The 185,942-nt window shown below is 43.8% G+C and carries 157 protein-coding genes, 19 tRNA genes, 1 other RNA gene and 1 pseudogene; 51 read left to right on the top strand and 127 right to left on the bottom strand.

Annotated elements, in window-relative coordinates; translation table 11 throughout:
• The first annotated feature begins 14 nt into the window (after positions 1-14).
• The 4 genes from dusA to I8J31_RS08050 all read left to right on the top strand — a co-directional run bounded on the left by dusA (position 15) and on the right by I8J31_RS08050 (position 3,887).
• Complete coding sequence (gene dusA, locus I8J31_RS08065; RefSeq protein ID WP_199467772.1) at positions 15-1,040, top strand: tRNA dihydrouridine(20/20a) synthase DusA; 1,026 nt, start codon at positions 15-17, stop codon at positions 1,038-1,040.
• Positions 1,041-1,045: 5 nt separating this feature from the next.
• A complete protein-coding gene (gene tal, locus I8J31_RS08060) occupies positions 1,046-1,996 on the top strand; it encodes a transaldolase (RefSeq protein ID WP_199467762.1) in 951 nt (316 codons plus the stop codon).
• Between the two features lie 103 nt (positions 1,997-2,099).
• Complete coding sequence (locus tag I8J31_RS08055) at positions 2,100-2,612, top strand: sugar O-acetyltransferase (RefSeq protein WP_199467761.1); 513 nt, start codon at positions 2,100-2,102, stop codon at positions 2,610-2,612.
• A gap of 180 nt (positions 2,613-2,792) precedes the next feature.
• Positions 2,793-3,887, top strand: coding sequence for a PQQ-dependent sugar dehydrogenase (locus I8J31_RS08050; protein WP_199467760.1), 1,095 nt, complete (start codon positions 2,793-2,795; stop codon positions 3,885-3,887).
• A 68-nt stretch (positions 3,888-3,955) separates the two neighbouring features.
• On the opposite strand, the gene I8J31_RS08045 is transcribed toward I8J31_RS08050, so the two are convergent.
• Together I8J31_RS08045 and hrpA are read right to left on the bottom strand one after the other, a co-directional pair.
• Positions 3,956-4,765 (bottom strand): MlaA family lipoprotein, encoded by an 810-nt coding sequence (locus I8J31_RS08045; protein ID WP_199467759.1) that lies wholly within the window; start codon positions 4,763-4,765, stop codon positions 3,956-3,958.
• A 43-nt stretch (positions 4,766-4,808) separates the two neighbouring features.
• Positions 4,809-8,693, bottom strand: a complete 3,885-nt coding sequence (gene hrpA / locus I8J31_RS08040; protein WP_233402651.1) for an ATP-dependent RNA helicase HrpA — start codon at positions 8,691-8,693, stop codon at positions 4,809-4,811.
• A gap of 182 nt (positions 8,694-8,875) precedes the next feature.
• Between hrpA and cysK the strand changes: the two genes are divergently transcribed.
• A complete protein-coding gene (gene cysK, locus I8J31_RS08035) occupies positions 8,876-9,838 on the top strand; it encodes a cysteine synthase A (RefSeq protein ID WP_199467758.1) in 963 nt (320 codons plus the stop codon).
• 124 nt (positions 9,839-9,962) lie between these two features.
• Here cysK and iolB read toward each other — a convergent pair whose 3' ends face one another.
• The 11 genes from iolB to I8J31_RS07980 all read right to left on the bottom strand — a co-directional run bounded on the left by iolB (position 9,963) and on the right by I8J31_RS07980 (position 20,985).
• Positions 9,963-10,781: a 5-deoxy-glucuronate isomerase gene (gene iolB / locus I8J31_RS08030; protein ID WP_199467757.1), complete on the bottom strand. Its 819-nt coding sequence runs from the start codon at positions 10,779-10,781 to the stop codon at positions 9,963-9,965.
• A gap of 231 nt (positions 10,782-11,012) precedes the next feature.
• On the bottom strand, positions 11,013-11,828 hold the full coding sequence (locus I8J31_RS08025) for a class II glutamine amidotransferase (protein ID WP_199467756.1): 816 nt from the start codon (positions 11,826-11,828) through the stop codon (positions 11,013-11,015).
• A 10-nt stretch (positions 11,829-11,838) separates the two neighbouring features.
• Entirely contained in the window at positions 11,839-13,683 is a 1,845-nt protein-coding gene (locus I8J31_RS08020; protein WP_199467755.1) for a VWA domain-containing protein, read from the bottom strand.
• 49 nt (positions 13,684-13,732) lie between these two features.
• Entirely contained in the window at positions 13,733-14,212 is a 480-nt protein-coding gene (locus tag I8J31_RS08015) for a YcgN family cysteine cluster protein (RefSeq protein WP_199467754.1), read from the bottom strand.
• A gap of 2 nt (positions 14,213-14,214) precedes the next feature.
• Positions 14,215-14,508, bottom strand: coding sequence for a YcgL domain-containing protein (locus tag I8J31_RS08010; RefSeq protein WP_199467753.1), 294 nt, complete (start codon positions 14,506-14,508; stop codon positions 14,215-14,217).
• A 50-nt stretch (positions 14,509-14,558) separates the two neighbouring features.
• On the bottom strand, positions 14,559-15,704 hold the full coding sequence (gene rnd, locus I8J31_RS08005; RefSeq protein ID WP_199467752.1) for a ribonuclease D: 1,146 nt from the start codon (positions 15,702-15,704) through the stop codon (positions 14,559-14,561).
• Between the two features lies 1 nt (position 15,705).
• On the bottom strand, positions 15,706-16,299 hold the full coding sequence (gene recR / locus I8J31_RS08000) for a recombination mediator RecR (RefSeq protein ID WP_199467751.1): 594 nt from the start codon (positions 16,297-16,299) through the stop codon (positions 15,706-15,708).
• Positions 16,300-16,308: 9 nt separating this feature from the next.
• The gene (locus tag I8J31_RS07995) at positions 16,309-16,635 is read right to left on the bottom strand and encodes a YbaB/EbfC family nucleoid-associated protein (RefSeq protein ID WP_199467750.1); all 327 of its coding nucleotides are present in this window, start codon (positions 16,633-16,635) and stop codon (positions 16,309-16,311) included.
• A 13-nt stretch (positions 16,636-16,648) separates the two neighbouring features.
• Positions 16,649-18,892: a DNA polymerase III subunit gamma/tau gene (dnaX, locus tag I8J31_RS07990; protein ID WP_199467749.1), complete on the bottom strand. Its 2,244-nt coding sequence runs from the start codon at positions 18,890-18,892 to the stop codon at positions 16,649-16,651.
• A 174-nt stretch (positions 18,893-19,066) separates the two neighbouring features.
• Positions 19,067-20,062, bottom strand: coding sequence for an oxygen-dependent tRNA uridine(34) hydroxylase TrhO (gene trhO / locus I8J31_RS07985; RefSeq protein WP_199467748.1), 996 nt, complete (start codon positions 20,060-20,062; stop codon positions 19,067-19,069).
• A gap of 227 nt (positions 20,063-20,289) precedes the next feature.
• Positions 20,290-20,985 carry a 2OG-Fe(II) oxygenase gene (locus I8J31_RS07980; protein ID WP_199467747.1) on the bottom strand — a complete coding sequence of 232 codons (696 nt, stop codon included), beginning with the start codon at positions 20,983-20,985 and terminating at the stop codon, positions 20,290-20,292.
• 88 nt (positions 20,986-21,073) lie between these two features.
• Here I8J31_RS07980 and radD point away from each other — a divergent pair, with 88 nt between their 5' ends.
• Entirely contained in the window at positions 21,074-22,831 is a 1,758-nt protein-coding gene (gene radD, locus I8J31_RS07975; protein ID WP_199467746.1) for a DNA repair helicase RadD, read from the top strand.
• Between the two features lie 12 nt (positions 22,832-22,843).
• On the opposite strand, the gene I8J31_RS07970 is transcribed toward radD, so the two are convergent.
• Together I8J31_RS07970 and I8J31_RS07965 are read right to left on the bottom strand one after the other, a co-directional pair.
• The gene (locus I8J31_RS07970; RefSeq protein WP_199467745.1) at positions 22,844-23,431 is read right to left on the bottom strand and encodes a TetR/AcrR family transcriptional regulator; all 588 of its coding nucleotides are present in this window, start codon (positions 23,429-23,431) and stop codon (positions 22,844-22,846) included.
• A 65-nt stretch (positions 23,432-23,496) separates the two neighbouring features.
• Positions 23,497-24,261: a DUF1499 domain-containing protein gene (locus tag I8J31_RS07965; protein ID WP_199467744.1), complete on the bottom strand. Its 765-nt coding sequence runs from the start codon at positions 24,259-24,261 to the stop codon at positions 23,497-23,499.
• 257 nt (positions 24,262-24,518) lie between these two features.
• Here I8J31_RS07965 and I8J31_RS07960 point away from each other — a divergent pair, with 257 nt between their 5' ends.
• On the top strand, positions 24,519-25,229 hold the full coding sequence (locus I8J31_RS07960; protein ID WP_199467743.1) for a tRNA-uridine aminocarboxypropyltransferase: 711 nt from the start codon (positions 24,519-24,521) through the stop codon (positions 25,227-25,229).
• Positions 25,230-25,249: 20 nt separating this feature from the next.
• On the opposite strand, the gene I8J31_RS07955 is transcribed toward I8J31_RS07960, so the two are convergent.
• Positions 25,250-25,726, bottom strand: coding sequence for a DUF2947 family protein (locus tag I8J31_RS07955; RefSeq protein ID WP_199467742.1), 477 nt, complete (start codon positions 25,724-25,726; stop codon positions 25,250-25,252).
• Positions 25,727-25,869: 143 nt separating this feature from the next.
• Between I8J31_RS07955 and I8J31_RS07950 the strand changes: the two genes are divergently transcribed.
• Positions 25,870-26,058 (top strand): hypothetical protein, encoded by a 189-nt coding sequence (locus I8J31_RS07950; RefSeq protein ID WP_199467741.1) that lies wholly within the window; start codon positions 25,870-25,872, stop codon positions 26,056-26,058.
• A gap of 186 nt (positions 26,059-26,244) precedes the next feature.
• Positions 26,245-26,892, top strand: a complete 648-nt coding sequence (locus I8J31_RS07945) for an HAD family hydrolase (RefSeq protein WP_199467740.1) — start codon at positions 26,245-26,247, stop codon at positions 26,890-26,892.
• A gap of 167 nt (positions 26,893-27,059) precedes the next feature.
• On the opposite strand, the gene I8J31_RS07940 is transcribed toward I8J31_RS07945, so the two are convergent.
• Positions 27,060-28,088 carry a nucleoid-associated protein gene (locus I8J31_RS07940; protein ID WP_199467739.1) on the bottom strand — a complete coding sequence of 343 codons (1,029 nt, stop codon included), beginning with the start codon at positions 28,086-28,088 and terminating at the stop codon, positions 27,060-27,062.
• Between the two features lie 85 nt (positions 28,089-28,173).
• Between I8J31_RS07940 and I8J31_RS07935 the strand changes: the two genes are divergently transcribed.
• The 4 genes from I8J31_RS07935 (at position 28,174) to I8J31_RS07920 (ending at position 30,980) form a co-directional block, all read left to right on the top strand.
• Positions 28,174-28,488 (top strand): hypothetical protein, encoded by a 315-nt coding sequence (locus tag I8J31_RS07935; RefSeq protein WP_199467738.1) that lies wholly within the window; start codon positions 28,174-28,176, stop codon positions 28,486-28,488.
• Between the two features lie 173 nt (positions 28,489-28,661).
• Positions 28,662-29,084 (top strand): VOC family protein, encoded by a 423-nt coding sequence (locus tag I8J31_RS07930; protein ID WP_199467737.1) that lies wholly within the window; start codon positions 28,662-28,664, stop codon positions 29,082-29,084.
• A 153-nt stretch (positions 29,085-29,237) separates the two neighbouring features.
• Positions 29,238-29,867 (top strand): OmpA family protein, encoded by a 630-nt coding sequence (locus I8J31_RS07925; protein WP_199467736.1) that lies wholly within the window; start codon positions 29,238-29,240, stop codon positions 29,865-29,867.
• 150 nt (positions 29,868-30,017) lie between these two features.
• Complete coding sequence (locus I8J31_RS07920; protein ID WP_199467735.1) at positions 30,018-30,980, top strand: MBL fold metallo-hydrolase; 963 nt, start codon at positions 30,018-30,020, stop codon at positions 30,978-30,980.
• A gap of 254 nt (positions 30,981-31,234) precedes the next feature.
• On the opposite strand, the gene I8J31_RS07915 is transcribed toward I8J31_RS07920, so the two are convergent.
• The gene (locus tag I8J31_RS07915; RefSeq protein WP_438941490.1) at positions 31,235-32,413 is read right to left on the bottom strand and encodes a BaiN/RdsA family NAD(P)/FAD-dependent oxidoreductase; all 1,179 of its coding nucleotides are present in this window, start codon (positions 32,411-32,413) and stop codon (positions 31,235-31,237) included.
• Between the two features lie 348 nt (positions 32,414-32,761).
• Here I8J31_RS07915 and I8J31_RS07910 point away from each other — a divergent pair, with 348 nt between their 5' ends.
• The 6 genes from I8J31_RS07910 (at position 32,762) to I8J31_RS07885 (ending at position 40,761) form a co-directional block, all read left to right on the top strand.
• Complete coding sequence (locus I8J31_RS07910; protein WP_199467733.1) at positions 32,762-33,355, top strand: hypothetical protein; 594 nt, start codon at positions 32,762-32,764, stop codon at positions 33,353-33,355.
• Between the two features lie 102 nt (positions 33,356-33,457).
• Complete coding sequence (locus I8J31_RS07905) at positions 33,458-34,750, top strand: imelysin family protein (protein ID WP_199467732.1); 1,293 nt, start codon at positions 33,458-33,460, stop codon at positions 34,748-34,750.
• An 83-nt stretch (positions 34,751-34,833) separates the two neighbouring features.
• Entirely contained in the window at positions 34,834-36,222 is a 1,389-nt protein-coding gene (locus tag I8J31_RS07900) for a di-heme oxidoreductase family protein (RefSeq protein WP_199467731.1), read from the top strand.
• On the top strand, positions 36,222-37,280 hold the full coding sequence (locus I8J31_RS07895) for an imelysin family protein (RefSeq protein WP_199467730.1): 1,059 nt from the start codon (positions 36,222-36,224) through the stop codon (positions 37,278-37,280). The genes I8J31_RS07900 and I8J31_RS07895 overlap by 1 nt, the downstream gene beginning before the upstream one ends.
• Before the next feature lie 2 nt (positions 37,281-37,282).
• Positions 37,283-38,389: a DUF1513 domain-containing protein gene (locus I8J31_RS07890; protein WP_199467729.1), complete on the top strand. Its 1,107-nt coding sequence runs from the start codon at positions 37,283-37,285 to the stop codon at positions 38,387-38,389.
• 110 nt (positions 38,390-38,499) lie between these two features.
• Positions 38,500-40,761: a bifunctional diguanylate cyclase/phosphodiesterase gene (locus tag I8J31_RS07885; protein WP_199467728.1), complete on the top strand. Its 2,262-nt coding sequence runs from the start codon at positions 38,500-38,502 to the stop codon at positions 40,759-40,761.
• Between the two features lie 234 nt (positions 40,762-40,995).
• Here the strand turns inward: I8J31_RS07885 and I8J31_RS07880 are convergent, their stop codons facing one another.
• The 26 genes from I8J31_RS07880 to thrS form a co-directional block, all read right to left on the bottom strand.
• Positions 40,996-42,312 carry an OmpP1/FadL family transporter gene (locus I8J31_RS07880; protein ID WP_199467727.1) on the bottom strand — a complete coding sequence of 439 codons (1,317 nt, stop codon included), beginning with the start codon at positions 42,310-42,312 and terminating at the stop codon, positions 40,996-40,998.
• A 279-nt stretch (positions 42,313-42,591) separates the two neighbouring features.
• A tRNA-Val gene (locus I8J31_RS07875) sits at positions 42,592-42,667 on the bottom strand.
• A 130-nt stretch (positions 42,668-42,797) separates the two neighbouring features.
• Positions 42,798-42,874, bottom strand: a tRNA-Asp gene (locus I8J31_RS07870).
• A 51-nt stretch (positions 42,875-42,925) separates the two neighbouring features.
• Positions 42,926-43,001, bottom strand: a tRNA-Val gene (locus I8J31_RS07865).
• 130 nt (positions 43,002-43,131) lie between these two features.
• Positions 43,132-43,208 (bottom strand) — tRNA-Asp (locus I8J31_RS07860).
• Positions 43,209-43,259: 51 nt separating this feature from the next.
• Positions 43,260-43,335, bottom strand: a tRNA-Val gene (locus I8J31_RS07855).
• A 100-nt stretch (positions 43,336-43,435) separates the two neighbouring features.
• Positions 43,436-43,512 (bottom strand) — tRNA-Asp (locus tag I8J31_RS07850).
• A 52-nt stretch (positions 43,513-43,564) separates the two neighbouring features.
• Positions 43,565-43,640, bottom strand: a tRNA-Val gene (locus I8J31_RS07845).
• Between the two features lie 224 nt (positions 43,641-43,864).
• A tRNA-Asp gene (locus I8J31_RS07840) sits at positions 43,865-43,941 on the bottom strand.
• Between the two features lie 51 nt (positions 43,942-43,992).
• Positions 43,993-44,068: transfer RNA gene (locus tag I8J31_RS07835), tRNA-Val, on the bottom strand.
• Between the two features lie 224 nt (positions 44,069-44,292).
• Positions 44,293-44,369 (bottom strand) — tRNA-Val (locus tag I8J31_RS07830).
• 51 nt (positions 44,370-44,420) lie between these two features.
• Positions 44,421-44,496, bottom strand: a tRNA-Val gene (locus I8J31_RS07825).
• 86 nt (positions 44,497-44,582) lie between these two features.
• A tRNA-Thr gene (locus tag I8J31_RS07820) sits at positions 44,583-44,658 on the bottom strand.
• Positions 44,659-44,701: 43 nt separating this feature from the next.
• Positions 44,702-44,777: transfer RNA gene (locus tag I8J31_RS07815), tRNA-Thr, on the bottom strand.
• Between the two features lie 43 nt (positions 44,778-44,820).
• Positions 44,821-44,896, bottom strand: a tRNA-Thr gene (locus tag I8J31_RS07810).
• 41 nt (positions 44,897-44,937) lie between these two features.
• Positions 44,938-45,013, bottom strand: a tRNA-Thr gene (locus I8J31_RS07805).
• 41 nt (positions 45,014-45,054) lie between these two features.
• A tRNA-Thr gene (locus I8J31_RS07800) sits at positions 45,055-45,130 on the bottom strand.
• 49 nt (positions 45,131-45,179) lie between these two features.
• Positions 45,180-45,255: transfer RNA gene (locus I8J31_RS07795), tRNA-Thr, on the bottom strand.
• 13 nt (positions 45,256-45,268) lie between these two features.
• A tRNA-Pro gene (locus I8J31_RS07790) sits at positions 45,269-45,345 on the bottom strand.
• A 280-nt stretch (positions 45,346-45,625) separates the two neighbouring features.
• Complete coding sequence (locus I8J31_RS07785; protein ID WP_199467726.1) at positions 45,626-45,922, bottom strand: integration host factor subunit alpha; 297 nt, start codon at positions 45,920-45,922, stop codon at positions 45,626-45,628.
• A 4-nt stretch (positions 45,923-45,926) separates the two neighbouring features.
• Positions 45,927-48,311, bottom strand: a complete 2,385-nt coding sequence (gene pheT, locus I8J31_RS07780) for a phenylalanine--tRNA ligase subunit beta (protein ID WP_199467725.1) — start codon at positions 48,309-48,311, stop codon at positions 45,927-45,929.
• 22 nt (positions 48,312-48,333) lie between these two features.
• Positions 48,334-49,329 carry a phenylalanine--tRNA ligase subunit alpha gene (gene pheS / locus I8J31_RS07775; protein WP_199467724.1) on the bottom strand — a complete coding sequence of 332 codons (996 nt, stop codon included), beginning with the start codon at positions 49,327-49,329 and terminating at the stop codon, positions 48,334-48,336.
• Positions 49,330-49,456: 127 nt separating this feature from the next.
• Positions 49,457-49,813, bottom strand: coding sequence for a 50S ribosomal protein L20 (gene rplT, locus I8J31_RS07770; protein ID WP_199467723.1), 357 nt, complete (start codon positions 49,811-49,813; stop codon positions 49,457-49,459).
• 48 nt (positions 49,814-49,861) lie between these two features.
• Complete coding sequence (gene rpmI, locus I8J31_RS07765) at positions 49,862-50,056, bottom strand: 50S ribosomal protein L35 (protein WP_199467722.1); 195 nt, start codon at positions 50,054-50,056, stop codon at positions 49,862-49,864.
• Between the two features lie 64 nt (positions 50,057-50,120).
• On the bottom strand, positions 50,121-50,654 hold the full coding sequence (gene infC, locus I8J31_RS07760) for a translation initiation factor IF-3 (RefSeq protein WP_199467721.1): 534 nt from the start codon (positions 50,652-50,654) through the stop codon (positions 50,121-50,123).
• Between the two features lie 8 nt (positions 50,655-50,662).
• Positions 50,663-52,600, bottom strand: coding sequence for a threonine--tRNA ligase (gene thrS / locus I8J31_RS07755; RefSeq protein ID WP_199467720.1), 1,938 nt, complete (start codon positions 52,598-52,600; stop codon positions 50,663-50,665).
• A gap of 246 nt (positions 52,601-52,846) precedes the next feature.
• Between thrS and I8J31_RS07750 the strand changes: the two genes are divergently transcribed.
• The gene (locus I8J31_RS07750) at positions 52,847-53,473 is read left to right on the top strand and encodes an O-methyltransferase (RefSeq protein ID WP_199467719.1); all 627 of its coding nucleotides are present in this window, start codon (positions 52,847-52,849) and stop codon (positions 53,471-53,473) included.
• Between the two features lie 96 nt (positions 53,474-53,569).
• Positions 53,570-54,271, top strand: coding sequence for a GIY-YIG nuclease family protein (locus I8J31_RS07745; RefSeq protein WP_199467718.1), 702 nt, complete (start codon positions 53,570-53,572; stop codon positions 54,269-54,271).
• Positions 54,272-54,349: 78 nt separating this feature from the next.
• Here I8J31_RS07745 and I8J31_RS07740 read toward each other — a convergent pair whose 3' ends face one another.
• The 4 genes from I8J31_RS07740 to ppiC are packed head-to-tail and all read right to left on the bottom strand — an operon-like array spanning position 54,350 to position 57,140.
• Positions 54,350-55,696 (bottom strand): class II 3-deoxy-7-phosphoheptulonate synthase, encoded by a 1,347-nt coding sequence (locus I8J31_RS07740; RefSeq protein ID WP_199467717.1) that lies wholly within the window; start codon positions 55,694-55,696, stop codon positions 54,350-54,352.
• Positions 55,697-55,743: 47 nt separating this feature from the next.
• Positions 55,744-56,355 carry a helix-turn-helix domain-containing protein gene (locus I8J31_RS07735; protein ID WP_199467716.1) on the bottom strand — a complete coding sequence of 204 codons (612 nt, stop codon included), beginning with the start codon at positions 56,353-56,355 and terminating at the stop codon, positions 55,744-55,746.
• A gap of 58 nt (positions 56,356-56,413) precedes the next feature.
• Positions 56,414-56,839, bottom strand: a complete 426-nt coding sequence (locus tag I8J31_RS07730; protein WP_199467715.1) for a protein tyrosine phosphatase family protein — start codon at positions 56,837-56,839, stop codon at positions 56,414-56,416.
• Between the two features lie 22 nt (positions 56,840-56,861).
• Entirely contained in the window at positions 56,862-57,140 is a 279-nt protein-coding gene (ppiC, locus tag I8J31_RS07725) for a peptidylprolyl isomerase PpiC (RefSeq protein WP_199467714.1), read from the bottom strand.
• Positions 57,141-57,269: 129 nt separating this feature from the next.
• On the opposite strand from ppiC, the gene I8J31_RS07720 reads away from it, so the two are divergent.
• Positions 57,270-58,067, top strand: a complete 798-nt coding sequence (locus tag I8J31_RS07720; protein WP_199467713.1) for a response regulator transcription factor — start codon at positions 57,270-57,272, stop codon at positions 58,065-58,067.
• 55 nt (positions 58,068-58,122) lie between these two features.
• Here I8J31_RS07720 and mutT read toward each other — a convergent pair whose 3' ends face one another.
• The 33 genes from mutT to tsaE form a co-directional block, all read right to left on the bottom strand.
• Positions 58,123-58,506 (bottom strand): 8-oxo-dGTP diphosphatase MutT, encoded by a 384-nt coding sequence (gene mutT, locus I8J31_RS07715; RefSeq protein WP_199467712.1) that lies wholly within the window; start codon positions 58,504-58,506, stop codon positions 58,123-58,125.
• Positions 58,503-59,723, bottom strand: coding sequence for a bifunctional glutamate N-acetyltransferase/amino-acid acetyltransferase ArgJ (gene argJ, locus I8J31_RS07710; RefSeq protein ID WP_199467711.1), 1,221 nt, complete (start codon positions 59,721-59,723; stop codon positions 58,503-58,505). The genes mutT and argJ overlap by 4 nt, the downstream gene beginning before the upstream one ends.
• A gap of 17 nt (positions 59,724-59,740) precedes the next feature.
• A complete protein-coding gene (gene secA / locus I8J31_RS07705) occupies positions 59,741-62,449 on the bottom strand; it encodes a preprotein translocase subunit SecA (protein ID WP_199467710.1) in 2,709 nt (902 codons plus the stop codon).
• A 143-nt stretch (positions 62,450-62,592) separates the two neighbouring features.
• Entirely contained in the window at positions 62,593-63,510 is a 918-nt protein-coding gene (lpxC, locus tag I8J31_RS07700; RefSeq protein ID WP_199467709.1) for a UDP-3-O-acyl-N-acetylglucosamine deacetylase, read from the bottom strand.
• 106 nt (positions 63,511-63,616) lie between these two features.
• The gene (ftsZ, locus tag I8J31_RS07695) at positions 63,617-64,846 is read right to left on the bottom strand and encodes a cell division protein FtsZ (RefSeq protein ID WP_199467708.1); all 1,230 of its coding nucleotides are present in this window, start codon (positions 64,844-64,846) and stop codon (positions 63,617-63,619) included.
• A gap of 38 nt (positions 64,847-64,884) precedes the next feature.
• Complete coding sequence (ftsA, locus tag I8J31_RS07690) at positions 64,885-66,159, bottom strand: cell division protein FtsA (RefSeq protein WP_199467707.1); 1,275 nt, start codon at positions 66,157-66,159, stop codon at positions 64,885-64,887.
• A 68-nt stretch (positions 66,160-66,227) separates the two neighbouring features.
• Positions 66,228-66,908: a cell division protein FtsQ/DivIB gene (locus I8J31_RS07685; RefSeq protein ID WP_199467706.1), complete on the bottom strand. Its 681-nt coding sequence runs from the start codon at positions 66,906-66,908 to the stop codon at positions 66,228-66,230.
• 3 nt (positions 66,909-66,911) lie between these two features.
• Positions 66,912-67,865 (bottom strand): D-alanine--D-alanine ligase, encoded by a 954-nt coding sequence (locus tag I8J31_RS07680; RefSeq protein WP_199467705.1) that lies wholly within the window; start codon positions 67,863-67,865, stop codon positions 66,912-66,914.
• A 3-nt stretch (positions 67,866-67,868) separates the two neighbouring features.
• Positions 67,869-69,290, bottom strand: a complete 1,422-nt coding sequence (gene murC, locus I8J31_RS07675; protein ID WP_199467704.1) for a UDP-N-acetylmuramate--L-alanine ligase — start codon at positions 69,288-69,290, stop codon at positions 67,869-67,871.
• Positions 69,287-70,360, bottom strand: coding sequence for an undecaprenyldiphospho-muramoylpentapeptide beta-N-acetylglucosaminyltransferase (gene murG, locus I8J31_RS07670; protein ID WP_199467703.1), 1,074 nt, complete (start codon positions 70,358-70,360; stop codon positions 69,287-69,289). Before murG ends, murC begins: the two co-directional genes overlap by 4 nt.
• Positions 70,357-71,544, bottom strand: coding sequence for a putative lipid II flippase FtsW (ftsW, locus tag I8J31_RS07665; protein ID WP_199467702.1), 1,188 nt, complete (start codon positions 71,542-71,544; stop codon positions 70,357-70,359). Before ftsW ends, murG begins: the two co-directional genes overlap by 4 nt.
• Complete coding sequence (gene murD / locus I8J31_RS07660) at positions 71,541-72,887, bottom strand: UDP-N-acetylmuramoyl-L-alanine--D-glutamate ligase (protein ID WP_199467701.1); 1,347 nt, start codon at positions 72,885-72,887, stop codon at positions 71,541-71,543. Before murD ends, ftsW begins: the two co-directional genes overlap by 4 nt.
• Positions 72,888-72,896: 9 nt before the next feature.
• The gene (gene mraY, locus I8J31_RS07655; protein ID WP_199467700.1) at positions 72,897-73,979 is read right to left on the bottom strand and encodes a phospho-N-acetylmuramoyl-pentapeptide-transferase; all 1,083 of its coding nucleotides are present in this window, start codon (positions 73,977-73,979) and stop codon (positions 72,897-72,899) included.
• A 14-nt stretch (positions 73,980-73,993) separates the two neighbouring features.
• Entirely contained in the window at positions 73,994-75,340 is a 1,347-nt protein-coding gene (locus I8J31_RS07650) for a UDP-N-acetylmuramoyl-tripeptide--D-alanyl-D-alanine ligase (protein WP_199467699.1), read from the bottom strand.
• The gene (locus tag I8J31_RS07645; RefSeq protein WP_199467698.1) at positions 75,330-76,811 is read right to left on the bottom strand and encodes a UDP-N-acetylmuramoyl-L-alanyl-D-glutamate--2,6-diaminopimelate ligase; all 1,482 of its coding nucleotides are present in this window, start codon (positions 76,809-76,811) and stop codon (positions 75,330-75,332) included. The genes I8J31_RS07650 and I8J31_RS07645 overlap by 11 nt, the downstream gene beginning before the upstream one ends.
• Complete coding sequence (locus tag I8J31_RS07640) at positions 76,812-78,575, bottom strand: peptidoglycan D,D-transpeptidase FtsI family protein (RefSeq protein ID WP_199467697.1); 1,764 nt, start codon at positions 78,573-78,575, stop codon at positions 76,812-76,814.
• Positions 78,572-78,850 carry a cell division protein FtsL gene (gene ftsL / locus I8J31_RS07635; protein WP_325101179.1) on the bottom strand — a complete coding sequence of 93 codons (279 nt, stop codon included), beginning with the start codon at positions 78,848-78,850 and terminating at the stop codon, positions 78,572-78,574. The genes I8J31_RS07640 and ftsL overlap by 4 nt, the downstream gene beginning before the upstream one ends.
• On the bottom strand, positions 78,843-79,784 hold the full coding sequence (gene rsmH / locus I8J31_RS07630) for a 16S rRNA (cytosine(1402)-N(4))-methyltransferase RsmH (RefSeq protein WP_199467696.1): 942 nt from the start codon (positions 79,782-79,784) through the stop codon (positions 78,843-78,845). The genes ftsL and rsmH overlap by 8 nt, the downstream gene beginning before the upstream one ends.
• On the bottom strand, positions 79,781-80,236 hold the full coding sequence (mraZ, locus tag I8J31_RS07625; protein ID WP_199467695.1) for a division/cell wall cluster transcriptional repressor MraZ: 456 nt from the start codon (positions 80,234-80,236) through the stop codon (positions 79,781-79,783). The genes rsmH and mraZ overlap by 4 nt, the downstream gene beginning before the upstream one ends.
• A 299-nt stretch (positions 80,237-80,535) precedes the next feature.
• An RNA gene (gene rnpB, locus I8J31_RS07620) (RNase P RNA component class A) lies at positions 80,536-80,889 on the bottom strand.
• 88 nt (positions 80,890-80,977) lie between these two features.
• Positions 80,978-82,285: a HAMP domain-containing sensor histidine kinase gene (locus I8J31_RS07615; RefSeq protein WP_199467694.1), complete on the bottom strand. Its 1,308-nt coding sequence runs from the start codon at positions 82,283-82,285 to the stop codon at positions 80,978-80,980.
• 15 nt (positions 82,286-82,300) lie between these two features.
• Positions 82,301-82,990, bottom strand: coding sequence for a response regulator transcription factor (locus tag I8J31_RS07610; RefSeq protein WP_199467693.1), 690 nt, complete (start codon positions 82,988-82,990; stop codon positions 82,301-82,303).
• Positions 82,991-83,186: 196 nt separating this feature from the next.
• Positions 83,187-84,485, bottom strand: a complete 1,299-nt coding sequence (locus I8J31_RS07605; RefSeq protein WP_199467769.1) for an adenylosuccinate synthase — start codon at positions 84,483-84,485, stop codon at positions 83,187-83,189.
• A gap of 43 nt (positions 84,486-84,528) precedes the next feature.
• Positions 84,529-85,698, bottom strand: coding sequence for an ATP phosphoribosyltransferase regulatory subunit (locus I8J31_RS07600; RefSeq protein WP_199467692.1), 1,170 nt, complete (start codon positions 85,696-85,698; stop codon positions 84,529-84,531).
• 12 nt (positions 85,699-85,710) lie between these two features.
• The gene (locus I8J31_RS07595) at positions 85,711-85,908 is read right to left on the bottom strand and encodes a DUF2065 family protein (protein WP_199467691.1); all 198 of its coding nucleotides are present in this window, start codon (positions 85,906-85,908) and stop codon (positions 85,711-85,713) included.
• 115 nt (positions 85,909-86,023) lie between these two features.
• Positions 86,024-86,893 (bottom strand): protease modulator HflC, encoded by an 870-nt coding sequence (hflC, locus tag I8J31_RS07590; RefSeq protein WP_199467690.1) that lies wholly within the window; start codon positions 86,891-86,893, stop codon positions 86,024-86,026.
• On the bottom strand, positions 86,893-88,137 hold the full coding sequence (gene hflK / locus I8J31_RS07585) for an FtsH protease activity modulator HflK (protein WP_199467689.1): 1,245 nt from the start codon (positions 88,135-88,137) through the stop codon (positions 86,893-86,895). The genes hflC and hflK overlap by 1 nt, the downstream gene beginning before the upstream one ends.
• A 34-nt stretch (positions 88,138-88,171) precedes the next feature.
• Positions 88,172-89,467: a ribosome rescue GTPase HflX gene (gene hflX / locus I8J31_RS07580; RefSeq protein WP_199467688.1), complete on the bottom strand. Its 1,296-nt coding sequence runs from the start codon at positions 89,465-89,467 to the stop codon at positions 88,172-88,174.
• Positions 89,468-89,502: 35 nt separating this feature from the next.
• Positions 89,503-89,748, bottom strand: coding sequence for an RNA chaperone Hfq (gene hfq, locus I8J31_RS07575; RefSeq protein ID WP_199467687.1), 246 nt, complete (start codon positions 89,746-89,748; stop codon positions 89,503-89,505).
• 89 nt (positions 89,749-89,837) lie between these two features.
• Positions 89,838-90,770 (bottom strand): tRNA (adenosine(37)-N6)-dimethylallyltransferase MiaA, encoded by a 933-nt coding sequence (miaA, locus tag I8J31_RS07570; RefSeq protein ID WP_199467686.1) that lies wholly within the window; start codon positions 90,768-90,770, stop codon positions 89,838-89,840.
• Position 90,771: 1 nt separating this feature from the next.
• Complete coding sequence (gene mutL, locus I8J31_RS07565) at positions 90,772-92,682, bottom strand: DNA mismatch repair endonuclease MutL (RefSeq protein WP_199467685.1); 1,911 nt, start codon at positions 92,680-92,682, stop codon at positions 90,772-90,774.
• A gap of 57 nt (positions 92,683-92,739) precedes the next feature.
• Positions 92,740-94,068, bottom strand: coding sequence for an N-acetylmuramoyl-L-alanine amidase (locus I8J31_RS07560; RefSeq protein WP_199467684.1), 1,329 nt, complete (start codon positions 94,066-94,068; stop codon positions 92,740-92,742).
• Positions 94,069-94,153: 85 nt separating this feature from the next.
• On the bottom strand, positions 94,154-94,624 hold the full coding sequence (tsaE, locus tag I8J31_RS07555; protein ID WP_199467683.1) for a tRNA (adenosine(37)-N6)-threonylcarbamoyltransferase complex ATPase subunit type 1 TsaE: 471 nt from the start codon (positions 94,622-94,624) through the stop codon (positions 94,154-94,156).
• 141 nt (positions 94,625-94,765) lie between these two features.
• Here tsaE and I8J31_RS07550 point away from each other — a divergent pair, with 141 nt between their 5' ends.
• Complete coding sequence (locus I8J31_RS07550; RefSeq protein ID WP_199467682.1) at positions 94,766-95,515, top strand: sulfite exporter TauE/SafE family protein; 750 nt, start codon at positions 94,766-94,768, stop codon at positions 95,513-95,515.
• A gap of 71 nt (positions 95,516-95,586) precedes the next feature.
• Here the strand turns inward: I8J31_RS07550 and orn are convergent, their stop codons facing one another.
• Entirely contained in the window at positions 95,587-96,144 is a 558-nt protein-coding gene (gene orn, locus I8J31_RS07545; RefSeq protein WP_199467681.1) for an oligoribonuclease, read from the bottom strand.
• Positions 96,145-96,218: 74 nt separating this feature from the next.
• On the opposite strand from orn, the gene rsgA reads away from it, so the two are divergent.
• Complete coding sequence (gene rsgA / locus I8J31_RS07540; protein ID WP_199467680.1) at positions 96,219-97,253, top strand: small ribosomal subunit biogenesis GTPase RsgA; 1,035 nt, start codon at positions 96,219-96,221, stop codon at positions 97,251-97,253.
• Here the strand turns inward: rsgA and I8J31_RS07535 are convergent.
• Positions 97,250-98,161: a flagellar motor protein MotB gene (locus tag I8J31_RS07535; RefSeq protein ID WP_199467679.1), complete on the bottom strand. Its 912-nt coding sequence runs from the start codon at positions 98,159-98,161 to the stop codon at positions 97,250-97,252. The two genes, rsgA and I8J31_RS07535, sit on opposite strands and share 4 nt — an antisense overlap.
• A gap of 33 nt (positions 98,162-98,194) precedes the next feature.
• Positions 98,195-99,049, bottom strand: a complete 855-nt coding sequence (motA, locus tag I8J31_RS07530; RefSeq protein WP_199467678.1) for a flagellar motor stator protein MotA — start codon at positions 99,047-99,049, stop codon at positions 98,195-98,197.
• Between the two features lie 126 nt (positions 99,050-99,175).
• Here motA and I8J31_RS07525 point away from each other — a divergent pair, with 126 nt between their 5' ends.
• A complete protein-coding gene (locus I8J31_RS07525; protein ID WP_199467677.1) occupies positions 99,176-100,651 on the top strand; it encodes an HDOD domain-containing protein in 1,476 nt (491 codons plus the stop codon).
• Positions 100,652-100,677: 26 nt separating this feature from the next.
• Positions 100,678-101,541 (top strand): archaetidylserine decarboxylase, encoded by an 864-nt coding sequence (asd, locus tag I8J31_RS07520; RefSeq protein WP_199467676.1) that lies wholly within the window; start codon positions 100,678-100,680, stop codon positions 101,539-101,541.
• A gap of 106 nt (positions 101,542-101,647) precedes the next feature.
• Here asd and secF read toward each other — a convergent pair whose 3' ends face one another.
• The 5 genes from secF to queA all read right to left on the bottom strand — a co-directional run bounded on the left by secF (position 101,648) and on the right by queA (position 107,101).
• On the bottom strand, positions 101,648-102,562 hold the full coding sequence (gene secF, locus I8J31_RS07515; protein WP_199467675.1) for a protein translocase subunit SecF: 915 nt from the start codon (positions 102,560-102,562) through the stop codon (positions 101,648-101,650).
• 9 nt (positions 102,563-102,571) lie between these two features.
• Positions 102,572-104,422, bottom strand: a complete 1,851-nt coding sequence (secD, locus tag I8J31_RS07510; RefSeq protein ID WP_199467674.1) for a protein translocase subunit SecD — start codon at positions 104,420-104,422, stop codon at positions 102,572-102,574.
• Positions 104,423-104,491: 69 nt separating this feature from the next.
• On the bottom strand, positions 104,492-104,818 hold the full coding sequence (yajC, locus tag I8J31_RS07505; protein WP_199467673.1) for a preprotein translocase subunit YajC: 327 nt from the start codon (positions 104,816-104,818) through the stop codon (positions 104,492-104,494).
• 70 nt (positions 104,819-104,888) lie between these two features.
• On the bottom strand, positions 104,889-106,007 hold the full coding sequence (gene tgt, locus I8J31_RS07500; RefSeq protein WP_199467768.1) for a tRNA guanosine(34) transglycosylase Tgt: 1,119 nt from the start codon (positions 106,005-106,007) through the stop codon (positions 104,889-104,891).
• 32 nt (positions 106,008-106,039) lie between these two features.
• Positions 106,040-107,101, bottom strand: coding sequence for a tRNA preQ1(34) S-adenosylmethionine ribosyltransferase-isomerase QueA (queA, locus tag I8J31_RS07495; protein ID WP_199467672.1), 1,062 nt, complete (start codon positions 107,099-107,101; stop codon positions 106,040-106,042).
• 158 nt (positions 107,102-107,259) lie between these two features.
• Here queA and I8J31_RS07490 point away from each other — a divergent pair.
• Together I8J31_RS07490 and I8J31_RS07485 are read left to right on the top strand one after the other, a co-directional pair.
• Positions 107,260-107,344, top strand: a tRNA-Leu gene (locus I8J31_RS07490).
• Between the two features lie 101 nt (positions 107,345-107,445).
• Complete coding sequence (locus tag I8J31_RS07485) at positions 107,446-107,652, top strand: DUF2986 domain-containing protein (RefSeq protein WP_199467671.1); 207 nt, start codon at positions 107,446-107,448, stop codon at positions 107,650-107,652.
• Here I8J31_RS07485 and I8J31_RS07480 read toward each other — a convergent pair whose 3' ends face one another.
• Complete coding sequence (locus I8J31_RS07480) at positions 107,653-108,477, bottom strand: helix-turn-helix domain-containing protein (RefSeq protein WP_325101178.1); 825 nt, start codon at positions 108,475-108,477, stop codon at positions 107,653-107,655. It lies immediately after the preceding gene.
• Between the two features lie 202 nt (positions 108,478-108,679).
• Between I8J31_RS07480 and I8J31_RS07475 the strand changes: the two genes are divergently transcribed.
• Entirely contained in the window at positions 108,680-110,080 is a 1,401-nt protein-coding gene (locus I8J31_RS07475; RefSeq protein ID WP_199467670.1) for an aspartate ammonia-lyase, read from the top strand.
• Positions 110,081-110,272: 192 nt separating this feature from the next.
• On the opposite strand, the gene I8J31_RS07470 is transcribed toward I8J31_RS07475, so the two are convergent.
• The 3 genes from I8J31_RS07470 to I8J31_RS07460 form a co-directional block, all read right to left on the bottom strand.
• Positions 110,273-110,626 (bottom strand): VOC family protein, encoded by a 354-nt coding sequence (locus I8J31_RS07470; RefSeq protein WP_199467766.1) that lies wholly within the window; start codon positions 110,624-110,626, stop codon positions 110,273-110,275.
• A 7-nt stretch (positions 110,627-110,633) separates the two neighbouring features.
• Positions 110,634-111,521, bottom strand: a complete 888-nt coding sequence (locus I8J31_RS07465; RefSeq protein ID WP_199467669.1) for an EamA family transporter — start codon at positions 111,519-111,521, stop codon at positions 110,634-110,636.
• A 111-nt stretch (positions 111,522-111,632) separates the two neighbouring features.
• Positions 111,633-111,830, bottom strand: coding sequence for a 2-hydroxymuconate tautomerase family protein (locus tag I8J31_RS07460; RefSeq protein ID WP_199467668.1), 198 nt, complete (start codon positions 111,828-111,830; stop codon positions 111,633-111,635).
• Positions 111,831-111,902: 72 nt separating this feature from the next.
• Between I8J31_RS07460 and I8J31_RS07455 the strand changes: the two genes are divergently transcribed.
• Positions 111,903-112,352 (top strand): GtrA family protein, encoded by a 450-nt coding sequence (locus tag I8J31_RS07455; RefSeq protein WP_199467667.1) that lies wholly within the window; start codon positions 111,903-111,905, stop codon positions 112,350-112,352.
• Here the strand turns inward: I8J31_RS07455 and I8J31_RS07450 are convergent.
• From I8J31_RS07450 to I8J31_RS07440, 3 genes are all read right to left on the bottom strand, one after another.
• Entirely contained in the window at positions 112,349-113,356 is a 1,008-nt protein-coding gene (locus I8J31_RS07450; protein ID WP_199467666.1) for a pirin family protein, read from the bottom strand. The genes I8J31_RS07455 and I8J31_RS07450 overlap by 4 nt on opposite strands.
• A 175-nt stretch (positions 113,357-113,531) precedes the next feature.
• Positions 113,532-114,788 carry a sensor histidine kinase gene (locus I8J31_RS07445; RefSeq protein WP_199467665.1) on the bottom strand — a complete coding sequence of 419 codons (1,257 nt, stop codon included), beginning with the start codon at positions 114,786-114,788 and terminating at the stop codon, positions 113,532-113,534.
• The gene (locus I8J31_RS07440; protein ID WP_199467664.1) at positions 114,785-115,465 is read right to left on the bottom strand and encodes a response regulator transcription factor; all 681 of its coding nucleotides are present in this window, start codon (positions 115,463-115,465) and stop codon (positions 114,785-114,787) included. Before I8J31_RS07440 ends, I8J31_RS07445 begins: the two co-directional genes overlap by 4 nt.
• A 157-nt stretch (positions 115,466-115,622) precedes the next feature.
• Here I8J31_RS07440 and I8J31_RS07435 point away from each other — a divergent pair, with 157 nt between their 5' ends.
• From I8J31_RS07435 to I8J31_RS20860, 4 genes and pseudogenes are all read left to right on the top strand, one after another.
• Positions 115,623-116,633 carry a glycosyltransferase family 2 protein gene (locus tag I8J31_RS07435; RefSeq protein WP_199467663.1) on the top strand — a complete coding sequence of 337 codons (1,011 nt, stop codon included), beginning with the start codon at positions 115,623-115,625 and terminating at the stop codon, positions 116,631-116,633.
• Positions 116,633-118,102, top strand: a complete 1,470-nt coding sequence (locus I8J31_RS07430; RefSeq protein WP_199467662.1) for an ArnT family glycosyltransferase — start codon at positions 116,633-116,635, stop codon at positions 118,100-118,102. Before I8J31_RS07435 ends, I8J31_RS07430 begins: the two co-directional genes overlap by 1 nt.
• 890 nt (positions 118,103-118,992) lie before the next feature.
• A complete protein-coding gene (locus I8J31_RS07425) occupies positions 118,993-123,837 on the top strand; it encodes a beta-prism lectin domain-containing protein (protein WP_199467661.1) in 4,845 nt (1,614 codons plus the stop codon).
• 267 nt (positions 123,838-124,104) lie between these two features.
• A pseudogene (locus I8J31_RS20860) lies at positions 124,105-124,985 on the top strand (IS3 family transposase); the annotation flags it as partial.
• 245 nt (positions 124,986-125,230) lie between these two features.
• On the opposite strand, the gene gbdR reads toward I8J31_RS20860, so the two are convergent.
• Positions 125,231-126,382: a choline metabolism transcriptional regulator GbdR gene (gbdR, locus tag I8J31_RS07410; RefSeq protein ID WP_199467658.1), complete on the bottom strand. Its 1,152-nt coding sequence runs from the start codon at positions 126,380-126,382 to the stop codon at positions 125,231-125,233.
• A gap of 325 nt (positions 126,383-126,707) precedes the next feature.
• Entirely contained in the window at positions 126,708-127,835 is a 1,128-nt protein-coding gene (gbcB, locus tag I8J31_RS07405) for a glycine betaine monooxygenase reductase subunit (protein ID WP_199467657.1), read from the bottom strand.
• Between the two features lie 281 nt (positions 127,836-128,116).
• Here gbcB and gbca point away from each other — a divergent pair, with 281 nt between their 5' ends.
• The 3 genes from gbca (at position 128,117) to I8J31_RS07390 (ending at position 131,063) form a co-directional block, all read left to right on the top strand.
• Entirely contained in the window at positions 128,117-129,385 is a 1,269-nt protein-coding gene (gbca, locus tag I8J31_RS07400) for a glycine betaine monooxygenase oxygenase subunit (protein WP_199467656.1), read from the top strand.
• A gap of 315 nt (positions 129,386-129,700) precedes the next feature.
• Positions 129,701-130,234: a YbhB/YbcL family Raf kinase inhibitor-like protein gene (locus I8J31_RS07395; RefSeq protein WP_199467655.1), complete on the top strand. Its 534-nt coding sequence runs from the start codon at positions 129,701-129,703 to the stop codon at positions 130,232-130,234.
• A gap of 49 nt (positions 130,235-130,283) precedes the next feature.
• Positions 130,284-131,063, top strand: coding sequence for an AraC family transcriptional regulator (locus I8J31_RS07390; protein WP_199467654.1), 780 nt, complete (start codon positions 130,284-130,286; stop codon positions 131,061-131,063).
• A gap of 13 nt (positions 131,064-131,076) precedes the next feature.
• Here I8J31_RS07390 and I8J31_RS07385 read toward each other — a convergent pair whose 3' ends face one another.
• The 4 genes from I8J31_RS07385 to pssA form a co-directional block, all read right to left on the bottom strand.
• On the bottom strand, positions 131,077-131,673 hold the full coding sequence (locus I8J31_RS07385; protein WP_233402649.1) for a transglutaminase-like domain-containing protein: 597 nt from the start codon (positions 131,671-131,673) through the stop codon (positions 131,077-131,079).
• 437 nt (positions 131,674-132,110) lie between these two features.
• Complete coding sequence (locus I8J31_RS21205) at positions 132,111-132,608, bottom strand: L,D-transpeptidase (protein ID WP_369122885.1); 498 nt, start codon at positions 132,606-132,608, stop codon at positions 132,111-132,113.
• Between the two features lie 791 nt (positions 132,609-133,399).
• Complete coding sequence (locus I8J31_RS07380; RefSeq protein ID WP_199467653.1) at positions 133,400-135,535, bottom strand: NHL repeat-containing protein; 2,136 nt, start codon at positions 135,533-135,535, stop codon at positions 133,400-133,402.
• 386 nt (positions 135,536-135,921) lie between these two features.
• Positions 135,922-137,259, bottom strand: a complete 1,338-nt coding sequence (gene pssA / locus I8J31_RS07375; RefSeq protein WP_199467652.1) for a CDP-diacylglycerol--serine O-phosphatidyltransferase — start codon at positions 137,257-137,259, stop codon at positions 135,922-135,924.
• A 370-nt stretch (positions 137,260-137,629) separates the two neighbouring features.
• Here pssA and I8J31_RS07370 point away from each other — a divergent pair, with 370 nt between their 5' ends.
• A complete protein-coding gene (locus tag I8J31_RS07370) occupies positions 137,630-138,955 on the top strand; it encodes a GGDEF domain-containing protein (protein WP_199467651.1) in 1,326 nt (441 codons plus the stop codon).
• Between the two features lie 310 nt (positions 138,956-139,265).
• Here the strand turns inward: I8J31_RS07370 and xdhC are convergent, their stop codons facing one another.
• The 5 genes from xdhC to I8J31_RS07345 all read right to left on the bottom strand — a co-directional run bounded on the left by xdhC (position 139,266) and on the right by I8J31_RS07345 (position 145,484).
• Entirely contained in the window at positions 139,266-140,132 is an 867-nt protein-coding gene (gene xdhC, locus I8J31_RS07365; RefSeq protein ID WP_199467650.1) for a xanthine dehydrogenase accessory protein XdhC, read from the bottom strand.
• Positions 140,129-142,477: a xanthine dehydrogenase molybdopterin binding subunit gene (xdhB, locus tag I8J31_RS07360; RefSeq protein WP_199467649.1), complete on the bottom strand. Its 2,349-nt coding sequence runs from the start codon at positions 142,475-142,477 to the stop codon at positions 140,129-140,131. Before xdhB ends, xdhC begins: the two co-directional genes overlap by 4 nt.
• The gene (gene xdhA, locus I8J31_RS07355; protein ID WP_199467648.1) at positions 142,470-143,960 is read right to left on the bottom strand and encodes a xanthine dehydrogenase small subunit; all 1,491 of its coding nucleotides are present in this window, start codon (positions 143,958-143,960) and stop codon (positions 142,470-142,472) included. The genes xdhB and xdhA overlap by 8 nt, the downstream gene beginning before the upstream one ends.
• Before the next feature lie 308 nt (positions 143,961-144,268).
• The gene (locus I8J31_RS07350; protein ID WP_199467647.1) at positions 144,269-144,661 is read right to left on the bottom strand and encodes a nuclear transport factor 2 family protein; all 393 of its coding nucleotides are present in this window, start codon (positions 144,659-144,661) and stop codon (positions 144,269-144,271) included.
• 4 nt (positions 144,662-144,665) lie between these two features.
• Positions 144,666-145,484, bottom strand: coding sequence for an MBL fold metallo-hydrolase (locus I8J31_RS07345; RefSeq protein ID WP_199467646.1), 819 nt, complete (start codon positions 145,482-145,484; stop codon positions 144,666-144,668).
• Between the two features lie 352 nt (positions 145,485-145,836).
• Here I8J31_RS07345 and I8J31_RS07340 point away from each other — a divergent pair, with 352 nt between their 5' ends.
• Genes I8J31_RS07340 through I8J31_RS07325 form a run of 4 tightly spaced genes read left to right on the top strand, consistent with a single transcriptional unit; the run spans position 145,837 to position 148,898 of the window.
• Positions 145,837-146,817 carry an ABC transporter substrate-binding protein gene (locus I8J31_RS07340; RefSeq protein WP_199467645.1) on the top strand — a complete coding sequence of 327 codons (981 nt, stop codon included), beginning with the start codon at positions 145,837-145,839 and terminating at the stop codon, positions 146,815-146,817.
• Between the two features lie 4 nt (positions 146,818-146,821).
• Positions 146,822-147,634, top strand: coding sequence for an ABC transporter ATP-binding protein (locus I8J31_RS07335; RefSeq protein ID WP_199467644.1), 813 nt, complete (start codon positions 146,822-146,824; stop codon positions 147,632-147,634).
• A complete protein-coding gene (locus tag I8J31_RS07330; protein ID WP_199467643.1) occupies positions 147,612-148,403 on the top strand; it encodes an ABC transporter permease in 792 nt (263 codons plus the stop codon). The genes I8J31_RS07335 and I8J31_RS07330 overlap by 23 nt, the downstream gene beginning before the upstream one ends.
• A 15-nt stretch (positions 148,404-148,418) precedes the next feature.
• Positions 148,419-148,898, top strand: coding sequence for a nucleoside deaminase (locus tag I8J31_RS07325; RefSeq protein WP_199467642.1), 480 nt, complete (start codon positions 148,419-148,421; stop codon positions 148,896-148,898).
• Positions 148,899-149,087: 189 nt separating this feature from the next.
• On the opposite strand, the gene I8J31_RS07320 is transcribed toward I8J31_RS07325, so the two are convergent.
• Positions 149,088-150,446 carry an amidohydrolase family protein gene (locus I8J31_RS07320; RefSeq protein ID WP_199467641.1) on the bottom strand — a complete coding sequence of 453 codons (1,359 nt, stop codon included), beginning with the start codon at positions 150,444-150,446 and terminating at the stop codon, positions 149,088-149,090.
• A gap of 861 nt (positions 150,447-151,307) precedes the next feature.
• On the opposite strand from I8J31_RS07320, the gene I8J31_RS07315 reads away from it, so the two are divergent.
• On the top strand, positions 151,308-152,294 hold the full coding sequence (locus I8J31_RS07315; protein WP_199467640.1) for an isopenicillin N synthase family dioxygenase: 987 nt from the start codon (positions 151,308-151,310) through the stop codon (positions 152,292-152,294).
• Positions 152,295-152,380: 86 nt separating this feature from the next.
• Here the strand turns inward: I8J31_RS07315 and I8J31_RS07310 are convergent, their stop codons facing one another.
• Positions 152,381-153,787: an aminotransferase-like domain-containing protein gene (locus I8J31_RS07310; protein WP_199467639.1), complete on the bottom strand. Its 1,407-nt coding sequence runs from the start codon at positions 153,785-153,787 to the stop codon at positions 152,381-152,383.
• Between the two features lie 112 nt (positions 153,788-153,899).
• Here I8J31_RS07310 and I8J31_RS07305 point away from each other — a divergent pair, with 112 nt between their 5' ends.
• Entirely contained in the window at positions 153,900-154,505 is a 606-nt protein-coding gene (locus I8J31_RS07305; RefSeq protein WP_233402648.1) for a LysE family translocator, read from the top strand.
• Positions 154,506-154,517: 12 nt separating this feature from the next.
• On the opposite strand, the gene uraD is transcribed toward I8J31_RS07305, so the two are convergent.
• Positions 154,518-155,039: a 2-oxo-4-hydroxy-4-carboxy-5-ureidoimidazoline decarboxylase gene (gene uraD / locus I8J31_RS07300; protein ID WP_199467638.1), complete on the bottom strand. Its 522-nt coding sequence runs from the start codon at positions 155,037-155,039 to the stop codon at positions 154,518-154,520.
• A gap of 147 nt (positions 155,040-155,186) precedes the next feature.
• On the opposite strand from uraD, the gene uraH reads away from it, so the two are divergent.
• Both uraH and hpxO read left to right on the top strand, forming a co-directional pair.
• Entirely contained in the window at positions 155,187-155,543 is a 357-nt protein-coding gene (gene uraH, locus I8J31_RS07295) for a hydroxyisourate hydrolase (protein WP_199467637.1), read from the top strand.
• 258 nt (positions 155,544-155,801) lie between these two features.
• The gene (gene hpxO / locus I8J31_RS07290; RefSeq protein WP_199467636.1) at positions 155,802-156,971 is read left to right on the top strand and encodes an FAD-dependent urate hydroxylase HpxO; all 1,170 of its coding nucleotides are present in this window, start codon (positions 155,802-155,804) and stop codon (positions 156,969-156,971) included.
• A gap of 68 nt (positions 156,972-157,039) precedes the next feature.
• Here the strand turns inward: hpxO and I8J31_RS07285 are convergent, their stop codons facing one another.
• From I8J31_RS07285 to I8J31_RS07235, 11 genes are all read right to left on the bottom strand, one after another.
• Positions 157,040-158,122 (bottom strand): ABC transporter substrate-binding protein, encoded by a 1,083-nt coding sequence (locus I8J31_RS07285; RefSeq protein WP_199467635.1) that lies wholly within the window; start codon positions 158,120-158,122, stop codon positions 157,040-157,042.
• A 93-nt stretch (positions 158,123-158,215) separates the two neighbouring features.
• Positions 158,216-158,998 carry an IclR family transcriptional regulator domain-containing protein gene (locus I8J31_RS07280; protein ID WP_199467634.1) on the bottom strand — a complete coding sequence of 261 codons (783 nt, stop codon included), beginning with the start codon at positions 158,996-158,998 and terminating at the stop codon, positions 158,216-158,218.
• Between the two features lie 321 nt (positions 158,999-159,319).
• Complete coding sequence (locus I8J31_RS07275) at positions 159,320-160,336, bottom strand: porin (protein ID WP_199467633.1); 1,017 nt, start codon at positions 160,334-160,336, stop codon at positions 159,320-159,322.
• A 319-nt stretch (positions 160,337-160,655) separates the two neighbouring features.
• The gene (locus tag I8J31_RS07270) at positions 160,656-160,886 is read right to left on the bottom strand and encodes a hypothetical protein (protein ID WP_199467632.1); all 231 of its coding nucleotides are present in this window, start codon (positions 160,884-160,886) and stop codon (positions 160,656-160,658) included.
• A 136-nt stretch (positions 160,887-161,022) separates the two neighbouring features.
• Positions 161,023-161,808, bottom strand: a complete 786-nt coding sequence (gene etfB, locus I8J31_RS07265; protein ID WP_199467631.1) for an electron transfer flavoprotein subunit beta — start codon at positions 161,806-161,808, stop codon at positions 161,023-161,025.
• The gene (gene etfA / locus I8J31_RS07260; RefSeq protein ID WP_199467630.1) at positions 161,798-163,087 is read right to left on the bottom strand and encodes an electron transfer flavoprotein subunit alpha; all 1,290 of its coding nucleotides are present in this window, start codon (positions 163,085-163,087) and stop codon (positions 161,798-161,800) included. Before etfA ends, etfB begins: the two co-directional genes overlap by 11 nt.
• Positions 163,087-165,084 (bottom strand): (Fe-S)-binding protein, encoded by a 1,998-nt coding sequence (locus I8J31_RS07255; protein ID WP_233402647.1) that lies wholly within the window; start codon positions 165,082-165,084, stop codon positions 163,087-163,089. The genes etfA and I8J31_RS07255 overlap by 1 nt, the downstream gene beginning before the upstream one ends.
• An 18-nt stretch (positions 165,085-165,102) precedes the next feature.
• Positions 165,103-167,166, bottom strand: a complete 2,064-nt coding sequence (dgcA, locus tag I8J31_RS07250) for a dimethylglycine demethylation protein DgcA (protein WP_199467629.1) — start codon at positions 167,164-167,166, stop codon at positions 165,103-165,105.
• Between the two features lie 173 nt (positions 167,167-167,339).
• Positions 167,340-167,885 carry a DUF5943 domain-containing protein gene (locus I8J31_RS07245; protein ID WP_199467628.1) on the bottom strand — a complete coding sequence of 182 codons (546 nt, stop codon included), beginning with the start codon at positions 167,883-167,885 and terminating at the stop codon, positions 167,340-167,342.
• 164 nt (positions 167,886-168,049) lie between these two features.
• A complete protein-coding gene (locus I8J31_RS07240; RefSeq protein WP_199467627.1) occupies positions 168,050-169,027 on the bottom strand; it encodes a dipeptidase in 978 nt (325 codons plus the stop codon).
• 247 nt (positions 169,028-169,274) lie between these two features.
• A complete protein-coding gene (locus tag I8J31_RS07235) occupies positions 169,275-169,901 on the bottom strand; it encodes an FMN-dependent NADH-azoreductase (protein WP_199467626.1) in 627 nt (208 codons plus the stop codon).
• A gap of 111 nt (positions 169,902-170,012) precedes the next feature.
• On the opposite strand from I8J31_RS07235, the gene I8J31_RS07230 reads away from it, so the two are divergent.
• On the top strand, positions 170,013-170,906 hold the full coding sequence (locus I8J31_RS07230; protein WP_199467625.1) for a LysR family transcriptional regulator: 894 nt from the start codon (positions 170,013-170,015) through the stop codon (positions 170,904-170,906).
• Here I8J31_RS07230 and I8J31_RS21005 read toward each other — a convergent pair.
• Together I8J31_RS21005 and I8J31_RS07225 are read right to left on the bottom strand one after the other, a co-directional pair.
• Complete coding sequence (locus I8J31_RS21005; protein ID WP_267905886.1) at positions 170,886-171,020, bottom strand: hypothetical protein; 135 nt, start codon at positions 171,018-171,020, stop codon at positions 170,886-170,888. The genes I8J31_RS07230 and I8J31_RS21005 overlap by 21 nt on opposite strands.
• A 76-nt stretch (positions 171,021-171,096) precedes the next feature.
• A complete protein-coding gene (locus I8J31_RS07225) occupies positions 171,097-171,855 on the bottom strand; it encodes a sulfite exporter TauE/SafE family protein (RefSeq protein WP_199467624.1) in 759 nt (252 codons plus the stop codon).
• Between the two features lie 132 nt (positions 171,856-171,987).
• Here I8J31_RS07225 and I8J31_RS07220 point away from each other — a divergent pair, with 132 nt between their 5' ends.
• Positions 171,988-172,113, top strand: coding sequence for a LysR family transcriptional regulator (locus tag I8J31_RS07220; RefSeq protein ID WP_199467623.1), 126 nt, complete (start codon positions 171,988-171,990; stop codon positions 172,111-172,113).
• 12 nt (positions 172,114-172,125) lie between these two features.
• Positions 172,126-172,848: a LysR substrate-binding domain-containing protein gene (locus tag I8J31_RS07215; protein ID WP_199467622.1), complete on the top strand. Its 723-nt coding sequence runs from the start codon at positions 172,126-172,128 to the stop codon at positions 172,846-172,848.
• Between the two features lie 67 nt (positions 172,849-172,915).
• On the opposite strand, the gene I8J31_RS07210 is transcribed toward I8J31_RS07215, so the two are convergent.
• From I8J31_RS07210 to I8J31_RS07200, 3 genes are all read right to left on the bottom strand, one after another.
• Positions 172,916-174,199, bottom strand: coding sequence for an ABC transporter substrate-binding protein (locus I8J31_RS07210; RefSeq protein ID WP_199467621.1), 1,284 nt, complete (start codon positions 174,197-174,199; stop codon positions 172,916-172,918).
• A gap of 2 nt (positions 174,200-174,201) precedes the next feature.
• Positions 174,202-177,153, bottom strand: a complete 2,952-nt coding sequence (locus I8J31_RS07205) for a putative bifunctional diguanylate cyclase/phosphodiesterase (RefSeq protein WP_199467620.1) — start codon at positions 177,151-177,153, stop codon at positions 174,202-174,204.
• Between the two features lie 254 nt (positions 177,154-177,407).
• Positions 177,408-178,292: an EamA family transporter gene (locus I8J31_RS07200; RefSeq protein WP_199467619.1), complete on the bottom strand. Its 885-nt coding sequence runs from the start codon at positions 178,290-178,292 to the stop codon at positions 177,408-177,410.
• A 201-nt stretch (positions 178,293-178,493) separates the two neighbouring features.
• Between I8J31_RS07200 and I8J31_RS07195 the strand changes: the two genes are divergently transcribed.
• Positions 178,494-179,369, top strand: coding sequence for an MYG1 family protein (locus tag I8J31_RS07195; RefSeq protein ID WP_199467618.1), 876 nt, complete (start codon positions 178,494-178,496; stop codon positions 179,367-179,369).
• Positions 179,370-180,223: 854 nt separating this feature from the next.
• Entirely contained in the window at positions 180,224-181,147 is a 924-nt protein-coding gene (locus I8J31_RS07190; protein ID WP_199467617.1) for a HEPN domain-containing protein, read from the top strand.
• 337 nt (positions 181,148-181,484) lie between these two features.
• On the opposite strand, the gene I8J31_RS07185 is transcribed toward I8J31_RS07190, so the two are convergent.
• A partial coding sequence (locus I8J31_RS07185) for an RHS repeat-associated core domain-containing protein (protein ID WP_199467616.1) occupies positions 181,485-185,942 on the bottom strand: 4,458 nt, incomplete at its 5' end.

Below are 185,942 nucleotides of genomic sequence, written 5' to 3'. Positions count from 1 at the left end.
TGATACTTAATAAAATGCCTCTAGAAAAGAGCTCAATCCCAGTAAAATCAAAGGATACAGTCGATAGACGCTTCTCTGTTGCACCCATGATGGATTGGACGACGAGCGATTACCGTGTATTTGCTCGCACTTTAACGAAACAAACTCTGCTTTATACCGAGATGGTGACGTCTGGCGCTTTATTACAAGGTAAGAATCCTGAACGTTTCTTAAGGTACGACGAATGCGAGCACCCTATCGCCCTACAACTTGGCGGTTCCGATGCCATCGCGTTAGGCAAATGCGCGAAGATGGCAGAGCAAGCGGGTTTTGATGAGGTGAATTTAAACGTCGGTTGTCCAAGTGACAGAGTGCAAAACAGTTTAATCGGCGCCTGTTTAATGGCTCACCCAGACAAGGTGAAAGACGCCATGCGCGCCATGCAAGACGCTTGCAGTATTCCCGTTACTATTAAGCATCGCATTGGTTTAGACGATCAAGAAGACTACAGCGTGGTACGAGATTTTGTTGGTGATGTGGCGACAACAGGCGTTACCACTTTTATCGTTCACGCACGCAATGCGATTCTCCAAGGTTTAAGCCCAAAAGAGAACCGCGAAGTGCCACCGTTGAAATACCATTATGTGCATCAGTTAAAGGAAGATTTTCCAGACCTTGAAATCATTCTAAACGGCGGCATTAAAACTTTAGCAGAATGCCAACAACAGTTAACTAAAGTCGATGGCGTCATGGTCGGTCGCGAGGCCTACCACAACCCCTGGTTACTTAGCCAAGTGGATGAACAGCTATTTGGCAAACAGGCTCTAGTGAGCAGCCGTTATGAAGCGCTGGAAGCCTTCGTTCCCTATGTGGAACGCAAGCTGGATAAAGGTGAACGATTATTGCATCTCACTCGACATATTTTGGGTATTTTTCAGGGTGAAGCAGGCGGCAAACAGTTCCGCCGTTATCTTTCTGAAAACGGTCATAAAGCCGACGCAAAAATACAGGTATTATTAGAGGCCATTGATTTGGTCAAACATCATCAACACAAAGGATAAGAGCAATGAGCAACAAGTTATCTCAATTGAAAGCCTTCACGACCATTGTGGCCGATACCGGTGATATCACGGCAATCAAAGACTTTTTACCAGAAGACGCGACGACTAACCCGTCTTTGATGCTAAAAGCCGCGCAAATCCCTGAATACGCTCCTTTCCTTGATCAAGCGGTGGCATGGGCGAAAACCCAGAGCAACGACAAAGAGCAGCAAATCTTAGACGCTGGCGATAAGCTAGCGGTGATCGTCGGCACCGAAATTTTGAAATACGTCCCAGGTCGTATCTCTACTGAAGTAGACGCTCGTTTGTCTTTCGATAAAGACGCCACCTTGGCGAAAGCACGTAAATTGATCGCCCTATACGAAGAAGCAGGTGTGTCCCGTGACCGCGTATTGATTAAAGCCGCGTCGACTTGGGAAGGTATTAAAGCCGCTGAAGAGCTAGAAAAAGAAGGCATCAATTGTAACCTGACCTTACTTTTCTCTTTCGCACAAGCACAAGCCTGTGCCGAAGCCGGTGTTTATCTGATCTCTCCTTTCGTGGGTCGTATTCTTGATTGGTACAAAAAATCCACTGGCGAGACTTACACGGCAGAAACCGATCCGGGTGTGGTGTCTGTGACCGAGATCTACAACTACTACAAGCAACACGGCTACAGAACTGTTGTGATGGGTGCAAGCTTCCGTAACATCGGCGAGATCGAACAACTCGCGGGTTGTGACCGCTTGACCATTAGTCCTGCCCTGCTTGAAGAATTGAAGCAAGACGAAGGCCAACTTGAGCGTAAATTGATTCCAACCACAGACGTGAAGCCGGCACCAGCCGCCATCACCGAAGCGGCGTTCCGCTGGGCAATGAACGAAGATGCCATGGCGACAGAAAAATTGTCTGAAGGCATTCGTAATTTCGCAGCGGATCAAAGGAAGTTGGAAGTTACCCTAGCGTCTATGCTCTAATATCTTCAAACGAAGCATTATTAAAAACGCGACCTAGGTCGCGTTTTTTGTGTCTTTCTATTTTAGGCTTTTATTAATGCCAGCATGATAATGAGTAACCAAGATGACTGAATTTGAAAAAATGATCCGTGGTGAAGCCTTTAATGCTATCGATGTGGACCTTCGTCTACGCAGGGAAGCGGCTCGTATTGCTTGCGCTAAGTTCAACGCACATCCAAGCAAAGGCAATTTACGCCATGTGACACGCTTATTTTCCGCCTTTGATAGTGCGGTAATTGAGCCGGGGTTCCAGTGCGACTATGGCTCACAGATTCACCTTGGCAAGAATGTTTTTATCAATTTCCACTGTGTCTTTTTAGACGCTGCACCTATCCATATTGGCGACGATGTGTTGATTGGCCCAGCCGTGCATCTTTATACCGTGGATCACCCAAGAGACGCGACACAGCGAGCGTCTGGTGAATGCCATGCAAAGCCGATTGTCATTGGTAATAAGGTGTGGATTGGTGGCGGTGCCAAGATATTACCGGGAATAACGGTTGGTGATAATGCCATTATTGCCGCCAATGCGGTGGTAACCAGAAACGTTGCCCCTAATGAACGTTACTTCGGTTAACTGTCTTGATATAGGTAAAAAGCTAATGATTTAGGCGCTAACATCCTTTTATTAACCATGATTTTCAATACTTTCTCCTTACTCGGCAAGAATAGGAAATTGTCAAGGAAACCCCTTTCGACTGAGCAAGTTTTAGGCTACTTTCTATATACTCGTCATCACTTCTTGGGAGAAACGCACATGAAAAAATGGCTACTATTCTTATCTACTCTGATGACCTTTAGCGCTTATGCCTCAAATACTGACATGCTAAAAATAGATCAAGTCTCTCAACTTAATGGTATTCCATGGGGCATCAGCCTGATCAATGACCAAGAAGCCATTGTTACCATCAAACAAGGTAAAGCTTACAGAGTTAACTTAAACAGCGGAAAGCAACAAGCCTTAACTGGTCTGCCAAAAGTCGATAGTAGAGGTCAAGGTGGTTTGCTGGATGTGGCAAAGTCTCCTCACTTCAAACAAGATAGCTGGCTGTATTTCACCTATGCAAAACCCACCAACAAAGGCTCAGCCACCACCCTTGCTCGCGCTAAGTTAGCACACAATGTACTAAGCCAATGGCAAGACCTTTTGGTCACAGACTCGGCAAGTTCACAAACCAAACATTATGGTAGCCGTATCGCCTTTGACGATCAGGATCATGTATTTTTCTCAGTGGGCGAACGTGGCACCAGAAAAAACGCTCAGGATCTCACCAACCATGCGGGCAGCATCATTCGCTTAAATCTGGATGGTAGTGTGCCTGCCGATAATCCATTTGTTGGTCATGGCAATGTGAAAAACGAGATTTGGAGCTACGGACATCGTAACCCTCAAGGCCTATTTTACGATCTAAAAACCCATACTCTTTGGGCAAACGAGCATGGCCCAAGAGGTGGAGACGAAATTAATCTCATACGCCCCAGCGCCAATTACGGCTGGCCGATTGTTTCCCATGGTAAAGAATATTGGGGACCAATTAGTGTCGGAGATGGGCAGGAAAAAGAAGGTATAGATAACCCGATTAAGGTCTATACCCCATCTATCGCACCAAGCAGCATGATTCGCTATCGCGGTGAGTTATTTTCCAATTGGCAAGGAGACTTTCTGTCTACCGCGTTAGCATTACGCCATTTGAATAGAATTAGAATTGAGCAAGATGGTAAAACAACGGAAAGCCGCTACTTGGAAGATTTGAACGAAAGGCTGCGCTCTATCGCTCAGGATTCAGCAGGTGTGCTTTATATTGGCACAGATACAGGCAAGTTATTAAAGGTCTCACTGATACAAGACTAAAGCGGGTACTTCCTGACAACATCAGATAAAGACGCCGCTTTAGTCAACAGAATAGAATAAAGCTTGGGTTACTCTGCCCAGCTAGATTCTCCGGCCTCGTCGTCGCGACTGTCATCGCCCCAGCTGTCTTCATCTCCCCAGCTATCGTCTTCCGATTCTTCTCCCCAACTGTCATCGTCAGTGTTCGAAGCGGCTTTTCGTTGCGGAGGGTTACCATCATGTACATCATTGATACGTGTTTGAAAATAAATATCTCTAATGAAGCTATAACGGTCACCAATGATCAGCGATTCTGCCGCCAGCAAACGAGCACGAGTGTCAACCACATCTAACGCCCTTGAGCCCCAGCGTTGATCCCGATTGGTATCGATCAACTCCATCGCATCATAGTTAGTATAATCAACCACCATACCCGTGCTATCTCGGACGGTAGAAGGTCCCAAAAACGGCAACACTAAATAAGGCCCAGACGACACTCCCCAATAACCCAAGGTTTGGCCAAAATCCTCTTTATAACGCTTTAAGCCAAGCTCGCTCGCCACATCAAAAATACCAAACCAACCCGCTGTGCTATTAATAATAAACCGCCAAGTAGATGACGCCGTTTCATCCCATTTTCCTTGCAAGAGATTATTGGTGATATTGCTAATTTCTCCTAGATTAGAAAAAAAATTGCTCACGCCTTTTTGCACAGGGTGCGGTGTGATGTCTTTATACGTTGTTGCTACTGGCTTTAATACAGCGCCGTCAATCGCGTCGTTAAAGCTAAACATAGCGCGATTAAAGCCTTCCCATGGGTCCTCTTCTGTTTCTGCCATGACGGGCTGAGAGAAGATCATCAGCAAACTCAATAATAAAGAACCCATTGTATTTACCATTTTGCGGTTCATCCTTAGCCTTCCTAAAAGTAGTCGTTTTAACCTAAACCAGTTTTTTTACTTCCTGCCACTGCTTAGTAAGTCGTTTCTCCGAAATAGGTTCTAAGGTACCGACCGACTGAGCAAACAGCGAAATACGGTACTCTTCTAACATCCAACGGTATCTTACCAATTCTGGATCATAAAGCGCTTTATCTTCATGGGCTTTTTTCTGTCGAGCATAGGTTTGCCATAAACCTTCTAATTGGGTCACATAGGCATTTTCTTTATTCAAATGATTTTGAAAGCGCTCCAACCTCACCTCAATGCCTTTAAAATAGCGCGGCAATTGCCCTAACCAAATTAGCGGTGTATTGCCAATAAAACCTGGGTAGATAAGCTGTTCAAGCTGCACTTTAATGTCACCGTAAACCCGTGTCCAAGGCAATGGTATGCTACCTTTCATCTTTTTCGCTACCCCCTGATAAGAAGAGAGTACGCGATATAACTGTTCTGCCATTTCATTCGCTGTATTTACTAGGTTGGGCTTATGCTCAGCAATGCATTGCTCGAATTCAGCCTTACGGCGCGGCAAAGGCCGACCATCTAAAAACACCTTATCCAAGATCGCATTTAGCAAGTCTTCCAGCAGCACTTCTTTTTTCCCCAAGGGCGAGAAGATCAGCAGAGATTCACGCAAATGCGGTAAGTTCTTCTGCAAATAGCGCATGTCTTTATGCAAAGTCAGCTTAAGTAAGGTGATCACACCTTTGCGGTGGTTTTCTATCGCTGTGTACTGGTCATCAAACATCTTCAATGACACACTGTCGCCCTGCGCTACCAAGGCTGGAAAAGCCGTTACCTTAATGCCTGCCTGTTTGATTTCCTGACGCTCAGGAATGTCTTGATCCGGCCAAAGTGTTAGACCTTCTTGCTCATGTTGCTTAGTGCCAAATTTCGCAAAGCTCTCTTCCACCATGGCACCAAATTGAGCTTGCAACTGACCCAGATCCTTCCCCACCCCCAAAACTTTACCGCGCTCATCGACCACCTCTAGGTTCAAAGTAAGATGAGAGTCGAGTTTTTCGGCATTCCATTCATTAAGCGGAATATCAATCAGAGTTTCGCGTTTAATCTGCAAGCTAAGTTGCTCTAGCAGGTCGCCCTTGTCTTTCGATAAGTTTGGATAAACGCGATCAACAAATTGCGGAATCGGCACAAAGCGACGGCGCAGTACCTTTGGCAAAGCCCTTAACAAGGCTTCGCAACGTTCCTTGATAAAGCCAGGTACTGCCCAACCTAGGTCTTCCAAGCTAAGTTGGCGTAGCAAACCCACGGGCACTTTTAAGGTCGCCCCATCGGTTTCTTTACCCGGATCAAATTGATAATCAATGGGCAAAGCTACACCATTCAAACCAAAGGAATCAGGAAACGCCACCTCATCCACCTGCACCTCTTGATTGACCAAGTCGTCACGGGTCATCAACAGCGTATCTGGCGTATTTTTAACAAAATATTCTAGGCTTTTCAGGTTACGCACATCTGCAGGCAAGCGCTTATCGTAAAAGGCAAACACCACTTCATCATCGACTAAAATATCGCGGGTACGTAATTTGGCTTCCTGAGTTTCCAATGTTTCGATCAGGGCTTTATTATGACGGAAAAACGCCTGTTTGGTGCGTAACTCCCCTTCGACCAAGCCCGCTCGAATGAAAATTTCCCGTGCCTCTTCGGGGTTCACATGGCCGTAATCAATGCGTCGTTTAGCGACGATCACCAAACCATACAAAGACACTTGCTCTTGGGCCATAACCCGGCCTTGGCTGCGCTCAAAGTGCGGATCAAAATACTGTCGCTTCACGAAAGGCTCGGCGTATTCTTCTATCCATGCGGGGTCGATTCTCGCCACCACGCGAGCATACAGCTTGCTGGTTTCCACCAGTTCAGCAGCCATCACCCATTGAGGGGGTTTCTTAAATAACATGGAACCGGGAAAAACCGACAATTTACGCGAACGACAACCAAGCATTTCCTTGCTGTCTTCCATCTTATTCGCCACATGGGTAAACAAACCCGCCAATAATGAGCGGTGGATGGCTTCATAATTGCGCTCGGCATGAGTTACTTCTTTAAAGCCCAGTTGTTTACAAGCAATCATGATTTGACGATGGATGTCACGCCACTCGCGCATACGCATAAAATTGATAAATTGCTTACGGCAATACTGGCGCAATTGATTTTGTGACAATTCTTGACGTTGGGTGTCAAAACGCTCCCATAAGTTCAAGAACACCGCAAAGTCGGAATCTTCGTCTTTATCCTGTGCGTGAGCTTGGTCTGACTGGGTTTTCTTATCCTGGGGACGCTCACGCGGATCAGGAATCGATAAGGCACTCACAATAATGGCGATTTCTTTGAGCACGTTATGCTGTTGCGCCGCAATCAAGATTCGCCCCAATTTCGGGTCGATGGGTAATTTAGCCAACTGACGACCAATCGGCGTGAGCTTGTCACGCTTTAATGCCCCCAGCTCCGTCAAGGCTCGATACCCGTCATTGATCATGCGTTTTTCAGGCATTTCCACGAAAGGAAATTTTTCTACCGCGCCTAATTTGAGATTCGCCATCTGCAAAATAACCGAAGCGAGATTGGTACGAAATATCTCTGGATCAGTAAACTCGGCGCGATTATCGAAGTCCGCTTCATCATAGAGACGAATACAAATACCATCGGCCACACGACCACAACGCCCTGCCCTTTGGTTAGCACTGGCTTGGCTGATTTTCTCGATAGGTAATTGCTGAACTTTGGAACGCACACTGTAGCGACTGATGCGAGCTAAACCCGGATCGATCACATAACGAATACCCGGCACCGTTAGTGAGGTTTCAGCCACATTGGTGGACAAGACAATGCGGCGCCCAGAGTGAGACTTAAAAATACGTTGCTGCTCGCTGACGCTAAGTCGAGCGTATAAGGGTAAGACCTCTGTGCCACGCAATTCAGCACGCCGTAAAATCTCTGCGGTTTCACGAATTTCTCGCTCCCCCGGTAAAAAGACCAAGATATCTCCTGCACCGCGATAGCCTGACTGCCTTTCTTCAGCAATGAGCAATTCCACCGCATCGAGAACACCCTGTTCCATGCTTTGATCTTCGTCTAATTCTTCCGAATCCGACTTGCTCAACAATGGCTGATAACGCACCTCTACTGGGTAGGTTCGACCTGAAACTTCTATGATAGGAGCATTGTTAAAATGCTCAGAGAAGCGCTCTACATCGATCGTCGCGGAAGTAACAATCACTTTTAAATCAGGACGTGCCGCCAGTACTTGCTTTAGATAGCCCAGCAGAAAATCGATATTAAGACTGCGTTCGTGAGCTTCGTCTATGATGATGGTGTCGTATTTATAGAGCAGTTTATCTTGTTGGATTTCCGCCAACAAAATACCGTCTGTCATCAGCTTGATCAGGGTTTCTTCGGTACTTTCATCGCTAAAACGTACTTGAAAACCCACTTGTTCACCGAGCTTAACCTGCATTTCATCACTAATACGTTCCGCCACACTGCGCGCCGCGATTCGTCTTGGCTGAGTATGGCCAATTATACCCGCGATGCCACGCCCCGCTTGCAAACACATTTTGGGTAATTGGGTGGTTTTACCTGAACCGGTTTCCCCCGCAATAATGATGACTTGATTGTCTTGAATCGCCTTAATAATTTCATCCGCTCGGGCGGCAACAGGCAAACTCTCGTCGTAGGTAATGTTAGGCAAACGGGACAAGCGAGCTTGGTACAAGGCGCTCGATTTTTCCTTCATCGCCGACAGCTCATTGGCCATACGGTCACTGGGTAAGCCATCTCTTTGACGCTTCACTAACTGTGCTTGTTTACGGGCAATATGATGACGATCCAGTGTCATCACTGCGTGATTTTCATTGGTATCCAAACGGGTATCCTAATTTGATTGGTGCTGAGGCCACTTGATGTTTAGTAAGGCGCACCGTTTTATAACGATATAGTCGCAAATTCTAACACCAATCCCAACGAAGAGGTTATAGTGAAGACAATAAGCTGCGCTATTATATGAGTGCGATAACCTTCCATAGATTAACAATAAAAGGAAATGGTATGTCTCAAGTCTTTGAAGATAACTCCCTTACCATTGGCAATACGCCACTGGTACGTTTAAACCGCATAGGCAACGGTAATATTTGGGCGAAACTCGAATCACGTAACCCTGCGTTCTCAGTAAAATGCCGTATCGGCGCGAACATGGTGTGGGATGCGGAGAAAAAGGGCCTCTTGAGCAAAGGCAAATCCATTGTTGAGCCTTCCAGTGGTAACACGGGGATAGCCCTCTGTTTTGTCGCCGCTTCTCGTGGTTACCCGATTACCATCACCATGCCATCCAGCATGAGTATTGAACGCCGCCAAGTGATGAAAGCCCTTGGTGCCACAATTGTACTCACGGAACCAGCGAAAGGCATGAAGGGTGCGATTGCAAAAGCCGAAGAAATCGCTCAAGCGGACGACTTTGTCTTACTGCAACAGTTCGAAAACCCGGCTAACCCAGAAATTCATGAGCAAACTACGGGCCCAGAAATCTGGCAGGACACCAATGGTGAAGTCGATGTGTTGGTGGCTGGCGTTGGCACTGGCGGCACCATTACGGGTGTCAGCCGTTACATTAAGAACACTCAAGGCAAAGCCATCATCAGTGTTGCTGTAGAACCCACCAGCTCGCCGGTGATCACACAAACCATGAACGGTGAAACACCGACACCTTCGCCACACAAAATCCAAGGCATAGGCGCGGGCTTTGTACCGAAAAACCTCGACCTTTCAATTGTTGACCGTGTTGAGCAAGTCTCTAACGAGGACGCGATTGATATGGCGAAACGCCTCATGCGTGAAGAAGGTATCTTATGTGGTATCTCTTGTGGTGCAGCGGTCATTGCGGCTGAACGCTTGAATCAACTGCCTGAATTTGCAGATAAGAAAATCGTGGTGGTATTACCTGACTCAGGCGAGCGTTACCTATCGACTGCATTATTCGAAGGCGAGTTCACCGATAACGAATTGGTGCAATAACGTCCCATCACGCTCAGCAAGAAAGTCCCAATAAAAAACCAACGCTCGTTATCTAGGGTTGGTTTTTTTGCGCATAAATAGCGTTTTAAAATGAGAGTGAGAGGATCACAATAAAAAGAGCCTATTACGCAGTTTTCTTATCGCGTTCGATTATCCATTCATGGTCTTTGTCGTTGTGGAAGATCCAATTACGTGACGGCCCAGCCATCACATTAAGATAGTAGGATTGATAACCATGGGGTACCCCCACAGGGTGATAACCTTCTGGCACCATGACCACATCGCCATCTTCCACAGCCATGGTTTCATCTAGGCTTCTATCGTCTGTGTAAACACGCTGTAAGACAAATCCTTGAGGCGGATCAATACGGTGGTAGTAGGTTTCTTCTAACTGGGTTTCCGCAGGAGCCGCATCTTGGTCATGCTTATGAGGCGGATAGCTAGACCAATTACCACTAGGCGTGATGACTTCACACACTAATAGACTGTCTGCCGCCAAATTACCAAACAACACGTTACACACATGGCGCACATTACTGCCTACTCCACGGGTTTCAAATTGACAATCTTCAGGACGAATCAAACGCGCTGGATAATTCGTTTTACCGGGCGCTTTACAAACCGCCAACTCAATATCCATCAAAGCTTTATAGGTGATTTGATCCCCTGCTGGCGCATACACAGCAAAAGGCGCTTTTTGATCAAACACTGAAGCTCGATCACCAATATTCGACCAAGTGTTGTCCTTGGTTGATGCATCTGCATGGCCGTATAACAAGACCACACAAATCTCGTTGCTGCCAGCCTCTACCGTTAACGACTCCCCTTTCTTAAGAATATGGGCTTCAAAGCCCACATATTGCCAGTTCGCACTTTCAGGTGTGATGTTTTGTGTCATGGTGCTGTTTTCAGACAGTTTCTTTTTAGACAATAAGTGCGACATTTTTTAACCTCGTTAATTTCTTATTTTATTGCTGGTTGCCATTACCCATAACCATAAACCAACATAAATTCCAAAACAATAAAAATGGAATATATATTTCAAATCGTACTTGTTATAAAAATATATCATAAAAAAACTCGACCACATGCCATCACATGAATCGAGTTTTTTTGGGAAAGCGCTTTGCTAAACCATCCTTAATGAGCCGTTTTTCGTCAACAAATTTTTTATTTAGTTTACCCTTGCTTGCTGCTCTTCTACTTGCTCTGTCGGTAAAATCTGTGAAACAACCTCACCGCCTTCGAACACACAAAGCTCGCCTTCCTGCATCTGTTGCCACACTTCATCTTGCGTTAACGGTTGCGTGGCAATGACCGTCACCACATCTTTGTCTGTCGTCACTTCTTTAAAATCGATCACCACATCTTCGTCTGACAAAGAGGCTTTTTTAAAAGGGGCTCGACGCGTAATCCAATGCAGTTTCGTGGTACAAAAACAATACAAGCGTATTCCGTCAGACAGCATCATGTTAAACACACCACGCTGCTTCAATTGCAAGGCTAATTCAGATAAGGCATTGGACAATGCCTCCAGACTCGGTTCCACCTCACCAAAGCGTTGCGAAAGCTGTTCAACAATCCAACAAAACGCTCTTTCAGAATCGGTATTACCCAACGGGTGATAATGATTTATCGGTAAGGAAAAGGCATCGTCTAATTGACCATTATGAGCATAGGTCCAGGTTTTCCCCCACAATAAACGACTAAATGGGTGGGTATTTAGTAAGCTCACCGCCCCCACATTGGCCTGACGAATATGGCTGATAACGATGTCGCACTTAAGTGAGGTATGACTGATAATTTCCGCCATGTCAGAATCCGCACTGGGTCTTGGGTCATGAACTGCCCACACATCACCATCACGGTACATGGCCATTCCCCAACCATCTTTATGGGGACCAGTCCGACCACCACGGGCCCGTAAACCCGAAAAACTGAAGCAGATGTCCGTTGGCACATTAGCACTCATGCCTAGTAACTCACACATGATTTAGGTCTTATCCTTCTAAGTCTTTTTTGTTTTTCATTCGGCGATAAAGCAGAACACCAATGGCTAATAGCAACACGCCGCCTACATTTAGTACGCCATACAAAATCCATTCCTGTGTAGACAAACCCGCTATGCTCTCAGTCGTTTCGTCTAAATCTATGTCATTAATAACAGGCGGTTCTTCAACAAGGCTTTCCTCGTCTTGACTCTCGACCACTACAACCGAAGGCGGTACAAACACCGGCGCCACACCAGCACTCGGTGAAGGTTGCACGTTAAATACCACACTCGGAACGACGCTGCCAGTAAGCATCACCAATGGCGCAGCAATTCCGCTTCGCGTTACATCCCACATAGGTGTCCAATATTCAAAACGCACCCCAGCTTGAGTAAAACCAATAAGTTGCGCTCTGACTTTCATTGACTCATCAGGAGAAACAGGTATCACCCTTTCCCAATACCCCTGCCCGATTAAGGTCATTTCTTCCGTATTAACCGTGCCATCTTTATCTGTGAGCTCTAACGTCACCTTAGAACGCATTACATTCAGCCTCAGGTTCGACGGCTTAGCAGAAAACGCCACCAAATTCTCACTAGATTGTTCACCTTTGAACTCAATCCCAGGATGCACAGTGAAATACTGCCCAAGCTCTCGGGAGAAGGTTTGACCATCCAGATGACTGACTAACTCATAATTTCCCGGCTCAGCTATTTGCTTAATATCATGCTGAAATTGGTTGCTCACTTGTTCCATATCTTGGGAATATATGGCTTCTTTGTGTTCACCATTTAGGCGTATCAAAGTCTGCTTTACTGACACCATATTAAGAATATTTTGGTCACCAATAATCTCACCTTTTTGAAATACCCCAACATTTGAATTGATGGATTCATTTATAAAGATAATAGGGGGTATTTTGGTTACTCTGGCACTGAGATCAGTAATAACACGAACACTACTACGTTCAAGATTGACATTATTTACCTGCCAATCTCCCACTTCTGGATTCTTCACCGTAACAAGAGTGTAATGGTCAGACAAAGCCACTGAGATATTATCTTGTGTAGCTATCGGCAATATGGAGCCAGAGGGTGTAACGATTTCCGGCCCCTCATTTGGCTCATGAAAAACAATCAAAGTCAGCTCATGTATAAACTTATCAACCGTGAATGTATTGCCTTTGAATGGCAGTCTTTCTTCTGGGTCTACCTGTGAAAAAATACGCTCAAAGGTATCCAGTAAATCTTCCGGTATCGCGACTTCAGTATGGGTCGAGTTTGTCTTTAACGATAAGGTCTGTAATAGATCTTTGTCGGTGTACCCCGTCATAGATACGGTATGTAAATGAATACCCCTGTCTTCTAGCTGTTGACTAAGATCATTTAAAATACGCTCTCTAGATGCCCTATTCACCTCATCTTCTAAACTAATATCGACCATACCATCGGTCACTAATATCCAATGACGCTCGAAACCTACAGCGAGATCTTCCGAGTCTGGGGTTTCCAACAACAAGGCAATAATGGCTTCTAGATCCGTTTTAACATCTTGGGTCACATAACTATTTAAATAGCTGGCAAGCTTGGCTTTATTGGCTTTATTGATCGGGCCTTCAGGTAAGAGCACCCGTGGCGCTTCACCAAACAACCAAATGCCAAGGGTGGTTTTTTCTTCTGGAGCAAGATCAGAAATAAGACGAAGGGCTTCGGCAGTTAACTTATCAGGGTCACTGATGATCATACTGCCAGAAGCATCAACAATAACGCGAAATTGAGTATCCGCCTGACTTAAAGGAGCCCAGCATGACAACACGGCAATGAACAACACAGTATTTATTTTCAACCACTTCACGTTTGCGAACTCCTTGAACTACTTGTTGAATATTAGCCTGCGATCACAATCAGGTTAGATCATAAGGCTCCGGCATACCATGTACCCATCTGATAATATGGGTATCCCAATCTTCTTCCGCCACGGTATTTTCATTCACTGCGTAATGCCGGACATTTAATCCTTGGCGCAGCATTTCTTTATTATTCCCCACCAGCAGAGGATGCCAGTCAGGTAGGTCACCAGTTTCATGCAACACACGATAACTGCAAGTGTCCGGTAACCAATGAAAAGCTTCAATCTGATCTAGTGTCAAGGTGATGCAGGTCTCCACCTTGGTTTTCCGTGTCTCGTAGACCTTACACCGACACGCCGAAATATCCAGTTGATGGCAAGCAAGATCCGTATAGAAGACCTCGTCAGTTTCCTCATCTTGCAATTTTTGTAGGCAACATTTACCACAGCCATCACAAAGCGATTCCCACTCAAGCGCGGACATCTTATCCAGTGCCGTGGTTTTCCAAAAAGGTTCATGACGCTTAGCAATCATGACTAATAAACCGCCTGTGTTGGCGTTTTATAAAGATCGAGCAAATACTCTTCTTTCGCCGGAGGTAACTGCAAGTAGAAACCTTTTTCATGAATGCCTTCAATCACTTTTTCAGGGTTGGATCGAGCTAACTTACTTTCTTTGGTTAACAGCATGGTCATTGCACTGATACCCTTGCCAAATCGAGTCATTAGCTCTTCTGGTATGTCTTTCAGGCCAACACTCTTCTTGACGTACAAATACATACCGTCATGCTTTGAAGAGCGAAAAACTTCTACTATTAAATGCTGTTTCATAATCTTCTCTGGGCTACTCGAGATGAGCGGCTTAATATTTAATTCGTGTATTAATTAGGAGCTTTGAATTTTTCTAGCACAGGTTCGACAATGGCATCACGACGCCAGCCAGTCATCGCTGGATTCTGCCAATCCACTTCCGTACCCTCATATAAATGTCTAACAATAGGATCAAGCAACTTACGCTTCATCATGGCTTCTGGGGCAACCCCTAAGGCTTCAGAGCGCTCACGCACAAAGGCTTTAATAGCTTTTGTTAGATCTCCGGCCTGTGAAGACAAAGGCATTTCTAATGGCAACTGATATTCATCTGCCGATAATTCTTTCACTAGGGCCACATTCTGCAAAATTACATCACCATACAAGCGGTGCTGACGACCTGTTAGTTCTTCAGCCTCAGAAATTGCTTTATTGTGTTCAGGTAAGATTTTTCCTAATGACCACAAGGTACGATCTTTGAGAATTTGCCCTTTCGGCACATTTTCTTTACGAGCTTGCTCATCACGCCATATATACAACAAACGTAACAAGGTTAAGCCAGCAGGAGAAAGGCGCCAAGCCGCTTTTAAACCCGCCCAATTCTGCTCTGGATCGGCGTTCATTTGATACTGCCATTTGAGTGATTCACAATCCTCCATGACCCACTCAAGCATATTTTTCTCTTGTAACTTAGCAATCTGCATGGGGTACATTTTAGCCAAATACACCACATCTAAAGCCGCATAGCGCTTTTGTGCATCGGTCAATGGACGCTGCAACCAATCGGAGCGGGTTTCGTCTTTCGCTACTTCAATATTCAAATAAGCAGCGATCAATTTCACATAGCTCAATGACCATTGCGCGCCAGCATAGGCTTCGCCAATTTGTGTATCGTAAAAAGGCGTGGGCAACACGCCTAATAAATTATCAAAGACATCCAAATCTTCCGAGCAAGCGTGAAACACCTTCATCACCGAAGGGTTGACCATAAGATCGCGCAAAGGTTGCCATGCATCTATGCCTAAAGGGTCAATAAGCACGGCTTTGTCCCCTTCACTGATTTGAATTAAACCCGTAATAGGAAAATAGGTGGTACGACGAATAAACTCCGTATCAACAGCAATCACAGGTAATTGCGCCCAGTAATCACACCAACTGGCGAGCGAGTCGTTATCCGCAACCCAAATAATATTCAGTGCTTGCTCTTGATCATTCATACTAGAGTGTCTTCCGTCCCTCTAGCGCCAACGCCAGAGTGTTACCATCCACGTATTCCAGTTCACCACCCATAGGTACGCCATGGGCAATGCGACTGACGTTGATGTTCAATGTTTTTAGTTTCTCGGCGATATAGTGACTGGTCGCTTCACCCTCTACCGTCGAGTTGGTAGCGATAATAGCCTCTTCCACTTCATTATGTTGAACCAAGGCTTCTAACCTGTCTAAACCCAACTCTTCTGGGCCTATGCCATCAATTGGTGACAAATGCCCTAGCAACACAAAATAGCGGCCTGTAAAGGTACCTGCCGATTCAATCGCAATCACATCCGCTGGTGTTTCAACAATACACAAATGCTTCGCATCACGCTCAGGATCTTGGCACAACTGACATTCCGTCTCTTCGGTCAGTGTCCGACAACTAGCACAACGCCCGACCTTGTCGAGCGCTTCACGCAATGCATTCGCTAGCCTGTCTGCCCCTTGATGCTCTCGTTCCAAAAGATATAGCGCCATCTTTTGCGCAGACTTTGGCCCCACGCCGGGCAAACAGCGCAATGACTCAATGAGCTCTTTAATTAAGGGACTAAACAAGATCGACTCCTAGAAAGGCATTTTAAAGCCAGGTGGTAAAGACATGCCTGCCGTTGCAGCGTCCATTTTTGCTTTCTGATCCACTTCAATTTTACGCACCGCATCGTTAACCGCAGCAGCAATTAGGTCTTCTAACATTTCTTTGTCATCAGAAAACAAGGAATCATCAATAGAAACCCGTTTCACATCATGGCGTCCGGTCATGACAATTTTAACCAAGCCAGCACCGGATTGGCCTTCTACTTCCATGTTAGCGACTTCTTCCTGCGCCTTTTGCATGTTTTCTTGCATCTGCTGCGCTTGGCGCATCATGTTACCCATACCACCTTTAAACATAACTCTCTCCCATTTAGGCTTTTACTTTAACGCTATCGTAAACCAGCTGTGCGCCCATCGTTGCCGACAACGCCTGCACAACCGGATGTGAATTCAAATGATCTATCGCCACCTGTAAGGCTTCAGCCCGTTTACTGGCAGCAAATTCTTCTGCTGTTACACCACTGGTGTCTTCCACTGTATCAATAATCAAGGGCACGGGCATGGTGAAAAAATCACTCAACGCCCCTTGTATTTGCTCGTAGCGTGTTTGGTTGAGCATGTGCCCATATTCTAACGGCACTTCTAACCTAAGCCCTTGCTCACTGGCATCCACCAGACTTGAGTTCATCAGAATATTTTGCACCAAACCCGTTAATGGCAAACGCGGTGCCACCAACCACCACAGCTTCATGGTTAACTCATTAAAATGATTAAGCTCTGGCAGCGGCATGGCTAACGCAGGTTGCGCTATGGTATCTGGTGCTTTCGGTGTGGTAACTGTGTCTGTTTCTTGGACTTGTTCCACTTCTTCGTCGTCAGATTCAGCACTTAACGCGCTGACCAAATCTGCTGCTGGATTAAATGGATCCATCACATCTGTGATAGCTCGCTCTTCCGCCTCTTCTTCATCTTCATCTTGAGGCTCTTCTGGAAACTCAGGCTCAGCAGCAACAAACGCGGCATGGACTTCTGCAGGCCCTACCTCTTCAATCGCACTGTCTTCAACTGTGTCTGGCTCAGTGCTTTCAACCAATTCCTGTGTTGTTTCAATATTAGCAGCGGCCTGTTCAACCACCTCTCTCTCAGTCACTTTCTTTTCGACCTGTTGCTCAGCCACTTCTGTTATTGGATTTTCTTCGGTAGATGGCTCAGAGGATAACTCAACGGAAGACTCTACCGACGTCGTTTGTGCTTCTTCCCACGGTGGACGTTCAGCGTCAGACAAGGCTAGCGGAGCGACTTCTTCAAGACTTGATGCTTGTTCTTTTTCAATAGCCCGCTGTTCTTTTGTACTCACTGCCTCTTCTAACGGCTTAATGGCTGCAGATTCCGTAACCTCAACTATTGGTGTTTTTTTTTCTGTCGATGCGTCTAACGGCGAGCTTTCATCGGCTTCGACATAGCTCTGGGTATTCGTTTCACTGGCGGCAATAGTCGGCGGAGCATCGTAGCTCACTGTCATTGGCGGTGTCGGACGAAAGGCAATCAGCCTAAGCATCAACATTTCAAAACCTGAACGGGCGGAATGGGCCAGAGGCAAGTCACGGCGACCAATCAACAAACTTTGATACATGAGTTGAATTTCTTCTGCGCTGACATTCGCAGCAATGGCTTGAATCCGCGCCAAATCACCCAATTGATCCGTTAAAGCCCCCGGTACCTGTTGCTCTATCGCGATGCGATGCAAGGTGTCCAATAAGCTACCGCAAATCGCAGTAAAGTCTGGCTGATAATCCGCTAAGCTTTCAATTTTACTAAGGACTTGGGCGGCATGTTTAGCCGCAACACATTCTAATAAATCCAAAACCTGTGCTTGATTCACCAAGCCCAACATGGAAGTTACGCCAGTTTCCGAAATCGTACCATTGCCAAAAGCAATCGCCTGATCCGTCAAACTTAAGGCATCACGCATACTGCCATTAGCCGCTTGACCAATTTGCCAAAGGGCTGGCTGATCAAAACTCACTTGTTCGCTGGTTAATACGGTTTGCAAATAGTCCACGACCCGCTGCGGCGACATATTTTTCAGATTGAATTGCAAACAACGAGATAAAACCGTGACGGGTAACTTTTGCGGGTCCGTGGTTGCCAATAAAAATTTAACGTGGGCTGGTGGTTCTTCAAGGGTTTTTAACAGAGCATTAAACGAGTGCGTGGACAACATGTGCACCTCGTCTATCAAGTACACTTTAAAGCGGCCACGAGTTGGTGCATATTGCACATTTTCCAATAATTCGCGGGTGTCTTCGACCTTGGTACGAGACGCCGCATCCACTTCAATCAAATCAACAAAGCGACCTTCAGCAATTTCTCGGCAACTGTCACAACGACCGCAAGGCTCAGGAGAAATACCATTGGTTTCACAGTTTAAGCACTTAGCAAAGATACGCGCTATGGTGGTTTTACCGACACCACGCGTTCCTGTGAACAAATAAGCATGATGCAAACGTTGTTGGCGTAGCGCATTGACGAGCGCTTGTAAGACATGGTCTTGCCCAGCCATTTCAAGGAACGTCTGTGGGCGCCATTTACGTGCTAAAACTTGATAACTCATGATGGATACTGGCTAATAAAAAGCGATTTTTTATTGTACGGTAGTCCGAACCATTTCGAAACCACTCTTAGTAAACTCAGGGAAGGATAAGCAGATGAAATAGCAAAAAACTTCACTATAAAGATCAATAGCTTGGATTTCGCTCAACCGCAGGCCAAGCGAAATCCCGCAGGTTTAATTTGCGCGTGCTTCACGAATTTTACGTTGACGCTCTTTTTCCAGTGCTTTTTCTAAACGGTGCTTCTCTACCGCGTCTAATACTTCCGCGCCAATATGCTCTTCGCCACGGGAGCGAGCCAGCTGAACCTGACGCTCACGTTCAATAAAACGCTGACGCTGTTCGTCGGTAAACTTATCGAAGCAATGCACACAACTCACACCTTGAACATAGCGCTCATCTTGCTTTTCTTGTTCTGTAATCGGCATACGACAAGCATGACATTGGTCGTATTCGCCTTTTTCTAAATCGTGGTTTACTGAGACACGATTATCAAAAACAAAACACTCACCTTCCCACAGGGTTTCTTCTTTTGGCACTTCTTCCAAGTACTTCAAGATACCGCCTTCAAGGTGGTAAACCTCGTCGAAGCCCTGCTCCAACATATAGGCAGTGGATTTTTCACAACGAATGCCGCCCGTACAAAACATAGCGACTTTTTTATGCTTCGCTGGGTCCATATTTTCTTTTACATAAGCGGGAAATTCACGGAAAGTATCGGTTTTAGGGTTGACCGCATTTTTGAAAGTACCGATTTGCACTTCGTAATCATTACGCGTATCCACCAAAATAACATCCGGATCAGAAATCAAATCATTCCATTCGTTCGGCTTAACATAAGTGCCCACCACACGCTTTGGATCGATTCCTTCCACCCCCATGGTGACAATTTCTTTTTTCAATTTGACCTTGGTGCGATAGAAGGGCATATCGTCGTCATAAGACTCTTTAGAAACAATATTGTCTAAACCAGGCTGTTTATCCAGCCATGCTAATAAAGCATCAATACCTTCACGAGACCCAGCAACGGTGCCGTTAATTCCTTCGCTTGCGAGCAAGAGGGTACCGCGAATTCCATTCTCTTCTAAGGTCTTTTGCAGTGGCTCTCGGATGGATTCAAAGTGAGGCAGTTCAACAAATTTATACAGGGCACACACAACAACTTTTGACATTTCTATCTCCTATGCGATCTGGAACGTAAAACCAGAGCAATTAAACAAGGCGCGCATTATAGAGAATATAGGAAGCATTTTCGAGGCCATTCCAACAAAAACCACACAAAAAATACAGGATTAACTTAAGGAAGGTGTTAACAAACCCTCTTGCCTCAACAATTACTCCTGCATTGCCTTAATAGCCTATATCCATGTAGGCATTCGGGCCTTCCTTAACATCCAGTCTATTGATCAGGATCGAGACTTTTGCCTGTCGTACTATTCATCCTGAACCAGCCAGCAATACTATGCCGCGTTCGATGTGCAACTTTGACTTCATGATAAAAACATTCACTCAAAAACACCGCCAACCGCCCTTTTTTAGGGAGGAAACGCCCTATCTCGATGTCTGGATTAAGCTCATCATAAATCACCAGTTCACCGCCATCGCCGTCTTGCCAATCTTCATTCAGATACAAAATCGTCGATAAAATACGACTCCCTTGCCCTTTAAAAGCATCGATATGCTTGTCGTAAAACGCCCCTTCATCATAGCGTGCAAAATGAGACTCATAATCAAACAAACCCAAAAATAAGCGGCGATTCAAAGCCACCCGTAAATCCTCCATGGCGTTCAGAAAGTCCTTCCGAATCGCAGCATCGTCCGGATCAATCCATTGGATATGATCGCGACGTACATCTAAAAGCACACGATGATCTTGCTTACGCCCTACACCAGCTTGCAACATATAATCAGTTTGGATGCGTGCGGCCTCTATCATGAGCTCCGTTGTAAAATCCTCAGAGAAAAAGTTATCCTGAACACTCCAGCCTTTCACTTGCAAATCCTCTAACAATTGAGAGAAAGGCTCTCTGTGACGAAAAGCAGGAACAGAATTTTCAATATAGGAATCGCGAGTAGATGGACTTTCGGCAGACATAGATAGATTAATCACGTGTAACAAGGCAAAATTACCAAGCACTATCATACGATAGCGAGATCACCAACACACCAAGATTTAAACACCCATGAGCCAACCTTTCATTTTACGCGACTATCAAAGCCAAGCCGTCGACGCTTCCCTTGAACACTTTCGCAACTCGGATAACCCAGCACTTATCGTATTGCCAACCGGCGCAGGGAAAAGTCTGGTGATTGCCGAATTAAGTCGTTTGGCCAAAGGTAGAGTGATTTGCTTGGCCCACGTCAAAGAACTGGTTGAGCAAAACCATGCCAAATTTCTCGCGACGGGGTCACAGGCAGGTATCTTCTCGGCAGGACTCAAACAAAAAACCAGCTCGGCAAAAATCACCTTTGCGAGCATTCAATCGATTTCCGCTAATCTAGACGCTTTTAATGAGCCAGCTAGCCTAATCATTATCGACGAATGTCACCGAGTCGGCATGGAAGAAAGCGGTCAATACCAACAAACCATCGACCATTTTCGATCCCTTAACCCTAAGGTAAAAATCCTAGGTTTAACCGCAACCCCCTATCGATTAGGCAGCGGATGGATTTATCAGCATCATTATCACGGCTATACTCGCCAATGCGAAAACCCTTTCTTTAAGAAATGCATTTTTGAATTACCATTGCAGCACATGGTGAAAAATGGCTACCTCACACCGCCGATCCATTACGACGCTGCCATCGCTCATTATGATTTTAGCTTGCTAAGCGAAAGCCTAGATGGCGAACAAGATACCGACGACATAGCGCTCAACGAACTGATCCACCAACACCCTCGCGTTACCCAAGCGGTAACAGAGCAAATACTGCAATTAAGCCAAGACCGACAAGGCGTCATGATCTTTGCCGCCACCATTGACCATGCCAAAGAAATCGTCAGCTATTTGCCAACCGACAAAACAGCGTTAATCACAGGGACAACCAAGCTCAAGCAGCGCGACGCGCTCATCTCTGCTTTCAAAGCAAAGCAAATAAAATACTTAGTCAATGTCTCTGTATTAACCACAGGCTTCGACGCCCCCCATGTGGACGTCATCGCCATCTTGCGCCCGACCCAATCCATCAGCCTATTCCAACAAATCGTTGGCCGTGGGCTGCGCTTAAGTCCGGACAAGAAAGACTGCCTCGTGTTGGATTACACCAACAATGGCTACAACATTTTCCAACCTGAAATCGGTGAGAAGAAGCCCACAAAAGATTCTGTCGCGGTGCAAATACACTGTCCTGAGTGCGACTTTGCCAATACCTTCTGGGGAAGAAAAGACGCCGAAGGCAATGTCATTGAGCACTTTGGCAGACGTTGCCATGGTTTACTTGAAACACCAGGCGGAGAACAGCAATGTTCATTTCGCTTTCGCTTTAAACGCTGCCCTGTTTGTCATGAAGAAAATGATATAGCCGCAAGACAATGCCAGCATTGCGCAGCAAAACTGATCGACCCAGATGATCAGCTCAGAGGTGCCCTAAACCTAAAAAACAACAAGGTATTGCGCTGTTCGGGCATGACACCTGTCATCTCAAAAACAGATAAATCCTTAAAGATCACCTATCACGATGAAGACGGAGTGACGCTCACAGAAACCTTCCGTTTTAGCTATAAAAAATCTCGGCAAAGCTTCAATGAGGACTTTGGTCGGCGCATCGCTAACGGCAGTCACCCTATAGAATTTGATGGATTAGACGAAGTGGAAAAATTTCTGTTATACCTCCCCGCCCCAGACTTTGTCATTGCGAAAAAGCAAAAACAACACTGGCAGGTCACAGCAAAGCTATTTGATTATCAAGGCCCCTACCGCAAAGCCAATCAATTAAACTAATAGGCAGTACACTTACGCCCTATTTTTGGGGGCATTTTTATAAGACATTTCAAAGGGCAAGTTAAGCCGTGTTAGGTGACGAATCGCAGTTTGGCCCAATACACCGTTAGGGATACTCTCTAATAGCACAAACCAAAAATTTGCCACCATGTTCTCCGCGAAAATATGGGACGTTTTGTCATCCACCCCCACCTGCTTAAAACGACTTACCACACCATCAGAAAGCACCGCCACTTGCTTAGTATGAAACCCTCCTTTCGCCAAGCTATCGAATAAAACCTGCCGTGCAAATTCAGCATACTCGTCATAAAAATCAAATAAGACCTGCGCCATTTGCAAAAGATAGTCCGTAGGAGAAACACAGGCTTGCTGAGCAGAAGCCGCAGAACGTAGAGCGGTATCCATCTCATCAAAGAAAATATCTTTTACTAAGGACAATTTATCAGGGAAGTGAACAAACAAGGTACCAACCGCAATACCCGCTTGATCGCTCAAATATCGGGTGCTCGTTGCCTCAATCCCTTGTTCTAAAAAAGCACGCTTAGCAATGCTTTTAATTTTGGCTCGAGTATTGGCTTTTTGTTGCTGACGAAGGCTCACCAGAACATCCTCTAATGGTATTTATAGAGATTCTAGCCTTTCAGGATTTTGATGACGAGGAGTATTTAATAAATAGATTTGGCATTTAATTGTCGCTGCGGCGCTAGGGCTTTAGACAATTCGCTCATAAAAGTCTCAATTCGCTTTGCATTCGTTCCAAAATCACCACGACCAATTCGAGAACAAGAACGCATATCGACGCGTATTTCACCTTCAATCGTCGTGCTAATACGAATCACCACATCATCACGAAAACCAAAAATAGGTGTTCTCGCCGTCGCTTCAACAACCCCTACTTCGGGATATTGAGCCACCATGTCCCAACCATTATCTCTGATTAATGAAACAACTGCAGAATAAACAACCACCTTAGTTTCCGTAGAAAAGAGTGGTTTAACATCAGGATAATATTTTTGCTGAATCGATGCCCAAGCTGGATTATAGCTCAGGCTGTTATCACTGGAACTTCGAATAAAACCAACATTAAGATATACAGGAGGGGTAATGGTATCCGTGGTAATATCGTTAATCTCTGGAAGACCTGATTTTTGTAGGTAAAACACAACCCACATAGCGCCATACACCAAGGAAACAACCAGCACCAAGCTAAAAAACCGTTTCCCTGCGGCATTCGTTTCTTTTCGGCATATACATAAAGATAAAGCGGCCAGTATAGAAAGAACCAAGGAGGCAATCACACTCAAGGTTAAGGTAAAAAATCCAGTCAATGGTTCAAAAACACCAACACGGACACCCGCAATGGAAATAAACGCCACACATCCAACTAACATTAAAAGAACATATAACACTGGAGAGATATAACGACTCATATATTACCTATGCCACACAACAATATCTGTCACCTTAGCGCGACTCAGTAACAACTAATAGAAATATAAAGAAGGTTGGCCTTTGATTCCTTTGTATTTGCATACTTTCTGTAAAGATCCTGTCAAAACCACGGATAGAAACGTTTTTAACACATAGAAGCAACGAAAACATCACATCCAAGCCAAATTTTTATCACCTAGACATTCAATCTAAAAACACGATAATAAGCCCACCTAAAACCAAAGTCAGAAATAAAATGACAACACGCGCGCCCCATTGCGTCGATTTATTACGCAATACCTGTAAAGAAGCTTCAAGAAGACCCTTTACAGCAAGAGGCTCAAACGCCAAACGCTGTGAATTTTGTCTGATGGCAGAGTTCGCTTGTTTCTGCCACTTACGTACTCCGCAAACCTCACCAATAGAATTTATCTTACTTTTCCACCGTGACGAAATACACAAGCCCACCAATAGTGGAAGACTCATTGCCGACCTCTTCCCTAACGACACACTTGCTTACCTATGGAGTAGAACAGAACCCTCGCAAGCCCTACTTGATCACCTAAACAGAAAACAAGGCAACTGCACGCTACTTTTCCCCAATACAGAAACAGCCCAAATACAACAAAGGCCCCTAAGAGCCATACCACCAAACACACATAAACAAGGCGAAAAACACACCTTCATCATATTGGATGGCACTTGGAAACAAGCAAGTAAGATGTTTCACCAAAGCGAATGGCTAAAAGACATCCCTCACTTTGAAATAAACAACGCTGCACAACGGTCTTTTCTTGTTCGTCATTCCAGCCACGATATGCAATTCGCCACGGCAGAAGTCACCGCTTTACTGCTAGACACACTACAACACCAAGAAGAAAGCCAACATTTACTCTGTTATTACCAAACCTTCAACCAACACTGCCTCGCAAGTCGTAAGAGAGGTGGCTCTCAACAAAAGAGTTAAAAAAGAAACAAAACAACAAATTAACCCGTTCTTAATAGAAGGTTTGCCAAACCATTAGAATGAAACTGCGCGGCTTGCTTTTTCTTTTTACCCACTAAAATAGGCCCGTTATCTAAAAACAAAAAGGCTTTCCAACTGCGCTTAAAAACGCCCCAAGGCAACTCAAAAACCAATTCATTATGGCAACAAAAAAACACCGTCGTATCTTCACCCCATGCTGAAAAATGTTCAGCAAGCTCTCCGGGTAACGACATATCTTCACCATCCCAGGCTTTTTCCCAAGACACCTTAGAAATCAATAAATCAGGCTTCTTCAGCCAATCGTAATCAGAAAAATGATCCGGATGCAGATGCTCAGAACTAATATAATCACGCCATATTTGCTCCGCTCTTTGTTCGCTTAGCAAACGTATTTTCTGTAAGTCTTCTGGCTCAACCTTAGGGTCATTCCGTTTAAAAACCCAACTCTTTGAAAAACTCTCTAACGATTGGTACAAGGCAACTTCCTAAGCAAAGGTTTAATGGTGAAAAAAACTAAACTAACAAGTGAAAAAGGATCGTTTGTTCAATCGATCAGGAATCACTAGTATTTTAATTGTTGTAATAAAACAACATTTCTTAAAGCAAACAGGAGAATACTATGGACTCTCAACAACAATACGAAGCACTACTAGCAAGCTGGGGCTACGCCGATACAACGGTTGAAGATTATGCTCGCCGCCAAAAACGCGCTCGCCGTGTTGCAGCTGTTGTAGCCTTTTTCAAAAACACAGTAAAAGCGATCAAAAAAGCCAGCGCTCGTCCGCAGCAACTTGGTCAAACAAGCTAAAATCTTAGAAAAGCACAGCACTAAAAATAAAGCACAGAAAGAGCAAAGCCCACACTCATTAATGGGCATTAGTATATCGTAAATATTTTGTTGTAAGGGGAGAAAAACAATAAAACCCCCTCCCTTCCTTTCCCCTACTTAATTTCGTTATTATCCTTCCCACACCCATAACCAAAATGCCATTTTATGTTTAACTCCTATAAAGCCATTATTTTTGATTGCGATGGCGTCATCGTTGATACAGAAAACCTTGCTAACGACATAATGAAAACCATGCTCGCCAAACAAGGGTTATTCCTAGATGAGCAAACCATGCACGAAAAATTTAGCGGCTACACTTCGGAACATGGTATCAAGGCCGCTAGCCAAATGCTGGGTAAACCTTTACCCACCAGCTTCTTGGAAGAATATCGAACAGCTTTTCAAACCAAAATAGACGAACAACTCGAGCCAATTGACGGCGTGCTCAGTTTATTAGAAAAGATTAAAATCCCTATCGCTATGGCAACCAATGCTAATCGCCAAGAAATGCACTTCAAACTAAAAAAAATTGGCCTAGATGAACGCTTCTCGACTCGCTTTTGCGTTGAAGATGTCGCCCAAGGAAAACCTGCGCCAGACCTATACTTAAAAGCCGCCGCGGCATTAAAAACAAAACCACAAGACTGTTTGGTGATTGAAGATTCTATTGCAGGGATTAAAGCTGGGGTTGCCGCTGGCATGACAGTATTGGCCTACAGCGACACTATGGACCCAGCCAAACAAACTGCTGCGGGTGCCGCCGTTTGTTTTCAGTCAATGGAAAAGCTCGCCACTCTTATTAATTTAAATTAAGAACATAAATTAATAACTTGAGACCTATGCACGAAATCACGAGCGAAGCCAAAAAGAGGCAAAAACAGACGAAAAAACGGAGTTTATGGGTTATAAATGAGTATTTTAAGTCTGTTTTTAACAAAGTGTTGACGAGCACAGTAGTCGTGCAAAGGTCTCAGCTTGAATTAATTAGAGTTAGACTGCAGCTGCTTAAGTAGACTCTTTGGCAAATCCTTGATCACCAAGGTGCCAGAGTCGGCATCAAATACCACAGACTCACCAAGCAAATCACTATCAAAGCTCAAGGTTAATGCACGAGAACTGCCGGACAAGCGCGTCAACTTTTTAAGCGCCGCTTTCTCAACAAAAATCTCTTTTTCCATCTGAAAGCTGTCTGAATCGGCTATTTCTAAAAACTTATTGGCCTGTTCAACAGAAAACCGTGACTCCACTTCCGAGGCCAACGCCTTCATTTCCAATGGCTCACGCTCTTCGGCTTTCTCTTTACAATGATCAGAAATCACTTTCTTAAATTCATTCGCTTGCTTAGATGGTAAACGTTCAGACTGACAAAACGCCGAAGTCAAATCTACCAATTTACGTGTTTCTTTCGCCGCTATTTTTGGCTCGTCACAACCAATAAATTGAGTGAAATATTCGCTTTCAAACTTAGGTGCACGACCAAAACGAAACGCAATATAACGACCTTCATCTTCGGCCTGCCATGCAGTTAAGTTAATGCGCAACGCCATGTGTAACTTTTCCATCTCAATTTGCTCAACCTGAGACAAACTAAGATCTGCGCCCAAACCTATGCCCTGTTTGCGCTTTAACATCACTATATATAAAAAATGTGTATCGTGAAGCTCATAATGGTTAAACCATAGCAAGCCCCCTTGGACTTCATCGACTTGCTCCATGTAGCGCAAATACTCTGCGGCACAGTCTTTCGAAAAAGCCGCAAAGTCTGCGAAAGCATCATCTTTAAAATGCTTATGCAACAAAGCCGGGAACTGAGACCCTTCCTCACTGCCTTTTGGGTTAGAGAAACGGCCTGTATTCATACCTGAGCGGTTGAACAAATTGGTCACCTGAGCAGAAAGCGCCTCAGCCTGTCCATCCACAGGGTTCTCATTAGGACGAGCAATCAATATCGCTTTGCGCTCGCCTTCCTGTTTTTGAATCTCATGCACAATTAAGTTGCTAATAGACACCAGCTACCTCTTACGTTTATTATGGATAAAGTTTGACCGCATTCTGAGTCACGCCCTTGAGTAGAGTTAACCCCAAATAAATACCATGATAAAACCAAAAACCACCAAAAGAGACACACGAAAAGAACTTGAGTCTTTGGTAGATCAATTCATCAGGGAAAAAGGGGAAATTCAACATATTGATATGGGTGAATCCGGCTTAATTGACGGCAAGTATAACACGAGCCACATAGGCTTTGGTGAACCCAAACAAGACCGCACACCATTAAATCATGTTGTCGCCGCCATTCAGCAAAGAAAAAAACCAACACCGCCTCCTCGTCCAGCACCACGTAGACCAAAAAAGAAAATCATTTACGATGATTTTGGCGACCCTCTAAGATGGGTGTGGGAAGAGTAATAAAAGCACCCAATCGCTTCAAGTAATAGCCAACAACGAAATTCTTTTTGATACTAGAATATATATTATTTATGGTATATCTGTAAGAATAGTGGAGGCTCAATACTAGGTTGTAAGTCACCAAAAATGCTACCATCACACCCCGCTCGACAACAACATATTAGGGAAAAATTATGTCTATTCGATACCTACACGCCATGATCAGAACAGATAAACCAGAAGCAAGCCATCAGTTCTACACACAAGGATTAGACTTGATTCAAACAAGACGCATGGACAGCGAAAAAGGTCAGTTCTCTCTTATTTACTACGCCAGCGAAAAAGGTGCCCCAGAAGTAGAGCTAACTCACAACTGGGGAGACCGCAGCTATACAGGCGGAGACCAATTTGGCCACCTTGCTTTTGCCGTCGACAACATCTACACAACCTGTGAAAAGCTGCAATCCATGGGAGTCACCATATTGCGTCCACCCCGTGACGGACACATGGCCTTTGTAAAAGACCCAAACAATATCTCCATAGAATTACTGCAAACTGGAGAGTCATTGGAACCACAAGAACCTTGGGCGTCCATGGAAAATACAGGAAGCTGGTAACAGGCAATAACACAAGACCCCGGCCAGTTACATAAGATTACGATATAGCCAGTTTTCCCTCGAAAAGCTACAAAAAGCTGCTGGTTAACTTGCCCAATAAACTCTAACCTTATAAGCATTAGTTAATATAGATAAAAGGTGTTCAATAAGATTATGAACTTCATCATCAAATCCATCAGTTTATGCGCAGCGCTGCTTTTGATAAGCATGACTGCCACTGCGGAGAGCCTGTATGCCAGCAACATACAATCTCGCCTTGCTGATACAGATAAAGATGGTGTCATTGATGCTCGTGATCTTTGTAGCGATACTAAGCCAGGCGCAGCCGTTAATCATAAAGGCTGCCCGGATGAATCAACCAAACTATTATCGGTTGAACTCAATATCCTTTTTGACACGGGTAAAGCAGAAGTAAAATCCAGCTTTTACCCTGAAGTTAGAAAACTCGCTGTACTCTTAAAAGAGCATCCAAACTCATCAGCTGTGATTGAAGGTCACACAGACGACAGAGGTTCGGTTGCTGCGAACCGTTTGCTCTCACAAAAACGCGCGACCGCTATTAAAGACATTTTAGTTGATAGCTTTAGAATCAAAGCAAACCGTATAAAAAGCATAGGCTACGGTGAAGCAAGACCCATCGCTAGTAACGACACGTCTGAAGGTAGAAAAACAAACCGTCGTGTTGTTGCCGACGTCTTCGCCCAAAGTGTAACCGAGAAAAAACGTTGGACCATTTATAGCGTCGACCAAAGTCGAAACACAGCTTTGTACTCTACTAGGTAACTGCCCCCCTTTATCAGATTACTGCGTAGGAAAAAGTACAAAAAATAAAGCCAGCCACCCATAAAGTGACTGGCTTTTTTGTATAAAAGCCTTAAACATAAGAAGCGACAAGATGAATAATCACATACCCACGAAACAAGGATGAAAATTATGAAAAAGCTATCCCTTAGCATAATCTCGTTATTACTGTTTTTATCTGCTGGCTGCTCTCTTTTCACCAGTACCTCCGACAATCAAAAAACAGCAGGAAACATTGCAGGACTCAGTGTTGAAGAAATTGACAAAAGATTAAGTGAATTACCGCCTTTTCTTACCATGGGAGACTTATTTAATACCACAGTGCTTGAGCCAACACAGCTGTTTGATAATGTCTATTTTGTTGGTTATGTCAGTGTCGGTAGTTTCATTATTAAAACCACCGATGGCCTTATTTTAATTGATGCCATGTGGACACCAAATGATGCCGAAGCCGTCATCATTCCCGGCATGAAGGCATTGGGCTTAAACCCAGCAGACATTAAATACGTGGTAATCACCCACGGCCATGCCGACCACTATGGGGCCGCTAAGTATCTTGAAGAAAAATACGCCGCAAAAATATTAATCAGCAAAGCCGACTGGGACTTTATCCATAGTCCAGATGCCCCTGTACTAACAGACCCTTTTGGTAACTACTCCACCGAAATTCCATTACCTAACTCTTATATTGAAGTGAAAGATGGTCAGCAAATCCAATTAGGCAATACCAGTATTACCGCTCTACTTACTCCCGGCCATACACCAGGCAGTGTCTCATTAGTGATTCCGGTGACGGACAATGGCGTGGCTCATAACGTAGCACTCTGGGGAGGAACCGGTCTTCCAGGAACCCGTAAGAGCAATGAAGCCTACTTAGAATCGTTAAACCGCTTTGAAGAAGTAGCCAATATCGGTGGTGTTGACGCCAACATATCAACTCACCCGTTTGCGCATAATCTCATCAGCCAAATGGAAGCCTTAAAAAAGCGTCAACCGAATGAAGCTAACCCTATTATTACGGGTAACGCCGCATTCAGAGAATACGTAGATTCCGTACTAAGAAAAAATGTCACAGACAAACTCGCCACATTTTAAATTTGTTTAGAAGTGAGACGGGGAAGAGCTCAGCCCTCTTTCCTGTCTTTCACACTCTTCATGACATTGTCTAAAAAGGCATCAACAATACAATGACTCCCGCAAAATCAAACCTTTGCCTTTGTATAACGAGCCCAAGTATGAAGCTCAATCCTTCAACAGCATGGCGATGCAATAGTATTCGATAATGGACCCAGCTCAATTCTAGACGCATAGCTTCTCGAATTGGAAAAGTCCGATACATGCGACGTAAATCAAACATATTGCCCCGCACAATAGCCACTCGCCCATGCCCATTGAAAGTTGTAGCCACCTAGCCAGCCGGTGACATCCAGTACTTCACCTATAAAGTACAAGCCTTTTTGTTTTTGTGATTCAAAGGTTTTAGATGACACTTCGCTGGTATTGACGCCACCTAGGGTCACTTCCGCTGTGCGGTAGCCTTCTGTGCCGTTCGGGGCGATGTCGAAGTTCGATAGGTATTGATACAAGGCGTCGATTTGATCGTTTGAGGTTTGAGCCGATCTGTCATTCAGCCAAGGAAATTCCGTTTTCACCAGCTCCACTAATCGCTTTGGTAATAGGTTGGACAAGAAGCCTTCGAAGCTTTTCTTCGGGGTGTTTTGGCGTACGGTGGTTAGGTCGTCTGAGGACAAGGTGGGCACAAGGTTAATGTTGAGTGCTTCACCCGGTTGCCAGAAATTGGTGATTTGCAGGATAGATGGGCCGCTGACGCCCCTATGGGTAAAGAGCATAGGCTCTTGAAAGCAGGTGCCATTGGCGGTGGCAGCAATGTCGCAGGCGATGCCTGACAGTTCAGCCAGTTGCGCCTTGCGGTCTGGTTGTACCGTAATAGGTACTAGGCTGGCTCGGGTGGGCAATATGTCGTGTCCCACTTGTTTGGCGATGTCGTAACCAAAACCGGTCGCGCCCATAGTCGGGATAGACAAGCCGCCTGTGGCGATTACCAACGATTCGCAGGTCACATCACCTTGGCTGGTTTTCACTATAGTCTGTTTATCTTGAAAGTCGATGCTGTGGATTTTGGTATTGAGTTTGAGTTCAGCCCCAGACCATTCCACTTCTGTCATTAAGATGTCGAGTAAGTCTTTCGCTGAGTGTTCGCAGAATAGCTGACCGGGCGTTTTTTCAACATAGTCCAGACCATGGCGATCCACTAGGTCAACAAAATCCTGCGAAGAAAAACGACGTAAGGCAGAGATACAAAAGTGAGGGTTGTCCGATAAGAAGTGTTTGGGGGCCGCATCCATGTTGGTAAAGTTGCAACGCCCTCCTCCTGACATAAGGATTTTCTTTCCAGCTTTGTTGGCATGGTCAATTATGAGAACACGCTTACCCCGATAGGCGGCTGTCGCAGCACACATTAATCCCGACGCTCCGGCGCCAACTACCACCACATCAACTTTATCCACAACCCACCTCACAGCTTATAAGAGGCTGCATTATAAGGTTTGGCTCTTTTATTGCCATCGAATCTGTCTAATTTTCAGAGAAGTTGGGCATATTTTTTCATACAAAATGTTCTCCACAGAAACCGTTAAGAAGGTTGTGGAGATCATTTAAAAAGCCTTTTAATTCAGTCAACTAGATAAAATCAAATACTTTTTTTATATTTTTTTAAATTAATTCTCTAAGCCTGATGATTAAAATTTTTCAGAAAAAAGCAAACTCTTTTCAAAAATAATCTATACAGATAAACTGTTTTTATATACAGTACTGTATAAGTAAACAGTTGTTTTATATTTTTTGAGGATGTGGACATGATGCGATTAATAAACCCTGTTCGTAATATCAATAAATTCGTACTTTGTGGTGTGCTGGCTTTGGCCTTATACGCCCCAGCAAAAGACGTACTAACATTGGCGAATAACTACTTCGCCAAGCAAACGATTCAAATTGTTGATGCGTCTTTCGGCACTCGCATGCCATGGCAAACAGCCAATACCGACACAGCTAACTTTGTGAAAGTGAGCCAAACCGCTCAAACCAGTTTGTCTCGCTCACAAATTATTTATACCAAGCTGCGTTTTGATAATCCGACTTCACAGCCACAGACGTATCGCAAAGTGTGGCTAAACTTTGATCATGAAAATGGTGATCAGGAATACACTACGGATTACACCCTATATAACGCAGAAACACGCCAACGGCTTATTGGCGAGTCGGTGCAAGTTGGTCCAAACACTTCTGTCGAGGTTGTTGCAGCTTACCGCTTTATTCCAAGCTATAAAAATAGATTTCCGGTCAGCATGAGCGTTTCTTGGGAAGGAAAAGACTTTTTAAGGGAGGAAGCTTGTAAATACAATCTTAAAACGTCTTCAGGTAACTACTTTGCACATCAATGCGCAAACTAACCACTTTATTATGAGTCTACAAAATATGTAACTAGCTTTATTGATAATCGTTTTCACCTGACCTATCATGTTCCCATAACATTAATAATGGAGCGTATAAAGATGAAACGATTATTAACCCCTGCAGCAATACTCGTTGCAGGCGCTTTACTAACCGCTTGCGGACCAACAGTTAAAAACCAATCAACGACTGTTACTGCTAATGCTGTTGTTGTTCATTATGCTGATATTGCTGAAGCTGTTTTTGCTGACTCTCTAACAACAGCGAAAACATTACGCACTGCTATTACTACTTTTTTGTCTGAGCCTACTGAAGCAAATCTAGAGTTGGCACGTACCGCTTGGAAAGCATCTCGCGTTCCTTATCAACAAAGTGAAGCTTTCCGTTTTGGTAACTCCATTGTTGATGACTGGGAAGGCAAGGTGAATGCTTGGCCTCTAGACGAAGGTCTAATCGATTACGTTGCGACTGACAGCTACGGTTCAGAATCTGATGTAAACCCACTTTATACTGCTAACGTTATTGCCTCTAAAACCTTAGTTATTGATGGTGAAACCGTTGATGCCACTCATATCACACCTGATTTGATCTCCAATAAACTTCAAGAAGCTGATGGCGTTGAAGCCAACGTTGCTGCTGGTTACCATGCCATTGAGTTTCTACTTTGGGGTCAGGATTTACATGGCACTAACCCTGGTACAGGCGAACGTCCTGCGACTGATTATGACTTAGAAAATTGCACCAACGGTAACTGTGACCGTCGTCGTGATTATTTGCTAGCCGCTACAGACCTACTTATTTCTGATCTAGAAGAAATGGCCAATAACTGGAAAGCGAATGGTGCAGCACGTACCGCGTTATTCGACAAAAGTACTGATGCTGGTCTTTCTACTATCTTAACCGGTATGGGTAGCTTGGCTTACGGTGAGCTAGCTGGGGAAAGAACACAATTAGGTTTGATGTTACACGACCCAGAAGAAGAGCATGACTGTTTTTCTGACAACACTCATTGGTCTCATTACTATGATGCTAAGGGCATTCAAAATGTTTACCTAGGTGAGTATCAGCGCATTGATGGCAGCATGATGAAAGGCGCTTCTTTATCTTCATTACTTATTCAACAAGGCAGTGATCTTGATAAGAAAATGAAGGCAAAACTACAGAACACTGAAATGGCTGCCCAAGCTATGGTCGATGCTGCCGAGCAAGGGCAAACTTTTGATGTTCTGATCGCCATGCATAATACAAGCGGCAATGAGTTAGTACAAAATTTTGTAAATGCTTTGATCGATGGAACTCAAACAACAGAGGAGATCATTCAATATCTAGATCTACAAAATATTGAGTTGGCAGGGTCTGACAGTTTAGACAACCCAAGCGCCGTATTTGAATAATACGGTTGCTTTTTATATCAAAAAATTGATAAATAGGTTTCGAAAAGTGTGTTATTCATTCAGTTAATGGTATTAATCAATTTATGACAGCGAACTTTCGCAACGTATTTTTAATTATAGCTGGCGCTAGCGCCAGCTTTTTTTATGCTCAAAATTCTGCTTTTGCGGCTAACTATTCCACGCCTTATGCCGGTATCGCAGCAAAAGATAAATTGGATTTTCAAATCGGCAAAAATATCTTTCAAAAGTTTTGGGTGCCCTCTCCTTCTTCTACAACGGCAAGTGATGGCTTAGGACCATTATTCAATACTCGATCATGCAACAGTTGCCATGTGAATAGTGGTAGAGGCCATGCCCCAAAAGCCAATGTGAACGGAGCATCAGTCCCTTCATTTCTGGTTCGTTTTGGTAAGTCTTACCCTGATGCAAATATCGTCAAACCTGATTATATTTATCCCAACCAAGGCGATAAGAACTATGGTAATCAGCTGCAAGGCAACAGTTCACAAAATATTGCTGCGGAAGGTGACTTCACGCTTTCTTATCAGACCCACATTGAAACCCTAGCCGATGGTACTCAGGTTGAACTTCGTAAACCCAATATTCATTGGACTCAGCTCAATTACGGAGCATTCGAGGAAACCACTCGCTCTACTCTGTTGGTAACACCCGCTCTAGTCGGCATGGGCTTATTAAGCACAATCGCAAATGATACTATTCTGGCCAATGCCGATCCGAGTGATGAAAATCAGGATGGTATTAGTGGTAGGGTAAATTGGATTCCGAGTGCGGATGGCACGGGTAAAGTAATAGGACGTTTTGGCTATAAGGCGACAACACCCAGTGTTAGTGCGCAAAATCAGTTAGCCTTCAATACGGATCTGGGTCTTTCGACACCCAGACACCCTGTTGCCTCCGGTGACTGCACCCAGCGCCAAACCGATTGTCTAAATAGTCCAAACGGTAACAGCCCACATTTAGGTAATTTGGAAGTGGATGCACAGCAGGCAAGGTTGGTCGATTTGTTCGTTTCTTTGTCGGCACCGCCAGCCATGCGTAATCTGACAGAGAAACATTTTTTGCAAGGCAAAGCGCTTTTTGAACAAGGCGGTTGCGCGGGTTGCCATATACCTAAGATGACAACAGGTGATCAATCAAGCTTTGCTGTACTAAACAATCGTACTTTTTACCCTTTTACCGATATGCTTTTACACGATATGGGTGCAGAATTAGCAAGCGGCTTCCCAACGGCCAGTGCAACACCAAGAGAGTGGCGTACTGCTCCATTATGGGGAATAGGCTTATCTGAAAGCGTTTCCGGTCGTGCTGGCTTTTTGCATGACGGCAGAGCAAGAAACATTGAAGAAGCTATTCTTTGGCATGGTGGCGAAGCTCAGGCTAGCCAACGTTATTATAAAAATTTAAATCAAGAACACAGAAAGACGCTTATTTACTTTTTGGAGTCACTTTAATGAAGAATGTTTCAAGACTGATAGCCTTGGTTATTGGTTCTTCCCTCCCTTTACTGTCCACAGCAGGCCAATGGGAAGGTCCACTTAATGGCATTGTGGATAAGGCCATTGTTCAGGAATATAAATCTTATACGGCTTCCGCGCTTACCCTAAAAGAAAGTGTCGATTCTCTTTGTAAAGCCCCCTCTCAAAATACATTAAACACAGCCCAAAATGCTTTTAAGGCTAACGCATTAGATTGGCAAGAAGTTCAATGGCTCAATTTCGGTCCCGTTACCTATTTCATGCGCTATTTTGCTTTTGAGTATTGGCCAGATAAAAAAGGCATTACCCAACGGCAGCTACGGACTCTGGCAAACGGCAACCCAGCGGTAATGGATGCACCCAAGTTTTGGACATCGGCCAGTATTGCGGTACGCGGTTTAACAGCCTTAGAAAGCTTGCTTTATCATCCTGATTTTCAACCCCTTACTTCTGCAACGCATTGCGACCTGCTGATACGAGTAGCAGCCCATCACTTCGATAGTGCTCAAGCCGTTGCTGAACAATGGCACTCCAGCAGCGCACAAGACTGGGTATTCAACGAAGAAGGCTCTGATTTCGACCCGGAATATGTGGCGTTTGAGCAATTTCTACAGCAATGGCTTGAACATATGTCTGCGGTAAAAGACGCTAAGCTGGAAACCCCTATTGGTTATAATAGTCGAGTAAATTTAAAGCTCGCTGAGTTTCATCGCAGTAGCCTTTCTTTAGAGTCCATCCAAACTAATTTGAAGTCTTACCGTACTATTTACCATGCGGGCTCACCGTCTCTCTATGAGATCGCCAAGAAAAAAGAACCAGCTTTGGCTGAGAAGTTTAATCAACAGCTCGAACAAAATGTGGATATTGTTTCGCAACTCCCACGCAATTTCTTCCATCGTGATTTGAACAAAGATGAACGCATCGCTCTCGCAAAGCCCCTTGTCGAATCTATTTCAAAGAGCCAATCCGAACTCACTAATTTGGTGACGCGCCTTGGCTTTCAAATTGGCTTTAACAGTCGAGATGGAGATTAATCGTGCTAACAAGGCGGTCTTTTTTAGCCTTAGGTGGAATGGTTGCAACGGCTCCCTCTTGGGGAGCCTTGCTCAGTACAAACACAGATAACCAAGTTTACGGGTCAGCCTTTTCAAAATCCAAGCAAGAACATTTTTTCGGGCTATTCAATGAACAAGGCGACATACTCTGGACCATGCCTTTAGCCGCCAGAGCGCACGCTCCTGTGGTTCATCCCCATGATGCTATTGTCGGGATAGTCGCTCGTCGTCCAGGTTTTTTTATCGATTTCTTTGATGCCTCAAGTCACCAACTGATCAAGCAAATTAAACCTACCAAAGAACATCATTTTTATGGACATGCTCTTTTTACTCAGGATGGTGCTCATTTAATTACTCAAGAAAACCATTACCCAAGTGGCCAAGGTAAAATCTTTGTTCGCCAATGGCCTAGCGGTGAAGTGCTTCACGTTTTTAACAGTAATGGTATTGGCCCCCATGAGTCAGTCTTTTTAAATGATCAGGTGTTGGTTATTGCCAATGGCGGCCTAATGACACGCCCAGATGCCGATAGGAAAATCCTCAACCTAGATACCATGCAGCCAAATGTCACCTATCTATCCTTGGTTGATGGCCATGTTATCCATTCAGTTAAACATGATGATGCATTACACCAGCTGAGTATTCGCCATTTGGATGTGAACCCTCAAGGTGTTGTTGCGTTAGGTTTTCAATATCAAGGTGAGTTATGGGAACAAGTACCTCTTATCGGACTGTCTAGCATCCACAATGACAGCATCGACTATTTGACCATGCCGGAAGCGATCAGAACTCGTTTTAAGCAATATTGCGGCAGTGTTTGCTTTGATTCATCAGGAGAAATACTCGCCATCAGCACCCCGAGAGGCGGCTTAGTTGCCTATTGGCATATCGCTTCCAAGCAGTTTTTAGGCGTAGACAATTGTCGAGATGTTTGTGGCCTTGTTGCTACCGGCAGAGCCCATGAATTTTTTGTCACCAACGGTCTAGGCGCTCAGTTAAAAACTAACCCTGTACAGAACACCATAGCGCTAGTAAAAACTCATGCGGGCTATCATTGGGACAATCATTTTCGCGTGGTGAACTCATAATTTACATATAAATCATAAACTAACATGGCAAAACACTTTGTTTTTAGGTAATGTTTCTTAAAGTCGCCACTGAGGCGACTTTTCTTTTTATTTGATTGTGAAGTTAATTAATGCTGTTTAGCTTTTTGAAAAAAACGCCCTCGGCTGCTGCGAACCCATTCAGCAGACAGGATGAAAAAACATTTCAACAAAGCACCCTTAGGGTTCTTCTCATACTAACTTTGTCTATTTTTGTCGGTATTGAAATAGACTATGTACTGAGCGCACTACAGTCGCCGGAATACCATAACGCCCTTTTTATTAATACCGCTTTCCTTACTCTCTTATGTGGCTTTTTATTTTTTAGCAAAAGCCACACTAAGTTTATTGCTGGACTCTATATTCTCAGCCTAGTCGCCATAGGCGCCTCATTGCTATTATTCAGCACTAGTGTCCATGCAGAAAAGTACGCCATCGTTGCTCTCTACTCGGTACCGCTCGTCACTCGACTGCTATTCAGTATTAAAGCCGCGGTTTTTGCTATTGCCATCAATTTCATCCCCTTATACTTCATTGCTACAGGCACTATTAAACTGGAAAACCTAGCCGCTCCTAACCTATATTTTAAGCTGCTAACTTTTGCCATCGTTAATATTGGCTTTCCCATTGGCGTATCTAGAATGCTGAAAATGCTCGAAGCCAATACCACTCAGATGAAGCTACTTTATCGCAAGCTAAACGAAAACTATGCCTTGCATGAAGAGTTTTTTGAAAATACTAGCACACCAACATTACTATGCGATAAGCGCGGTAAAATCATTAAAGCCAATCAAATGGCCCTCGACTTTCTATCTTGTTCAAGCGCTTCAGAAATAAAAAATACCAAGGTAATAGACTGGCTAAAGCCAAGCAGTGAGTCGGGTAAGTTTTCTTGGCAAGAAAACGTAGCAGAATGCTCACTCAAGCATAAAAAGAATACACAAATCCAGCTACATAGAGCCACACTCAAGCAAGGTCGCTATGTATTACATTTTCAAAACATGACGCATCTACGCGCCATGCAACAAAAACTAGAGAGCACACAAGAAACCAACAGTCGTCTAGTTAACTTTGATACCTTAACCCGCCTCGCCAACCATCCCTATTTTTGCAATCAAGTTAACCAATTTATAGAGACACAAGATAAACACCTTACTGGCACCATGTTTATTATTCATATCAGCCAGTTCAAATTATTTAATAAGCAATACGGTAAGGACAACGCCAATAAAGTCATTATTAACTTTGCTAAGATACTAAAAGAAAAATTATCAGACCAAGCGATTATCGGTCGCTTACGAGGAGTGAAGTTTGCTTGCTTTGTTCCACTAGGAAACACCTATCTTATTGAAAAGAATTTATCCGCTCTCATTAGCTCAACCTTACCGAGTCAACTTAAAATTGACGGCAATCTGCTAAATATGAACTACCAAGTGGGTATCGCCTATTACCAAACAGATGGAAAGAATGCGGAAGAACTTCTAGAGCGCTGTGAAATGGCGCTGGAATACTCAACCATTGCCAATCGCTTTTCTTATTACAGCCACCCTCTAGAAACCAAATTAATTAAAGAACATAAACTCGGCATAAAATTAAGCTCTGCCATCAAGCGCAAAGAAATCGACCTTTGGCTACAACCCCAAGTGTCTCCCAATGGCACCATTTGCTCGTTCGAAGCCCTAGCAAGATGGAAGCTTGATGATGGAAGCTATGTCCCACCCGATGTATTCATCAAAATCGCTGAAGAATTAGGCCTGTTGCCTGTACTGGCTGAAAACCTAATACGCCAGCTTGTTAGCACTCTTTCTAAATGGCACAAGGAACACATCCATACTCCTATTGCCTTTAATTTGGCTGGCCAAGAGCTGATGAATGACGGCTTTTTCGCACTCCTAATGACACTGGTCATCGACCACCCTTGGCTAAAAGACATGCTGGAACTAGAAATTACAGAAACCAGCCCTGTCATGACCCATGCGCTTATACACAAACGCTTAAGAGCCCTATCTGAGTACGGCTTTTCTATTGCGATAGACGATTTCGGAACGGGTCAGGCTTCTCTAGGGCAATTAATCGATATCCCAGCCAACATTCTAAAAATTGACCGCCGCTTTGTATCGCCTTTACCAGAAGACTTACGCCATTTAGATATTGTGAAGTCCACCATCCAACTCGCCAACTCGCTAGACATGAAAGTAATAGCGGAAGGGATAGAAACCAAAGAGCAAGCCAGTTTACTCATCTCCCTTGGCTGTCACACGCTACAAGGCTATTACTATGGCAAGCCTTCGCCTATGACCGACTGGACCGCAAACCAGAACCAGAAGGCCAAAGAGCTACGCATGGTCTACTGACCAAAGAAATATTCCTCTTTCGATATTAAAGCGTTTTCCTTTCCAGACCACTAAGAGCTTTTATTGCTCACTGTCTCTAAACAGCCAAATTCTTTTTGAAGCTCCATTGAGCAACCATCTTAAAGATGACTGCTTTATATAAGCAAGGTAAATTAGAAAGTTTTTGATACAAAAAAAGCCCGAATTCTTCAAAGAATTCAGGCCTTCAAGCTTAAACATTTAGCGTACTTAAGTTTAGAATACCATGTTTACAGCTAGGGAAATCACATCCGCAGAAGATTTATAATCTGCATTTAAAGTACCTCTAGCACCGTCTTCTGCTTTTGTACCATCACGGTTAACAGTCACATCTTCAATCGTTACATGGGTATAAGCGAAGGTCGCTGATGTCATGTCATTCAGGTCGTAAGTGCCGCCAAAAGAAATCCATTTACGATCACCATCTGGCGTACGTGCTGAACGATCTTTATCCGTAACAGGCGAATTGTCCATCGCCACACCAGTACGTAAAGTTAACTTATCTGAGTATTCATAAGTTAAACCCGCTGAATACATCCACTGATCTTCAAAGTCAAAGCTCAGTACAGAGTTAGCTTGCGAACTATCAAAATCTATATTAAGACCATCCATTGAGCTCCAGCCCGTTCTAATCGCGCTTAGCCCCAACACCATTTTAGGAGACAACTCTTGCTCAGCACTCAAAGTTAAAACCGACGGAAGCGTAATCGAATCAGTAATAGTCGTATCATCTAAACCAGAATTAAATGGAGCACCATTTAAAGCAGTTACGTTGGTATATTTAACATCGCCTTTAAAATCAAAGTCTACCTCACTGCGATAACCCAAACCGAGCCTAGTACCTTTTCTAGGCTCTAGCGCAACACCAAAACTGTAACCATAGCCAGTCGCATCAGCCTCGATATCACCATTACCTTCAGTTGATGACGCCAACGCAACCCCCACTTGAGAGCCTAAAGTAACATCTGCTTGGTGAAATTGAACACTTGCTCCAACGGAAACCATATCATTAACACGATGCGCAAGAGCAAAGCTCAACGCAATATCTTGTAGAGCGGTTTCTGTCGCATGAAAACGTCCTGCCCACTTATCACCATAGTCGCCCGACAAACCAAACGGTACGTTTAATGAAATACCTGCCACTGTTTTATCAGATATAGGCTTAGCAAAGTAAAATGATGGAATAAGCGCATTATCCACAGAGTCTGAGGAAGTAGTCGGAGAGGATGCTGCTAAATCACGACCTTGAGCATCTTTTGCCGAATTAATTGTCACATCCATGCTTGGCACCACATACGCACCAGAAGCATAGAGAGTGGTTTTATCTGCATTAGCAAACAAGGCTGGGTTCCAGAAACTGAAAGAGATATCAGCATTAGAAGCCGCGGCTCCAGCTAATGCCGTACCCGATGCTGTTGCACTATGATCATTCAACGCAAAGCCTGAAGAGAAAGCTGAGGACGCCGCAGCGACGGACACAGCCACAACACTTGCTTTGAATAACACACGATTCGGTTTAGAGAAAATAGTCATAAGTAAGCTCCATTGTTATTTTTATTAGGAAATATAGTGTTTAATAACATCCCTTATACGTTTAAAGCATATAAGACCCTAACATGATATTACCAGTAAGTATTTCTACTTCAACACTATATTTACAAAATTGATGATAAAACGGAAAAAAGCACAAAAAACAAAGCCACTGAGTACAAATAACAAAGTTTATTTGCCATTTTGATAAGTATACATGCTTTATGAGCTTTAAAAGACTGAGAGGAAGGTAATTAGTAACATTTTTGAAGAATACATAAATGGTGGGTGTGGAGAGGTTCGAACTCCCGACATTCGCCTTGTAAGGGCGACGCTCTCCCAACTGAGCTACACACCCGTTTTAAGTGCTACATCTTTCGATATGGGCGTTCTTGAACGCTCAGATTATAAAGCAACCAGACTAAGCTATAGACCCGCAGCGCTATTTTCTTTGCCTTGTCTACCTTAAATCTAGTTAAGAAAGAAATTGGCGGAATGGACGGGACTCGAACCCGCGACCCCCTGCGTGACAGGCAGGTATTCTAACCAACTGAACTACCACTCCAACACATTGTGTTTAATGTCTCATCAGACAAAGTCTTTACATCGGCTTAGATGGTGGGTGTGGAGAGGTTCGAACTCCCGACATTCGCCTTGTAAGGGCGACGCTCTCCCAACTGAGCTACACACCCGTTTTAAGTGCTACATCTTTCGATATGGGCGTTCTTGAACGCTCAGATTATAAAGCAACCAGACTAAGCTATAGACCCGCAGCGCTATTTTCTTTGCCTTGTCTACCTTAAATCTAGTTAAGAAAGAAATTGGCGGAATGGACGGGACTCGAACCCGCGACCCCCTGCGTGACAGGCAGGTATTCTAACCAACTGAACTACCACTCCAACACATTGTGTTTAATGTCTCATCAGACAAAGTCTTTACATCGGCTTAGATGGTGGGTGTGGAGAGGTTCGAACTCCCGACATTCGCCTTGTAAGGGCGACGCTCTCCCAACTGAGCTACACACCCGCAACGCTTGCCTTTATAAGGGCAAAACTATCAACTGCATTACACAGCCACAGTGCGGTTTTCTTTGCCTTTTCTTTCTTAAAGCGAATTAAGAAAAAATTGGCGGAATGGACGGGACTCGAACCCGCGACCCCCTGCGTGACAGGCAGGTATTCTAACCAACTGAACTACCACTCCAACACATTTGTGTTTAATGTCCCATCAGACAAAGTCTTTACATCGACTTAGATGGTGGGTGTGGAGAGGTTCGAACTCCCGACATTCGCCTTGTAAGGGCGACGCTCTCCCAACTGAGCTACACACCCGTTGATAAGTTTTACATCCTACGATGTTAGTGTTCATTAACTCCCGGCACTACGCGCCTTTGAAGGGCAACGTATTTCCAACTGAGCTACACACCCGTTTATAAGTTTTACAGCCTACGATGTTAGTGTTCTTTAACTCCCGGCACTACGCGCCTTTGAAGGGCAACGTATTTCCAACTGAGCTACACACCCGTTTATTAGTTTTACATCTTCTGGGAAGAAGATGGCGGAATGGACGGGACTCGAACCCGCGACCCCCTGCGTGACAGGCAGGTATTCTAACCAACTGAACTACCACTCCAACACTTTTGTGTTTAGCGTCCCATCGGACGTACCTTTTACATCGGTAAGATGGTGGGTGTGGAGAGGTTCGAACTCCCGACATTCGCCTTGTAAGGGCGACGCTCTCCCAACTGAGCTACACACCCTCTCGTTAGTTTTACATCCTACGATGTTAATATTCTTTAACTCCCGGTACTACGCGCCTTTTAAGAGCAACGTATTTCCAACTGAGCTACACACCCGTTTATAAGTTTTACATCCTACGATGTTAGTGTTCTTTAACTCCCGGCACTACGCGCCTTTTAAGGGCAACGTATTTCCAACAGAGCTACACATCCGCTCATTAGTTTTACATCTTCTGGGAAGAAGATGGCGGAATGGACGGGACTCGAACCCGCGACCCCCTTCGTGACAGGCATTTATTCTAACCTACTGAACTACCACTCCAACACATTTGTGTTTAGCGTCCCATCGGACGTACCTTGTACATCGGGAAGATGGTGGGTGTGGAGAGGGTCGAACTCCCGACATTCGCCTTGTAAGGGCGACGCTCTCCCAACTGAGCTACACACCCACAACGTTTGCCTTATTAAGGACAAAAACTTTCTAAATGAGCGACACGCCCATTCATTATTTACCGTTACACCCTCTACTAAAAAGTGGTGCCGCCACCAAGAGTCGAACTCGGGACCCTCTGATTACAAGTCAGATGCTCTACCAACTGAGCTATAGCGGCTTAACGCTAAACCAAAACTTTAATTACCGCCCGAAGGAAGTAATGGTGCCGCCACCAAGAGTCGAACTCGGGACCCTCTGATTACAAGTCAGATGCTCTACCCACTGAGCTATAGCGGCTTCACGCTAAACCAAAACTTTAAGTACCGCCCGAAGGAAGTACTGGTGCCGCCACCAAGAGACGAACTCGGGACCCTCTGAATACAAGTCAGATGCTCTACCAACTGAGCTATAGCGGCATTTACGCAGTTTACTTTTATGGCCAATTCTTAGTGAGAAGTGGTGCCGCCACCAAGAGTCGAACTCGGGACCCTCTGATTACCAGTCAGATGCTCTACCAACTGAGCTATAGCGGCAATTACGCAGTTTACTTTTATGGCCAAGTCTTAGTGAGAAGTGGCGCCGCCACCAAGAGTCGAACACGGGACCCTCTGATTACAAGTCAGATGCTCTACCAACTGAGCTATAGCGGCAATAAAAGTAAAAATCATTTTTATCCTATATAAGGACTAGACCAAAAAATGGTGCCGCCACCAAGAGTCGAACTCGGGACCCTCTGATTACAAGTCAGATGCTCTACCAACTGAGCTATAGCGGCATTTCTCAAAATTTGGTCGGGACGGCAGGATTTGAACCTGCGACCACTAGCACCCCATGCTAGTGCGCTACCAGGCTGCGCTACGCCCCGATGCAAACAACAACACTGTCGTTGTCAGCGGGGGCGTATATTACTATAACGAGTTGAAAAGGGAAGAGTTTTATCAACTTTTTTTCATTTTTGTAGAGCTCATAAAGTTTCTAAGATTAATTGCTTAACCATTGATCTAAATATCATTCTAGAACATTACAATAAGGCAAAAGCTCAACACTTAACACCGACTCAAAAAGCAACCTTTTAAAGTAATTAGGCAGATGACAAACACAAAAAAGCCACCTCATTAGGTGGCTTTTTAGAGAAAGCAAAACACTTACTCTTGCATATAGTCTTCGACTTTAGACTTAAGCTTTTGCCCCGGTCTAAAAGTCACTACCGTGCGAGCCGTGATAGGTATCTCCTCCCCTGTCTTCGGGTTTCGACCTGGTCGCTGACTTTTTTCACGGACTTCAAAATTACCAAAGCCTGAAAGCTTTACCTGCTGTCTTTCAACAAGTGAATTACGAATCACATCAAAAAAACCTTCAACTAGGTCTTTTGCATCTTTTTTACTTAAATCAATCGAATCTACTAAGTTTTCAGCAAGGTCTGCTTTTGTCAACGATCCCATAAATCTACCCCCTTACAACGGCTCCCAACTGCTCAGCCAAAGCCTGAACAGTTTGCTCGACAGAGTTGCTCACTTCTTCATCACTAAGAGTGTGTGAAGGATGCTGCCACGTCAAGCCCAAAGCGACACTTTTTTTCGTCTCATCAATACCTTGGCCCTGATAAACATCGAAAACCAAGACATTTTTAAGCGCATCACCCGCCGATACTAGAATCACTTTCTCCAACTCACTAACCGGAACAGCACGATCAACCAGCAAAGCTAAATCACGGCGCACTTCAGGAAATTTAGAAATCGCCTTATATTCAGGCAAGGCTGCATGCAGCACGGCAGACAAGGCAATATCAAAGATATACAAGGGCTGATTGACCCCTAACTCTTTAGAAAGCTGCGGATGTAACTCACCCATTATGCCAACAAAATTCCCATCAACAAAAATATCTGCAGAACGTCCTGGGTGAAGAAATACACAGCTTGATGGTTCATAGTTAGGTTTGCCGCCTTCATTCAAAGCAAACATTGCTTCTACATGGGCCTTTAAGTCATAAAAATCGACCATTTCACCATTATGATACCAAGCCTCAGAATCACGAGCCCCTGCGATCAACCCAGAAATTTGCTGTTGCTGATCCAACTCATCCAAAGCTTCAACAGAACCAATAAAACGACGACCCGTCTCAAACAAACGCACACGAGACTGTTGACGATTTTGATTATGAAGATAGGCCTTTACCAAGCCGGGCACTAAACTAGGACGCATCACCCCCATATCGACAGAAATTGGGTTCGCCAATGGTACAGGCTCAATATCCGGTAAAAACTGCTTACTTAAAACAGGATCAATAAAACTGTAGGTCACCGCCTCTTGATAACCTTGAGACACCAAGATAGAACGCAACACTTGGACCTGAGTTTTACTTTCAGACAAAGGCGTGAAATTTACTGCTGCCTGAGGCATAGAAGAAGGAAGATTGTCGTAACCATAGATACGAGCCACCTCTTCAATCAAATCTGCCTCAATCGCAATATCAAAGCGGTGAGATGGCGCTTTTGTCACCCAAACCTCATCCGTTACTTCGATCATTTCCAAACCAAGACGAGTCAAAATATCCGTCACAAGGTCTTTATCGATCGACATTGCCAAATATTGGTCCAACTTCTTGCGACGTAATGCCACTACGGCCGCTTCAGGTAAAGACGCTTCACTCACAGCATGAGTAATTGGACCGACTTCACCGCCAGCAATGTCCAACACCAAAGCCGTTGCGCGCTCAATCGCTTTTTCTTGCAAGGTCGCATCCACACCACGCTCGAAACGATGGGATGAATCCGTATGTAAACCGTATGAACGAGCTTTACCAGCTAATGCCAAAGGCGTGAAGAAAGCACTTTCTAAAAAGATATCTTTGGTTTCCGTATTAACACCGGAGCCTTGTCCACCCATAACACCCGCAATAGCCAACGGCGCTTTTTCATCCGCAATGACCATAGTATCTTCACGCAGCGTAATTTCTTGGCCGTCAAGCAAGACAATTTTTTCGTCTTTAGTCGCCATCCGCACAACCACAGAACCGGATAAATTCGCCAAGTCAAAAGCGTGCATCGGCTGACCCAACTCAAGCATGACATAGTTGGTAATATCAACAATCGGATCAATAGAACGAATACCACTACGACGCAGCTTCTCAACCATCCAAAGTGGTGTTTGCGCAGCGACATTCACACCACGCACAATACGACCTAAATAACGAGGGCAAGCCTCTGTCGCATCAACACGTACAGGAAAGCTGTCATCAATAGAGACATCCGCGGCAACGACTTCAATAGGCGTTAAATTCGTTTTATTTAACACCCCGACTTCTCGAGCTAACCCCGCTACACTTAAGCAATCACTGCGGTTTGGCGTTAGGTCGACATCAATAATTTGATCATCTAAACCCAAGAAAGCACGAAAATCATCACCCGCTTTAGCAACAGCAGGCAATTCCATAATACCGTCATTATCATCACTCACACCCAATTCAGATGCAGAGCACAACATACCAAAAGACTCAACTTGGCGAAGCTTAGCTTTCTTGATTTTAAAATCCGCGCCTAATACAGCACCAATTTTAGCAAAGGGAATCTTGATACCTGGGCGCGCATTTGGCGCACCACAAACCACTTGAAATTCTTCTACGCCATCCGATACCCGGCAAACTTGAAGCTTGTCCGCATTTGGATGGGACTCTGCACTGATAATCTCACCCACCACTACGCCAGAAAACTCAGCCGCAACAGGAAGCACCTCATCCACTTCAAGGCCCGCTAGGGTAATTTGAGCCACCAAATCATCGCTACTGATGTTTGGATTGACCCACTCTCTTAGCCAATTCTCACTAACTTTCATAAAAACATCCTAGATCGATGGGTTACTTGAACTGCTTAAGGAAACGTAAATCGTTCTCGAAGAACATACGCAGGTCATCCACTTTGTAACGCAGCATTGCAAAACGCTCTACGCCCATACCAAAAGCAAACCCTGTGTATTTTTCTGAGTCAATACCTGACATTTCAAGCACTCTCGGGTGAACCATGCCACAGCCCAACACTTCCAACCAAGACTCTTCACCTTTGCTGTTAGTGCGCATGATATCTACTTCAATAGAAGGCTCTGTAAAGGGGAAGTAGCTGGGACGGAAGCGCACTTTAAGGTCATCTTCAAAGAAGACATTCAAAAACTGCTGTAAAATGCCTTTAAGATCTGCGAAAGAAATATTTTCATCGATCAATAACCCTTCTACCTGATGAAACATCGGCGTATGAGTTTGATCCGAGTCACAGCGATAAACACGCCCCGGACAAATAATACGAATCGGCGGCTGTGAGGTTTCCATCGTACGCACTTGAACCGGTGATGTATGGGTTCTTAATACGGTCGTTGGATTAAAATAGAAGGTATCCTGCATTGCTCGTGCTGGATGATGAGCCGGAATATTCAAGGCTTCAAAGTTGTGGTAATCATCTTCGATTTCTGGCCCTGCCGCCACATCAAAGCCAATACCACGAAAAAAGGTTTCGATACGCTCCATGGTACGAGTCACAGGATGAAGGCCACCCACCTCTTGACCTTTACCAGATAAAGAAATATCGATTGTTTCTATTGCCAATTTAGCATCTAACGCCGCTTTTGCCAGCGCCGCTTTACGTTCAGAAATTTTCTCCTGAACTTGACCTTTCGCTTCGTTTACCAATTGACCAAATTTAGGTCTATCTTCTGCAGAAACATTACCTAGCTGTTTCAGCAAAGCGGTTAGAGCCCCCTTCTTACCCAAATAATGCACACGTACATCATCTAAGGCGGACTCACTCTCAGACGCAGCCACTGCGCTAAGCGCATCAGCGAGAATCTGCTTTAGGTTCTCCATTTACATACTCCAAAATAAAAATAGGGGAAGAGCGTTGGCTCTTCCCCTATTAAAGACTGCATTGAGTCATTCGCTCTATCCAGATGTAATCTACCAAGACCGAACCACTCTAAGGCTACGTCAGAAATTAAGCCAAGCTTGCTTTCGCTTTTTCAACGATTGCAGCAAAAACTTCTTTCTCGTACACAGCTAAATCAGCCAGTACTTTACGGTCAATTTCAATAGCTGCTTTTTTCAAGCCAGCGATGAAACGGCTATAAGAAACACCGTTGATACGTGCCGCAGCGTTAATACGAGCAATCCACAAAGCGCGGAATTGACGTTTACGTTGACGACGGTCACGGTATTGATACTGACCAGCTTTGATAACAGCTTGTTTTGCTACACGAAATACACGACTACGTGCACCATAGTAACCTTTAGCTTGCTTTAAAATCTTCTTGTGACGGCGACGAGCCTGAACACCACGTTTTACGCGAGGCATAATATAAACCCTTTACTAATAAAATTAATGAACTAAAAAAATCTAAACTTAGATGTATGGCAACATGCGTACGATTAACGCTTTGTCGCTTTGCGCAACTTGGTTCATAGAACGAAGATGACGCTTACGCTTAGTCGATTTTTTAGTCAAGATATGACTAGTATGAGACTGCTTATGCTTAAAACCATTCGCGGTACGTTTGAAGCGCTTAGATGCGCCACTGTGTGACTTAATTTTGGACATGATAAAACCACTCTCGCATTCGTTGATGTTAATGTAGCTTCTTAATAACTAACGTTATTTAAAACTACTTCTTCTTTTTGGGGCCTAGCACCATAGTCAATTGACGACCTTCCATTTTCGCAGCTTGCTCTACTGCACCATATTCCTCTAAGTCTAAAGCGACTCGATTCATAAGTTGCATACCAAGCTCCTGATGGGCCATTTCACGACCACGGTATCGAAGTGATACCTTGGCCTTATCCCCGCCTTCAAGGAAACGTATCAGGTTGCGGAGTTTTACCTGATAATCCCCTTCCTCCGTCCCTGGACGGAATTTCATTTCTTTAACTTGAATCTGCTTCGCATTTTTCTTTTGGGCCGCTTTCGCTTTTTTCGCCTCAAAAATATGCTTACCGTAGTCCATGATTTTGCAAACAATCGGATCTGAATCAGCAATTTGCACTAAATCTAAAGTCGCTTCTTGCGCCGCTTTTAGTGCCTCTTCAAGCGAGACAACGCCAACTTGTTCACCATCAGCTGCGATTAAACGCACTTCAGTTGCTCGAATGTTTTCATTAATTTGAGGGCGCTGCTTACTAGCGTTACGTCCACGATTCATATTACCTTTTATAGCGCTATCTCCACTTCTTGTTTACGGCTACGGCGAGCAACTTCTTTTTGAAGCAGATCTTCAAAATCAGTAATACTCATCACCCCAAGATCTTCGCCAGTACGGGTACGAACAGCAACTTGCTGTTGCTCGACCTCTTTGTCACCAACGACGATCATATATGGTACACGTTGAATTGTATGCTCGCGGATTTTAAACCCGATCTTCTCGTTTCTCAAGTCAAGTTTTGCTCTAAAGCCATTTGAATTCAATCTTTTTTCCAAATCAGCACAATATTCGGCCTGCCTATCCGTTATATTCATAATAACGACCTGTTCTGGTGCAAGCCAAACAGGGAAAGCCCCTTCGGTATCTTCAATCAAAATACCAATAAAACGCTCTAAAGAACCAACAATGGCTCGATGCAGCATAACTGGCGTTTGACGAGAGCCATCTTCAGAAACATATTGGGCCCCCAAACGAGTCGGCATGGAGAAATCAACTTGAATAGTACCGCACTGCCAAACTCGACCAATGGCATCCTTTAGGGAGAATTCTATCTTAGGACCATAAAAAGCCCCTTCGCCTGGTAACTCCTCCCAATCAAGTTGTGCAGAATCCAACGCATCAGCAAGCGCTTTTTCCGATTTATCCCACACTTCATCCGAACCAACACGCTGCTCTGGACGAGTAGACAAGCGATAAATAATATTATCAAAACCAAAGTCAGCATAAACCTCATGCAACAGATCTATAAACTCAGACACTTCTTGTTGGATTTGCCCTTCGGTAACAAAGATATGGCCATCATCTTGTACAAAGTTACGTACGCGCATAATGCCGTGCAAGGCCCCAGAAGGCTCATTACGATGGCAAGAACCAAATTCAGCCATACGGAATGGCAAATCACGATAGCTTTTCAAGCCTTGGTTATACACTTGAATGTGACATGGACAGTTCATCGGTTTAACTGCGTAATCACGATTCTCTGAGTGGGTAGTAAACATATTTTCTTGGTACTTACCCCAATGCCCAGACTTTTCCCATAAAACGCGATCCACAATTTGTGGCGTTTTCACTTCTTGATAGTTGTTATCAATTTGCTGTTGACGCATGTATTGTTCAACCGCTTGATATAAACGCCAGCCCTTTGGATGCCAAAATACCATACCAGGCGCTTCTTCTTGCACATGGAAAAGGTCTAATTTTTTACCCAGCTTACGATGATCACGCTTTTCAGCTTCTTCAATACGCGTTAAGTAGGCCTTCAATTCTTTTTTATCTGTCCACGCCGTACCATAAATACGCTGTAGCATTTCATTACTAGAGTCGCCACGCCAATAGGCACCAGCCAGCTTGGTTAATTTAAAATGACGCAATACCCGAGTATTCGGCACATGAGGCCCGCGGCACATATCCATGTATTCTTCGTGGTGATACAGCCCAACCTCTGTTACCGACTCATCCATATCATCAATCAAAGCAACTTTGTAGGTCTCGCCACGATCAACAAATTGTTGGCGCGCATCAGCAATAGGGGTCATTTTTTTAACAACGTCGTAATCGGTCTTCACCAATTCAGTCATACGCTTTTCAATGGCAGCCAAATCTTCTGGTGTAAAAGGACGCTCATAAGCAACGTCGTAATAAAAGCCTTCATTGATCACCGGACCAATTGCCATTTCAGCCGTCGGATAAAGTTGTTTAATAGCGTGCCCTATAAGGTGAGCAAAAGAGTGACGAATGATCTCAACACCTTCAGGACTTTTTCCCGTTACAATGCTTAACTCAGCATCATCGGAAATAAGCTCGCAAGCATCAACTAGATTGCCATTTATGTAGCCAGCAACCGTGGCTTTGGCAAGTCCAGGGCCAATATCTTCGGCTACTTGCATAACAGTTACAGGATTTGAAAAAGAACGTTGGCTGCCATCTGGCAAGGTAATTACAGGCATTTTATTCCCCTATCGGAGTCAGTGGTGCTCGATACCAAAGAGCACATGTAAATTTCAGCGCATAAATTATCATTTTTCGGTTACTCATGCGAATGTAATTTCGCCCACTCACCCCACTGACCTTCCCATTTATCGGACATCCACGAAAATCAAGTTCTTTTTCTTATTTATAGTCATGGACTTTCTCTGTATGCAGAGTAAAATCGCTTCCTGTTCCACAATAAAACACCACCTACTAAAGGCTTTATGGATCTTAATCATCTCGACGACTACTGCATTGAAACCACTCAATCTGAACCGGATCTATTAATTGAACTGGTTGAAAAAACCTACTCAGATATGGGCTACCCAAATAAGTTGTCTGGAAAAACCATTGGCCGAACTTTGAAGCTTCTATCAAAAGTTACGCAACCTAAACGTGCTTTAGAAATAGGGATGTTCACTGGCTATTCAGCATTATCAATTGCCGAAGGCATGCCAGAAGATGGTGAACTTATTTGCTGCGAAACAAACCCTAGAGCGATTGAATTCGCACAAACCTTTTTTGATCGCAGTCCCCACGGACAAAAAATCAAAGCAATTTTTGGCCCTGCACTAGAAACAATAAAAGAACTCAAAGGCGAATTTGACTTTGCTTTCATTGATGCCGACAAACGTAACTACCTAAATTATTATGAGGCTATTTTGCCTCTTGTAAAATCAGGTGGACTGATCATCATTGACAACTCTCTCTGGCAAGGTCGCGTCCTAGACCCTAAAGAAAACAGCGATATTGCTGTTAATCAGCTCAATCGCTTAATTGCGCAAGATAAACGCGTTGAGAACGTCCATCTCAATGTACGTGACGGCCTAAACCTCGTCGTAAAACACTAAACCTAATTTTTAAAACATCACTTACCTTTAGCTCCTTAATTCGGTGAGTGTCGTTTTTTTGCTATTAACAAAGTCATTAAGTAAGAGGCAACGATTTTGGTCGTTTTTAAAATCACGAATAACATCACTGGAAAACATTATATTGGAACATCTTTCAATAGTGGCTTCCAACGCTTTGAACAATACATCGAAGCAACCAATGAAGGTCTAGACTTTCCACTCTATGATGACATTAGGGAAAATGGCGCCGACGCATTTAGCGTCGAAGAGTTATTCGAAACGGACGATAAACAAGAATTATACGAGCTAGAGAAAGACTATATCTCTATCTATAACGGCGAAAGCTTACGGGGCTACAAAATAGCTCAAACAGCAGAAAAAACCTCGGCTTTAAGTCGTGGTAAAAAAGCGCTTTTTGATGCCAATGGTATTTCAACAGCCGAACAACCTAAAAAAGTGCGAAAAACAGCGGTAAAAAAAACAGTAAAATTACCGGAAAAAAAAATAGCGGAGCCTAAACCGACTGTCAGCTCATTTTTTAGCGAACTCATTAATGAAGAAAGACTAAATGCCCCTATTGCAACGACAGAAAAGCCTAAAAAGGCCGCTGCTCGGCCAAAAAGTAAAGCAAGCATTCAAAAAATGCTCAATGATACAGAACGAACAGCAAGAAAAGAACGTGAAGAAAAGCTAAAATTACAACAACAAGCTGAAGCCGAAGAAATGGCCTTAATCATGGCTAAAATCGATACGACCTCTAAATCAGTGACTTCAGCCTTTCGTCGTCGCAAAAGCTAATCATAAAGCCCACCAAAAAGCCCAGTTGAGATAACTCAACTGGGCTTTTTTTACGCTCAATTCTTAGCTAGATAAAAGCTAACTTCTTGCTTTCTTTAACGTTTCAGAAATCATAAAAGCAAGCTCTAAAGACTGGTCTGCATTCAATCTAGGATCACAATGGGTATGATAGCGGTCAGCCAAATCCGCTTCTGTCACCTCAAAAGAACCACCAACGCATTCCGTCACATTCTGTCCGGTCATCTCGAAATGCACACCACCCGCGTAACTTCCTTCAGCATTATGCACCTGAAAGAATTGCTGCACTTCTTTTAGTACATCATTAACACGGCGTGTCTTATAACCAGTGGAAGCCTTAATCGTATTGCCATGCATTGGATCACAACTCCAAACAACCTGCTTACCTTCTCGCTGTATCGCTCGGATCAATGCCGGCATACCCTCTTCGACTTTATCCGCCCCCATACGAACAATAACATTTAACCTACCGGCCTCATTCTCAGGGTTAAGCACATCACAAAGACGCACTAGGTCTTCTGGATCCATGGAAGGACCAGCTTTCACGCCGATTGGGTTTTTCACACCGCGCAAAAACTCAACATGGGCACCATCCAATTGACGCGTACGATCTCCAATCCACAACATATGCGCAGAGCAATCATACCAGTCGCCAGTGAAGCTATCCTGACGCGTTAAAGCCTGCTCATAAGGTAATAGCAAGGCCTCATGGGAAGTATAAAATTCCGTTTCTTTAAGTTGACCAAGACCTGCGCCAACACCACATGCTTCCATAAACTGCAGGGCATCATCAATTTTATCTGCCACACTTTGAAAACGTCCACCGGCAGGGCTGGAGTTCAAGAAATCTAGGTTCCATTTATGAACCTGATGCAAATCAGCCAACCCACCCTGTGCAAAAGCACGAAGTAAATTCATCGTCGAAGCACTTTGATTGTAAACCTGAACCAAACGCTCTGGGTCTGAAAGTCTAGCTTGCTCAGTAAACTCTATGCCATTAATAATATCACCGCGATAACTTGGTAATTCAACACCATTTATCGTTTCTGATCCGGCAGATCTAGGTTTGGCAAATTGACCAGCCATACGACCTACTTTAACAATAGGACATTTACCAGCATAGGTAAGCACAACCGCCATCTGCAACATTACTTTAAAAGTGTCGCGTATGTTATTCGCATGAAATTCCGCAAAACTTTCTGCGCAATCCCCACCCTGTAATAAAAAAGAATGCCCATTAGCGACTTGCGCTAAGGCATTTTTTAGTTGACGCGCTTCACCAGCAAAAACAAGAGGAGGCATTTTTTCCAACGAACTTTCTACTTGCGCTAGGTGTTCTGCATTAGGATAAACCGGCTGCTGTAGCGCTTCTTTACCCCTCCAACTTGTTAAACCCCATTGCTTCATAATATCTACAACCTTAGTTTTATTTATAATATGTATTGAACCGTCACTTAGCGCGCAACAACCCAAAGTATTTCTGCGTCCTTTACAGACAAAGAGACCACCGCATGCCCCATGGTGGCATCATAATACACACTGTCTCCTTCTTTTAATTCAATTGGTTCATAGAGTTCAGAGAAAAAATTAATTTTACCCTGCAATACCAAAAGAAACTCTTCTCCATCATGACGAACCCATTCTTTAAATTCATCAAAAGATCTAGCTCGGACCTTAGTTTTAAATGGCACCATTTTTTTCCGGCTAATGGAGAAATTAAGCAGTTCATGCTCATAAGTCGCCGTAGGGTGTGGCTCTCCTTTTCCTTTACGCGTAATGTCCCTTCTACCCGCTATCGAGTGCTCACTTGCCTCAACAAAAAGTTGCGGCAAATCCATCTCCAAGCCCTTGATCAGCTTCTGAACAATAGTAAAGCTTGGTGATACTTGGTCATTTTCTATTTTTGATAACGTCGACCGGGCAATACCAGTCCGCTTCCCAACCTCCTCAAGAGTCCACCCCCTTGAAAGGCGGATTTCCTTAACACGCTTACCTAACTCTAACGGCTCAACAAAGCGATCAGGGTCTGACGCTGTGGCCGTTTCCAATGATGGACGACTTACCATAACTCACCAATACGACTTCTATACCAAAAATTCACTCGATCAGGCCTTTATCAGCATACTATCGCGATAAAGGATCCATCGCCGACGCACATCGTAACAAATCAAACCCTTTTGCAGATACAAATGATACAAGCTCTTTATAATCCTTACCTTTAGCATTATTAAGTAATACCCATAACACTGAAGATCGCGTTCCTGTACGACAAAAAGCAATAGTCTTCTTATCGACGGATAAAGACTCACCCTGTAAACCAACATGCGATTGTGACAAATGCGCCAAATCAATAGGATTACTAATGTACTCCATGCCCAGCAAGTCAGCAGCCTTTTGCAGATCACTCCCTAATGGTTGATCATCAACTTCATGATCAGGGCGATTATTAATGACGCGCTCAAAGCCCATTTTTTTTAATGTCACTAGGTCTTGCTCTACAAGTTGCGGAGCAACAAAGTAAAGCGCATCAAGTTGAACTGGATCATTCATCTCACAACTTCCTTTAAATATTTCAAGAACGGTACAAAACCTTTATTAAATGGAACCCAAACTGAGTCTTCACAGGCCCCTGCACCTTCAATAGCGGACCATTAAATACCACTTTATCAAAGGCTGGAACCATATCGCCTCTACGAAACTCCCCGAGGTCACCACCTTTCTTGCCAGATGGACAGGTTGAAAACTGCTTTGCTAACTTGTAAAAATCCGCCCCCTTGTCTAATTTTATCTTAATAGACTCAGCCTCTGCTTTTGTTTTAACTAGAATATGACACGCACTAGCAGTCGCCATTTCAACTCCTCTTCCTATAGATTAACCAATCGAAACATATTAACCTATTTAATAAGGTAAGATTAGAATGAATAAACAACCAAATTTAATAAATCTGCATTTGCACGAAAAAATAAGGCTAAATCTAATATGAGCACCTACGCAGCAATCAGTGACCTATCCTTCCTTCTTGTAGAACCCTCCGACACCCAAAAAAAGATCATTGTTAAAGCTCTAGAAGATGCGGGAATTAAGCAGATTGAATACGCCAACAATATTCAAGAGACTTTAGACGCTCTTACTTCATTTCCACCGGATTTAATCATCTCTTCAATGTACCTGCCTGACGGCTCAGCAAATGATTTAATCGATAAAATTAGAAACAATGAAGACACTGAAGACCAGTGCTTTATGCTCATTTCTAGTGAAAGAAACAGAAACATGCTAGAGCATTTAAGACAATCTGGTGTACTCGCAATATTACCTAAACCCTTCACTAAAAAAGATCTTGCTAGAGCAATTCATGCCACACTAGATCTAGTGGTAGAAGAAGAAATAGATCTAGAAATGTTTGACCCTAAAACCCTAAGAGTCCTTGTCACTGATGATAGCCGATTGGCACGTAAACACGTCAGCAAAACACTGAATACGATGGGGATAGAATTAATTCAATTCGCCGAGAATGGAAAAGAGGCAATAGAGCTACTTGCAATAGAAGAATTTGATTTAATTGTAACAGATTACAATATGCCCGAGATGGATGGCAGAGAACTCACAGAAGCCGTTCGCCAAGACCCTAACCTGGCACACATCCCTATATTAATGGTGAGCTCAAATTCAGAAGATAGACAGCTTTCTAATATTGCTCAAGAAGGCGTAGATGCCATATGTGGTAAGCCTTTCGAGCCGAGTGTTGTAAGACAACTACTAGCACAAATATTAAATTAAAAGCAATAAAAGAGCCTCATGCGAGGCTCTTTTTCTATCAATAACAAACAAAAAACTAAGCAGTCAAGGCTTCCACTATCACCTTGTTAGCTTCAGGAAAATCATAAGATAATAAATGAGACATAGAGACCCAACGAACCTCCTGCCCTTCCTGTCCAGAAGGCTCCCCTTCAAAGTCATCGACTTGAAAAAAGAAAAGCTCAACTAACTTATCTCCATAGTCATGGGATACTGTCTTGAAAAGCACACAACGGCGAACCGCAATACCACACTCTTCTTCCAGCTCACGAACTAAAGCCGATTCTGGCGATTCATCTTGATCACATTTCCCGCCAGGAAACTCCCAAAGATCCCCCTGGTGTTGATCAGGTTTACGCAAGGCAATAAATACCTGATCATTACGAGTAATAATTCCAGCAGATACCCTAACTAGCTTCATGTGCGGTAATCAGCATTAATAGTAACGTATTCATGAGAAAAGTCTGTTGTCCATACCGTATCAGACGCATTTCCCACCCCTAGATCAACAAGGATGTGAATCTCTTCTGGCGCCATAGCAGCTTGACCTAGCTCTTCAGAATAATCTGGAGAAAGACCGCCATTACGGGCAATCTCAACACCATTAATATGAAGCTGAACAGCATCTACATCCAAGCCTTCAACACCTGCACGGCCAACAACAGCCAAAATACGCCCCCAATTAGGATCCGAAGCAAACAATGCCGTTTTCACTAACGGAGAATGTGCGATTTCAAAGGCCACTTTAGTCGCATCCTGCTCAATCGCAGCACCACTCACCTCAACCGTCACAAACTTAGTTGCGCCCTCACCATCACGGACAATAGCATGAGCAAGCTCTTGCATCACTTCTGTAAAGGCCTGAATAAAGGCTTGAGCTAAAGGTTCATTGGCTGATGTAATTTCATCATTACCAGCCAAGCCCGTAGCAACAGCGATACAAGAATCATTAGTAGAAGTATCACTGTCTACCGTAATTCTATTAAAACTTTTATTAACCACTTCTTTCAATATAGATTGCAGAACATCAACACTCATCGCAATATCACTAAAGACATAACCAAGCATGGTCGCCATATTAGGACGAATCATTCCTGCGCCCTTTGAAACACCCGCAATCGTGTATTGTTTACCTGCGAAATCAAAAGTACGTACAGAACCTTTAGGCAAGGTATCAGTTGTCATAATACCTACACCTGCTGAATACCAGTTATCAGCAGATAAGTTATTTAGTGCTGAAGGAATAGCAGAAATGATTTTATCCACGGGGAGAGGCTCACCTATCACCCCCGTTGAAAATGGCAATATAGATTCAATAGCCGTATCGGCCTGATCAGCCAATACCTGACACGCTCTTAAGGCATCATCCAATCCAAGCTGACCCGTTCCAGCATTCGCATTACCTGTATTAATCAATAAATATCGACTTGCCGATTTCCCTAAGTGCTTTTGACAAATTCGTACCGGTGCAGCACAAAACGCATTCTGTGTAAAAACCCCCGTCACCGAAGCCCCTTCACACAACTCAAAAACCACCAAATCTTTCTTATTCGGCTTTTTTATTCCTGCTTCAGCAACACCAATGCGCACCCCTTTAATCTCAGGGATATTAGGAAAATCATGTAACCCTACCGCCATTTAAACTCTACCTTCTCTTAAACTAAACGACCGTGACATTGCTTGTATTTTTTGCCTGAACCACATGGGCAAGGCTCGTTTCGCCCCACCTTTGGAAATTCACTGCCAGCCTCAGCAGATGGCGCAGAGTCTCCCATGACGGAGCTGGAAGCATGAGACATATTCATCGTTGTTTTTGCTTCTTGCTCACGGCGTGCTTGCTCAATCTTTTCTGCTTCTTCGGCAGACTGCACCTTCACACGAGTAACAATTTGAATCACTTCAAACTTAATTTGCTCTAATAAGCTTTGAAATAGCTCAAACGCCTCACGCTTGTACTCTTGCTTTGGGTTTTTCTGAGCATAACCACGTAAATGTATTCCTTGTCGAAGCATGTCCATGGTCTGAAGGTGTTCTTTCCACAAGGTATCAAGAACCTGTAGAAGCACTTGCTTCTCAAATCCTCTAAGAGAGTCACCTCCAGCAATAGCTTCTTTTGCAGCATAATCTTCCAGAAAGCCATCCAGGATTTTCTGGCGTAGAGGCTCTTCATAAAGCTTTTTATCGTCTTCCACCCATTGAACAATAGGCAACTCCAGACCAAACTCATTGCGGATTTTTTCTTCAAGACCTTGCAAGTCCCACATATCAAAAATACTTTGCGGTGGAACAAACTCATCAATAACACCAGATACAACTTCTTCACGCATTGCTAAGATAGCTTCAGATAAATCATCTGATGTCATCATTTCAAAACGCTGACGGTAAATAACCTGACGCTGATCATTCGCTACGTCATCGTATTCTAAAAGCTGCTTACGAATATCAAAGTTACGGCCTTCAACTTTACGCTGAGCCTTCTCAATCGCGTTAGAAACCATCTTATGCTCAATGGCTTCGCCTTTCTCCATACCGAGAGCCAACATCATTTTTTTAATGCGATCGGACATAAAAATACGCATCAGATTATCTTCTAGCGATAAATAGAATCGCGAGGAACCAACATCTCCCTGACGACCAGAACGGCCACGCAATTGATTATCTATGCGACGAGATTCATGACGTTCAGTACCAATTATATGCAAGCCTCCAGCCGCTAAAACTGATTCGTTTCTAACTTTCCAATCCGCTTTCAAAGCATCAACTTTTTCTTGGCTAGCACCTTCACCCAGTTGAGCAATTTCAACCTGTAAATTACCACCCAAAACGATATCTGTACCACGACCAGCCATATTGGTTGCAATAGTTACTGCACCAGGACTACCCGCTTCCGCAACAATTTCAGCCTCGCGCTCATGCTGTTTAGCATTAAGAACATTATGTTTAACATTTTTCTTTGAAAGGTAGTTAGAAAGTAATTCTGAATATTCAATAGAAGCCGTACCCACTAGCACAGGGCGACCTTGTTTTACGTTTTCTTCAATATCCAACACAATGGCTTCAAATTTGTCTTCTGTTGACATATAAATTAAGTCATTGAAATCTTTACGCTGAACTTGTCGATTTGTCGGCACCACAATAACAGACAGTCCATAAATTTGCTGAAACTCAAACGCCTCAGTATCAGCCGTTCCTGTCATACCAGAAAGCTTGTCATATAACCGGAAATAGTTCTGGAAAGTCGTAGAAGCAAGCGTCTGACTCTCAGCCTGAATGGTTACACCTTCTTTTGCCTCTACTGCTTGGTGAATACCTTCAGACCAGCGACGACCAACCATGGTTCGACCAGTATGCTCATCGACAATAACGATTTGATCATCTTGAATAACGTAATCGACATTCTTCTTGAAAATAATATGTGCTTTCAAACAAGCATGAACATGATGAAGCAGAGATAGGTTACCCGCCGCATACAAGCTGTCGCCCTCAGCAAGCATCTCTTGCTGAACCAGCCACCCCTCTACAAAAGAGTGCCCCTCTTCTGTTAACTCAATGCTGCGTTGAGATTCATCATAAACATAATGACCAGTAGGTTCGACGTCTTCACCTCCAACCTCTTCCTGCTTAACAAGCAAAGGGGCGAGCAAGTTAATTTTTCTATACTGTTCAGAACTATCTTCCACCGCACCAGAGATAATCAGCGGAGTCCTTGCTTCATCAATTAAGATCGAATCGACCTCATCCACTACGGCAAAATTAAGATCTCTCTGCACACGATCTTCAAAGCGAAAAACCATATTATCGCGTAAATAATCAAAACCAAATTCGTTATTGGTTCCATAAGTAATATCACACAAATAAGCGCTTTTTTTCTCGTCCCTTTCTTGTCCAGAAAAAACAACACCAACACTCATATCAAGAAATTCGTATAAGGGGCGCATCCAATTTGCATCACGCTTAGCCAAATAATCGTTTACCGTAACAACGTGCACCCCCTTAGAAGATAAAGCGTTCAGATAAACAGCTAGGGTAGCAACTAGCGTTTTACCTTCACCTGTACGCATTTCAGAAATCTTACCTTCATTTAGCACCATGCCACCGATCAATTGGACGTCAAAGTGACGCATTCCCATCACTCGGCTGCTAGCCTCTCGCACTACAGCAAAGGCTTCCGGCAACAAAGAGTCTAGAGATTCTCCTTTCTCTATTCGAGCACGAAACTCATTCGTTTTAGCGGTAAGTCCATCATCCGATAACTTACCAAATGATTCTTCATATTGGTTAACTTGAGTAACAGTTTTTCCAAATCGTTTCACTTCTCGGTCATTCTTTGTACCGATGATTTTTTTAATGACGGTTCCAAGCATTTTAAATTCAACGTAGCCAATTAGTAATTGTTAGAGTCTACCATGGTAATGTGTGACAAAACATGAAATATCAAGGACCTAAACGCAAAAAAGCCAGACAAAATGCCTGGCTTTTTAAAAATCGATTAAGATTCAATCACTCATTAACCACCAACGAATGCGGGTTCCGTATAAGAGATAGGCGTTATTTGTGCTGCATCTTCAAACACCACATATTCCCAAGCATCTTGCTGCTCAAGCAAAGCCAGTAAAAGCTTATTATTTAATGCGTGACCTGATTTGTAAGCCTTATATTCACCAATCAAACTATGACCAAGAAGGTAAAGATCGCCAATGGCATCCAAGACTTTATGACGAACTAATTCATCACGGTAACGCAAGCCTTCATCATTCAGTACGCGGTAATCATCAAGAACGATTGCGTTCTCCATGTTTGCACCGCGAGCAAGATTGTTGTTCTTGAAGTATTCTAAGTCCTTCATGAAACCAAACGTTCTTGCACGACTAATTTCTTTTACAAAAGTAGTCGTTGAGAAGTCAAAAGAAGTATTTTGGACATCTTCACCAATCGCCGGATGCTGAAAATCAATCGTGAATGACAAACGAAAACCAGAATGAGGCTCAAGTGTCGCATACTTATCATCTTCATCAACACGAATAGGCTTTTTGATTTTGATAAAGCGCTTAGGAGCATTTTGCTCTTCAAGGCCTGCTGACTGAAGGAGGAAAACAAAAGGACTAGCACTACCATCCATAAGAGGAACTTCACTAGCACTCACTTCAACGTAAGCGTTATCGACACCCAAACCAGCCATAGCTGACAATAGATGTTCCACGGTACTAACCTTCACATCGCCCTGACACAAAGCCGTTGCAAAGTTAGTTGAGCCAACTGCTCGCGCATCACCATGAATCTCTACAACGGGATCCAAGTCTGTGCGCACAAATACAATACCAGTATTTACAGGGGCGGGCTTTAATGTCAAATACACCTTCTCGCCAGAGTGTAAACCCACTCCAGTAGCTCGAATAATGTTTTTTAATGTGTGTTGACGTACCATTATATTCCTACACTTTTATGACGAGATACATTTCTTTACAAGATAGTATCAATGATACAACTTTCATACAATCCAGAGTCTTTACCATGCTTCGTTTTTGCGCAATTTAGTCCGCTTGACGACGTAAAAATGCCGGAATGTCCAAATACGATAATTTATCGTTACTCGAAGCAGAGCTAGATTCATTAGAATCCGCCTTTTCTACTTCTGAGTTTTTCTCCACAACCTCCACCCTCATTGTTTCCGAAGGGGATGACATAGGCTTAGCAACAGGCTGAGAGCTTTTCTCTTCAACAACTTGCTCCACCTTAGTCGTAACCGGCTGAGAGACGACAGATTCACCAACAGCAGATTTCATTTCCACTGCAGACCGCCCTTCCAAACCAGTAGCAACCACCGTGACTCGCATTTCATCACCAACACTGGGATCAATTGCGCAACCAATCACGACAGTAGCGTCTTCCGATGCATATTCTTCAATAATGCCACCAACCTCAGTAAACTCAGACAAACCAACCTCTTCGTTTGCCGTAATATTTACCAGAACACCGCGCGCTCCTTTAAGGTTGATATCTTCTAACAATGGATTATGAATCGCAGATTCTGCTGCCACCCTAGCTCGATCTTCACCAGATGCAGATCCAGTTCCCATCATAGCCATACCCATTTCAGACATAACCGTTCTAACATCAGCGAAATCAACATTAATCAAACCTGGGCGCATAATAAGGTCAGTAATACCCTGCACCGCGTTGAACAAAACATTGTTTGCCTCACCAAATGCCTTCAACAGTGAAATATTCTTACCAAGCACTGGCAAAAGCCGCTCATTTGGTACTGTTATTAATGAATCGACATTTTCGCGTAATTCTTTAACACCTTCATCGGCCACCCTTGCACGACGACGACCTTCAAAAGGAAACGGACGCGTCACAACCGCAACCGTTAAAATACCTAATTCACGGGCAACCTTAGCGATAACTGGAGCTGCTCCAGTCCCCGTACCACCGCCCATACCAGCAGTGATAAAAACCATATCTGCACCCGTGAGTAATTGGGTGATTTTTTCTTGATCTTCTAACGCAGAGTCGCGACCCACTTCTGGATTTGCACCAGCACCCAAGCCTTTAGTAATGGCCGAACCTAGCTGCAAAGACATCCCAGTTTCAAAACCAATCAAAGCTTTTGAGTCTGTGTTGGCACAAATAAACTCAACACCTTCTAACTGATTCTGTAACATATGGCGAACAGCATTACCGCCACCGCCACCAACACCAACCACCTTAATGACGGCATTATCAGATAAATTATCTTCGGCTAAATCAAAGACGTTCATGGGCTTATCGCTCCTCAATAAATTTGCAGTCAAGCTGACTAAATATAGCTCTGAAACCAGTGTTTCAACTTCTGCCATACCTTCGTTGCACTGAAGGAAGACCCGGTTTCCTTAGATGTCAGCACTGACGCTTCTCGTTTAATTTGCGTCTTAGTCATCTCTCGCTTAGAAGGCTTAACTATTGCCTCAGCCTCTTTGCTACCATAAGCCAATAATCCAACACTCGTTGAATATATAGGGTTATCGACAATGTCAGACATTCCTTTAGCACAATCAGGTACAGATAGTCGAATTGGCATCTGAAATACCTTTTCTGCCAACTCTGCCGTCCCCTCCATGAGTGACGTGCCACCAGTAATTACAATACCTGCAGGAATTCGTTCCGCGTATCCGCTGCGCCTTAATTCATCCTGAATTAAGTTATAAATTTCTTCATATCTTGCTTCAACCACTTCTGTTAAAGCATGACGAGTGATAGATCGAGGTTGACGATCACCAACACTTGGCACCTGAAGCTCTTGATCCGCCGTCGCCATGGAAGACATGGCACAAGCATACTTAATCTTAATTTCTTCAGCATGCTGAGTCGGTGTTCGTAATGCCATAGAAATATCATTGGTCACTTGGTCTCCCGCGACAGGCACCACAGCAGTATGATGCAACGCACCATCAATCCACACTGCGATATCAGAAGTCCCTGCACCGATATCAACCAAGCAAACACCTAAATCTTTTTCATCTTCACTTAAAGAAGACTCGCTAGATGCTAATTGAGATAAAATCACTCCATCAACACCCAACCCACAACGTTTAATGCATTTTTCAACATTCATCACTGCATTAACCGCGCCAGAAATAAGGTGTACATTCGCTTCCAAACGCACACCAGACATTCCTAGAGGATCTTTAATGCCTTCCTGAGAATCAATATGATACTCCTGAGGCAATATATGAAGTACTCGCTGATCCGAAGAGATAGGAACAGCCTGAGCTGCATCAATAACTCTATCAACATCCTCTTTTTGTACTTCTCCATCTTTTATCGCAACAATACCATGGGAGTTAAGACTACGAATGTGACTACCAGCAACGCTCACATAAACTGAATGTATATTGCAGCCTGCCATCAATTCGGCTTCTTCAACTGCTCGTTGAATCGACTGAACCGTTGACTCTATGTTGATGACGACACCTCGCTTCATCCCTTTTGCGCTGTGAGATCCTATGCCAACAATTTCTAAACTCCCGTCAGCCAACACCTCTCCAACCAAACAGATAACTTTTGACGTGCCTACATCCAAACCGACTATCATTTCACCTTCCCGGCATTGTGTTTATGGCCATACAGTTCTTGTCTAAAAAAGCAACAAACAGGCCAAGTTTACTCATTCTCTTTCCAGCCGACCGCAATACCATGAGGGTAACGCGCATCAACCGAAGCAATTTTATCTATTCTACCCGATAAATCACTTTTATACACGGCTATAAACCTTTGTAATCTATCTAAAATATCCTCTCTACCCAGCTTAACGCCTATACCATTGGTAAAAAGAATATTCCAAGCGCCTCGCGGCTCCAAAGTAAGCTCAGAAATGCGCATAGAAGTAGAAGCAAGCACCTGACTAATTAAACCAAATTGTTCAAGGACAACATCACTTGCCCCTTTCGGGCCATTTAGCCGAGGAAGCGGCAAATCAGGTACAATTTGCGGCACAATCACGATTGCCGAAGTGGATATTAACTGCCGATCCCGCCAGTATGCTAGAGGCACATGCTCATGAACAAGTATCTGCAAGGTATTTGGCCAAACTTTACGTATTTCTGCGCTTTCCACCCACTCAGGTGAAACAGCAAGGCCCTGAACTTCAGAGACAGAAACCCCAAGAAGACTCCGCCCCAACAAAGGTAAATATTTTTCTTCCAGCTCTTCAACTGTGGTGTATTCGAGCGCCCCCTCAATCTCAACATTTTCTATTAAAAACCAGGCATCAGGCGATTCATCACCTTGAAAGGTGGCCACTAGCACTAATAAAACAGCGCCAATCAGTGCTGCAAGTCTCATAAATTAATGACGCCCAACATGATGCCAAGCACTCAAGGCTATTTTTTCAACCAAAGCGGCGTAATCCAGCCCAACATAATTCGCAGCCATAGGCACCAAACTATGAGATGTCATGCCCGGCGAGGTATTTACTTCTAAAACCCAGAAGGCCCCTGCTCGATCGCGCATAATGTCGACCCTCCCCCAGCCAGAACACCCTAATGAACGATAAGAATCCAAAGCAAGCATTTGCAGCTCATTTTCATCATCTTCATTCAAACCACAAGGCAATAAATACTGAGTATCTTCTGCTATATATTTTGCTTCATAATCATAAAGCTTATGATCAGGTGCTGGCTTGAGACCTATTGCGGGATAAGCAACATCATCAATAATAGTAACGGTAAATTCTGGCCCATCAACAAATGCCTCAACCAACACATCGGAATCGTATTCAAGCGCCACGATAAGAGCAGCATCAAGCTCTTCACGATTAGCAACCTTACTAATTCCTATCGTTGAGCCCTCTCTAGATGGCTTAACAATCAGCGGATAAGACATTTGCTCCTCAATCACTGCCACATCCACCTGTCCAACAAAAGACAAATAAGCGGGCGTAGGAATATCGATCCCTTTCCAATAACGCTTAGTTAACACCTTATCCATTGCCAACCCACACGCTAAAGGCGAACTGCCGGTATAGGGTTTACCCAATATTTCAAGTAAAGCCTGAACTCTACCATCCTCTCCTTCACCACCATGAAGCGCAATAAAGGCTAGATCAAAATCGACTGACTGCAACTGTCGAATGGGGTCTTCGTTACCCTCAGGACCATAGAGATCCAATGCAATAACCCGATATCCCTTAGAACGCAATCCATCTATCACCAAAGGACCACTCTGCAAAGAGACCTCTCGTTCTGCAGATCGACCACCATAAATAACCACAATCACAGATTCTTTTAGCGTGAATGACATGCCTTACACTCCATTCTCTGCTAACTTTTTAGAAACCGTACCTATGTCCCCGGCACCTTGAGTGATTAATAAGTCACCTTCGCGTAAAACATTACTCAAGATAGAAGATAAGTCAGCTTCGCTACCCACATGTATCGGATCCACATTACCTCGCTGACGAACACTGCCACATAAGGAGCGACTATCCGCACCATTTATCGCAACCTCTCCAGCAGAATAAACATCTAGCAATAACAAAACGTCTACCTGGGAAAGAACACGAACAAAGTCCTCATACAAATCACGCGTTCTTGTATAACGATGGGGCTGATATACCATGACCAATCTTTTTTCAGGCCAACCATCACGTATGGCTTTAATTGTCGCCAACACTTCGCTCGGATGATGACCATAATCATCTACAAACATCACCTCAGAGCCGCCTGATATTGTTAAAGGTTTTTGCTCTTGGAAACGACGCCCAACCCCTTCAAAGCCCATCAAGCCAGCTTGAATAGCCGCAGCATCGACCCCTAAATCCGTGGCGACGGCAATAGTCGATAAAGCATTAAGCACATTATGGCGGCCCGGCATAGGCAGGCGAATTTTAAGAGGTTCACCTTCAGGTCGGTGAGCCATAAACTCACAATATCGCCCAGTCTGCACAATATCGGTTGCATAAAAATCGGCTTCCTGATCAATACCATAGGTCAGCACTGGACGACTTAAAAAAGGCAGGATCTCACGTACATTCTCATCATCTACACATAAAACCGCTAAACCATAGAAAGGCAAATTATGAACAAACTCAATAAAGGCGTGCTTTACTTTTTCAAAGTCACCTTCATAAGTATCCATATGATCTTCATCAATATTAGTAATAATCACTGTTTGAGGTTGAAGATGAAGAAAAGAAGCATCACTTTCATCCGCCTCAGCAACAAGATAAGCACTACTTCCCAATTGCGCATTGGTTCCAGCACTCGTCAAACGACCACCAATAACAAAGGTTGGCGCTTCGCCAGTTGCGGCCAATACCGATGCCATCAAGCTGGTTGTAGTCGTTTTGCCATGCGTTCCCGCAATCGCAATCCCATGGCGATAGCGCATCAACTCTGCCAACATCTCAGCACGACGCACAATCGGAATACGGTGCTCTTTACCCCAAATAATTTCTGGGTTTTGCTCATTAATAGCAGTAGAGACGACAATAACGTGCGCATTGTGAACATTCTCTTCTACATGCCCTAAATACACCTGAATACCCAAAGACTTCAAACGGTCCGTAGTAGCAGACGCATTCAAATCAGAACCAGAAACCTGATACCCTTGATTATGAAGTACCTCAGCAATGCCACACATGCCCACGCCACCAATACCGATGAAATGAATGTTTTGAATACGACGCATCGTAGGAATGTCATAGCGTGTTTTATTATCTATCATGTTTTTATCAACCTTAAACAATGTGCGACAACATCTTGTGTCGCATTGGGGCGAGCAACCGTCTTCGCTCGCTCACCCATTTTCAGCAATGCTCCTTCCTCTTCCATTAAATTAGAGAGCAAGGAAATTATCTTGTCACTGGAGAGCTCGCCTTGAGGTAACAAATAGGCCGCTTCTGCTTTTTCTAAGTATCGAGCATTCGCCGTTTGGTGGTCATCAATCGCATAGGGATATGGCACCAATACAGATGGTAAACCAGCAACAGCAAGCTCGCTTATGGTCATGGCTCCAGCTCGACATAAAACCACATCTGCCCATGAATAGGCCTGATTCATATTATCCAAATAAGGCTCGATACGCGCTTCAACCTTTGCCTCTTTATAAAGCTTGGCAACCTCATCATAATTCCGTTTACCCGTTTGATGCCAAACATACAGGCGTTGAGAGTGTGGCCAATCTGCCAACACCTTCGGCATAACCTCGTTAATCGCTTTTGCGCCTAGACTCCCTCCCACCACCAACAATCTTAATGGTCGAGCAGTACCTTCTCTCAAACCTCGAACGTCCTGCTGGAGAATGCTTCCTCTAACAGGATTTCCCACACTTATACCTTTTGATAGCGCGCCATCAAACGCTTGCAAGCGCATAGCAGCTATCTTTGATAACAACCTATTGGTTGTACCAGCAATGGCATTTTGCTCATGTATCACCAAAGGAATACCAAGTAATTTAGCCGCAACACCACCTGGGCCAGCAACAAAACCACCCATACCTAGCACAACATCAGGCTTAAGCCTCTGTAAAATTGCGACGGCCTGCCCAACAGCATGAAGAATTCTAAAAGGCGCTGCACATAGGCCTAACCAGCCTTTCCCTCGCACGCCCTTAATAGATAAAGAGTGCATGACAATATCATGCTCAGGAACAAGCGATTCTTCCATACCACCTTTAGAACCAAGCCATTGAACATCCAAACCCTTTTCTATAAAACTTTGCGCACAAGCTAAAGCCGGATAGATATGACCACCTGTCCCGCCGGCCATAATAATGACTTTTTTCATATCGCTCATTTGAAGCTCTCTTCATCTTGCACACTTAGGCCCTGCTCAGCCTCAGTTCGACGGTTTTCAATATCAACCCTAGCAATGGCAAACAAGCTTCCCAAGGTAATAATCAAGCTACTCCCACCATAACTAATCAGGGGTAATGTCAGCCCTTTCGTCGGTAAAAAGCCTGTATTAACACCAATATTAATAATAACCTGAGCCAAAATAAGAATAGAAAAACCGAAACACATATAAGCAGCAAAAGGCCGAGATAAATCCATCGCCCTATGGCCTATTTTAAAGGCTCGACTCACCATCACCCCAAACAAAGCAATAAGAAACAAACCACCCAGCATACCGGTCTCTTCAACCCAAATAGAAAAAACAAAATCCGTATGAGCTTCCGGCAAATAAGAGAGCTTTTGCACACTATTGCCAAGCCCCAACCCAAACCATTCCCCTCGGCCATAGGCAATCAGCGCTTGGCTTAACTGGTACCCCTCATTGAAAGGATCCGCCCAAGGGTCAATAAAGTTCATCAATCGCTTCATCCGATAACTTTCAGAAACAGCAACGACACCCAACATAGACACAGCCGCACCTAGTAACAGCAAAAATTGATACAGAGGAGCCCCACCCAAAAAAAGAAGCGCCATCACAGTACCCAATAAAACCACAGAGGCACCAAAATCTGGTTCAAACAGCAGGAATAAAAGAAAAATACTACAAAGACATAGCGGCAATACAAAACCAACCCAGCCCTCTCTAACTCGATCAGCACGGCGCACTAGATAATCGGAAACATAAATCACCATACAGACCTTAGCGACTTCCGATGCCTGTAGGTTAAAAACAACTAAATTTATCCAGCGACGACTACCATTAACACTTTTTCCTATCACAGGCATCAATACTAGGATCAGCAAAACTAAGGACAACCCCATCATGATAATGCCCCATTTTTGCAATTGGCTCGTCGGCAAAGACAAAAGCCCCCAACCAAAAACCACCCCCAACAGCAAATAAAGCCCTTGCCTCATCATGAAAAAGTAAGGCTGCCCATGTAGATCCTCCGAAATAGAAATCGATGCGCTAGACACCATCACCATCCCTAAAGCAAGAATCGAAACAACAGAAGCAACAAATATCGAATCTACCTGACTCAACTCACGCAATGAAACACGGTCAAAAAAACCAAACACACTCATATGGCCATTACCAACTGAGTAAAATGCTCACCACGTTTCTCATAGCTTTTATACATATCAAAACTTGCGCAGGCAGGGGAAAAAAGCACCACATCGCCTTCTTTTGACTCATCTAAAGCCGCCTCTAAAATGTCATCTAGTGCTGTGTAATAAGCAACATCAACACCGACTAAAGACTCGCCAATACGCCCTGCATCTTGGCCAAATAAATAAACTTTGCGCACAAAATCCGTAACCGACTTACGCAAAGGCAGAAAGTCTGCCCCCTTCCCTTCACCGCCAGCAATCAATAAAATATTCTTTCGGCTAGAAGAACCAAGTCCTTCTAGGGCTGCCAAGGTAGCACCAACATTGGTTCCCTTAGAGTCATTAATAAAGGTCACACCGTTATAAGTTCGTACTGTTTCTGTTCGGTGAGGCAAGCCGCCAAACTCTTTAAGAACTTTCGCCACCCCCTCCGACATAAGGTCTTCACCAAGCAACTCAAGCATCGCCAAAGCAGCCAGTACATTGGCATGATTATGAGTCCCTTTTAGTGCTATTTGCGATGTATGGTAAAGACGCTCCACGCCACGACACAACCAAGCCCCATCATCATCTTTGAGCATGCCAAATTCTTTCAAGTCTGGGCTTTTTGTGGTGAATGCGCGAACAGGCACCCCCTCAGCTAAAAGCGGAGCGGTTAAAATATCTTGCTTATTACAAACGGCTGCTTTACAGCCACGATAGACTTTTTGCTTAGCTCTTTGATATTCATAAAGGTCTTCATACCTATCCATATGATCTGCAGACACATTAAGAAGGCAAGCTAAATCAGCCTGTAAAGCATGGGTGGTTTCCAGTTGAAAACTGGATAACTCAAGAACGTAATAATCAGTATTAGGAGACAGCAAATCCAAAGCAGGCAGTCCCAGATTACCACCCGCTTTCGCATCTTTACCGCAAGATTGCAGCAACAAGGCTACCAAGGTGGTAACCGTACTTTTCGCATTAGATCCTGTAATAGCAATAAAAGGAGCGTCAGCATAATCACAAAATAAATCGATATCGCCGCGCATGGCCACACCACGACTCGCCAGATCTAACAACACAGGCGTTCTTAATGGAATACCCGGACTAACATAAAGCTCTGTCACCCCAAGAGTATCAAGTACAGAAAGGTCACCCGTGAAAATCCTATCTTCTGGACAAAACTTTTTAGCCTCTTCTAACCCTGGTGGATTATCACGAGAATCCACCACATAAAAATCGATCCCCTTACTTGCCAAAAAGCGTACGCAAGACAAGCCTGTCGCCCCCAAGCCTACAACGGCTCTAACCCGATCGGACCCGATCAACGACATACAAAACCCCTAACGTACTTTTAAGGTAGCAAATCCCACCAACACCAAACACACTGTAATGATCCAAAAGCGCACAATGACTTTAGGTTCAGCCCAGCCTTTTAACTCGAAATGATGATGTATCGGCGCCATGCGAAAAATTCTTCGTTTGGTTAACTTATAGGAAGCAACCTGCAAAATAACCGATACGGTTTCCATCACAAACACACCGCCCATGATGAACAGCACCAACTCTTGACGCACAATCACGGCAATCGTACCCAATGCCGCCCCTAATGCTAAAGACCCCACATCACCCATAAAAATTTGCGCTGGATAGGTGTTAAACCATAAAAAGCCCAACCCCGCGCCAACCAAAGCCGCACAAAATACAATCAACTCACCAGAACCATGAACATAGGGAATCAACAAATAATCGGCGAAGCGAACATTACCCGTTAAATAAGCAAACACCCCTAACGCACCACCAACCAAAACGGTCGGCAAGATAGCTAAACCGTCAAGACCATCAGTTAAATTCACCGCATTACTGGTACCAACAATGACAAAATAAGTGAGCACAACAAAAAAGATGCCCAGTGGAATAGCGACCTCTTTAAATAGAGGAACAATCAGCGCCGTTTCAGCTGGCGTGTTGGCGGTGTAATACAAGAAAAAAGCAGCAGCAAGACCAAATACACTTTGCCAAAGATATTTCCACTTTGCTGGCAATCCACGTGGATTTTTTTCAACTACTTTCCGATAGTCATCAACCCAACCCACTAGACCAAAAGACAACATCACCAACAAAACAACCCATACATATTGGTTACGCAAATCCCCCCATAACAAGGTACTGACAGAAATCGAAAAAATAATCAGCGCCCCCCCCATCGTAGGGGTACCCGCCTTACTTAAATGCGTCTGCGGACCATCACTTCGAACCGCCTGCCCTATCTGTAAACGCTGCAACAAAACGATAACGGTATTACCGATCAAAAGAGAAATCGCCAGCGCCGTAAGCACGCCCAAAATAGCGCGTAAAGACAAGTAATTAAAAACACCAAAAAATGTATGGTACTGGCTTAAATAATCCGTTAACAGGAGTAGCATTAGTAAGGGATATCCTAATTTTTTAAAATATTAATTACATTTTCCATCCTAGCGGAGCGAGACCCCTTAACTAAAATGGCATATTTATCATCAAGCAATTGTACTGCAGCCGCGGCTTCTTCATGGGTTTTACAAAAAACAGCGTGGCCACCTCTTTTTCTAAACGCCTCGCCCGCTACCTTTGCAACCGGCCCAAGACACACCAAACCGGATACACCTTTATCCATGGCGTAATTTCCTAGCTCAATATGGAATTGATCCTGTTGCTCACCTAATTCACCTAACCCCCCCAAAATCACCCAGCTTGACGTCACTGGCTGTATGGCAAGCACATCGATTGCGGCTTTGACCGAAGCTGGGTTGGCATTGTAACAATCATTAATTAATAGGGCTCCATTTTTTGTCTCAAATCGCTCTAAACGTCCAGCGACAAGAACAGGGGAAGCTAATTTATCAACCGCTTGTTGGAAGTCCATCCCAGTTTCTAGCAAGGCCAACACCACCGCCATGCCATTCGCAATTTGATGTTTACCTGCCCCAGCAACAAAAACGGGTAAAGTTTGCCCATCATAACGAAACATAGCTGTACTAGATTCAGCCCCCAGCTCGATATCAAAAGCATAAAGATCCGCAGACTCGGTGAAACCAAAAGAACACACTTTTCGTGCTTCAGCCAAACCACACCAATAATCAAAAAAACCATCATCGGAATTCAAAATCACTTTCGCTTCGGGCGCAGAGCCCGTAATCAAACAACCTTTTTCTTTGGCGATCCCCTCAAGACTTCCAAGACCTTCAAAATGACTGCCACTGGCATTCGTCAATATCACCATATCAGGCACAGCGATCTTAGCTAACCGCTCTATTTCACCCGGATAATTCGTACCCGCCTCAATCACTGCAACTTGGTGTTCTTTCTCTAATTCAAGCAAGGTCTGCGGCACACCAATTTGATTATTCAAATTGGCGCGTGTTTTTAACACACTTTTATCAATAAGTGACTGGGCTAACCAATCCTTTACCGTTGTTTTACCATTGCTCCCTGTAATACAAATGACAGGCCCCTGAAAAGCATCACGAATAAATCGTGCTATACAACCGTAGGCCACTTGGGTATCTGCCACTTTAACAAAAGCAGACACATCAAGATCACGATCAGAAACAACACCAACAGCACCACTTTCCATTGCGGAAACAGCATAATCGTGACCATCAAACCGCTCTCCCTTGAGGGCAACAAAAATACAACCTAATGTAATTTTTCTAGTATCAGTAACAACAGAAAATATTTCTCTATTACCACCAATAAGCTCGCCACCACAAACAGCAGCAATATCTGCAAGAGTCAGTCTAATTAACATATTTTTTCAATCCCTCTCGTGCTTCTTCCCTATCATCAAAATGGTGCTTTACACCCTGAATATCTTGATAGGTTTCATGCCCTTTACCAGCAATCAAAATGACATCATCTATACTGGCTGACGAAATGGCCGCCTGTATTGCAAGACGCCGATCCGCTTCAACATATAAGCCTCCCTTTTGCACAAGAGCAGACCTATCCACTGACGATAAAGTATCAGCTATAATTTGTTCAACAGATTCAGTGCGCGGATTGTCCGATGTTAACCAAATAGCGTCGGCATGATTCATCACTGCCTCCATCATCAACGGACGCTTAGTCTTATCTCTATCGCCGCCACAACCAAACACACAAATCAATCTGCCTTGCGAGTGCTCCTTAAGTGCTTGCAAAGCCACTTTCAACGCATCCGGTGTATGGGCATAATCCACAACAACAATAGGCGCATCTGGAACCTGCACCTTATCCATTCGCCCCGGCGCACCTTGTAAATAGGACAACCCCTCCAGCAACCTACTCCTATCTTCAACTTGATACCAAAGAGAGGACAAGGCCGCCAACGCATTTTGAATATTAAAGCGGCCTAATAAGGGCAAAAACACATCCAACACTCCCTCTGGATGACACAAGACAAATTGGCAACCTGAGGGTTGAAAAACCAAATCCTTCACATAAAAATCAGCGCTTGGGTTTTGCTCGCTATAAAAATAGCAATCCGTACTAATAGCCGCCGCCGTCATAAAAGACGTAAACTCGTCGTCTAAGCAGAAAATAGAATATTTAATACCCGGAAACGTAAACAAACGTCGTTTCGCCTCAGCATAAGACGACATATCACCATGGTAATCTAGGTGATCATGGGAAAGATTTGAAAACACCGCGGTTTGAAATGGCACACCGTCAATGCGCCCTTGATCTAAAGCATGGGAGGAAGCTTCAAAAGCAACGAAATTGACATTTTCATCCGCTAATGACATCAAGGTATTATGTAAAGATAAAATATCCGGTGTCGTTTGTTGCGCATCTTTCAAACACCCTAAAGGTCCAATACCAAAAGTGCTAATCAAACCACTTTTTAGGCCAACATACTCAGCCAACTGAGCAAGATAATAACAAATAGACGATTTACCATTGGTACCAGTAACGGCAACAATCTTTTCTGGCATACGCCCAAAAAAACCATGTAAACACGCCACCAAAAGCTCTGTCGGTTTTGCCGCAGGCAGCAAATAAATGTCCGGATGCGTCAACCCTAAATTATCCGGCACTACTGCCACTCGACAACCTAAAGCAGCCACCTGATCAAGGTAATCCCAACCATTTGACGCCACTCCCGGCAGGGCAAAAAATATGGTCTCTTTATCTACCTTTCGGCTGTCTGTTTCTATTCGCTTATAAATAGCAGAACGCAGATCACCCTCAATAGGATGACCTGCGATCTTAAGTAACTGTTCATGAGTTAGCTGCCCCATTTAGCCACCCTGAACCACTTGGTAAGGCACTTTCTTGGTCTGTAATCGCACCTCCCTTAATCCTTCAGGCAAATCTGGATAAATATTCAAAGTAGTTAACGCCCCCTCCATAACACGAGAGAACACAGGCGCTGCAACTTCACCACCATAATATTCACGCCCTTTAGGGTCATTAACCATAACCACCATCGCTAACCTTGGATTAGTAGCAGGTGCTACCCCAGCGAACAATGCAATATACTGATCGTACTCATAACCTTTTGTGCCAACCTTATGCACGGTTCCTGTTTTACCCGCCACCCTATAGCCGGGAATCTGCGCAGCTCTACCAGAGCCCTTTTGCACAACCGCTTCCATCATTTTCAATACATCTTTAGCAACCTTAGGTGGAATAACCTGCTTCCCTTGAGCCGGCACATCTTGCTTAAAAATCGTAACAGGTACACGATAACCCGCATTTGCTAAAGTCATATAGGCTTGAGCCAGCTGCAAGGTTGAAACCGACAAACCATAACCATAAGCTAATGTTGCAATCTCAGATGGATGCCACTTAGGGTGTGAAGGCAAAACACCTGATGCCTCACCGGGGAAACCTATCCCCACAGCAGAACCGATTCCTAACTCATAGTCCATATTCCAAATGGCATCTTGAGGTAGAGAGAGCGCAATTTTAGAAGAACCTACGTTACTGGATTTGATTAACAGCTTTTCAAGATTAATCGTCCCATAATTGGCCGCATCTCGTATCGTAAAGCGTCCAAAGCGCAAATACCCAGGAGAAGTATTGATTGTCGATTCAGTCGTATACTGACCAGACATAAGTGCTGCAGACAAAGTAAAAGGCTTCATCGTTGAACCCGGCTCGAATAAATCGATCACTGCACGATTACGCAACTCTTCATACTCTAATTTCGAACGATCATTAGGGTTATAGGATGGCTGATTCACCATCGCCAAAATCTCCCCTGTTTTCACATCCAAAATAACCGCAGAGGCCGAGGTTGCCCTATGTTCAGTCACCGCAGCCTTCAGCTCTCGATAAGCCAAATACTGCAATCTTAAGTCGATACTTAACTCAATATTCTCACCCGGACGCTCTGTTTTTTCGACCCCAACGCCATGCACAATATTGCCTGATAAATCCTTTACATACCTACGCTTACCGGCATGCCCCTCTAAGGCTTCATCATAGGCAAGCTCGATACCCTCCTGCCCTTTATCATCAATATTAGTAAAGCCCACCACATGAGAGGCAACTTCGCCAGCTGGATAAAAGCGCTTATATTCTTTAGTTTTACTTACCCCTACTACATTAGCCGCCATAATAGCGTCAGCCTCATTAGGTGGAATCTGCCGCTTTAAATACATAAAAGAACGCTTTTTATTAGCTTCAAATTTTTCCTGCAACCAAGCCCGACCAACCCCCATAGCCCCAGCAAGTCTTTTAATTTCCTGCTCAGGACCAATACCTTGAGATGGATCTCGCTCCATTTTCCATAGGGCTCGAGGGTTAGCAATAATGGTCCAAGTGGGCGTACTCACAGCCAAAGGCTCACCACGACGATCCAAAATCATCCCTCGCGTTGCAGGAATCGCTTCCGTTCTCACGGCTCTCATTTCGCCTTGATTCTGTAGAAACTCTTTATCAACAACGGTCAGATAAAAAAGCCGGCCACCCGCAATAAGAAACAGCAACAAAGCAATGCCGTAAACAAATCTAAAGCGCCATTTTCCGGGACGGTGTACACCGTTTTCAATATTCATGGTTTTACTATGATTAGCTCATCCTGTGAGGGTGAATGCATATTTAAATGTTTAATAGCCGCTTGCTCTAAACGACTTGGCTGAGTTAATGCGCTTTGCTCGAGCAACAACTGTCCCCACTTTACTTCGTAATTCACTTCAGCTTTCTTCAGAGTCTGAAGATAAGAAAAATCTTTTCTAAAGTCATAAACCTGTATCACTACCGCAACAGACACTCCAGCAAGTAAAAAAACACCAGGAATAAAAGCGCTAGATGAAAAATGCAGATTAATCACTCACCCTCTCCAAGACCCGTAACACAGCACTTCGAGAACGCACGTTTTCACTTACTTCAAACTGCGATGGCTTAATTGCCTTACCAACCGTTTTAAACTTAATGTCCAAATGGGCATTTCGAATCGGCAAATGTCTTGGTAATTCAGGCCCTTTCGCCTGCAACTTCATAAAGCGTTTCACAATACGATCTTCAAGGGAGTGAAAACTGATAACCGCTAAACGACCACCCACTTTTAGCGCCTTAGTTGCCGCCTCAAGACCCAATTCCAAATCACCCAATTCATTATTGATAAAAATTCGAATACCTTGAAATGCCCGAGTGGCAGGGTTTTTACCTTTTTCCCAGGCTGGATTGGCTTCCGCTACCACCTTTGAAAGCTGTAGTGTGGTTAAAATGGGAGTATGAGATCGATATTCACAAATAGCTTTGGCAATACGTCGAGAAAACCTTTCTTCGCCATATTGATACATCACATCAGCCAACTCTTTTTCGTCAACATAGGCAATCCATTCAGCGGCACTCACTCCCTCATCAGGATTCATTCGCATATCAAGAGGACCGTCATTCATGAAGCTAAAGCCGCGTTCCGCATCATCAATCTGTGGCGATGAAACACCAAGGTCCATCATCACCCCGTCTACCCTCTCGACACCAAATACGCTAGCTATGTGCTCAGACATATTGGCAAAACTGTCTTGTACAATAGAGAAACGTGAGTCTTCTTGCTCTAACGCTTTACCATGAGCAATTGCCACAGGGTCTTTATCGAACCCAAGCAATTTGCCACCTTCATTTAATCGATTCAAAACCAAGCGAGTATGGCCACCACGACCAAAGGTGCCGTCCACATAAAGGCCGTCAGCATTGGTCACTAGCATATCGACAGACTCATTAAGCATGACGCTTATGTGTTCAGCCATCGTGTTTGTCATAGAGATATGTCCATCATGGTTTCGATTTGTAGGTCCTCAAGAGAGTCTTCGGACAAGTAGTCTTCACGCTGTGCCTCCCACTCTTCCTGACTCCAAATTTCCAATTTTTTACCTTGCCCTAAAATCGTTAACTTACGATCCAGACGAGCAAAGTCACGCAACGGCCCTGGCAACAGAATCCGTCCCGCTTTATCTACTTCCAAATCCGTAGCATGGCCAACCAATAAACGCTGCAGCCGTCTTGCTTGCGGTTGAAAGGTCGGTAACTTGTCTAACTTTTGCTGAATTTGCTCCCATTCAGTTAAAGGATAGAGCAGCAAACAACGGGAAATAGGGTCAATGGTGACAACCACACCATCTTCTTCGTATTGAGCTAGCTCATCACGCAGGCGTGCAGGAAGCGACATACGCCCCTTTGCATCTACACTGACCTGATGAATACCTCTAAACACAACCATATCCCACTTATCGACACTTTATCCCACAATTTAACACCTTTTAGTCAAAAGAGTAAAAAAAATAAGCAAAAAAGCCAAAAAAAGACGGTCTAACCCTAAAATAAAAGAAATGCTTCGAGAAAATGGGAACAAAGGAGAGATTGAACATTGATATGCCAGCCAAAGGCATAAACACACACAAATGAGAAAACCAAACATCAGAAAGAGGGCAGTACGATAAATACTGGGCTATAAAGCAGCACTTTGAGGCAATAATAAATGAGGGTAATACAAAAGTAACAAGAAAGGGAAAGAAAGCAAGTTGGCCGATAAGCCGGGTTCTGTCGAGAACAGTCATTCATCTAATACGTACATCACTGCACGTCTTTAGCAACCTACCCGAACTCAGCGCGGGTCACGCCAAAGAGTTCCTATTTGGTCTTGCTTCAAGTGGGGTTTACCTTGCCACGAACTGTTACCAGTCGCGCGGTGCGCTCTTACCGCACCATTTCAACCTTACCGGCAGCAAGCTGCTTAGGCGGTTTATTTTCTGCTGCACTTTCCGTAGGCTCACGCCCCCCAGGCGTTACCTGGCACTTTACCCTGCGAAGCCCGGACTTTCCTCCCCCCGATAATAAATATCAGGCGGCGACTGCCTAGCCAACTTGCGGCGTGGATATTACTTATCTCAACACAGAATAACAAGCAGTTTATTTATAGATTAGAAAGCATAGGCAGGAAGAACTAATTAAACATTCACGCTAATGGCAAAAGGAAACACACCTCTAGGCCACCAAGCTCACGATTACAAGCGGTAATCTGCCCCTTATGGGCACGAATAATACGCTGTGAAATGGTTAAACCAACACCAAAACCACCACTATTGGCCTCTCGAGCATCAGAGGAACGATAAAAAGCATGAAAGATTTTTTCTAGCTTATCCTCAGCAACACCAGGTCCATTATCACGTACACAAATCAACGCCGAGCCTGACACTTCTTTAGTTGTCACCTCAACCACACCACCCTCACCAACATAAAAACAAGCATTACGTAGCACATTTTCAATAGCATGCCGTAGCTGAAGCGGATCTCCTAACAAGGTTTTTGGCAAGCTGCCAGACTTAGTGACCGAAATCCCCTTAAGCTGGCTTTCAAAACTGACATCAGCAACAATTTCACTAAGCCACTCCTGCACATCCATCTCTTCTTTTTTTAACGATGCTTCTTCTAGACGACTTAACGTCAATACTTGCCCTATCAGTTCATCCAGCTCATGAAGCTCTGTTCGGATACGACACAAGTAATCTTTTTGCACTTCAAGCCCATACTTGTCTTCCGCTATCGTTAACGCCACTTCAATTCTCGCCAAAGGCGTACGCAACTCATGGGAAACATCACGCATCAATCGCTCTTTCGACGATAAAAGCGTCTCTATTCGCCCAGCCATCTCATTAAACTCACGAGCCAACTTACCCACAGCATCACTTCTTCGAGCTAGTTTACCCTCAACTCGCACCGCCATATCACCACGACCAAAGGAACGCGTGGCTCGCTGTAGGCTTAATAAAGGCCCCAATAACCAATAAGCCAATACACCACTAGAAATAAACAAACCAAGCAAAGAGAAACCTACAACCGCCTCTGGAGCAAGAGAGTCTATCTTGGGGTTAGGATTAAAGATCAGCAAATATTGGGTATTGCTACCGCCAATCACCTGAATAAACTGACTATGGAGAAAATCTGCAGCAGGACGATTATCTACCTCAGATGAATTTCGTTCCCTAAAATTACGCGGCAAAGGCTTAAGAAGAGGACGGCCATTTTCTTGATAAAGATAAATGGTGCCAGACAATCGCTTTTCAGCCCGCTTCATGGCCTCTTGCAATACCTGTATGCCAAATTTTTCATAGCCAGCAACTAACTGCACCCCAACATCACCAAGCACATCAGCCGAAACCTGGTTGCGCTTCTGGATAAATTGAATCGTGCCCAAACCAATACTCACAACCACAATATTAGACAAAAGCACGACCAGAAACACACGCAGAAAAGTATTTTTCATAAAAGGCGAAATACCTTATTCACTCGAGACAAATATATAACCAACACCACGAACCGTTTTAATACGCGGATCACCATTTTCCAAATTACCAATCTTTTTGCGTAAATTACTAATATGCATATCAAGACTGCGATCATACATGGTTAACTTACGGCCAAGCGCTTTTTCAGATAACTCTTGCTTAGTCAAAACCTGCCCCGGCACCATTAACATACACTCTAACAAGGTGTATTCAGATGTCGTCAGCTCAACCAATTCCCCCTGAAGATAGACAGTGCGATCTTTACGACGCAACAACACACCAGACAAATCAATATCTGCTGTTGGATCCCCTTCAGGCTCTTGGCTCGCCCTACGCAAAATAGCTTTGATACGCGCCAACAACTCCCTTGGGTTAAAAGGCTTCGACAAATAATCATCCGCCCCCATTTCTAGCCCCAAAATACGATCAATATCATCGCCTTTTGCCGTCAACATAATAACCGGAACAGCACTTTTATTACGGATCTGCTTTAAGGTTTCAAAGCCATCCAACTCAGGCATCATCACATCAAGAATAACAATATCAGGCATATTGGCCGCCATTAACTCTAAAGCTTCGCGCCCATTCCAAGCATGGATAACCTCATAGCCTTCACCAGTAAAGTAATCCTTAATCAGGTCAGATAAACGGGCATCATCGTCAGCAAGCAGTAATTTCACCATTATTTCTTCTCCTAATTCGCTTATAAATCAGCGATCTTTACAATTTGACAGTTCTAATTGTAAATACTACCTCAGCACAGAAAGAACACAGCACCCTCTTTTCAATCTATTTACAAAGAATACTTATATGCTGGATTTTAGCCACTTAAAGCACAAAAAAGACCGCATAAAGCGGCCTTTTAAAAAACATTAAAAATTAATGCTTGAATGGGTCTCGAATAACAATGGTTTCATTACGATCTGGGCCAGTAGAAATAATATCGACAGGAACACCCACCTGATCTTCTAGGAAACGAATATAGTCTTGAGCATTTTTTGGTAAAGCCTCAAAGTTTTCAGCACCAACCGTTGATTCTACCCAACCAGGCAGCTCCACATAAACAGGTTGTGCCTGCTCATAACCTTCGCTATCCACTAGAGAGCCTGCAACAGGACTACCATCTGCGCCTGTGTAAGAAACACAAACCTTAATCACAGATGAACCATCCAATACATCTAACTTAGTTAGACAAATACCCGATACAGAGTTAATTTGAACCGCGTGACGAAGCGCCACTGCATCAAACCAACCACAACGACGAGAACGCCCAGTAGTCGCACCAAACTCATGACCACGAACACCCAAACGCTCACCGTCTTCATCAAATAATTCCGTAGGGAAAGGACCTGAACCTACGCGAGTGGTATAAGCCTTGGTAATACCCAGCACATAATCCAGATACAAAGGACCAAAGCCAGTGCCCGTTGGCGCACCACCAGCCGTAGTATTAGATGAAGTCACGTACGGATAAGTACCGTGATCCACATCCAATAAGGAACCTTGAGCGCCTTCAAACATGATGTTCGCACCAGCTTTACGCAAATCATGCAACAAGGTAATGGTATCTGCCACCATAGGGCGTAAGAATTCAGCCATCTCCAAACCTTCAGCGTATACTTCATCGAAGGAGATAGGTTCAACTTTATGGTAGTTAGTCAGTATAAAGTTATAGTACTCAAGCACTTCTTTTAACTTAGACGCAAAGCGCTCCGCATCAAGCAAATCGCCAACACGGATAGCACGGCGCGCCACTTTATCCTCATAGGCAGGACCGATACCACGCCCTGTTGTGCCTATTTTTTTCTCGCCCTTCGCCAGCTCACGGGCCTGATCAACGGCAATATGATATGGCAAAATCAATGGGCAAGCCTCACTGATCTTCAAACGGTCCACTGCCGGAACACCTTGCTCTAGCAATTCAAGCGTTTCTTTTTTCAAAGCAGCAGGAGATAAAACGACACCATTACCAATAATACATTGAACACCTTCACGTAAAATCCCAGAAGGAATCAAATGCAATACGGTCTTCTTACCATCGATAACTAAAGTGTGACCCGCATTGTGCCCACCTTGAAAACGAACAACAGCAGCGACATCTTCAGTCAGTAAGTCAACAACCTTACCCTTACCTTCATCACCCCATTGAGTGCCTAGAATAACAACGTTCTTACCCATAATTTCAGGTCTCATTTAGATAGTTCTTAAAAAAAATCTCGCTTTAAACTGGTATTAACTGCCAAGTCCCAGCAATCAAATCCAGCTTGAAATCGGCATCACCAGTGTAGGTTTCTTCCAACATCTCGACGACACGATAACCTTCAGCACGCAATGAATTCACTTTTTTCCAAAGAGCATCATTCACACTAACAGGCGATAAAACAGTTTTTGGTTTTTCTATCTGCAGATTAACAAGGCCAACCAAGGCCTTCACATCGGTACTAAACCCCGTAGCAGGTCGAGGACGACCAAACACTTGACCAATGTTATTGTAACGACCACCACGGGCAATCGCATTACCATGCCCAGGTAAATAAGCGGCGAAGACCAACCCTGTGTGATAGTTGTAAGAAACCAAATCACTCAAGTCAAAATGCAAACCGACAGAGGGAAAACGAGCCGCCACTGCATTACTCACCTCTTCAAGCAAGGCCAACGCGCGACTAATAGAATCGCTGACATCAACAAATAGTTCAGCTGCACGCTCTAGCACCTCTACCCCACCACATAAGCGTGGCAAGCCAACCAACCATTGAGCTTGAGAATCAAGCAAAGCAAGCTCTTCAACATAACGGTCCAGTTCAGGTAAATCCTTTGCTTTATAGAGCTCAATCAACTTATTTTTTTGATCTGTATTCAAATCACAGGCAGTCAGTACGCCATTAACAATATCCACATGACCAAGATCAAGGACCGTATTTGACAGCCCTGTCGCAGACAAGGTCTCCAACATCAAAGATAAGACCTCAATATCGCTTTCTACGCCACCATGACCATAAATTTCTGCGCCCAGCTGAATAGGGCTACGAGTACCATCCAAACCGGCCGGCATGGTTCTTAGTACACTACCGCAATAACTTAGACGCTGAACACCTTCTTCTTTAAGGCAATGGGCATCAATACGAGCAACCTGAGAAGTGAAATCCGCCCGAATACCGAGAAGACGACCAGATAACTGATCAATCACCTTAAAGGTTTCATTTTCTAGGTCTGAACCAGCACCAGTAAGAAGGGAGTCTAAATATTCTAAAAGAGGGGGTATCACTAAGTGGTATCCCCAACTAGCGTGGAGATTCAGCAGCGTTCTTCTAAGGTGTTCAATTTTAGCAGCCTGCTCAGGTAAGGCCTCATCAACACCTTCAGGAAGCAACCAACGATCTGCTAATGCCATTAAATTTTCCTCTTAGCTTCGGGTCAGCAAAAGAAGTATTAACCCAAGAAACATACTAATTGCGCCCAGAATTCGTAAATTAAAATCCGAGCTAGCGACGGCTCTCACCATAATTTCCCTCCAAATATTTGGAGCCAAAAACGGCAATACACCCTCGGCAATTAATAACAAGCTGACGCCAACCAGCAGCGACTGCAATAATTCTTGCATAGAATCTCTTTATTTTGACCATTAAAAAACCGGGCGTTGCCCGGTTTGCGTAATAGTACCATGTTTCCTATTTTAACAAATAGGCCCCATGACAGATTATTGACGAATAATCACTCTATTTTGTTGCACTATTTAAGTACTTAAAGAACTCACCATCAGGCTTAAGAACAAATAAATCATTCTTACCTTCAAAGCTAGCACGATAGGCCTGCAAACTACGATAGAACTCATAAAACTCAGGGTCTTGCGTGTAAACATTAGAATAAATAGCCGCTGCTTTAGCATCACCGTCACCGCGAATCATCTCGGCATCACGTTGCGCTTCCGCTTCTAATACTACCTGCTGCCTATCAGCATCAGCACGAATACCTTCAGCAAGCTCCAAACCTTTCGATCTGTGCTCACGGGCTTCACGCTCACGCTCAGTTCTCATACGCTGATAAACGGACTCACTCACATCTGGCGGCAAATCAATACGCTTAACACGAATATCAACAATAGAAATACCCAGCTCGTTCTGAGCGACTTTATTCAAGTCGTCACGTAATTCAGTCATTAACTGATCACGTTCCCCAGACACCACTTCATGCATAGTTCGCTCACCGAACTTATTACGGAGCCCAGTATCAACACGAGACGAAAGCACTCGATTGGCAATGATTTCATCACCTGAAGTCGCTTGATAATATTTAGCAACAGAATCAATCTTCCACTTCACATAAGAATCAACCACTACCGCTTTTTTCTCCAACGTCAAATAACGTTGAGGACGAGAGTCCATGGTCAAAATACGCGCATCGAACTTCTTCACTTCATTCATAACTGGTAATTTAAAGTGAATACCAGGCTGAACATCCGCCTCGACAATTTCACCAAACTTCAGCACAACTGCACGCTCTGTTTCTTTCACAACATAAAGCGTCTGAGAAGCAACAAGCACACTCAAAAGAAGGACAAATAAAACGATAAAAGAAAAGCCTTTCATTAGTTTCTACCCTCTCTTGTTGTTTTAGCACCTTGACGTTTACGCAATTCATTCAGCACCTGATCCGTTAGGTTACTAATATCATTAGAACCCAATGCACCAGCAGCACCAGAACTAGCACTCTGCTTCATCAACTGATCAAGAGGTAAATACATCATGTTGTTTCCACCTTCAGTATCAACAACCACCTTATTCACGTTTTGATAAACGGATTCCATGGTTTCAATATACAAACGACGACGAGTGACATCAGGCGCCTTAGTGTATTCTCGATACAAGCGATCAAAACGATCGGCTTGACCATCAGCACGAGCCACAATCTCAGAACGATAAGCTTCCGCCTCTTCCCTAATACGCTGCGCTCTACCACGCGCCTCAGGAATAATACCATTAGCATAAGATTCCGCTTCGTTACGCACTCTTAGCTCATCTTCTTTCGCCTTGATAACATCATCAAATGCCTCTTGCACCTGAGTAGGCGCTTGAGTATTTTCCACGTTAACCTTTGAAATCAGCAAACCAGTTCCATACAAATTACTATAGTCTTGGATACGCGCCTTAACCTCTGCCGCCAATAGCTCTCGACCTTCTGTTAAGATTTGATCCATTTCAGAGCTACCCACTACATGACGAAGTGCACTTTCCGTCACCTGAGCAAGCGACTCTTCAGGGTCACGTACATTGATCAAGAAATTCTTAGGATCTTGCACCGAATACTGCACAGAAACACCCACTTCAACAATTGCATCATCAACCGTGAGCATTAATGCTTTATGATCATGGGAACGAACCTTAGTCACATTCACCTTACTAACAGAATCAATGAGTGGTGGATTCCAATGCAAACCCGGCAAAACAGTCGCATTATACTTACCTAAACGAAGTACAACACCACGCTCTTGCTGATCGACCTGATACACACCTGTCGCCGCCCATAAGGCCAACAAACCGATAAGAACAATCGCAATCAAGCCACTACTGAATTTTCCTGATAAGCCAGAGTCATTACCGCCACCGGAACCGCCTTTACGTGTTTTTTTCACACCCAGCATATCCATCAGCTTTCTGAAGGCCTCATCTAAATCAGGAGGACCTTGATCTCTTCCACCAGTCTGGCGACCCCATGGATCTCCTTTATCAGCATCTTTCTCACGACCATCATCAGGGCGCCCAGCACCATTATTACGGTTCTTATCTGGATTCCATGGGTCATTGTCGTTATTACCCGGTTCATTCCAGGCCATACTACGTCTCCACTTTATTTTAATGATAATTCTGTTAGCTTACTGCTGCTTCAACCTGATCCTCAGATGTACCAGCACGAGCCAAAAGCTGTAAATAATCTTTTTTCGGCAACCTGACGTTAAGTACCGATCGACCGTCTTCATCAAAGTGCTCCGATCTTACCGCCCCATGCTCAAACAACATGGCCCGCAATCGGCCCAAATCATTAGACAAGTAAAGCGTTTCGTTCATCACATCTTCGCCCATCAGCTCGGCAATCGCTTGCTTTAACAAATCAATACCAAGACCATCACGTGCAGACAGCCAAACTCGATAGGGGTTCCCTTCGGCATCCCTATCAATTCTTGGCTCTGCCGTTGGCAAGGCATCAATTTTATTGAAAACCTTCAAAACAGGCACTTCATTAGCACCAATTTCTTCCAACACAGCATCCACATGGGAAATATTTTCATCACGCGAAATATCCGCAGCGTCCACCACATGCAACAGCAAATCAGCCTCGGAAGACTCTTTTAAGGTCGCTTGAAAGGCTTTCACCAATCTATGGGGCAACTGTCGAATAAAACCAACCGTGTCCGCCAAAACAATTGAACCAATTTGCTCGACATCCAAACGCCTTAACGTTGGATCCAAAGTAGCAAACAACTGATCTGCGGCAAAAACATCCGCCCCCGTCGCACGATTAAATAGCGTTGATTTGCCTGCATTGGTATAACCAACAAGGGAAACCGTCGGCACAGCAGAACGAGAGCGAGAACGACGATTTTGATCACGCTGAGAATCCACCTTAGCTAAACGCTTTTGAATAGCCTTAATGCGCTCTCGCAACAATCGACGGTCCGTTTCAAGCTGCGTCTCACCCGGCCCACGCATACCGATACCGCCTTTTTGGCGCTCTAAATGCGTCCAGCCTCGAATAAGACGAGTTGATGTATGTTGTAGTTGAGCAAGCTCCACCTGCAACTTACCTTCATGGGTACGTGCACGTTGAGCAAAAATATCCAAGATAAGCCCAGTACGGTCAATCACTCGACACTGTAGGGCACTTTCTAAATTACGTTCTTGGGAAGGAGATAAAGCATGATCAAAAAGCACCACTTCGGCCTCTTCACGATCAACAATATCTTTGATTTCATCTAGCTTGCCTGTGCCGACAAAGTATCTAGAATCGGGGCGCTGACGGGATCCAGTTACAACAGCAACAGGATCGGCGCCAGCCGAAATAGCAAGCTCAATAAACTCTTCAGGTCCATAAGACTCATGTTGATCATGAAAATCCATATGAACTAAAACAGCAAGATCACCGCTATCGGGGCGTTCAAAAAACAATCTGGTATTCCTCTGCTTGCCCTACAACGGCCAAGCTATTCAGCGGCATCTTCCGGCTGATCAGGAGTCGGGATGCGGATAGTACGAGAAGGCACAACCGTCGAAATGGCATGTTTATAAACCATTTGACTAACGGTGTTTTTTAATAGAATCACAAACTGATCGAATGATTCGATTTGACCTTGAAGCTTAATACCGTTCACTAGAAAGATAGAAACTGGCACTCTCTCTTTACGTAGAACATTTAGATAAGGGTCTTGTAATGATTGCCCTTTTGACATTGGAATCTCCTTAAGTAAGCGTAAAATATGAAATTAAATCTCGATAAAACAATATCGTAGATACTACACCAAATTTTTCTCCATTTCCCCTATATAATCCTGCTTTCTATGTAATTCAAGGCTTCTGGTACAAGATCTTTTGACAAACTGTCAAAAATCGCAAGATTCTCCCACCCCCGTAACCAAGTTAATTGTCTTTTTGCCAACTGGCGTGTAGCAACTACCCCTTTAAAGATAGCATCATCTAGCAAATCGTCACCGTCTAAATATTGCCAAAGTTGACGATAACCAACACAGCGCATAGAAGGCATCTCAATAGACAGATCACCGCGCTGATAAAAACCTTCCACTTCAGCAAGGAAACCTTGCTCCATCATGTCATAAAAACGCTGCTCAATACGCTCATGAAGCACACTTCTTTCTTTCGGCATCACCGCTAAATTCACCAGATCAAAAGGCAAAGACATAGGCTCTTGCTCGGCCCACAACTGCGTCATGGTTTTCCCTGAAAGACGGTAAACCTCCAAAGCACGCTGCAAGCGCTGGGGGTCATTCGGATGAATACGCAAAGCGGCCTCGGGATCCACCTTCTTTAACGCCTCATGAAGCGCATCCCAACCACTTTCTAACGCCTCTTTTTCAATCTGCCTACGTACATCAGCGTCTGCTTGCGGCATTTCCGCTAGGCCTTTTTGCAGGGCATTAAAATACATCATGGTGCCGCCCACCAATAATGGCGTTTTCCCCTTTGCCAAAATTTCTTGTGACTGTTCAACTGCATCCAACACAAAGTCTGCCGCAGAATAAGACTCCAAAGGATCAATAATATCAATCAATCGATGGGGCGCTTTGGCCAGAATATTGGCATCAGGTTTCGCCGTACCAATGTCCATCCCCTTGTAAACCAAAGCCGAATCAACACTAATAATTTCAAAATTGTGGTGCTGGGCTAACTCTACCGCCAACCCAGTTTTTCCTGAGGCCGTCGGCCCCATCAGGCAAACCACACTTGGTTTTGTCATATTAGCGCCCTCGCAAAAAAAGTTTATCTAAGTCCGACATACTCATATGAGCCCAAGTTGGTCGACCATGATTGCACTGGCCACTTCGTTCCGTCACTTCCATATCCCGTAGTAAGCTATTCATTTCGGCAATAGTTAACTTGCGATTGGCTCTCACCGCCCCATGGCACGACATACTCGCCATTAACTCATTAGCACGAGCTTCCAAAAGGTCTGAGACACCATTCGCAGACAAATCACTAATGACATCTCGAACCAAGCCTTCAACATCTCCTCGAATCAAAATTACAGGCACCTCACGCACCATGACACTCTCTAATCCAGTACGCTCAACACGAAAACCAAAAGCCTCAAATACATGGCTACTTTCTTCAACAAGATCTGCCTCGCTTTGCGACACAGAAATATTGATAGGTACCAACAAAGGCTGAGAAGCAATATTTTTTTGATAAAAGGCCGTTTTCATACGTTCATACACAATGCGCTCATGGGCTGCATGCATGTCTACTAAGATTAACCCTTGCTCACTCTCCGAAATAATATAAACGCCATGCAACTGAGCGATGGCAAAACCCAACGGAGGAACTTTCTGGTACTCCCCCCCCTCAACAAACGACGACGAAGCCTCCGAGCTATTAAGCTGTGGACTAGCGACCTCTCTAATCTCACCCGTCTCTGGATCTACTTGCTCAACAGTCGCCGCATAATTTTGCGCATAACCAGACAGACTACGCATCCCCTCAAGCTGGCCTCGTACACTAGCTGAATCCACCACACTGGAAGATGGTCTCATCCAATCCTGCCCACCGGCTGGACGATTCGCCAAAGGCAAGGCTGACTGTTCCGTAATATTTGATTCATACGGGCCACTTTCTTGACCTGCCCCCACGGGTGCCGCATCCGACTCAGGGCGAACATCTGCGATAGCTTTATGAATTCGGCTAAACAAAAAATCATGCACTAAACGCCCATCTCGAAAGCGAACCTCATGCTTAGTAGGATGCACGTTCACATCAACCGTCGATGGATCTAACTCCAAATACAAAACAAAGGTAGGGTGGCGTCCATTATATAAAACATCTCGATACGCCTGACGAACCGCATGGGCCACCAACTTATCTTTCACCACTCGTCCATTAACAAAAAAGTACTGCAAATCAGCTTGTGAACGAGAAAAGGTCGGCAAGCCAATCCAGCCCCACAAACGTAACCCAGCCGCTTCAACATCTAAAGTCAGAGAGTTTTCGATGAACTTCTTACCTAACAAACTTGCCAGCCTATGCTCCGCATGAAGCTGATCGGTCACAGGGCGTAAATCATAAACCTGCTTACCATTGTGGCTTAGACGAAAGCCCGTATCATAGCGGCTTAAAGCAAGACGCTTCACCACTTCCTCCAAATGGGTAAATTCCGTTTTTTCAGTACGCAAGAATTTCCGACGTGCGGGCGTGTTAAAAAATAAGTCTCGCACTTCGATGGTCGTACCTTGTGGATGGGAAGCAGGACGAATCGCAGCAGCCATATCTTTACCTTCCGCTTCAACACGCCAAGCGTCACTTTCGTCCTCGGCTTGAGAAGTTAAATGCATCCTAGACACAGAACTAATACTGGCTAAAGCTTCACCGCGAAACCCCAAGGTGCGCACAGCCTCTAGGTCATCCAGAGTGATAATCTTACTGGTCGCATGACGACTTAACGCCAAAGCTAGGTCATCTTTCATGATACCCGTGCCATTATCACGTATTTTTATCCGCCTAACGCCCCCCTGTTCCACATCAATATCTAATTGCGATGCACCAGCATCCAAACTGTTCTCTAGCAGTTCTTTCACTACAGAAGCGGGTCGTTCAACCACTTCTCCGGCAGCAATTTGGTTGGCTAAACGGGGGGATAAGAGACTAATTCTTTGCATGAACGACCTTTAATATGAAGATACCTCATACCGATTGCATGAGGCTTAAATGAGAGTTTAACCCGCGGGAATAACCAGTTTTTGACCTATCCAAATCACATCATTCTTCAAGGTGTTTGCTTGACGCAATTTCGGTAAAGACACCTGATTACGTCGCGCTATTTCAGACAAGGTATCCCCCTTGCCTACCGTATATATATAATCTGCATGCTTTTTCTGCTTCCATGCCAACAAGGTGCCATCGGGTGCATTTTTAGTGAAATAGTCTTTAACACCTTCTGCAATAGACCCCGCCAATTTCACACGATAATTTCGGCTTGATAGATTTTTAGCTTCCGTCTTATTTGATACAAAACCAGTCTCAATAAGTATCGAAGGAATATCAGGCGATTTCAATACAACAAAACCGGCTTGCTGCACTGTGTTTTTATGCAGTTTTGCCACCCCCCTCATTTCCCCCAACACACTTTTACCAATATTCAAACTCATCTGAATAGTCGAATTCATCGACATATCTAACAAAACCTCGGCCAGCAACTGGTCTTTATCATCAAGGGAAATACCGCCAACCAAATCCGCTGCATTCTCCTGTTGCGCCAGCCAACGCCCCATTTCCGACGATTTGCCACTCAAGGAAAGCGCCCAAACAGATGCCCCTCTAGCACTCGCCTTAGTAAAAGCATCCGCATGAATCGAAATCATCAAATCTGCATTAGCCTCCCTTGCCACGCGAGAACGTTGGCGCAGCTTTAAAAACTTATCACTAGAACGGGTCATCACGGCTTTAAAGCCATCCATGCCATTGAGCCGTCTCGCCAACTCCTTGCCAATAGACAATACGACATCTTTTTCTCGTACCTTGTATTGACCCAATGCCCCTGGGTCTTTACCTCCGTGTCCTGGGTCAATCGCAATCACAATATCGCGCTTTTCCTTAGACAAATTAGCAAGACTTTTTACAACCGTAGCAGCTTTTTTAGCACCATGCTCAAGCTCCACCATAATGCGTGGACCATAAGTCTCATTGGCCGCCAAAACAGTGCTTTTCGCCTTTGCCTTATGAGTCAAATCCAGCACAAAACGCACGCCACTATCTCGTTTTGCGTAGCGCACACGCATTAATATATCGGAAGACAGGGCCGACAAACCATTAACAACAGAATTGCTAAGATTAGCACCACTGACATCAAGAACAATTCGGTCAGGGTTGGAGAGAGGGAATATGCGGTGCCCCGAGGCCGCAGACAATTCAAACACTAAGCGCGTCACCCCTTCTTGTTGAGCAACACGTATATCACGCACTTCGGATGACCAAACACTCGAAGTAATAGCAGATAACAAAACACTTAAAAAAACAAAAAGACAAGTACGGAATTTAGTATGCATATCAGACAGCTAGCTAGTATATCCACACACTATAACTGCTGATTAAATGGATCTCAATCTTACTTAGAGTAAAGACTTCTACACATCAAGCAGTTATGACATCTGACCATAAAGCCAGAGCAGTGTGACCTTTTTCCGTTTGAGACTCTATCAACACCTTTCTACCTTGACGAATTAGGCTCAAACGCACAACTAAATCCGCCTCAGGCAACACACCACGCCCCATTTCCGCCCATTCAATTAAGCACAAACTACTTTCAGAAAAATAATCTCGAATGCCCATATACTCTAACTCTTCCGCATCCGCCATCCGATACAAATCAAAGTGAAAAGCTTCTAAAGTTTTTATCTCATAGGGCTCAACAATCGTGTAGGTTGGGCTCTTTACTGGCCCCACATAACCCAAACCATGTAAAACCCCACGTACTAAGGTTGTTTTCCCCATCCCTAGATCACCTTCAAGGTAAACAACGCCACCGGTATTTAATACAGATGCAAAACTGGCCCCCAAACCTTCCATCGCCTCTTCACCATGTATTTCTTTTTCTATCAACATTGCCTCTTTCATTCCCTTCACACAAAATGAGCATCTCTAGATAGCAGCAATTCTAATACACAAGCCTTTTGAAACAAGCTCTAATCCCTCATAATCAATGAATTCCACAAAAATCGCCGTATAAAATCAAAAGGTTCCCTCATGGATTGGCTACTCATTTTTCTAATCACCGCTGCCGTACTTATTACAGGCATTTCCAAAGGCGGCTTTTCTGGTGCCTTTGGCATAATCGCTGTGCCGCTTGTCTCACTACAAACATCACCCGCTGTTGCTGCGGCCATTATGCTGCCCATTCTTTGCGTAATGGACATTTTCACCGTGCAAAAGTTCTGGCAAAAATGGAACAAAGAGCAACTTATAAAATGCATTCCAGCCGCCATAATAGGCGTTATCATAGGTGGACTCACCGCAACATGGTTTTCTGCTGAGCTACTTAAAATATTAGTGGGTATTATCGCAGTAGGGTTTGCTATTAACTCTTGGCCAAAAAACAATAAACCAAAAGCGATAAAACCACTCAGCACATTAACCGGAAAGCTATGGTGCTGCCTTGCAGGTTTCACTAGCTTTATCGCCCATGCTGGTGGCCCACCAATAAGCGTACATTTACTCAGAACAAATTTAGATAAAACTCAATACGTCGCAACCGCAGCCGTTATTTTCACCGCCATTAACTACGTAAAAATCATTCCTTACAGCATGCTAGGACTCTTCAATACCAGCAATATTCTATTATCACTCTACTTTATACCTGTCGCTTATCTTGGCGTTCAGCTCGGAGCTTGGCTGCATTATCGCCTCTCAAACGAAGCCTTCTTCAAATGCATGTATGGCTTTTTATTCCTCACTGGATTAAAGCTCATTTGGGATGGTCTATTTGGAATAATATAAGCAAGCTCAAACGAGAATGGGCCTCTGCCTAAGCAAAGCCCATTTAAGTAACATAGTTCGTTTAATAAACCCTAAGGTGCATCCACCAAACCAAACATAGTACGGCGGTAATGCTGCAACTCACCAATCGACTCTAAAATATCATCCAGCGCCAAGTGAGCACCAGATTTGCTAAAGCCCTCTAACGCCTCAGGTTTCCAACGTCTTGCCAATTCTTTAATCGTACTCACATCGATATAACGATAATGAAAAAACGCTTCCAACTTAGGCATATAGCGGTATAAAAAACGACGGTCTTGTCCAACACTATTGCCACATATTGGCGAAGCGCCTGCCGGCACATAATCAGCAAGAAACTTAATGGTTTCCTCTTCAGCTTGCGCCATACTAATAGTCGAAGCCAACACCCTAGCTGTCAAACCTGAATCACCATGGTGCTGAGTACACCACTCATCCATTGCGTCCATCACTGACCTCTCTTGATGAACCACCAAATTTGGCCCTTTTGCCAAAATATTTAAATACTTATCCGTTACCACGGTCGCAATTTCAATAATAGTTTCTTTCTCAGGGTCTAACCCCGTCATTTCTAGGTCAATCCACACTAAATTTTCTTTACTAAAGCTCATATGCTTCCAAATCCTTTATTATCAATGCTAAGCATTATACTCTATGCGCCTTACTATATGGCCAGTCGAACCTAATGTCGAAGCGAAAACTTACTAAACAACAAACTTGGCGAATCGAAAGAATTCAACAAGAACGCGTAGAACGCACAAAAAAACGCGCAGAAAAAGCCGAAGACCTACTGCAGTCGTCAGACCTTGGCCCTGAAACTCAAGGCATTATTCTTTCTCACTTCGGCACACAAGTAGAAGTAGAAGGCACTCAGGAACCCTATATTGGCGTTGCCACTCGCTGTAATCTACGTGCAAACCTAGGTCAACTTGTTACCGGCGACAAGGTGATCTGGCGTCCAAAACAAAACGAAGGTGGTATTGTCGTAGCGACTACACCAAGGCACACGGTTCTATCACGTCCAGATATGCATGGCAGAATCAAGCCTGTCGCCGCCAACATAGACCATATTGTTGTGGTTATTGCAGCAGAACCTGTTGCTCATGCTAACCTTATTGACCGCTACCTCGTGGCTGCCGAAACTGTTGGCATTCCACCTGTCATATTACTAAACAAAACCGATTTAATTAATGATGACAATAAACCTGAATTAGACGCCTTACTGAAAACCTACGAGGATTTAAACTATAAAATCATTCGTACTTCCATCAAGCACAAGGAAGGCATGAACTCTCTCTATAATTTCTTAGAAGATAAAACGAGCGTTTTTGTTGGCCAGTCCGGAGTGGGGAAATCTTCTCTAATCGGTACCTTGTTGCCCGATATTGATATCAATGTTGGCGAACTGTCTCAGAAAAGAAAGAAAGGCGTACACACAACCACAGCGGCGCGCTTATTTCACATGCCCAAGGGTGGCGACCTAATCGACTCACCCGGAATACGTGAATTTGGTTTGTGGCATATTTCAGAAGATGAATTACTAAACGGCTTTATCGAATTTCGCCCACATATTGGTTATTGCCGCTTTAGAGACTGCGTTCATGAAAAAGAACCCGGGTGCGCCATTCTTGAAGCTTTAAAAAAAGGTAACATCACCCAACAACGCTTCCAAAGCTTCTTAAGAATCAAACAATCCATCAGAGAAAACCAAGCCTTTTAAAAAATCTGATTCGGCTCTAAATCAAGATCAGCTTGCTCTACTGGGCTACCAAAGTTAAGACGATTCCGATCCAGTATTGCTTTATAAGCCTCATCGGTTAATAAAGTAATACTGATTCGCCTATTCTCAGGGCTATCAAGATCGAAGCGATTATAAGGAATAGTGTCCGCTAAACCGATCACCTGCGCTACTCGATTCCGTTGAACACCGCCCTCTTCGACAATACGGCGTGCTGCATTCGCCCTCATAGCGGACAAATCCCAATTATCCAATCTATTCACATTATTAAATACTGTAGAATCCGTATGCCCAGTAATGGAAATAGGATTATTAACACCTGTAAAAACAGGCGCTAAGCTCAGTAACATATTTTCAACATCAGGCAGCATACGAGCACTACCACGCTCAAACATAGGCTTATCAGGCTCCTCCAATAAGGTAATGCGTACCCCTTGTGGCGTAATCTCAATGCGCAGGTTTTCCTGCTGAGAAACCACCAAATTCATTTTCTTCAGCTCTTCCTGAACAGCCTCATTAATCTCTTTGATTTCTTCATCTGATTTAGACTCTGCATCCGTCGTTTGTTTTTTCTCACGCCTATCCGCGCTGCCCTCTTCAGGTTGCTGAAGGTCAATTCTCTGTTGAGTCGTTTTTGCAGGACTACCTCCTAAATCAATCGGACTCGCACTAAACCCCGCCGTAGATTGGCCAAGAGGATCGTTAAAATAACCTTCGATACTGGCCCGTTGCTCTGGAGAAGCAACACTCAATATCCACAACACCATAAAAAGCGCCATCATTGCCAAAGCAAAATCTGCTAAGGCAATTTTCCAAGCACCACCATGCTTGCCACCTTTCTTGACTTTCTTTATGCGCCTAATAACTAAACTATTAGATCCTAAAGCCATTTAGCACTCCCCTTCATTTGGCATAATTCTATGCTAACGGTATTGTTTAAGATCACTAGCCAATTCAACAAAGCTAGGTCGCATTTCATGGGGGAGGAGTTTACGACCGGTTTCTACCGCAACAGGGGGCGCATAACCAGAAACAATGGCACTCAAACAGGCTTTTACACATAAATAAGCTTTCAATTCATGGGCACCTAACGATTCTAAATGGGCAGCAGCAGGGCCAAAAAAACCATACCCTAAAAAGATTCCCAAAAAAGTCCCAACTAAAGCCGCTGCCACATGGGCACCCACTTCTTCGATTGGCCCTGCAATGGACCCCATGGTAATAACAATCCCCAACACAGCAGCAACAATACCAAAACCTGGCAAGCCTTCTGCCACCCGGTTAAGAGCATGCCCCGGTGCCATTAACTCTTCTTCAATTTGCTCTATTTCACTGTCCATAATGGCATCAAGTTCATAAGCAGGAAGACCCGTCAAAGTAAAAATACGGTAATTATCAGTTAAGAAATTAACCACATCTGGATCCCGTACCACATCAGGAAAACGATTAAATAATTCACTGGTCATGGGTGACTCTACATCTTCTTCTACCGCCAAAAAGCCTTTTTGACGACTTTTTTGCAAAAGACAATAAAGCAACGCCAACAGCTGACTATAATAAGCTTTATTATGACGACTTCCGGTTAACACCTGCGGCAGCATGGAAAGCACTTTTTTCTGTAAACTAAGGGGGTTAGCGACCATAAAAGCCCCCAAAGCCGATCCACAAATAATCACTACTTCAAAAGGCTGCCACAAAGCAAGCAAATTACCATGCGATGCTAAATAACCAACCAGAACACTGACAATAACGACTAGCACACCGGCTAATGCGAACATATTTATTTCCTTAATACAGACAAAGTATGCTTCATAACTCAATATACAGTATGATAAATATAGTTAACAATAAACAACCCTATCAACTAAAATCCATAAACAACCGGGCTTTTAATGTAACCAGCTATGAAAGACAAATCACCATTAGGCCTAAATGAATGGCTAGATTTTCTCAAAAACAAAAAATTCCCAGTAAAGGCGGATAACCTATCTCGCCTGCAAACCCAAATTAAAAGAACAGAAGACACATTAGATAAAATGCAGTCAAGCATTGCTTCTGAACCATTGCTTGCTTTTGTCATTTTGAATGAAGCTAACCGGGTAGTACCAAATAAGAACAGTGAGATAAAAACCCCTTTCCATGCAGCATCCATGGTAGGAATGAATGGCATTGAAAACCTTTTTGTAAAATTAACCACTTACAAATTAACGGGGAAAAGACCAGCTCATTTAGCTGCTTTTTTGAAACAAGTTCAAACCAGCTATGAAGCAGCCACTATAGCCAGACACCTCTCCATAGAAAAACTCAGCAGTCATGAAGATGATATTTTTTGGATCACCCTATTCAGAGATACAACACGCTGGTTACTATGGTTTCACGCCTACCCAGTCATGGAAGAACTAGATAAGAAAATTAAACAGGGGCAATCAGCCAACAAAGCGGAAATGGACATACTGGGATGCCGCCTTGATGAAATTACCGTACACATGTGTAATCACTGGGGTACACCAGCACCGATTATCGAATCATTCCTCACCAAGCACATCCCTAATAGCCAAGAGCTACAAGCCCTAGCTCACCTTGCCCACCACCAAGAAGAACTACCAGGCTTTATTGAGGATAAAAGGCTGACAATATTGGCTAATAGCCCGCTTATTTTTTCCTATTGCGCAAATAAAATAGCGCACGAAGCCACAAATAATGGCTGGGAATCTAAAAACTTACCTTTTTTCTATCGTATTCTTGCCACTGTCATTCATTGCTACCACAGCAAGATTATTCATTCAGTACATCTAGCCTCCACTGAAGCAGCTAGACTTTATAACAATGGCGGTAAAGCCCCGCTTGCCAACCAGCTACTCGACCCTAACTTATACCTAAATAAAAAAACCACAATAGCAGTAGCTAGAACCACAAACGCACCTATCTTGACGCTTAAAAAACAAGTGAGTCAAAGCCAACTTGGGGCAAAAGAAAAAGCCAACCTAGCATTAAAAGCGATCAAACAGTCTATAAAAAACGCTAAACGGACTATTGTATTAAAACACTCAAATAATAAAGTATCCCCATTATTTCAATTTGGTTATGACACAGAAAAACTCAAAAAGACCCAATGGAATACCCCTTCGAAAGTTTTCGAAAAGCTTTCAAAGAAAAGATCCGCGACCCATTTATCAGGCGCAAAGCTTAAAAATTTATTAAAAGATTTACCCCATACTGCAGACCAACTAATAAACAACAATAGCGAATTAATGCTAGCTTCTGCGCCTATTTCGTCCACAGAAGTTATTATATTTTGGCTAGAAACATCGAATAAATTTGATGAAAAAAATTATAAAGACCTAAAACAGATAGTCGCTTTAATTAGCCACACCATCTGAAAAACCACCAACATCAGGATAAAAAAGTGATAAAAGATCAACTTTTCGCCCTTGCGCAACACCTCACACCACAAAAAACACTATCCAGAGCCATAGGCAAAATTGCCGAGTCTGAAAATAGCTGGGTCAAAGACACCTTTATTGGACAATTTGTCAAAAAATATCAGGTAGACATGTCTGAAGCGGTTAACAGTGACCCACTTTCATACCGCAATTTTAATGATTTTTTTACCAGGGCTATTCGTCCAGAGTTACGCCCTATCTGCTCAGAAGCCAACAGCATTGCCTGTCCAGCCGATGGTGCCATCAGCCAACTAGGCAAAATTGAGCACGGCACACTACTGCAAGCTAAAGGCCACCACTACAGCCTAACTGGCTTGCTAGGTGGAGATGCTTCCTTATCAGACCAATTCCTTGGCGGTTCTTTTGCGACAGTTTACCTTTCGCCAAAAGACTATCACCGCGTACATATGCCGTTAACAGGCAAGCTAACCAAAATGATCCATGTGCCAGGCAAACTGTTTTCAGTCAACAAAGTCACCGCCGAGCAAATCCCCAACGTATTTGCCCGTAACGAACGCACTGTTTGTCTGTTTGACACAGAAGCTGGCCCAATGGCTGTCATCCTTGTTGGCGCCATGATAGTCGCCAGCATTGAAACCGTTTGGGCTGGACAGGTCACACCATTCAACAAGAATGTCGTTACCTGGGACTACAAAGAACTCAACAAGGTAAAAATCAAAAAAGGAGAAGAAATGGGGCGCTTCAAGCTAGGCTCCACCGCCATCGTATTATTCGGTAAAGACGCCGTAACCTGGGAAGAATCACTAGAAGCCGAAACGCCAACCCAAATGGGTATGAACTTCGGTCAAGTTAACCCTAAAGACTAATCACCTCCCAAAAGACATAAAAAAGCCTGCACAATGCAGGCTTTTTTACTTTCTAAAACTTTTTATTTTCTGAAACAAAAAGCCAGCTAAAACAACGAAGCATAAACTAAGGCAATTCGTCTTCGAACTCTTCTTTAGGCGGTGGCATCAGATCTTCTTTCTTCACATTCATAGCAAGCAACAAGTTCGCTGCAACAAAAACAGAAGAATAAGTCCCTATGACAATCCCTACCAATAACGCCAAAGAGAAGTTATGAATCGCTTCTCCACCCGCAATAAACAACACCACAAGAACAAACAAGGTTGTCAAAGAGGTAATCAAAGTACGGCCAAGGGTTTGATTAATCGACTCATTAACCAAGTCATAAGACTCGGTATCGCGCATGATTCGAAAGTTCTCTCGAATACGGTCACAGACCACGATGGTGTCATTCAATGAATACCCCACCACTGCTAGCACCGCCGCCAATACAGTTAAGTCAAACTCAATCTCAAAGAGAGAGAAAAAGCCTAAAGTGATAATCACGTCATGGATCAAAGCCACTACGGAAGCCACAGAGAACTTAAATTGGAAACGTACAGCGACGTAGATCATGACAATCACTAAGGCAAGTAACATGCCTAGGCCGCCCTGTTCACGTAACTCTTCCCCTACTTGCGCACCAACAAACTCCGAGCGCTGTAGTGAAACCGCAATATCCCCTTTATTCTGCAGAGTGACTAGCACCTCATCACCTAACGTGGGCGTATAGGCATTTGCCATACGAACCACCACATCCGTGGGTGAACCAAAGTTCTGCACAACAACATCTTCATAACCATTCATCGCTAACAAATTACGAATATCGTCTAACTTAGGTGCTTCTTGGTAAGCTACCTCAACCAAGGTACCACCCGTAAAGTCCAAGCCAAACTGCAAACCCTTAGTCGCCATGGAACCAATTGAAATTAGAACCAGCACAAACGAAAACAAAGCAACGACTTTACGCATCGCCATAAATGGAATATTTGTCACTTTCATGGCGCTCTCCTAAATATATAGTTTCTTGTTTTTACGACCACCATACACAAGATTCACTTGCGCACGAGTCACCATAATGGCGGTAAACATGGAAATGATAATACCGAGGGATAATGTCACAGCAAACCCTTTAACCGGCCCAGTACCTACGGCAAACAGAATCACAGCCACTAGCAAAGTCGTAATATTGGCATCAAAGATGGTCGTAAAAGCACGATTAAAACCAGAGTGAATCGCCTGCTGATTTGGCACCCCACTGGCGAGCTCTTCTTTTATTCGTGAGAATATAAGCACATTAGCATCCACCGACATCCCCATGGTTAATACAATCCCAGCGATACCCGGCAAGGTTAATGTTGCCGACAACATGGACATACAAGCCATCAAGAGAACAATATTCAAGATCAGCGAAATATTGGCAAAAAGACCAAACACCTTGTAATAAACCAGCATAAACAGCATCACGACTAAGATACCAATCTGCGCAGAGTTCACACCTAACTTAATATTCTCAGCACCTAAACTTGGTCCAATAGTACGCTCTTCCACAAAGTAGATAGGCGCAGCCAAAGCACCAGCACGAAGCAATAAAGCTAATTCCGAAGACTCACGAGGGCTATCTAAACCAGTGATACGGAAAGAATTACCCAAGGTTGTTTGAATGGTCGCGAGAGAGATAATACCCTTCTCACTATAACTCTTACGAATCTCTTGCATCTTGCCATCTTTTTCAACAAAACGGCTGCGGGATTTATGTTCGATAAACACCACCCCCATATTACGACCAACAGCTGAACGAGTAACCTTACTCATCTGTTTGCCGCCTTTGGAGTCCAGACTGATGTTTACTTGCGGACGACCATTTTCATCAAAAGAAGAGCTGGCATCAGAAACACTGTCACCCGTTATTATAAGGTCTCGCTCTAATCGGGCTGTACGACCACTACCATCTCGGAAAGTCAGAGTTTCAATATCAGACGCCTTATCATCCAAACCCGCTTCCAAGTGAAACTCAAGGTTAGCCGTCGCACCAATAATACGTTTTGCTGCCGCGGTATCTTGAACACCCGGCAACTCAACCACAATGCGATTACTACCCTGACGCTGCACCAAGGGCTCAGCAACACCCAGCTCATTAACTCGGTTACGAAGCGTCGTTAAGTTCTGTTGTAGAGCATAAGACTCAATCTCTTTTGTCGCCGCGTCGGTAAAACTCACATCTAGATAAAAGTCACTGCCTTCTTGACGGTCTCGATAAACGTACTGATCAAACTCATCTTTCAATAAGTCTTCTGCGGAAGAAAGATCACCTTCCTGTAAAAAGCGAATCGAAAGTACACCATCGTCAATATCAACATTACGGTAACGAATGCGATCCTTACGCAGTGCCGCTTTCATTTCACTCGACGCCACTTCAAGCTTTTGCCTAAGTGCCGCCGGTGTATCCACTTCCAACAAGAAATGAACACCTCCACGAAGATCGAGACCTAACTTAGCAGGCCCAGCGCCAAGCGACGAAAGCCACTCTGGCGTGGTTGGTACAAGATTAAGAGCAGTTACATAATCCTCACCCAATGCCGCTGCGACAACAGGTTTAGCTGACAACTGGTCCGCACCACTATTAAAGCGGAAGGTACCACCAGCAGAAGTCACCTCTACTGATTTGAATTCTATATTTGCCTTTACAAGCGCATCGGTTGCTTTTTTCAATGCCCGCTGATCGACAACAGCCGTTGATTTTTGTGTCGATACCTGTAATGCAGGGTCATCTGGATAAAGGTTTGGAAAGGCATAGAGTAGCCCCAAAGCCAAAACAAAAAGAATTAGCAAATACTTCCATAAGGGGTACTTGTTAAGCATGGTCACACCTAAAAATTTAATGGGTCGAGAAAAGAAAAAGCGCCTAATAAAGGCGCTTTTCTAAGAAGGTTAAATTGACTTCAACGTTCCTTTAGGCAATACAGCTGAAACAGAAGACTTTTGAACTTTAATCTCAACGCCTTCAGCCACTTCAAGTGCAATGTAATTATCATCAACCTTAGTCACTTTACCCAATACACCACCACCTGTTACCACTTCAGTACCTTTATCCAAAGAAGCAATCAAATTTTTATGCTCTTTTGCACGTTTTGCTTGTGGTCGCCACATAAGAAAATAAAAAATAACAACGAAGCCAGCAAGTAGTACTAGGTTAAAAATACCAGCATCTGCTGGTGCGCCGCCTTCAGCGTACGCTGGTGAGATCAATGCGATCATATGTTAACTCTCCAATGGTTTATGAAACTGTTGCGACCCTTTTATCAAAAGAGCCTGCATATTTTGTTTATTATTCACTCAAAGATGGCGTTTCTAAGCCACGTTTTGCATAAAACTCGTCAACAAAGGCGTCAAATCTACCTTCATCTAGCGCCAGACGCAATCCCGCCATAAGTGTTTGGTAATAACGTAAGTTATGGATGGTATTTAATTGCGCCCCCACCATTTCTTGACACTTATCTAAATGATGTAGATAAGACCGAGAAAAGTTTTTACAAGTGTAGCAATCACATTCTTTATCAAGTGGCCCTGTATCATGACGATATTGTGCATTACGTATCCGAACCACACCATCCGACGTAAACAAATGACCGTTACGGGCATTGCGTGTTGGCATGACACAATCAAACATATCAACACCACGACGTACGCCTTCAACCAAATCTTCTGGTTTACCCACCCCCATTAAATAGCGTGGTTTGTCTTCTGGCATTTTTGGCGTGGTGTAATCCAACACCTTCATCATCTCATCTTTAGGCTCACCGACAGATAAACCACCAATGGCATAGCCATCAAAACCGATATCCACAAGCCCCTCTAAAGACTCATCACGTAGATTTTCATACATACTGCCTTGGATGATACCAAACAAAGCCGAAGGACTATCGCCATGCTCGTCCTTGGAACGCTGTGCCCAACGAAGGCTCATACGCATAGATTTTGCAGCCACTTCCGGCGTCGCAGGATAAGGCGTGCATTCGTCAAAAATCATCACCACATCAGAACCAAGGTCTTTTTGCACCTGCATGGAAATTTCCGGGCTTAAAAAGACTTTGGAGCCATTGATCGGAGAACGAAAACTGACACCCTCTTCGGTAATTTTGCGCATTTCACCTAAAGAAAACACTTGGAAGCCGCCCGAATCCGTCAAGATCGGCTTTTTCCATTGGGTAAAGTCATGCAAGTCGCCGTGGGCTTTCACCACTTCCGTCCCCGGACGCAACCAAAGGTGAAAAGTATTGCCCAAAATGATATCGGCACCAATCTCTTCGATGTCTTTAGTCAACATCCCTTTTACAGAGCCATAAGTACCTACAGGCATAAAGGCTGGCGTTTCAACCTTACCACGAGGAAAAGTCAGCGTTGCACGACGCGCCTTTCCTGACGTGGTGTGAAGGTCAAAATCCATAAAACATTCTGGACGCTTATCTGACATACGTCTTATTCCTCACTCTGCGGGCCTTTAGCCTGCGAATTTCGTGTAATAAACATGGCATCGCCATAACTAAAAAATCGATATTTTTGCTCTACCGCTAATTGATAAGCCGACATAACATGGTCATAGCCAGCAAAGGCACTGATCAACATAATCAGTGTCGATTCGGGCAAATGAAAATTTGTCACCAAGGCATCAACGGTTTTAAATTCATAGCCGGGATAAATAAAAATACTGGTATCGCCCTGCATAGGCACAAGCTCACCACCTTGGCTAGCCGATTCAAGACTGCGAACGCTGGTTGTCCCCACCGCAATAACACGACCACCCCGGGCTTTCGTCGCCTTCACCTGATCAACCACAACTTGATCAACATCTATGTACTCCGCATGCATAACATGGTCTTTTACATTCGCCACCTTCATAGGTTGAAATGTGCCAGCCCCAACATGCAAAGTCACAAACGCGATTTCCACTCCCTTTGCCTTTAACCTTTCCAATAGCGCATCATCAAAATGCAAACCCGCCGTTGGGGCCGCAACCGCACCGGGCTTTTGGTTATAAACCGTTTGATAGCGTTCCTGATCACTTTCTTCATCAGGGCGTTCAATATAAGGCGGTAATGGCATATGGCCAGCACGCGCCAATACTTCCAACACAGGCTCATCAAAAGCAAGATGGAACAAAGTACCAGAACGCCCCAACATAGTCGCTTCAACACTTTCGCCCTTGTCCTGCCCCAAAATCAACTTACTGTTTTCTTTAGGGGATTTACTGGCACGAATATGCGCTAGAGCTTCATTCGAGCCAAGCACACGCTCTACCAATACCTCAACCTTGCCACCCGACTCTTTTAAACCAAATACACGAGCAGGAATCACACGAGTATTATTAAATACCATCAAATCGCCAGGCTGAACCAGATCCAACACATCAGGAAATTGTCGATGCACCACATCGCCGCTGGGGCCATCAAGATGCAACAATCGACTGGCCGTTCTATCCGGCGTAGGGTAATTTGCAATCAATGAATCAGGTAAATTAAAGTGATAATCGGAAACGAGCATGGACAGAACACTACCTAGAAAAAACGACCCAGCATTTTATCGAAAATCCACGTAAAAAGGTACTTCCAAGACACCCCATAGCAAAAAGATAAAAAAGAGCACCTCTGGCCGTTGACTTATTTCAAAATTCACCTAGAATACGCCTCACCTTTTTCAAGGCCAGTGTGGTGGAATTGGTAGACACGACGGATTCAAAATCCGTTGCCGAAAGGCGTGGCGGTTCGAGTCCGCCTACTGGTACCAACATGAAAAAGCCCTGATCTTCGATCAGGGCTTTTTTTTCGTTCCTTGCATGTCATTCTTGGACGACTAAATCAGACAAATGAATTACTTTAGGAACACACATGAATCGCCGCAAAAAGATCAAAACCATTGTTAGCAAACGCGCTAAGCAAGCAAACTTAAAAGAAAATCCAAAAAAAGCAAAACCAAAATACATTTCTAAGGCCGAACGCGCGAAAATGGAAGCAGAAAACATAACCTCTTCTGAAATCAACACTAAAGTTGAAGACTCTGATGACAAACCTAGTCAAGACAACTCACAGCAATAATTAAAAACGCGCTCTAAAATGCCAATCATCTTCTTTCATATCATTCACGATTGATTGGCGAATATCTTCAGTAATCTCAGTACTATCAAAATCATACAAACCACATTGGGCAATCGCCTGCTTTTTATGGATGTTTTTTCCTAAATACTCATAAACTACTCGCACACAACAAGGTGCTCGCTCTCCTCTACCTGAAACACCTAAGCGAAGCCCTGTTAGTTGATCCACTCGATTTCGAAACGAGGGATAAAGGATAGTTTGTGTCATCTCAACATGTGTAATGCTTTCATAATCCATCATGAATAAGCGATCAGACAAAAGCTGCACCACACCACAGTACACCCCATGAAAAGGCTTTTTTGTACGAGAAGGATTAAGGCGTTCAATGCGACGATAATAGGTTTTATCACCCTGTGACTCGATACTCACCAAGGTGCGCAATATTTTCCCCGGACAAGCCATTGATAAATAATATTCAAAATAATCACCGCAATATTTACTCACCCCCTGCTGTCCAGCGCGATTAAGCTGATTAAAAGCAAGTTGCTCTGGCGATGTCGCCACATCCTCCTGATATAAAATAGGACGAGCCTGCACAAGTTTGGCAAACTGCTTACTAGAAAGCGTAATTTCACTGGGTTCAACGCCAAAAAAATCACAGATGCGGCGTTGAGTATTTCGAGTCGGCACAGTAGTGCCATTGAGATAGCGATTAAACTGAGCACGATTCATATTTAATCGCCGACACACTTCAGCCACGGATTTATAATAACTGCATAGCAAGCGTAAATTATTGGTGAAATCTTCGGTCATTATTATGCTCATTTGGTTACTTCTATAATGCGCACCAGTGTAACCAATTACTAAGAGCAAAACACTCACCACCTGATGCTAGTTGATGCTTTATTAGCGACAACTAGCATCATACGGCATCTCGTTACGAACTCCCTTTCCTCTCTTTTTTCAGTTCAAATGGCACCTCAGTGGCATTTCTCCACAATCAAAATTAAGCCATCAGGAAAACACCATGAACACTCGCTCTGAATACGATTTACTTGGCAATATGAATGTACCTGCTGACGCTTGGTACGGTATCCAAACCTTACGAGCCGCACAAAATTTTTCCATCTCTGGTGTGCCGATTTCACATTTCCCTGAGCTTATAAGAGCACTTGCTATGGTAAAAGCGGCTGCTGCTCGCACCAATCAAGAACTCAAGTTACTCCCAAAAGGCAAAGCTGATGCCATTGTGTTTGCCTGCCAAGACTTGATTCAAGGTCATTATCATGAACAATTTATCGTCGATGTTATTCAAGGAGGCGCAGGAACATCTACCAACATGAATGCAAACGAAGTCATCGCCAATATTGCACTCAATAAACTCGGTCATGAAAAAGGTGACTATAAAGCTTTACACCCCAATGACGATGTTAACTGCTCGCAATCGACTAATGATGCTTACCCCACTGCCGCTTGTTTAAGTATTCAGTTCGCAGCAGATAGCTTTGTACCAAGCCTCAGATCCCTAAAAGAAACCCTTGAAGAGAAAGGCAAAGAGTTTGCTCACATAGTCAAAATGGGGCGTACACAACTTCAAGATGCCGTACCAATGACACTAGGACAAGAATTCGATGCTTTTGCTGTCACTATAGGCGAAGACATTGACCGTATTAGCGAAGCCTGCACTTTATTGTGCGAAGTTAACCTTGGCGGTACGGCAATTGGTACTGGCATCAACACGCCCGAGGGTTACGCGAAAATGGTTGTTGAGAAACTAGCGACCATTTCGACAAAACCATTAGTGCCAGCCAGTAACCTTGTGGAAGCAACTTCCGACATGGGGGCTTTTGTGTTTTTTTCCGGTATTTTAAAACGTCTAGCAATCAAATTAAGCAAGATGAGCAATGACTTACGCTTGCTGTCTAGCGGACCTCGTACAGGTTTAGGTGAAATTAACTTACCACCCATGCAGCCAGGCTCCTCCATTATGCCAGGCAAGGTTAATCCCGTTATCCCTGAAGCAATGAACCAAACAGCATATCAAGTGATTGCTTCTGACCTGGCTGTCACCTTAGCGGCTGAAGCAGGCCAATTACAGCTAAACGCCATGGAACCCATGATTATTTACAACCTACTTAACTCATTAAAAATGCTTAAAGAAGCCTGTCAAATGCTCGAAAACCGCTGCATCCGAGGCATAACAGCTAACGAAGATATCTGTGCAAATCACGTAGAGAATAGCATAGGCATCATTACCGCCTTGGTACCTCATATTGGTTACTCAAACGCATCTCGCATCGCTAATACCGCCTTACATACAGGAAATACAGTAAAAGCCCTTATTATTGAAGAGAACCTACTAACTGAGGAGCAAGTAAATTTATTACTAAGCCCTGAATCTATGCTGTCTCCTAGCAAGGTCAGATGATGAGTGCACAAGTTCTCACCCCATGCTTCCGGCAGCATTGTCAGATTTACAAAAGCGCATTAAATAATGCTAAATGTGGTAAGCAGGAAAGATATGATGTTAAAAGCGACTTTCTACAAACTACGCTGACCGATCGCAACAGAAAAAGGTTATTACCGCATAATAATTATGCGTAAATACAAAACAACAGGGTCATTTAAGCTCACCCCAAACGGCCCATTCATTACCACATGGATCTAAAAAGTGAAAACGTCGGCCACCGGGGAATTCAAAAATTTCCTGCTCAATCGTGCCACCAGCGACTTTTACCTTCTCTAAAGCCCCTTCCAAATCTTCACAATACAACACCACTAACGCCGCGCCAGTCTGTGGACGAGAACAAAAATCTGCCTGAAAAAAGCCGCCATCGAGTCCGGCGTTTTCAAAGGCGGTATATTCTGAACCGAAATCCTTAAACCCCCAACCAAATACCTGACGAAAAAACGCTTTATTTACTGCCAAATCCTTTGCAGGTAGTTCTACATAGTTTATTTTATTTGATTCCATCATTTCCTCACTTAATGGTCGCGACTGTCACTAAAATCACACTGACAATAATCATAGTGCCACCTAGCCACTGCTGCTTACTCACCTTTTCCGCGAAGCGTACTTTCGAATAGTACAAGGTGCCCAGAATTTCAATCTGCCCTAGGGTTTTCACCAACGCAGGATTCACCAAAGCAAAGCCGGTAAACCACGCAATAGAACCCAACGAACTTAATACGCCGACTTTTAAACTTAGTCTTAGATTATTGCGAAAAGGAGCCAGCACCTCTCGGCTTTTGGCTATTTGCATGCCGCACAGAATCACAGATTGCAACGCCAGTACATACCAAAGTGTTACACCCGCGCTGGTAATAATAGAGCCCGATAAAGCATGGCTCGCCATGGAAGCCGTTACCGAGGTAATGGCAAAGCATAAACCACTGCCCAAGCCAAAAATCAGCGATAGATCTTTATGGGCTTGTTTTAAATTCTGCCACTGAATACTCATCACCAAGGCGCCTAACACACCAAGGGCAATGCCCCACCAAGCCATCAAGCTCAATGTATAATGCAATAGGGGTAAACCGATTAACGCAGCCAATACTGCCTCGGTCTTAGCTAACAAGGTACCTAAGGCAAAGCTGCCGGATTGAAACACCCGCAACATCAAATAAGTCGCGAGTATTTGCGCTAGCGCACACACACTGGCCGCCAGCCAAAATGCCCCATCACTAGGAAAGGTTACCCAGCCAAAAGTCAAATAACAGGCCAGTAAATACACACTCACCAAAGGCAGCCCATAGAGAGAACGAGCCATGGTCGCATGCAAAAAGCCACTCTCTCGGGCCAAACTGTTTTGATAAGCCGTTCTAATTGACTGACACCCTGCAGCAAACAGAGTAATAAAGACCCACATACTTACGCTTCCCTATGAACTCAATACAGCGCAAGCATGCGGTGTGAGGTAATATTTGTAAAAGGAATAAATTTTATTTCTTAGATTCCTATCAGGAATCCAAATTGATCTTTATTTTTTACGTAATTCGGTAACCTGTTTACCCGCTATGCCCCAATTATCCGTGTTCACCTCATCAATCACCACCACAGTCGTGGCTGGATTCTTTCCTAGCACCTCAACCAATAAGTCTGTTGCTCCTTTAATAAGCGTCTGTTTTTGCTCTTTGGTCACACCTTCATCGGTAATGCGAATGTTTACGTATGGCATTGAACTTTCCTTATGCTAAAAATTAAACTCGATTTCATCTTTTTTTGATTATCTGCAACATAGAATTCTCCCATGAGCAGATTTTTTAGTAATACATTCACGCGTTTTGCCATTGTCGGGGTTGTCGGTTTTCTTGTCGATCTTGTCAGTATGCTACTGCTTTCTGTATGGTTGCCGCATACCATCGCCCGAGGTATCGCCTTCTGGATCGCGGCCAGTTCCAACTGGTGGTGGAATCGACGTATAACCTTTATTGAAACAAGACACACAAAGCATAAAAAAGCCGCCCTATTGCAATGGCTACAATTTTTAGCTGGCTCCTTGGTCGCCTTCATTCCAAACTGGGCTTGCTACCTTGCTCTGCTGTCATTGCAATCCAGCATCACCAACCCAACTCTGTCACAGATCTGGCCTTACCTTGCCATAATTCCCGGCATCTTGGTGGGTATGGGGATTAACTATGTATTTTCTCGCTACTGGGTATTTTCCCAGAAAAAGACACCAGCAACCAATAACACTTAACCTTTCTGCTGATCTGCGTATTCAGCAAAACGATCTTTTGATCTATCATGCACCTGATCATGGCGAGGCCAAGGCCAGCCACCAAACTGAGTGCGTTGATAATCACTAAAAGCTTGCTGGAGTTCCGCTCGTGTATTCATCACAAACGGACCATGCTGCTCAACAGACTCACCAATAGGCCGACCTTGCAATACTAAAAAGCGAGCCGGTTTACCTAGGTTTTGCATAACAATTGAAGCATCGCTTTTTAACATGAAAGCTTCGTTAACCGATGCTTTCGCGCCATCCAATTCAACCCTCTCCCCTTCAAAAAAGTACAGAGTACGACTCAAGTTTTCACTACCAGCGGGTAATGTCCATTGCGCATTTTCGGGTAAATCGATCAGCCAAATAGCCACATGGTTATTCGCGTCTGCCGCCCAAGAATTAGGCGGGCAAGGGGCCGGAGAAACAGCCTCTAAAGCGCCTGCAACCACCTTAATACTCACCTCTCGACCCTTGCCATCGGCTTGCTTCAATACGGGCGTATCTTCATTCCACAACATAGTAAAGTGAGGCGGCACCATTTTATTTTTGCTAGGAAGATTTAACCAAATCTGAAAAAGCTCTAACGGGTTGCCACCTTCTTCGTTCAACAAGGGAAACATTTCTGAATGCTGAACCCCTTCACCTGCGGTCATCCATTGAGTATCCCCTTCACCATATCGCCCAGACGCCCCCATAGAATCCGCATGATCAACCAAGCCTTTATTCACAATGGTGACGGTTTCAAAACCACGGTGCGGATGCGCAGGAAAACCGGGAATAGTTTTACCGTGATACATGCTCCAATTATCAATGCGAGAAAAATCCTGACCGAGAGGACGCCCCGCAAGTGAAGCCGCCGGCCCCATACTGACATTGGCTTTAGGGTAATTATCATCATGGAATGCACAAAATAAAAAAGGATCAAACGTCGGCCAAAACATATCCAGTGACAAACGTTTTAAAATAGCAGTACTCATGGGGTTCTCCACCATAAAATGATCTAAAAGATAGAGGCATCATAGCACCACTTAGGCGATTTAATTTATGCAGATATTGGATTTAACTGATCGAGCTTACCGATACAAAAGGGTCATATTAAAAATGCATAAAAGGCCATAAAATGACCTTTAACAAAATAAGGAGTCTCAAAGTCTATTCGGGGAAAATAACTTTAGCAGTACACCCTGTCGTGTCGTTATCTAACAAGGAGAATTCACAGTTGTATTTTGCGCAAATGTCACGAACAATCATCAATCCCAGCCCATAGCTTTCACCACCCGGTTTGCCGCTTAACCCACAACCAGTATCCACAATGCTAACGGTATTATCAGATACAAAAATAGTAACACTGCCTTCATCCGTACAAGACAAGGCATTTTTTAATAAATTGCCAAGCAATATATGCAAGGTAGGAACCGGTAATTTGGTAATAACCTGACCGTCACAGATCAGATCCACAGTAATTGATTTATTCGTCACGTAGCCTAAGTGAGTTTGTCGAATATGCTCTAGCTCACTTTGTTCAACGGAACGATTAGCTGCGATAGATAGATCTTCATCTTGGGTTAAAGATAGTAACGTAGTGATATAGTCTTCCATTTCTTGGCAAGCTTGATTCATTCGTTGCCGCTGTCTGTCTAAAAAGCCTTTCGAGTCAGACTTTCCGAGCAGCGTAATCGCGCCTTTCATCACCATCAAAGGCGTGCGCAGCTCATGACTGGCATAACGATTAAAAGCTCGCTCACGCTCTATCAAAGATCGAATTTGATCTTGATAACCATTAAAGCGTTCAACCAGCTGATGAATTTCCCTTGTGGTGGCGCCTTCTGGTAACTCAATAGCAGAAATATTATCGGGACTTCTTCCAACCAAACTACTTGATAACTGAGAGAGAGGCTTTGTCAGACGATCAGAGATACGCATCACCACCCATAAGCTCACCGCTAACAACAACAAGGATAAAAACAACTGAGTCGTTTGAGTTTTAAACATTTCCACTTCAGTCAATTCGTATATTTCATCATAATGAATCAGATACAGGTCTTTCTGCTGGCCATTAATGGTGACCTTGGAGCGCATAGAAAACATTTCCAAGTTCGTATCGGATGCATCATCTAGTTCATAGGGTTCTCCATAAAGCATATTCGCGTGCAGAACAACACCTGAAGGGATACTTTCCTTACCTACATAAGCGTCAGAAAAAGGCGGGATAAAAACATGTACCATACTGCTTCCCTCCAACAAGTTAACCGCCGTAGCCGTATCCTTAATCATGCGGTTTTCCGCATAAATACGCTCAATCCCTTCTATCATGGAACCGAACATAGAAAAATGAAAAGCAATGATGGCAAACGCCACGATAGAAAAGTAGGTAAAGGTTAACTGCTTTGCCGTTTTAATCTGCTTCATTCATCGCCCTCCGCGACAAGGCGATAACCCACTTTAGAAATCGTTCTTAAATAATCATGCTCAAAAGGACGGTCAATCAAGCTGCGTAATTGATAAATATGGCTTCGTAATACCTTGCTATCGGGCTCGTCATCGCCCCATAGGGCATCACAAATTTCTTCCTTCGACACCACATCTGGAGCTCGCTGTATTAAGCATTTCAATATCGTATATTGAGAAGGATTTAATGAATAACGACTGCCTTCCCGCTGCAAAACCCGTGTACTCATATCCAAGGACAAATGACCATAATTTAAAATGCGATTCGCTACACTGCCCTTTCGTCTTCTAACTAGGGCTTGTAAGCGAGAATCCAAAATATCTAAATCAAAAGGCTTAACCAAATAGTCATCGGCAAGATGTTCGAAGCCGGCCAAAATATCCTCTTTGGTATCCCGCGCCGTCAGCATCAAGATTGGCGTATCAACACCCGCTTCTCTTAAAGACTTACAGACGGTTAAGCCATCCATTTTTGGCAGCATAATATCCAAAATAATAGCGTCGTACTGTTCGGTTTTCGCTAACTCGTAGCCCTGCAAACCATTATTTGCGTAATCCAAGACATAGTCTTTGATTTCAAAATAATCAAAGATCACCCCAGCAATGTCTTTATGGTCTTCCACCAAGAGTAATTTCATCGTCGTCTCTATTATCAATCCATAAGAGGGGATAATTCACCTCTTTAATATAGGTACATTGTCACACAAGCACATGAAAAAAAAGTGAATCACCTTTTTGCGACATCACCGTCATTAGTATGAGCCTATCAACTTTTTCCGTATTAAGGAGAACTCAATGAGCGCCATTCCATACCGACAATATGTGCAACTTGAACCTGCATCACAAGCACAACCTTTGGTCACTGTAATCATTCCATTTCTAAATGAAGCCGATGTTTTAGCCGTTTGTCATCAAAGAGTCTGCGAAGCACTCAACAAACTTAAACAGCATTGCGAAATTCTCTACATTGATGATGGCAGCCAAGATGACAGCTGGGCACTGGTCAGCCAATTCAAACATCATTTGCATCAAGTCCGTTGCCTACGTTTAAGCCGAAATTTCGGCAAAGAAGCCGCCATGAGTGCTGGTATGAAAGAAGCATCCGGCCGTTGCGTTATCTTGCTGGATGCCGACTTACAAGACCCACCAGAATACATCCCTGAAATGATCAAAGCGTGGCAAGCAGGCGCGCAAGTGGTCGAAATGCAACGCCATGAACGCCATGGCGAGAGCTGGCTGAAACGCACCACCGCCCATTATTTTTATCGTTTCATGTCGCACATAAGTGACCACCCTATTACAGAAAACGTCGGCGACTTTCGCCTGATGGATCAAAAAGTGGTTAAGGTCATTAATACCTTGCCAGAACGCACACGCTTTATGAAAGGCCTACTCGCTTGGCCGGGTTTCACGCGCACTATTCTCTCGTTCGATAGAGATGCTCGCCTAGCGGGAGACACAAAATGGAATTACCCGAAGCTAATCCACCTAGCATTAGAAGGCATCACCTCTTTCAGCACCAAGCCTCTGCGTTGGGCCACTATGGCAGGACTAACCACCTCAGTCATTGCCTTCATCATGGCGATCGTTATTTTTACCAAAACACTGGTTTGGGGTGACCCTGTCGTTGGTTACCCATCGACGATTCTCATCGTCTTATTTTTAGGTGGCATACAGCTTTTATCCATTGGCGTACTAGGCGAATACGTTGGACGCTTGTTCATCGAATCCAAGCAACGGCCTTTATACGTGCTCATGGAAGACGCCATGACAAAACCGACTTTTCAATACACGGAATCTGAATAATGCAAAAACCGACTCTGACATTACCTTCTATTAAGTTACTGCTAACCTTGCTGATCAGCTGCTTGGTGATACGCCTTCTTTCTTTATCACTGTATCCGCTAATGGATACTACCGAAGCAAGGTACGGTGAAATGGCGCGCATCATGTTTGAAACAGGCAACTGGGTTACCCCCATGTTTGACTATGGCGTGCCATTCTGGGGTAAACCACCTATCTTCACCTGGCTTAGCAGCCTTGGATTCAGCCTTTTTGGTGTCAATGAATTCGCCGCTCGAGTGCCGCACCTTATCGTTGGGTTTGGCATTATTTGGCTGGTTTATGGTCTAGCACGAGACAAGTTTCAATCACAGGAAACGGGACTTTTCACAGCCGCTCTATTGGCGTCGACAGTATCCTTCATCCTGCTCAGTGGTGCCGTCATGACAGACACGGCCCTCACCTTTTCTATCGCCTTAAGCATGATCAGTTTTTGGCAAGCATGGCACCACAAAGGCAAACACTGGGGCTATTTATTCTTTGTTGGGTTATCACTAGGCATGTTATCCAAAGGCCCGTTATCCATCGTATTAATTGGCATCAGTTTAACTATTTGGCTAATACCCAATGGTCGCTGGAAAAAGCTTTGGAAAACCCTACCTTGGGGATATGGCACCTTATTGTTTCTGATCATTACTGTGCCTTGGTATGCCATTGCAGAATACAAAACACCGGGCTTTTTAGACTACTTTATTATCGGCGAGCACATTAAGCGTTTTATTGTCAGCGGCTGGCAAGGCGACCTCTACGGCACAGCCCATGAAAGAACCCGCGGTACTATTTGGGTCTACGCCTTTATTGCTATGCTGCCTTGGAGCCCAGTATTGATATGGCAATGGATTCGCTCTATTAAAGAAGGTAAAGATTCAGAAGAAAGTAAAGATGGTTTTGGCAGTTTCCTATTATTATGGATGCTGTCTCCCATGCTGCTATTCAGCTTTGCAGGCAATATTCTCGCCAGCTACGTCATGCCAGCCTTACCAGCTATGGCACTTTTGCTGGCTCACCTTCATCAGCAAAGGCCCTTGCCAACATGGTTATACAAGATCGGATTTATAACGCCAATCTTGCTAGTCATCATGGTTAGCCTACTGCACTTTGACTTGGTTAAAAAACGTTCCGAAGACAAGATAATGGCTGTGTGGAAACAACAACCAGAAGCGACAGAAAGTGATTTGTTCTATCGACACAAACGCCCTTTCTCTGCTCAATACTATTCATCAGGCAAAGCCAAACACCGCTCAACTGATCTTGACACCTGGCTACCCTCACAAAGCAAAGCCTTCTTCATTGTTCAATCGGTGAATGACCAAATTAGCGATGCGAACTGGTTATGCGAAGAAAGAGATCGAACCCAAAAAGAAGCCCTCTTGTTCTGTCAGAGCCTTCAAAAAAACTACGACTTTAATAAAGAGCAAACGCCACCAGAGTGATACACATTCTGGTGGCGCTCAAAATTAGAAAAGCGCTTAATCTTAATCAGTTCCACCGATACGGCCATTCAATTAAGTAAAAACAACATAAAAGTAATGCAACCCCTCCAGACAAAGCGGTTATTCTCAGAATATTGTTCAAAAAGGGAGGGTTACCCTCCCATTCTTTTTAAACTTCTGTTTCTAGATAGCTCTCTTACCAGACAACAGAACTTAACTCTTATACCTTATCCCCAAAACCATCTCTCAATGAATTTTTCGCTTCTATAATTCTACTTCTATCTCAGGAAAAAACATGTGTTCGATGCTGTCGTTCGGTAGCTTGGTATTTTTACTCAGTAAAGTTTGCCATATAAGCATTTACAGGTCAGCAGTGACGGTTTGTCAGCTACGTTCGAAAAACCGATGAGTCAAAACACGAACCAGCAACTGGACAGCATCACGCCTATGAGTAGGTAACTTCAAAGTGATGATATGGCACCCAAGAACGTTTAAAAAGCTTTGTAAATCAGCGTTTTTATTTGCCGCTAGAGGGCAGTGGAGAGTATCAACAAAGCACGATATAGGAAGTTCATAGTAGCTACGAAGCTTAGGGTGGCATAACCATAAGAAATCATCCATAAAAAACACACTTTACTTACACTATATTTACACACTACAATGCACTTAGTAACTTTTTGTAAACGAGTAAATTTTCAATTTATTTGTTTTATTACAATTCTCACATACCGATTTTTAAAAATTATATTTGTGTCTTTTGTCTTTATCTAATCTGTAAAGTAAAAGGTGGCAGGAAAGCTACTCTGATTAATAACTTTAACCATAAATAGTTTGATTGTGAACGGATATCACTACCCTTATTATTTTAGAAAATATTTAAGGTAAGTATAATGATAGAAAAAATCATATTCTATATATTACTCGCTACTTCGGTTGTATTTTCATGCACCATAAGCGCAGAAGAAATAACTCATTTAAAAAGCCAAAGCTTTGGAAATTCTTCTGTAGAGTACAAGTTATCATTAGATTTGGGTAATGATAATACCGCCTCAATAATGCCACTTTACGAACAAGGAGAGCTCTCCATGTCTGTTGGTGACATAATGACATCTATTGAATACAACACAAATACAGGAGAAAAATATAAAGTAAATGGGAGTGATACATATGGTCGTGGTAGTATTCCTATTGACAACATTGATTATATTGAAGTCATCACCATTAACGATTTTCGTCACCCTGGGAATAAAATTATTGGAGGTTTGTGTTTTTTTTATAACGATAAATCAGTTATTAGCAGTAATGATCCAACAAACAAAAAAATGTATGATCCACTAAACCCGGAATCCGGTTGTATACATTCAAGTCAATTTTCATCTTATTCTATTACGAAATCAAAAATTAAATTACACGGAAAATTACATCAAATTGAGGTCGTTGCTGATCAAGGTTATGAAGGTTATATAGGGTTTATAAACATCACCTATGAAACACCAGCAACAACGACTCGATTCTCTCCCATTTTTGGCACTCAAAATACAGAAGACTCTACTGTTGTTCCTGTAAACCCATTTGAAACATCAAGAGTTTACTTTCATTCAGGTTGGGCAATTGACTCCATCACCTCGGAATCCTTGAATGGAGATATTACATACCACTCCGGTGGCACTGGAGGAGGCATAACTAACTTACCGACTACTGAAGGTGTTAATGAAATAACAGTATATACTGGTTTTTTAAGGAATTATGACAGCATAGTCAGATTAGATTTTCATTATCAAGATGGTACAACGAAAACAATAGGGACTGCTGAATATACAAGCACTGGAACGATAACGACATATAAACTACCTGGGGCACTAGAAGCCATTATTGGATGGTCTGGAGATGATGTTCTATTAGATGCGATTCAATTTGTTTCTTCCGAAATAATAGAAGAACAAGAAGAACCTAAAATGACAGTGGCCAATTTGGCAATCGATATTAATTGGTCAGCACCCTGGAGAGGCACAAGCGCTTTTCTTTATACTGTACTTACTTACCAGAACGAAGAAGACAATCAAAATACAAAAGACGATGTAAAAAAAATCGCCTTATTATCTTATGATGGTTATAACACCATTAATGTTGATATTAACAATATAGATCATAGCGCTTTAAAATTAATTGAGTGTGGTGCGGCTAATCAGTTTTCCCCTCTGGTAACAGGAATTGTTAATTATGAAGTACAGTTAGGTGAGAAAAGTTTTGAAAATATTGAATCTCCTTGCCATATAGCCAGGAACAGAGAGTTTGCATGGATGTGGGGGAAAGGCGTTATTGATCATATTAATCCAAATGAAGGTACTCGATGGGTTTCAAGAGACTTAAAAGGAAACATGCAGTGCTTATCATTTAATGGAAGAAATTGTATAAACTATAATAGAGGGGGAATGGAAAGAATCTACAATCAAGGTAGCATTGGACCAGCGGTCGGTCATACTCAGGCTTGGAGACAACAAGCTATTTATGAGGCCCTGAAAATACAGTTAGCATCATCAAGTGTCATTAATTTAAATAAACTGTATAAAACATTTACAGATATTCTAATATTACCAACTCCAACTAGTACTCAAGATCAAGTAATTGCCATTCATATTCCAACCGATTCGTCAGGATCGATTAAAATTTTCTCTGATATTAATGGAAAATACGATAATCATATAAAAGATGATAATAGTAACACTGTATTTTCACCAAGTAATAGTGATGACAGTTTTACCTACCTTGGCGAAATACCCCCTGGTCAATCCATTGCTTTTATCTGGGTAAATGGTGATTGGCACAATATAGATAAACTTAACCATATCAATAACTATGACGATATGCTGCTAGCAGCAGAACCATTGGTCTGTAGCGACGACCCTAATAATAATTATGATACGAAAAGCCAATGGGGCGTATATGATAGTGATGATAATAGTTGGTGTAACCTTGCTTTACGTCCAGATAAATCAATGGCTCATGCTAATATATCCAATACGCTGGAGCATGCACAATCACATTATGACGAAATGATTAACCTTAAACGAGAGCATGCCTACTACAAGATTTCAATGGAGTTTTTACCTAGAATCAGAGCAGCTAACGAGAGAGTTGACAACACTGATTGTAACAATCTTAGTCATACTATAGTTAACGGTTTTTTGGATTTCATAACGCCGCCGCCGTTAAAACTGTTTGAAATTTTTACATCTTCTAAGCCCGACACCTGTAATGAATTAAGAGATGCTATAGCCGCGGATGATAACCTCGTTAACGCCTATCAACAAAAAACAAGGGCGGCTAATGATGCTATTGATCAAATTGGAATAGCAGATAATATGTCACTTGATGCAGCTTTAAATAATAATGACTCTTATCCTCATGATGACCTTAGCATATTGATAAAACAACAGCACCAAGATCTAGAAAAATTAAAAGCATTAAAAGCCTACCATGAAAAAACATCAGCAGAGCTGCTTGTTGAATATCAAAATAATTTAGAGGCTTATGATTTTGATAGTGATCCCGCTCATATATTTTTAGATGGCGTCGCTTCCTTACCTTTAGGCCCAGTGAGTAAAGAAGCGGGAAGCATACTTAATTATGAGAGAAACCCTTCTGCAGAAAACCTTCGTAAAATGGTGCTTGGTGGTGTGGCTACCATAGGAGAAATAACTGGGCAAGAAGAAGTGGCAGGGGCCGCTATTTTAGCTGAAGATGCTATTGAAATAGCAGAATATTTAGAAAAAGTAAATGATATCAAGTCATTTTTTAAATCTATGATTAATAACAATCAAGCTTTCTCTAATTCAGTAACTCAAGTCTCAAAGATGATGACTGATAGCGCAATGGAAAATACGATAGACCAAATTCGTTTTTTAGGCTATTTAAAAGACAGCCCAGAATCGCTAAGTAGTTATGTGGAAATTCCAAACCGTCTAAGTCTAGTGGATCTAAAAGAACAGGCATCCTCTAGCCTGCTAGACATGGATATTAATCAGTCTACTCATGATTATGCTGAGATATTTAAAGAGCTTTTAGGAATAGAGGCTCCTGTAAAAGAACACTTTCAAGACCTGAGTCTTTTGTCTAGAAAGTTAACAGAGGAAAATATAGAAGATTTTAAGGAGGATCAATTTATCCATGCGGCAAATGCGCTGAGAATTAGCCACAAACTCACTGCTTTTTTCAGCCACGTTATGGGGCATAATTATGAGGATGTGATTCAACATAGTCATATTCGTAATACAGACAACATTATGCAACTCAATCAGTCCTTATACGATGTCTTGGTTGCAGGCGTTTATAGTGAATCCCGCAAGCCTTACTTTGTTGATGAATCCATATTGGGAACACGAGCGGCTGGCTTTCTTTACGGTAAAGATGAAGGCATCATTCTTATCAATTCAGATAGAATTGAACAAGAATCAGATTTGTTTTATGCGGCCTATCTTGAAGAACTCGGTCACCTTTTAAACTGGTACCGTTGTGACCTCTATCAGGTCGACTATAGTGTGTGCGAAACCAATGGCGATGTGGGGGCACGCTTTAAAGATCTGTTTGTCACCGAAAACGGTGAAGAAGTAACCACCCCCCAAGCATTAGAAGTCACTATTCATAACACCTTACCTCACTACCCCAATGTAAAACGTTCTAAGGTTATATTTGGTGACAACTCGGATGAGTTTAATCGATATGCCTACCTTGAAGGGAGGCCAGATTTAGTTGGAATTAGGCAAACTTTAGCAAAGGGCTCTATGTCTGCAAACCTTCTGCTTCGCGTCCCTTTTCAGTATGGATCATCTGACTCTCCGCTATCTGATGAGATTAATTTAGAATTCATTGTTGGCCTTCCCAACTATGCAGAGGAGGGGAACCCTGATAACATCAAAGCATGTGAGCCAGATGTTGCTAAACAAGCCAAAGATAAGGGGCAGGCTGAGGTAAATTGTGTTGCAACCACATGGGTGACGGTAGGAATACGAGAAGCCGTGAACTTATCCTTTGACAAGAAACTTATAGGCGCAGACACCTCTGCAGAGCTAACTAGGTCTTGGCTTTTCAAAATCCCTCATCAACATGGTCAGGCAATCAAAAAAGATAGAAAGGTTGCTGTCAGTTATTTCGCAGGCGGTAATTTAGCAATAGAACTAAAGGGGTTAATGGGGGTAGCTAAAGGCGGTGTCTCTCGTGGCAACATACATCTTGATCCTACAACTCGCCCTCCTTCTTTCTCAGCTGGTATTGGATTCTCATCTCAAGCATATATAGATGATACCCAATCAAAGAGAGCCCTTCTCGGTGGAAGCGTTGCTGGTGCTGTTCTAGGTGGAGCAGGAGCAGCATTGCTCAATAACTCTTATGCTTCAAAATTTGGAATAACAAATACCACGGCTATGATACACACTGGTAGTATATTGGGTTCTTTAATGGCTAATCTGATTGAAATCGCTGACCCTAAAATAAGCGCATTTGGCCAAGCAGGGCTAAATATAAATATAACTCAGGTAAAAGCAAAGATGACGTTTGAAGAGTTAGCAGCTAGTAATCCGGACCTTGCAGCTCCTCCTTATGGAAGTGATATTAGCATACCTAAGAAAACCAAATCTTTATCAGTATTTATTAGGCCTAGGATAAAAATTGGCACGCCAACACTCAAATTTCGAGACTATCAAGGACAAGACTTAGAGAGCGATGAATTCGGCGATTAAACTAGAAAAAATACCTTGGCTAAAACTGCGATGGGGATTCTTTATTTGGTATTTTTGGGCAAGAAGGATGAATCCTGCCCTTCCCCAAATAGCGAAAAACCTTGTAAACAACCTAAAAACAATGAAAAGAAAGGGAGCCTCATCAGCTCCCTTTCTTTTTAGAACAACTGTTTCTAGGTGATTCAATTACATAGCAACAGTGTAGTGGTCTAATAGAACCGGACACCATTTTAGGTGGTAACATTACCATATTAAGAGAGGTGTTCAATGGCGAAACAACGTCGCACATATTCAATAGAATTTAAGCATGAGGCCGCTAGCTTGGTGCTCTATCAAAGCTATAGTTTTACTGAGGCTTGCCAGTCTCTAGGTGTAGGGGAAACCGCTTACGGCGCTGGGTTAATCAGCTTAAAAGTGAACATGGTGGGGTCACACCAATGGCTAAAGCTCTCACGCCAGAGCAACAACGCATACAAGAGTTGGAAGCTCGAGTCAGCAGATTAGAAAGAGAGAAAAAACATTTTAAAAGAGGCTACCGCTCTCTTGATGTCGGACAATCTAGATCGTATGCGCTAATTGATGAATTAAGAGAGCAGGAAGCGACAGAGGTACTTTGTGACTTGTTTGGCGTTCCAAGCAGTAGCTACTACGACGACCTCAAGCGTGAGCAGAAGATTGATACTGAACGGCTAACACTGCGTAGCCTAGTCACTCAGTATTTCAATGATAGCCGTGGCGCAGCGGGAAGCTGAACGTTACAGAGCATGTTAAAGAACGAAGGCTATACGCTGGGTAGCTTAAAGGTAAGAAGCCTAATGAGGGAAGCTAGCTTATGCAGCAAGCAACCAGGCGCTCACCGTTACAAGAAAACGGGGAATGAATGTCTTGATATCCCCAATGATTTTTTAAACAGAGAGTTTAATGTTAGTGCCCCAAATCAAGTCTGGTGTGGCGATATTACTTATATCTGGGCGGGAGGTCGTTGGCACTACTTAGCCGTCGTTTTGGATTTATATCGAAGACGTATTGTTGGCTGGGCGTTCTCATCAACCCCCGATGCAGAGCTTGTTATAACAGCTTTAAATATGGCTTATGAACAACATGGGCGACCAAAAGGTGTGATGTTTCATTCGGATCAGGGAAGCCAAACACCGCTCAACTGATCTTGACACCTGGCTGCCCTCACAAAGCAAAGCCTTCTTCATTGTTCAATCGGTGAATGACCAAATTAGCGATGCGAACTGGTTATGCGAAGAAAGAGATCGAACCCAAAAAGAAGTTCTCCTGTTCTGTCAGAGTCACGAATAACAAGAGCATAATAAAAAGGGAGTCTTTCATAGGCTCCCTTTTTATTTTTAACAATGTATTAGCACACAGCCGTCGTGCCAAGGTCTCACATAGCCACAGAACCATAACTCGGCTCAGCATGGGCATTGTTTAACGCTTCTTTAGCATGGGCCATGTAAACACCCTCACCTTGTAGCGGCTCAGTTCCACCATGTAAATCAGAGGTTTCAACAATAATACCAGCTGGCGCTGAGATATTACCTGCCGTCCACGCCATCTTGCGCTCATCTCGTGGGGAAACACCAATATGTTTACGGTAACATCGGCTAAAGTGTGGTGTTGAGATAAAGCCGCAGGCCATTGAAATTTCGACAATCGACATACTCGACTGCTTGAGCAATTTGCGCGCTCTTTCTAAGCGCAAGCGCAAGTAATAACGAGATGGAGAACAGTCTAAATGTTTATGAAACATGCGTTCGATTTGACGGCGGGATACATCTACAAACGTCGCCATTTCATCCAGCTCTATCGGCTCTTCCAAGTTATTTTCCATGAGCTCAATCACATCTACTAACTTAGGTGTGCAAACACCCGCTTGATTAAACTGACGTAACGGCATGCGCTGTTGATCAGATTCATTGCGGATTCGTTCGCAAATAAACATATCGGAAATAGCATTAGACAATTTCGCGCCATGTTGTCTGGCGATCATATTAAGAAACATATCCATGGGCGCAGTACCGCCAGATGACGTTAGCCGATCACCGTCAATAGAAAACAACTGATTATTGCACTTCACCTTAGGAAAGGCTTCTTGCAACGCCGTCATGCACTCCCAATGTACACTGCAATGATAATTATTGAGCAGTCCAGCGTACGCCAGCGCATAAGCACCGGTACAAATGCCACCTAAACGCACTCCTTGGCGAGCAAGCTTCGTTAGCCAAGACACCTGCTTAGAGGTAAAAGTCCGTGTGATATTTAAACCACCGACAACAACAATAAGGTCAAATTCAATAGCATTCTGGATTGAATAATCCGGTGTCAGGTTTAAGCCATCACTGGCCGTAATAGATTGACCATTCTCAGAAATAAGACTCCAACTATATAGCTCCTCTGCCGCCAATTGGTTAGCCATACGTAACGGCTCAATAGCAGAAGCTAAGGCGATCATAGTGAAGTGATCAAGCAGTAAAAAACCCACCTTAGTCGGCTTTTTGATGTCTGAAGCAAGGAATGAATGATTATCCGCTACCATATTAATGCCCTCGTTGTGCTTAGCTGTTTATCTAATGTGGCTTTCTCAGCTAGTTTGCCCCTAGCCTGCTCCCAAGCTTAAGGAAGGCAAAAACCAGACCACATTTAATAACCTGCACTTTTTATTATTTAAGGAAACACAAGATCAATCACTTTCTTCTATAAAACAAACTACTTAGTATTATTAAGAATAAGCTCCTGACAAGACTAAATAAAATGGCCTATAAAACTAAAGGACTACGCACTAATATAGACCCAAAACGCCCTTTTATTGAACGCTTATTTAATAAAAATTAAAATATTGTTATCTGGCACCCTTTAAATGCCTAATACTCGATCACCACATCCGACTTAGCCACGGTACAACAAGACAGCACATAACCGTCTTCAACATCCTCATCGGTAATACCACCGTTATGCTCCATCAGTGTTTCACCCTCTTTCACCAATACTTTACAAGTACCGCAAATCCCCATACCACAGGCTTTGGGTATCATCACATCTAATTTGGCTGCGGCATTATGAAGGGTTTCACCTTGGGTAATTTGAATGCTCTTACCGCTATTCGTAAACTCGACTCTTAACAAATCTTCCTGATTAACTGCTTCCGCTTCAGCCAGCGCGACTTCCGCTTGCTCAATGGCATCTTCCACTACGGCAACAGGCGTTTCACCAAAGGATTCTTCATGATAGTGAGACATATCAAACCCTCTTTCTTTAAGAAGGTTCTTCACAGCTTTCATATAAGGTGCTGGGCCGCAGCAGAAAATTTCACGTTCCATAAAGTCAGGAGAAATCATCTCCAACTTGGCCTCATCTAAATAACCACGGTAACCTTGCCAAGGCAGACCATTTTCCATTCGCTCCACAATCAAATACAAACCGAAGTTATCTAAACGCGCCGCCATGTGATCCAACTCACGAGAAAAAATCACATCACGGGGAGAACGCGCACTGTGTATAAAGGTCATATCGACCTCGGCGTTCGTATCAAACCACCAGCGTGCCATCGACATTAAGGGGGTAATCCCTACACCGCCTGATAACAAAAGCACTTTCTCCGCGGCAAAATCAATACAGTTAAAATTACCAACGGGGCCATGCACCGCCAGCTCTGTACCAACTGTCATATTGTCATGGAGCCAGTTTGACACCTCTCCACCCGGCACACGTTTCACTGTAATCGAAAAGCTGTAAGGCACAGAAGGCGAACTCGAAATCGTATAGGAACGCATGACCTGCTTATTCTCGATCTCTAGCTCTAACGTCACAAATTGCCCCGGCTTAAAAAAGAACATCACCGGCTGCTGAGCCATAAAGCAGAAAGTACGCACATCCCAGGTTTCATGAATCACCTTAACGCAACGCACGTTATGACGACCGTTCATCCACGTCTGAGTATTAACGGGCGCCATGTAATCAACATTTGCACTGACAGAAGTTGAATCGGTCATCTTAAAATCCTTAAAGGTAAAATAGTTACAATCGCTTTTCGAGCCATTTTGGGTCTAGTTGATTTACGCCAGTTAACTGTGAACGACAATTACTTGCTCGTTGCAGTCAAACCTAGAATACATCGACCATAGCGAGTCGATTTATGTATCACCCTGTGTCGTGAATGGTCATTTCTTTTCAGCATGATTCAGCGACTATAAGCTCGTGCTCTCATAACGAGATAACAACAAAATTCGGTGACATCCGCCCATCAATCTTTTTGTTAGTAAGGTCCAGAAAGATGAATCAACACGATCTACTCAATGTTCGCCACACCTCAGTGGATGAAGCGAAAGCCGCCATGGCCGATTTACTCGAAAAACGCCCTAGTAACCACTCCCTCGATGCACCGCTTTATAACGACCCTCATATGTTTAGAGCCGACATGGAAGAGATTTTCCAGAAAGAATGGCTGTTTGTCGGTATGACCAGTGAGATCCCCAAAAAAGGCGACTACTTTACCGTCGAAGTAGGTCAAAACCCCGTGCTAGTGGTTCGTGATGGAGAAGGCAACGTCAATGCGTTCCACAACACCTGCTCGCACCGTGGTTCACTTATTTGTACAGAACATAGAGGTAAGGTTGCCAATCTCGTTTGCCCTTATCATCAATGGACCTACGACTTAAAAGGCAATCTACTGTTCGCCGGCACAGAAATGAACAAGGACTTCGACAAAGCACAACATGGCATGAAGCCGACTTTTTGCAAAACAGCAGGAGGATTTATTTTCGTTTGTTTAGGAAAAAAAGCACCGAACGATGAGTTTGACGAATTTTTAGAGACCCTTAAACACTACATGGAACCCTACGATGTAGAGAATACAAAATTGGCTGTTGAATCAACCATGTATGAAAGAGCAAACTGGAAACTGGTATTAGAAAACAACCGAGAATGTTATCACTGTTCAGCCAGCCACCCTGAATTACTCAACACACTATTAGAATGGGATGACACAGAAGACCCTAGAGCACCACAAGATTTCCTAGACCATTATGCAGAGCAAGCAGCAAAATGGGATGCAGAAGGTATTCCTCACAAACTTGCTAGCTTTGGGTCTGTACAGAGAAACCGAATTGTTCGAATGCCGCTTAAAAAAGGCACTAAAGTCATGACGATTGATGGAGACAAAGCCAGTAACAAAAACCTAGGTCGAATCAAAAACGCTGAACTTGGCTCTATGCGTATTCTGCACCTTCCTAATTCTTGGAACCATATGCAATCGGATCACTTTATCGTCTTCCGCGTATTGCCCGTCTCAGCACAAGAAACGATTGTGACGACAAAATGGTTTGTCCATAAAGACGCAGTTGAAGGGGTAGATTACGACCCAGAAAACCTTCGTAAAGTCTGGGATGCCACTAATGAGCAAGACAAGGTACTTGGGGAGCGCAATCAACTCGGTATTAACTCCATTGGCTACCGACCCGGCCCTTACTCAGAAACCTTTGAATTCGGTGTGATTAACTTCTTAAACTGGTATTCAGATACCATGTTGAAACACCTGAAGTAAAAACATCCCCCAGTAGCAATAACCCTACTGGGGGCATAGATACGATACAAATAGATCATGCCTACATAGACATAACTCTATTTAGCACTACTAATTTGAGCCTCTACTCTACAACCTCTCACATTTTATGTAAGCATTAAATGAACTTATAAAAACATGCAGCAATGATCTATAAGTCTCATAAAAAGTATAAAAAACTTAGATTTTGATACTTTTTATCGAGATACAATAGCCTATCTTCCCTACTATAGAACTCGATTACTTCAATCACTTTTTCAAATTGATCAACACATATCAAAATAACGGGAGTTTTATATGAAAGTAATACAACTATCTGCCTTGATCGCAGGCGCAGCTATATCAGTCAGCAGTTATGGCTTCGAACTCACCAGCAACGACATTCAAGAAGGCCAAAAAATGCCACAGACTTTTGAATTCTCTGGCTTTGGTTGTCAAGGTGAAAATGTGTCTCCGCAATTGGCTTGGTCTGATGTACCAACAGGCACAAAAAGCTTCGCCATCACCGCTTACGACCCAGATGCACCAACAGGCAGTGGCTGGTGGCATTGGGTAAGTTTCAACATACCAGCCAAAGTAACCACTCTAAAGCAAGGTGCTGATATGAAAGCACTGGGAGCAATTGAATTAAAATCCGATTATGGCGTAACAGGCTTTGGTGGTGCCTGCCCTCCTAAAGGTCACGGCATGCATCGCTATCAGTTCACTGTATGGGCATTACCTGTAGAAAAGCTCAATTTAGATAACAATGTATCCGCTGCTATCGTCGGTTACACTTTAAATAGCATGGCAATTGATAAAGCAAGACTCACAGCGACTTATAATCGTTAATCTAACTCCTGTTGTAATACAGAGATAACACTCAAAACTAGGGGATATGATGGCAAACTGCATCAAAATCAACCATATGTATGGCCTACACACGCAGCGACTGCGTAATGTCGCCATTCATTCCCCTAGTATTTTTTGGGTAAAATCCGGTCACAAACTGCTGTTCTGGCAAGACAGTGAGCTGACATTGGATTCCTCCAACCTGTTACTGGCTCGCGCCAACCAACAACTCACCTTTGAAAACAAACCTGAACGAGAAAGGTTTTCTTCCGTGCAATTTAGCCTGCACCTAACACCACCAGAAGACATGCTAGAACGGAGTGTTAGCCTAGCTGAACACAACGACTCTCCCCTCTATGTACCAAACAAAAACATATTCCACACCTTAGAAGTATTTGCCCATTTCAACTGGAACGAACTCAGCCACAAAGCGCAAGAATTCTGGCTACTTGGACTTTATCAGCAACTGGCCGAAGCAGGAAAATTACATCGATTATTCGCAAGCCACACCCTTCCCTTTGCCCAAAAACTCAGCGACTACCTGATACAAGAACCGGGGCAAGACCATCAATTAAACAAGGTAGCAGAACACTTTTCTATGAGCAGAGCGACCTTCATCCGCCGCCTCAAAAAGGAACAGACTCAATTCAAAGACATACTCACCCAAGTTCGAATGAACCATGCCCTTAGCTTAATGCAACAGGGAAAACGCCAACAAATCGACATCGCCCTACGCTGCGGCTACCAATCACAGGAACGATTTAGCCAACGTTTTAATCAACAATTTGGCATTACGCCAAAGCAGTATTTAAAAACATTAACAGAGTAACTACGCAGTAAACTCAACCAACATTCGCAATCACTTCCACATCCGGCAAGTTGGCCAACACATCTTGGTAAGTTTTTTCTTTGGTAAGTACATCCACTACAACATCCAATGGCTTAGCCCACACCTCAGGTAAATCCGCTTCGCCTTTTCTATCAGTGGAATAAGCCAGCATTTCAACAGGAGGGCAAAAGTCCGCTGTTACACCTTCTTTGTTTCCTCTCGCATCAACTCGATACCAACCGATGTCTTTTAGGTACACGGCATTTAACCCATGAAGACAAAACGGAGGCACATCGGTGATGGTCAACCGCTGATAACACAGCCCTGTAGGGATATTATTAGCCCGAAGCAAGGCTGCAAGAAGGTGGCTTTTTGCGTAACAATACCCTGTACCATGTTTCAGCACATCCGATGCTTTGCAAGTAATGGGGTTTAGTTTGTAGTCTGAACTGTGTTTGATTTCATCTCGAACAAATTCAAAGCACTGACGAATAATGTCTTCATCATTCGATAAACCATTTGATAAAGGCTTCGCCTTAGCAAATACTTCTGGCGCTTCCCAATCGATGAATTCAGAAGCTTCTAGGTACTTTTTGATATTATTTAACATAAGTATTTTTATCAATTACAACAAGCAACCTTTAGAGTGTAGTTTGTCTTGCGGATTATTTTTTAATCAAATATAAAAATTCGCTTACCTTTTTACAAGGCAGCATATTCGCCTTTCTTTGCCATTAGATCTTGGTGCGATCCCGTTACAGCAATATATCCATTATCCAGTACGACAATGGAATCAGCCATGTTTACCCTAGAAAACGATATCTCTCACATCTATAAACGATAACCCCATCATTGCACTTTTCGGCGATTTGACCGAGCTTCAATCGAATAATTTCCGCCGCCTTAAGCGAAAACAACCCACACGCAAAATACAACCGCCAAACAAGATGACAATAGCTTATTTAGCAGTGGAGCAAGACGTCAATGATCAAACATGCGGCCTACGCTACTACAACTCTGCGTGCAGCATTTTCCATCATACGTTTGCTATGCGCAGTGGACGGAGGTCGAACCAAGGGCGAAGACAGGATCCCGCCAAAATGACGACTGCTCATACAACCTAACCGCGTCACCAACCTGAATGGAATCAAAAAATTCCTTGGAACGCGCGTCAGGAATTCGTATGCATCCTGCAGATGACGATCCGGGAATGAGCTCCTTCTGGCCATTCACAATATGATGATCACTATGGAATCCTATTTGCCGCCTCGGGCAAAACACAGCAAAGTTAAGAAGACCATGGGATGGCGTCGGCCCATCAAGTCTTACTGTAATCTTGTGAAGATGACACCAGCCAGAATTTCGGGCCATATCCTTCGTGACTGGCCCCCAAATTATGTCTGTGAATTCGACATGTGTAGAACCAGACTCGGTTCTTGTATAAACACGAATGGCGTTCTTTGCGAGGTTGACGTGTATTTCTCGGTCTTTTGTACCAACATCACTATAGCCTGCTAGGCAAGGATCAACTGATTCATCCTTCATCTCCGTTTTGGCCATTACTGCCTCCATTTATTGAACAGGGTAATTGTGATATTGAAGTGTGATAACGCTTTTAGCTGGTGTGCGCGTTAGCGCATCACTTACTTATGCTGGTTAAAACTATGATGGCACACACTGACGATAAAACACTGTGCGAAGCGCGAGCCTAGCTTTAACGGATAAATAGAATCGAAAGGATGATTGAAGCTTCCGATGCTACGATTTTTACTATCGGCAACCCTTGCCGACCGACAGAGTTTGCCGTTTATCATCACGATTGTAAATGTTAAAAAAGCAAAATTTTCCTAGTAGGTTAATTAGATAAACTTAATGCAGAGCCACCTTTATAGCGACTCCAGAACTGAAGTTAATAGTCAACTAAAAAATGCAGGGGCCGCATTTTAACGCTTTACTAAACGACAATAGACAATAGACAATAGACAATAGACAATAGACAATAAATTATTACGATGGCCATTCTATTTAATCCCTTTTCTTCAAAACACAGAGGGACAACTCATACTAAAAGCCTTAATGTTACTAACTTCTTAATATGTGTATCTGATTAAATCTTAATTTTACTATGAAGGCAAAAAACTACGATATACATAAAGATTAATAAGTCACCCATTAAAAAATGCAATTACAGTAAATTAAGGGGTCGGAGGTACATGTAAATTATTCTCAGGTACCGCCGCCCCCTTTAACTGTTCACTTAATCAAAGGCTACTTATAGATTTGTGATCACATTCTGTCACTTAGCCACAGCAATATGAACTGCTAATAATAGCTTTCTAATCACTTACCTTCTCGAAGACAAGTACTTTACTTGTACTTGCAGAGAGCTCCCCTCCAGATTCCATAACATATATTTTCCCTTGGCTGTCTGCGGCTACATAACCGGGGTCGATCATATCATTTGCAAACTGGGTCAGATAGTTACCTTCCTCATCAAAAACCTGCACGCCCACATTAAAGTATCTAGGCCGGCCAGAATGATACCAAGGCTGATAGGTTTCAGATACGTAAACATAGCCCTGATCGTCAACGGCTATACCAAAAGGGGTTCGTAATTCTCCACCTCTGCTAGGACTATTCTCACATGGCAGACCGGGCTCTGCGCCAATCGTTCTCTGGTAGTTACCAGAAAGGTCAAACACTTGCACCCTACAATGTCCCGCATCGACTATGTACATTAAATCACGGTTTTTATCAATCGCAATTCCGGTACTCTGCTTTAAGTGGTTATTATCTCCAATTGAGCTAGATGTGCGGTAATCAATAAACAGTGAATGTGTAAATGTCCCATCTTCTTGGAGTGCCAACTTACGAATATAGCCGCCTCGGTGAACAATATAAAGATTCCCCTCACTGTCAATATCAGCATCGCTGCCTCTACAATCAGATATAGTTGTGACTTCCCCACTTACTTTGTTAACAACTCGGCAGCTTCTATCATTAGCTATGAATAAGTCTCCTGCTGTTGTTTGAGTAAGGCCAAATGCATATTCGGTATCATCAATGTCGAGTTCGCGAATCAAACTTCCAGTCGCTGAAAAAATATCTATACCGCCATGCATGGCTATTATTTCCGAACCATCGGAAGAGACAGTCAAGCCATTCGGAGTGAACCAATCCCGTCCTTCTCCCAATACTTTAGAAACACTAAATGGTGACGCAAAAAAAGCGTCCCGATCATCTTTATGAAAGGCTTCAATGTAAACGGTATCGGATAATGCACCTGAATGTGCGGAAAAATAATCGTCTAGATTAGAACTAGAATAAAATAGAGTTGACAATTCAGCCATATATTCTTTGTCTGAATAAAGTCTTAATGCGGTATTTCGACCAATTTTGATTGATTCTGCATAGTTTGTAATGGCTGCTGTGTCGTTAATAGAGTCGCCAATACAAATTTCTGAAATTAGGTTTGAATAATCTATATCGTTGTAAAAAGCTAGGCAGTTGTCTTTCTCATACCATTCACTTTCCGAATAGTTCTGAGGTAAACTGGTCGGATAATTATTCGAAGTTGCTTCATCGACTTCCATCCATTGCCTGGCTGCATCGGCATAATCTACATGTCCCATTTTCATACCCGTTTCTTTTAGAGGCTCATAGAAATCGATACTTTGAGGGAGATGCCCTTGGTTAACAAAGTCTATAATTTGTTGCCAGCTTAACACCATGTTTGCGTTAGTAAAAAAGCCTGAGTTATTTCCGCACATAATTGAACCTGCGTCGTCTGCAGTTGATATATAAGGAGGTACTTCTTCACCATCAATAAAATTAAGCCAACGATATTGTGCTCCATTAGCATACCCGAGCGCAGAGTAATCCACATTCGGATCGCAACCGCCATGGCCTAAGCCCATTGTATGGCCAATTTCGTGGCTAAACGGAAGAGTGTGGTTGTATGGAAATGATGCTGAATCCCCAAGTGCATTGTTCCAAACTCCACTATGTATCACCGCAATTTTATCGGCACCATAAGCAGCTCTCAGGTTTAAAAGCCACATAAGCACATGGGTGCCGTTAGAGCTATCTGGGTATCGGTTTGTTCGAGCATAGTCGGCCTCCGTTACATAGTGCTTGCCTGCGTAGCGCAATTTAGAGGTAGTGATTTGGCTACGCTGAAGATCATCATTTGTTTTATTAATATGCCGAAGTGCGTACTCATCTGGGTCAGCAGCGTCCGCTTCGAGTAATGACTTAGCGAGAGGCGTAAAAACGAATAGAACATCAATCAGAAATTTTCCGTCCGAAGATATATTCGAATATCGACTAGCCGTATTATTAATGACCTGACCAGTATTATTAGCGGAAAGATTTATGGTTACATTAGATATATCATTTTGCTCTTCGCCAAAACAACTTAGCGAAAGACTTAAACAAAAAAAGCTGGGGATTATTTTTTCTTTTAGTTTCATTGTGCAACACCTTCCTTAATGTTTTAATATTAAAACCAATATGCACTTAGGACAAATGCATTAATAGAATGATAGATTTTTTAGTAAAAGGCTATTATTTTTTTTCACTTAATTTTAATACCTATCTTAATACTCAGTTTCTGCTTTTAATAGGTTTAAATAAATACACCCTTGTATAGCCATATTTTAGTCTTCTTGGCCTGTGCGTATTAAATAACGATCACACGACCAATAGAGCGAAATAATGCTTATAGATACAAAGTATTTTAATGGCAGGCACGTCACTTGATGAATACGGTATTTGAATGGAGACAGAGAATAACGATAACCCATCCTCCGCCTTAAAAGCCAAAAGAACTAAGCCCTCGCCGAACAAGACCAAGTTGTTACAAGATGCGTTTTAACAATCGATCCGCCCTTGTGCGCAAAACCTTCTTCAACAGTCGCTGTATTTTGATTGGGTAGTTAAGCAGCTTTTCTAATTGGCGATAACTGGTAATGCGTTGGGTGTGTTGAAAAATGCTATCGAACTCAGCGGTAAATTTCGCTTCTAGGTGTTTGTGCGGATCGTCAATCAATAGGCCATTTTCCAGATCCAGCGTCCACGCCCTAGGGTTAATATTATTGCCCGTTAGTAACATGGTACGACGATCGACCCAGAGACCTTTCAGGTGATAACTGTTGGTATCATGCTTCCATAGGTGAATGGATAAATCCCCCGATGCAATGTGCGTCTCATTGCTTTTGGCGAACTTACGAAGATTAATTTCATATAAGTAAGGCAAGCCACCAATCGCCTTAAAAGGCCGATCAGGAGCAATATAAAAGTCATTAGCGGTTTTATCCCCCACTATAATATGCACCTTTACACCACGCTTTATCGCCGATTTCACGGCTTTTACCACCACCCTAGGAAAATTAAAATACGGTGTGCACAGCAGTATTTCTTCACTGGCGGTGTTCAATAAGCCAACAATCTGTTGATTCAGCACATTGTGGCGCCTGCCTACACCGGTCAAGGGCGTCACCGCAACCTGATGATCGGCAACAGGCTGATGCTCTACGTGATAGGAAGACTTGCCCAAAGCAACACGAAAACGACGAATATCGGTTTTGAGTTCCTTGGTGGTGGGAAGTGGCAATTGAGAAAGATTGTTGACCGCTGGGTGTGCAATCATCTGTTCACGGATAAAACCAACCATGCTGTCGGCAAGGGCTTTGTTCTTCATAAGGTGATAGCGGTCTAGTCGGTATCTGTCTTGATAATGCAGATAAATATTGTTCAGACTTGCACCGCTATAAATCACCGTATCGTCGATAATAAAACCCTTAAGGTGCAATACGCCAAAAACTTCTCGTTTGCGAACAGGCACACCATAAATCGCAATAGCATGCTGGTACTTTTCAGCGTATTCCTGATACATGGCAGCATTGCCTTGGGTGTTATCCGCGCCAATCAAACCTCGTTGGGCGCGGTGCCAATCCACACAAATGGTAATATCTAGCGCTGGAGTACGCTGCTTGGCTTCATAGAGCGCCGTTAATATTTCTCTGCCAGCATCATCGTCTTCGAGGTAAAGCGCGACCAAATAAATTCGACGGGTCGCCTTTTCGATGGCTTCAAGCAGGTATTCACGAAAACGACGAGCGGATGACAAAACATGAAATTGTTCTGGATCGATAGCGAAAGTGGGTAATGGACCGAGTAACTTTCTGAAAGGCATAATGTTGATGTTCTACTTGTATATTGCAATGACACGACTGTAACAAATTTATCGTTGTTTTTACTAGAAAATAATGGTGATCAACGCATTGTGTCAACTGTCACCCAGACCATAGAAACCTTCACACCATGCCTCCATATGTCTCAGATAAAACGCAAAGAACCTATTTCAACAAGAGTATTAACCAACTATGTCATTGCGCAGCATGTCAATGTTTATTTACTAACGGCTAAATAACAATCGGCACAAAAACGCTCTAATCATTATAGTCCCGATGGCTTATAATAGTAAAAATGACAACAGCCAATATTATCTATTGATTAACATTCATCACAGGTAAGTGGTTTGAGAAATACACTAAGGTAGAAAAATGACCACCCTTGAAGCTTTTTTCCTAAACATCGCTTTATTTTCAGCATTTCCCCTGTACATCACTACCATGAACACTCGACTACGTTCGCCGGCTCTGTATAGCTATATGTGCCTTATTTTGTTAATTGGAGGCATTTCCGGAACCATTTACTCCTTCCCCCTTTCAGACAGTTTGTTTATTTCTGGAGGGAATCTGGCCTATGGCGCGTTTATGATGACCGCCGTCATGCTGATCATTAGTGAAAGAAGTACAGCGACTTTCCGCAATATCATTCGACTAGTGATATTGATCGATTTTTTTATCTTTGTTGGCTTTAACTTTGTCGCCTGGCTACTAAGTTCAGGCTTAGTCGTAAACCCATTATCCATTCCCTCTAGCATTTTCACCGTTTCTCTTGAAATTTTATTCTTAGGCGGCGGCTTAATTTTAAGTGAAGTATTACTGATGCTATTCATTTTTATTCAGGCAAGAAAAGTTACTTCAAAACTCTCTTCGTTAGCCTTCATTTATACCCTCACATTCATCGGCGTACTCTGTTTAGATGGCGTTTTATTTCCTTTGATTGCACTTAACTCTAACCCTGAATTGGTCGCTATTATCTTCGGCAATGTTGAAGGGAAAGCCATTATGGCGGCATGTTACAGTCTTCCTCTTTTGCTGTTTTATGCTAAATCCCACAAACAATTCACTCGTTTTGTTGAGACACCACTGGCCATAAATGAGCTAATCCGAACACCTAGAAAACAGCTGTTAGACACACTTTATCAATATGAAGTGCGCGACCAACAACTTCAGCAAGATAAAAAAGAACTCACGGAAAGAGCTGAAAAAGACTTCTTAACAGGCTTAGCTAATCGTTGGAAATTCAACCAGACCTTTGAAAAAGAATGGACAAGCGCCACACAAAACCAACGCCCTCTCACACTCGTCATTGGCGACATCGACTTCTTTAAGCAATATAACGACACCTATGGCCACGGAGAAGGCGACACCTGCATAAAGAAAGTGGCAGACTTATGGAATGGCATTACAGAAAGAACATCAGGGCTTGCTGCACGGATTGGTGGCGAAGAATTTGCCATTTTGATTCCTGATATAACACCAGAACAACTCTTACCGAGGCTTCAGTCCTTCATGGCACAGCTACACGAAGCCGCCATTCCCCATAGCGAATCCACGATTTCTCCCTTCGTTACTATGAGTATAGGTGCTGCAGGCTATACATCTAATAACGAATCAAGCTTAAAGGATCTATACGTAACGGCGGATAAACGTCTATACAAAGCCAAGCATAATGGCCGAAACCAAATTGTTCACGAGTAGCAAAAACAGGCTCAATAGAACCTATAAAAAGGAAGGGCGCTTGATAATAAAGTGCCCTTTTCTTTTAAAAAAACGAATACTATTTTACTGTCGCGCCCTGATTTAACCCAAGCTCCTTTTGCTTTTTCTTCGTTAAACCGAGGGACACATAATTAATTAAGTTCTTTATAGTACATGATTGAGTACCTTTAAAAAGAAGGTGAACCTAAGTTTGGAAAGAGATTACTTGATGATGACTATGCAACACCTTCAAAGCAAATGACATTCCGCCGAGGTAGACGAAAGTTTCAAGGAAGGGATGTCATTTGTCTTAATCTTCCACAACAGATTCAATCAACACGTTATTAATTTCTTTCCATGTTAAACCACTGCCCTTTTTCTCCTGCGCTGGCGTTTGGGTAATTTGCACCAGTTGCGCGGCGATGGAGATAGCGATTTCAAAGGGCTTTTTACCGGCAACGTCTGGCAGACCAACAGGACAATGGACGGATTCTATTTCTTCGCTGCTGAACGAGGCGCTGGTGAGGCGTTTTTTGAAGCGTAAGGCTTTGGTTTTTGAACCGATCAAGCCGATGAATCGGCAATCTTTTCTATCTAACAAGGCTTCTACCAGTTGGTAATCCAAAGCATGATCGTGGGTCATGACCAGAGCAATATCATTCCCTGCCATGTGCTCGATATGATCCAACATGGAAGGGTAAAGACAAACTTGCACATTACTCGGTAAAGGGCTGTCGTTACGTTCGCCGACAAGGTTTTCCCGACTATCGACCCAAGTGATTTTGGCCGACATGTTGCCCAAGACGTTCACCAAGGTAGACGCCACATGGCCCATGCCAAAAATGGTGATTTTAGTCATAGGTTCCGGGAAGTATTCCAGTAATACACTTACGGTGCCACCACAGCATTGGTTGGTTTTTGCGGCAAGAGGAAAGTTTTCTAGCACATGGGTGGCTGTGGCGATATTGTTGAGCATATCGCGGGCTTTTTGGCACACGGCGTATTCCAGTTGGCCGCCACCTATGGTGTCGAAGGTATGGTCTTGGGTGATGATCATCTTGCTAGACGATTCCCTCGGCGCTGACCCTTGGGTGCCGATCACGGTGGCCATCACCCAAGCTTGCCCGGCTTTTTCCACTTCCGCCAAGGCGTGTATCCAACCGATTGAAGACATCATACCTCGGCCTCCCTATTCTGTTTCTGCTTGGCGCTAAAAGCTTGTGCCGCTTGCAGGCTATAAAACACGGCTTCGGGAGTGGCTGGCACCGCCAAAGGAGGCGAGAATTGGTGGTCACACACAGCAGCACAAGCATCTTTTAAAGCGCACCAAACAGAAATCCCTAACATAAGAGGCGGTTCGCCCACAGCTTTAGAGCGGTACACCGATTCTTCGCTGTTGGCCCGATCAAACAATTTGACGGTGAATTTTTCCGGCACATCGGCTGAGGTGGGGATTTTATAATTGGCTGGACTGTTGGTGGTGATACGGCCTTTTTCGTCCCAGCTCAGCTCTTCCGATGTTAGCCACCCCATGCCTTGCACAAAGGCGCCTTCGATCTGGCCTATGTCGATATCGGCATTTATCGAATCCCCCACGTCGTGCAATATGTCCACTTGCGTGACCTTATATTCTCCCGTGAACGTATCGACGATAACTTCCGACACCGCCGCCCCATTAGAGAAATACAAGAAAGGCCGACCTTTGGCGGCTTTTCGGTCGTAGCCAATTTTCGGGGTTTTATAAAAACCCGTAGACGACAAAGACACCCGATTCATATAGGCCAGTTTAATAAATTCAGGAAAGCTCATGGCCTCAGTGCCGAGCTGTACTTGGTCGTTTTCTATGGCAAATTCATCAGCGCGAATGCCGTAATGTTCCATGGCGAATTCTTGTAAACGGCCTTTAATGGTGTTGACCGCATCCAATGCCGCCATGCCGTTTAAATCTGTACCAGCGGACGCCGCCGTTGGCGAGGCATTGGGCACCTTGTCGGTACGTGTTGAACTCACATTGACTCGCTGGTAATCAATACCAAACGTCTTGGCGACGATTTGCGCGACCTTGGTATACAGCCCTTGCCCCATCTCGGTGCCACCATGGCTAATGTGGACACTACCATCGGTGTAAACATGCACCAAAGCGCCACCTTGGTTAAGGTGTTTGGAGGTAAAGGAAATACCAAATTTGACTGGGGTTAACGCCAAGCCTTTTTTCAAAAATGGGCTTTGCTTATTGAAGGCGTTAATCCCGTTACGGCGTGCTCGATAATCGGAACTGTCTTCCAGTTCTTCGATCAGGGTAAGCAATACGTTTTCTTCCACCTCTTGGCCGTAGGGGGTTTTGCTTTTGCCTTCTTGGTAGCAATTGAGTTTGCGAATATCGAGGGCATCTTTGCCCACGGTACAGGCGATTTCCTCTATGACCGTTTCGGCCAACAACACGCCTTTGGGGCCACCAAAACCACGAAACGCGGTATTGGAAACCGTGTGGGTTTTGCCTCGGTAGCCACTGATACGAGCGTTGGGAAGGAAATAGGCATTGTCTGCGTGGAACATGGCTCTATCCACCACCCCGTCGGATAAATCTGCGGTACAACCGCATTTGCCCACCATATCGTATTCGGCGCTGAGTATTTCCCCTTCTTTTGAGAAACCCACTTCATAACGATTCCAAAAGTCGTGACGTTTACCGGTTTGCACCATGTCGTCTTGGCGCGGCATACGGTATTTCACCGGACACCCATTACGAGCCGCCAACACCGCTGCCATGCAACTTAAGGTGGCCGCTTGGGATTCTTTCCCGCCAAAGCCACCGCCCATACGGCGCGTTTCAACCAAGACTTGCGCCACTGACAAACCAAGCACTTTGGCTACCAGCTTTTGCACTTCCGCAGGATGCTGAGACGAGGCATACACCACCACGCCCCCGTCTTCATTCGGCGTGGCCACACTGATCTGGCCTTCCAAATAAAAATGTTCTTGGCCCTTGATGTAAATATCGGATTTGATGGTGTGCGCAGCCTTTGCCATCGCCACTTTAGGATCACCACAGCAAATCGTATGGGTCGGCAATACGAACTCTTGTCGCGCTAGAGATTCTTTCGGATGTAGGGTGGCTTCTCTTGGGGCATAGGTGACTTCCGCCAGTTCAGCCGCCTGCTTCGCGGCACGAAAACTGGTCGCCGCCACGGCAAAAATGGCTTGCCCGATATGGTGAACAAAATCCCCCGCTAACAATAAATCGCCACTCAATACGGGGGACACATCCACTTCACCGGGAATATCAGACTGCACAATCACATCCACTACCCCAGGGTAGGCTTTCACCTTGTCCAAATTGATGCTCACAATGTCCGCATGGGCTTCGGTGGATTTGCCTGTTGCCACGTGCAGTTCATTTGGCCACTCTGGCATGTCATCAATATAAACCGCTTGCCCCGTCACATGTTTCATGGCGGATTCGTGCATGGGCAGTTTGTCGTTTTTAAAGCCTGTCACAAGATCACTGGGTAATTTACGCATGGCTCATACCTCCGATGTTAAGACTAGACTCCGGCAAGCCATGGCCTGAGAACGTCACCACCTCGGTGCCGTTCAGCTCTAACCAAGCTTTTCTAATCAGGTTACAGGCCATGTCTAAGCGATACTGAGCACTGGCTCGCATATCACTTAATGGGGTCAATTCCGTTCGCAATGCGTCAATCGCCTGTTCTAAAGCATGCTCGTCCACCGTGTTTTTATTCATCAAGCAGTGCTCTGCATTCACTGCCCGTATCGGCGTGGCCGCCATGCCACCAAAGGCAAAGCGAACATCGGTAATCTTGTCGTCCTGCACCGCAAAACGCACCGCCAGCATGACACTAGAAATGTCGTCTTCCATGCGTTTAGACACTTTATAAAAGCGATGAAATTGAGCCAATTTGGCAAGGTCGATGTCAAAGTCGGTAATCAGTTCATCGTCACCTAGTAAGGTGGTTTTATAGCCTGTATAGAAATCATTAATATTCACAGTGCGGGCATGGCCGTCTGCTTTCATCATGTTGATGTCCGCATCGAACGCTAAGAGCAATGGCGGTAAATCCGCAATGGGCGACGCATTGGCCACGTTGCCGCCTATGGTGCCTCGGTTACGGATTTGTCGGGAAGCGATGCGGCTTAATAAGGTATAAATATGTGGGTAACGGTGTTGGCTGTAGTCTTCTAAATCACGGTAGGTAACCGATGCGCCAAGGGTTAATTTTGTATCGTCAGCGCTAAGCTGCTTCAGTTCGGCCACGTAAGAAACATCAATTAGGGTGCCGAAATCGTGAAAGCGTTGGGTATTTTCCAACATCAAATCCGTACCGCCTGCTATCAGTTTGGCGTCTGAGTGTGTTGTCTTAGCGTCGATTAAGGCATTAAGGCTGGCTGGGCGAAGGTAAACAGGGTCGGCCTCTTGTTGTTGAATATCCTTTAACTGAGCTTTGATCTTGTCATTCTTGCCCATTAACTCAATATAAGGTGCGTCTTTGGTGGCGCTGGCGACCATTGATAAACCCGCATCAATGATAGGACGATAGCCAGTACAACGGCATAAATTGCCAGAAATCGCATCGCACACGGATTCTCTATCAATCGGCATGTCTTCTGCTTGGCTATTCTCATAAAGCCCTGCAAGCGATAACACAAAACCCGGTGTGCAAAAACCACATTGGGAACCATGACAATCCACCATGGCCTGTTGAGCGGGATGCAATTGCCCATTCAAGGTGGCTAAATATTCAACCGACACCAGATGTTTACCTGCCAAGGACTGGATCGGTGTAATGCAGGAATTGAGCGTCGAATAGGTTAACTTGCCCTCTTCCAACGCCCCAACAAGCAGCGTACAGGCACCACAATCACCCGATGCACAGCCTTCTTTTGTACCCGCTAAACCTTGTTCTTCTCGTAAATAACGCAACGCCGTAAAGTCGCTCGGCAGCGATGAATCCTCGATAACCTTATCATTCAGTAAAAATTTCAAAATATTCTCCTCAAAACCTTTGATCTCAAACGGCATCCGAACAGAGTAAAAAGGTCGATCCTTGATGTTATAATTTTTGAAAATGCAAAAACTTGGCCAATTGGTCAAATATAACTAAAAACTATCAAACTGTCCCAAATGCTTGGTATTTTCTTTTCTACTGCTTATAAACCTAAACCAAATGTCATAATTGCGCATTGGTTTGTTGAAGTGTTCTTAAATTAAGGAAGGAGAGTTAAAAGAAGTGTTTATTGATGAAAACTCCGCTAACGCTTATATAAATATAATTCAGTAACGGAGTTGGTTTATTAGCTCTTAAGCGCTGCTTGTACCATGGCGCTATCAACGAATTGTTCCATACTGATGATTTTTCCATCAGTCACTTTATACAAGTGAGCAAAGGTCGCTGTCATCGACTTACCTGTTGCATTGTACGTGCCTGAATACACGCCAAACGCCGCGACTCGATCACCATCCGCTAGGTAGGTATGAACGTTGGCTTGGTAACCTGTCCATTCCGTCCCTAATCGATGAAAGACATTAGCAATAATCTCTTCTGCGCCCGTGTAGGTTCCCGCGTAAGGAAAACCTTCTGCTTCTGTCCATGTGGCATTAGGTGCTAACGCCTCTAATAAATTTTTGCCATTCTCTTCCGATGGGCCTTCGTAGGTGGCCTTGATAATCTCAAGAGGTGATTTCATGTTATTAACCCCATTTCATTTCATTGGTATTTACTTTAGAACCTATTTGCAATGCAACCCCCAAACCAGCATCTGGGTAAAGCTTGGTCATGGCATCAATAAGGTCGGCACTGTTATCAACTTTTGCCAATTCTTCTTCAAAGGCTTTCAGATAAGTTTGGGTATAAGTCACGGCCGATACATCCGTTTTCGCATCCACTGTCATATGGCCAGGAATCACAATTTCAGGCTTACGAGCTAAGATAGAATCCAATGTTTTCACCCATGTTGCACGCAGTTCTGCGGTTGCCGTATCGGCTGTCCAAACATGCAAATCAGAGAAGACCAATACACCGCCAACCACAGCATTTAGAGAAGGAACCCACAAATAACGACGATTAGGCAAGCCCTCTATTGTCACGATTTCAATAAGTTCGCCATCAACAGTTAATGAGTCACCATCAAACGCTTCAGGCATGACAACATCTGCTAATGTTTTTGGTCCATTGTCTTGAAGCTGAGGTCCCCATGCTGCTAGTTTTTTCTCAACACTGGATTGAATGGCTGCAAGTGTTGCACTGGCAGTAATGACTTTAGCGTCTGGAAAAGCGGCTTTTATAGGCCCTAAGCTAAAGTAGTAATCTGGGTCACTTTGACTAATGTAAATGGTCGTTAGTTTTTTACCACTTGCTTTAATTTCTTCTACCACCGCAGCGCCATCAGACAGCGTAAAACCGCCATCAATAAGCACGGCTTCCGTTGCGCCAGATAATAGAATCGGGGCGCGAAAGAAACCATTTTCGCCAGCGGGCAAATGTTTTAATGTGATCGAACTATTACTCATGAGTTATTCCTTTTTCTGAAAGTAGCATATGTAACATTACACATACCTTAGAACGTAGGGCAGAGAATACATAATGCTATGTATTCTCTGCCCTACAACAAAAGGTTAAATAAGACAGTAACAAACGCCCCGTTAACTTACAACGCACTGCTTTGTTTCATTCTACCCGCTCGTCCCAATGTAAACACAACAGACATAAAATTTATTTTTTCTTTTATATTCAATCATTTAAAAACAACAAAAGTCACCTCAAAAAACTGGAACGTTAGTTGCAGTCGATAAAAAAGTGAAACGGTCGCATCAACACCGCGATTTAACCAAAATCTTTTATTCATTAATTTGGAGCGTATCAATGAAAGCCATCGTTCGATTGTCATTATTAGCCAGCCTTATCGCCAGCACTTCTCTTATGGCCGCTGACAAGGTCACTTTCCAATTAGACTGGTTACCGGGTGGCGATAAAGCGCCAGTATATGTGGGTATTCAGCAGGGCTTTTTTGCAGCCGAAGATTTAGAGGTAAAAATTGCCAGTGGCCGAGGCTCTACCGACGCCCTAACAAAAATGGCGACGGGGCAAGCAGACATAGGAACAGCGGATATTGGCGCGTTAATGGCCGCAAAAGCCATAGATAACCTTCCCGTTGTGGCGGTTTTTCCCTATTTTACCAAAACACCTCACACCTTTATTACCTTAAAAAGCAGCGGTATCACGTCCATTAAAGATTTAAAAGGCAAGAAGGTTGCGACCTCACCTTTCACTTCCTCTAATGCTTTTTTACCTTTGGTACTCAAGCAAAACGATCTAAGTGAAAAAGACATCAACTTAATAAAAGCGAATCCCGGTGCATTAGGGCCAATGATGGTATCGGGTAATGTGGACGCCGTCATTGCATGGGTGACGAATACCGCTGCCTTTGAAAATCAAGCGAAAAACACAGGAAAAGAAATCATTGAAATCCCTTGGTCAGCGTCTGGCTTGTCTTTTTATAGTTCTTCTCTTGTCGCATCAGAGCGCTTTTTGAAAGCGCGCCCAGATGTGGCTAAACGTTTTATTAAAGCCTTCGCTAAATCCGTTCAATTTGCTTACAACAACAAAGAAAAAGCCGGTGCCAATGTTCATAAAATGGTGCCAGAAGTAGATGCAGACACCGCGGCGATTCAACTAAATGATGCTTATGACTTGGTTTATAACGAAGTAACAACCAAAGACGGCTTTGGTAACTTTACAACAGAACGTATTCTCAAAACATGGAAATACGTGGCTGAAGCAAATGGTTTATCTGAAGATGCTCTAGATCCAACAACCGCTGTTAACACAAGCTTAACGGAGTAATTGCATGGAAAGCATAGAAGACAGCAATAAAGAGCCAAGTAAGCAAGCCGCTTACGTTAGTTTTAAAGGAGTGGGTCATAAGTATGACCCACTTCCAACAGCGCCTATGGTGATTGACAGTATAGACCTAGATATTCATCGTCACGAATTCGTGGCCGTAGTTGGCCCGTCAGGTTGTGGTAAATCCACATTATTACGTATGGTCGCAGGGTTGTTAATTCCTTCTCATGGAGAAGTATCTGTCTTTGATCGACCTGTCACCGAACCTCGCGATGATGTGGGTATCGTTTTTCAAAAGGCGAATTTACTGCCTTGGTTAACGGTTCGTAAAAACGTGTTGTTTCCTCTGAAACACAAATACGGAAGCTACTCAGCTAACGATGAAAAACGCGCTAACGAACTGCTCGAAATGGCAGGGCTCACCCAGTTCGCTGACAAGATGCCAGACGAGTTATCAGGGGGTATGCAACAGCGTGTTGGGATTATTCGCGCCTTATTGCTGAACCCTGACATTCTTTTAATGGACGAGCCCTTCTCTGCCTTAGACGCGCTAACCAGAGAACAGATAGGTTTTGATTTGCTAGACATTTGGCGTGAACACCCTAAAACCCTGTTGTTCATTACCCACTCTATTAGTGAAGCCGTGTTATTAGCGGATCGCATTTTAGTGATGAGTAAACGCCCCGGTACGGTACTGGATTTGATCGACGTTGATTTACCTCGCCCTCGTTCCTCTAAAACCATCAATTCCCCACGTTTTTCTGAATTAGCCGACTTAATACGAGGATATATTTATGAACCAAACGTTCCCGCTTAAGTCTTGGGTTAAACAGCAAGCTAATCGCTTTGCTCCGGCTTTGTTCTTTATTGGATTAGTACTGCTTTGGGAGTTGGTCTGTCAGGTTGGTAAAGTGCCGAATTACATTTTGCCCTCGCCTTCTGCCATTATTACCGCATTTTTTAATGTGGAATTTTCCCGCTGGATGACCCACCTTTGGGCCACCTTACGAGTCGCCTTAATGGGTTTTGTCTTGTCTATCATGATCGCGATTCCCTTATCCATCGGCATGATCCGCTCCGAACTCATGAACAGAGTGCTCTACCCTGCTTTGATCGTGATTCAATCGACTCCGGTTGTCGCTGTGGCGCCTCTGATCATCGTCTTACTCGGCACAGAAGACCCTTCACGAGTCTTGATTACGTGTTTAATTACCTTCTTTCCCCTAGTGGTGTCGACCACAACTGGCATGTTAGAGACGCCACCAGAAATGATCGAGTTAAGCCAATCTTTACGCGCCCCTCGTTATCGTGAAACGTGGCAAATTCGTATTCCTTATGCGATTCCGCATATTTTTAGCGGTCTTAGGGTATCCATTACTTTGGCGATTATTGGTGCTGTGGTTGCGGAGTTTGTGGCAGCGGAAGAAGGCTTGGGTTACTTCATTCAGTTTTCCACTTCTTTCTTTAAAATCCCACAAGCCTTTGCAGGGTTAATCTTTTTGTCTGTGATCAGTCTTTTATTATTTAAGTCTGTGCAATGGACGCAAGCTTGGTTTTTCCCTTGGAGCCTTCCAAAAAAGAAATAAGTGTAGGAAAAGCGAATGACAGAACTCAATTCAAAAGACACAGAACTACTTCGTCAGGCTTTTACGTTAGCAGACGAAGCCAAGCAAAACGGCATTCATCCATTTGCCGCAATATTAGTAGACGAAAAAGGCACCGTTCTCATGTCGCAGGTGAATGGCTTTTTGCCTGATTTTGACATGACAGGACACGCTGAACGCAAACTAATGACACGCGCCAGTAAAGCCTACCGCCCTGATTTTCTTGCAAAATGCACCATGTATGTTTCCGCAGAGCCTTGCGCCATGTGCGCAGGCGCCGCCTATTGGGCGGGGTTAGGTCGCGTTATTTATGGTTTAAGCGAAGCGAGTCTGAAAGAAATAACAGGCAATCATCCAGAAAACCCGACGTTAGATTTACCCTGCCGTGTTGTCTTTGAATCTGGGCAACGAGCCGTCGAAGTCATCGGCCCTTGTCTTGAAGAGGAAGCGGCAAAATTGCATGAAGGAGTTTGGTAAAAGAATCTTTAACTTAGTTAATAAAGTACATTGAAGACTACTAACCCAATCAAAACGCTATTCAAAAATCGCTGCTTGACTCACAAACATTACCTAAAAGAAATCCCTAAAAGAGATGTCTAAAAGGCTTTTGTATGTGGGTCAGACTGTGATTTTTTTGCGTTTAAACGAAAGAATTACTTAGTGTTATTAGAACGATGCTTCACGCTCCAATAACGTCAGTACTGCGCTTCGTACTTCTTGAACTAACTCGTCGCCATCGACCCCTAGTACATTCCCATTTTCAACGACTTGCTTACCGTTTATAAAGCTATGTTTAATTAAAGCGGGTTCTCCACATAAAATAGGCGCTTCTAATGGGCTATGAACACCAGCAAAACGAGGAGCATCAAGTGAATACAAAACTAAATCGGCAGCATAACCAACTTCAATACGCCCTGTTATTAGCCCTAAAAGATCAGCGCCATTGCTTGTTCCCCAATGTATTATTTGGTTTACGTTCGTTGCTTCTGGACCACCTTGACTACGATGCAATAACCAAGCGAGATTAAGTTCTTGCAACATAGAAGCACTCTCACTTGATGCCGAGCCATCCACACCAACGGTAATAGGAATTCCTGTTTTTTCCATAGCGATTGCTGGCGCTACTCCACTGCCAAGTCGGCAATTAGAAGTAGGACAATGAGCAATTCTAGTCTTAGTTTGTGCAAGTAACTTTATGGCGTTATGGTCAGCCTTTACTAAATGAGCAAACCATACATCCTCACCTAACCAATCGCAGTGCGCGGCATAATCGATCGCTCCCATACCGAAACGTTGTTGAGCCATTTCCTCATCAAATGACACCTCAAGTAAATGAGAATGACGCTTTAATTGCCTATCTTTAGCCCATTGCGCATACACTTTTAAATCTTCTGCTGGAGAAGTGTGAATAAGGCTGGTTGGAGCAACCACTAAACGCCTCATACTAAAAGGACTGTCATCGTGATAATGCTTATAAGACGCATCAAGTCTATCTAAAGACAAAGACAATGTTTCTGGTACGATTTTGCTACCTTGCATGCCCTTGTGACTGCCTTGAGTCGTCGCACCACCACGACACAAAACCAGCTTAATCCCCAAATCATCAGCCGCCCGCCATACAGCGTCCTCCAATTCTGGTGACGTCGTCGAATGATATAAATAATGATGATCTGCACAAGTCGTTACGCCTGAACGAAGTTGCTCATAGAGACCTAATTTTGCCGCGACATACATGAGATCAGGTGTAATATGTGGCCAAAAACGATATGGCACACTGACTAACCACTCACCTAAACCTTGATTTAATCCTGCTGGTATACCTTTAAGAATGGATTGAGCGAGGTGGTGATGGGTATTTATAAAGCCTGGATAAAGTACACAGTTCGATGCGTCGATTTGTACATCGTCAGCATGAACAGTGAGAGATTCACCGATATCAGTAATCACGCCATTTTTAAAACGGATATCTTGTGTGGAAGAATAGCCAAAGACCGCTTGCGCTTTACGAATTAAATATTGGGGCATACACACCTTCCCTTAATTAGGAAAGAGCAATGTCCAGGCCGAAAAGGCTTAACCGCTTCTACTCTTTTGGATCAATGAGACAAGCAAACCTCATACCACTTACTATTTTATAGCTTATTGAGTTTAAGCCTAAATCTGCTTCTTTTCTTAGTGCAAACCCCACCCAAAAAGCACAGATTTAGTGCGCTCTTAAAATAGACTAAGCCAACAGCTCAGTATATTCGCATTCAAATCTATTGGCCTACATTTTGCTCATTCTTCATATCACGCATTTTTGAGTGACATACGAGTAGAAGCGGTCAGACTTAATTTGATGTTTTAAGCAACATCAAGTCCGGGCATTGCTCACAACCTTATTCGACAACCCAAGCAGGATGTTGAAAGGGAAGTGACAGCCGTATCGATAAAACTCGACTGTGTACCCAGCCCTCTCGCTCTTTCCTCATCTTATTTTCTTGTGGTTGTTTCAACAATTTAGTTTGTTCTACTTATAAAGAGTAGATCAAACTATGTGATGAAACACGGAGAAAATTTTAGTCTTCAATGAAGTAAGCCAGCAAGATGGATTAGGAGCGATTACATCTGAACGACTTGCAAAAACGTGGGTATCAACAGCAACCGCACAAGGTATAGAAACATCAAGCTTTGACCCTGAAACGGCTATTAACCGTGAATTTGAAGTGAACTAAAGTAAGAAATTTTAGAAAAAATGAGAGCCACACTATAGAAAGGAGTAGAAGCAGGCTGGCACAGTCAGGTCATTGCTCCTTTTTCACTAGGTTGCTTAGGCTAAAAATATTTTACGAAAAAACCTTTGCACACTTATTTATGGAAAAGGAAGTCATGAAAGAGGAAACCATTATGCCCCATTCTTACAAACTAGAAGAGCTACAACGAGAAACCACCTTTGGAGGTGCTGGCGAAGATGTCGACAATAGAGAAATCCGCATTATCGATATGAGTGATTTCGAAAACCGTCGTGACGACATTACAGAGCAACTCTGGTTGGCCGCTACCGAAATTGGATTTTTCCAACTAAGCCATCATGGCATAGAGCAAAGCGAAATAGACGCCGCCTTTGTGGAGTCAGAACGCTTTTTCAACTTACCTGATAGTATTAAATCCAACTATTCGAGGCCAAAAGGCATGAATGCAGGTTGGGAAAGCCGTAGTCAAATTCGCCCTTCAACAGGCACCAAAGATCAGAAAGAATCCTATCAGATTACCCAATACCACATGCAAAACCTATGGCCAAGCGAGCAAGCGCTGCCAAACTTCAAGAAAAACACACTTGCTTTTGAACGCCAATGCTGGGAAGTGGGTATGAAAGTACTGTCTTGTTTTGCTGATAAGCTCGGCTTTGAGAGAGATTTCTTCAGTAAAGCTCATAACCCTACTCAAGAGGATTATCAAAGCACGCTTCGCTTATTGCATTACTACCCAAGCGAGGGCGTAAAAGAGCAAGGCAACCTATGGCGAGCTGGTGCTCATACAGATTTTGATTGCTTAACCCTGCTCTTCCAACATGAAGGACACGGTGGTTTACAAGTGTGCCCCGGAGCCGAGGCAGAAAGTAAACAATGGACAAGCATTCCCCCCCTTGGTGGCGTCATCACCTGTAACATTGGCGATATGTTAATGCGCTGGAGCGACGACCAGCTCAAGTCAAACTTACACCGTGTACGTTTGCCTAAAGTCGATGAGTATTGTGGCAGCCGTCATTCCATTGCCTTCTTTTGCCAAGCAAACAAGTCACAAATCATTCAAGGCCCAGCAAGGTATTATCCACCGATTAGCGCGAAGGATTTCCTGACCCAGCGCATTCAAGCGAACTTTATCGACAAGTAAAATTTATCGACAAGTAAACACCATAAAAGGCCATCATAACCAATTATGCTGGTCTTTTAGTGCACCCGAAAAGCAAGCTAAAAACCTCAAATCACAATATCTTGTTGGCTATTAAATTGAATTAACGCTTGTTCAAGCATAGCCAAGCCTTTTTCAAAATCGGCCCGTGAATTAAACCCACCTAACGACACTCTAAAGCAATTTACCGAAGGCAAAGACACTGTCGGGCTGCGAAATAAATCCGCCGGCCTCACCTTGATATTTTGCATCGCTAAGACATTATTAAACTGATTCACATTAATATGGTTTGGTAATTCCAACCAAGCATTCAAACCACCACTACGGGAACGAAACGCGTATTTATTCGCAAATGCTTGAAACGCCTCTTGTCGATAACGCATTTCTCCTTCTAAAAGAGATTGATTGTGTTTGAAGTTTTCACTTCTTAAAAACCGTGTCGCCAGTTCAAAATTCAGCGTCGACACCATCCAACATTGGCTATGAATACTCAAATTAAAAGCTTGCTGCCATTGCTTAGGCACCAAGCAATAAGCCACCCTTAAACCACCCGCCACGTATTTAGACAAGCTAGAAAGGTAAAAAACCCGATCCGGTGCTTGTTGCTGTAACGGCACTCTCCAGTTTTCTGGCAAGCAGTAATTCACATCGTCTTCGATGATATAAAACTGATATTTTTCACTCAATGTTAAGATAGCGTTTAACTGCTGTTGTGAATATTGGATGTTGGTGGGGTTTTGAATATTGGGGGTAATGTACAAGACTTTAGGGTGAAATTTTTGGCAGTATTCTTCTAAAACAGCCAAATCCAAACCTTCCGATGTGAGTGGCACACTTAATGGGTTTACTCGGCTCGACTCAGCAGCACGAAATACACCAGGGTAAGCCAATTCTTCATGAAGAATGTAATCGTTTTCTTGGGTGAGAATTTGCAAACACGTATACATGCCTTGCTGAGCGCCTTGCGTAAAAGCAATGTCACTCGGATCGATATGAATTTTTTTTGTAGCCAGCCAATCGGTAAAAACCTGCTTATGTTTCTGTATGCCTTGTGGCGAATAAGTCATCACATTCTCTACCGCAACAAGGTCTTGAGCCAGTTCATTTAGGGCGTTTTTAATGAGCATTTGCTGACCTAGCATGGGCTGCATACTAGACGCAAAATCGTACTCTTTCATGATCGGCTCATGGGCATGACGGCTGGTGAAGGTACTAGGCAGATTGACATAGGTCCCCGCGCCTAACTTCGCATTCACCAGACCTTTCTTTTCCAGCAGATCATAGGCTCTGGTCACTGTGCCATGAGTGATTTCCAGCTTATCCGCCAATAGCCTTTGTGCTGGCAGTTTTTGCTGATCTGGTAATTCGCCAGATTGAATGGCCTGCTCGATCAACAAAGCTAATGCCTTGTACTTTGAATCGGCCAAACACGCTTGATCGAACGCTTCTTTACTCACTTCGTAAATTGTATTCATAACAATAAATAAATTGTCCAAAATTGTATTGTATGTAAGTCTATATAGGCACAATACACCACAAATTGTATCTATACAATTATTTACTTAGGCTTTATGAAAAGGAAAGAAAATGATGAATAGCGCCCTATTGGAATTGGTTCCCGCGTTAATGCTGTTTTGCCTAATCAGCACGATAACCCCTGGGCCTAATAATATTTTACTGGCCAACTCTGGTGCCAATTTTGGTTTTAGAAAAACCTTGCCCCATGTACTTGGTATTCGATTCGGCATGACCTTGCTGCATATTATGATTTTATTTGGGTTAGGCGAAATGTTTAAACACTGGCCTTTCTTGCATGACGTTTTCACCGCTATTGCCGCCGGCTACATTGTTTATATGTCGATCAAAATTGCCAGCGCGAAAATGCATAGTGATAAAAAAAGCTTACAACCGATGAAAATAATGCAAGCGGCCACTTTTCAAGCGATTAACCCTAAATCTTGGGCGAGTTTGATGACCGCCAGCTCGGTCTTTACTTTAACTGGCGATCTTTTTTGGCCATCTGCTTTGCTGTGTCTTTTGATGTTTAATGTGGCAACACTACCGGGAACCTTCATGTGGATTACCATAGGCAAGCTGGTCTCTAAAAGGCTACAAGACCCTAAGTTTCACCGTTACTTTAGTGTGTCTATGGGGGGCTTATTGTTAACGACTTTGCCCATGATGTTTATCTAAAGCTTTAACAATCTAAAAGTCCGCCAGCCGGAACCCTGCGATCTTATGCACTTCAACCATGGCTCTATCGAACTCCGTTTGCCAGTCATTCGGGGTTCGCTCAATAAACCCTGCCAGTACTTGTTCTTTGGTCGCACCTTTCACGGCCATAATAAAAGGGAAGGCAAATTTGGCTCGGTAGGCATCGTTTAATTGGAGAAAATGAACCAATTCGTCTTCACTACACTGATCCAAGCCAACACCTGATTGTTCCGTTTTTGATGCATCTGTCAGCTCACCAGCTAATGCCGCTTTTCCGGCAAGATCTGGGTGCGCTCGTAATAATATAAGTTTTTGTTCTTCTGTGCTTTGCTCAACTATTTCTCGCATGGCATTTTTAATTTTTGCAATGTCATCAAAATAGCCCGTTGGATATTGCACTTTTTGTTGCCAAAGTTGCTCGGCCACCCAAGGTGAATGTTCGTAAATACTACCCAACAAAGAAACAAATTCTGTCTCACTCAATTGGCTAAAAACAGGATGTAGACTCGGCATACTCGTTCTCCAAAAATACCTGTGATAAAAATAAAGCCAAGATCAAAATCGCTGGCACAAATCTTGATCGTTCTCTTATATATAGGGCTTCTCTTGCAAAAAACAGGCAAGATAAGTCAAAAAGTGACATTAGGCTGAGGAAAGACAATGGGTTACCTAACAACGCATATTTTGGATACCACAAAAGGCATTGCTGCCACTGGCGTTACCATTCATTTATTCGAACATATGACAGACGGACAGCGTAAGCATATTCACAGCACAATCTCTAACGATGACGGTCGCTGTGACCAGCCATTACTAGAAGGCAGTGACTTTAAAGCAGGGGTTTATGAGCTTGAATTTGCTATTGATGAGTACTTTTCTAAATCGGTTGAAGTACAGTCCTCTCCAAGCTTTCTAAACACTGTCATCATTCGCTTCGGTATCAGTGATGAAGAGGCTCACTATCATATTCCACTACTGGTTTCACCCTACTCATACAGTACTTACCGTGGCAGCTAGGATCTCATATTCGAAAAAAGCTCACCAAAACTGAACGATTGGTCAATAATTTGCACTAATATAACGCACTCACTTTATTCCTTCTGATAGTGAAGCTAGGCTAACAGCCCCTTCACTTACTCTCCTTTATTACGCCTCCATCTAACTAAAACCTTTCTAAGCCATATGAAACACGGGGGACAAAAATAAATATGCCGATTCATTTGTTTCATGGCATATTTTTTGCGAATTACTCCTCTATATAAGTAGGAGACCATCATGAAAGCACTAATTATTGGGGCAGGAATCGGCGGAATGTCTGCTGCTGCCGCGCTAAAACAACAAGGTATTGAGTGCGATATTTTTGAAGCCGTAAAAGAAATTAAGCCCGTTGGTGCGGCACTCTCCATTTGGTCCAATGGGGTAAAATGTATGACGCATCTAGGCATGGGACATATTATGGACGCCCTTGGCGGGCCTATGCACAACCTTGCTTATCAAGATGGCTTTACTGGCTCAGTCATGACTCAGTTTAGTCTTGCGCCCCTAGTCGAGGCCGTAGGCGAACGCCCTTGCCCAGTGTCAAGAGCCGATTTACAAAGCCAAATGATCGATCATTGGGGGCGCGAAAAAATTCAATTTGGTAAACGTATTGAAAAAGTCAAACAAAACGAAACGGGGGTTACGGCGTATTTTACCGATGGAAGCCAAGCCAGCGGTGATTTTATGATCGCCGCAGACGGTACCCACTCTGCGGTACGCAGCCACGTTTTAGGTTACCAAACAGAGCGCCGCTATGCTGGCTATGTGAACTGGAATGGCCTTGTGGACGTGGATGAAAACATTGCACCAGGGGATCAATGGACCACTTTTGTCGGTGAAGGTAAGCGCGTTTCCATCATGCCTATCGCCAACAATCGGTTTTATTTCTTCTTTGATGTGCCTTTACCAAAAGGGCTTGAAGAAGACAGATCAACTGTCATCTCCGATCTAAAAGGCTACTTTAAAGACTGGGCAGAACCTGTACAAATTCTAATAGATGCTATTGATGCTCAAGCCACCAACCGAATCGAAATTCATGACATAGAGCCCTTTGACACCTTTGTTAAAGACAATATTGCCCTACTGGGTGACGCTGCTCACAGCACTACACCAGACATAGGTCAAGGAGGTTGCTCCGCTCTAGAAGACGCAGTAGTACTGGGACAATGTTTTGCCGAGGCAAGGCTAATAACAAATACAGATATTAAAAACGTACTAAAAAGCTACGAGAAAAAACGTCACTTTCGCGCCAAAGATCTTGTACTCAAAGCACGTAAGCGCTGTGATGTGACCCATGGAAAAGACATGCAGGAAACTCAAGCTTGGTATGATGAACTAAGGGCAGAGAAAGGCGAAAACATCATCGCAGGACTCAGCAATACCATCTTAGGTGGGCCATTGGCTTAGCAGCATTCATTATTTTTTTCTCTCACTCCGCCCCTTTTTTGAAAGGGAAGAGTGAGAGAAAACGACATTTACAACTGAAGGGTAAAGGTCCCTTCTGGTGTCACTGGCAGGTATTTTTCATAAAAGCCTGAATAGGCTTTTTCTGGATCAAGATCCGCAAACAAATCGGGGTACATAGCCTTAGCGAAAAACTGAATCATAGCGCCGTCTATAATGGTTCGACATGCGCCATGGTAAGCGCCGTATAAACGATTATTCTTAACGGCAGAAATTGATGACCAACCGGTACGGTTTTTAAAGTTCTCCAAGCGTTGACGAGCATCCGCTTCCTCTACGTCTTGCCCCATAATCATAGAGTCTGTACTTTTAGCGGTGTCATAGCCTGTGATCACGATAATATCAGGGTTAGAAGCAATCACTTGCTCAGGGTTCAACTTGCCCCACCATTCTACAAAAGGCGCAGCGATATTATCACCACCCGCCATAGTGGAAATCGCTCCCCACATGTTTTTACCAAAGGTAAAGCCAAGCTCTTGAATGCCACCAGCACCATATTCAGTATAAATTTTTGGTTTTGGTAAATTTGCTTTAGCAAGGCGTTTTTCAATCATCTCAACGTTATGCTTATATTCATTCGCTATCTTCGCCGCTCTTTCTTCTTGACCAGTAATCACACCAATCAGCTCAGTACTCTTAATATGACGCTGCAATGTTTGCGCATTGTAATCCACGACCAGCACAGGAATCCCTGCACTTTCAATGCGTTTGATATCTTCACCCAACCCCTTGTATTGCCAATCAGCAAGCATCAATAAGTCCGGATTTAAGCTAATGACTTTTTCAATAGAAAAAGTTTTTGCATCTACTCGACCAATCCCAGGAATATCTGCTAAAGAAGGGCGATGCTTAACATACATATCCCAATTAGCAGAACGGGCTTGCCAAATATACTTAGACATACCGACAACCTTGTCGTAAGCGGCTTCCGTGCCTATCGCCATATAATCTTCAGGGTAAAAACCAACAATTACTCTTTGTGCCGGAGCATTAAACGTCACATCACGACCCAGAACATCTTGAACCGTGACAGGAGCTGCCCATAAAGCACCTACCCAAAAAGAAAACAACAACGTTAGGAAGGACTTAAACATGTGGATACCTTAATACAATAAATAGGAATCGACATGATAATGACTATCAAGTGATAATGGAATGCGTTAAATCAAATAAGGCAATAAATGCGGCTAAGAAGGCATGCGCTTAGCAATATCTACCGCTGCCCTTCTTAAATGAGGCAATACTGCTTTTTCCAAACTCGCCTGTATAAAGCTACCTTGTGGCCAAGCGACAGAAAGGCAACCTATGAGCTTGCCTCCAGGTTCCTTAATAGGCACTGCGATAGCATCTATGGACAGACCAGAAGTAGTTCGATGATTGTAATAAGACGATTGGCGAACACCATAACCTAGACTTCGTGTTTGCTCTATCATCTGATTTAACCAAACCGTGTCGTGCGCTAACTTGCCCTCTTTATTCGGTAATTTTTTTAATCGATTAATAATGTCCTGCCGCTCTTTAGCATCACAAAGAGCTAAAAAGCACCGCCCTACTCCAGAATATAAAAATTCTGGGCGAGAACGAATGGATGAACGATAAGGAAAAGACTCTGCACGGTGACACGTAGTCTCAATCAACTTCATGCGATCACCATCACAAATGGCAATGTCGGAAGGCCAAGCCAGAATATCATAAAGTTCATCTAAAATAGGGGCCGCCGCTTCCGCTAAACGAGCCTCTAATGACTTTGGTTTTGAATCCTCTAACACAGAGGCGGATAAGCTATATTTATTTTCGCTAAGGGATTTGATCACCCAACCACTCAAGCTTAATGTTTTCAAAATGCGTAACAAGGTGGCCTTATTAATCCCCGTGCAACGCTGCAGCTCAGAAAGGGTTAGTGGAGAGGCTTTTTGTAATTGATCAAGTACTTGCATCGCACGTGCGACAGAGTCAATTGCTTTAACCATAGTAGTAACCATTCAAGTTTCTAAGAACCTTGCCCACTACCGCTACTGCGTTTACCAATTACCCAGTAAAATGAACACACAATGCCCATTTATATACAGCGCATTTTAGCTCTATTTTTCCAGCCATTGCTTCGTCTGCAGTATTATGGAAGGTTCCATCTATTATTTTTATTAATACCCATATTAGTAGTTTTACAACGAAAAAAGTCATTCAAAAAATAACGTCAAAAATACTTTTTGAGATAGACAAAAAAAACCGCTCAAGTAAAAGGGGAATAATACTTGAGCGGCTTTATTTTTTTCTAACTTAGTTTTTTAAAATCAATAACTTAAATTAACACCTACAGCAAAATTATCTGCTGTTATATCGTAGTTAGCCGCTTCCGCCCAAAACGAAATATTTTTTCCTGCCTGTTTTTTAACTTGAATAACCGTGCCTTTATTGTCATTCGCATCCACATCTGAGTCCTTATTATAGTAACCCGCTGCGACAGAATAGCCGTTATTAAGATGGTAACGTGCTGCGACACCCAATGTATCGTAATCACCAGCTGAGCCAAAAGTATCCTTGTTCATTTCATAGGTGGTGCCTATATCAAGCTTGTCGAATTTATAACCGGCAGTCAGAGCAGAGCGGGTGTAGGTTTTGCCTGATGGATTTGCTACGGCAGGAGGAGTATTTTTATTCACAATCACCTGACCAGCCCCTAGACTCAACTTACCGTCGTCATAAACAAAACGAAAGGCCTTAGCATCACTGTCTTCGCCATTATTTTCGTCTAAAGAAATAGACGCCAGTACTAACTTCACCCCCATAAACTTAGGTGATGCCCAAGCAACCACATCATCACCTTCAGCAGGTTGTGCATACAAGGTATTACCTGTTACCGCTACACCAGAAGCATGCGCTTCGTTGTACTCAAACAAATCGACATTCGAGTAGAGTTCTCTATTTTGTCCACTGGTAATGCGTGGCGCCAAGACAAAGGCACCATAGGAAGTCGGGAAGATAACATTGGCTTCTTTCATATGAATATCCGCTTCACCTTCCGTTGTGGAAGTACCTGTGTCGCGACTATTAATGGCATCAGAAAGGTCTGCTTTCAGGTTATAAATCATGGTAAATTCTTTGGCTTTTACTACACCTTTTATACCAACCTCAGCCTCAAACGCTTCAGGATCAAAATCTTTATCTTCTACGTTTAAAAGCCCAATGCTAGTAAGAAAAGTAAATTGAGGTTTATTAACCACCACATCAGAGTTTGCAGCAGAAGCAATCTGAGTCAATAAAAATGGTGCAGACAAGGTAATTGCTAATAAATTACGTGAGTTTTTCATCTTAAACGCCCTTTTTCTAATAATTATTTTGTAGAACATCGGTAGGCTAACAAAACTGTTTACAATGAAAACAATAGGTTTCACCTAGTGAAACGCTCTGTTGATTTTGCCAATACCGGATAAAACTAGAAAAAAACTGCACAAAAAAGACAAAGCAAAAATGGCTAAGTAGCCGAAAAGCATGCAATAAAATAGTAGGGGGAATAGGAAATCTAAGCAGGCAAACTGAACAAAGTGCCTCAATAGCAATCAGAAAATAAAAATATCGAAATGAAAACGCCCCCTATACCACTCTCAAAACTCGGGGGATAAGAAGGAATTAGGCAAAGGATGCCATAACATTTGACACTTCAGGTAGAACGGTAATGTCGTCACTTTGCATTGCAGCACACAGATCTTTCACAAAAGGAGTTTGTTCTGGGTATTCTTTAATCCAAGCTAATACCGCTTCTTGAACGTCCATCAAATCCTGCTCTAAAGTCACAGGTGCACCTAGGGCAATAAGTCTCTCTTTAAAATCTATTTCATCGACCAAGTCTACAATCATCATATCGGTTACCTATAAATCAAAGTTCTCTATGAAAAGTGTGTATATAAATAAAACGCCCCTAATAAGGTGTTTAAGTCTATAACTTAAAACATTGTTTTAAAAAATGGGGATAGACAGCTTATACCGAAATGCTCGTTTAGCGAACAATTTTTTCTTGTTTTAATAAATCAAATATCGCCTGAGCTTTCTCCTCAGCGGTTTCATTCTTCATAACCCTACCACCACCGCCAGCAGGTTTCGCTGTTGCTGCTTTAAATCGATCCGCTGCGCTCTTTGCTTTCACCACCTTCATACGCTTAGGGCGAGGTTTCGCTGGACTAATATCCCAACTCGTGGCGATATCATCTGTATTGTCTTCCGATTCAACCACATTCAATTGTGCCCTTAGCCCTGGACCATAAGCCGTTTGACGAGCTCCTTTTGCCGCATTATCAACCGTTGCGATAAAAGGCAAAGCCACAGTAATCGACCGACGCTGACCACGAGGTAAAGCTAACAACACTTGTGCTTCACCCTCCTTGATACTAAGAATCTCTGCCACCCTAGGTACCAAAGGCCAACCTAACTGTTCCGCCAATAAGTAAGGCAACATACCGGAAGACTCACCACGTTCAGCACGAACACCAGTTAACACTAGATTAGCCTTAGTTTCTTTCAGATATGTGACAACACCAGGTAAAACATCCAATCCCGAATCTTGTTCCAAAACCGTTAATGCGTCCAACCCCATACCAGCATACTGACGTAAGACAGGCTCTTTGGAGTCACCTACATGAACCACCGACAACTGACCATCAATATCGCACGATAGATTCATGCCCATTTCAACCGCTCGCCCATCTTGCTCAGCTCTTCGAGATCGCCCAGACTGAGGATGACGCCCAACAGAGACTAAAGCAACCATATTGACACTAGGCGGCATCACTATTCTCCTCGTTAACGTTAGACACATTATCTATAGACAAAGGATATTGCTGAGCAAGCTTAATCAACTCAGATAATACTTCCTCACTGTCGGCGACTACCGCCAAATCGGCACGTTTGACCATGTCACAAGCGGCATCAGTATTAATAGCAATCACCTTGTCGCACTGACCAATACCTTGCATATGCTGTATCGCACCAGAAATCCCGACCGCTAAATACAATCTTGCGGTTACCCAAGTTCCAGAAGCACCTACTTGTCGAGCTCGTGGCATAAAGCCATCATCTACCGCAACACGACTTGCCCCTTCAGTCGCCCCTAATGCTCTAGCACATTCGTGGAATTGATCCCAATTATGAATACCATTGCCCGCCGATAAAATGAATTCCGCTTCCGCTAATGGAATGGCATTTGGATCAACAGCAATTAACCCTTTATCAACTAGACGCGACTCTGCTCGCTCCCAATAATCAAGACCATAACCATCAAGATCAAGCGGTAAAGCTTCGTGTCGTGTTTCGTCAATGGCATCGCCACACTCTTCTAGTAACATAAGAATTTTTGGTGTTTCTCTGGTTATGTCGGTACTCGCCGAAGCACCACGACAAACCGTTTTAGATGCCGACACTTGCCATGCCTGTGTTGCAGGTCTTTCACCTAAACGCGCTGCAAGGCGAGACGCTAAATCGGCTCCACCATTTATGCTGTCAGGAAATAACCAATGCTGTGGTTGATATTGCGCATCTATCTGCATCAAGGCGCTTAATCGTGCCTCTGGTGCAAAACCGTCAAATTCAGAACCAAACAAATGAATAAGACGATCCACGCCAGCTAAGTCAAATTGCGTTTCCTTGCTCTCACCAAAACACACAGCAACAACCGCAAAGTTGGCATGTTCGCCTGCTAATTTATGCGCCAACCCTAAAATGTCTTTATCATGGGCCGTTAAACGCCCACCTACCATGTCTGGTACAACAACAATATAACCCTCTGGATTCACCACCTGATGCAATGGCAAAACAACGTCCTGTGGTGCAGACCACTTCTTGCCACCAATGGCGGACGAATTCGTATTTGCTCTATCAATACGCTTAATACCATTAGGGCCGATAAAACCAACCAAATGAGGGTTTTTACGCAGCAATCCAGATGGCCCTCGCACTTCACCTCGCCCAGCAGATACAACACTGTCATGAAGTGGATGAAGACGATTACGAGCAATCCATTCCGCTCTTGGGTCACGACGAATTATATTATCTGAAGAAAAGTCACTCATTAGGCGCGCTCCTCTTCCATTATTTTCTCTGCTTCTATTGTTTCTTCAGGCTCTTTTAGCTTTTCAGGCTCTTTTAATTTTTCAGATAAGAGCTCAGCAATATCTCGTACCACAGGACGAGGCTCAACCACCCCTTCCAACATGGCGGTACATTGCTGACAACCGACGGCAACTAGCTCAGCCCCCGTGCTCACAACGTCTTCCATACGCATATCAGCAATACGGCGCTCACCCGGAATATCGGTAATGGGTGCGCCTCCGCCACCACCACAACAACGGGAGCGATAACCAGAACGCTCCATTTCAGCCACTTCAATGCCTAACGAAGCCAGCAATTCTCGCGGGGCTTCATACTCACCGTTATAACGACCTAGATAACAAGGGTCGTGATACGTCACTTTACCGCCTTTAAAAGTATCCAACTGCAAACGGCCTTCCTTAACCAATTGATTCAAGTAAGTCGTATGATGTAAAACTTCGACGCTTTCGCCAGAAATAGAAAGCAAAGCATCTGCACCAAAATCACCGTATTCATTGCGCAAACAATGGAAGGCATGGGGGTCTGTGGTGACAATTTTATTGAATCGGTATTTCGACAAGGTCGCCAAGTTACGCTTTGCCAAACTCTGGAAGGTCGCATCATCGCCTAAACGACGCGCCACATCGCCACTGTCTAATTCTTCGTCCCCTAAAATCGCCACATCCACATTGGCGGCTTTTAGCAATTTTACGAAAGCTCGAAGAATCCGTTGGCTACGCATATCAAAGGCACCATCAGACACCCAAAATAATACATCGGCTTGCTTCACATCTTTCATGACATTCAAATTTTGATCAGCCGCCCAATGGGTTCGGCTGGCTGGGGAATAACCATTTGGATTATCAGTGGCAATAATATTTTCTAAAACTTGCGCGCCTTTGTTTGGCGTTTCGCCTTTCTCCAACGTGAGAAAACGACGCATGTCGACAATCGCATCTACGTGCTCGATCATCATAGGGCATTCTTCCACACAGGCACGACAAGTCGTACAAGACCAAAGAGTATCTGAACTAATCAAGCCATCAGTAATAATATTGTCTGCGCCGCCTTTGGCATGACCAACCTCCACACCCGGATACGCACTGCCTGCGTATTTTTCGTCCGTACCACCAGCAAAACCCACCACCATATCTTGGATTAGTTTTTTGGGGTTCAAAGGCTGACCCGCCGCGAAGGCTGGGCAAACCGCTTCACAACGACCACATTGTACACAGGCATCAAACCCTAATAGCTGATTCCATTTAAAATCGCTCGGCTTGGCAACACCATGGGAAGCGCCACCTAAATCGGCCGCTTTTAAACCGGTAGAGCGACCACCCCCAAAGCGTTCAGGACGACGATGAAACGCCAAATGCAGCGCACCCGCGAAGGCGTGTTTCATTGGGCCGCCCCACGTCATACCGAATAGCATTTCGCCCAAACTAAGCAAAATAAGAACGGACAGAACTAAGGTAAATACCCAACCGCCTATCACCCCCAAAGAAAAGCCATCAGGAAGCACACCTGCAACAGGTAAAGTTAAAACAAAGAAAGTAATCGAAAAGGTCAGTAAACTTTTAGGCAAACGCATCCACGGCCCTTTAGAAAGACGCGAAGGCGGATTCAAGCGACGCTTAGCAACAAACAAAGCACCGCAAAACATCATGACTAAAGACGCCAATAATGCCCAAGCAAGAATTTTGCTATCCACACCAAAAAGGTGAACCAACACGACTAACGCCATCGCCAAAACAAACCCACCGCCCGTGGCAACATGGGTTCTAGACATGTATTTATCACGCTCTACCACATGATGAAGGTCATGCAAATAACGCTTCGGCATCGCCATTAAACCCGCGATAAAATCGACCTTCTCGGCTTGTCCCGCACGCCATAAATTCATACGACGTACCGCACCGATCCCTGCAAGAACAAGAAGAACACCAATCAGAGCCGGAAGTAACCAATCGAGAATCATCTTTAACCCCTTATCAGTTTAGAGGTCTTTGCAGAGACGCAAAGCATCATACATAGCTGCATGAATATTTCGCTGCGAAACACAATCCCCTAAACGCCACAAAATCATGCCTTCGTCGTCACTTTCAAGAACAGGCTGAGGTTTAATATCAAACAAGGCTTCATTATCAATTTGTCCTTTGTTAACGGAGCTTTCTTTTAGGGCGTAATACAGTTCTTCATTTGGACGAGTGCCGTTTTCGACAACAATTTGGTCAACCACACGCTCTTCTTGTTGAGCTGTGTATTCGTTCTCTAATACCGCGACTAACTTGCCATCTTCGCGATAGACTTTTTCCAACAACATGTCCGAGGTCATGATGACTTCTTTTTCATACAGCGAACGGTAATAGGTTGGGAAGGTGGTACCGCCAATGCCCACGCCCGGTTTAATGTCATCTGTCACCAATTCCACTAACGAACCTTTAGACGCCAGATAATCCGCTGCCGACATGCCTGAGAATTCACAAATTGTGTCGTAGATCAGTACATTTTTACCCGGTTCTACCTTGCCACTCAAAATATCCCAAGTGGAGACAACCAAACCTTCTGCCGCGCCCCACTCTGGGTTTTGATCTAGGAATGGACGACCACCTGTGGTCAAAATACAAACATCAGGATTAAGTTCACGAACCAGGCTTTCATCCGCTTCTGTATTCAAACGAACCTCTACGCCTAATCGTTCCAGTTCCATCACTAACCAACGGGAAATACCTGCAATTTGATCTCGCTGTGGCGCTTTCGCAGCAAGGGTGATTTGTCCACCAAGCTCTGGGGCTTTTTCAATAAGTGTGACTTTATGACCACGTTCTGCGGCAACACGCGCCGCTTCCATACCACCGGGGCCACCACCAACCACCACGACATGGCGGATTTTGCCTGTGGTCTTTTCAATAATATGCGGCAAGCCCATGTATTCACGAGATGTCGCGGCGTTCTGTACACACAACACATCAAGACCTTGATACTGTCGGTCGATACAATAGTTCGCACCAACACATTGGCGAATTTGATCCACCTGATCCATTTTGATCTTCGCAATAAAGTGCGGATCAGCAATGTGTGCTCGTGTCATACCGACAAAATCCACATAACCAGCTTCTAGTATGCGTTTGGCTTGGTTCGGGTCTTTTATGTTTTGCGCGTGAATAACGGGCACATTCACTACTTCTTTAATGCCTGCCGCCAAATGCAAGAAAGGCTCTGGCGGATAACTCATGTTAGGAATAACATTCGCCAAGGTATTGTGAGTGTCACAACCAGAACCCACTACACCAAAGTAATCGACCATGTTTGTAGCATCGTAATATTGCGCGATTTGCTTCATGTCTTCATGGTTCAAACCGTCTGGGTGGAATTCGTCACCGGTAATTCGCATTCCTACAACAAAGTCTGGGCCAACTTCGGCACGTACGGCTTTTAATACTTCCATACCAAACTTCATACGGCCTTCAAAGGTTCCGCCCCATTCGTCGGTACGCTTGTTTACCCGTGGTGACCAGAACTGATCGATCAAATGCTGATGCACCGCCGACAATTCCACACCGTCTAAACCGCCTTCTTTTGCACGGCGAGCAGCTTGCACAAAGTCACCAATCACACGCCAGATTTCTTCTACTTCAATCGTCTTACAGGTCGCACGATGCACAGGTTCACGGATACCAGAAGGCGACATCAGGTTAGGCCAGTTTTCACCATCCCAACGGGAGCGTCGCCCCATATGAGTAATTTGAATCATGATCTTGCCACCGTGTTTATGCACCGCATCGGCAAGGTTTTGGAAGTGAGGAATAATGCGATCGGTCGATAAATTCACCGAGCTCCACCAACTTTGCGGACTGTCGATAGACACCACACTCGATCCGCCGCAAATACACAGACCACAACCGCCTTTGGCTTTTTCTTCGTAATACTTCACATAGCGATCAGTCGTCATACCACCGTCAGTGGCATAAACTTCTGCGTGAGCCGTACTGACAATACGATTTCGGATGGTTAACTTATTAATCTTGAGTGGCTCGAACAGCACATCATATTGGGACATGGAAAACCCCGCGTCTAAAAACTAAAAAATTTAAATATTCGTAACCCATTAACGACGTTACGAGCGAAGCACAAGACGAGGCAAAAATAGACGAGAAAGCAGAGTTTATAAGTATAAATGAGCATTTCGAGTCTATTTTTAACAAAGTATTGTCGAGCATAGTAGTCGTAACCCTACAAAGGAGAGACTTCGAAATAACCAACATCAAAACCTTCCTCGGCCGCACTCTGCGTTTGCTCCGCTTTCGTTCGCAAAGACAACCCTTTACTATCCAAAATCTGATCCAAAGCACCCGCAAACCAACCGGTAAACATGTAATCTACTTTGCGATTGACCTTTTTTCCGTGGATTTTTTCGTAGTGATAAACAAACGCAGAATTCTCCAAACGCACCTTCGCCGTGCCTTTTTCAATGTCTAACTCTTCGGTAATGAAAAAGCCCCAACCACGTTGCGATAAACGCTTCAAATAATGGTGCCAGATGTCTTCACCATAAATGCCGTGGCATTCAGACTCTTGCTCACACCAAAAGTAAGCTGACTTATAACCCGCTTTATAAAGGATCTCGGCATAACGCTCGGCGCCAATCTCGTCTTCAATCCCCATGTGGTTATTAACAAAAAAGTGACGAGGCACATACAACATAGGTAAAGCATCGGTCGTCCAAACGCCGGTTTCATCGTCAACGGCGATTGGCATTTCTGGTGAATGTGTAGACATGTTCAATTCCTTAAATTCTTAAACAAGTTTGAAAGCCAGTATTGCTCTGAAACGTAATGAGCGAAGTCTTCCCGAGGCAAAAACAAACGAAAGAGCGGAGTTTATAAGTTATAAATGAGCATCTTGAGTTTGTTTTTAACGATGGTTAGTCGAGCGCAATAGTTTCATTCGTCCCAAACTTCGGCTAAAAGATTTACCCAATTCTCACCCATAATCTTGGCCACCTGACGCTCGCTAAAACCATGCTTCAACAAGGCTTCGGTCAAATTAGGGAAATCTCCCACAGTACGCATACCAAGCGGATTAATGATCTCGCCAAAACGAGTTAAACGACGTGCATAGCCTTTGTCGTGAGTGAGGTATTCAAAAAAGTCGTAGCCGTGGCCTTGGGTGAAATCCGTACCAATACCAATCGCGTCTTCCCCGACAATGTTGTAAATGTATTGAATGGCTTCTACGTAATCTTCAATGGTCGCGTTAATACCCGCTTTTAAGAAAGGCGCAAACATGGTGACACCAACAAAACCGCCATTGTCGGCAATGAACTTAAGCTCTTCGTCGGTACGGTTACGAGGATGTTCTTTCAAACCCGCTGGCAAACAATGGGAATAAGCAACTGGCTTGTTTGATTCAATAATCACTTCTTTCGCTGTATTTGGCCCCACGTGAGACAAGTCACACAACATGCCGACTCGATTCATCTCCGCGACAATTTCACGACCATAACCAGATAAACCGCCATCACGTTCGTAACACCCCGTGCCAACCAAGTTTTGCGTGTTGTAGCACATCTGCACTATGCCAACGCCAAGGTCTTTAAAAATTTGTACATAACCGATTTGGTCTTCAAACGCATGGGCATTTTGAAAACCCATCATCACACCGGTTTTACCTTCTGCCTTCGCTCGATGAATGTCTTTCGTGGTGTAAACCTTAGTGAGCAAATCACTGTTGGCTTCGATCAACTGATTCATCTCAACCACATTGCGAACCGTGCCTTCAAAGTTTTCCCAAAACGACACAGTGCAATTCGCCGCGGTTAACTTGCCCTTCGCCATGTCTTCAAATAACTCGCGATTCCACTTCGCACAAATTAAACCGTCGATAATAATCGACTTGTCGTGTAGCTCTGCTGCGTTCATCGTTTCTTCCTTCCCTATCAAATAAGCGCTTTAACGCCATTAATCACCAATGAACTCAGTGTAATTTTTCATAGGAGAACTAAGCTGGCTGGAAACGACTAGAGGAATACTAAAAGCGACTAGGGTGAAAACTAGGTGGGTTAAAGGAGTCAGATCTCTTTTACTAATAATTTGGAAGATGAACCTAAATATATGTCTATTCTTAAAAGGATCTGACCACTTCATTACTTCTTTCTTAACTGATTCTCTATCTCTTTTGATTAAGTTTCATTACTTGTTCCATAATAGTTTGTCTGGCTATACTTTGGTTTTTCTCTGATACCTCACTGCCAAGATAAGTACCAAAAACAGGAATAAACGTAATTTCATCTAACCCTATGAATCCCAAGACTTCCCTTAAAAAAGGGGTCACAAAATCGGTTTTTTGCGTTTCTTCCGAACTGTAATCACCGCCCGCTGAAATAATAATAAAAGCCTGTTTATTAGTTAAAAGTCCATGAGGGCCATCTTCTTTATACTGAAAAGTTAAACCTGGTCGGGTCACTTGGTCGATATAGGCTTTTAAACCTGATGTTACCGTGTGGTTATGCATGGCAGCCCCAATAATAACAATATCTGCCTGTTCTAATTCTCTGATTAATATTAACCCTTCACTTAATGCCTTTTTTTGGTCTTCATTGTGTTCGCTTGGATCATTAAAAAAACCGGATAATACTAATTCGTCTAAATGACTTGGAGGCGCTACACCTAGATCTCGAGTAACAATGTTAAAGCCTTTAACAGCTAATAATTTTTGCTCAAAAAATGAGGTAAATTTGGTTGAAATACTACTTTTGGGAGTTGGGCTTGAGTTGAGTATAAGGACATTTATCATTTTATTTATTTCCACAATTTAAGAAAACAAAGTGTAAATCATCTGTCTATTTTGATTAATAGCATAGTTATGCAATGATTGTTCTCATATAACCTCTAATCTGGATGTGCGATGAATACTCAACTATTAAACGGGATTGTGATTTTTAAGCAGGTTGTTGATTGTGGCAGTTTTACTGAGGCTGCAAATACACTCAATCACAGCAAATCTTATATTAGTGGTGAAATAAACAAGCTTGAGAGCCGCTTAGGCATCAGGTTACTGAACCGCACAACTAGGAAAATCAGCCTGACATCAGCTGGTGAAATTTATTATCGCCAATGTCAAAACATCATCAATGATGCCGTGCAAGTGGAGCAACAACTGGCTGGACAACAAAAAATACCAAAAGGAAATTTACGAATAAGCTGCCCTGTTAGCTTTGCACTAGCGAAAATCAAACCAATATTAGGCGAATATATGGATCTATACCCTCAAGTGGTGGTTGAACTAGAACTAAATGATCAATTGGTTGATGTTATCGCTGATGGTTATGACCTAGCACTGAGAGCTTCTGAGCAATTACCAGATTCAAGTTTAATAAGCCGGAAATTAACAAGCGTCGAAATAGTAACAATTGCTGCACCTAGTTACCTAAATAAATGGGGAACACCTAGATATCCCGATGAGTTAGTTCATCATCGCACTATTAATTTCCGATCTACTATTAATCAGAATATATGGCAGTATCAAGATGAAGCCGATAAACAGACCTCAGTAAAAGTTAATAGCCATTTAACAACCAATAGTGCAGAAATGGAATTAGCTATGTGTAAAGATGGCCAAGGTATAGCAAGAGTGCCAAAATTAGTTTTAACGGATGAAATTGAAAATGGAAATCTAGTTCTATTATTTGATGATTTTCAACCTATATCTGTAGATATCTTTTTAATCTATCCAAATCGAAAATATATGCCATCTAGGACAAGAAGTTTTATCGACTTTTTAATTAGCAAAATGAGATAAAAAATGTCGTACTTCGAACTTGAACTCAGAGCCCTTGATAAGACCTTGAAGCGTTTTTAGTTTTTGCTTGTCGTTTTCCAGTTCAATTAAGCTAATGCCTGTATTTGTAGCCATGAGCGCCCTCCTAAATAGCAATATTTAGTACATATTGGTTGAGAGAGTAAAGCTCGTCAAAGCCACTGTATTTTAGCTAAACCATCCCCAATCCCATTCTGCCGATTAGAAAAACCAACAATACCAAGAATACGATTCTTATAAACTCACTGCCGTATCTTAACGCTAGGAAAACGCCGACGATGGCGCCTAGTATGTTGCAGGCTGCGACGAGTATACCGATCTCCCATAGGACGTTACCGGATGGTATGAAAAACAAGAGTGCAGCAGTAAAGGTGCCCATGTTGATGAGTTTTGCAGAGGCGGAGGCGTTTAAGAAGTCGAAGCCGAAACCTCTAACAAACAGGAAGATCAAGAAGCTGCCACTGCCGGGGCCAAATACGCCGTCGTAGTAGCCAATCAAGCCTCCAAAAATAACGCCTTTGGCTATTTCTCTATGGTTTATCTTGAGCTCTTTGTGCGTCTTACCTAAATCTTTTTTCACAAAGGTATAGATCGCCATAACCACCAGCAAGAAAAACACCGCGACTTGCATGATGTCTTTGGGAATGAAAGCAATGGATTTGGCACCGAGGTAAGAAAACAAAAACGCGGCGAAGGCGGTTGGTATCATGATTTTCCAGACCAGCTTCACTCGTTTAACGTAACGAAATATCGACGATAAAGTACCCGCCCAAACCGCCATTTTATTCGTCCCAAACACGGTCGTTAAAGTGTGTTCAGGTAAAGCGTGTAACAAGGCTGGCATGAGTAGTAATCCACCTCCGCCAACCGCTGCGTCAATCAAGCCTCCACAGAATGAAAAGAATCCTAACGCGAATAAATCCACCACCATGACTTCCCTACCCTCTAGACAAAATAAATCCGCATTCCCTGTGAATACGAAACGTCTAAAGAAATTAACCCGCTAGAGAATTCACTAAAAGTAACTTATATTAATCTAACTATTCATTTTAAGTGAGTTAATATGGAGCTTTCCCAGTTACGTATGTTTAAAGCCGTTACCGACCTTGGCAGTATCGCCAAAGCAGCAGAGCAACTGCATTGCGTGCCTTCTAACATTACGACGAGGATAAAAAACCTAGAAGAATAATTGGGTGAGCCTTTGTTTATTAGAAAAGGTCGTGGGTTAATGATTAGTCCATCTGGGACGGTCTTCTTGGAATACAGCAACAAGATTCTGTCGTTATGTGACGAGGCAAAAAGAGCAATCAGCCCCCATGCTGCGCCTTCTGGAAAACTCAGTATTGGTGCCATAGAATCCTCTGCTACCAGTCGATTACCTAAGCTGCTTACGGCTTACCATAGACAATACCCTTCGGTAAAAATCGAGTTTTCAACCAATACTTGGAAACAACTAGAAAGTGCAGTGATAAAGCATGAGCTAGACGGTGCGATTATCGCGGTAAAAAGCCACCACCCCGACTTGCATTGCGAGGAGATATATCAAGAAGAGTTAGTACTCATTGCCTCGTCTGCTTATGACGAGATTACCTCTGCGGATAGTTTGGTCGGTAAAAACATCTACATGTGGCCAGAAGGTTGCCCTTATCGTAACGCCTTAGAAGACTGGCTTTCAGAAAGTCAGGTGTCTGTTCCCGTCACCAGCATGGCCAGTTATGGAACGATTTTAGGCTGCGTGAGTGCTGGCGCTGGGGTTTCATTGGTGCCCAAAGGTGTCTTTGAACAATTCAAACTGATTGGCGGTATTAGTGGCTACTCATTCGAGCCGTTAAAACCGATTCGTAATTACTTTATTTGGAATAAGGAGACAGGGCATCACAGCGCCAAGGATGCCTTTTTAGAGATGATTAAATCTGAGGTTTAAAACTTGGCGCGTCTCTGCATTATAAGAAACCGATGCCTACATTTTCGCATTCCATTGCTTTTTCCTATTAAGACTGATGAACAAACGCGGAGCTTTCCCTATAAAACTTCTCGGCACCTTCTCTAGGGGTAAAGCGTTTAAAAGCGACTTCGTGGGCGATATTTTGCAAGCTGATGGCGATTTCTCCTGCTTCGGCCGGTGGCGGTGGAGGCAGATCTCCGACAAAGGGTTTGAGCTTGCTGATGTACTCAACCGTTCTACGACCCACATCATCGAGTGTCGGCATCAAGAAGGCTCTTATGCTGTCTGAGGCCGGAATCCCTCGGTCTAGTCCCAATACTTGTGCCGCTTCAGGTGCAGTAACAAAGAAGTTTACAAAATCTACCGCTTCCTCAGGGCTCTTTGTATTGGCTCCAATCGACAACATTTGTGAGGGCTTGTAATAATGGCCCGGAGGGCTATTTAAAATAATAGGAAAGGCTCTTAAGGCTAATGGACTCTCATAGTGTTTTTGATAATTCAACAACATGTTTGAGTGGGCAAAATCGATGGACGAATAGCCTAATACCAAAGGAGAGGTTTCAATAGAATGTTTCTGCAATACTTGAATATCGGGTGGTACACAGCCTTTTACGCCACGTATTTGCGCCCACATGGCAAACCATTCCGTCATATCTGCCACGGAAAAACCCAACCCACCATCACGACTGTATAGGCCTTTTCCCCGTTGCCGTAACCAGTTATTCACCAGCTCTTCATTGCCACTGCCATCTGATGTGGCATAGGTATTTGGCATGTTATTCTTATTTGCATAGGCCTCACAATGATCAATGAAATTATCCCACGTCATGTCAAATCCTGGGCTGTCTAACGATAAGTCATTCCACTTTTTCGAGGCCACGACCATAGCGGCGGAGTTGATCCCTAGGTTAACCCCATACAGTTTTCCATTGACGCGACACGAGTCAATATTTGCTGCACCAAAGGAGTCTAGGTTTAAGCCCTTGTTCAAATACGAGTCAAGAGGCAATAACGCCTTATGCTCGGCATAAAGCTTAAGGTATCGAAAGTCCATTTGAATGATGTCTGGGGTACGGCGAATAGCCACTTGCGTGGTAAAGTCTTGCCAATAATCCAACCAATCATAATGCTTAGGGTCCAGTGTCACGCCTATCTGTCGCTGTTGATAAAGTTCGATGACCTTGTTTGTCAAAGCCGCCCGGTTATCCCCTCCCCACCAATTAAATCTGAGGGTGGTGTTTTTCGCCTCTAAAGCAGGCACCCACATACTGTTCGCGAGCAATGCCGACGCACCAAGAAACTGACGCCGAGAAATTAGGTTATTTTTCATCGTTATCTTCCTTTTTCTTGTTCATTATTAAGGTGAGGATGGGAGGCTTCTATAAAGTCTAGGGCGGCCTCAGGTGTCATTGGTCTAGCAATAAAATAGCCCTGTAATTGCGAGCAACCTTCTTGCTTTAAAAACGCCATTTGGACAAGTTCTTCAACGCCTTCGGCAACGGATTCAATGTCGAGGCTTTTACAGATACCGCATACCGCATGAACCACCGCTTGGCTGTCTTTAGAGGTTAGTACATCACTGACAAAAGATTTATCAATTTTTATGCGGTCAAAATGAAAACGACGCAAATACCCTAGGCTCGAATAACCTGTGCCAAAATCATCCAACGCGATTTTGATCCCTAATGCTCCAATTGACGACAAGGTTTTTAAATTGGCGTCCGTGTCTTGCATCAAGATGCCTTCAGTAATTTCCAGTTCTAACCGCTCTGGTGCTAAGCCCGTTTGTGACAAGGCGCTGGTCACATCGTCATATAAGGATTTGGCTAAAAATTGCACAGGCGACACATTCACACTAACTTCAATATCATCAGGCCAAGTGCTGGCTTCGTAACAGGCCTTCAACAGAACCCATGCACCGATACGAACAATCAAGCCGGTTTCTTCGGCAATGGGAATGAACTCGTCAGGAGAAATATAACCACGGGTTTTATGGGGCCAGCGCAACAGCGCTTCAAAGCCTTCTACACGGCCGCTTTCTACTCCCCATTTAGGTTGAAAAGCCAGCTCTAGATCATCGTTATCTAAAGCATTTCGCAGTTCAATTTCCAGTTCCCGTTTCGCTTTAGTATGCTGTTCCATCTCAGGTTGAAAAAAGGCAAATTGATTGCGACCTGCTTCCTTAGCATGGTACAGGGCTAAATCGGCTGATTTCATCAATACGCTGGCTTCTTGACCATCCTCTGGTGAACATGCAATACCCACAGACATGCCAATGATGATACGGTGGCCATCAATCTCATAAGGCATGCGTATGGTATCAATCATTGTTTGCACCAAGGCTAATATTTCAGCGGTTCTGAAAGATGCTTGAACTAATATCGCAAATTCATCACCACCTACACGATAAACATGCGTATGCTCTGGTAGATTCATCTTTAATCTTTCTGCTACTAAGATTAAAAGTTGGTCTCCTATCGGATGACCTAAAACATCATTTACCCCCTTGAACAAGTCCAAATCCATAAACAATAAGGTTGTTTGAATAGACGTTTTTGGCGTAGCCGAAGGCGTTAACAGGCGATTAAAATCATCCAAAAACAAACGCCGATTAGGCAGTTTTGTTAAGGTGTCGTGATAGGCTAAATGCTCTATTTGCTCTTGCTGACGGCGTCGATGAGTAATGTCATCGTGCACAGAAATAACACCGCCTTCGGTGGTTTTTGCCGTACGAACAGAAATGATTTTTTTCTCTCCTTGCTCTCCTTCCTGTTGCTTTTCTAATAGGTAAGACTGCTCTTCCATATCTGGCATTTTTGGAATGATCACAGCCCCCCGTTGATTACAACTACGTAAAATATTGCGAAACGGGGTGCCCGGCAAAACGTCTTTTTCTTCTAACTCGTACAAATCGGTAAAGCGCTGATTACAGATTAATAATTCGCCGTTCACATCCGTCAAACACAAGCCTTCAGGGATGTTTTCAAACGCCGCCGATAAACGATCTAATTGGGTTTTTATTTTTTCTTCCGACTCACTGAGTAAGCGTTTTCTGGCACTCGCCAGTTCAAAAATAAGCGCGTCAAAGTGAAAGGCTAATGTGCCCAGTTCATCGTTTCGAGAGAGTAAGTAGTGGGGCATGCGCTGATCCAGTTCTTTCGAACTACGCAGGGCTAAGACAAAGTTTTTTAGGCTTTCAATCGGACGAATTAACCTACTCGACAATACCATCCCAAAAATCAATAGCACTATGATGGGAATGGCAGTGATATAGATAAGCGTTTGACGAGACGCTTCAAGTGTTTCATAAGTAAGCGTTCGTGCTTGTTTATAGCGAAACCTTGCTTCATTTTCTACACCATTCAGTACAGAAGACAGCGCGAGTCCGGTACGGTTTATCGCTAAACGTGTGATGATGGTGCCAGAATAAAATAACATAGTGCGTTGCCAGATATCATGCACACCCTCATCAGATAACATTTGCTCTGCAAAGACAACAAACCTCTCCTGCACGTCTGCCGATATCAGTGGCGTACCATCACTAAAGGTATAACGTTCGGCCCCCACTAGATGGCGGCGGATGTTCTCAAGGTCTTCTGTATTATGCTCAATGACCGTCATGCCTTCGGTCACCAAGGACGACGAATGAGGATGAACTTTTAAGCGTTGAAAAATATGATTAAGGCTACTGCTTATCAACTCAATGAGAACCAGTTCTTGCCTGTCAAGCCAAGCATCGGCAGTTACCCCTAACATGGCAATATGCTTTTTCTGAATGCCGTCAAGATCATCCAAAAGGCCTTGTGCCTGATGAGTGGCGATCTTAAATTGTATTGAAAAATCCGTTTGTAATAAGGTTTGCACATCACAAATATGAGTCAAATCTTTGAACGCATTACGAGATTCATCAAGCGATGACGACAACTTACGCTGGTGCTCCTGTAGCCCTAGTTGCGCCAAGAATTCAGACAATTCATCCATCGTTTGAAAGTCTTCCATGACATTATTCTCAGAGGCTTCTCGATGTGAGCCGTCGGCTAGCTTGCAAGCATGAAGTAAATCTAACGAGCTATTCGTTAAATCATACATGGCATTAGAAGCACTGATGGTTTTCGTTAACAATGGCAGATAGGTTTCTGTTGTGTCAGACACAGACGAAAAAACCGTATCGCTGAGCTTGATACCAACCCAACCGACAACGCCAATAATACAGGCAACAAATAAAGCAACAGAAAGTACCTTAAACCTGAGGCGACTCGTGAACGATGTAAAGATGGCAATCAATCAACTCTCCCTCATCCAATAGCCTGAGCATCAACCCTACATTTCGCTATAACACGCCATTTCTCGCTGACTAAGTTACACAAACATATGGACGACATTATTTTTTTGAAAGACCAAAGAGAATCAAGCAGTGATCTAAAACATTAGTTATGACTAATATCTTAGATCACTCGCTCAAATCGTATGTGGAATATGGGTAGAAAAAGGTTACCGGATGTATTCTTTAGTGGTGTTACAGTAGGCGAGCTAGGAAACTAGGTGTGCTTTCCCTCCTGTCTGCTGTTCATTGTCGAAGCAATAATAGCAACCAGAATAATAACAATACCGACCCAATTCATTGTCGTCAGTATCTCATCAATCAGCAGATACGCGGCAATGCCCGCGACCAGAGGGTCTAACATGCCGATAATGGTGGCTGGTAATGCCTCTATGTGTTTTAACCCAAACATCAGTAACCAATAGGGCAACACAGTAGCAACCACAGCAATAAAGGCAATTTGCAGCAGGTTGTCATCGGTATAGTTGACCTTATCTACCGTTAAAAAAGGTAAGGCAAAAAGCCAAAAGACCGAACTAAATAAAAAGGAGTAAAAAGTGATTGAATTGGTTGAAATTCTGCGTTTTTGGCATTCATTCCCCAGCAGGTTATAGATAGCAAAAGCTAAGCCACATGCAAGCCCATACATAACCCCATAGTCCATAGAAAACAGCGCTTCACCACTGCCAGTCAATAATAAACAGCCGATGATACTGGTCGTAACCACACAACTATCAAACAGTGAAAACGACCTTTTTGCGGTAATTAAACCTATGACCATAATAAAAAATGGCGCGGTATACTCCAACGTAATAGCCGCTGCTACCGTCGTCAGCTGTATGGCAAGATAAAAGGTAATATTCACCAAGGTAAAGGCGACAGCCACGCCGACGAGTAATAAAAAGTCGTCCTTTTTAACTCTAAATGCCTTGCGGTTTGAAAACGCAAGGAAAAGAAAAAATACTATGCAAGCAAGAATAGTACGTATTGCCGTCAGATCTATTGGCGAAATGTCTGACTGAAACAGCACTTTCGCTACCGCCCCAGCAATGCCAAATATCACCGCCGCCAGAGTAATCGCACCGAGTCCGTATAAGTACATACGATTGACGTCCTTTTTCTATTTGGAAACCAGCTATTTTATCACGTCGATCTTTCTCATGAGATAACAAGACCCAGTGGTTACGCATCTTTATCTTGGATATTCTCAAATGAACGGTGTCACCCGTCATAAAAACCCCGTAAAATCGCGTTTTTTAGTACCTGTGTGCTGTTCAATGAAACCCACAAAAGAGACGACAAAATGACCGAACAAGTTAAAGTAATCGCAACGCACAATGGCAATTTTCACGCAGACGACGTATTTGCGGTAGCGGCGCTTAAAAGCATTTTTCCCTCTATAGAGTTAATACGCACACGAGACTTAGACGTCATCGCCACAGCCGACATAGTATTGGATGTCGGTGGCATATACGACGCAGCAACAGACCGCTTTGATCACCACCAAAAAGGCGGCGCAGGCGCACGAGAAAACGGCATTCCGTTTTCCTCATTTGGGTTGGTTTGGCAAAAGTACGGCCTAGAAATATGCGCAGGTAATCAAGAAGTCACCCATTCATTGGATAAAAATCTAGTATCAGAGATAGACGCCATCGATTGCGGACACGTAGAAGGCGTGCAAACCGGTGTCAGCCTGAGCCAAACCATTTCCATGTTTAACCCTACATGGCAAGAAGAAGGCGATTTTGATGCCTGTTTTGAGGAAGCCGTCGCCTTTGCATCACGCATTTTAAATCGATTTATTGCCGCCGCAAGCGGTGGTGTAAACGCAAAAACCATCGTCGCCAACGCCATCGAAAAAGCCGCTGATCCAAAAGTCATCGTGCTAGAACAATACACACCATGGAAAACCACCGTACTTAGGTTATCGCAAGACGCCTTGTTTATGGTTTACCCGTCTCAAACAGGACAGTGGCGCATACAAACCGTGCCCGTTGAACTTGGCTCATTTGAAGACCGCAAAAAACTCCCAGCACCATGGGCAGGATTGTCCGATAAAGAACTGCAAGACGTCACCGGTTTAGACGATGCCATGTTCTGCCATAACGGCTTGTTTATCGCAGGCTGTGAATCGTTTGAGAACACGATGAAAATGGCAGAAATGGCGTTGGAATATTAGTCTTTTAGTTTCCATTCAAACGCTTTGGATTCCTAACCTTTATTCCGCTCTTTAATTCAGGGAAGGCTTAGCAGGCTTAGTTCCTTCCCCTTTAACTAAGGGGTCGAACACCTTTTCGAGCTGATAACCTTCGACTCTTCTACTGAGCTTAATAGAAAAGGGCTTTGACCCCGACGGTCGGGTTGCTGGTTTAGTGGTTTCCATTCAAACGCTTTGTACTCCTAAACTTTATTCCGCTTTTTAATACAAGGAAGGCTGAGCGAGGTTTTTTGTATCCGTCAGATAAAATGCCTTCCACTCGATTGCTTTGTATTCCTAACCTTTATTCCGCTCCGCTGAGCGGGTAACTTTTGTCCAGAGCCACAAAAGTAACCAAAAGGGCTCTTATCGGACTTTCAGCCCAAAACGTGTCATTAGCTTTATTTAACGCAAGGTTTAGCAAGACGTTCGATAGAGTAAGGTATAGAGTGGTTTTTCATTTTCTAGGTGGGATCTTTCTTAACGGACTCGGAAACTCCGAGTAGTCGCGCAACCCTGTTGCGTCGAACGGACTTTCTCAACGTTGATGATCCTGAAGGTGTCAATAAGTGATTAGGGGCGCGCAATCCGTTCCTGAATTGAAGAGCCGTCGAAGGGACTTCTTCTGGGCTACTATTCCGTAAGTAAGGACGACAAATTGGCTAGGTTTCTTCCCCTTTTGTCTTTGTAAAGGGAAGACGGAAGATGGGGTTATCTCTTTGTTTTGTAATTGTAAAAGTTATATTTTTGATTTTCCATCAAAGGGGCTGGCATATCGACATATGAAAAATAACCATTATCATAGCCATGATAGGGAAATAAGGTAACATACCATCATGAGAACCAACTTCGATCACCTCACCCTGCGCCAACAACTGAGTGTACCTATTATTTCCAAGGTGCTGCTCGATGAGATGGACACGTATTTGCTGGGCAAGACCAGTAAGAAAAAGCATTTTCGCATTTTAAAAATCGTTTTGTTTGGCAGCCAAGCCAAGGGCACACAGGTCTACGACCCTGCCAATGGCTATGTGAGTGATTACGATGTATTGGTGATTGTGAACCAAGAAGAATTGGTGGAAGAGTTTGACATCTGGAACAAGGCAGAAGAAAAAATCGAACGCCGTATCGGCCGACCACTGGGCTTGATCGTGCACTCCATACACGACATCAACCAACGCCTACACGAAGGCCAGTACTTCTTCAAAGACATCCGCGAAGAAGGCATCGAAATCTACGCCTGTGACACGCGAGAACTCCCCCGCCCCGGTAATTTAACGCTAGACGAACAAAAAACCATTGCACAAAAGCACTATAATCAATGGTTTGAAAGCGCAGATGGCTTTTTAGAAATTTTTTGGATGATGATAGAAAAAGACCTATCCAAAAAGAAATATATAAATCTCGCGGCCTTTAACCTACATCAAGCAGCGGAACGTTTCTATTCTTGCACCCTATTGGTTACCACCAATTACCTACCCAAAACCCACAACATCGAACTCCTGCGCTCCTACTGCATACGTCAAGACCCGCGCTTCATCGAGCAATTCTCCCTCGATGGCGTCGCCCAAACACAACGCTTCCAGAAACGCAGCTTCCAACGACTCAAACGCGCCTACGTGGATTCCCGTTATTCCGAACACTACGAAATCACCGAAGAAGAACTCAACTGGTTAGCGGGTGAAGTGGAAAAACTGAAAGACTTCACCGACACCCTGTGTCAAAGCAGAATAAACCACTTGGTAAATGACGACGCTTAACCCCGTCATTTACCAACTACTTATTCCGTAAACGGCTTTCCATTCCGCTGGGTACCGGGTAACGCCATCAAAGCGCGCCACCCAATGCGAACTTCTCCACCAACAAGAAATCCGCAGCAGAAAAGAATGTTTTTTTAATGCGCCCCCCAAATTTGTGGGTTGCCATACGGGTGGGTAATATTCATCAAAAATGGCTTTAACGGAGTTTTAACCAAAAAAAGGCTTAATTGGAGCAATCCGCTTCAGTTAAGCCTTTCCATTTTATAAGGAGAGAAGCGCATTTGGGGTCAGATAAAAACAATGTCGTTTTTCATCTGCCCCCAAATTCGTGCATTATTTAAACGCCACAATCAAATTTTTGAGGCGTCCATGATAACGCAGCACATGCATAATTCTCTGCGTTGTACGCACCAATTCCCCCCTCTGATTTTTTGTAAGCGTCTTTGTCATAAAATTCATTACTGTCTTCTGGCCCCCCTTCATCTGGGTGCATTCCATTGCCGTTCCCATTACTAACTAGATGTATTGCTTCATGAATAATAAGCCGTGTTAAAACCTTATCAGCTATTTCTGGACTACTAAAAACCTCAGGATCGAACTTAATAAGGGAAAGATCTCTTGAATCTACCTGAGCAGATCGACCATCTCTTAAAGGCACTACAGTGTATTTTGTGTTATCTGATTTTAGCTTAGCAATTGCCCCCCGAACGCTATATTCAATTTGCTTAAGGTTTACCTTGCCATCCCGATAATCGTTTCCAAAATAGCGTCTAAGGAATTCGTAGCCGTAGGTTTCATCATCTTGTTTTGCATGTCTAACATAAGTTAACAACTTTTCTAATCTTGCTATCGCTTGAGTTTTTTTCTTAAACCACGCGTCGTCTTGCTGCTCTTTACTCAATGGCATCCCCTTAGTCCCGTGTGCACTCTCATCGATTGGCCCAACAAAAGGAACCTTAGCCCCTAATGAGGAAGAGGATGATTCAACCATTGATGCTCCAAGCCCAACTGCTACAACGGCTACTCCAGCCCCTAATGCTACCTGAGAGGTAGTAAAAAAGGCCGTGCCAGCGGCAACAGCGGCAGCCGTCCCCACACCAGCCGTTGCAACAGTCACGGCAACTATAGCGACCACTACAAGTACCCCAATAGCAAATGCCTTCCATGACCACTCCCCATTCGGGTCCACCATGGTTAGCGGGTCATCGGCACCATACAGGTAAGGGCTATGGTATTGCGCCGCCGGGTCTGGGGAGATAAAGCGGCCGATATCCGCGTCATAATAACGGTGGCCGAAGTAGCTTAGCCCCGTGCCGCTGTCTCTTTCTTTACCGGCAAATTTGGCGCGATAGTTGTCCATGCCTGAGCTCTGGTTTTCTACCATCTTGCCAAACGGCGTGTATTCCACTTTCGACAACACACCACCACCGGCATTGGTGACCATGGAGGTACTGGCCACCTGGTCACGATGGAAGTATTGGAATTGCCCTTCTACTGGCACCCCAGCACCATTCGTACCAGCGGTTAAGGCGGCATAGGCCGGGGTAAAAACATTGCCCAAGGTACATAAGCACATCACACCGACTAGGCAGAAGCGACTCAGGCTGGGAGCTTGGTACCAATCGCGCTGTAATGGGGTATCCCAATGGCGCGCCCGAGTACGGGATAACCAACCATAGGCCACTAGGCGAATGAGGCAAGCGTGACGGAACTGACCCAGTACAGAGTCTTTGCCGGCACTGCGCAGCAGTTGCAGGACAAGGTAAATAAAGAGACCTGACACCAAGCTCACCCAGAGTAAGGTGGCAATAATGCGAGCGCCTAAATTGTTGTGGGTCAAAATCAAACCCACTCCGGTAAACCATTGATCCAGTTGCGCCAAGGAGGTCGGCATAACAGAAGCATACGCCATGCCGGTGTGCAGCATAATGCGGTCTTCTACCGTGTTGTAAGCCAGACCTTGGGTACGATTCACTGTTTCGGTTCGTGCCGCCACTCCGGCTAGGTAGTTGGTGTAGCTTTTGTTGCCTGTGGCTTCATCCACCACCACTTCATACAAGCCCGGTAAGTAATGGGTCGTACGCACCAGTGCCCCATTGGTATAGTCGCGCTTGATAACGCGGTTGTTGCTTTCGTTATAGGCAAATTCATTCACCGTCACGGCCGCACTGCCTGTGCCGCGGGTGACTGAGATTAAATTGCCATTGCCATCCCAGTGGTAATCGAAGTGCCCTGCGGCGCTGGTCTTGCTAGATAAGTAGCCAGCATCGTCGTAACGGCGCTCAACCTTAGACCCATCCGCGTTGGTGACGGTCAAGAGTTGATGTTTTTTGCCCGTATCGTAGCCGTAGGTTTGATCGTTGTAGGCGGTGCGGTTGCCCGCCACATCGTTGCTTATTGTAATGTCACCATAAGCCCCTGACGCCTGCACCAGATGACCGCTGTGGTCATAGGTAAAATCTTGATCCAGTCCGGCGTTGTTAAGGTCAGTAACCGCAGTCAGTTTATTGGCGCGATTCCATGTATAACTACGCTGTAACAAGGGGCTAGATGCATTAGCAACCTCAGATTCCAATAAGCGTCCAATATCATCAAACACCCTCGTCTCGATGATGCCATTACCATAGGTAACACTCTTAGCTTTACCATTTACATGGAAATTTTGATAATTAACCAATATGTCCTGAATGTTATTTTCTGTCGAATTAACCGCGTAGGCGTAGTCCACACTGGTCAACAAGTTGTTGCCCGCTTGCCCATGGTTAAAGGTGGCAACACTGCCATCCGGGTAGGTTAGCGAGGCCAATTGGTCCATCGCATCATAGGAAAACTCGATAAGATGGATATCCTGGGCGTCTCCTCCAATACCGCCTGAACCATCTACATTCACGGTATAAAAGTGCATAGTTTTAAGCCCTTTTAGAGTGTAGCGATAAGCATTTTGCACAACCACTTGACCATTCGTTGTGACGCTTGTACCAGCGAGTCGACCGAATAGCGATATACTTAACTTTGGCGTGTCTTGATAAGAATACGTGGTCTCAGTGGTATCATTTTCGTATTGCGCGACCTGCTTAATAATACGACTACGAGCGTCATAAGTTCGCCTTACCGTTCGTCCCGTGGCGTCGGTTTGTGAGCTCAAACGACCGTAACTATCGTAGGCGTAGGTCATGGTGCCGGTTTCTGCGCTGCTATCGCTGAGCTTTTGCCCCAAGCTGTTGTAGGTAAAAAGGCGCTGTTGAGCAAGCGGGTCGGTGATTTTGGTGACTCGGTTCAGCGGATCATATTCATATCGGGTAATACCGCTTGATGGCCCGGTTTGAGCTATGACTTTACCCCGTGTATTGTGCTGCGTTTTGTAGGACACCTGACCACCGCCAGTGGGCGATTCCATTTTTTTAATTATGGCTCGGTCATCATGCAGGTTGTAGTCATATTCTGTCGCTTGGCCATCAAATGACGACTCTACACGGGTTAGGCGGCCATGTTCATCATAGGTATATTGGTTGTAGGCGCCGCGGTCTGCGCTACTGTTTCCAAGGTAGGCGAAATAAGCTTTATTGACCTGCCCCTTGTGGTTATAGGTTTTATCACCTGTGATGGTGTATTGCCAACTGTCCCCAGGTTTATAAGCTTCGAATGCGGTGCCCATGCCATCGTACAATTTTGTGCTAGCAGGCCAGCTGCTCACCACGTCATTATTCCAATCTTTACGATGGCGCGTTATCACCTCAATTCGGTCAGTTTGTGTGGGTGATTTCTGGTAGGTCATGGTCGCCATGGTCACCAAACTCGTATCATCTGGCCCAGTTTGCTGGATTTCGATCACCCGACCAAATTCGTCCAGAATGGATTTGGATTGGAAGCCCTGTGGGCTGGTTTCCAGTATCCGCAGCCCGGTTCCTGCATCGTGTTCAAACGTTGAGGTAAGGGTTAACCCTGCCCCGATGGATTTTTGCTGCGTTACAAAGGTATGGGTTGCATCATAAGTTAGCAGGGTAACTAAGCCAGTCATTTGGGTTTGGGTGAGTACGTTGCCATACTCATCGTATGTGGAGTAGGTACCAAGCCAATGACCGCTGCTATCCGTTGAGGTGGTTTTGTCCAAATACACGCCTTTTGACGTAACGTTCATCCGCTCATCAAAGCGAAAATACTGCCAGTTCAAATCCTTGGTGCTGTCCCATCCGCTCGCCGCCGTAAAGCAATTGCCCCCATGCCAAGCGGTTTGCTTGATATAAGTGGCGAAGGAGCGTTTCCACCACTGATCGTCTGTTGCATCAGCAAACTGATAGCAGCGGGTATAGGCTCCATCGCCAGCCGCGCGTTGGGCATCGCCATCGTACGTCACAGTAATAGGCTGACCATTACTGAGGTGAGGTTGAAAATAACCATTACGGGTCATGAGCGTATAATTTGCTGTGCCCATGGTGTAATGGTGCTGCAATTTATCATCTAAGAAGACTCGATGGGCGCCATTAGGCAGGTTCTCGCAGTGGCCGTCATAGGCACCAGTGACACCACGCTGGCAGCTATGGTAAGCATACTCTTCTATGCCCATCAGACGTTGGCTGTCCGCCTCCCGAGTGGTTTTATTCAGTAAACGACCGGTCAGAGGGTAACTAACCGAATGGGTTTGCGTAGTTTCTGTGTTGTGCTGTTCATCGGTGATGACTAAGCGCTTAAAGCCTTGCCAGCCGCGATCAAAATCCGCTATGGCTTCTTCATACTGGTAGGTAAACTGGTAACAACCAGTGTCTATTGTGTCGCTGTGATCATCATTGATGGCATC

Source organism: Marinomonas transparens (assembly GCF_016463975.1).
Lineage (GTDB): Bacteria > Pseudomonadota > Gammaproteobacteria > Pseudomonadales > Marinomonadaceae > Marinomonas > Marinomonas transparens.
Note: the sequence above shows the minus strand (reverse complement) of the source record. Positions and strands in the feature narration are given on the sequence as shown.

Excerpts from the sequence above, each read along its gene's own strand:
- dusA (WP_199467772.1), top strand. The coding sequence starts at position 15 with ATGCCTCTAGAAAAGAGCTCAATCCCAGTAAAATCAAAGGATACAGTC.
- tal (WP_199467762.1), top strand. The coding sequence starts at position 1,046 with ATGAGCAACAAGTTATCTCAATTGAAAGCCTTCACGACCATTGTGGCC.
- I8J31_RS08055 (WP_199467761.1), top strand. The coding sequence starts at position 2,100 with ATGACTGAATTTGAAAAAATGATCCGTGGTGAAGCCTTTAATGCTATC.
- I8J31_RS08050 (WP_199467760.1), top strand. The coding sequence starts at position 2,793 with ATGAAAAAATGGCTACTATTCTTATCTACTCTGATGACCTTTAGCGCT.
- I8J31_RS08045 (WP_199467759.1), bottom strand. The coding sequence starts at position 4,765 with ATGGTAAATACAATGGGTTCTTTATTATTGAGTTTGCTGATGATCTTC.
- cysK (WP_199467758.1), top strand. The coding sequence starts at position 8,876 with ATGTCTCAAGTCTTTGAAGATAACTCCCTTACCATTGGCAATACGCCA.
- iolB (WP_199467757.1), bottom strand. The coding sequence starts at position 10,781 with ATGTCGCACTTATTGTCTAAAAAGAAACTGTCTGAAAACAGCACCATG.
- I8J31_RS08025 (WP_199467756.1), bottom strand. The coding sequence starts at position 11,828 with ATGTGTGAGTTACTAGGCATGAGTGCTAATGTGCCAACGGACATCTGC.
- I8J31_RS08015 (WP_199467754.1), bottom strand. The coding sequence starts at position 14,212 with ATGATTGCTAAGCGTCATGAACCTTTTTGGAAAACCACGGCACTGGAT.
- I8J31_RS08010 (WP_199467753.1), bottom strand. The coding sequence starts at position 14,508 with ATGAAACAGCATTTAATAGTAGAAGTTTTTCGCTCTTCAAAGCATGAC.
- rnd (WP_199467752.1), bottom strand. The coding sequence starts at position 15,704 with ATGAATGATCAAGAGCAAGCACTGAATATTATTTGGGTTGCGGATAAC.
- I8J31_RS07995 (WP_199467750.1), bottom strand. The coding sequence starts at position 16,635 with ATGTTTAAAGGTGGTATGGGTAACATGATGCGCCAAGCGCAGCAGATG.
- dnaX (WP_199467749.1), bottom strand. The coding sequence starts at position 18,892 with ATGAGTTATCAAGTTTTAGCACGTAAATGGCGCCCACAGACGTTCCTT.
- trhO (WP_199467748.1), bottom strand. The coding sequence starts at position 20,062 with ATGTCAAAAGTTGTTGTGTGTGCCCTGTATAAATTTGTTGAACTGCCT.
- I8J31_RS07980 (WP_199467747.1), bottom strand. The coding sequence starts at position 20,985 with ATGTCTGCCGAAAGTCCATCTACTCGCGATTCCTATATTGAAAATTCT.
- radD (WP_199467746.1), top strand. The coding sequence starts at position 21,074 with ATGAGCCAACCTTTCATTTTACGCGACTATCAAAGCCAAGCCGTCGAC.
- I8J31_RS07965 (WP_199467744.1), bottom strand. The coding sequence starts at position 24,261 with ATGAGTCGTTATATCTCTCCAGTGTTATATGTTCTTTTAATGTTAGTT.
- I8J31_RS07960 (WP_199467743.1), top strand. The coding sequence starts at position 24,519 with ATGACAACACGCGCGCCCCATTGCGTCGATTTATTACGCAATACCTGT.
- I8J31_RS07950 (WP_199467741.1), top strand. The coding sequence starts at position 25,870 with ATGGACTCTCAACAACAATACGAAGCACTACTAGCAAGCTGGGGCTAC.
- I8J31_RS07945 (WP_199467740.1), top strand. The coding sequence starts at position 26,245 with ATGTTTAACTCCTATAAAGCCATTATTTTTGATTGCGATGGCGTCATC.
- I8J31_RS07935 (WP_199467738.1), top strand. The coding sequence starts at position 28,174 with ATGATAAAACCAAAAACCACCAAAAGAGACACACGAAAAGAACTTGAG.
- I8J31_RS07930 (WP_199467737.1), top strand. The coding sequence starts at position 28,662 with ATGTCTATTCGATACCTACACGCCATGATCAGAACAGATAAACCAGAA.
- I8J31_RS07925 (WP_199467736.1), top strand. The coding sequence starts at position 29,238 with ATGAACTTCATCATCAAATCCATCAGTTTATGCGCAGCGCTGCTTTTG.
- I8J31_RS07920 (WP_199467735.1), top strand. The coding sequence starts at position 30,018 with ATGAAAAAGCTATCCCTTAGCATAATCTCGTTATTACTGTTTTTATCT.
- I8J31_RS07910 (WP_199467733.1), top strand. The coding sequence starts at position 32,762 with ATGATGCGATTAATAAACCCTGTTCGTAATATCAATAAATTCGTACTT.
- I8J31_RS07905 (WP_199467732.1), top strand. The coding sequence starts at position 33,458 with ATGAAACGATTATTAACCCCTGCAGCAATACTCGTTGCAGGCGCTTTA.
- I8J31_RS07900 (WP_199467731.1), top strand. The coding sequence starts at position 34,834 with ATGACAGCGAACTTTCGCAACGTATTTTTAATTATAGCTGGCGCTAGC.
- I8J31_RS07895 (WP_199467730.1), top strand. The coding sequence starts at position 36,222 with ATGAAGAATGTTTCAAGACTGATAGCCTTGGTTATTGGTTCTTCCCTC.
- I8J31_RS07885 (WP_199467728.1), top strand. The coding sequence starts at position 38,500 with ATGCTGTTTAGCTTTTTGAAAAAAACGCCCTCGGCTGCTGCGAACCCA.
- I8J31_RS07880 (WP_199467727.1), bottom strand. The coding sequence starts at position 42,312 with ATGACTATTTTCTCTAAACCGAATCGTGTGTTATTCAAAGCAAGTGTT.
- I8J31_RS07785 (WP_199467726.1), bottom strand. The coding sequence starts at position 45,922 with ATGGGATCGTTGACAAAAGCAGACCTTGCTGAAAACTTAGTAGATTCG.
- pheT (WP_199467725.1), bottom strand. The coding sequence starts at position 48,311 with ATGAAAGTTAGTGAGAATTGGCTAAGAGAGTGGGTCAATCCAAACATC.
- pheS (WP_199467724.1), bottom strand. The coding sequence starts at position 49,329 with ATGGAGAACCTAAAGCAGATTCTCGCTGATGCGCTTAGCGCAGTGGCT.
- rplT (WP_199467723.1), bottom strand. The coding sequence starts at position 49,813 with ATGCCTCGCGTAAAACGTGGTGTTCAGGCTCGTCGCCGTCACAAGAAG.
- rpmI (WP_199467722.1), bottom strand. The coding sequence starts at position 50,056 with ATGTCCAAAATTAAGTCACACAGTGGCGCATCTAAGCGCTTCAAACGT.
- infC (WP_199467721.1), bottom strand. The coding sequence starts at position 50,654 with ATGAATCGTGGACGTAACGCTAGTAAGCAGCGCCCTCAAATTAATGAA.
- thrS (WP_199467720.1), bottom strand. The coding sequence starts at position 52,600 with ATGCCTGTAATTACCTTGCCAGATGGCAGCCAACGTTCTTTTTCAAAT.
- I8J31_RS07750 (WP_199467719.1), top strand. The coding sequence starts at position 52,847 with ATGGATCTTAATCATCTCGACGACTACTGCATTGAAACCACTCAATCT.
- I8J31_RS07740 (WP_199467717.1), bottom strand. The coding sequence starts at position 55,696 with ATGAAGCAATGGGGTTTAACAAGTTGGAGGGGTAAAGAAGCGCTACAG.
- I8J31_RS07735 (WP_199467716.1), bottom strand. The coding sequence starts at position 56,355 with ATGGTAAGTCGTCCATCATTGGAAACGGCCACAGCGTCAGACCCTGAT.
- I8J31_RS07730 (WP_199467715.1), bottom strand. The coding sequence starts at position 56,839 with ATGAATGATCCAGTTCAACTTGATGCGCTTTACTTTGTTGCTCCGCAA.
- ppiC (WP_199467714.1), bottom strand. The coding sequence starts at position 57,140 with ATGGCGACTGCTAGTGCGTGTCATATTCTAGTTAAAACAAAAGCAGAG.
- I8J31_RS07720 (WP_199467713.1), top strand. The coding sequence starts at position 57,270 with ATGAGCACCTACGCAGCAATCAGTGACCTATCCTTCCTTCTTGTAGAA.
- mutT (WP_199467712.1), bottom strand. The coding sequence starts at position 58,506 with ATGAAGCTAGTTAGGGTATCTGCTGGAATTATTACTCGTAATGATCAG.
- argJ (WP_199467711.1), bottom strand. The coding sequence starts at position 59,723 with ATGGCGGTAGGGTTACATGATTTTCCTAATATCCCTGAGATTAAAGGG.
- secA (WP_199467710.1), bottom strand. The coding sequence starts at position 62,449 with ATGCTTGGAACCGTCATTAAAAAAATCATCGGTACAAAGAATGACCGA.
- lpxC (WP_199467709.1), bottom strand. The coding sequence starts at position 63,510 with ATGGTACGTCAACACACATTAAAAAACATTATTCGAGCTACTGGAGTG.
- ftsZ (WP_199467708.1), bottom strand. The coding sequence starts at position 64,846 with ATGAACGTCTTTGATTTAGCCGAAGATAATTTATCTGATAATGCCGTC.
- ftsA (WP_199467707.1), bottom strand. The coding sequence starts at position 66,159 with ATGATAGTCGGTTTGGATGTAGGCACGTCAAAAGTTATCTGTTTGGTT.
- I8J31_RS07685 (WP_199467706.1), bottom strand. The coding sequence starts at position 66,908 with ATGAGACTTGCAGCACTGATTGGCGCTGTTTTATTAGTGCTAGTGGCC.
- I8J31_RS07680 (WP_199467705.1), bottom strand. The coding sequence starts at position 67,865 with ATGTCATTCACGCTAAAAGAATCTGTGATTGTGGTTATTTATGGTGGT.
- murC (WP_199467704.1), bottom strand. The coding sequence starts at position 69,290 with ATGATAGATAATAAAACACGCTATGACATTCCTACGATGCGTCGTATT.
- murG (WP_199467703.1), bottom strand. The coding sequence starts at position 70,360 with ATGAGCGATATGAAAAAAGTCATTATTATGGCCGGCGGGACAGGTGGT.
- ftsW (WP_199467702.1), bottom strand. The coding sequence starts at position 71,544 with ATGAGTGTGTTTGGTTTTTTTGACCGTGTTTCATTGCGTGAGTTGAGT.
- murD (WP_199467701.1), bottom strand. The coding sequence starts at position 72,887 with ATGTCGTTGATCGGGTCCGATCGGGTTAGAGCCGTTGTAGGCTTGGGG.
- mraY (WP_199467700.1), bottom strand. The coding sequence starts at position 73,979 with ATGCTACTCCTGTTAACGGATTATTTAAGCCAGTACCATACATTTTTT.
- I8J31_RS07650 (WP_199467699.1), bottom strand. The coding sequence starts at position 75,340 with ATGTTAATTAGACTGACTCTTGCAGATATTGCTGCTGTTTGTGGTGGC.
- I8J31_RS07645 (WP_199467698.1), bottom strand. The coding sequence starts at position 76,811 with ATGGGGCAGCTAACTCATGAACAGTTACTTAAGATCGCAGGTCATCCT.
- I8J31_RS07640 (WP_199467697.1), bottom strand. The coding sequence starts at position 78,575 with ATGAATATTGAAAACGGTGTACACCGTCCCGGAAAATGGCGCTTTAGA.
- rsmH (WP_199467696.1), bottom strand. The coding sequence starts at position 79,784 with ATGACAAACACGATGGCTGAACACATAAGCGTCATGCTTAATGAGTCT.
- I8J31_RS07615 (WP_199467694.1), bottom strand. The coding sequence starts at position 82,285 with ATGAAAAATACTTTTCTGCGTGTGTTTCTGGTCGTGCTTTTGTCTAAT.
- I8J31_RS07610 (WP_199467693.1), bottom strand. The coding sequence starts at position 82,990 with ATGGTGAAATTACTGCTTGCTGACGATGATGCCCGTTTATCTGACCTG.
- I8J31_RS07605 (WP_199467769.1), bottom strand. The coding sequence starts at position 84,485 with ATGGGTAAGAACGTTGTTATTCTAGGCACTCAATGGGGTGATGAAGGT.
- I8J31_RS07600 (WP_199467692.1), bottom strand. The coding sequence starts at position 85,698 with ATGGCATTAGCAGATCGTTGGTTGCTTCCTGAAGGTGTTGATGAGGCC.
- I8J31_RS07595 (WP_199467691.1), bottom strand. The coding sequence starts at position 85,908 with ATGCAAGAATTATTGCAGTCGCTGCTGGTTGGCGTCAGCTTGTTATTA.
- hflC (WP_199467690.1), bottom strand. The coding sequence starts at position 86,893 with ATGAAAGGCTTTTCTTTTATCGTTTTATTTGTCCTTCTTTTGAGTGTG.
- hflK (WP_199467689.1), bottom strand. The coding sequence starts at position 88,137 with ATGGCCTGGAATGAACCGGGTAATAACGACAATGACCCATGGAATCCA.
- hfq (WP_199467687.1), bottom strand. The coding sequence starts at position 89,748 with ATGTCAAAAGGGCAATCATTACAAGACCCTTATCTAAATGTTCTACGT.
- miaA (WP_199467686.1), bottom strand. The coding sequence starts at position 90,770 with ATGACAAAACCAAGTGTGGTTTGCCTGATGGGGCCGACGGCCTCAGGA.
- mutL (WP_199467685.1), bottom strand. The coding sequence starts at position 92,682 with ATGCAAAGAATTAGTCTCTTATCCCCCCGTTTAGCCAACCAAATTGCT.
- I8J31_RS07560 (WP_199467684.1), bottom strand. The coding sequence starts at position 94,068 with ATGCATACTAAATTCCGTACTTGTCTTTTTGTTTTTTTAAGTGTTTTG.
- tsaE (WP_199467683.1), bottom strand. The coding sequence starts at position 94,624 with ATGTTGATAGAAAAAGAAATACATGGTGAAGAGGCGATGGAAGGTTTG.
- I8J31_RS07550 (WP_199467682.1), top strand. The coding sequence starts at position 94,766 with ATGGATTGGCTACTCATTTTTCTAATCACCGCTGCCGTACTTATTACA.
- orn (WP_199467681.1), bottom strand. The coding sequence starts at position 96,144 with ATGAGCTTTAGTAAAGAAAATTTAGTGTGGATTGACCTAGAAATGACG.
- rsgA (WP_199467680.1), top strand. The coding sequence starts at position 96,219 with ATGTCGAAGCGAAAACTTACTAAACAACAAACTTGGCGAATCGAAAGA.
- I8J31_RS07535 (WP_199467679.1), bottom strand. The coding sequence starts at position 98,161 with ATGGCTTTAGGATCTAATAGTTTAGTTATTAGGCGCATAAAGAAAGTC.
- motA (WP_199467678.1), bottom strand. The coding sequence starts at position 99,049 with ATGTTCGCATTAGCCGGTGTGCTAGTCGTTATTGTCAGTGTTCTGGTT.
- I8J31_RS07525 (WP_199467677.1), top strand. The coding sequence starts at position 99,176 with ATGAAAGACAAATCACCATTAGGCCTAAATGAATGGCTAGATTTTCTC.
- secF (WP_199467675.1), bottom strand. The coding sequence starts at position 102,562 with ATGAAAGTGACAAATATTCCATTTATGGCGATGCGTAAAGTCGTTGCT.
- secD (WP_199467674.1), bottom strand. The coding sequence starts at position 104,422 with ATGCTTAACAAGTACCCCTTATGGAAGTATTTGCTAATTCTTTTTGTT.
- yajC (WP_199467673.1), bottom strand. The coding sequence starts at position 104,818 with ATGATCGCATTGATCTCACCAGCGTACGCTGAAGGCGGCGCACCAGCA.
- tgt (WP_199467768.1), bottom strand. The coding sequence starts at position 106,007 with ATGGATTTTGACCTTCACACCACGTCAGGAAAGGCGCGTCGTGCAACG.
- queA (WP_199467672.1), bottom strand. The coding sequence starts at position 107,101 with ATGCTCGTTTCCGATTATCACTTTAATTTACCTGATTCATTGATTGCA.
- I8J31_RS07485 (WP_199467671.1), top strand. The coding sequence starts at position 107,446 with ATGAATCGCCGCAAAAAGATCAAAACCATTGTTAGCAAACGCGCTAAG.
- I8J31_RS07480 (WP_325101178.1), bottom strand. The coding sequence starts at position 108,477 with ATGAGCATAATAATGACCGAAGATTTCACCAATAATTTACGCTTGCTA.
- I8J31_RS07475 (WP_199467670.1), top strand. The coding sequence starts at position 108,680 with ATGAACACTCGCTCTGAATACGATTTACTTGGCAATATGAATGTACCT.
- I8J31_RS07470 (WP_199467766.1), bottom strand. The coding sequence starts at position 110,626 with ATGGAATCAAATAAAATAAACTATGTAGAACTACCTGCAAAGGATTTG.
- I8J31_RS07465 (WP_199467669.1), bottom strand. The coding sequence starts at position 111,521 with ATGTGGGTCTTTATTACTCTGTTTGCTGCAGGGTGTCAGTCAATTAGA.
- I8J31_RS07460 (WP_199467668.1), bottom strand. The coding sequence starts at position 111,830 with ATGCCATACGTAAACATTCGCATTACCGATGAAGGTGTGACCAAAGAG.
- I8J31_RS07455 (WP_199467667.1), top strand. The coding sequence starts at position 111,903 with ATGAGCAGATTTTTTAGTAATACATTCACGCGTTTTGCCATTGTCGGG.
- I8J31_RS07450 (WP_199467666.1), bottom strand. The coding sequence starts at position 113,356 with ATGAGTACTGCTATTTTAAAACGTTTGTCACTGGATATGTTTTGGCCG.
- I8J31_RS07445 (WP_199467665.1), bottom strand. The coding sequence starts at position 114,788 with ATGAAGCAGATTAAAACGGCAAAGCAGTTAACCTTTACCTACTTTTCT.
- I8J31_RS07440 (WP_199467664.1), bottom strand. The coding sequence starts at position 115,465 with ATGAAATTACTCTTGGTGGAAGACCATAAAGACATTGCTGGGGTGATC.
- I8J31_RS07435 (WP_199467663.1), top strand. The coding sequence starts at position 115,623 with ATGAGCGCCATTCCATACCGACAATATGTGCAACTTGAACCTGCATCA.
- I8J31_RS07430 (WP_199467662.1), top strand. The coding sequence starts at position 116,633 with ATGCAAAAACCGACTCTGACATTACCTTCTATTAAGTTACTGCTAACC.
- I8J31_RS07425 (WP_199467661.1), top strand. The coding sequence starts at position 118,993 with ATGATAGAAAAAATCATATTCTATATATTACTCGCTACTTCGGTTGTA.
- gbdR (WP_199467658.1), bottom strand. The coding sequence starts at position 126,382 with ATGGTAGCGGATAATCATTCATTCCTTGCTTCAGACATCAAAAAGCCG.
- gbcB (WP_199467657.1), bottom strand. The coding sequence starts at position 127,835 with ATGACCGATTCAACTTCTGTCAGTGCAAATGTTGATTACATGGCGCCC.
- gbca (WP_199467656.1), top strand. The coding sequence starts at position 128,117 with ATGAATCAACACGATCTACTCAATGTTCGCCACACCTCAGTGGATGAA.
- I8J31_RS07395 (WP_199467655.1), top strand. The coding sequence starts at position 129,701 with ATGAAAGTAATACAACTATCTGCCTTGATCGCAGGCGCAGCTATATCA.
- I8J31_RS07390 (WP_199467654.1), top strand. The coding sequence starts at position 130,284 with ATGGCAAACTGCATCAAAATCAACCATATGTATGGCCTACACACGCAG.
- I8J31_RS07385 (WP_233402649.1), bottom strand. The coding sequence starts at position 131,673 with ATGTTAAATAATATCAAAAAGTACCTAGAAGCTTCTGAATTCATCGAT.
- I8J31_RS21205 (WP_369122885.1), bottom strand. The coding sequence starts at position 132,608 with ATGAAGGATGAATCAGTTGATCCTTGCCTAGCAGGCTATAGTGATGTT.
- I8J31_RS07380 (WP_199467653.1), bottom strand. The coding sequence starts at position 135,535 with ATGAAACTAAAAGAAAAAATAATCCCCAGCTTTTTTTGTTTAAGTCTT.
- pssA (WP_199467652.1), bottom strand. The coding sequence starts at position 137,259 with ATGCCTTTCAGAAAGTTACTCGGTCCATTACCCACTTTCGCTATCGAT.
- I8J31_RS07370 (WP_199467651.1), top strand. The coding sequence starts at position 137,630 with ATGACCACCCTTGAAGCTTTTTTCCTAAACATCGCTTTATTTTCAGCA.
- xdhC (WP_199467650.1), bottom strand. The coding sequence starts at position 140,132 with ATGATGTCTTCAATCGGTTGGATACACGCCTTGGCGGAAGTGGAAAAA.
- xdhB (WP_199467649.1), bottom strand. The coding sequence starts at position 142,477 with ATGCGTAAATTACCCAGTGATCTTGTGACAGGCTTTAAAAACGACAAA.
- I8J31_RS07350 (WP_199467647.1), bottom strand. The coding sequence starts at position 144,661 with ATGAAATCACCTCTTGAGATTATCAAGGCCACCTACGAAGGCCCATCG.
- I8J31_RS07345 (WP_199467646.1), bottom strand. The coding sequence starts at position 145,484 with ATGAGTAATAGTTCGATCACATTAAAACATTTGCCCGCTGGCGAAAAT.
- I8J31_RS07340 (WP_199467645.1), top strand. The coding sequence starts at position 145,837 with ATGAAAGCCATCGTTCGATTGTCATTATTAGCCAGCCTTATCGCCAGC.
- I8J31_RS07335 (WP_199467644.1), top strand. The coding sequence starts at position 146,822 with ATGGAAAGCATAGAAGACAGCAATAAAGAGCCAAGTAAGCAAGCCGCT.
- I8J31_RS07330 (WP_199467643.1), top strand. The coding sequence starts at position 147,612 with ATGAACCAAACGTTCCCGCTTAAGTCTTGGGTTAAACAGCAAGCTAAT.
- I8J31_RS07325 (WP_199467642.1), top strand. The coding sequence starts at position 148,419 with ATGACAGAACTCAATTCAAAAGACACAGAACTACTTCGTCAGGCTTTT.
- I8J31_RS07320 (WP_199467641.1), bottom strand. The coding sequence starts at position 150,446 with ATGCCCCAATATTTAATTCGTAAAGCGCAAGCGGTCTTTGGCTATTCT.
- I8J31_RS07315 (WP_199467640.1), top strand. The coding sequence starts at position 151,308 with ATGCCCCATTCTTACAAACTAGAAGAGCTACAACGAGAAACCACCTTT.
- I8J31_RS07310 (WP_199467639.1), bottom strand. The coding sequence starts at position 153,787 with ATGAATACAATTTACGAAGTGAGTAAAGAAGCGTTCGATCAAGCGTGT.
- I8J31_RS07305 (WP_233402648.1), top strand. The coding sequence starts at position 153,900 with ATGATGAATAGCGCCCTATTGGAATTGGTTCCCGCGTTAATGCTGTTT.
- uraD (WP_199467638.1), bottom strand. The coding sequence starts at position 155,039 with ATGCCGAGTCTACATCCTGTTTTTAGCCAATTGAGTGAGACAGAATTT.
- uraH (WP_199467637.1), top strand. The coding sequence starts at position 155,187 with ATGGGTTACCTAACAACGCATATTTTGGATACCACAAAAGGCATTGCT.
- hpxO (WP_199467636.1), top strand. The coding sequence starts at position 155,802 with ATGAAAGCACTAATTATTGGGGCAGGAATCGGCGGAATGTCTGCTGCT.
- I8J31_RS07285 (WP_199467635.1), bottom strand. The coding sequence starts at position 158,122 with ATGTTTAAGTCCTTCCTAACGTTGTTGTTTTCTTTTTGGGTAGGTGCT.
- I8J31_RS07280 (WP_199467634.1), bottom strand. The coding sequence starts at position 158,998 with ATGGTTAAAGCAATTGACTCTGTCGCACGTGCGATGCAAGTACTTGAT.
- I8J31_RS07275 (WP_199467633.1), bottom strand. The coding sequence starts at position 160,336 with ATGAAAAACTCACGTAATTTATTAGCAATTACCTTGTCTGCACCATTT.
- I8J31_RS07270 (WP_199467632.1), bottom strand. The coding sequence starts at position 160,886 with ATGATGATTGTAGACTTGGTCGATGAAATAGATTTTAAAGAGAGACTT.
- etfB (WP_199467631.1), bottom strand. The coding sequence starts at position 161,808 with ATGCCGCCTAGTGTCAATATGGTTGCTTTAGTCTCTGTTGGGCGTCAT.
- etfA (WP_199467630.1), bottom strand. The coding sequence starts at position 163,087 with ATGAGTGACTTTTCTTCAGATAATATAATTCGTCGTGACCCAAGAGCG.
- I8J31_RS07255 (WP_233402647.1), bottom strand. The coding sequence starts at position 165,084 with ATGATTCTCGATTGGTTACTTCCGGCTCTGATTGGTGTTCTTCTTGTT.
- dgcA (WP_199467629.1), bottom strand. The coding sequence starts at position 167,166 with ATGTCCCAATATGATGTGCTGTTCGAGCCACTCAAGATTAATAAGTTA.
- I8J31_RS07245 (WP_199467628.1), bottom strand. The coding sequence starts at position 167,885 with ATGTCTACACATTCACCAGAAATGCCAATCGCCGTTGACGATGAAACC.
- I8J31_RS07240 (WP_199467627.1), bottom strand. The coding sequence starts at position 169,027 with ATGAACGCAGCAGAGCTACACGACAAGTCGATTATTATCGACGGTTTA.
- I8J31_RS07235 (WP_199467626.1), bottom strand. The coding sequence starts at position 169,901 with ATGATAAATGTCCTTATACTCAACTCAAGCCCAACTCCCAAAAGTAGT.
- I8J31_RS07230 (WP_199467625.1), top strand. The coding sequence starts at position 170,013 with ATGAATACTCAACTATTAAACGGGATTGTGATTTTTAAGCAGGTTGTT.
- I8J31_RS21005 (WP_267905886.1), bottom strand. The coding sequence starts at position 171,020 with ATGGCTACAAATACAGGCATTAGCTTAATTGAACTGGAAAACGACAAG.
- I8J31_RS07225 (WP_199467624.1), bottom strand. The coding sequence starts at position 171,855 with ATGGTGGTGGATTTATTCGCGTTAGGATTCTTTTCATTCTGTGGAGGC.
- I8J31_RS07220 (WP_199467623.1), top strand. The coding sequence starts at position 171,988 with ATGGAGCTTTCCCAGTTACGTATGTTTAAAGCCGTTACCGACCTTGGC.
- I8J31_RS07210 (WP_199467621.1), bottom strand. The coding sequence starts at position 174,199 with ATGAAAAATAACCTAATTTCTCGGCGTCAGTTTCTTGGTGCGTCGGCA.
- I8J31_RS07200 (WP_199467619.1), bottom strand. The coding sequence starts at position 178,292 with ATGTACTTATACGGACTCGGTGCGATTACTCTGGCGGCGGTGATATTT.
- I8J31_RS07195 (WP_199467618.1), top strand. The coding sequence starts at position 178,494 with ATGACCGAACAAGTTAAAGTAATCGCAACGCACAATGGCAATTTTCAC.
- I8J31_RS07190 (WP_199467617.1), top strand. The coding sequence starts at position 180,224 with ATGAGAACCAACTTCGATCACCTCACCCTGCGCCAACAACTGAGTGTA.